This is a genomic window from Lujinxingia sediminis (genome assembly GCF_004005565.1).
Lineage (GTDB): Bacteria > Myxococcota_A > Bradymonadia > Bradymonadales > Bradymonadaceae > Lujinxingia > Lujinxingia sediminis.
Window position 1 is genome coordinate 1 of the sequence record NZ_SADD01000012.1, and the last position, 189,897, is coordinate 189,897.

A 189,897-nucleotide genomic window follows, 5' to 3' on the forward strand; every position below is an offset into this window, starting at 1 on the left:
AGCCGGATGGCGTCGCGTTTGAATTCGTCGGTGTAGCTTCGATACGGTCGTTTTCTGGACATCGTTCACCTCCTTGGTCCACCAGTTTAACCGGTGGGTGGGTGTCCAAGAAACCGGGGCAGGTTCAGTGGGGCGAGTTGTGGGGGGGAGTGAGTCGTGCCGCATTGGGTTCAACGTTTGGGAAGTTGTGGGTGACGTTGACCGTCCGAGAGAGGGACCATCGCAAGGTTTTATGCGGGTGTGGGGCGAGTTGTGGGGGGAGTGATTCGGGCCGCATTGGGTTCAACGTTTGGGAAGTTGTGGGTGACGTTGACCGTCCGAGAGAGGGACCATCGCAAGGTTTTATGGGGTCTTTCCGCTCTTGAGCAGGAGCCGGCGAGTCAGGCAGGCGCGTCATCGAAGGCAGATACGTTCGCATGAAGAAGGGGGGCGAGCTTCATCCAGACGTGCGCGCCTTCGGGGCCGATGCGGGCCTCGAGTGGTTCGCCGGCCGGGAGGCGGAGCCAGCCCTGTGCGGTGACCGGCCCCTCGCTCAGGTGGAGTTGTCCCGAGATGACCAGAAGTTCCAGGCCATCGGGGTGGTCGATCGCGACCTCGGTGTGCGGTGCCCAGGTCTCCAGGCGGACCTGCTCGTGCTCGTCCTCGAAGAGCACTCGCGCTGAGCCCCCCTCGTGGCGCGGCGCAACCTGCTGGCCCTCTCCTGGAAGGCGCACGACGTGGGTGGTGTCGTCGGCTCGAAACTGCCAGAGGCGCACGAAGATGATGGCACCATCCTTCGCGGCGGGGGCGTGCGAGCTTCCCGGCGGGTTGCGCACGTAGCTCCCGGCCGGGTAGTCGCCCGCGTCGTCCTGAAAGACGCCGACGAGTACCAGAAACTCCTCTCCGCCCGTGTGCACGTGGGAGGGAAACGCGCTTCCCGGCGCATAACGCACGATGGAGGTGGCCCGCGCCTTCTCCGCTCCGCGTCGGAAGATCATCCGCCGCTCGACGCCGGCGGCCGGGCTGGGCACCCAGGGTTGCTGTGAGGCGTGCACGAGAGTGCGGCGAGCGAAGTCGTCATTGAGGCGCATCGGGGAACTCCGGGGAGATGATGAGGCAGGCTGGGCGGTCGAATTTGACTGTCCGAATTTGACTGTCCGAGAGAAGGACAGACGCGAGCTTTTATGCGGGTGATCGCAGGATCGAGGGGCGCAACGCCAGGCGGTTGTGAGGTGTGTCCGGGCGGGGCGCTGCCGCCGCGTTTGTGCGAGCTGAGAGGGGGGCACGCTCCGCAGGTGTGCCATCCGCTCGTCCCCCACATCGTCGGTGCAAGATGTGGGCTGGCAAGCTGGAGGTGTGAGGGCGCGTTGAAAACGATGATGAGATTCGCCGGGCAGGACCGTCCGAGACACGGACAAGGTCGAGTGTTTATGCGGTTAACCACCGTTTTTCGCCTGACGTCTCCCGCTCATGCCGTTACGCTTGCATGTTCTGATGCTTTCCCACCGGGGCGCTTATGCGAACGCGAAGATGTCGGTCGAAGGTCTATTGTGTCTTGCGAGAGCGGGCCTTGCCTGCGGTCGTGGTGGCGTTGGTTGTGTTTGCGGCCATGTCTTGCGACCCGGGGGCGGAGCGGCGCGCCGCCGCGATACGGGAGGTGGTGACAGCGGCGACCGTGGAACGGATGGACGCCGTGGTGGAGGAGGCCCGGGCGGAGATGCGCGCCGCGGGGGCCCGGAAGGAGGCGATGGCGTTTGTCGGGGAGACTCTGACCCGTGCGGTGCAGAAGGGTGACGAGGCTTCGGCGCGTCGATTGCGGGTGAAAGAGGGGTTGATACGTCTAACTGAGCGTTGGCGGCGTGCGAGATCCAGCACCGGCGCGGGGTGTGAGGCTTCCGCGAACTGCCCGTCAGATGCCGAGCGGCGGGAGGCCGATCGACGTGCCGGCGCGCTGGGCGACGAAGTCTGGCAGCGCTACGAGCAGGGTGCGACGGATGATGAGATTATTGAGTGGCTTTTGCAGGTTGAGGATATCCACATGATCTGGACCGGAAGCTCTGGCGTGATGTTGCAACTTAAGGGATCACATGAGGTGGGGATTCACCGGTGTGATTACCACAACCATGGCCCATTGCCCGACGCGTTGGGGGGGCGAGATGAGTTTTTTAATGGCCGAAGTGACTTTGCCGGTAGCCAGGCGTCGGGGCGCGAGCAGACGCCGTGGGGAAGCTCGCCGCGAATGAGCGACATCTGGTGAAGAGGGGCTGATCGACGGGGTTCGATCGGAGGTGTGATGTGTGACCCGGGGGGCATCCGTTCCCGTGAGTCAGACGTGATGGCCATGCGGGCAGTAGGGCGAGGTGTCTTCGTCGCGATGTGAGATCGCCGAGGTGGGGAGGTTCCGGGTTCAATGCCCAGTCTTGCTGTTATGCGGCGGTTTATGTTGAGCCGAGTTCCAGGGCCAGCGCCCGCTGATCTCCATCTCGATGGCGATGCTCAAAAACGTTCGGACAATGACGACCACACCCAGCGTCAGCGCCGCGTTCAACGTCTTGCCAGCGAAGATGGAGCGGGCGATCTCGGCGGCGAGTAAGAACTCCAGCGCGATGAGGAGGGTGCGGCCGACGCGGCGTCGGAGGTGGTCGTAGGTGCCGCTCCAGTCGTTCTGACGAGCGCGCTGCCGGAGCGCGAGGACGAGCGCGCCTCCCAGGCCTGCGGCAATGGCGAGGAGCGCGGTATGTGTCCGTCCGAGACAGGGACGAGCGCAAGTGTTTATGAGCTTGAGGTGTGTCTGTGTGTCCGTCTGTGTGTCCGTCCGAGACAGGGACATCGTCTGGCTTTTATGCGGGTGAAGGTATGATCGCAGGCTCGGTTCCGGGCAGGAGATTCACTACTTGCGCGACACTGTAAGAAAGGGCTCGCAGGCGGGCAGATGCCGGGAGGCTTCTTCGGTGATTGCTGTGTGTCCGTCTGCTGTGTGTCCGTCCGAGACAGGGACATCGTCTGTGGCGTGTCCGTCCGAGACAGGGACATTGTCTGGCTTTTATGCGGGTGAAGGTATGATCGCAGGCTCGGTTCCGGGCAGGAGATTCACTGCTTGCGCGACACGGTAAGAAAGGGCTCGCAGGCGGGCATATGCAGGGAGGCTTCTTCGGTGATTGCCGCCTCGCAGGAGAGCTGGAGGGTGGTGTCGCCAACGGTCGGGTAGGCGGTGAGGACGAGCTGGGGCAGGTAGCCCTCTTTGTCGACCCGCCAGCCCGAGCATGCGACAGGTTCGCCGAGAAATTCGCAGTCGAAAGGGATGGGAAGTGCGTCGGGGAAGGATCTGACGAAGTCCTGCTCACGAGACTCCAGGTCGTGGCGCGAGATGGACGCGGGATGCTCGGTCCAGGAGAAGATGGTGTTCTCGCAGCGTATGTTCTTCTCCATCAGTTGGCAGCCATCGGGGAGTTCGATGGGCTCGCCGGCGAGGTACAGACCGGTGAGGCGATTGGCGTTGGCCAGCCCCCGGAGCAGACGCAGGCGGATGGAGCACTCCGTCGCCCAGTTCGCGATAAGTTGGTCGGGCAGAAAACAGGTGAAGAAGCGGTAACGCTGCGGCCCGCTCGGGGCGTATCCGGCAAAGGCGTTGATGGTCTCATTGTGACGCTCGGCCCGGAAGTGCCGCAGCTGCAAGGTGCCGGCGTCAGCGCTCACCTCAACCCGATTCCCGCGGTAGACCGACCAGCTCGCCTTCTGAAGGGTGTGCTCGACGCTGCTCTCCTGCGTCGCGATCATGAGGGGGGTGATGTCGGTGGTCTCCACGCGGGCCAAAAAACTCAGCGTTACGCCGCAGGTGAGGATGTATGAGATCGGATCGTCGTCGGTGAAGGTGCAGCCCGCTGGAAGTTGTGGCGGAGGGGTGATGCGGAACTCGGTCTGGATGACGGTGCCCGTGCGTTCAAGGGTCGGTGACGCGGGGGACGTTGCGGGTGATGCTGCGCTGGCACAGGCCGTGGCCAGGGAAGCCAGCAGGGATAGCGTCACGAAGAGGGGAATCAAGGCAGGCACGTCGCTCGATCGGAGTGGGAGTGGAGGCGTTATGAACGCGTTTTAGGCGGCGCGAGTGTATCGCGGCGGTGGGGGAGGGGCCAGCTGATGCTCGGGGCGTCGGGAGGCATCACGCAGAGGGACTTGCCTCGGGGATGGGGCGCGATGTGAATGAGGCATCGTTTCCCCCCGGGCACACGGCCGAGGAGGACCTCCGGGGCAAGGCGGAAGGTGTGGAGTGATTCGGGAGGTATTCGTCAGGCCGGGGACTCGTCAGAGCGATTGGGGCGGTTAGGTTGCCGGGGAGGTTCGTGATGCGGGCGGAGCGCGAGGTTTTGCCGGATAGGAGGGCGTGCAGGTCAGGGAAAGCCGGGATGGGGCGCCGAGATGCTCTTGCGATGTGTTGGCACTGAGTCAAGGAGACGACCATGTTTGATATCGAGATGTTTATGTTGAAGGGCAAGGTGGCCGTGGTCACCGGAGCCGGCGCGGGGATTGGGCGCGGGATTGCCCGGACGTTTGCGGCGGCTGGAGCGCGTGTGGTGGTCAGTGATCTCAGTGAGGAGGCGGCTGAGGCGGTGGCCCAAGCGATCGTGAATGAAGGGGGAGTGGCTCAGGCCCTGGCGTGTGATGTGACCCGGGAGTCTGATCTGGAGGCATTGGTAGAGGGGTGCGTGGGGCGATTCGGGCGTCTGGACATTCTGGTGAGCAATGCCGGCGGGGGAGGGCCAAAGCCCTTTGATATGCCGATGGAGGCGTTTCGGCAGGCCTTTGAACTCAATCTCTTCTCGTTGTTTCGCCTCTCTCAGCTGGTGGCGCCGAAGATGGCGCAGGTGGGAGGGGGGGCGATTCTGGGGATCACGTCGATGGCCGGGGAGAACACAAATAAACGCATGGCGGCCTATGGTGCTTCGAAGGCTGCGGCCAATCATTTGATTCGGAACATCGCCTTTGATCTGGGCGGGGAGAATATCCGGGTGAACGGTATTGCCCCGGGGGCCACGCGTACCGAGGCGTTGAGCTCGGTTCTTAACGAGGAGATCGAGGCGCGAATGCTCAAGCATACCCCTCTGGGGCGTCTGGGTGAGGTGGATGATATGGCCAACGCGGCGCTGTTTTTGTGTTCGCCTGCGGCGGGTTGGATCAGTGGGCAGATCGTGACGGTCTCGGGCGGCGGTGTGCAGGAATTGGACTGAAGGAGACGTGATGATGCTACGAGCGATGGTGTTGGTGGTTGTGGGCCTGAGTGTCTCGTGCGCGAGTGCACCGCCTGCAACGAGCGATTCGACACCGAACCTGGAAGAGGGAGCGAAGGCGGATGTGGAAAGCAGGTCCGAGGAGCGTTGGGATGCAGCGAGCTCCGATCCCGGGAAGCTGGGCTGGATGCAGGGGTATCCGCCTGCGGAGGATCGTGTGATTCGTTTTTATGAAGGTGACTATTTCAGCTTTCCGCGTCTGCGCTGGACGGTGTGCCACTTTCGAGAGTTGATGCCGACGGTAGGCGTGGCGCGGGGCCCGGAGGCTGCGGGGGCGCTGGAGGTCGAGTTGATGCCGGGGTTGGCCGAGGTGAGGGTGGAGCCGTCCGATGGCAGCGAGGCGATGAGCTGGGAGGAGGCGCTGGATGCGTTGTACACCGACGGGGTGTTGGTGATGCATCACGGGCGTGTGGTCTACGAGCGCTACAGCGGATGTATGAGCCCGGAGCGTTTGCACGGGGCGATGTCGGTGACGAAGTCGCTGACGGGTCTGCTTGGCGAGATTCTGGTGGCCGAGGGGGCGCTTGATGAGGAGGCGTTGGTGGGGGAGTTGGTGCCTGAGCTTGAGGGGAGCGCCTTTGGTGATGCGACGCTTCGCCAGGTGATGGATATGACCAGCGCGTTGGCCTTCTCGGAGGACTACAGCGATCCGAACGCCGAGGTGTGGGCGCACGCCCGGGCCGGGAGCCCGCTGCCGCCTCCCGAGGGGTACCGCGGCCCACGGAGCTACATGGAGTATCTGCAGGGGGTGGAGAAGCAGGGCACGCATGGGGAGGCGTTTGGTTATAAGACGGTCAACGCCGACGCGCTGGGTTGGGTTCTGGCCAGAGCCACCGGGAGCTCGGTGGCGGAGCTGCTCTCGGAGCGTATCTGGAGCCGTATCGGGGCGGAGCGCGAGGCGTATTATACGGTCGACTCGGTGGGGACTCCCTTTGCCGGGGGAGGGTTTAACGCGACGCTGCGGGACCTGGGGCGTCTGGGGCAGATGCTTCTTGATGGGGGGCGCGTAGGCTCGGAGCAGATCGTGCCGCCGCGGGCGATTGAGAGCATCCGTCAGGGGGGCGATCGCGAGGCCTTTAAAGCGGCGGGCTACACGATGTTGGAGGGCTGGAGCTATCGCGGGATGTGGTGGGTGAGTCACGATGAGCACGGAGCGTATGCCGCTCGAGGCGTTCATGGTCAGACCCTCTGGATCGATCCTCGCGCCGATATGGTGATTGTGCGCTTTGCGTCGCACCCGAGGGCGGCCAACGCCGCCAGCGATCCGGTGGCGTTGCCGGCGTATCGGGCCGTGGCGGAGTATGTGATGGCGCATGATGAGACGCCTCTGCTGGGGCCGGAATGGGTGATTGAAGATATCGCCGGAGAAGGCATCATCGACTCAAGTCATGCGACGCTTCAGTTCTGGCGAGATGGTCGTTTTGGCGGAAGCGCCAGCTGCAACCGGGTGATGGGCAGCTATGAGAGTGAAGGTGAGCAGCTGACGATGTCGCCGGCGGGCACCACACGTAGAGCGTGTGTGCCGGCGCTGGAGAATCAGGAGCGTAAGCTTCTCAAGCTCCTGTCTCAGGTGGAGAGCTTTCGGATCGACGAGAGCGGCGCGTTGATCCTGATGACCTCGGAAGGGAGCACGATTGTGGCGCGTCGCTAAACCTCGGCTCTTCCGTGAGTCGAACCCGGGTTGAGGTGTTTAATGAGAAACGCCCCCTGAGCGCGCTGGCGCGCTCAGGGGGCGTTTTTACGTCGGGCGTAAGGCCCTGTGGGCGCAGGGGAGCGGAGAGGCCAGCGCGACACCAGGGTCAATGGAGCCTGTCGGCCAGGTCGGTGTAAGGGGTGGTGTCTCCGAGGACGTCTTCGACGTAGATCATGTTGACGAGCGCCATGAGAAGGACGGCCAGGGGTGTTGCTACGGTGACGCCGACAAGCCCGAAGAGGATACCGCCGATGACCTGGGAGATCAGGGTGAGGGCGTGGGGGAGTGAGACAAAGCGCTTTTGAACGATGGGGGTGAGGAGGTTGCCTTCGATGGCCTGGGCACCGAGAAAGACGAGGCCGGCCCAGAGGACGAATTCAGGGCCGACGAGGAGGGCGACCAGGGCGGCCGGGAGAAAGGAAGCGATCGAGCCGAGGATGGGGACGAAGGAGAAGAGCCCGGCGATGAACCCGAGGGTAAAGGGCAAGGGTATACCGAGCGCCCAGAGGCCGATGGCGACGATAAGGGCGACGGCACCCATCGCCAGGAGGCGTCCCAGGAGCCACCAGATCATCTGGTGGGTGCAGACGTTGAGGATGGTCTCGGCCCGGGGGCGGTAGTGCATGGGGACGAGGTGGATCAGCCCGCGTTTGTAGGTTCCGGGATCGATGGCCAGGTAGACCCCCACGACGAGAACAAGGGCGGCGTTGGTGAGGAAGTTGAGGCCTCCAGCAAAGGCGTCGCCGAGTTGTCCGATGATCTCGTTGGTGAAGAAGCTGGCCGGGTCGAGCGCGCCGAGTTCAGCGAGGATGCGGGGTCCGGCCGAGGTCTGGGCGATCCAGGCCTGAAGCTCGTCAAGGGCTTGAGGGATCATCTCGCGAATGGCGTTGACCTGGGTAGCGATGGCGGGGGCCATCAGCCAGCCGGCCCCTCCAGTAAGAGCGAGCAGGGCGATGACGACGGTGAGCAGAGCCCAGAGCCCGTTGAGCGGTGTGCGACGCTGGAGATGGTCGCTGAGCCAGCGCAGAAAGATGGAGAGGAGGATGGCCAGGAAGATGACCAGGATCAGGGTCTTCATCTCCCAGAGGAAGAGCAGGCCGATGGTGATGAAGACGACCATGGCCAGGATGCTTGCGGCGTGGCGGATGAAGGGGGAGAAGCTCGTTTCGTGGTGGTTCTGGCATGAATCAGCGCGCGGATCGGGATTGGGCGTGTCTGCGCTCATCGTGTTTGCTCCTCTGCCATCGTGGCTTCAAGGGGTCCACCTCACGACCAGACAACTCGCTGCGTATGCGATAACGTACTCACCCCGGGGGGTATCAGAACTCGGTGAGTGCCACGGGGTGGCACGAAAAGATGTGCACATGTCCCCTCCCCACACGCGATGGAGATAAACGATGAATGAGTTGGTCTTGACCACCTTCGACTGGGTCCCCGATCTGCCTCGTGGTTATGTGCGAGATCTGCGCGTGCGCTGGGCGCTGGAAGAGGCCGCATTGCCCTACCGGGTCGAGAGCGTTCCCTTCCGCGATCGCGAGGAGGGGCATTTTGCGCACCAACCCTTTGGTCAGGTGCCCTGGCTGAGCGATGGGGAGCTTTCGATCTTTGAGAGTGGTGCGATCCTCATGCACCTCGGCCAGAAAAGTGAGGTGTTGTTGCCGGCAGAGTATCATCGGCGCGTGGAGGTGATGGCGTGGGTCTTCGCCGCGCTGAACTCGGTGGAGATGGCGAGCCTGCCGTGGACGATTTTCGAGTTCTCCGGCTTCTCAAAAGAGACTCCGGAGTGGGAACGCCTCGACACCTTTCTTATGGCGAGGCTCGATCATATCGAGGCGGTACTCGCTGAGCAGACCTGGCTGGCCGGGAGGTTTTCTATCGCGGATATTCTGATGGCGGATGTGTTGCGTCTGGTCGACCGCTTTGATCGCCTGGAGGGGCATCCGGCCTGCCGCGCCTATGTGGAGCGGGCTTGCGAGCGGCCGGCATTTAAGAAGGCCCTGGAGGATCAGCTGGCGCACTTTTCGGCGGCTGATTAGGTGGAGCAGGGGCTGAGACTCATGGGGCAGGGCACATGTAGAGGTCGATGTAGACCTCGTAGTCCCCTTCGGGGCAGGGGATGACATAGAGGTCGACGGGGTTGTTGCAACGGCCACCGCCTTTTCGGCTGCCCTGGCGCATGCTGGCGGCGGCCTGGCGGCTGGTGACGGGGGTGGAGCCGTCGGCGCATTGCAGGTTCATGAGGAAGGCTTGTTGTCCCTGGATCTCACAGGTTTCCACCGGGCGTTGATGGGAGGAGGTCAGGGCGGTGATGTCGCTTACGCCGCAGCCGTGACGTGCGGCGTACTGGCGAGGGGAGAGGCTTTGGAAGGGGCCTGAGGAGCAGGTGATCGGGGGAATCTCTTCACCCGGGGAGAGGCATTGCAGGTGGGAGTGAGGCATGGATACCGCGGTGCGTTGAGGGCGGCCAGCGACGAGGTCGAGGTAGGAGCAGCTTTCCTGGTGGTTGGCGTCGCAGTTTTTCTCGATGAGCTTGAAGCCCTGCTCTTGATGCTCGATGTCGGCCATGGCGTAGAGGGCGGCGCCGGTGAGGAGGCAGGAGGTATCGCCGGGGAGCTGCTCGCAGAGCGGGGCATGTTCATCGTGAAGCTCCTCGACGGCGCGGTTGAGGTTGGCGAGCGTTTCCCCTTGAAGGAGGGGGCGGATGAGATGGGGAATGGCGCAGGCCTGGCCGTGTCCGAGATGGCAGCCCGCCAGGCTCAGTTCGACGCTGGTCGCGATGTCGATCTCGAGGTGCTCTGTGATGGCGAGGTTGGTGGGGAGTGCGAAGAAGGCACCTTCGAAGCAGATATCGCGGTTGCCGGCGTCGCATCCGACGGTCGCGGCGGCGATGACGCGCGCGGCGAGTATGGCGGGGTCCAGGGGGATTTCAGATCCGGCGTTGTCGAAGAAGTAGCGGGCGACGTTGTAGGCCGTGGTGCAGTCTCCGGGGATATTGGCCTGGCAGCTGGTTTGAAGCATGTCGATGGCGTGGAGCATCTCGTCGGGGCTGCCGCCGTCCACGAGGGTCATATGGGCGAGGAGATGGCAGGAGAAGGGGTCGTCGTTGGCACAGGCCTCACGCATGCCATCGCGCCAGGTGGGCGGTCGTTTCTGACGCGGGCGTTCAAGTAAGGAGCTCATGTCGTTGCAGAGGTCGGAACCGGAGGCGCATTGGGTGCGGGCGATTGTCTCCACCTGCTGGCAGGCCTCCTTATCGTTCAGCGCGCAGCCTCGGCGAAGGGCTGCTGCGGCGCAGGCCTGATCGTTGTTCTGAATGCGGAGCAGGCTCAGGGCGGTGCAGGCTTGAGGATCACCATAGATGCAGCCCAGGCTGTTGCCCTGCACGACCAGGTCTTGAATCAAGTCGGGTGAGGCGCTCTCGGGAAACTCCACGTCCCGGGCCAGGATTCGGCATCCGTCAGCGTCGCCTCGGTAGCAGGCAGCGCCGACCAGTCCGAACATCGCCTTGCCGGATGCGGCCGCCTCCGGGTCGACGTCGGGGTGGTGAAGGAGCGTGTTGACGGCGGCGGTGCACGCCGGGCCAAAGTTAAGAGAGCAGCCCTGCAGAAAGGCATCGTAGGCTGCGGAGCGAGCGCGCGGATCGGCGTCGGGTTCATCGGCGTCGGCATTGAACATGAGGCCGACAAGCAGGCAGCCTTCCGCGCGGCCCTCGGAGCATTGCTTTTCATAAAGGTCGAATCGGAGGTCGCGAGAGGCGTAGCGCTCAAAGACCTGGTAGGGCGCATAGCCCCGACGCTCAAGGGGGATCTCTGCATCGTCATCCCAGCTTTCGTGAGCGCAGACCGCGTCGACGTCTGCTGTCCAGCCGCGCTCAAATGCGGGGTTCATCGCCGTAGAACGCGCTGCGGTGCCGCCGGAGGCGCAGCCCACCAGGGTGAGCCATACGCCTGTCAGAATGAGGTACAAGAGAACGCCGGAGGCATTCGAGCGCGTTGAACGTGTGAGCATGGGGAGCCCCTCCTGCCAGAGTGTAGGTTGAGAGGGGAGCGTAGCATGAACATGAAGGGGGTGTCCTGCGCAAAGAGCCAGGATTTGAATGGACCCGCCACTGCCTTGTGTGAGGTGGAGTGGCCCGATAGGGTGCGAGGCCATCGGTTAAAGAAGGCAGGTTCGGGCGGCAGGGCTGCGTGGTTGAGGCGCATTAGGATTGATCCAGGGCGAGGGGTGCATGGTGAGGCAAGGTCAGGGTGTGTGGTTGGTGTTGATGGTGATTGTGGTGCTGGGGGCAGGCTGCGGCGATAGCGTGGAGGAGCTTGAGCAGCTCGATGCGGGCGGGGACGCCTGGGACGGAGGGGAGGACGCGAATGCCGAGGATGTCGGGGGTAGGGACGTTGAGCCGTGCCTCGATGGTGAGGAGCAGGTCTGCGATCTCAGCGAGAGCTGTCGGGGGATCCAGATGTGTGTGGAGGGGGAGTGGGCGGCATGTGAGGCCCCGGATGAGATCTGTGACGGGGTCGACAATGACTGCGATGGAGAGATCGACGAAGACTTTGCCGGCCTCGGTGAGGTCTGCGTCAGCGGAGAGGGGCAGTGCGAGGTCAGCGGAGAGATGATCTGCGGGGACGATGGCCAGTCGGTGACGTGCAGCGTGGAGGCAGGCCCCGGGGTTGAGGAGGTCTGTGACGGGGTCGATAACGACTGCGACGGTGAGGTTGATAACGTGGTCGGCCTTGGGGAGAGCTGCTCTGTGGGCACGGGTCAGTGCGCGGCCAGCGGTGTGCAGGTCTGTGATGTGGAGGCGCGTACGCTTGTGTGTGACGCGCTGAGCGCTGAGCCTGGTGAGGAGGTCTGTGACGGGGTCGATAACGACTGCGACGGTGAGGTTGATAACGTGGTCGGCCTTGGGGAGAGCTGCTCTGTGGGTACGGGTCAGTGCGCAGCGAGCGGTACGCGGGTCTGCGATATCGACGCTGGGGCGCTCGTGTGTAACGCGAGCGCCGGAGGTCCGCAGTCTGAGACATGCAACGGTCTGGATGATGATTGCGACGGTGTGGTCGACAATGTTCCCGGTCTTGGGGAGAGCTGCTCTGTGGGTACGGGTCAGTGCGCAGCGAGCGGTACGCGGGTCTGCGATGTCGACGCCGGGGCGCTTGTGTGTAACGCGGTTGAGGGCTCCCCGAGCGCCGAGGTGTGCGACGGGCGGGATAACAACTGCAATGGGACGGTCGATGACGTGCCGGGGTTGGGGACGAGCTGTTCGGTAGGTACGGGTCAGTGCGCAGCGAGTGGTACGCGTATCTGCGATATCGACGCCGGGGCGCTGGTGTGCAACGCGGTTGAGGGCTCCCCGAGCGCCGAGGTGTGTGACGGGCGGGATAACAACTGCAATGGGACGGTCGATGACGTGCCGGGGTTGGGGACGAGCTGCTCGGTAGGTACGGGGCAGTGCGCAGCGAGCGGTACGCGGGTTTGCAATACGAACACCGGCACTCTGGCGTGCAGCGCGGTTGCGGGCTCCCCGAGCGCCGAGGTGTGCGACGGGCGGGATAACAACTGCAATGGGACGGTCGATGATGTGCCGGGGTTGGGGACGAGCTGTTCGGTAGGTACGGGGCAGTGCGCAGCGAGCGGTACGCGGGTGTGTGATGTGGGGGCTCGTGCGCTGGTGTGCAACGCGACGGCCGGAAGTCCCCAGACGGAGACGTGCAACGGCGTCGACGATAACTGCGACGGAACCCCGGATAATGTGTCGGGGCTCGGGAACAGCTGTTCGGTGGGCGTGGGTGCCTGCCGACGCACCGGCAGTCGTATCTGTGATCTGGGGAGTGAGAGTCTGACGTGCAGCGCATCGCCGGGACATCCCAGCGCGGAGACGTGCAACGGCGTCGACGACAACTGCGATGGAACCATCGACAATACGACGATGAGCTTTGGGGTAGCGACCACGTATGGCGCGGATCGCGGATGCATCGCTATGGCTGCCGGCGATATCAACGGGGATGGCCGCATTGATGTGGTATGTGCTCCGGTCATCCATGATGCGAACAACCTCGACACGCGTCTCTTCACGTATCTGAATCAGGGCGGAGGGAACTTCGCTTCGGCGACGTATCTTCAGGCGGTGGCGGTTTCGCCCTTCCGCACGCAGAGCGATGTGGCGTTGGGCGATGTCGATGGTGATGGCGACCTCGACATCGTCGCGGTTGGGGAGACGATGAAGGCCCAGGTCTATATCAACAATGGGAGTGGGCAGTTTGCGGCGCCCTATGAGGCGTTCCAGTTTAGCCCGGGCGGGGAGCCGGGGACCGGTGGGCTGGTGCTGGATGATATGGATGGCGATGGGGACCTGGATATCGTCACGACGATCGGGTCGATTCGGTCGTCGGATTGGAGTCTGGCGCTCTCCCCTAACAACGGTAGCGGGACGTTTGGGGCGCCGACGATCATCGACGCAACAGTGCCTCGCGCCCGTGCGCTTCGCTCGTTTAACCCGGATGGTGATGGGGATCGCGATCTTGTCGCCATCTATCCTACAAAAGTATCGCTCTATCGGGCGGCCTCTCCCGGCACATTCAACTCGCCGAACACGGTGGTAAACGGGACAGTGTCATTGGGGGCGGACCCGGTACTGGCGGACTTGAACAACGACGGACGCGCGGACCTGCTCTTGCCGGCAACTGGGATGCGCTATTTCGTGCCGGGTACGGCCAGTGGGTTTGGTAGCGCACAGTCGTCGACGAGGCCGGCGACCGAGGTGTCGGCGGCGGTCGGGCAGTTTGACTGCGATGGTTCGGCCGAGGCGATGATCGTGGCTGTCAATGGGGGAGCTCCGCTCTATTATCTGGCTCATCCGCAGAACTTGAGCAGTGAGGGCGTGGCAGCGGGGCTGCACGGAACCAGCGTGCGTGTGTTCGATGTCGATCGTGATGGAGATGATGACGTTGTGGTGGGGGCTCATGCCAACGGCATTCGTGTGTTGCGTCGGCACTAAGAGGGGCGGTCGCTCAAAGGGGGGGGCGACTGGTTGTCGTGGGGGCGTCGCATTGTGCGGGGGGGGCATGTGTGGCACAAAAGAAGGTATCAGTAACAACTCAGTCTCTCCGAGGGGGAGACACCGCTGCTGGTAATCCGGAGCGCGAACGCGAGGCTGCCGTCATGGGGACGGCGGGTTGCGGGCGTTTTGGGGGATGGGCGGGACGCGTCCTTTAGGGAAAAGGAGCGGTGCTATGTCGGAGACCAAGTTCGACATGAAGTTGCAGGCGTGGTTGGAGCGCAGTGCGAGGAGGCTTGCCCCGGTGGCGGCGCGTGTGGAGGAGTCGTATGCGCGCGAGGCGTTGGAGCTTGCGTCGGGGTTGATGTTGTCGAAGCTGGGGCCCTATCGTCTGGCGGTAGATCAGGCGCAGGAAGCGAACGAGACATCGGCGCGTGCGGCGGAAGAAGTAGCGAAGGCGCAGGTGGCTGTGGAGGGGGCATATGCGCGCCTTCATGCGGCGTCGCAGGCTCATTACTATGTGGCTTTGAGCCAGGGTGAGTCTGAGAAGGAGACGCTCAAGCGGCGGTTGAATCGTGGGATGCCGCAAGCACCCTCAGCGTTCAATGTGCTCGGGGTAGATCGCAAACGTTCGGTGATGAGTCGGGCACTGCGCTACGGGGAGCAGGTGTTGGGTGCGAATCACGAGGTGGTGGTGGAGTCGCGAGGCGTGTATGAGGGGTTGAGCCAGGCGCTTGATGCTGCGGACAGCCAGAAGGCCCGCTCGGTCAAACAGATGCAGCGCCTGTTCAGCGCCAGAGATAGCGCCCGACTCGCCTACGTCGCTGCGCGGCAGATTGTAGAGGCTGCGTTGTTGCTTGATGGTGATGGAAGCCTTGGTCAGTTGATGCCGCCCGTCAGTGATGTGTATGGGGCACGTCAGTTTGCAAGGGCGGAAGTCGATGCGGCCGAGGCGGAGGATGGGGCAGAGGTTGTGGTGGCCGAGCCGGTGATGGAGCCCTCATTGCCGGATGATGTGGTCGATACGTGACGCGGCCCGTGACATCGTAGTTATCCAAACCCCTTCGGAGAACCGAAGGGGTTTTTTGTTGGTCGGTCAGGCTGCCTGGGGGAGAGGCCTGGTGATGTGGATGCGATGCGAAGGTCGGGGTTCCGAGTAGCGGTTCTAGCTGGCGAGAAGCGGAGGTCGGGGTCCCGAGTCGTGGTTCTAGCTGGCGAGAAGTGGAGGTCGGGGTCCCGAGTAGCAGTTCTGGCTGGCGAGAAGTGGAGGTCGGGGTCCCGAGTCGTGGTTCTAGCTGGCGAGAAGTGGAGGTCGGGGTCCCGAGTCGTGGTTCTGGCTGGCGAGAAGTGGAGGTCGGGGTTCCGAGTAGCGGTTCTCGCTGGCGAGAAGTTAAGTTTGGGAGGCCAAACATCACTTCTTTCTGGCGAGAATTGATGTTTGGAAAGTTATGTTATCGGTGCTTTGGGGCGAGTCTCAGCTCTTCAGATGTCTGGAGGCTTCGCGGATGCTCAGGGGAGAGAGGGTATCGGCGTGGGTGTTTAGAAAGTTGCGGACGGCGTCAGGGTTGGTGCGGGCGTATTCGCGCAGTGCCCAGCCGACGGCTTTGCGGATAAAGAACTCGTCTTCGCTGGCCAGGTGGAGGCAGTAGGCGAAGAGCTTGTCGGAGTCGGTGTGGGATTTGAGGCGATTCTGGGCGAGTAGGGCGGCGCGGCGGATCCAGCGGTCGGGGTCGTGGAGCCAGCGGTCGAGGGTGGGCCAGGTCTGGTGGGGATGGTGGTTAAGGACGTCGCCGACGAGGTGGGTGGCGATCTCGTCGGTGAAGTCCCACCAGGCGCCGTCTCGGATGAGGCGTTCGTAGAGGGGGAGGGAGGCGGGGGTGATGAAGGGTTTGAAGCGTCTGGCGAGGCGGATGGCGATGTATTTTTCTTCGCGGTGGGGGAGATGCCAGAGGGCTTCGATGAGGGCGACGTAGTTGTGGTGGTCGGCGAGGTGGATGTCGGGGGCGAGTGTTTTGACGATCTGGTCGCGGGGGCCGGCCTGGACGCCGTAGAAGGGCATGGATGTTTTCATGTACGCCGCCATCTTCTCGGCGTTATCGGGGTCGGCGAGTGCCTGGAGGTGTTGGGAGACGCGGCAGGCGATGGGGGTGGGGTCGAAGGGCATAGGAGGTGTGGGGAGGGGGATTGTGGAGAGGGGAGGCGCTGGCGGAATGGTGTGCGGTGGCTGAGTGCCAGCGGAGGAGGTAGCGGGGGGATGCTATCCTTCCCCCCCTTCCACGAATACGATCCCTGCCGGTAGCCGCCATTCGCCGACCGTTCCAGGGGTCCGAAACGTTAAGCCCGGCCTTTGAGCATGCCGTGCCAGTACATCTCGGGGAGCATGTAGGCTTTGAGGGCGTACATGCTGTAGCGCTCCTGAGCCTGGTCGAAGGGGAAACTTTCCACGGGGTTTCCGTCGTAGTCGAATTCGGCCAGGATCAGGCGGCCGTAGCCGGTGACCAGGGGGCAGGAGGTGTAGCCGTGGTAGGCGGCCGTCAGGGGGCGGCCCTGGCGCCTGGCGAGCAGGTTTGCGACGAGGACGGGGACCTGTTTACGGATGGCGGCGCCGGTTTTGGCGGTGGGCAGGCTGCTGGCGTCGCCGGCGGAGAAGACGTCGGGGAAGCGGGTATGCTGGAGGGTGTGGCGGTCGACTTCGACCCAGCCGCCGGCGTCGGCCAGAGGGCTGGTTTTGATGAAGTCCGGCGCGCTCTGAGGCGGGGTGATGTGGAGCATCTCGTAGGGGAGTTCCAGGGGGGCCTCGCCATGGAGGCTCTCAAAGACGGCGACCTTCTCGTCGGGGCGCACCTCGATGAGGTTGCGGCCGAAGTGGGTGTGGATGTCGCGTTGGGCGACGAGCTTTTGCAGGGCCTTTTTGTACTTTTCGACGCCGAAGATTGCGCCGCCGGAGCTTACGAAGTGCACATCGGCCCGGTCGCGGAGCCCCTGTTTTTGGAGGTAGTGCTCGGAGAGCCACATGATTTTTTGGGGTGCGCCGCCGCATTTGACGGTGCCTCTGGGGAAGGTGAAGAGGGCGTTGCCACCGCGGAAGTTTTGGAGTGCCTCCCAGGTGGAGTTGACGGTGTCGTAGGCGTAGTTGGAGCAGATGCCACCCTGGCCCATGTGGCCGTCGAGGCCATTGATTTTGTGCCAGTCGAGCTGGAGGCCGGGGGCGACGATGAGTTGGTCGTAGGTGTAGGTGCGGCCTTCGGTGGTGGTGACGCTGTGGGCGTCGGGGGCGAAGGTGGCCGCGCTCTCCTGGAGCCAGGTGACGCCGGGGGGGATCACTTCACTCATCGGCTTGCGGGTGTGCTCGCGGGTAAATACGCCGCCGCCGACCAGGGTCCACAGGGGCTGGTAGTAGTGCCAGTCTGCGGGGTCAAGGATGGCCACATGCAGGGGGGCGTCTGCTGTGGCGAGGCGAGCGGCGGCGGAGATGCCGGCGGCCCCGCCGCCGACGATGAGGATGTTGTAGTGGGAGGTCATCCGGAACTCCTGAGGGGGCAAGCGTGGGAAGCGAAGGTGGCGAGGCGTTTAGCCGGGAAGCTGGCGTGGGGTGTCGGCGTCGGCCAGGGCGGCACCGAAGGCGCGGGCGACTTCCAGGGCGAAGCCGAGAGCGCGGCGCACGTTATCGTCGCGCAGTGCGTTGAGCAGGCCCAGCATTCCGACCCGGGGGGCGTCGGCCGGGGAGGTATCGGCCAGGGCGTTGAGCGCCTTGTGGGCCGTGGCCAGCGCGTGTGGGGCGAAGGCCGGGGATGCGAGCAGCGCGCGGAGTTCCGGGCTCTGCAGGAGGGTGGCCAGGGTGAGGCCGGAGGAGGCCAGGGCTTCGGTCAGCGCGACCGGTTCCAGGCCACGGGCGCGGGCGCGTTGCACCAGGTCATCGACCACATCGACCGCCATGGCCAGTTGGCCCGGGGCCTGTTCGCCGGCGTCCAGGAGTTGTTCGAGCGTGGCCAGCACGCGGGGCTCGGTCAGGCGCAGGGTCAGGCGCGTGAGGTGCCGGAGTCGCGCGTCGATGTCGGCGCCGTGGGCCGGCGGGAGGTGGTCGTCGGCGCTGTCGACGGCGGTGGCGATCAGGGCCGGGGCCTGGTCGAGCAGGGCGGTGAGTCGGCCGATGGAGGCTTCCAGGCGGTCGAGGCGAGCCTCGATGCGGGCCAGGGCGTCGTGGTGGGTGGGGGGGGCAGGATCGAGGGAGGGCGTTTCGGACATCAACGTGCTCCTTTACTTGCGAGCCATGCGGGAGGGTTGGCGGAGTGCTGCGCCACGCTAATCACCGAAGGCAGGCGGGCAATCCCGGGGGGCACAGCAGCGAGGGATGGCAGGCGGATGCAAAAAAGCCCCGTTGCGCCCGGGGGGGCGCGACGGGGCTCTGGGTGTTGCGGGTGCTTCCGGTGACGCTGTGGGCGTCGGGGGCGATCAGGCTTCGCGCAGGATCTCGCGGCTGATGATGACGCGCTGGATCTGGGAGGTTCCTTCGTAGATCTGGAAAATCTTCGAGTCGCGGTAGAGTTTCTCGACGGGGTACTCGGTGGAGTAGCCATAGCCGCCGTAGACCTGGACGGCGTCGCTGGCGACCTTGACGGCCATATCCGCGGCAAAGGCCTTGGCGAAGGCGGCCTGCTTGGTGTTGCGCTCACCCTGGTCGTGGAGCCAGGCCGATTCCCAGACGAGGTGACGGGCAGCCTGGATGTTCATGGCCATGTCGGAGAGCATGAAGCTGACGGCCTGGTGGCGAGCGATGGGCTTGCCGAAGGTGGTGCGCTCCAGGGAGTAGGCGCGGGCGTGCTCGAAGGCAGCGCGGGCCAGGCCGACGGCGGCCGAGGCGACGATGGGGCGAGATTTGTCGAAGGCGCCCATGGCCTGGGCCCAGCCGCCGCCCTCTTTGCCGCCGAGGACGTTTTCGGCCGGGACTTCGACGTTGTCGAAGCTGATGGAGCGAGTGTCGCTGGCCTTCTGGCCGAGGTTGATCTCTTTGCGGCCGACTTCGATGCCGGGGGTGTCGGCGTCGACGATGAAGCCGGTGAGGCCGCGGTAGCCGGCGTCCTGGTCGGTGTAGGCCAGCACGAAGTACCAGGAGGCCTTGGCGCCGTTGGTGATCCACATCTTCTGACCGCTGATGCGGTAGATGTCACCCTCTTTGACGGCGCGGGTCTTGACGGCCTGGACGTCGCTGCCGGCGCCGGGCTCGGTGACGCAGTAGGCGGCCATGTGCGGGGTACCGTCGTCTTTGAGGCCGTCGACGAGCATGCCCAGGTACTTCTTCTTCTGTTCTTCGGTTCCGAACATGATCAGCGGGGCGGTGGCCAGCTGGTTGGCCTCCATGGCGGTGCCGATGCCGGTGCAGCCCCAGGCCATTTCTTCGGAGAGGATGCAGGCTTCGAGGGCGCCCAGGCCCAGGCCGCCGTACTCGGCGGGGACCATCGTGTTGAGCAGGCCGAGTTCCCAGGCCTTGGTGAGGATTTCCCAGGGGTATTCGCCGGTCTGGTCGTGGTGTTCGGAGGCGGGGCGGATGACGTCGCGGGCGAAGTCGCGCGCGGTCTTCTGGTACATCTTCTGGTCGTCGCTTAAGCCGTAGCCGATCATATTCGCTCCGTGGTGGGGGTTGTGAATGGTCATTCAGTAGGCGGCGTAAGGTTCGGACAAAGGTGCGGAGAAGTAAAGGGAGGGGAGGGCGAAAAGTGGTGATATGAGTCGGGGTGGTGAGCGCGGCGAGTTCCGGGAAACAAAACGCCCGCCAGGGAGCTGGCGGGCGAGAGGTGGGGTGAGTGAGGGGGGCGCGCTTAGTTGGAGAAGAGGTCGCGGCATGGCGAGTTAACGAGTAGCGCGCCGGTGTCATCCATGAAGGTGATGACGGCGGCGGGGGCGGCGTCATTGACGAGCTCAAGCTCTTCGTCCGCGGTCCGGCCGCAGGCGCGGATGCTGTCGAGGGTGTCGCGGGAGCAGGAAGAGGTGTCGAGAGCGTCGACGCAGGCGTCGCGTCGGTCGAAGAGGGCGTCGACTTCCACCAGGAAGTCGTAGAGGGCCTGGTCGCCGTCGGGGTGATCGGTGAGCTGGTCGAGGAAGCACTCGCGGAGCTCGTCGGTTGCGGGGGCAGCGGTTTCCTGGTGGCAGGCGTCGCTTGAGTCGTGTTGTCGGTCTTCGGGGAAGCACTCGCACATGTAGTGCGTGGCGGCGACTCTCTTCAGCTGCACATTGGTAAAGGCGTCGGCCAGGAGCTCGTCGGTGGTCGGCTCGTCGGGGGTGGGGCCGGCGTCTTCGTCGTCGGCGATGGAGATGGGGTCGGCGGTGGGGCCTTCGGTGGGGCCGCAGCCGAGGTGCAGCGTGTTTAACGCGAGGGTGAGGGTCAGCAGCTGGATCGGTTTACGAGACACAGAAGGCTCCTTGAGCGGGTCGGCACATGTCGGTGATTTCGAATGCGGGCATCCTAAAAAGATGAGCGTGCAGAGCAAGTAAAAGCACGTGAACCTCGAAGGAAGCGTAGAAGGCTCAAGGGGTGAAGCAGCCAGCAGCGGCGGCGTTCTGCTCCAGGTGCTCGAACCAGCGTGCGGTGGCCGGGTCGGCGTCGTGTGCGTCCAGGGTTTCGATGAAAGCGGCGCGGCAGTCGGAGCGTCGGGAGAACTCCCTTTGGCTGCATTCCAGGGGAGAGACGGCCTCCTGGCAGGCCTGGTAGTCGGTGAGGGCGCGCTGGTAGAGGCGTACGAAGCTGCGTACCCCCTCGGGGGCTGGCGGGGCGCGAAGGGCGCTCTGGGTCAGGCAGTCGGTGAGGGCCTGGCGCTGGTGGGGGCTTATGGAGTTGGCTTCCAGGCAGCGCGCTGGCGAGGCGTAGCCGTCGTCTTCAAAGTAGCAGGCGCAGAGGTAGGCGTTGGTGTCGGTGTGGATCAGCGCCAGATGGGCGCGGGCCTGGCTCACCTCGTGAGCGAAGTCCGGGGCGTTTCCCTGACCGGCGTTTGGTAGCGTCGTGCAGGCCAGGGCGCTGCAGGCCAGGGCGGTGGTGGCGAGGAGCGCGGCCAGAAGCTGGCGAGGGTTCATTGGTTTAGCATCCATGGGTCGGGGGCGTATCGTTGTCGGAGCTTTCTACGAAGCGTGGCAGGCGTTCGCGCCAGGGCTGCGGGAGTCAGTAGCAGCCGGCGTTCATGACCGCGTCGTCGAAGAGCTGGAGCCAGCGCATGCTGGCCTCGTCGGTGGGCCGGGCTTCGAACTCGGCGACGAGGGGGGCGCGGCAGTCGGATTGGCGTTCGGACTCGGCGCCGGAGCAGTCATCAGCGCCGAGGTTCTTGCAGTACTGGTAGGAGGCGTCTGCGCGTTGGTAGCGGATGACATAGTCATGCACGCCGCCGGGGGCGGGGGGGAGGTCGAGGATGAGATTGTAGGTGCATCGCATGACGTTGTTGCGATCGGCGTGGCTGACGGAGGTGCGGGTCATGCACTGCTCGAAGGAGTCGAAGCCGTCTTCTTCGTAGTAGCAGCCACAGTCGAAGGCGTCGGCGTCGGCTCCGATGAGATGGAGATGGGTGTAGGCGGCGGCGAAGTCGTTGGCAAACTGGGGTGAGTTGCCGGAGTTGGAGTCGCGGGTGTGGGAGGATGCGGGGCTGCACCCTGCCAGAAGAAAGGCCAGGGAGGAGGTGGCCAGGAGGAGGGTCGAAAGCTGGCGAGGGTTCATCGGTATCGAGTCCGTGTGGCGAGGGCGCATGGTAGTCCAGCGCAAAGCGAGGGTCGCAGGCTTCGGTGCTGGCCTCGAAGGGGAGCGTATCTGGCTTCATCTTCTGGAGAAGAAGCGGGCCCTGCAAGGGGCGGGTGGAACATTCGCCAGGCTGGTGAAGAAGGCCCTGTGGCTTGAAGCGATGCAGGGACGGGCGACGAGGGGCGAATCTCTACCCCGCGCAGTGTGTGAGCATGTCGCAGCGGGGGAGAAAAAACGCTCGCCATCTGGCGAGCGTGTGGGGTGCGAGTCGAAGCCGCGCGGGTATGGGGTGTTGGGCAGACGTTGATGCCCGGTCTGCTGCGCCGAGCGTAGCGCGGCGGTCGCATTCACGGGCATCCGCGTCTGCTCCCGACCCGCTAGTTGGCGAAGAGGTTGCCGCACGACGAATTGAAGAGCATTTCGCCGGTGTCATCCATGTAGGTGATGACGGCTTCGGGGGCGGCTTCGTTCAGGGCATCAAGCTCTTCGCCGGCGGTGTCGCCGCAGCTCTGGATGCTGGCGAGGGTGTCGCGGGAGCAGGAGGAGGTGTCGATGGCGTTGACGCAGGCGACATGACGGTCAAAGAGCTCGTCGACTTGAACCAGGAAGTTGTGGACGGCCTGGTCGGCTTCGGGGTGGTCGGCGAGCTGGCCGAGGAAGCACTCGTTGAGTTCGTCGGCATCGGGCGGCGAGTTTTCCTGGAGGCAGGCAGCGGTCGACTCGGCCTCCAGGTCTTCGGGGAAGCATTCGCATTGGTAGGTGGTGTCGGCGAAGTAGGTCAGCTGCACGTTGGTGAAGGCTTCGGCCAGGAGCTCGGTGGTGGTCGGCTCGTCGGGGGTGGGATCGGGGTCGGCGGTGGGGCCCTCGGCGTCACCGCAGCCCAGGTGCAGGGCGCTCAAAACAAGAGTGAGGGTAAGCAGCAGGATCAGTTTACGAGACATAGTAAGCTCCTTTGTTGGGATATCCGGGTCATCGCGAATGGGGGCATCCTAGAAAGCTGAGTGTGTCGATCAAGTAAAAGGACGTGAACCCCTATTCGGGGGGAGCTCCGGGGGAAAGTCGACGGAGAGAGGTTGGTGCCGGTCGGAGTGTATCGCGTGGGCTGTCCGGGCGGCGCGGCCAGACGTGGGCGAGGATTCGTAGCTTGAGATGCCGTCGGTAGGGAGCGCCTTGTTGTCTGAGGCAGAAGAGAAGACGAGATGGGCGCAGGCCTTATCGATGGCCCGAATAGAGGTGGCGAGGTGGGAGAAAAAAACGCTCGCCGTCTGGCGAGCGTTTGGGGTGCGCAGCAGGGATGATATGAGGCCGGTAGGGCAGGTGGCGTCTTAGAAGCCGCCGTCGCCGCTGTCGCCGCCGACCTGTCCGCCGCCGTTGCCGCCGTTGCCGGGCTGAGGCTCGGGGGAGGTGCTGAAGCAGGAGACTTCGACGGCGTCTTGCATATCGCGCAACCAGTCCTGGTCTTCGGGGGTGAAGGTCTGTCCGTCGACGATCTCGTCGCGCTCGTCTTCACAGGCTTCGATGGCCTCCTCGATGGAGGTTTCGTCGCAGCTCTGGGTGTCGATGGTCTGGAGGCAGCGCTCGTAGGCCTGGAGAGCATCGAGGGTGTTTTCGATCACGATGTTGAGGGAGGCAGGGGGGGCGGGTTGTTCGCTGACGACCTGCCGGATGCAGGAGCTGATGGCGGTACCGAGTCCGCTGGAGTCGCTGATGTCGTCCGCGCACTGCTCGGCGCTGTTGTAGCCCCAGGCGTCAAAGGAGCAGGCGCACTCGACCTGCGCCTCGACCAGGTCGTTGCTTTCTTCAATGCTGAGCAGGTCGGCGACGGTGGTGGCGAAGGAGCCGCCGGAGTTTCCGTTGTCGGGGTTCACGTTGACCGAGCCATCGTAGCCGGTGGCGGAGCCTCGGCGCTCGGAGGACCCGCAGGCCGAGAGGAGCGCGGGGATGAGGACGAGGCTGGCGAGCAGAGCGAGTTTGCGAGACATGGGTTCTCCTACACATCGTGACGGGGGGAGGCGCGTTGGTGGTGGGAGTGTAGGGGAAGTGCGTTGACGAGCAAAGGAAAGGGTGCCGGCGAGCTTTCGTAAGTAGCGGCGTGGGGGGCGTGTGGGGAGGGAGTCCGACGTTGCTATGGCGAGGCTTGCGGGCGGGGACATGACAAAAACGCTCGCCAGTGAGCTGGCGAGCGTTTTTGAGCCGATGGGCCCGGGGGCCAGAGGGAGGCGTTCCGTTTAGATGCAGGAGTTGTAGCCTTCGACGTAGAAGTCGTCGACCCAGGAGGGATCGAAGTCCAGGCTGCAGTCCTCCAGACCTTCCTCGTAGGCACCGTAGCAGTCTTCGAGGTCGGCGTTGACGGCGTCAGAACAGGTCCCGAATGCGATGGGATCGTTGCAGGTAACAAAGCTCTGATAGTTGGCTGCTTCGCAGGCGACGTAGGCCTCCAGATCGCCCTCAAAGTCGTACATGCCGTTGATGAGAATATCGTTGAAGCAGGCTGTCAGGCTGGCGCGGTCGTTGGCGCTATCGGGGAGGACGCTTTCGTCGATGCACTCCTCGAAGGTGTCGAAGGGGGGCTCGTAGAGATGCGGGTTACAGACGCAGTCATGGCGGTGGTAGGCGTTGAAGGCCAGCGCTTTATCGGCCTCGATCTGCGCCAGGGTGGCGAAGAGGGCGCTGACGTCCACGCCCTCGTCGGTGTCGGGGTCATCGGGGGTGCCGGCGTCGGTCTGGTCTCCCGGGTTCTCATCGGTATCGGGATCGTCGGGGGAGCCAGCGTCGGTCTGGTCTGAGGGGGCGTCGTCGGTGTCGGAGTCGTCTCCGGCATCACCGAGGTCGATGGAGCCGTCATGACCGGTGGGAACGCCGCGACGCTGGGAGGAGGGGGAGCAGGCGCTCAGCGCGAGCATCAGGAGGAGGATGAGGGGCAGGTTTTTCGACATGGGGAGGACTCCGGGTTGGGGGAGGACTCAGCGAGCCGGTCGTGGGCGAGTGCGATCAGGCTCCGTGGCGTTCAGGCTTCGGAGCGACGCGGGCGTGGCGTGCACAGGCCAGGAGCCCGTGTAGGATTCGGAACGTGGGCGCATAAAACAGCCGGTATTGCGACGTCAAGGTTTTTGAAGCGCAGGAGAGGAGGTGGGCAAAGAAGGGCGCATAAAAAAAGCGCGCGCCAGAAGGTCTGGCACGCGCTTTCTTTTGCCCCGCTCAGGGGAGCCCTGGGCGGAGGCTCAGGCTATGGGGCGCGTGATGCGCCGGGAAGCCTTACTCGGCGGGAGCCGGGAAGAACTCTTCGTAGCAGTTGGCGACGGCCGGACCAAAGGTCTCCTGGTACCAGGTGGCACCGGGCTCGGCGGCGCAGGTTTCCCAGGCGGTGTAGAAGTCGTCTTCGCAGGTGAAGATAGCGTTTTCGGTATCTTCGGAGCAGACCGAGGTGTCGATGGCGTTCAGGCAATCGCTCAGGGTGCTCGTGGCGGGGCTATCGCATGCGACGTAGCTGGCAAGATCGGCGTCGGTGGTGTCCGCCCCGGCGATCGCAGTGGTGAGGCAGGCTTCGAAGGCGCTGAGCTCGGATTCCGAGAGAGGTTCCTCAGCCAGGCAGCTTTCGACGTCTGCGTAGCCACCTTCTTCAAAGGCGCAGTTGCAGTCGTAGGTGTCAAAGGCGGTATCGAGACCGGTGGTGAAAGCGACTTCGGAGGTGACGATGGCAGCGACGAGCTCTTCGTCCGTCAGTTCATCACCGGCATCGGTGTCATCACCGGCATCGGTGTCATCACCGGCGTCGGTGTCATCACCGGCGTCGGCTTCGGTGTTGGGCTCTTCGTCGGCGTCGGAGCCGCAGGCGCTGAAGGTGCCGGTGGCGAGGAAGAGGGCGAGGAGGAGGGTGAGAAGTTTGTTCATCGTACAACCTTGCGTGTTGAAGTGAGAGTGAATCCAAACCAGGAGGGGTATTTAGCAGTGATTTCAAGGACGTCAAGGGTGACGCAATGCGTCGACGATCGGGGTTTGCCGCGGGAAAGGGGATTGGGTACACCAGCGGTCGATGGATGACGGGTGCGAGAGGAGCTTGATGAAGCGCTTATTTGAGGCCTTTGAGAAGGCTGGCAAGGAACTGTATCTGGTGGGCGGTGCGGTGCGTGATGTGGCGCTGGGCATTCCCATCGATGAGCTGGATGACCTGGATTTTTGTACGAACGCGTTGCCGGAGGAGTCTCTGGCGATCATCAAAGGGGCGAACCTTCCCTTTTATGAGGTGGGCAAGGAGTTCGGGACGATCGGGGCAGTGCTCAGGGGGCCGGAGGAGAAGGGGTATCCGAAGGATTGTCAGGTCACGACCTACCGCTCGGCGGAGTATTACCGGCGGGGAAGTCGGCATCCGGTGGTGACGTACGGGGATACGATCGACCAGGACCTGGGGCGTCGGGATTTTTCGATCAACTCGATGGCGATGAATGCCGCCGGGGACTTCATTGATCCTTACGGTGGGCTCGATGACTTGCAGAAAGGGGTGATGCGGGTGGTGGGGGACCCGTGGGAGACGCTGGCCGAGGACCCGTTGCGGATTTTGAGGGCGGCGAGGTTTCAGAGTCGGCTGGGGTTCACGATTGATGGGGAGTTAAGGCAGGCCTCGGAGGATCGGGCGCATTGCATTCTGGAGATCAGCCGTGAGCGTTGGCTTCAGGAAACGACGAAGATGCTGCACGGGCCCTACATCCATCAGGCGATGGCGTTTCTGCAGGAGGTGGGGCTCTTGCAGATTATTTTGCCGGAGGTGGCGGAGCTGCGAAATTTTCATGCGTCGAGCCCGGTGCATCATAAGGATCTCTGGGAGCATACGTTGCAGGTGATCACGCAGTGCCCGCAGTCGGATGCATTGAAGTGGGCGGGGTTGATGCATGATGTAGGTAAGCAGTGGACGCGGGAGGTAAGTGAAGAGGAGGGGCGCGTCAGCTTTTATGGTCATGAGGAGGCGGGGGCGAGTGCTTTTGATGAGGTGGCCGAGCGCTTTAAGATGGATAAGGCTACCGCGAAAGAAGTGCGTCATATCATCGCGTTGCACGGGCGAATTCCGCAGTACAGCGGGGAGTGGACCGATCCGGCGGTGCGGCGGCTTGTGCGGGAGCTCGATCCTTATGTGGAGAGCATGCTGGACTTTGCACGTGCCGATTTGACGACAGCGTCTCTGGAGAAGCGAGAGGCGGCTCTGGAGCGTGTCGAAGAGCTCGCCGGCAGGATCGAGGTGCTGGAGCAGGCTCAGTCGCTGCGGCCGGAGCTGCCCAAAGGCATCGGGCGCATCTTGATGGACGCCTTCAAGCTCAAGCCTTCGCCGCTGGTGGGGCGGTTGAAGAGCGCGCTGGAAGAGCGTATCGTGGAGGGCCTTCTGGAAAGTGGCCGTGAGGCCGAATATTACGTGGAGAGTTTGCGCCGGGATCCGCCTGAAGACGGGCCGGAGCTGGCTTAAGACCACCTTAGATGGAGCGAGTGCGCCCGACGGGATGTGGGATGGACTGGCCCTGGATCAGGATAGCGCGATGGGAGAGATGACGATGAGCCTGAAGACACGCTGGGTGCGCCCCGCCATGCTATGGAGCATGGCTCTTGTGGTGATGGGCTGTGATGGTGGCTGCGATATGGAGGGGTTCGCGCAGGTGCCTTATCCCGAGGAGCATATCGATAAGACGGTGCCGGTGAGCGCGGAGGTGCGTCTGAGCAGTCACGGGCTCTCGTTTATGGCCAGTGAGGTGCCCAATCTGATCGGGGCGGTGCAGGAAGGGGGGTTGAGTTTTTGTATTCCACCGACAGAGTCGAGCAACTTCAAGTTCTGTCATGAAGATTCGACCTGTGATGATGGGAGCGTGGGGTGTCAGCTGGATCTGACGATTGAGCATGCCTCGTTGACCCCGCAGGCGCCCAATATGCTGGAGGTGAATGTTACGGTGGGGAACCTGGCGTATTCGTTGCCGGTGGAGGGGGATTTAGGGTTTCTGGGGGAGCCGACCTGCTGGCTGGATCTGTATCGAGTGGGTGGGTCGTTGGGAGATCCGGCGCAGGTGCCGGCGCAGATTCCTGTGACTTTCGGGGTTGATGAACTCAGTCCTTTTAATGATTTGCGCATTGAGGTGGGAGAGGTCGAGGCGAACGTTAACGGCGTGTACTACACGCTGCGCGGGAGAGGCGGGAGTGAGCTTGGTTGTCCTGCCCTCGCGACGCTGGCGGCGTCGTTCGCCGATAACACGCTGAAGCGTTTGATCGCCGATGAGCTCAACAACGCGGTGCAGGAGGCGGTGACCGGGCAGGTCTGCCAGGTGTGTGGCGATGGAGAGCCGGCCTGTAAGGCGGGCTCGACCTGTCAGGAGCATCAGGGGGCGCAGGTGTGTGTGTACGATGCGAACCAGAAGTGCGTGCCGCGGATGCTGGGCATGGAGGGGGCGATTGAGCTGGGTGCGTTGATCGGGGAGTTCTCCAGCGGTGATATCGCCGACATCTTCATGACGGGTCGGCTTGCAGACCGTGCGGTGGCCGATACGGGGCTCTCGCTGGCGGCGCGGGCGGGCTTCCAGCCGGAGACGTTTGAGACGTGTGTGCCGGTGGATCCGACGACGCGGCCTTCGTTTGAGCCGATCGTACCTTCGCCGACGATCAACAGTGATACGAAGCCGGACGGGACGCCCTTTATGTTTGGTCTGGCTCTGAGTCAGCGGGCGTTGCAGCACATGTTCTGGTCGGTGTGGTCGAGCGGCGGGTTGTGCGCGTCGGTGGGCTCGGCGCAGGTCGATATGCTTTCGACGGGCACGATTGCCGGGCTTGTGCCCTCGCTGAGTGTGTTCTCGACCAGAGATGCGCCGATGCGCATTCAGCTCGCGCCGCAGCAGGCTCCGAATGTGGTGCTGGGGGCCAATGTGGTGCGCACCGAGGGGAATAACCGCGTGGTAGAAGAGGGCCTGCTGACCCTGGATTGGAAGGATGTGGACCTGCATATGTATGGGTTTGTGCAGGAGCGCGATACGCGTCTGTTTACGCTGCGTACCGATATTGAGCTTCCGATCGCGGTGACGATTGACGATCAGGGCCAGCTCTTTGCGGTGCTCGGCGACATCGAAGGCGCCCTCAAGAATATCCGTGTGCTCAACGACGAGTTGCTCGCCGGTGATGCGCAGGCGTTGATCGACCTGCTTCCGACGTTGATGGGTTTTGCGCTTCCGGCGCTGACCGAGGCGCTGGCTGATCCGATCGATCTGCCGGAGTTTGTGGGCTACCGCCTGCTTCTGGATGATGATGATATCAGGGGGATCGACAACAATGAGTATCTGGGGCTTTTTGCGGACCTGGAGTTTGTGGGGAGCGAGCCGTCGGCCGGGTTGATGTCGGTGGTGGGCTCGGAGGTTCATGGGACCACTGTGGTGGTCACACATGCGTATGGGAAAGCCCCTGCGGTTCGCGTGGAGCTGGATGTGCAGGCGACTGAAAGCGGGATGCCGGTGTCGGATCGAGCCTATGAGTACGCGTATCGCCTCAATGGTGGGGGGTGGCAGCTTGCGGGTGTGGGGCCGAACCTGGTGTTCACCGATCCGATGTTGCGTCTGGAGGGCGAGCATAAGGTGGAGTTGAGGGCGCGGGCGATGGCTGAGGGGGCGCGTTGGCAGTCGGTGCCCACCGAGCATCGTGTGACGGTGCATTACAGCGCTCCGAAGTTGAAGTTGGCCTGGGGAGAGGATGCTGCGCTTGTGCAGATCGAGTCGGCGAGTGCGTTGCAGGCGTTGGAGATGCGTGTGCGCTGGCTGGATGCGCGCGGCGAGGGGGCGTGGAGCGCCTGGGGTCCTGTGCGTGAGATCGCTGAGGTGGAAGGCAAAGAGCAGCTTGAGGTTGAAGTGCGAGATGAGGCCGGGCGTAGCACGCGGTCGACACTTGGCGCCCGAGGTCAGGCGTTGGGTCAGGATGATGGCGGCGAAGAGGAAGGCGGCTGCGCGACGAGCTCGGGCAGCGGTGGTCCCGGAGCGCTGCTGCTGATGGTGGGGCTGCTTGTGGCAGCGCGTTTGCGCCGGCGTGTGGCCGGGGCTGTGGCGATGGTGGCGCTTTTGAGCCTCACCGTCGGATGCAGTGATGATGCAGCGCAGGCCTGTGCGAGCGAGTGCGCGGGCAATGAATCATGTGTGGAAGGGGCGTGTGTGCCGCTGAGTTGTGAGAGCAGCGCGGACTGCCCGCAGGGTTATTGTGAGGGTGGCCAATGCCTGGCCGGGTGCTCGGAGCCTTCGGATTGCTCCCAGGAGTGCGGCGTGGGTGAGTTTGCGACCTGTGGCGAGGGCAATCAGTGCGTATGCGAGAGCTTCTGTGCGGAGGGGTGTGGTGAGTCGCAGTACTGCTGCCAGCAGAGCAACAGCTGCACGGAGTTTCCGAACTGGTGCGCCGATGTGACCTGTGAGCCGGGCTTTGAGCCGCAGATCACCAACATGGGCAGCTCCGATCCGGCGGCCTGTGAGGTGACCGGCGGGAGCTGTGCATGCGTGAAGTTGCCTCCGATTCCGGTGGGGTATTTTGGTGGGTACAGCTCGATGGACAGCCAGGGTGATCTCGTGGCCGCGAGTGCGTTCAACCTTCGCTATCAGGATTTGATGGTGGGTGTGGCGCGTGGCGGTCTGGAGTTGGAGTGGATGTTTGTGGACGGTGTGCCCACCCGCGGCCGTATTCGCGGTGATGTGGATGGTCCGCGTGGCGGTCGCACCGATGGTGGGGACCGGGTGGGGACGCATACCGCGCTGGCGATTGATGAGGATGAGGTGGTGCACGTCTTCTACCGCGATGAAGATGCGCAGGTGTTGAAGTACGCGCGTGGTGTGGAGTCTTCGGGGAGCTGGGAGTTTGAGATCAGCGTGCTCGACGAGGATGGCGATGTGGGGCTCTCGACGGCGGTCTTGCGCGAGGGGAATGTGCTGCATCTCTTCTATGTGGCGCGGACTGAGGAGGGTGGCTCGGAGCTTCGCTATCGCGAGATTCCGGTGGACGGGGCGCTGGACGCGCTGGTCGATCTGACCCCGCAGGTGCTTCATCAGGGAGTGAGTGCGCCGGTGGAAGGGCTGGAGGCACATCCGCCGGTCGTGGCGTTGCATGTGCAGCTGCGTAAGGTCGGCGATCGTATCTTTGTCGGCTTCTTCGACAACGTGGCCGAGCGCGCCTCATGGTTGTGGCGCGATGCCCAGGGGCAGTGGGGCAGCGTGCAGCAGTATGGCGAGGCCACCGGGGTCTATACGAGCCTGGTGCCGGATGAGGCCGATCAGGTGCACGCGGCGTATATGAAGGTTGACCAGATGGCGTTGGCCTACCGTGCGCCGGGCGGGGCGGAGGAGCTTGTCGTCGACGGGATTCGCGATACGGCCAGCGGTTGGACCGATGCGCCGATCGGCGATGATGTGACGATCTTCCGCGAGGAGGATGGGAGCGTGCGCCTCTTCTTCCATGATGCGACGAACCATCGGTTGATGGCCGCAACCCGAGCTGCCGGTGGTGGCTGGAATGTGGAGACGTTGGCCGGAAGCCTGGAGTCGGGGACGGCGGCGCACGGCTTCTCTACCCGGGCAATGCTCTGGCCGGAGGGCGGCTGGGTGGTGGCGGATATGATGATCGACACCCAGGTCGATCCGCCTGTGGGTGAGGTTGTGCTGCGCCTTGTGCAGTAACGATTCAAGGTAAGAGGACGCGCCTCGCACTCAGAGATCCGCAAGGATCGAAAGGGTGCGTTTGAACGCCGGCATCTCAAAAGGGTGCCGGCGTTGGTGCATCCGGGGGAGGCTCGCGCTATGTTGGGGGGGAGAGGCCATGGAATCGGCGGACGACGTACAGGTAGGCGATGCAGAGCAGTCAGGTGTTTGGGAAGTTCGGGTGGGGTGCGATGGTGGCGCTCCTGATGGTGATCGGAGCGCAGCATCACGCCAGCGCGCAGGGCAGGGAGCTCTCAACGGCGGATCGGGTGGCGATGTTGTATGCGCCGCAGCTGAACTTTACGCGAAGCGGCGATCCACTGATTCGGCTGGGGATCCTGGAAGGGGAGGAAGAGGTTGAGTTTACGCCGAGTGAGCCGATTCGGGTGATGCCACAGGGCCCGGGAGGACCGGAGATCGATCTTCCGGGGGATACGACCTACACCGTCACGATGAGCAACGGGAGGGCGGGGCGCTATAAGCACTGGGTGGTGGTGGACCGGGTGGCGGTGGACCAGCGCGAGCGGGTCGACGGTGTTCTGGGGCAGTGGGAAGGGCGCGGAATGATGCCGCGCACCTTTGAGGTGGGGGGACTCTTTGCGGTGCGGGGCAAGGTGTTTGATTCGCGGGTGCTCCTTGTATGCGTGGGTGGGGCGGACACGTTTGAGGAGGCGCAGTCGTTGCGGCGTCGGCTGGAGGCGCAGTTCGGTATCAACGGAAGCGTGCACAGTGAGCGCCTGGAGTTTCCGGGGGGCACGTTGACGTTGAGCGGGCGGGGGCTCGATGTGAGTATTCGCCATGATGACGTGCTCTGGGTGAGCTCTCGCCGTGGACGTGAGGAGTCGATTCGCTACACGGTGCCGGGGATCAAGAAGTCGTATAACGCCGGGGAAGAAACCCGCCGCTATACCGGGGAGTTGATCTTTGCCTCGGATAAGAACGGCAAGGTTGCGGTGATCAACAACCTGGGAGCGGAGCGGGTGCTCAAGGGAACGGTGCCCTCGGAGATCTACGCGTCGGCGCCCCAGGGAGCGCTTCGGGCGCAGGCGATCGCGGCGCGTAATGAGATCTTTGCGGCGATCGGTGTGCGCAACCTGGCAGACCCCTACATGCTGCGGGCTGATGTCTACGATCAGGTCTACGGGGGCATTGATAACGAAGATCCGCGTACCAATGAGGCGGTCGATGCGACGCGTGGCGAGGTGATGCTGGCGGGAAACCGCATCGTTAACGCGGTGTACAGCTCGAACGCCGCCGGATTTACCGAGAATAATGAGAATGTGTGGGATGCCGAGCCCTGGCCGCATCTTCGAGGGCGGCCGGATGCACCGGCGGGAGATGTGCCGGAGGCGTTTAAGGACGGGATCACCGAGGCGAATATCGAGGCGTTTCTGGCCAGCGATTTTCCGGCCTACAGCAAGACGGCACCGGTGAGCAGTGCGCGGCTCTACCGTTGGACGCGGGAGGTCGAGGCCTCCCAGGCGCAGAGCTGGCTTGCCGAGCGAGGGGAGAATATCGGACGCATTCGGGACGCCGAGGTGATCAGCCGCGGGGTGAGCGGGCGAGTGATTCGACTACGCCTTCAAGGGGAGCGCGGGGAGGCCGTGGTGGAGCGGGAGCTCAACGTGCGGCGGCTCTTCGGAGGGCTGCGCAGCGGGCTCTTTGTGATGGAGATCGAGAAAGGGCGCGATGGGTTTGTGCGTACCTTTAACTTCCGCGGCGGTGGGTTCGGCCATGGGGTGGGCATGTGTCAGACCGGAGCAATCGGCATGGCCTCGCAGGGGAGGACGCATCGCGAGATTCTCACGCATTATTATCGCGGGATTGATGTGACCAAATTGTATTGAGGGCGGTGCCGGGAGGTTGCCGGCCCATTCGCGCAGCGGATGAAAGGGGACGATGTGGGGGTTGAAGCGGGCGCTCCGGGACGGTAGAGAGGAATGGGCGCTTGTGTTCAAGGGTTCGTGAACAAAACGGGGTCTGTGGGCCTCGCAAGACGCTCCTGGAGCAACTATGGCGACACGAGAAGAACTACTGGCGCAGGGCTTTGAAGAGGTCTGCGGCCTGGACGAGGTGGGCAAGGTTTTGCCCTCGCGCGTTAAAGTTGGCGAGCGTTCGGTGCTCTTATGCAGGGATGGCGAGCGGGTGCGGGCGGTCGATGAGATTTGCCCGCATAAGTCGCGCTCGATGGCCTACGGGGTGATCTTCGACGGGAAGATCATCTGCCCGCATCATCAGTACGCGTTTGATCTGGAGACGGGGCGCTGCGATCACCGCTCAGCGCCGGTGCACGTCTATGAGGTGGTTATTGAGGATGAGCGAGTGTGGGTGCGCCCTTAAGGGCCCGCGAAGTGAGCGACCATTTATGGAGTGACGCGACCGGTTATTGTCGGAGGCAACCATTCGTCGATTCTGGTTTGCCCTGGACGGTGGTGGCGTCGAAGGTTCATCGGTCAGCGATCCGCAGGGTGCTGTGGATGACCCTCAGATGACCTTTTGTATGGGAGCGAGCGATGTTGGAGACTCGCAAAGCGCAACGTGAAGATCGAGTGAGTTGTCAGGACGAAAACGATCGGCCCAGCAGCCGTATCGGGGGATTTTACCGGATGAGCACCCGAGAGCGGGTGGACTTGCTGGTGGAGCGCGGGGTGATTGACGCGCAGGACGCCGCGCTACTGCGCAGTCACGGCGGGGGGCTCGACGCGCAGATGGCCAACCAGATGGTGGAGAACGCCATCGGGGTGCTGGAGTTGCCGCTGGGATTGGGGCTGAACTTTAAGGTCAACGGTCGGGACTATCTGGTGCCGATGGCGGTGGAAGAGCCGAGTATTATCGCGGCGGTGAGCCACGTGGCCAAGATCGCCCGTGGCAGCAGCGGGTTCGAAGCGCGCTCCGAAGGGAACGTGATGATCGGCCAGGTGCAGGTCGTCGGTTGCCAGGATTGGGATCAGGCGCGCGAGGCCATTGAGGCGCAACGCGACGAGCTGATCGCCTCGGCCAATGCGCTGCAGCCCAATATGGTCGAACGCGGCGGTGGGGTCACCGGACTGGAGGTTCGTCTGATCGATGAGGGCAACTACCAGCGGATGCTGGTGGTGCACCTCTTTATCGACTGCTGTGATGCGATGGGGGCCAACGCCATTAACTCGGTCGCCGAGGGCATGGCACCGCGCATCGAGGAGCTTACCGGCGGGCGTGTTTTTCTACGGATCTTGAGCAATCTGGCGGATCGCCGCAAAGTGCGCGCGACCTGCCGCATTCCCTTCAACGATCTGGCGTGGAAGTCGTTCAGCGGAAAAGAGGTTGCTGAGGGCATCGTGCTGGCCAGTGAGTTTGCCGAGGTCGATCCTTATCGGGCGGCAACCCATAACAAAGGCATCATGAACGGGATCGGCGCGGTATGCATTGCGACCGGCAACGACTGGCGAGCGCTGGAGGCCGGGGCGCATGCGTACTGCGCACGCGATGGACGTTACCGACCGATGGCGATCTGGCGCATTGAGGGCGAGGCCCTTGTGGGGATTCTGGAGATCCCGATTCAGGTCGGCACCGTCGGTGGTCCGATTCGTTTGCACCCGACCGTTCAACTTGCGCATAAGATTCTGCGCATCGAGTCGGCAGCAGAGCTGGCCGAGGTGATGGGGGCTGTGGGACTGGCGCAGAATATGGGGGCGCTCAAGGCGCTGGCGACGGAAGGGATTCAGCGCGGGCATATGTCGCTCCACGCCCGCAGCGTGGCGGCGACCGCCGGCGCAAAACCTGAGGAACTGGACCGTGTGGTCGAGCGTCTGATCGAAGATGGCGAGATCAAAGTGCATCGCGCCCGGGAGATTCTTCTGGCGATGCGTGCCTCCGGGGAGCTGGAAGCGGCCGGCTGAGGCGGGGCTGCTGCATCGCCTGCGTCGGTCAGGGGTACCCCCGGGCAAGCAGGCAACTCGAAGCCTGAATGGAGAGCCGTCCGCGCGAAGCGCGGGCGGCTCTTTTTTTCTGCTGAGCGCGCGATAAAGTGGGGCGCGTTGATGCCATGAACATAACCTGAGCTCGGGAGTGATGGGATGCGTGCGATTTTCGATGAGCTGATTCTTCATGCCAACCGCGACTACTACCGCCAGCAGGCCGAAGCGGTGGGCCTGGAGGAGACGGTGCAGTTCTTTGCGTACACCGGCCCCGAGGTGCAGCTCCACGTGGCGGTTGCCGGACCTGAGAATGGGTCGGTGGTCTTTTTACTGCACGGCTTTCCGGATTCCTGGATGGGGTGGGCGCGGCAGGTGGAGGCCCTGGTTGAAGCGGGCTATCGCGTGATCATGCCGATTCAGCGCGGGTACGATCGCAGCGATAAACCCGAGGCGGTGGAGGATTATCGTCTGGAGGCGCTGGGCGATGATGTGATGGGGATCATGGACGCGCTGAATATCGAGCAGGCGCAACTGGTGGGGCATGACTGGGGCGGCGCGCTGACGTGGTGGCTTGCGGCGCATCGGCCCGATCGTTTCACGTCGGCTACGGTGCTCAACTGCCCGCCGATCAAGGTGCTTGCCAGGGCGCTTTGGTCCAACCCCAACCAGTTTTGGCGGAGCTGGTATGTGATGCTCTTTCAGGTGCCCGGACTGGCCGAGGTGATGCTTTCAGCCCGCGACTACGGGGCGTTGCGAGGCGCAATGGTGGGTGAGGCTCAAAAGGGAGCGTTTCGACGTGAGGAGATTGCGCGCTACATGGAGGCCTGGCGCCAACCGCAGGCATTGCGGGGCATGCTCTCGTGGTATCGGGCAGCGCGATTCAGTCTTCGTGCGCCTGAGCCCGCGCTGATTGAGCTGCCGATCTGCGTGATATGGGGAAGGGCGGATAGCGCGCTGCACACCAGTCTGATCGAGCCCTCGGTGGAGCGGTGCACAGCGGCGCGTGTGCATCGCATTGAGGGCGCGAGCCACTGGGTGCAGCGTGACGCGGCTGATGAGGTGAATGCGATTGTGCTCGCACACCTCGATGCGCATCGCTCGCAAGAGAAAGGTGTGGCCTAACGTGTTGATCTAAAGGGCTTTATTGCTTCTTTGCGATCGACTCGCCGAGCTCAATCAAAGGCCGCCAGTTGCGGCAGTGGTCCAGCTCACAGCTCAGGGCAAACGCGTAGGCTCGTTCCGTGGAGCGGAAGACCAGCGTGCGGATGCCAGCGCGCTCCGAGGTGAACGCGCCTTCTGGGAGCGCACTCTGCGGGGCGTCTGCGACGTTGAGGAATTGCTCACGTAACGCGGCCACGCGCTCTGTGGCTGCGTCGTTGGTCTCGGTGGACCAGACCTGAAGGGCAAGCCCAAAGCCGCCGTCTTCACGCGGGGTGTAGCGCACCGCGTTGTAGTTCGAGGTGACTCGCTGACCTGGTAGCGATGCCTCATCGAGCGGGGTGTTGGGGATAAAGTCCTGGGCGTCGGAGCGGGAGAGAAAGCTGCCCAGAGAGAGGGGAGGCATCGCCGCGATTGTTCCGCGTTTGGTAGAGGTTGCGATGTGCTCCTGAGCTGGCTCCGCGCTCTCGAAATCGAGGGAAACGTCGTTTTGACCGCCTTCACCGGACGCGGCGATCACGTTGGAGCCGGAGTCGGGCTCCGGAACATCTCCGGCTTCATCGGCGCATGCCATCAGAGCGGCAAAGGCGCAGAAAACAAGCAGAAAACGCGAGCGTGCAAGCAAGGTGGAAACGATCATGAGGAGGAGGCCGAGGGGGTCAGGTTGTAGCGATGATGCGCCTCCAGCCGGAGCGCTTCGAGGTCGCGCTGGAGCCTATCGCAAAAGCGCGTCGCAGCAAGAGAAAATTCCCGCAGCCACTCGGCCAGCGGGTCGGTGAAACGCTGGTCAACGCGAGGCAGCAGGGCTCGAAGGCGATCGCGTCGTCCGGCGACATCTTCGGCGGGCATGGCGAGGAGCTCTTCAAAGGCTGCGGCGCTTGCTGCGCGAAGTTGGCCCTGAGCGCGGGCTCGCCACTGGCCGAAGACGCGGTCACGGAGCACGCTTTTGAGCGCGCGCGAAGCGTCAAAGAAGCCGTCGAGGCGTCGGCGAAGCGCGCGGGCCTCATTGAGGTTGAGCGCGCCGAGCATCGGACTGATCTCGGTGGCCAGTGTGACTTCGAGCGCCTCAATGTCATGAAGGACGCGTTGCATGGCGCGGTCGAGGAGGTCGTCGACGCGGTGCGCGAAGAGCTCGACGATGAAGTCGCGGTCCTCCTCGTCGAGGCTCTGGCGGGTGAAGATGCGGCCGCGGGGGCGGAGTGCTTCGCTGATCTCGCGCTCGACACCGATGACGACAAAGTCGAGTTGGTCGATGAGGGCCTCGGCCTCCGAGGCGGCCCGGGGCGCCGGCGCTGGCGATTGCCGATCGAGGTGAGCTTTGAGGCGAGCGAGGGTGGCGAGATGTTCGGCGTAGCCCTGGTCGAGCTGGTCGCGAAGTTCATGAAGATCGCGTAGCCATTGGTCAAGCGCGCTCCGCGCCGCGGAGACCTTGATGCGGGTGGAACGCTGGATCAGACTCAGATCGATCGTTTCGAGCAGGGCGTCAAAGGCCGCTGGCGTAGGCTCATTCGCGCGACGGGCGTTAAGGGCTTCGAGCGCCGAGATAGCGAAGATGCCGATCCCTGTATGACCGACATGCTTTTCGATGTGGGCGAAGATCGCGTCGATGGCGTCCTGACGTTCGTCGGAGGCGCCGAGGCGATCGACCTTATTGAGGACGATGAGTAATCGCTCCTCGGCGCGGGGGATGGCGTCGAGGCGCTCAAATTCGGTGTCGGTGAGGGCCTGGTTGGCGTCGAGGAGCCAGATGATGGCCTCGGCTCGCTCCAGGGCTTGCTCGGCCAGGGCCTCGTGACGCGGGTCCAACGCGTTGAAGCCGGGCGTGTCCCAGAAGTTGATCGAGCGGAGCTGGGGGTGGGGGTAGCTGTAGTCGAGGCGCGCGATGGCTTCGGGCTCCTCGCGCATGTGGTGGCGCGCGCCGGCAAAGTCGACATCGCGCTGGCGGCCGTCTTCGTAGACGATGCGGGCGCCCGCGCGCGGGCCGTATCCCATGATGCAGGCGTGCGCGGTGGTGGGCAGCACTCCCATGGGCACCACTGCCTCCCCCAGCAGCGCGTTCACCAGGGTTGATTTCCCTGCATTGAATTCGCCGACGATCGCCACCGATAGCGGCGCGTTGAGTTCTTCGAGGAGCTCGCGCAACCGGCTGATGAGCGGGCCGGCGTGGGGGTCGGCGCTGTAGAGGTTCACCAGCGCGTCAAGAGCGGCGATGAGCTCGGCGCTGCTCCTGGGATCTTCGGGAGGCTGCCAGTACGACTGCAGGCGGTGCAAGGCGCGTTTGCTGGTCGCCTCCATTCGAGATTGCAGGCGTGAGGTGGGGTGGGCCTCTGCCGCGGCGTTAAGGGTGATGAGCGCTTCGGCGGCGTCGCCCAACTCCAGCGCGACTTCGGCGATCGCGTGCAGGTAGGGGGCTCGCTGATCGGGGGCTAGCATGATGGCTTCGTCGAGAAGATGCCGGGCCCCCAACGCGTCGCCTGCGTGAAGTCGGCATCGTCCCAATCCGTAGAGGAGCTCCGCGCGGCGAAGGGGGGCTGTGTGATGGGGCGCTCCGGAGCGGTGCGGTGCGCTCTGCGAGAGCGCTTTTTCGAAGTACGCACGCGCCTGGTCGAAGTCTTCGACCTCCAGCGCGCTTCGGCCAGCGCCGGCCAGCGCGTTGAGGTGATCGGGGCGCACTGCCAACGCGGCTTTATAGCTCTCGAGAGCGCGTTGATGTTCGCCCACCTGGGCGTAGGTCTGACCGATGAGGCTGTGGATATCGGCGGCGATGGCATCGTCGCAGTCGGGCTCGCATACCGAGAGCGCTCGTAGAAGCAGGGGGTTTGCCCGTGCGGGTTGGTGCATCGCCACGTGTGCGCGCGCGGCCCCCACCAGCGCGTCGAGGTGATCGGGCTGGCGGTCGAGCACATGCTCATAGGCATCGGCGGCGCGGGCGGGGTGGCCCTGCCGAGAGGCGATCTCACCCTGGGTCAGCAGGTGATCGAGGGTGGGATGTTCGGTGGGAAGTTCGTTGAGGATCGCCGCTGCGCGGGTGTCTTCGCCCCGGTTGAGCAGAGCGCTGGCGAGGAGCACGCTGGCCTCGGTGTGCTTCGGGCGCAGGCGTAGCGCGCGCTGAAGTTCGCGCGCGGCCTTATCGGCGCGCCCCTGCACCAGGTAGATCCGCCCGAGCGCAAGGTGAACATCGAATTCAAAAGGGGTCTCATCGCCCAGGGCCAGCGCGCGTTGAAGATGCGCCTGAGCCTCGGCGCTGCGGCCCATGCGCTCCAGAGTCAGCCCCAGGTGAAAGAGGGTGGAGGGCTCCTCGCGAATGCTCAGCGCGTGCTCAAAGGCGCTGAGCGCTTCGTCAAACTCCTCGCGAAAGGCCAGGCAGAGGCCCAGAAGGTGGTGAGTGCGCTCGATATCAGGGCGGCGTCGTAGCGCTTCGTCCAGAAGATGGCGGGCGCGCACATACTCGCCGCGATCCATGGCCTCACGGGCGCGCTCGTGCAGAAGACGCACGTCTTCGGGCAGGAGGACTTCATCGAGGAAGTCGCCGACTCGGGCACCTATCTTATCAAAAATACTCATGATTACTGGACCCCCGCACTTGCGGAATTACCCATTATTTGTTCAGGTGGTGAAGCTGGACACGTTGGCCGGTCTGGCGAGTCTTTACGATCAAAAAAAATGCTCGCGGCAGGCAAAGGTTGAAGCGGGTCGACGATAATAGAGAAACCAGTCGCGGCGCCATGAGGCATTTGCTCCATGGATGGGGAGAGGTGGCAGGGAGGCTGGTGTTTGCATCAGGGGTCAGCGCGCTTGGAGAGCCGGGCGTGCTGGTATATGACAGGCCAACGCGAGGCCCGAAAGGGCTGACGACAGATATCTAAGGAGGCACGTTATGAGCTTGAACAAGGCGATGATCATCGGGAACCTGGGCTCGGATCCTGAGGTTCGTTACACCCAGAGCGGCGCGGCCGTGGCGAACTTCAACATCGCCACCAACGAGACCTGGATGGATAAGTCCGGCGCCAAGCAGGAGCGCACCGAGTGGCACCGTGTGGTGGTCTTTGGCAAGCAGGCCGAGAACTGCGGCAAGTACCTGAGCAAGGGCCGTCAGGTCTATGTGGAGGGGCGGATGCAGACGCGTGACTGGGAGGATCGCGACGGCAACAAGCGCTCCACCACCGAGATCGTCGCTCAGACCGTGCAGTTTTTGAGCAGCGGCAACGCGGCGGGGCGCTCCGATGGACCGTCCTCCTACGGGGATAGCAACCGCGGCGGGTCTTCGGGGGCGGCAGAGTCGAGCTTTGATCAGTCCTTCAACGACGATGATATTCCCTTCTGAGGGGCGGCCCGCCCCTCGGGCCCTGAGGCCTCGGGGGCGGGGCAAGCTACGAGGAGCGGCGGTGACGTTGAAGAGACGCGCCGCCGCTTTTTTCATCGCGCGTCGCCCCGGGTTGAGGTGATGCGATGCAAGACACAGGGTTCGAGGAGCGGCTTTAAACGCCCGTATCTCCGATGGCGAACCGCAGTCTGTGCCACCGAACTTCCACCATCTTCGGAGGTCATGATGGCAAAGGCCATGCAGGAAGAAGCGCAGGTGCGCTCGACGCGTGTGTACCTGGAACTCATTGAACGAGGCATCGCGGAGGGGGAGTGCGGCGATCGTGGCGAATTTTTTGAAGCCATGGCCGCCCTGATGCATGGTGATGTGGATCTGGCCACGGAGCGCTTTCGCCATGCTCAGCGTCATCTTCCGCCTCCCTTTGGGGCCATGGCCAGCTATGGGCTGGCGCGCTGTGAGGTGATGCGCGGGCGAAGTGGCGTGGCCATGCGTGTGTTTAAGAAGCTCGCCACGTGCGATGCCCCGGCTGAAATCCGGCGGCTGGCCTGGTTGGAGGTTGAGGCGCTGGCGATTACGCGCGATGATCGCCTCACTCGCCGCAAGGCGCGCGAGGCGCTGGACCAGCTTGACGGCGAGCTTAAGCCGGTGCCCACGGGCACGACGTAGATTGGGATACGATCTGGATGGAATCCTCCACGCCACAGGACGCACATAACCCGCTGGGGCTGGCGCTCGATTTTATGTTCGGGCGCGGCTACCTGTGGGCGGAGCGTCAGCCGATCAGCGACTGGATCACGCTGGAGTCGCTGCGCATGGAGATCCCGGATCTGAAATTTCCCTTCGACGCGCGCTCCGGCCTGGATCGTTTTCGTCATACGCGGGCCTGGGTGCGGGAGGCGGAGTTTGCGATCTCGGAGGTGGGGCTGGGCGATCTCTTAAGCGAGGCGGCCGCCACGCTGGAGGGGTTTGAAGAGCTTCAGGTGCGTTTTCTTGAAGATGCGGCGCACGTCAGCCTTCGGCTCAAAGCCTTCGGGGCGGATAGCTACCTGAGTTTTCGGGCGGCGTTGATTCCGCCCGAGCCGGCGCGGGCCGATGAAGTGCACCTCTCGCTCTACGACTATCGCGCGTACGGTGCGCTCCCTTATCCGGCTCGCCTGGTTGCGTATGAGCTGATCTCAAGTTTGCTCAACGCGCCGGGGTTACGTGCGCCGGGACGAGGAAAGAGTTTCAGGGTGGGGCTGGCGGGCGATATTGTGATTTTTAGGCCGCTTAAGTTGTTGTTTTTGCATGTATTTCCGGGGGTTGGGTGGAAGTTGCCCAACCTCTCGGGGGTGGTGTTGGAGAGCGCGCGGATTCGACCCGGGGTGTTGACGGTACGGGCGGTCTCGGAGGATGCGCCGGCGGGGTCGCGCGGGAAGGGAGGGCTTGTCGCCAGCGGGGAGGGGGCGCGGGCGTTGGCGTCTTATGAAGCCAAGGAGCTCTTTTCGCACGCCGATCAGGCGCTTTTTGACGGGCAGGTGCGCCAGGCGATCGCGCTATTGGGAAGTTATCGCGATCTTTACGGGCTGCATCCCGAGCTTGTGACCCGTCAGCTCGATTGCCTGGTGGCCGATCCCACGCCGGCGCATCTGGCCGAGGCGGAGTCGCTGCGTCGTGAGCTCGTGCAGGAGGATGATCAGAGTCTGGCGGCGGCGCTGGTGGCACCCTCGCTGGCGATCGCCTCGCAGAAGGACGACGCGCGGGTGATGGAGGCCTATGAGGCCCTATCCGAAGTGCTGCGTCAGCGTCAGGATACGCGCGACTGGGTGCTCTGCGAGCTTGCGATTGCCCGACGTCTGGCACCGGATGAACCGGAGCGCTGCGCCCAGCGCTTGCGGGAGGTGCTGCGCCTGGATCCACGTAATCGGCCCGCGCTGGAACTCTTGAGTCAGGTGTATGAGCGCACCGGCGAGCGCGCCGGTCTGGAGGAGGCGCTCAAGAGGTTGACCGGCGTCTACAGCGATCGTCAGACCCTGAAGGAAACCTACCTGAAGTTGGCGCGGCATCTGATGGATCGGCAGGGGGATCTGGCTGAGTCTCGCATGTATCTGGAGCGGGTGCTGCGATTGGACCCGACCGAACTCGATGCGCTGCATACCCTGGGCGAGAGCTATGTGCTGGGAGGGGAGCCGCTGCGGGCGCTCAAGGCGTTTGGGTCGGCGGCGCGGGCGGCCCAGGCTGACGGTGAGCACGCGCGCGCCAGCCGGCTTTACCAGCGGGTGGGCCAGATCTGGTTCGAGGAGTTGGAAGATGCCAGCCAGGCGCTTTTGAGCATGCGGCGTGCGTTGAGCCTCTCGGCCAGCGCGGATGATACGCTTGAGCGGGAGCGCGCCGAGCAATTGGAGTGGGCCGGTGCGATGTGCGAGGTGCTGGAGCGCGACGATGAGGCCACCGACTACCTCACCGAGCTCCTGCCACTACGCGAGCGGGCGTATGAGTTGTCGCGGGGCACCGAGGATGAGGGCGATCGAGCAGGTGCGTTGCTGGGCACACATCGCCGCCTGGGCGTGATCTATGAGCGTCGGCGGCGTCTGGATGCGGCCGCCAGCCATATGCGGCGGGTGCTCGAACTCGATGCTCAGGATGAGGGGGCGCGGCGTTGGATGATCGAATACCTGCGCCAGGCCGGGCAGCCCGAGGAACTCATTGCGCTCTACCGCCAGCTCATTGCGGAGGCGGGGAGCGCGGAGCAGTCGGTGGCGCTTCGTGAAGAGCTCGCGCAGCTCTACAGCTCACTGGGGCTTGTCGAGGATGCCCAGGAGCAGCTCCGGGCGGCCCTGGCACTTATGCCGGAAGCCTCCGAGCTCCGGGCGACCCTGATCGAGCTGCTCACGCGCCATCGGCGCTACGAGACGCTGCGCGAGGCGCTCGACGAGCTGCTGTCTCAGGCTACCGAGCGCCAGACCCGCTGGGAGTTGGGTGTGGCTCTGGGCCAGGCCTGCGCGATGGCCGAAGCGTGGGACGCGGCGGCCCGGGCGTATTTGCAGGCGGTGCAGCTGATGCCGGCCGAGCGCGCGAGTCTTCAGGGGGCGGCCGAAGCGCTTGAGGCGCTGGTCGATGCCGAGGGCAGCGACGCGCCGGCGCCGATGGGATCGCAGAAGGTTGGGCGGTTGCTGGAGAATGTGCTTATTCGTCTGGCCGAGATTGAGACCGCCGACGGGGTGCGACGCGAGATCTTGTTGCGCATCGCGATGTTGGCCGAGGAGCGCGGCGATCGCGCCGCGGCGGCCGAGGCCCGGGAGCGGGCACGCGCGCTTGTCATCGATGACGAACATGGTGCGGCCTCCGAGGGCGTTGACCGTCGCCTCGATGCGATGCTCGACAGCCTCAACGGACTGACGCGTGATCAGGTCTCTGAGGCTGGCGAGTTCGAGACACCCGATACCACGGCCGAAGCGCCGGGGGCTGCTGCACCGACGCCTGAGTCGGCGGCCCGCGGCGAGGAAGAGGTGGGGCGTTTTCGCCGGCGTTTTGAGTCGATGCTCAAACGTCCGGCGAAGCTCCCGAGGGCCGATCAGGTCGACGATGGAAGTGCGCTGGGTAAGGTGCTCAGGGGCGTGCGTCATGACGCCACCGACGAAGGGGAACCCCCCGGGGGGATCGTGCCGCCTCCCGCACAGAAGACGCCCGACGAAGCGCCGGCGTCGGGCGCCGCCCGGGGGGGAGAGCCCTTCGTGCCTGAGCGTGCCTCCGAGAGCTCCCTATCCGATGATTTTCGGAAGACCTCACCCAATCTGGCCCCGACGACCTCGCCCCATGTGCATCCGGCCCAGCTCGCGCTCAATGAGCTGGAGGAGGCTCGCCTCAGCGATGATCCTTCCCGGATTGCCGGAGCGCTGGAGATTGTTCTGGAGCTGACTCAGGCCGATGGTGGTGAGCTGCTCGGGAGTGCGCGCCGACTGGGGTTGCAGCGGGAGCTCGGCGAGTTGCTCTATTATGAACTTGAGGACCCGGTGGGGGCGCGCCGCCATCTGGAGGCGGTGCGCGATGCCGACCCGGAAGGGCTGGGCAAATCGGTGGGGGTGGTCAACGCGCTGGAGGCCATCTACGAGGAAGAGGGCGATGTGGGCGCGCGTCTGCGCCTGCTTGAGGCGCGCCTGGAGCAGGCCGAATCGAGCGAGATGGCCACGACCTACCGGCTGCTTATCGCCCAGCTGATCTGGGATGAGCGCGCCGATGCTGAGGCTGCCAGCGTCTGGTTGCACCAGGTCCTGGAGAGCGATCCGCGCCATGAGGCCGCGCATCGCCTCCTGGCGGATATGGCGCTCGACGCACAATCCTGGGCCCAGGCCGCGCGCCACCTGGAGGTCGTCGTGCAGGTCGCCGGCGGGGGCATCGATGCGGTGGAGACCGAGCGGGAGCTCGCCGAACTTCTTCTGCATAAGCTCGACAACCCGAAAGATGCCCGCACCCATTATGAACGGGTGCTAAAAGCGGCACCGGGAGATGCGATGGCGCTGGAGGGCGTCAAATCCTGTCAGGCCGCTCTGGACGACTGGAAGGGCTATGTGGAGAGCCTGGCGCGCGAGCTGGGGCTCTTGCTTGGAAAGCCTCAAGGGTTGAGCATCAAGGAGATGATGCTTCTAAAAGCCGACGAGGTGGCTGTGGCGTTGCGCGTGCCTGCCAGCCAGATCGTGGCCGACGCAGCACATATCGTCGAGACGCATATCGAGCGTCCAGAGGCCGCGCGCCGCCTCTGGGGGCTGGCGTTCGGGTTATGGCCCGAACACGTGGAGGCGTTGGAGCGGCGCATCGCGCTCAACCGCGCCGCAGAAAAGTGGGCCGATCTGGCTGCGGACCTCGAGGCATACGCGGTGATGTTGCTCGACGCCGGGCAACGCTTCGACGCGCTGGTGCAAGCCGCCGAGTTGCATCTTCAACACCTTCAGGATGATGCGACCGCTCGGGCGCTCTATGCCGAGGCGGTCGCCCTGGTGGAAGGGCGCGAACCTGCCCCGGAGAACCTCGATGAGGTTCGGCGCGCGCTCAAAGCACTGCAGGCCGGCAGCGACGATGTGTAGATCTGGGCCGACTCGTGGTAGCGTGGCCTTTTCGATTCGATGTGTGTCAATGTGGGAGGTTCGCGCATGAACAAGCGCTGGGTTGGGTGGATGCTGTTGGTGGGGGCAATGGGCGCTGCGGTGCCGGTCGGGGCGCAGGAGGTCGGGGAGTTGCCCGAGCTTCAGGTGCAGCGCTTTCGTCCTGCGCCGGGTGTGGGCGATTACTTGAGCGTGTTCGGCAGTGCGGTCGCTCCCCATTTGCAGTGGCAGGTGGGCGGGTTCTTTAACTACGCCGACGACCCGGTGCAGATCGCCGCGATCGATGCACCTGAGAAGCGCACTCTGGCATACCAGACTCAGCTCGATGTGATGGGCAGCGTGGGGTTGTGGGACCGGGCTGAGGTCGGGTTGGTGCTTCCCTGGACGGTGTTGCAACGCAGTGAAGAGTTGCAGCCGCTGCTGCCGCCCGGGGCATCGAGCACCGATAGCCTCACGCGCAGCGCGCTCAATGACTGGCGACTGACGGCGAAGTACCAGGTGTTGGGGCTTGATTCGTCGAAGGTGGGGCTTGCGATCATCGGCGGACTCTCCATCCCGGTGGGTAATGAAGAGGCGTTGGCCGGCGATGGTGGCGTGGGCGCTGAAGCCCTGGTTGCGGCGGATTATGTGGTCTTCGACGGCATCCGCCTGGGTGCCAACCTGGGATTTCGCTATCGCCCCGGCCAGCGCATCATCCGCCAGAATGTGATCGGCAACGAGATATTATGGGGGCTCGCCGCGCACGCGCCTTTTTTGACGGAGCGGCTGGATATTCTCGCAGAGATCAGCGGTGCGGTCGGCGTGGCCAGCAAAGAGGAGCCTTTGCGTGGCATCGCTCCGGGGGAGGTGCCAGCTGAGATTATGGGGGCGCTTCGCTACCGCGTCGCCGAGGGTTGGACGGCCACCGGCGGTCTGGGCGCAGGGCTCAGTGACGGGATCGGATCGCCGGACTGGCGTGTCTTCTTCGGCATTGGCGGGCAGTGGGTCACCGGCGGTTGGTGGCAGGTCGACTACGCGAGCCCCAGCTTCCGCGCGGAGATTGACCCCTGTGATCCGCACTATCTCGATCAGCGCGGTCGCCGCTTGAGGCTGGAGCGTGAAGACTGCCCCGACCTGGAGCCGGAGCCGGACCTTGAGGAACAGACGGCGTTGCTCGATGCGCCTGTGGAGGAGCGACGTCGCCCGGTGCCGCCACCTGCGCCTGCGCCCGAACCGCCGCGTATCAATCCGGAGCGGGCGATGGTGCGTCAGGGGGCGATCATCATCACGGAGCAGGTCAACTTCGAGACGGGCAGTGCCAACATCGCGCAGGAGAGTTTTGGCATTCTCAATGATGTGGCCGATTTGATGGTGCGCATCCCGGCCATTGAGCTGGTGCGGGTGGAGGGCCACACCGACAGTGTGGGGCGCGCGGATCGCAACCTGGCGTTGAGTCAGGATCGCGCCGACTCGGTCAAGGCTTACCTGGTGGAGCGCGGTGTGGCTGCCGAGAGGCTGGAGTCGGTGGGCTACGGCCAGTCGCGACCGGTGGCTGATAACGGCACAGCCGAAGGGCGAGCGCTGAACCGACGCGTGGAGTTCAATATCCTGGAGATGGGAGACGAATGACCCTCGGTGGCTGGGAGCGTAAGGAGTGTCAGCGCCGCGGGTGGGGGCTCATGGGGCTGTTGAGTGCGGTGGCCCTGGCGCTGATGATGCCGGCGTGTACTACCGAGCAGACCCGCGTGGAGCTCAGTGAGGTGGGGGTGCCACCGGGGGGAGCGGTGGCTGCGGTGGTGCACGTCGGGGAGGGCGATGATGCGATGATCGCTGCGGTGGGGGATGATGCACTCTTTGTTCGTGGTCTGGACGATGCGGCATGGAGCAGCTTTGAGGGGCGTTGGCCCCGGCGCCTTAACAACGCGGGGCTCGACCTCTTCGACGGGGTCTGGGCCGGGATGCGGCGTGGCCAGTATCAGGCTGCTGACTACGTCGCGTCATCCGGGGGGCTGTTGTGGCTGGTGGCGGTGCCGGCGGCCAACCAACCCACCCGCTTGCTCTACAGCCGAGACCTGGGACGAAGCTGGCTTCATGCGCCGCTGCCGGGGCCTCTCAGTGAGACAGTTCGAGTCACACGCGCCGACACAGCGCCTCGTTTACGCCTGCTCTCTCCCGATGATGGTCAGGTCTACCTGACGGATGGACGCGGGCTGTGGCTCTGGTCACCGGAGTCTGAGAGCGAGGTCAGCGCTCGGGGCTGGCAACGCATCAGCCTGGGCGGTGTTGATTTTGAAGGCGAAGACGGTCGAGAGGAGTTGCTGCCCGCCACGCTTCGTCATTATCTGCCGGCCACCGCCGATCGTCCCTACGAGTTGCTGACGGTGTTGCGTGACCGTTTGTTGATTTACAGGCGCGAAGCAGATGCCGATGCCTGGATGCTCACCGGCAGCGTGGCGGCGATCGACCGGGCGCTGGTGAGCAGTCCCGATCAGCAGGAGGTTTATCTGCTGGACCGCGCCCGGCTCTACCGTAACAGCAGCGTCGGGGAGTTGTGGGAGCCGGTCGAGGTGGTGCGGCATTCGCTGGAGCCTCAGGGCAATAGCGCCATGCTTCTGCGTGCCGACGACGATGCCGCGGCGGGCTACGTGCTTTTGATCGCCGGTGATCGTGGCACCATCTGGCGCAGTGAAGACGCCGGCGCGACCTGGGAGGAGACCCGGGAGCGCGACCCGGATGGCCGTGGCATCACTCACCTGAGCGCGGGCACCGGGGATGATGTTGTGTGGGCGGCCACCCGGGGGCAGGGGGTGCTACGCAGCGACGATGGGGGCAAGAACTGGAAGTCGCTCAATGAGGGGCTCAATGGCGCGCGAACGTATGCGGTGGGCTTTGACGCGCGAGGCCAGATGCTGGTGGGGTCCGATGCGGGGCTTTTTCGCCGGCTGGCAGGTGCGGGGGAGGAGCGCTGGCAGCAGGTTCACGATCGGGCGACCAGCGCGGTGATGGTTAATCCGCGCAGCGATCAGCTCATCAGCGGTACACTTGGCGGAAGCGTTCTGGTTCACGATCTCAACGGGCAGGTACGCAGCTCCGAGGCCGCGCCCCTGGGGCGCGCCGACGATGTGATCTTTCGGCCGGTGCACCTCGATGGGGTGGAGCTTCCGGCGGCGGCGATTGTGGCGATAACCGCACGTCCGGGGGGGCAGCAACTTCACGCGTGGTCGCATCAGCAGGGCCCGCTGCTCTCCAACGACGGCGGTGAGTCCTGGCGTCGGGTGAGACTGGGCGAGGCGTTCCGAAGCGCGCTGGAGGGTTCGGTGGTCAGCGCCGTGGTGCTTGATCGCGATGGTCGAACCTACATGGTCTCGCGTCCGCTCAATCCCAATCGGCCCACCCAGCTCTGGCGCTCGGGGGATGGGGGTGAAACCTGGCAGTCTCTTTATTCGTTTATGGAGAATGACGCAGAGTCACCGCTGAGGCTTGCGCAGCTTCCCTGGAGGGAGACGACGACCCTGGTGATGGTTCACGGCGGTCGCGTGGCGTTGAGTCGCGATCAGGCTCAGAGTTGGGTGACGGTCAGCGGCCCCTGGTCCGGTGGCGAAATCACCGGCGTGGGTTTTGATGGGGAGGAAATGCTGCTTATCAGCGATCTTCCGCATGTCAGTGAGCTGATTCGGGTGCGGAGGCCCGAGGAGCCCGGCGCCGCCATTGTGAGACATCCATTGATCTGGCCGGGCAGTTCCGGCCTGCGGGCTGATCGCGCGCTGGATCTTCAGGTGCGGCAGCGAGCGATGGCCTTCAATGAGGCCGGGCGTGTGTTTGCTGGCGAGGTCCCACGACGCCGCACCAGCCTGCCGGAGAGCATGGGGGTGCTGGTGACGGTGACCCTGGTGATCATTCTGACGTCGTTGAGTTTTGCGTTTTTGAAGACGCGGCGTTACCGCTGAACGAGCTCAGCGGGCCCAGCCCACCATCACACCCAGATCCTGGGCGACGTCGATCGAGGTGGCGCGCTCCCCGGTGCTCAGAGGCAGGTAGGTCAAGAAGCGCTGGTAGGTGTAGCCAAGCTCTACAAAGAGACCATCGGGAGAGGGACGCCAGCCAGCGCTGAGGTGCGCACGGGCACCAAATGCGTTGTTGTCCGGGAAGGCGGAGGACTGGTTGTAGGCGACCACGGGCAGGGCGGTGAGCTCGACGCTGGCGAAGATCGACTCGCCAAAAGGGCGGCGCAGGGCAATGTGCACCGGCACATGCAGGTATTGCTGGCCGGTATAATCGGCGTTGGGAGTGACGATGGTGGCGTCGACGCCGAAGCCGGAGCCCAGGGTGAGCTCCATGCTTCCCATGGGGCGGGTGAGTCCGAGGATGCCCTGGGCGGTGTAGCGCTGGCTGACGAGGCCTTCGGGGGCGTCGAAGGAGTTGCCGGCGGAGGTGCCGCGGAAGAAGCTCCCCTGGAGCCGAAGCTCCAGGGTGGCGGGCAGGCTCTCCGGTTGGAAGAGAACCTGGCGAAGATCGAGCGAAGCGCCGGGCCAGGCGCCGACGCGGTGGTCGAGGCCGGGCACGCTCAGAGCCATGGCGCGCTGGCCTACGGCCAGCCCCACCCCCACCGAGGTTTCCTGCACCTCCGGCGGCCCGGCTAACGCCTGAGCGCTGAGCATCACCACGCCCCACCCACACGCAAGCCCCACCACCGCGCTACGCCCGCGCTTCGCCCCCGATCCGATCATTGGTAGTTGGCTCCGCCATTGATCCAGTCGGTGATCAGCGTGATCTGCTCACCGGTCAGCGGAGGAAGCGGCGGCGAGGGCATGATGACGTCGATGTCCTCGCTGGTGACCGCCGTGTGAAGGTAGCTGGCCTCGGCGTCACCCGGTACGATCAACAGATCGCCGTTGGCCGTCTCATACTCGGCAAACACCTCGGCGATGCGCGCGTAGCTCAGGTTGGATTCGCTGGCGCCGAAGAGCAGGTCGGTGTCGCCCGGGCTCGACCCGTGACAGGTGGCCACGGCGCAGGTCGTGCGCACGATCTCGGCGATCTCTACAAATTGCGGGTCGAAATCATCGGCCGGATCGACATCGGGCTCGGTGTCTTCCTCGACATCGGGCTCGTCGCCGGAGTCGTTGCCCGTGTCGTTTTCGATGCCGGTGTCATTCTCATCGTCGACCGGATCGGGCAGGCACCCGCTGAGGGCAAGCGAGGAGAGGGCGATCAGAAGCAGCGAGAGGGTGCGCGCGGGCACCGGGGTGCGGAGATGCGTTGCGATCATGCCTTTGGCTCCGATGTTTTGGCTGCAAGAGCGTCGCTAAACGGGTTCGCTTTTGCGCCGTAAGCTGGCTGGATGCCGTGTCTGCTGCATGGAGCGAACCTCGGAATCAACGTCTGCTCACGGCGCAGTAATGGTGCAACCCGCTTACGATACTTCAAGCCCGAGATCGGCGCGAGGCATCTTTCTCAGGCATCGTCCGCGGGAGAGGCAGAAGGTGCCTCGGGGCTCTCCGTCGCCCCCTTGCGACGGGCCTCCATGGCCTTTCGGCGTTTGAGGCGCTTGCGTCGCTCCTGCGCCTCAAGTTCGGCGGAGCGTCGCCCGAGAAAGAAGCCCGCCAGCATACCGACGGCGATCATCACCGGGATGTAGAAAATGTGCGCGGTGGTCATCGTTCCCAGTGCTCCAGCTCTTCGCCAAAATCTCCCTGGACGATAGCCTCACCCAGGCGATCTTTGAGCTCATCGAGGTTGATGGCAGCCGCCGCCGAGATGGCGATGAAAGGAAGCCCGAGCTCGTCCTCAAAGTGGGCCCGAAGCTCCTCTTCGCGATCGGCCACGTAGGGAAGATCGATCTTGTTGAGCACCACCATCTGCGGGCGCTCCAGGAGCTCCGGGTTGAACTTCTTGAGCTCGTCGACAATCACCTCGTAATCGCCGATCGGATCGCGCCCATCGGGCTGATCTTCAAGCTGGGGGGTGACCTCAAGGACGTGCACCAGGAGGTTGGTGCGCTCAACATGGCGCAGAAACTGGATGCCCAGCCCCTGTCCACTGTGCGCGCCCTCGATCAGACCGGGGATGTCGGCGACGACAAACTCTCGGAGGTTCTTCCACTTCACCACACCCAGGTTGGGGACGATGGTGGTGAAGGGGTAGTCGGCGATCTTGGGCCGGGCCGAGGAGATCACCGAGATGATCGTGGACTTGCCCACCGAGGGAAAGCCCACAAGCCCGATATCGGCAATGAGCTTGAGCTCCAGGCGCAGCAGACGCTCCTCGCCGGCAAAGCCCGGGGTGTGGCGACGCGGAGCGCGGTTGGTGCTGGTGGCAAAGCGGGCGTTGCCCTGGCCACCATCACCACCTTTGGCCACCACAAACTCCTCGCCGTCTTCCATCAGGTCGGCCAAAAGCTCGCCGGTCTTGACGTCGTGGATGAGCGTACCGACGGGGACTTCGATAAACGCGTCCTCGCCATTGCGGCCGGTCTTGTTATCCCCGCCGCCGGGGCGGCCGTCTTCAGCGCGCACGGTGCGGCGGTGGCGGTAGTCGGCCAGGGTGTTGGCGTTATGCGTGGCGCGCACGATCACCGAGCCCCCGCGGCCTCCGTCGCCGCCTGCCGGTCCGCCGCGCGGTACAAACTTTTCGCGGCGAAACGCCAGGGCGCCGTCGCCCCCGCGTCCGGCACGGACTTCAACCTTTGCTTCATCGACGAACATGCGTCTTCCGGTGCAAGAGTGCAAAAACCAAAACGCCCCCGGCATCCCGGCGATGCCAGGCGGTCGGGGGCGCTTCAAAGAGCTTCCGAGATGGAACCGGCCTTATTCGGCGGCGGCTTCATCGATCGGGTAGACCGAGACGAACTTGCGCTTGCCGGCGCGGGTCTCGAACTTCACCACGCCGTCGGCGGTGGCGAAGAGGGTGTAGTCGCGGCCCAGTGCGACGTTGCGCCCCGGGTGGAACTTCGTGCCGAGCTGGCGCACGATGATGTTGCCGGCGATCACCTGCTCACCACCGAACTTCTTAACGCCGCGCCGTTGCGCGTTGGAGTCGCGACCGTTACGCGAACTACCTTGACCTTTTTTATGAGCCATGACGAACTCCTTTTAAGCCTTGAAGGGCCGGGGGGTTAGGGGCGCCTTAAGAGGCTGCCTCAGCCGGCGTTGACTTCTTTGATCTTGATGCGAGTGAAAGGCTGACGATGCCCGCGCTTGACGCGGTAGCCCTTGCGACGCTTCTTCTTGAAAATGATGACTTTGCGGGCGCGGCCTTCGCCGACGACCACCGAAGCCACCACCGAGGCGCCTTCAACCAGGGGGGCACCGATGGTGATATCGTCGCCTTCGCCCACGGCCAGAACTTCGTCAAAGGTGATCGTGCCGCCCTTTTCGGCGTCGGCGATCTTTTCGATGTTGAACTCGTCGCCCGGCTTGACGCGGTACTGCTTACCGCCCGTACGGATCACAGCGTGCATGATTCGCTCCTGCATGGTGTATTTTTTTCAGTGGAGGCCCGCTGAAGTCCACTCATGAACATTCATGCGCGATAGACGGGCGGCTCCTGATGGCATTCTCTTCGTCGATACAGCGTGGAGCGCCTGGTGAAGCGATAAGGTGGTTCAGGCGCACCGGTGTGCGGGCCCATCAAAAAATGGGTACGCAGAGGGACTGCAAGGCATACACATGCGCACAGGGGGAGTCAAGTGCACACCACGATCCGTCTGGAAAAGTCGCAGCCGCGATCGCGTGTGCGCGGGTTTGGCAGCCGCCGCCGTGCTGGTTTATGTTGCCTCGGATGGGCGCGGCCGTCGGGGCTGCGCCTGAGCACACTCTTAAGCAGCACGCGATCGCTTAAGCGGTCGAACAAGGAAGTCTATGGCAGTAGCGCAAAAACGAGTCGACTTTGCATATTCCGATCCGCTGGATGTGGGGCGTCTGTTGGAGATGGAGGAGGAGCTCACGATGAGCTCCGCCGAGGTGGTGGCGTTGCTCAAGGAGCATATCTCCGAGCGTCGCCGCGATCGCATCGACGAGGTGGTGGCCTCACGCTGCAAGTCGATCGTGCCGGTGCTCGACGGGATCTTTGATACCGGCAACATCGCCGCGGTGCTGCGCACCGCCGAGGGTTTGGGGGCGATGAGCGCGCATATGATCGATACCCAGCCTGTTAAAAAGGTCTCCGCGCGGGTGACCCAGGGGGCCGATAAATGGGTGGATATGACAACCTGGACCGATCCGGCTGCGTGTGTGGGCGCGCTTCAGGAGCAGGGCTATCAGGTGGTGGCCACCCATCTGGAGGCGGCGGTGCCGCTGGAGACGATCGACTTTACGCGGCCCACGGCGATCGTGCTTGGAAACGAGCGTGACGGGGTCTGCGAGGAGGTCGCCCGGGCGGCCGATTACCGCTGCATCATTCCGATGCGTGGCTTTGTTCAGAGCTTTAACATCTCGGTGGCCGGGGCGCTGTCGATGTATGAGGCGGCGCGCCAGCGTCAGGAGAAGTTGGGGAAGGTGGGGGACTTAAGCGAGCAGGAGCAGCAGATTCTCAAGGCTGTGTATTACCTGCGGGCGGTCAATCAGGGGGATCGCCTGGTGACGCGTCTGCTGGCGGCCGGCGCGTGAGCTTTGCGGTGTCGATCGCGTAAGTGAAGGGATTTTAAGGTTTTCCGACCGGTCGGTCGGTCTTTTTCTCTCCTTGAAAGCATGGGGGCTCTTTGGCTAAAGGGGGGCGCTTGCCTTAAGGCGTCCCCATAATGGGGGCGTGTGCGGCGTGCATGGTTGCAGGTTGTTGAGGAGTAGATGGTGGCGAGTCGAGACGAGAAGAAGACGCTGGTCGAGATGCTGCGCTGGCGCGCGGCACATGAGGGCGACGCCGCGGCGTACATCTTTTTGGAAGATGGAGAGCGGGAGGGCGCGCGGCTGAGCTTTGCAGAGCTCGATCGCCGCGCCCGGGCGATCGCCGCGCGACTTCAGAAAACGACCCGGCCGGGAGAGCGCGCGCTGATCCTTTATCCGCCCTCGCTCGATTATGTCGCCTCGTTTTTTGGCTGCCTCTACGCCGGGGTGATCGCGGTGCCGGCCTACCCGCCCAATCCGACGCGTTTGCAGCGTACGCTGCCGCGGCTCCAGGCGATTGTCGATGATGCGCGTGCCACCGTGGCGCTGACCACCGAGATGATCGCACAGATGGCCGACTTCCTGGCGATGCAGTCGCCCGGGCTGGGCAAGCTGAGTTGGATCGCCACCGATGTGCTCGAGGCCGATGAGGCCGCGCTCGCCAGCTGGACGGCGCCCCTGATCGACGAGGAGTCGCTGGCCTTTTTGCAGTACACCTCCGGCTCCACGGGGAGCCCCAAAGGGGTGATGCTTGATCATCGGACGCTGCTCAAGAATGAGACGTTGATCGAGCTCGGATATCGCGCCAAACCCGACGATGTGATCGTCAGCTGGCTGCCTCTCTACCATGATATGGGATTGATTGGCGGGGTGTTGCTGCCGGTGTTCAACGGTTGCTCCAGCGTGCTGATGTCACCGCTCGACTTTTTGAAAAAGCCGCAGCGCTGGCTGGAGGCGTTTACAAAGTATAAGGGAACGCTCTCCGCAGCGCCGAACTTCGCCTTCGACCTGTGTGTGCGACGTGTGCCCGAAGATGTGCGCGACGGCCTCGATCTTTCGAGCTGGGAGGTGGCCTGCAACGGGGCGGAGCCGGTGCGCATGGAAACCCAGGCGCGTTTCTCCGACTATTTTGCGCCCTCGGGCTTTCAGCCCGGGGCATTCTCCCCCTCGTACGGTCTGGCCGAGGTGGGGCTTCTGGTCTCGACGCCGGAGCGGATGGTCGAGCCGGTGGAGCTTGAGGTTGAGGGGACGATGTGGCCGAGCTGCGGCCGGCCGGTGGGCGATTTCGAGGTGCGCATCGTCCACCCCGACACCCTCGAGGTTTGCGATGAGGGGGAGGTCGGGGAAATCTGGCTTGCCGGGGGAAGCGTGGCGCGGGGGTACTGGGAGCGCCCGGAGGTGAATCGGGAGGTCTTTGGCGCGCGGCTGCACGGGAGCGATCAGACCTACCTTCGTACAGGCGATCTGGGGGCCATGGTGGGCGGGGAGCTCGTGGTGACCGGGAGGCTCAAAGATCTGATCGTGATCCGCGGCGCGAACCATTACCCGCAAGATCTGGAGGCGACCGTCGAGGGTGTGGACGCGGCGCTTCGGCCGGGGTGTGGCGCGGCCTTTGCGTGGACGGTCGAGGGCGAAGAGCGCCTGGTGGTGGTGCATGAGCTCGAGAAAGACGCCGTCGAGCGCGCTCCACACCTTATCGAAGCGGTGCGGGCGGCGCTGGTCGCCACGCACGAGGTCAACCCCTTTGATGTGGTGCTGATCAAGGCGCGCAGCATTGAGAAGACCTCCAGCGGAAAGATCCAACGGCGCGCCACGCGTAACGCCTATGAGGCCGGGACGCTTGAGGTGGTGGCCTCGGCCCGGGAGCTTGCTGAGGCCGGTGAGCCGGTTGCGGCTGCGCCGGAAGAGGCAGTCGGAGCGCCGAAGGAAGAGCGCAGCGAGGCGGTCAGCGAAGCGCCTCACGTGCGTGCGGTGGGCGAAGTTGCGCGCTGGCTTCGCGTGCGGGTCGCCGAAGAAGCGGGTGTCTCGGAGATGACAGTGAGTCTGCGCTCGCCATTTGCCAACTACGGCCTGGGCTCGGCCGAGGCGGTGGGGCTTGTGGGAGAGCTTGAAGAGGCGTTCGGTGTGAGCCTTGCGGCCACCACACTCTATGATTTTCCGACGATTGCGCAGCTCGCGCGTCATGTGGAGATGATGCGCGCGGACGCGACCTCCTCGCCACGCGCGACGCCAGCCGATGCAGCAACTTCGCAGCCTGCTCGACGCACTTCCGCCACGGGGCAGGAGGGCGCGGTGGCCATCGTCGGGATGGCGTGTCGCTTCCCCGCGGCCGAGGGCGTGGAGGCGTTCTGGCACCTTCTGAGCGAGGGCAAAAGCGGCATCACCGAGGTGCCCGCCTGGCGCTGGAAAAAAGAAGATTATCTGGAAGCGACGGCGGTGGGCTTTGACGTGATGGTCACCCCGCGCGCGGGCTTCGTCGACGGCGTGGAGGCCTTTGATGCCTCCTTCTTCGGGATTTCGCCCCGGGAAGCGCGGGCGATGGACCCGCAGCAGCGCCTGATGATGGAGGTGGCCTGGCACGCGCTGGAAGACGCGGGCTTTAACGCCGAGTTGCTGTCGGGAAGTCGTACCGGGGTCTTTGTCGGGCAGAGCGGCAGCGATTTTGCGCGCCTCTATCAGGGCGCGGCGGTGCGGGCCGGCACCGGGCTTTCGGCCAGTATTACTGCCAACCGTTTGTCGTACGCCTGGGACTTGCGCGGGCCGAGTCAGACGGTGGACACGGCGTGCTCGTCGAGCCTTGTGGCGCTGGATCAGGCGGTGCTCAACCTGCGTGCCGGCCGCTGCGACCAGGCGGTGGTGGGCGGCGTCAACGCCATCTTCGACCCGCAGGTTTCGGTGGCCTTCTCCCAGGCCGGGATGCTCTCGCCGGATGGTCTTTGCAAAACCTTTGATGCCGGCGCCAACGGCTATGTGCGCGGCGAGGGGTGCGGGGCGGTGGTGCTCAAACGCCTGGAGGATGCGGTGGCTGCCGGGGACCGGATCTGGGCGGTAGTGCGCGGTGTTGCGGTCAACCAGGATGGTCAGACCAACGGGCTGACGGCACCCAACGGGCACGCTCAGCAGGCGGTGATTCGACAGGCCTGGGAGGACGCCGGAGTTGATCCGGCGCTCGCAGGCTACGTGGAGGCACACGGCACCGGCACCGAGCTCGGTGATGCGATCGAGGCCCGGAGTCTGCAGACGGTCTTCGGCGCCGGGCGATCGAGCGGGGCAGCCACGGTTGCGCTGGGGTCGGTGAAGACCAATGTCGGCCACCTGGAGGCTGCCGCCGGTATGGCCGGTCTTATCAAGACTGCGCTGATGCTCTCGCAGAAGACGATCGCGCCGCATCTGAACTTTGAGCGACCCAACCCGGCCTGTGAGCTCGACGGGAGCGCGCTGGACGTTGTGACTGAGGCTCGCCACTGGGAGTTGGCTGAGGGGCAGGCGCGTCGCGCGGGCTTGAGCGGCTTTGGCTTTGGCGGCACCAACGTGCACGTGGTCATCGAGGAGGCGCCGGCGTCGTCGGCGCGCGCCGACGTTGCGCAGCCGGGGCTGAGCGCGTATGAGCGCCGTCGTTTCTGGCCGAATGCCGACCAGATGTTGGATCGGCTGGCCGCACTGAAGGATGAGGATTGAGCGATGAGTGAGACTTCGCAACGGGCGTTGATCACCGGCGGGACTCGCGGGCTGGGGCTGGCGATTGCGCGCCGGCTGGCCGCCGAAGGCTGGTCGCTGGCTCTGACCTACCGCAGCAATGAGGAGGCCGCTCAAGCCGCGCGCGCCGAGCTTGAGGCGATCGAGGGTGTGGGCTCCGTCGTCGTTCGGAAGCTCGATGTGCGGATGAGCGGAGAGGTTGAAGATGCGCTCTACGACATCATCGATGCCCTCGACGGCCTCGACGTGGTGGTCAATAACGCCGGAGTGATGCGCAACCAGGCCGCCGCCATGATGAGCGATGAGGCCTGGCAGGAGGTCATCGACACCAACTTAAGCGGCAGCTTCTATGTGGCGCGCGCCGCCCTGATGCACTTTATGGGGCAGCGTTACGGTCGCATCGTCACCATCTCCTCGGTGGCACAGGAGGGCGCCAGCGGTCAGGCCAACTACGCGGCGAGCAAGGCGGGACTGGTGGCGCTGACAAAGAGTCTCGCAAAAGAGTATGGCCCGCGCGGCATCACCGCCAATGTGGTAGTGCCCGGCCTGCTGGAGACGGAGATGACCGAGGAGCTGGACGCGCGCGTCGGCGAACACTGGAAGCAACACTGTCCCGTCGGTCGTACCGGCTCAGCGGCTGAGGTCGCCGAGGCGGTGTGGTTCTTGAGTCGGCGCGAGGCCGGCTTTATCAACGGCGCGGTGCTGCACGTGAGTGGCGGGTTGGATGTGGCGCCTTAAGGCAACGTGCGGTCGAAACGATGGCGTGCCCGTTCACGGAACATATGTAGCGACGCCCTGCTTTGGCCCTGACCATCACCGAATATGTGTCGCGACACCGTATCAATGACGCCCCAGGGGCGTTGAGGGAGCAGTCTGGATGTACCCGATTGAGTTGAAAGGAAAGGTTGCGCTGATCACCGGCGGCACCCGTGGTATTGGCCTTGGAAGCGCGCTGGCACTGGGACAGGCCGGCGTGCGCTGCGTGCTGACCTACCGCTGGGGCTCGGCCGATGAGTCCGAGCTGCTCGCGAAGTTCGACGCCATCGGCGCTCCTCGTCCCATGCTGGTCGCGGCCGATGTGGCCAACGATGAGGATGTGTCGGCGCTGATGGATGCCATCGCTGCGGAGCACGCCGGAGTCGACATCTTCATCAGCAATGTGGCCTTTGCCGCGCGCACCCCGAGCTTAAGCGACTACAAAAAGCGCTCGTTCTACAAAAGCCTCGACTACAGCACCTGGCCCCTTGTGAGCCATGTGCAGGCGATCTTTGAGCGCTTTGAACGCTACCCGGGCCACGTGCTGGCGATCTCCAGCGATGGGGCCGACCGCTCCTATCCGGCCTATGACTTTGTGGCCGCGTCCAAGAGCGTGCTGGAGGTGTTCGCGCGCTATATGGGCTCGCATCTCGGGGAGTACGGGACAAAGGTCAACGTGCTTCGTTTTGGCATGGTCGCAACCGAGAGCTTTGAGGCGATGTTCGGCGAGTCCTTCTGGGAGTTTCTGCGCGGGGAGGGGATTGAGCGGGAGGATTTGCTCAGCCCTGAGGAGTGCGGCCAGGCGGTGCTGGCGATGTGCAGCGGCCTCTTTGATGCGATGCAGAGTCAGGTCCTCACGCTCGACCGTGGTATGGCCTTTGAAGATAACCTGATGCGCCGTTATGAGCGCTGGAAGAGCGCGCAGGGCTGAGGTTTTTTGGCCGGAGAGCCCGCGCACCCCACGAACAACCTTTGTTGACGAAACATCCAAAGAGAGACGGAGCAGTTATGACGAAAGAAGAGATCATCGAGATCATCAAAAAGCATCTTAAAGATAACCTGGACGACATCGATATCGATACGGTGTCGGCGGAGAGCTCGATGCGTGACTACGGCGCCAACAGCCTGGATATGATCGAGGTGGTCAGCGCCACCATGCGCGAGCTGAAGATTCGCGTGCCCCGCTCCGAGCTCGCTGACGTGCAGACGATCGACGCGCTGGCAGCGAAGTTCCTGGAGCACGTCGAGTAGTACGCCGTGAGCTACCGTTGCTGCCGTGTTCGTCTGCGACGTTGAGGGCATTCCGGGGTGCGCCTTGCTCCTCTCAACGTTTCAGCCATCGCCATCAACATCTGCTCACGACGTCGTAAGTTGAAAGTCGCGCTCGGAGGACCGAGGCGTTTTAGTGATGTGGCGCCCATGAAAGGGCGTAAAGTCGCGCGCCCTTTGAGGGTGCGGCGGGAGCTCGTATGAAGCCTGAAGACGTGTTGAAGTTTAGCCTGGCCGATTTTACCTACAACGACAGCGATGGGGTGCTGAATCCTCCCGAGGATTTCGATGCCTGGATTCAGGATCCGCGTGTCGCCATGGCCATGAGCTTCTTTGAGCAGCCGCTGCACAACTCCCCCAAACCTCGGACCGAGCTCAGCGGCGGGCATCTGGGTAAGCGCCGTCCGGTGATCAACCTGACCTCCTACAACTACCTGGGGCTCTCGACGCACCCGGAGGTGGTGCAGGCCGCTGCCCAGGCCTTGATGCACTACGGGGTGGGGGCGTCGGGGGCGGCGATGCTCTCGGGCACCTTCGATCAGCATGTGCTCCTGGCTCAGGAGCTCGCGGCGTTCAAAGGTCAGGACGCCTGCATGCTCTTCTCAAGCGGCTACGGCGGGAACCTGGGCGCGATCCAGGGACTGCTGCAGAAGGGCGACGTGCTGGTGGTGGATAGCAAATGCCACCGCAGCGTGGTCGATGGCGCGACGCTCTCCGGCGCGAAGATGGTGAGTTTTGCCCATAACGACGCCGCCTCGCTCGACGAGACCTTGACGCGCTATGCTGGCAAACGCCGCATGGTGGTGGTCGAGGGTGTCTACTCGATGGACGGCGACGTCGCCAACCTGCCGGCCTTGCTCGATGTATGCGATGCCCACGATGTGCCGCTCTATCTGGACGAGGCGCACTCCTCGCTGGTCTACGGTGAGACCGGACGCGGGTTGGGTGAGCATTTTGGCGTCGAAGATCGCATCGGCGTGCATTTTGGGACGCTGAGCAAAGCCTTTGGCGGGGTGGGCGGCTTTGTGTGCGGCGAAGCCTCGATCATGCGTTATCTCAAGTGTTACGCGGCGTCCTTCCAGTTCTCCTGCGCGCTGCCGCCGGCCATTGTCGCCGCGATGCGCAAGAGCCTGGAGGTGGCCACGCGCGACAACACGCTTCGCGAGCAGCTCTGGGCCAATGTGCGCCACTTCCGCTCCAACCTGATTGCGATGGGGCTTGATATTGGCGAGTCCACCTCGCAGGTGATTCCGATCATCGTGGGGTCGTCTGGCGAGCAGCTCATCGAGCTTGCGATGGCCGCTCAGGAGCGTGGGCTTTACTTGCAGCCGATCGATTTCCCGGCGGTCGAGGCCCATAGTCGCCGCTTCCGCATCTCGGTCTCGGCACAGCTAAGCGCAGAGGATATCGATGAGGCCTCCAACATCATCGAAGACGTGATCGCTCGCCCGCTGGGGCTTGTGGGCGCGGCGTAATCACGATCTACGGACAGGTGGCAGCAGTGCGTGAGACGGCGATCGACCTGAGTGACGCGGGGATTTCAAAGACCTTGAGGCGTCTGCGTCGCCGCCCGCTTGTGGAGCCTGAGCGTTGGCCTCTCGGAGTGGGGGGGGCGCTTGAGGGGAGGGCGCTGGTTGAGGATCTTTTGCCCCAACGAGGTCCGATGCTTCTGGTCGATGCGCTTGTGGGGGTTGATCGATCCGAACGCCTGGCACTCGGTCGGCGGACGATCACCGCGGATCATGTCGGGCTGGAGGGGCATTTCCCAAACGATCCGGTGCTTCCCGGGGTGCTGCTCATCGAGATGATGGGGCAGGTAGGGCTTTGTCTCTACACCCTGCTTTTGCGCGAGGAAGTCCCGGAGGAGGCCGCCGCCCTGCAGGTGCGTGCGACCAAGATATTGGGCGCGCATTTTGTTGGCGAGGTGAGGCCGGGGGATACCGTCGAGTTGCTCGTGCAGGCCACCAGCTTCGATACGATGCTCGGCGAGTGTGTGGCGCAGGCGTTGGTCGATGGCGAGGTGGTGGGGGTGATGGCCGGTGAAGTGACGGTTTTTTGATCCGTCAGGCCATGCGGCATGGTGTCTTTTGTAGAAAGACAGCCAACTCGGAGGTTGTTGGGGCGTATGGCGTGATGATGATGGAGGTGTTAGCGCTCGCGCAGTGATCTGGATTTGAGGAGGACGCCGATGCCCCTTGCGCCGCATAACCCGTCGAAGGTGTTGGGAAGCCATTGGAGGCGGGTGGAGCCCGAAGATCGCGGCAAGCACTGGGAAGTGGTGCGTTTTGACCGACGCACTGGCGAGGTGGTGCTGCGTGGCGTGCTTACCGGCGAGGAGGTGAAGATGCCGTGGCGCGAGCTTCGGGACCGGGAGCGCTGGACGCCGGGGTGGGTATGAGTCTCAGCGCTGCATAAAGGCGCGAAAGCGCCGCCCTTTGATCTGGCCGTCCTGAATCTGTTGAAGCGCGTCGCGAGCGATGTCGCGGCGCAGGGCGACAAAGGTGATGTGGTTCTGGATGTGGATGTCGCCGATGGCGTCGGCGTCAAAACCAAAGTCGCGGGTGAGCGCGCCGACGATGTCGCCCGGGCGCAGTTTGTCTTTGCGACCGCCTTTGATGGCGACGGTCATGTTTACAGCCGCAGGCGGAGGCGGGGCAGACGGGGAAGGAGCGCTCGCTGCGATCTGGCGAGCATCGGCCAGATGATCTTTAAAGTGGGGGAGCTTTCGGCTGTCTTCGGGGCCGACCAGCGTGATGGCCAGGCCCTCTTCGCCGGCGCGGCCGGTGCGGCCGACGCGATGCACAAAGGCCTCGGCTTCGCGGGGCAGCTCGAAGTTGATGACGGCATCGAGCGCGTCGATGTCCAGCCCTCGGGCGGCCACGTTTGTGGCGACAAGGTGGCGCAGGCTGCCGTTGCTCAAGCGCAGGAGCGTCGTCTCGCGATCGCGCTGCTCCATGCCCCCGTGCAGGGTCTCAGCGCTGTAGCCCGCGTTCTGAAGCCGTGCGACGACGGCCTTACAGGTGTCGCGCTGGTTGCAGAAGATCACCGATGAGGCCGGGGCGAAGTTCTGCAGGACGGCCTCCAGCGCGTCGAGGCGGTCGATGTCGCCGAGCTCGACGATGGTCTGATCAATGTCGGGGGCGTCGGCCTGCCCGACCACCGAGATCTGCCGGGCCTGATGCTGAAAACGTTCGCTGAGCGTGCGAATCGCCTGCGGAAAGGTTGCCGAGAAGAGCAGGGTCTGGCGCTTTGCCGGGCAGGCTTCGGCGACGGTGGCGACATCATCAAGAAAACCCATATCGAGGAGGCGGTCGGCCTCATCGAAGACCAGGGTTTTGATGCGTGACAGATCGATGGTCTGGCGGTCCAGGTGGTCGAGAAGTCGGCCCGGAGTGGCCACGACCACGTCGACGCCGTGCTCCAGCGCGACGCGCTGTCGGGAGAAGGGTGAGCCACCGGTCACCGTGAGGATCTGGGTGTTGGGGAGCGCGCGAGCCAGACGGCGTAGCTCGTCTGTGACCTGGCTTGCGAGCTCGCGCGTGGGGCAGAGGACCAGGGCCTGGGGCAGAGGTTGGGCGGGGGTGACGCGGTGAAGCAGCGCCAGCCCGAAGGCTGCCGTCTTGCCGGTGCCGGTGCTTCCCAGCCCCACCACATCTTGACCGCGCAGCGTGAGCGGAAGGGTGGCCGCCTGGATCGCGGTCATCTGCCGGTACCCGAGCTGGTCGAGGGTCTCCAGCCAGTGCGCTTTGATGGAGAGGGTGGCGAAGGACGCGGTGTCGGGCGCGTCGAGATCGGTCGAGCGGGAAGTGCTCAAAGGATGGGTCCGGGGGTGGGAAGGAAAGGAAGTCTAACCTGGGCGCACCATGAAGGTTTTAAGGGTGAGGGTCAAACATGGTGCAAAAAACAACGGGGTCGCAGTGAGCTTGGTTTGTGGGGGACGTCCCGGGGTCGCGCGGCGAATGACCGTGGGTCTGTCGACGTCGTGCTGGCGAGAGAGACTTCTCTAAAAGTACTACCATCACCACACCTCGTCGTGGCGGTCCCGGGAGATGACGATTCGCCCGGCAGAGTGGGAGGAGGGCGCCGGTGGGTCAGCTTCGCGAGCAACAGAAGCTCCTGCACATCCCGCACCGCGTGCAGGTCGGCGAGGGGGGGAGGTGACGATGGATTCGCGACAGCTCGCGGGTTTTTGAGAGGGGATCTCTCAGAATCTTGAGGTCTATGGTGCGACTTTTGGATGGTAAATGATCGTAATGGGGTGGAATAGGTGGTTTTATGTGTCACAAGGCGCCCTTTCGGGCGCTCTTTTTACGCTGGCACGGGGGTTGCTAGGTGAGAGAACGTACACCTGAATGCGCGCCTGATGCGCCCCAACGATGAGGACCTCGTATGATTCGATCTCTCTCTCGCAACCTGTTGACCGCCGCGCTGGCTATAAGTCTTGCGGCCTGCTCCCAACTCGACGAGAAACCCAACACCAGCCCCGAGCCGGAGGGGCCGGGTGATGTGGTGCGCAGCGAGCTCAGCCGCATCATGGCTCCGGAGGTCGACGTATCGGTTCAGGAGCAGCTCGCTGCCGACAACCGTGACTTCGCGTTCAACCTCTTCGCGCAGCTGCGCGAGGAGGCGGAGGCCGGTGAGAACATTTTTGTTTCGCCGCACTCCATTTCGCTGGCGCTGGCAATGACCTACGGGGGCGCCGAGGCGAACACGAAGGCGGAGATGGCCGAGGCGCTGCGCTTTACGCTGCCCGATGAAGATCTGCACCCGGCGTTCAACCTGCTCGACCAGGAGCTGGCCAGCCGCTCGGAGTACGAACCTTCGGAGGAGAGCGGCGGAGAGCCCCTGGTGCTCAACGTGATCAATCAAACCTGGGGCCAGCAAGGCTTTAGTTTTGAGTCGGACTTCCTCGATCTGCTTGCGCTTCATTACGGCGCGGAGATGCGGATTGTGGACTTCACGAGCGCCACGGAAGCCATTCGTCTGGAGATCAATCAGTGGGTTGAAGATCAAACCAACGAACGCATCAAAGACCTTTTGCCCGAGGGCGTTCTCAGCTCCGACACGCGCCTGGTACTGGTCAACGCGATCTACTTTTACGGCAGTTGGTTAAACGCGTTTGACGAAGATCTGACCGAAGACGCCGCCTTTACGCTGCTCGACGAAAGTCAGGTCAACGTGCCCATGATGAAGCAGGCGGCGGAGTTCGGGTTCTATGACGATGAAACCACGGTGGCGGTGTCGCTTCCCTATGTGGGCGATGAGGCGTCGATGATTGTGTGGATGCCCGCTGATGCCGGCGCCGACTTCGAGGCGTGGGAGCAGGCGATGGCCCGCGAAGACTTCGATGCGATGGCTGCAGCTGTGCGAGGCACACGGGATGGCGAAGTCTTCCTGCCGCGCTTTGAGAGTGAGGGCGACTACACCCTGGTCGATACCTTGAAGGAGCTGGGAATGGAGGATGCCTTCGACTTCTGCGCGGCGGATTTTGGTGGCATCACCGGCTCGGATCCCTGCGTCACCGGGCAGTCGCTCTACATCTCGGAGATCCTGCATAAGAGCTTTGTGAGCGTCGATGAGAAGGGCACCGAGGCGGCTGCGGCCACCGCGGTGATCATGGACACGGAGGCCGGAATTCCGGAGAACCCGCCCAGCGTGCGCTTTGATCGCCCCTTCTACTACGCGGTCTACGACCACGGTACCTCGACGATTCTCTTTATGGGGCGGATGCTCGATCCGAGCTGATGTGTTGAGAGCGCTGCCTTCACCCCGTCTTCAGCAAGGGTTAAAGGTATGAATCGCCCGCTGTGGCCCGACGATTGAGCGGGGCGCAGCGGGCTTTTTTTATGGAGGGGGAGAGGCACCGCCGCTGGAGTGTGGAATGAGCGCAGCCAGAGGGGGAGGGGGGCCGCGGTCGATGATGTGTGGTTGCGCCGCACCAGCAAGCGTAGCGACGACAGCGTGGCCTGGATGTTGACTGTGGAGGGAGAGGTCGGCTCAGCGGAGCGGGAAGAGCGCGCCGGCGAGGCGGTGGGGCAGGTTCGCGAGCAACAGAAGCTCCTGCACATCCCGCACCGCGTGCAGGTTGGCGAGGAGGGGGGGAGGTGACGTAGGACTCGCGACAGAGCGCGGGTTTTTGAGAGGGGAGCTCTCAGAATCTTGAGGTCTATGGTGCGACTTTTGGATGGTAAATAATCGTAATGGGGTGAAATAGAGGGTTTTATGTGTCGCAAGGCACCCTTTCGGGCGCTCTTTTTACGCTGGCACGGGGGTTGCTAAGTGAGAAAACGTACACCTGAATACGCGCCTGATGCGCCCCAACGATGAGGACCTCGTATGATTCGATCTCTCTCTCGCAACCTGTTGACCGCCGCGCTGGCCATAAGTCTTGCGGCCTGCTCCCAACTCGACGAGCAACCCAACACCAGCCCCGAGCCGGAGGGGCCGGGTGATGTGGTGCGCAGCGAGCTCAGCCGCATCATAGCTCCGGAGGTCGACGTATCGGTTCAGGAGCAGCTCGCTGCCGACAACCGTGACTTCGCGTTCAACCTCTTCGCGCAGCTGCGTGAGGAGGCGGAGGTCGGTGAGAACATTTTTGTCTCGCCGCACTCCATTTCGCTGGCGTTGGCAATGACCTACGGCGGGGCCGAGGCGAACACGAAGGCGGAGATGGCTGAGGCGCTGCACTTTACGCTGCCCGATGAAGATCTGCACCCGGCGTTCAACCTGCTCGATCAGGAGCTGGCCAGCCGCTCGGAGTACGAGCCTTCGGAGGAGAGCGGCGGAGAGCCCCTGGTGCTCAACGTGGTCAATCAGACCTGGGGGCAGCAGGGCTTTAGTTTTGAGTCGGACTTCCTCGATCTGCTTGCGCTTCATTACGGCGCGGAGATGCGGCTTGTGGACTTCGCGGGCGCCACGGAAGCCATTCGTCTGGAGATCAATCAGTGGGTTGAAGATCAGACCAACGAACGCATCAAAGACCTTCTGCCCGAGGGCGTTCTCAGCGCAGAGACTCGCCTGGTGCTGGTCAACGCGATTTATTTCTATGGCAGTTGGTTGAACGCGTTTAACGAAGCGCTGACCGAAGACGCCGCCTTTACGTTGCTCGACGAAAGTCAGGTCAACGTGCCCATGATGAAGCAGGCGGCGGAGTTCGGGTTTTACGAGGACGAGAGCACGGTGGCGGCCTCGCTTCCCTATGTGGGCGATGAGGCGTCGATGATTGTGTGGATGCCCGCCGACGCCGAGGCCGATTTCGAGGCGTGGGAGCAGGCGATGGTCCGCGAAGACTTCGATGCGATGGCAGCAGCTGTACGAGGCACACGGGATGGCGAGGTCTTCCTGCCGCGCTTTGAGAGTGAGGGCGACTACTCTCTGGTCGGTCCCTTGAAGGAGCTGGGAATGGAGGATGCCTTCGAATTCTGCGCGGCGGATTTTGGTGGCATCAACGGCTCGGAGCCCTGCATCCCGGGGAGCTCGCTCTCCATCTCGGAGATTCTGCACAAGAGCTTTGTGAGCGTCGACGAGGAAGGCACCGAGGCGGCTGCGGCCACGGCGGTGATCATGGCGGGCCCGGATTCCTCAATTCCGGAGAACCCGCCCAGCGTGCGCTTTGATCGTCCCTTCTACTACGCGGTCTACGACCACGGCACCTCGACGATCCTCTTTATGGGGCGGATGCTCGATCCGAGCTAAAACATGTCAAGCGCGTTCTTCAACCCGCCTTCACAGCGGGTTGTGAATAGCCCGCTGTGCCCCGACGTCTGAGCAGGGGCGCAGCGGGCTTTTGTACGAAGGGAGAGAGGGGCTGGCGCTGGTGCGTGGATGGATCGCGGTCGTGGCAACGTGATAGGCGTTTGCGGGAGGTGATGTGTGGGAGAGTCAACACCAGGGATGACCGGAGGGATGTGGGGAGCGCTGATACTGGTGATGCTTCTGCCACACGTTGTTCAGGCGCAACCCGCCACGCGCTGTGAGGTGGTCGGTGAGGCGTCGGGGTGGATTGACCTGAGCTGTGCCAATGCTCAAGTTATGGTGCAGAGCGGCCCGGCGCTGAGCGGATCGGTTGCGCGGCAGTTTGCCTATGCGTCGGATCGCATCCGCGCTGAGCTCGGCGGCGGAGTGAGCGGAGAGCATGTGCGCGCGCAGATCGGCGGGCGAGCTCAAGATGCGATCGCCTTTGTAGTACGCGCCGACACGACGAGCCTGCTGGGTTACCCGATGATCGATCCGGAGGGCGAGGTGCGTCACCGCGGCCTCTCCACGCTTCTTGAAACGCCTACCCACGGAAGCGTGAGGGCCAGCTGTGTGATGCCATCTTCGGTATTTGAGGCATCACAATGTGAGGCGATCCTGAATCGGCTGAGCGTCGAGGGGCTCGACGCGGCGGCAACCGGTGCGAACGACGGACTGAGAGTGGGGGGCCAGCCCGTGGCCTTGAGCCCGGACTGCGATGTGGCATCCCATTCACGGGTGGTCTGCGATGGGGGGGAACTCACCTGGAGTCAGGGAGACACGTCCACAACGGCCAGCGCACAGCGTGAGGCGATTGAGGCGATGACGCGCCATAACGGGAAGGGAGGCATCCATAACCCGCACACCGAGCATGCCTGCACGCTTTTGGGGCAGCCGACGACCTGCCACGCGGTGGGGTGGAACGGGGTGACGCAGAGCACGTCGTACTGGCTCTACTCGGCGCATGTGGAGCGCGGGGAGCGCTCGGTGCATCTCACGTGCTGGTTCGACGCTCGTGAAGTGATGCCCACACCGTGTCGTGACTTCTTCGGCGGTGTGCACCGCCAGGCCGGGCGCTGAGGGGGGGCCGAATCAGGCCGGGAGCGTTTCAACGATCTTCTCGGCCGGCGTGCTCTCCAGCGATGTCGCCATGCGCACACAGACCCGGGTGCCCTCACCGGGGGTGGAACTCACATGAATGTCACCGCCGAGAAGATCGCAGAAATGGCGGGTGATCGTCAGGCCAAGGCCCGTGCCACCGAACTGGCGGGTGGTGGAGGTGTCGGCCTGAGTGAAGGCGTCAAAGACCCGCTCCAGCTGCTCGGGGCTCATACCGATGCCGGTGTCGCGGACCTCGAAGAGCATCTGGCCGCTCGCGTCGCAGCTGCGCGCGTGCAGGATGATCTGGCCCTGTTGGGTAAATTTGCAGGCGTTGCTCAGGAGGTTGAAGAGCACCTGGCGAACTTTGGTGGCGTCGGATTGCATGGGGCCAAGCTCACCATCGACGTTGAGGCTCAATTGATTGCCGTTCTTTTCGGCCAGGGGGCGTACCGTGTCGCAGATCTCGTCGAGGAGGGGGCGAGTCTCAAAGGGCTCGATGTGGGTGGTCATCTTGCCGGCCTCGATCTTGGAGAGATCGAGAATGTCGCTGATGATCATGAGCAGGTGTTTGCCAGCGGTGCGGATTCGGCGCAGGTCAGGCAAAAAGCCTTCGACGCGTTGCTGTGGAGCATCGGGGGACTCCTGGCTCATTAACTGGATCTCTTCCATGAGCATCTCGGAGTAGCCGATGACCGCGTTGAGCGGGGTGCGCAGCTCGTGACTCATGTTGGCCAGGAAGGTGCTCTTGGCCAGGCTGGCCTCAATGGCCTCGTCGCGGGCCTGGCGAAGTTGGCGGTCGGCCTCCTTGCGCTCGGTGATGTCGCGCATGATCAAGACCACACTCTGACGACCGCTACCCTCAAGGGCGCCGAAGGCGATCTCGGCCGGGAACATGCTCTCGTCGGCTCTCACCGCGCTGTGTTCTTCGGTGAGGCCGAAGGCTCCGGCGGCGCTCTCAAGGGCGCGGCGTGCATCAAGCGAGACGACCAGCTCTCCGATGGGTCGTCCCAGCAGGGCATCACGATCCTGGTCCAGGATGCGGGCGGCGGCGTTGTTGGCGTTGAGTACGCGCCCCTCCAGATCGAGGGTGAGGATGCCGTCGGGGGCCGTCTCCAGCACCGTGCGGGTCTCTGCGGCGGTGGCGCGTATGGTGTCGACAAGCCAACTCTGAAGATGATCTTTGAGCAGAATGACGGCGAAGACCATGGAGCTGAGCCCGAGCACGCCCACGGCTCGATGGGCCAGGTCCAGGCGAGGGTCGAGCTGATCGGGGAAGGTGTGGCCGAGGAGCTCGGCGCCGATGAAGCCGCCCCAGGTCAGAAGGGCCACGCCCATCCAGACCATGGCGCTGCGCGCATTAAAAAAGAGCAGCGAGTAGACCGGCATCAGCAAGAGCCAGTTGACCGGGGGAGCGTGCAGGCCGCCGAAGAGGGTGCCCAGACCGGTGAAGAGGGCGTAAAGGGTCAGGATCAGGAAGTTGCCGGCGATGTTGAGGCTGCCGGTCCACTTGAGAAGAAAGGGGGTGATGACGGAGGTCACCGTGGCGGCGGCTACCGCCCACATCGCCGCCGGTGAACCGCCAAAGTAGTACAGTGCGCAGGCTACCGGGCCCCAGCCCAGAAGCGCGAAGACGGACTGCACGGCGATGCGCGCCTGGCGCCGCTGCAAGCCCTCGGCAGGGAAATGCGCGGGTACAAAATAGTCAACCAAACCGGTCATAAGAGCCCCGTCCAGAGATCACGACCGCGCTCACGTCAATGCGCGAGTGTCATCGGGTCGAACTCCACGAAAGATGATGAAGGCGGCTCTTATACCCTTTTGGGGCGAGTGACGCAATGGGTGGGCGGGGGGGGGAAGGCGCCTGAGGCGCCTCTTTCAACCGCTAACCTTGTAGTTGAAAACCCGCGACTCCGCGCTGTCGAGCAGACGCAGGGTAACCACGCCCACGTCGTCCGGTTTGCCCAGGAAAAGATCCAGGAAGCTGTCTTCGATGATGCGCTCCCAGGTGGCGGGCTCGATGCCCTGGACCAGTGGGGTGATGCCGACCCAGCGCTTCTGGCCGGGGTGCTCTTCGACGAAGAAGGACCCGACCAGGCGCGACTCTCCCTCGGCCGGTTTGTAGATCGCCTCGAAGATGGTGTCCTCGCCCTTATAACGGCCCTGGATCTGCACGCGCAGTGGGAGGATGCGAATGTCGCGGGCAGCCGAGGCGCTGAGCTCCTCGGGGGTGTCGAGATCGACCAGGGCCCGCAGCAGACGCTGCTCTTTCTTTTTGCCCTCAAGATCCCAGCGCCAGTGGTTTTTCTGGCGCACGCGGAAGGTGTCGGTGTTTCGCCCGCGGAGGATCAAAAAGTTGCCATCGTAGGTGTAATCGCCGGTCTCAATGGCGCGGCGCGAGTCGTTTTTGATCTGGTAGCGGGTAAAGCCGCCATCGAGGCGAAACGCGAGCTGCTGGCGGGTGCGCTCGTGGCCACGTTCCATGTCAAAATCTTCGGGCACGTAGAACCAGACACCGCGGATGGCTTCGGGCAAGAATCGAGACGACATCAGGGCTCCGTGAGTTCGGCGATGGTGAGAGGGATGGGGGTGGCCAGGCGCCCGGCGACCTGAGCGGCCCAGGCTTGACGGGATTGATGCGAGCGCAGGTGGTCGGGGCAGGGGATTTCCAGGGCCTGGCCGCCGGTGCGGTGAATCAGGCTGACGACTTCGCCATCGAGCATCACCGCCAGCGTGGTGGAGGTGTGGGAGGACGCAGCGCCGCGGAGCGTCTCGGCGCTGCCTGGCTCAAGCTCGATCTGTACAAAAGGAATGCCAGCCGGGCTGGAGCGAAGTTCGCTGGAGGCCAGATTCTCCTCGGTGGCCAGGACCTCTCCCAGGTCGAGGGTGCGCCAGCCCTCGCGGGTGGGGAAGACCTCGACGCGCGTCTCACCCAGGGCCAGGCGGCGCGTGAAGCGATGGAGGGTGGCAAAATCGGCGCTCCAGAGGTGCACGCGGTCGGGGCTGACCTGACCGGGGTTCTGGCGGATCTCGACGCCTTCGGGGAGTTGCCCGGCGAGTTCGGTCCAGTGCGGGCTACGCTCGGCGACCGGGCGAATTTCGAGTTTGCCGGGAGCAAGAAGCGCCCCGCGCACCACCTGCGCGGAGAGGGCGCCAGGGGCGACGACCTGGATGTGATTCTGAGGAGTGACGATCGCCCGCGGATCTTTGACGCCGATGGCTTTGAGCCGGGTGAGAATGCGTTTGGAGGCTTCTTCGGCAAGCAGACGACGGGCGCGGGTGCGTCTGGTGTCGTCGGGTTCGGCTTCAATGTCGGGGGACTCCACCACAAGAGTCAGGCGCACGGTGCGGTCGGAATGACGTTGAACGCGCTGGGCTTCGGCGCTCGTCGCGCTCGGGCCGGCCAGCAGGGCCGTGGTGCCCAGGAGCGCGATCAGTGCGACCGCGGCGCTTCGAAGACCAGAAAGTGTGCGAGCGTTCATGGTGGAGTCCCTGAGGTTAGAAACGTGTCAGCATCCTATCTTCAGATCTGACGGCTGACGTAGTCGATAAAGTCAATCTTGGTGATGATGCCCACGAGTTTTTTACCATCGAGCACCAGCACGACCTTGTTCTGTCGGAAGAACTGTCCGATGAGGCTGACGCGGTTGGTGGGCTCGACCACAGCAAAATTCGTCTCGATGAGCCCGTTGATGGGATCATCGCCCTTGCCGCCTTCGCTTAAGAGGTGGTTGAGCACGTCGGATTCGCTGACGATGCCCACGATGCGATCGCCCTCAATGACCGGAAGCTGGCTGATGCCGTGGGTCTTCATCAGGCCGACGACCTCGGCGACGCTGGCACCCTTCTCGGTGGTGAAGACGGTCTGCTTCTGGCCGTTGAGCATGTCGGCGACGGTGCCCACGCCGCGATCTTCGTCGAGGAAGCCGTTCTCGCGCATCCACTCGTCATCAAAGATCTTGGTGAGGTAGCGCCCGGCGGTGTCGCACATGATGGTGACGATGTTGGCGTGGCGGTCGATGCGCTCGGCGTACTTGACCGCGCCGGCCAGACATCCTCCCGAGGAGCCGCCGGCAAAGATGCCTTCCTCGCGCACCAGGCGTCGGGTGGTGACGAAGCATTCTTTGTCGGTGACGCGCACGACCTCATCAACGTAGTCGAAGTCCATCGTCGAGGGGATGATGTCCTCGCCGAAGCCCTCAACGAGATAGGAGTTGGCCTCGGTCATTTTGCCGGTCTTGAAGTAGTCGTAATAGATCGAGCCGATGGGATCGACGCCGACGACCTGGATGTTGGGGTTTTGCTCTTTGAGGTATTTGGCGGTTCCGCTGATGGTGCCGCCGGTGCCCATGGTCGCCACAAAGACGTCGATCTTGCCCTCGGTCTGCTCCCAGAGCTCGGGGCCGGTTTTCACGTAGTGGGCCCGGGGGTTCGACGGGTTGTGGTACTGGTTGGCGTGGAAGGCGTTGGGGGTTTCCTGAGCCAGGCGGATGGCCACCGAGTAGTAGGAGCGGGGATCGTCGGGCTCGACGGCGGTGGGACAGACGACCACGCGAGCGCCGAAGGCGCGAAGGGTCTTGATCTTCTCGTCGCTCATCTTGTCGGGCATCACGAAGATGCACTTGTAGCCCTTGATGGCGGCGGCCATCGCAAGACCCATACCGGTGTTGCCGCTGGTGGCCTCGACGATGGTGCCGCCGGGGCGCAGCAGGCCCTGGGCTTCGGCATCTTCGATGATCTGGAGGGCGGGACGATCTTTAACGCTGGAGCCCGGGTTGAGGTACTCCAGCTTCAGGAAGATGTCTGCCTTGACATGGCTGGCGATGGTGTGGCTCTTGACCAGCGGCGTGTTACCGATGACTTCCAGGATGTGATTGGCGGCTTTCATAGCGTTCTCCCGTGGAGGTGGCCGGTGCGAAAATTGGGCGTAAAAGACGCCTCAAGTGGTAGCACCACCGCCGCCGGGCGGACAAGGGAAGTTGGCAGACGCGTTGGCATGGTGGGTGGCACGAGGTCGGGTCGCAGGTTGAGAACAGGCCGCAGCAGGTGGTGATTCCGCCCGGCGAAAGCGCGACGGATCAGGACGGGAGCGAGACGATGGCCACGATCGTGGTAGGTGATGTCCACGGGTGTCTCCGTGAGCTGAAGCAGGTGCTGGAGCGGGCGGGGTTTGAGGCGGGGCGTGACCGGGCGATATTTGTGGGCGATCTGGTCAACGGGGGGCCGGATTCGCTCGGGGTGATGCGCTTTGTGAGGGGGCTGGGGGATGCGGCCGAGGTGGTGCTGGGCAACCACGATCTGCATATGCTGGCGGTGGGGCTGGGAGCGCGGAAGGCCCGGGATAAGGATACCTTTGGGGATGTGCTCGGTGCCCCGGACCGGGACGCGCTTCTGGAGTGGCTTCGTCAACGGCCGATGATCGTGCGTGCGGGGCAGAATCTGGTGGTGCACGCCGGGCTGTGGCCTCAGTGGACCGCGACGCAGGCCGAGGCGGTGGCGCGGGAGGTTGAGGCGGCGTTGCGCGCTGAGGACTTCGGCCGGGTGTTTGAGGTTATGTACGGCAATGAGCCGCGGCAGTGGCGAGATGACCTTGAGGGCGAGGCGCGTCTGCGGGTGGCGATCAACATCATGACGCGCATGAGGGTGCTGGAGGCCGATGGCTCGTTGGAGTTCGACTATAAGTCGACCTACGAGGCGATCGAGGCGCCCCGACATGCCTGGTTTGACGCCGAGCCTGCGCGCTGGGCATGCGATGGGCCGCAGGCCGACGGGGTGCGCGTGATCTGCGGACATTGGTCGGCGCTGGGCTATATGCAGACGCCGCGTCTGCTCGCGCTTGATACAGGCTGTGTGTGGCCGCGCGCTCAGCGCGGTGCGTCTGGAGGACGGACACCTCGTTCAGGTGATGCGTGACGGGATGGTGCGTTGATGGCGTGGATACCTCACCCGGAATGAGAGTTTGACTCCTCACCGGTGCCTCTCCCAGAATGCCGCTCTCGGTGACGTTGTTGGCCGATACGTTTTACTGCGTGAGGCGTCTCGGAGCCTGAGCGGCCTTCGGAACCTTCCTGAGTCTTGAGACATCGCCATGAGTTCTGCAAACCAGCGTGAGTGGAAGCGTCGTTCGCCGAGCTCGAAGAGTTTTGCGCTGACCCAGCCCAACTACTTTCTCAACGTGGCCGAGCTCTTTTTGCAGTTCAAGGTCGTGGAGAGTCGGGTAGGGGAGGGCGAGGAGCACTGGTTGCGCCACCGCACCTTTGAGAGTGTGGAGGAGTTGCTGGCGGTGATTGCTTCGGATCGGGTGCCCGACGTGGTGCTGGTGCGTACCGACGATGCGGAGCTGGCTGTGGATGCGGTCGAGCGCTTGCGCGATGCGTTGAGCGGGCGGCCTACACGGATCTGGCTGTACGGGGCGAGCCAGGAGGTGCTGGCGGAGCGTTTCTGGATGCCGGTGTACAGCGCCGGTGCCGATGATGTGTTCTCGTGGCGGCCCCATGGTGCCACGGAGCGCTTGAAGTTGAGGCTGCGTGCGCTCGCAAAACGACTCGGAGTGCGCACCGAGATCGATCATGCGCTGGAGCTTGTACGAAAGACCATCGATGTCTTGCCGCACGCGGTTTTTATTCGGGATGCGAGCGCACAGCTTGTCTTTTGCAACCGCTACATCTGCGAATTTATCGGGCGATCGGAGCATGACCTGATCGGCTCCGATGTGACCGAGGTGGTGATCGGGCCCGGGGATCATCATTTTCAGCAGCAGGGCTTTGAGCAGGTGCTTAAAGACGGGCGTCCGCTTGCCAGGGAAGAGGAGTGGGTGCGTGCTGATGGCGTATCGCGGTGGCTTCAGGTGACGCGTATGCGCATTCAGGGCACCGACGGGCGACGTTATGTGGTGGGGTTGGCCAGTGATGTGACCCATGTACGCAGTCTGGCCGAGCAGATTAGCGAGCGCGATCAGGTGCTGGCCCAGATCAATGAGCATATGCCCGCGATCCTCTTCCAGCTTGAGGAGGAGGCCCAGGGGAGCTTTCGTCTGCCCTACCTTAGCGTCGGTATGTTGCCCGGTTTCGAAGCCCTTCGACAGCCCGGTGTGCGAGGGGAGGATGCGCTGGCTCGGGTGGTTTCCGAGGACCTTCAAAAGGTCATGGACGGTCAGCAGGCGCGACCGGGTTATGTCTGGCGGGGGACGTTTCGGATGCTCGACGACGGGGGCAAGGTACGCTGGATGTCGGGGCATGCCACTGCCACCGAGCGCGCTGAAGGTGGCATTCGCTGGTTCGGGGTGGTCTCCGATATGACCGAGCGTCAGCTGATGGAGGAGCGCCTGGCGATGGCCGACCGGCTTGCCTCCCTGGGGACGCTCTCCAGCGGGTTGGCCCATGAGATCAACAACCCGCTCACGGTGATCACGAGTAATCTCGATGTGCTTTTGCGAAGGGCGGGCAAAGAGGCCGATGCGGAGGTCATCGAGGAGATGCTGGGTGCGGCGCGGGAAGGGGCGCAGCGCATCGGCTCGATCGTTGAGAGGTTGCGCGGGGTGGCATCGTCGGGAGAGCCGGGCTCGGTGGATCTTCGGGCGATGGTGGAGACGGCGGTGCGGGTGGTGCGCCAGGAGTTCGAGGTGGAGGTCCGCGTTCGAAGTCAGGCCGAGGAAACCATCTGGGTCAGTGGGGCCGCCGGCGGGCTGGTGCAGTCGCTGGTCAATGTGCTGAACAACAGCGCCGAGGCCGTTGTGGGGCTGCCGTCTGAGCGCCAGGTCATCGACGTGGAGCTTAGTTACGACCCGGTTGCAGCGCGGGCTCGCGTGGAGGTGAAAGACCGTGGCCATGGCATGAGTGAGGAGGTTTGCCGCCGGGCGGTGGAGCCCTTCTTTACCACGCACGAAGTCGGGGAGGGGAGCGGGCTGGGCCTGTACTCCAGTCACGCTATTGTGGAGGCGATGGGCGGCGAACTCACCCTTGAGAGCGAGGATGGTGTCGGAACCCGGGTGACGATTATTCTGCCCGCGAACTTTGTCAGTCAGTCCGCGCCAGAAGGGCCGGCGATGGCGCGACGGCCCTCGGTGCTGGTGATCGACGATGAGTTGGCGATCGTGGAGGTGGTCGCGCGTCTGCTCAAGCAGGACTTCGATGTGTTTCTGGCCACAAGTGCCGAGGAGGCGCTGGAGCGGCTGCTCGACGGGGAGCGATTTGAGGCGATCATCAGCGATTTGATGATGCCTCGGATGAGTGGGATGGAGCTTTTTACCGAGATCGCCAGTCGTTATCCGGATCAGGCCGGGCGGATGGGCTTTATCAGCGGGGGGATTTATACCGATGAGGCGCGGCGCTTTGTGGACGAGCGCCCTGAGCGTTTGCTGCTCAAGCCCTTCGGCCCGCGGGAGCTGCGCGCGCTGGTGCAGCGTGTGGCGAGGCTGGTTCATGCGCCGGCGCTCTGAACGTTTTGTAGGTCAGGTGCTGAGCGCGAAGCTGCGGGCGATGATGCCGGCGGTGAAGCCGGCACGCAGGTAGTAGGCGCGAGGTTGAATCAGCTCGAGCTCGCCGCTGGGGCCGATGCCCCAGACGCGGCTGGATGCGCGGGCACCCTTGGGGCGGATCTGCAGAACCTCGCCATCGCGGGCAGTGATGGCGTGGGCGTAACCCTGGCGGATGGTACGCATATGGCCCTCCCAGTCGGCGCGCAGCAGGGCCTCTTCGGCCGGCGAGGGTTGCCAGAGGAGCGGTTGACCCACGAGGCGATCGCCGAGGTCGATGCCGGTCTCACTGAGTACGGGGATAAAGAGCACACGGGCGAGTTTCTGACGCACGTGGCTGGTCTCCCAGCGGATGTCATCGGGGTGGGCGAGTTCCACACAGGTCACAAAGGTCGACTCGCGGGGTTTTCCAGACGTGTCGACAGGCAGCGTTTTGAGTTCGATGCCCAACTCGGCGAAGTCGGGAGCCTGAGCGGTGGAGGCGTCGGCACCCAGGGCGTCTTCGAGCAGGCGCCCCACCCAGCCTTTATGGCGGCGCAGGTTTGCGGGCACCGGGGTGTTAAGTGTGCCAGCGAGGTCGCCCAGGGTGAGGCCGGCCAGTTGGCGAGCGCGAGCGAGAAGTTCTGTAGGGGTTGTGGGCGTACGTCTCATGTGGCGAGCCTACTGCCGGGAGGCGGGCGTGGGCAAGCCTCGCGCCTGAATGTGCCCTAGCCCCGATGAACGCGCGGAGCCTCATCGAGCGTCGCCTCCTGAATGCGGATTTTGTGTTCAAGGCTCGCGAAAAAGGCGTTGAGAAAATAGAGTTTGACGAAGAGCAACGCGCCCGGGGCCAGCGGGTGAAGTCGCGCGGTGTAGTGCCCCACCCAGCGAAGCTGGCTTCCCTGCAAACTTTCGAGCACGCTGACGGTGGCGCCCCCTTTTAAGGGGTGTGAGCCCAGAGCGCTGTAGCTCAAGCTCTGCCCTTCGACGACCTCGCCGATGACGTAGCGCTGGTGGGTGTGCAGCGGGCCGAGCTTGTAGGTGGCCTCCAGCGTGGCGCCGGGGCGCAGGGTGATGGGCGAGACCTCGTCGAGAGCGATGGGCCAGATGCGGCTGTGGGCGGGATCTTCAAAGGCTTCGACCAGAAGCTCCCAGAGGACCTCCGGGCTGAGTCGAGTGTCAATGCTGCGGTCGAAGGAGAGCATGGGGTACTCCGTGTACGGACAAACAATCGATCTGCGCGAAAGATCGCCGGGGCGCTGTTCACATCCGGGTTGCGGACGTTAGACTTGCCGTCGGGTTGAAACTGCACAGCGCGACAGCCCGGTTAACCTGCGGTGTCTGCAAGGCTTTTTCCGGCGGTCAGGCCAGCGTTGGAGGCCTTTCAGAGACTTTCGGGCCGAAGATAGACACCGACCCGATGATGTCTTGCGGGCAATACGCGCGATGCGAAGATGTGAGGTTGACAGGACGTTTGACGTTAAGCTTTAAGGAGGGTCGCGGGGGGGCACCGCAGCGGTAAAAGGGGTAGACGTGAAACATGAGCAAGCAGACGCATACGCCAGGGGAGGGGCGCGACTTGAGGCGTTGCGACGCTATTGCGTTCTCGACACCGAGCCGGAAGAGGCCTTCGATCGTCTGGCGCGTCTTGCCGCCCAGATCTGTGAGGCCCCCGCATCGACGATCACTCTGGTCGACGAAGAACGGCAGTGGTTTAAGGCGCGCCTCGGCGTCGACCTGGTCCAAACCGGACTTGAAGCGTCTTTTTGTAAGTTTGTGATCTGCGGCACCGAGGTGATGGAGGTGCCCGACGCACGGGACGACGCGCGTTTTAAGGATATTCCCACCGTGGTCGGCGGCCCGAAGATTCGCTACTACGCCGGCGCTCCCCTGGTGTCCCCGGAGGGGCATCGGCTGGGCACGATCTGCGTGTTTGATAGCAAGCCTCGCTCCGGGCTCTCGGAGGAGCAGCACCTTGCGCTTCGCGACCTCGCCGGGGTGGTGGTCGATGAGTTGGAGTTACGTCGGGCGCGGCAAGAACTCGGGACGCACGTTGAGCGAGAGGAGGGGCTGAAGCAGAGGTTGATCGCACGCCAGGAGCGTCTCGACCTGGCGCTGAAGGCTTCCAATCTGGGATGGTGGGAGTGGGGGCCTGGCGAGGACTCGCTTCATGTCGATGCGCGCGTTGCCGAGCAGCTCGGGGTGGAGCCGGGTGCGTTGAGTGTGGAGGCGTTCTCCGCCTGTTTTGCGGAGAGCTCGCGCAGCGAGCTTGCGAACATCTTTGCGACGCATCTTCAGGAAGAGCGCTACGCTCGCCCGCGCTTATTACAGGTGGATCGAGAGGATGACGCCGGCGGCGAGCTTCGCCGGGTTGTGGTGTACGCGGTGCGAAGTTCAAGGGGCGGGCGGATGATCGGGACCCTTCAAGACATCACCGAGGAGCACAACAGCCAGCGTGAGATGGAGCGCCTGGAGCGCCTGGCGGCCCTGGGCACGATGGCCGCCGGGGTAGGGCATGAGATCAACAATCCGCTGGCGTACATTCTGGCGAGCATGGAGTTTGTCCAGGGTATGCTGGCACCGCAGGTGAAGGCCGAGAGTGGGCAGGTGAGCCTGGCGCGGCATGACGCTGCGGAGGTGCTCTCAGCGATCCATGACGCCCATGAAGGCGCTCTGCGTATGCGCGACATTGTGCGGGAGCTGCGCGTGCTGGCGCGCGATCCGCAGCAGACTCAGCCGGCTGAGCCTATCGCGATGGACGAGAGCCTCAACCTGGCGTTGCGCATGGCCCGAATTCACCTGCGCGGCAAGGGGCGCATCGAGCTCCAGCGTGGGAGCAATCGTCAGGTGCTTGCCACGCGCTCCGGGCTGACCCAGGTGCTGCTCAACATCTTGCTTAACGCGGTGCATGCCGTGGCACAGAGGCAGCCGGATACGGGGAGCGGACGGGTGCTCGTTCGCACCTTCGATCGCGATGCGCAGGTCGTCGTGGAGATCGAGGATAACGGCGTGGGCATCTCTCAAGAAAACCTCTCACGGGTCTTCGATCCCTTTTTCACGACCAAGGGGCCTGATGAGGGGACAGGCCTGGGGGTGCCGACCTCGTTGCGGCTGGTCGAGCACTTTGGGGGCAGTCTGGAGCTGAGTAGTGAAGAGGGGAGGGGCACGCTGGTGCGTGTGATGTTGCCTGCCGTTGAGGCACCTTCGGTTCGCGGCGGGGCGCACTCACCCTCGGAGGAGGTCAGGTTTCATCGTGTGCTGGTGATCGACGATGAGGCGCGCCTGGGTAAGATATTTGCGCGTCTTCTTCGCGACCGGGCCGAGGTGGTCAGTGTGGAGGGCGTGGAGCAAGCCCGGGCGGCGCTGAGCGTCGGCGACTTCGATGCGATCTTCTGCGACCTGCATCTGCCGGTGATCAGCGGCGCGGCCTTCTTTCGAGAACTTCAGAAGGAGCGCCCCGAACTCGCCCCGCGGGTGGTGTTTATGACCGGTGGTCTCTACAGCGAGGAGGCCCGCGCGCTTGTGAATTCAGGTGAACATGTCGTGCTTTATAAACCTTTTGACCTGGCGGCGCTGCGCGATGCTTTGGCCAGCGTGCTGGCGCGTTGAGCGCGGCGTGTCAGACCAAAAGCGTCGGCAGGGTGCGGGCCATGCGGACATGAGGACCGACGCCTTCGATATCAAAAAGAGGGGAGACGATCGCAAAGCCGTGGCGCTCATAAAAGGGCACCGCGCGCTGGCGTGCATTGCACCAGACCCATGTGATGGTTGGGTCGGCGAGCGCCTGTCGGGTCAGGGCGTGCTCCAGGAGTCTTCCGCCCACCCCCTGGCCCTGGACCTCGGGGGCTACGGCCATGCCTCGAAGTTGCCAGGCTGGCGGCGTGTTGCCGGGCATCGGATTTTGAAAAAGAGAGAGCACACCGACGACCTCCTCGCCACGCCAGGCAGCGAAGTGGCGGGTGTGGGGGTGGTCGTCGCCCTCGAAATGCGCGAGGCGGCCTGGCGCGAGGTGGGGCCGGAGCACCCGGGTGCGCAGCGGCAGGATGGCGTCGGTGAGGGCGGCGTCCAGACGCAACGTCTCGGGGGCAGAGACCATGGGAGGCTCGAGGCGGCGAGGACTCAGTAGCTACCGAAAAATTCGGTGAGAGAGCAGTCGAGCGCGCGGGCCAGCTTAAAGAGGCTGGAGACCGAGGCGCTGGATTCGGCGCGCTCGATCTGGGAGAGCAAGCTCACCGAAAGACCGGTGCGGCGCGACATCTGCTTGAGGGTCAGGCTGCGATCTTTTCGGGCCGCGCGGATGTTCTGGCCGATGGTCACCAGAAGCTGCTCCTCGGGGTCGATGAGCAGGCCCTTATCGCGCAGGATGTTCTCAAGGGTCTGATTGAACTCATCCACATCAAAGGGTTTTTTGATGTAGTCGCTCACGTTGTACTTCATCGACGTGACCGCTGTGTCCACCGAGGGGTATCCGGTGAAGATGATGATAGCGATGTCGCTGTCGAACTTGCGGATCTCCTCAAGCACCTCCATGCCGTTGAGCTCGGGCATCATGATGTCGAGCACGACTACGTGGAACTGCTCCTCACGCAGAAGATCCAGCGCCCGGGAGGGGCTTGTCTCGGTCTCCACGTGGTAGCCGCTCTGGCTGAGCAAGAGGTGCATGTATTCGCAGATGTCTTTATCATCGTCGATGATAAGAATCTTGATGGTGCGCAAGACGCCCTCCTTAGGTCCGGGGCGGATCCTCGGCGAAGCGAGGTCGATGAATACGGGAGCGACGAGGTGAAGCCATGGGGGTGAGGGCGGGAGCCGGCTTTGCGCCGGAGCCATTCCGATGGGGCCGAAGAGTGCGCATCAGGCGGCCTCCCGGACCAGCGCATGGAGTGTAGAGGGGGGGCAGGTAACATGTCAATTGAGCGCGATACGATGCGGTGGAAGCGTGCCTCTGGCCGTGTTATAGGCCGGGGGGCGAGCGGGTAGGCGTCGGGCGAAGAGCAATCCTGTGGAGAATGCATGCGTTACTGGTTGGTCAAGAGTGAACCGGAAGTCTTCTCACTCGACGACCTGAAAGATAAGAAAGTATCGCCCTGGGATGGGGTGCGAAACTACCAGGCGCGCAACTTTATGCGCGATGAGATGGGCGTGGGCGATCCGGTGTTATTTTACCACTCCCGGGAGCGACCACCGGCGGTGGTCGGGCTGGCGGAGGTGGTCAGCGAGCCTTATCCAGATCCGACGCAATATGATCCTGCCAGCCCCTATTTTGATCCCAAAGCCACCGAGAGCAAGCCGCGCTGGTGGCTTGTCGATCTGGGCTATGTGCGCCATTTTCCTCAAAAGGTGAGCCTGGAGCAGATCAAGGCCACCGAGGCGCTCCAGGAGATGATGTTGGTCAAGCGTTCGCGCCTCTCGGTGATGCCGGTGGCGCAGGCGCATGCAGAACGTATTTTGACGATGGCCGGGGAGGCCCCATGAATCCGATCGCGATCAGTGAGCGCCTGGTGGAGGAGCTTCGAGGTGTGGTGTTTGAACCGCCGATAAGCCACGCCTACCAGCCTCTGGAGTACGCCTGGGCGTCGCATAAACTTTACCTGGAGCGTTACGGCCAGAAGCGCCCTCGGCCGGTGATGCTGGTGGGCATGAACCCGGGGCCCTGGGGGATGGCGCAGAACGGGGTGCCCTTTGGCAGCATCGAGATGGTGCGGGACTGGATGGGCGTGGAGGCGCCGGTGGGCCAGCCCGAAGCGCTCCATCCGAAGCGGCCGGTCGACGGGTTTGAATGTTCGCGAAGCGAGGTCAGCGGCTCCCGTCTCTGGGGGTGGGCCCGGGAGCAGTTCGGGTCTGCGGAGCGCTTCTTTGAGACCTTTTTTGTGCACAATTATTGCCCGCTTTTGATCCTCGACGAAGACGGTAAAAACCGCACCCCGCCTCAACTTCGTAAGGAAGAGAAGGCGCAGGTTTTACCGCCCTGTGATCGGGCGTTGCGCGAGCTGGTGGCGTATTTTGAGCCGCGCTTTGTGATCGGTGTGGGCGCGTTTGCCGAGAAGAGCATTCAGCGCGCGCTTAAGAAGAGCGACTTTGAGGGGGAAATCGGGCGGGTGCTGCACCCGAGCCCGGCCAGTCCGGCGGCCAACAGGGGCTGGGCCGCCCAGGCTCAGGCGCAGCTGGAGGCGCTGGGCGTGCCGCTGGGCGATGGCTGAGGCGATGCGAACATCGCGGTGCCACCGGCGCGAGGGCGACGTGGCGAACTCAACAGAGGCGAAGATGATGAGGATGAAGATGCACAGGGCGATGTTCGCAACGAAGAGGGCGTGGGGGCCGGCGCTGATGATGCTGGCCCTCGGGTGCGGGCAGGCCGAGGAGCCCGCTGACATGGCGTCTCACCATCAGTCGCTGGGAGAGTCGACGCCGGCCTATTACTGGAGCGGGCAGGGCAGTGAGGCGATGCCGGACTACGCCGAGAGGGCCCTGGGGCATGTGTGGAACCTGGCGCGTCGCGATCCGGCGGCGGCCGGGATCCTGGGGCCTCTGCCGGAGCTTCCGGCGGTGCTCGATCCCTACTTCGTCGAGATGGCGCGCTGGCAGGGGGGGCATGTGTTGGAGAGCTCCTGCGAGTGCAGCCCGGAAGATGAGGCGCAGCGCGGGCGAAGCTGTTGCGAGCTCGGGATGATCGACGGGGAGCTTGGCTGCATCGGTGACGTGGTGGCCTGTGATTCGGGGGTTGGAACGACCTCCCAGGAGGATCGCTGGAGCACCTTTACCCTGGCCGGTGGCGTGCCCATCAATGAGCTCGGGGTGGTCTCGGAGAGTGCCGAGCCCTCGCCGGCGGCCGGGTTGGAGGCTGTGGCGTTGGGGATTGCCAACGCTAACCCGCAGATGCTCTCGGGAACCTACAACGTCATGGGAGCAGCGGTGGTGCGCCGCGGTCAGCAGAATTATCTGGGCTGGGTGGGCGGTCAGTCGGCTCGGGCTCTGCCGGTGATTCCCGATGGCGTGCATCTGATCTTCGGTCAGAACGCGGACTCGGCGTTTGGAAATACGCCCGAGGGGCAGGTGAGCTTCTCGATGCTCTATGTGGAGCCGAATGGCCCCCCGAGTCAGGCGACGCTCGTCTTCGACGATGGCTGTGAGGCGATGGTGCCGCCGAGTGCGGCGGACTGGGCCAATCGCAGTGAGGAGAACCCCTTTGCCGGAGGGCAGGCGCGCCTGGATGTGGCGCTTGAGCCCGGGTGCCACCGCTATGTGTTTACCGCGGTCGACGCGTTCGGGGTGGGGCATACCTATCCGAGTTACGGATCGTTGGGCGCTGAGATCGGTAACGATGGGCAGGTGCTGGCCAACTCCGATGCCTGCCCGGTGTGGAGCGCCGAGCGGCCTTCGATGGCATGTCTGGATCCGGTGCAAAACTGCAGCCAGGGCGATACGCGGGAGTGCTATTCGGGGCGCGAGGCCACCCGTCAGGACGATGCCTGCCATGCGGGTGTCGAGACGTGTGTGGGCGGCTGGTGGAGCGGGGAATGCGACGGGGAGTCGACTCCGGATGCCACCGAACGCTGCGCCGACCTGGGGAGCGGCTCACCTGATCCGGGCGATGGCCAGAACCCGGGCGGTGCAGGCGGGGGGAGCGGCGACGAGGGCTGCGGCTGTTCCAGCGCTGGCACCACAGGCAACCTCGGCGCGCTGATGGTCCTCGGGATCGCCGCCCTTCTTATGCGGATTCGTCGGCGTGTGCTGGCGAGCTCGGCTCGCTAGCAGGCGCGGCGGGGGATCGCCCCCTGCCGGCTCGGACTGACGGGACGATATGCCGCGCTCGGAGGCGGGATTCGTGCGTAAAACGAGGTTGACCTTCAGTTGAGAGTGGTCATCATAGGCACGATGTCGGCGCATGGCGGCGTCGCCCTACCATCATCATGGCTGTATAAGGAGTACACTTATGGCGTTTATTATCGCCGAACCTTGCGTCGGCTACTGCGACACCTCGTGTGTGGAAGTCTGCCCGGTGGATTGCATCCACGGGCCGATGCCGGTCGAAGAGATTCAGGAGCTTAAGGCGGCCGGTGAGGAGGCTCAGCTGGCTAAGATTCAGCTCTACATCGATCCGGACATCTGCATTGACTGCGGCGCCTGTGAGCCGGAGTGCCCGGTCGAGGCGATCTTTGAAGAAGACGAACTCCCCTCGAAGTGGTCGGAGTTCACCGAGAAGAACGCCGAGTTTTTTCAGGGCTGAGCCCTGCATCGGATAGGTGAGAGCCCGCCGCTTCGCCACAGGTCCACAACGCGTGACCGTGGCGAGGTGACGGGTTTTTTTGTCGGGATGCGCTCATGACGAGTCGGAGCGCATGAAGCCCAACGTTGATGACACGCTTGATAATGAAAGTGCCGCAAGCCGGGACGGCGCGACGCTTCGGGAGCTGAGCTGATGTCGAAGATTCATATTGTTGATGAGGTCGCCTACGATCGCGACAAAGTCTACGAGACCTTCCGCGATCATATGGTCGAGCTTGTGCCCTATCTGCCGGACATTCAGACGATCGAGGTGCGCGATCGCCAGGAGATCGACGCCAGCACACTTAAGGTGGTTAACTTCTGGAAGGCCAACGCCGATGAGGTGCCTAAGCTGGCGCAGAAGTTCATCAAGCCCGAGATGCTCGAGTGGACGGACTACGCCACCTGGCACCTGGACAGCTTTAAGGTGGACTGGGTCATGGAAGTTGGCTTTTTGAGTGAGGCGGTCACCTGCAAGGGGACCACCAGTTATGTGCAGAAGGGCGAGGGCCGCACCGAGGTTGTGATCGATGGTGAGCTGACCGTCGATGCGAAAAAGATCCCCGGGGTGCCGCGGCTGGGGGCCGGCGCGATCGGGAGCGCGGTAGAGAGCTTTGTGGTTCGGCTGATCACGCCGAACCTCACCCAGGCAAACCGCGGTTTGGAGCGATACCTGGCCGACCAGTAAGCCGGGCGATCCTGGCGAGAGATACGAAGACGCCAGCGAGAGCGGGGCGGCCGGATCGGGCCGCCCCGTTTTTTTGTGGGAGGCGCCCCGGGTGGGCTTTGGACCGTGCACGTTGCCGATGAGGGATTGTGCGGAGGTCGGAGCGATGTTGGCCAGGGAGTCGAAGGTGGGAGCAGGGGAGTCGGCGCTACAGGGCGAGCGCCTGGAGGCGGGGAGACTGGCCCGGGTGGTGACGCACCTTCTTGAGGCCGAGTCGCTCGATGACGCCGCGCTCCTCGGGGTCTTTGAGGAGTTGGCCGCACGGCAGCCGGCCTTCGCGTTGCTGACCGGGCTGTGGGGGCCGGCGTTGTACCGCCGTCATCGCGCGCTGTATCGGGGGTTTATTCTGCGGCGTTTTCGCAGCGCGGGCTATGACCCGGGGCGCGGTGCCTGGCGGGTGGCCCCCTGGTCGGGGCCCTACCAGGAGGAGCTGGAGCGCTGGCTGCAGCTGGCCGAGAGCCTGGAGGATGCCGAGGTGTTTCGGCGTCTTTATCGCTGGCGTTTGACCCAGGGGCAACCTGCCGGACCGAAAGACGTGGCGCGCTGGCGGGAGGATCTTTGCGAGCACTTCGGGCAGGTGCGCGGCGGCAGCGCGGGGCGCCGGCGGGTGTTGGAGCGTTACGATCAGCCCTTTGAGCTGCGTGAGCTACAGGCGTTAACGCTCTACCGCTGCGACCCGGAGGCGGCGCGGGACTACATCGCGATGAAGCTCTCCCGTGTGCCGGTTTACCGCCGGCGTATCTGGGAGGCGTTGCTCGCGGCGGCGCGCCGTCGTGGCGACTGGCCTTTTGCCCGAGAACTCTATCGACTTCAGGTGCCGCCGGGGCAGTGGCGGCGCGATGTCGAGGCGATTTCCGAGCATGTGCGTGATCCGGCTGAACTCATCAGCTGGCTGGAGGAGCATCACCCCCGGGGAAGTTTCGAGGAGAAGGGCGTGGCGATCCTGGCGCTGCTGCGCGCTCGCGGGGGAGAGGTCTTACCCTACGTGCGCCGGCATCTCGGCGAGGCGTTTGATGCCCCGGGCGGAGGCGCGCTGCTGCGCGAGTTTCTCAAGGAGGTGGCCGCTCGCCGCTGGTGGGGGCTGTGGGCTCGGGTGCTCAAGGAGTGGGCACCGCAGCGCCTCTATGAGTGGGAGGTCATGGCGTTGCTTCATGCCAGTGACCTGCCGGATCGTGAGCGCCGACGCCGACTCCGGCTTCTGGGGCGAGTGGGCGATGAGGCTGAGGTGACGCGTTTGAGTGATGTGAGCGCGGTGGCGCTCTACGCGCGCTACCCGCGGCTCGTGCGCGGGGTCTTTGCCCCGCGGGTGATGCCGAGCGCGGTGCAGGGGTACCCGCGTTTGATGGCCCGTGCCCTCCAGGAGGGCGATGAGGTGCTGATCGATCGGATGGCCAGCGCACTTATCATGGAGGTGCCGCGCTTCGGTGTGGTGGAGGTGGCCGAGGTGACGGCGCAGCTGACGCAGTACTACCGCTCGCTGCTTTCGGAGCCGCGTCGTTTTGGGGCGCGGGTCGTGCCGATGCTCATTGAGCTGAGTTCGGAGAGGCGCTGGCGGGCCGGTATGTTGCTGAAGAGCAACCCGCTGGCGCACCATCTTCTGGTGGAGGCGTTGCCGGCGTATCTTCTGGATGAAGCATGGTTGGGGGCGCTCCTGCGCGCGCCGGCCTGGTTTGTGCGCCGGGTGGGATGTCAGGCGCTGTGTCTGGGCGATGAGGCCCTGGCCTCCAGGCGCGCCCGGCAGTGCGCACGTCAGGCGATGCCCAGCCTGGGGGCGCGCCACCGGGCCGAGAGGCGTTGGGCGGCCCGCGCTGTGGCCCGCGGGGTGTGTGATGAAGAGAGCGCCCGCGATGCGCTGCAGATGGCCCAGGCGGTGCTCGACGGGGAACTCTCGGCGGGGCAGGGCGATGCCGAACTGGTGCGGCTGGTGGGACGACTCAGCGCGCGTTGGCCACAGGCGGCCCATCAGGCAGGCCTGCGGCCAGGGCGCGGGCCTGGGCCGGGTTGAGCATGTGAATAAAGGCCAGTTCGCCCTCCAGTTGACGGCGGCGAAGGGGGTCATCTTCGCCGCGGGAGCAGGCCTGCGCGTAGCGGTGGATGGCCGCGCGTAGTCTGCGCCGGCGCGCCCGCGGCGCGCCCGGTGTCTGATTGACGACCACGCCGGTGACCTGCTGGCGCTGGCCGCGGCGTTGAATGCGGGTCTTGGCGGTGGCGAGCTCAAAGCCCTCTTCCGCAATGATCTGGTGCGTCAATCGCATCACGGAGGCGATGCGGGTGGGATCGTCGCCGGAGAAGGTCAGGTCGTCGGCGTAGCGGGTGTAGTTCAGGCCCAGGCTTCGGGCCAGGCCGCTTAAGCGGCGGTCGAGGCGGCAGACAATGGCGTTGGCCAGCATGGGGCTCGTAGGGGCTCCCTGCGGCAGGCTTCGCGAGGCTGTGGGTGTGTAGAGTCGCTCGCCATGCACGAGTACCGCCTGGCGGGGGGCTTCGGTGCACAGAAGCGCGAGCGTCGAGGCGACCTCCCAGCCGTAGCCCATTGCCATGAGAAAACCCCGCACTCGCCCCACATGCAGCGCGCCGAAGAAGTTATGAAGGTCGAGCGTAAGGAGAAATTCGCGCTGGAGATGAGGTCGGGCGTGGGTGGCGATCGAGCGCCCCGGCAGAAAGGCGTGGGCGGCGCGGTGAACGGGAAGTTGGTGGAGCGCAAGCTCCAGAAGATCGCGCTGGATGGCCTTGAGACGAGGTTTGGGCGCGAGGATCGGGCGCTCCTCGCCGCCGCGTTTAGGGATGGTGAAGCGGACGTAATGAAGATGCGGGTCGGCCAGCCGATGGCAGGCAAAGTGATAGAGCTCAGAGAGGCTCAGGCCCAGTGCCTGTGCCACATCGTCGTCGCATCGCCATACTGGAAGCCCTCGCTGCCGGAGCCGTCCGCTGCGCGTGCGTCGGCGGGTCTGCGAGGGGTCGGCGCTGCGAAGGGAGGTGGTAAATCGGCGGTTGAACTCGGGGGAGGGGTGCGCGGGCTCCTCGCAGATCGAGACCTGCTCGGGGGGCTTTGCGGCGGGGGGGGCGGGCTGGATCCAGTCGCGCAAACGTTGCCACAGGCTCATCGACGCTCCTCGGGTCGAAGATGCACATGGGGTGAGCCACCTGCGAGGCGACCTGCGACGCTCTGGGCCCGCTTCTTCCACAGTGTGGGAGAACCGGCGAGGAGATCGGAAGATGGTGCCGCCGCGGCGAAACGCACGCGGCATGTTCGGCTCGCGCCGGGTGGCTCACCCTTAGCTCAAAGATGCGCACAGCCCGGGGCGCACCAACCGCGCAGTCTCAGTCTGAGGTGCGGGCGTTGAGGATGGGGCGATAGCCGGCGAAGACGTCCGGGTAGCGAAGCTCGATCTGCAGCTCGTCGAGCAGGCGCCGGTTGCTCACCCGGGCGCTGTTGGTCCAGCGCGCCACGACGTTGGGGTTTTGTACCCGGCGGGCGTAGTCCTCAATGCTGATAGGCTCGGGCATGGGCAGGCCGGTCTGCTCGCAGACAAAGCTCACCAGCTCGCGCACCGCGGTGGGCTGGCCGTCGCTGACGTTGTAGGGGCGTGATCCTTTCGGCGCGCGCAGCGCCACGGCCAACGCCGCCTGGGCGAGGTCTTCGACGTGGATGCGGTTGGTGATCTTTTTGCCTCCGTCGACCAGAGGGTAGCGCCCGCTCTCCAGGCGTCCCAGGATCGTGCGGCCCGGCCCGTAGATGCCCACAATGCGAAGGGTGTAGCCTTCGATGCCCTCGGCGCCGAGAACCGCGAGCTCGGAGTCGCGGCGCATCTTGCCCTGAGGACTTGTGGGGCGGAGCTCGGCGTCTTCATCGAGCCACTGCGCGTTGTGGTCGCCGTAGACCGAGGTCGAGGAGAGGTAGACAAAGCGCGGGCAGCCCTGCGCCTCTGCGAGCTTGAGCGCGGCGAGCAGAGGGATGAGGTGCTCGGCCGGGGAGTTTTCGTCTCCGGGGGCGTAGGTGTCGGGAAGAGGGGGCACCGAATAGAGCAGCGCGGTGTGTACGTCGAGGTGCTCGGCCAGCGGGCTGGCATCGGCGCTGGCCTTCCACTCCAGAACCAGGGCGCCCAGGGCTTCAAGCGCCTGGCGACGTTCCGGGTTGGAGGTTGTGGCGACGACGTCCAGGCCGGCTTCTCGGGCCTGGCGAGCGATCTCAAGGCCGGTGTATCCGGCACCGACCATCAGAATTTTAGAGAGGGTCATAGCTCCTCGAAACTTTTTTAAAGGGAAAGGCAAAAACATGTTGTCAGGTGAACAACCCCGTGTTACTCAGAATGTCCGACGCGGGCGTATAACTCAGCGGGAGAGTGCTTCCCTCACACGGAAGAAGTCCCTGGTTCGAATCCAGGTACGCCCATTTAAGAAAGTTCAGTAAAAATCGCAATAAGAGGCCTCACTCCGGTGAGGCCTTTTTGCGTTGGGGTAAAATTATTTACCCCTGCGTTTACCCTACATGCTCGATCATCCGGTTGAGCGCGCCCGATTTTTAGTCGAGCGAGGTGTGGGAGCGGCGTGATGTCCACGAGCGTGAATCCATGGGGCACGAACCGTGGATAAGGGCGTCTGTGACGGCTTTGTTAATTCTTACAATGCGTTGCGCAGGGTGGTTGGCGGGATGGAATGCGGGCGTTACTATTTGTAAAGCAATATCCCCCACACCCCCCGGAGCAACATCATGAGTCCGAGAAACGACCTGAGAGAGCGTGCCCATCAGGCCAGAGAAGAGTTATGTCAGGAGCTGCAGCGTCTAAGCGAGAGGGTGGGGGCCAGGGGCGCGAGCTTTGCGGAGGTTCGTCTGGCGGAGGAGCGCATGTACTGGGCTCGTCCGGTGCGCCGGGGGACGTCGATGGAAGGTCTTCCGGAGGATGGGGCGGCGGTGGACGAAGCGCTGGTCGAGGAGATCTGGCGGCCGGTCGATGAGAGTTTTCGCTGCTTTCGCAGGGCGCCTCTCGCCCGGGGAGGAAGCGGGGATGTGGCGCGCACGTTGATCTACAACGAAGATCGTCTGGTGGGCTGGGTGGGGTTTGAGAAGCGCTCGGGCGCGTTCTCGCCATCGGAGCTTGATGCGCTCTCGCAGGAGAGCGAGCGTCTGGGCGATGTGGCCCGAAGTTACGGGCGGGCGACCGACGCGATGATGAAGGCGTGCGTCGGGTTGAGCCTGGTGTTCGCCTCAAAAGAGAGCGTGGCCTACCGAACCGAGCTCCAGGGGGGATGCTTTGATGAGGCTGACCTGGTGCGTTTTGGCGAGCTGTGTTTCGAGTCTGGCGAGGCGGTCGGGATGCTGAAAGGCTGGCTCCTGCGGGTGCAAAGGGTGGAGGGGGACGCCGGTGTCGGCCGCCTGGTGCATGTGGAGATCGCGCCGCGGGCCGAGCGTGCCCCGGATTTTGCGCTCACCGAGATGCAGCGGCGCGTGGCCGAGTACGCCCGCTCTGGCGCGACGGTCAACGAGATCGCGCGCGCCATGGGGAGGAGCCCGCATACGGTTAAGACGCACCTCAAAAGCGTCTATGAGCGCCTCGGCGTGGCCAGCCGTCTGGAGTTGGCGGCGCGCCTGGGCGGCGGGGAGCTGGCCTGAACACGGGCGGGGGACCTTGAAGCGCCGGCAAAGAGGACTTGGCCAGCCGGCAAGTTCTCCTAATCTGGGGGGGGGCTCCCGGCGGCGTTGGGCCGCATGCGGGAGGTGTGTTGTGGAAGTGAGCTTCAGGCGCGCGCTGCGCCCCGGGGAGAAGATATGGATCGATGGAAGGTCACGATGTTGGCCGGGAGTGCGCTTGTGGCGGGGGTTGTGCTGGGGGCATCCTGCGCCTCCGGGGGTAAGGCCAACGCCCCGGCTCCGGCTGATGATTCGCCGGTGGAGCAGACCCAACCCGGGGAGGTGCGCGTGGTGGAGGTGCTGGAAGAAGCGATTCGCTTTGAGGCCGCCGGTACCACGGTGCACGGCACGCTGACGCGGCCGCGCTTTTCTGATGATGCCGTGGAGCCAGTCCCCGCGGTGGTGCTGGTGGCGGGCAGCGGGCCGACCGATCGCAACTGGGAGAGCCCGGTGTTGCCCGGAGAGAACGGCTCGGCGCGTCTTCTGGCCCGGGCGCTCGGAGAGCGGGGCATCGCCGTGCTGCGCTACGACAAGCGCGCGACCGGGCAGACGGACTTCCCCGGCGATCTGCGCTGGGAGGATTATCTGGCGGAGCTCGAAGGCGCGCTGGGGGTCTTGAGCGCGCATGAGGCCGTGGACGCCGGGCGCCTCTTTGTGGCCGGGCATAGCGAGGGGGGCGCGCATGCGTTGCGCGCGTTGCAGCAGGAGGTCGTCTCCCCGGCCGGAGTGATGCTTCTGGCGACCGCGGGTCGAACGCTCTCGGAGGTGATCGCCTGGCAGATCGAGGCCCAACTGGTGGCGGCGGGCATCGGGGAGTCGCGGGTGCAGGCGGAGGTGGCCAATCTCAAGCGCGCGCTGGCGTCGATCGCCTCCGGTCAGACGGTGCGCGCCTCGCGGGTGAGCATGTATCCCGGGGTGGTGCGCCTTGTGGAGGCGTTGCAGGCTGAGGATGGTCGGGCCTTCAGCCAGGCGATTCTGGACTGGTCGCCGACCCGGGCCGCCGGTGAGGTGAAGGTGCCGATGTTGATTCTCAACGGTCGAAAGGATCTTCAGGTCGACCCGGGGCTCGATGCTCAGGCGCTGGCCGAGGCCGCTCGGAGCGCGGGGGGGGACGTCGAACTCGTTCTGGTTGATGACGCCGACCACGTGCTCAAGCACCAGCCGACAGCGCGCGAAGAACTCAGCGCGCAGCACGGACTTCTTTACAATCAGGCCGGTCGTCAGCTCGACCCGCAGGTGGTCGAGGCGATCGTCGACTGGGTGCAACGCCACTGATGGCGCGCCGATGGACGGCGCACCGCTGATGTTTTGGGTGGCGATGCCCGACGTTTCTGACGTGCCGGGCGCGGCGCATGTTTGAGAAAGGGAAGGGCCCGCGTCGGGGCGACTCGCAGGGGGGGGGGGCGACGCGGAGGGGCGGAGCTTTCATCATCCTGGCCCCGGCATGCGGCGCACCGGGGCGCAGGGCTTTTAGAAGTCGACGATCTGATGGGGGGGAACGGTGCCCATGACCTCGACGAGCTCCACGCGTGTGGAGATATCGAGGCGACGGTAGATATGCTTGAGGTGGGTTTTGACGGTGTGCGGGCTGCGGTCGAGCATGCGGGCGATCTCATCGACGGTCGCCCCGCTTGTGGCCATACGCGCAACCTCGATCTGGGTGGGGGTGAGCACCAGCTCGGGGGCGATACGCGGGTAGTTGGCCGGCTGGAGCGTGATGAGGTAGGCGCGTTCGCTTCCCAGAGCGTGCATCGGGGTGACCTGTGCGCTCATACCGGCAAAGTAACGCGGCGTCTCCCCGGGCTGAAGCGTGAGCTTGTAGAGCTCTTCGCGGTACTCGTCGTGGTACCAGGACTGGGCCGAGGGGCTGGCGTGGAGGACGTCGCCTTCGGGGCTCATCAGCAGGTAGATCGTGGAGCGTGTCTCGGCTTCCAGCTCGGCGCGATGGGCGCGGATGAGCATATCTTCCAGCGTGGGCACCAGAGGGTTGGCGTGGTGGACCGCCGTGGGCGCGAAGGTGCCCCGGCCGGCCAGACGCCACAGGCCGATCCAGCCTACAAAACGGGCGCCGGAGTAGACGACGAGGCCGAGCCAGTCCGATGCGCCCAGGCGTTTGGGCCAGTTGCCCATGCTCAGAAGTTCGCCATCGGCACCGACAAAGTGCAGGTCGCGGCGCTGGCGGGCGGTGATGAACTGGGTGCGTTCCTCGGCTGCCGGCGCGCGAATCACGGACTCGAGCAGCGAGGGCATCGGCTCATCGCGCATCTCCATCATCGGTTCGCGCAGCTTGGGCGCACCGACGATCAGGCTTGTGCCCACATAGAGGTGGCCCTCGACTTCGCGGGCGTCGAAGTAGACGGCGGCGTCGGCATCGACGCGATCTTTCAGCAGATTGAGCGCATCCAGGCGCAGGCGATCGGCGGTGCGATCGGGGTTAATGGGGGTCGATGATGTAACGGAATCGCGAGACATGGTGCGGGCTCCTGGGCAGCGATGGGGGTCGTGACGTGCGCGTATCCGATCCACACGAGAGGACAGCGTCACGCTCGGCTCCCGGGCACCGAAACAAGACTAACACGTCAACATAACTGATGATGTACCCGCTGACTGTACCCCAAACGGGCGGTCGGCTCCAGTTTAGGCGTCGGGGGGAGCGTGGGGTGTTTAGCTTTGGAGCACATCGAGAGTCTGAGTGGGCCGGATGCCCGTGGCGAGTGAGCGTGGAGGAGGCGATGAGCGATCGTGTGGAGGTGCTCTTAATCGAAGACAACCCGGTGCATGTGCGCCTGATCGAGAACCTGCTCAAGCGGGGGCTGGAGCTGAACTTTGAGGTGCGCATCGCCGAGCGGGTCGATCAGGGGCTGGCGCTCTTTGAAGAGAAGCCGGCCGATGTGATCTTGCTCGATTTGATGCTGCCAGACAGCGAAGGTTTCGAGACCTTTCTGAAGGTGAAGGGGCGAGTTGAGCCCACGCCGATTGTGATCCTGACCGGGCTCGATGACATGCAGCTGGCGGTGCGGGCGGTGGAGTCAGGGGCGCAGGATTATCTGGTCAAGAGTCAGCTCAATGGCGAGCTCTTAAGCCGCTCGGTGCGCTATGCGCTGGAGCGCGCCCGGGCCAGGGCCGGGGAGTGGAAGTCGCCGATGCTGCGCCTTGCCCACCAGCAATTTTTGAAGGCGGCACAGCGGATGAATCTCGACGATAACCTGCGTCAGAGGTTGCTTTTTCCTCAGCGTTCTCAGGTGGTTACGCTTCCCTTTCGCCGCGACAATTACGGGCAGGTGGAGACGGTTTTTGGCTACCGGGTGCAGCATGTGCTCACGATGGGGCCGACCAAGGGCGGGGTGCGCTATCACCACGATGTGAACCTGGGTGAGGTGACCGCGCTGGCGATGTGGATGACCTGGAAGTGCGCTCTGATGCATCTTCCCTTTGGCGGTGCCAAGGGCGGGGTCAGGGTGAGGCCGGATACCCTCTCGCGCCAGGAGCTGCAGCGGCTGACGCGGCGCTACACCTCGGAGATCATCGAAATGATCGGGCCGGAGAAAGACATTCCGGCGCCGGATCTGGGGACCAACGAGCAGACGATGGCCTGGATGATGGACACCTACTCCGAGCAGGCCGGCCATGCCGTGCCGACTGTGGTCACCGGTAAACCGGTGGTGCTGGGGGGCTCACGCGGACGCAAGGAGGCGACCGGCCGCGGGGTGGTCTATGTGATCGAGGAGGCCGCACGTCAGCGGGGCTGGCGCCTCGATGAGAAGACCGCGGTGGTGCAGGGCTACGGCAACGTGGGTAGCCACGCGGCCCGCTACCTCGATGAGCTTGGCGTGCGGGTGGTCGGGGTCAGCGATCATACCGGCGGGGTGTTTGATTCGAAGGGCGTCGACCTGGAGAGGCTCGATGCCCATGTGGCCGAGGTAGGTACCCTGGAGGGCTATGCGCAGGGCGATCGCCTCAGCAACGCCGAGCTGCTTGAGTTGAAGTGCGATGTGCTGGTGCCGGCGGCGGTGGAAAACCAGATCACGGCGTCCAACGCCGGCAAGCTCCAATGCGAGCTTGTGGCCGAGGGGGCCAACGGACCCACCAGCACCGAGGCCGATGAGATTTTGACCGAGCGGGGGATCACCGTGCTCCCCGACCTGCTGGCCAACGCCGGCGGGGTGACCGTCTCCTACTTCGAGTGGGTGCAGGGCATTCAAAACACGATGTGGACGATGTCCGAGGTCAATGAGCGACTACGCCGACTGCTGCAGGATGCCTACCGCCGGGTGGTGGCGCAGTCCGAAGAGCTCAACGTCGATCTGCGCAGTGCTGCGCTCATCGCCGGTGTCGATCGGGTGGCGCGGGCCAAGTTGATGAGGGGGCTTTACCCGTGAACGCGATCCTCGAAGCGACGCCTGATAAGCCGAGCGAAGATCCGCCCCGTTCACGTTGGCGACGGCCGGGGCGCTGGCTGATGCTCCTTGTGGCGGTCGTCGGCGTACTGGCCAGCGCGGCCGGGTGGTGGTGGCTGACGGTCAAAGAGCGCGACTATGTGCGGAGCCAGTTTCAGCGCGACGCGCGCTTCTACGCCGACAGCGTGGAGACTCAGCTCTCGGAGAAGCAACTCAATATGCGGGCGTTGTTGGCCTTCTTTCGTAGCTCTGAGGAGGTCACCCATGATGAGTTTGTCTCGTTTGGCAAAACGTATCTTGAAGGACGGGAGCAGATCGTCCTGGTGGCCTGGGTGCCTTATATCGCGCAGGGCGAGCGTGCTGCGTTTGAGCAACGCCTCAGTAAAGAGCTTGGTCAGCACGTGGTCATCAAGGAGCTTTCGGAGGGAAACAGCCTTCGTCCGTCTGGCGAGCGACCCGAGTACGCGCCAACGCGCTATATGTGGCGGCAGCAGCTCCCCGCGGAGTTCGGATTCGACTGGTTTGAGATCGGTCGCGTGGCCCGCGTGATGCGTCACGTTCGGCAACGAGGGGGGACCGAGGTTGCCGGCCCCTTTCGGCTGCCGGGAAGCGACGATTCCGGGCTTCTCTACGGGTTTGTGGCGGCGGTCGTCCCCGAAGACACCAGCCAGACCGAAGATGGAGACGGCTGGTTGATCGGACTTCTACGCATGGACGAGGTGATCGAAGAGGCGATGTCGATACGGCCCCGGACCAACCTCGTGATGGAGCTGATCGATGAAGAGGAGCAGCGCGGCGATGCGCAGGTTCTGGCCTGGTCGGTCAGCGAAGAGGAGGTTCGTTTCGATGTGCCCATGAACGAAGATGAGGCGATCTGGAGAGGGCAGAGCGCAGCCGACCTCGGGTTGGTCTATGAACGTCATCTGGCCCTTCCCGGTCCGCAATGGACGATCCGGGCGCGGCCCACCCGCGAGTATATTGTCGGCAAGACCGATCCGGGCGCGACGGTCTTTCTGATGAGCGGGCTGCTGGTCACCCTGCTCAGCGTGCTCTACGTCAACACCTCCCTGGGGCGTACCGAGCGGGTGGAGCGCCTGGTCGATGAGCGCACCGCCTCACTCCGAGAGCACCGCGAGAAGTTGCGCACCATTGCCATTGAAATGGCCCGCGCTCGTCAGGAGGCCGTGGAAGCCACGCGCGCGAAAAGCAGCTTTTTGGCCAATATGAGCCACGAGATCCGCACGCCGATGAACGGTGTTATCGGCATGGCCGAGTTGCTCACGGAGACCGAGCTAAACTCCAAACAGCGCGAGTACCTCACCCTTCTCGACCGCTCGGCGCGCGGACTTCTGGCCCTGCTTAACGACATCCTCGACTTCTCCAAAATCGAGGCGGGCCAGCTGGAGTTGGACCGCCGCGAGTTCCGACTCACCGACACCGTCGCCGAGACCCTCCAGGTGCTTGCCACGCGTGCTGAGAAGAAAGGCCTGGAGCTTGTGTACACGGCCAGCCCGGAGGTTCCTTTTGCGGTCATTGGCGATCCTGATCGCCTGCGCCAGGTGCTCATCAACCTGGTGGGCAACGCCATCAAGTTCACCGAAAGAGGGCAGATCGAAGTTCGTGTCGACTGTGAGTCGTGCCGCGATCATCAGGTCACCGTGCACTTCGCGGTGCGCGACACCGGGGTGGGCATCCCCAAAAAGGAGCAGAAGCGCATCTTTGAGGCCTTTCGCCAGGCCGACTCCTCTTCGCGTCGTGAGCATGAGGGGACCGGCCTGGGCTTGAGTATCTCCACGCAGCTCGTCGATTTGATGGGCGGTCAGATTGAGCTGGAGAGCGAGGAGGGGGTCGGGACGGAGGTTCGCTTTTCGCTGCGCCTGGAACTCAGCCAGGAACATCGCGAGGAGGGTGAGGCGAAGCTGCTGGGGCGTCGGGTGCTGGTGGTCGATGATAACCAGGTCAACCGGCGACTCTTTCGGGCGCTGCTGGCAAGCTGGAAGGTTCAGGCCGAGGTGGTCGACGATGTGAAGGCGGCCCGAGAGCGTATCGCGGGATCTAAGGAAGATTTTGACGCGCTTATCCTCGATGTGGTGATGCCCCGGGAGTCCGGGCTGGTGCTGGCACGTGAGGGGCTGGTTCTGGTGCGTGAGGTGCTGGAGAGGGTCGGGCATACCCCGGCGGTGATTGTGGTGTCGTCGGCTGTCGCGTTCTCCGAGGCGGCCGCCGAGGAGGAGGTCGGCCAGATCTGCGCCAGGCTCTCCAAACCGGTCAAGCCCACCGATCTCTATGAGGCTCTGGTCGGCTGTTTGCTCGAAGGCCAGAAGGCCAGCGAGGTCACCGTGGCTCAGAGCGAGGCCCGCGACGGCGAGGGCCTCTGTGTGCTGCTGGTTGAGGATAGCGAGGTTAACCAGAAGGTCGCCCGCGGGCTGCTCGCCAGGGGAAACCATCGGGTGGAGCTGGCCCGCGACGGTCAGGAGGCCATCGATGCCTTTGAGCGGGACCCGCAGCGCTTCGACCTGATCCTGATGGACATTCAGATGCCGCGGGTCGATGGCTTTGAAGCCACACGCCAGATTCGCGCGCTGGAAGCCGAGTCTCCCGCTGAGCGCACCGTTCCGATCGTCGCCCTGACCGCCCACGCGATGAAGGGAGACCGCGAACGCATGCTGCGCGAGGGCATGGATGATTACCTGGCCAAACCTCTGCAACCCGACGAGCTGATGCGCGTCATCGAGAAGTGGCGGCCCGTTGAGGGAGAACGCCCGGACGAAGGGACCGCCGGTGAGACTCAAGAACACGAGGAGGTCGATATGCGTGAAGCAAAACACGATCAACGCAAGGAACAATCAGCGCAAACACCCGAGTCCCAGGAGGCGTCCCGGGAAGCGGAAGGCGTACGAAGCGGGCTCTGGGATCCGGAGATTGCCGCCGGCTCCACCGGTGGCGACGAAGACCTGCTCCAGGAACTCGCCGAGCTCTTTGTGGAGGAGTCCTCCGACTGGTTGCGAGAGCTGCAGGCAGCGCTGGGCCAGCGTAACGCCCGGGAGGTTCGCCGCCTGGCGCACACCATCAAAGGCAGCGCCCTGGTCTTCGGGGCCCGCAAGGTCGGGCAACTCGCCGAGCAGCTTGAGATGATGGGGAAAGATGACGCGCTGGAGCAGGCGCCGCCCCGTTACGAGCAGCTCGTGGCGGCGACCGCCGAGTTCAACGCCGCGCTCCGGTCGGAGCTTCTCGACGACGCCGACATCAACCACGAAGAGACCTCCTCCCAGAACGGCTCTGCCACCTCGCCGGGCGCCCGGGCCGATGACGCTTTGGGCGCCGGCGATGAGTCCGACGATGAGGACGACGATCGTTACCCGGACGTCACGCCGACGCCCCCACGATAAAGGGTGCGGCGGTGGCCCTCCGTGGTCGATGTTTGCTATGGTTTTGCCTGAAGTCGAGATGTAAAGGCGCACTCCACCGTCCCGGCGGTGGTGCGCCACGATGTTCTCCTTGAGGATGGCGATCATGGCGCGATGGTTTGGGTGGCGACTCCTGCTGGTAGGCGTGGCGTGGGTATGGAGTCTGGCTTGCTCCGATGATGTAGCCCCGAGCCAGTGCACCGGCGAGGGGTGCGTGAGCTGCGATGAGGACACCCCCTGTGACGAGGACTTTTACTGCGACAGCGAGGGGCGCTGTCAGGAGAAGCTCTGTGAGCCGGGGGAGTCGCAATGCATCGGCGGTGATTCGGTGCGGGTCTGCGACGCCAACGGTGCCGGCTTCTCGGAGACGACCGCCTGCGCGAGTGGACTCTGCACGATCGGCCGCTGCCTCTGCACCGAGGAGGCCGGTTGCGCCGATGGCGAGCGTTGCATGGCCGGGCGCTGCATCTGTCAGAGCGCGACGTACTGCGACGGAACCTGCTGCGGCGACGATGAAGTCTGCGGTGAGGTTGATGGCGCGCCGGCCTGTGTGCCGGCCTGCGCTGGTGAGTACTGCGGTGAGCGCAACGAGATCTGCTGCGAGGGTGACGCTCCGGTATGCGGTCCCCGCGGGGAGTGCGCGCCGAGCTGTGAGGGGCAGGGCGAGCTCTGCGGCGACACATTTGAGATCTGCTGCCCCCGGGGCGATGTCTGCGTCTTTGGGGAGTGCCGCACCCCCGGCGCCAGCTGCGACTTCTTCTCAGAGTGTGACTTTGGCGAGTACTGCGACCCGGCGCTCGGCCGCTGCATGCCCGACGACTTCCCCGACGATCTGGTCTGTGAGCTCGAGTACGACTTCGACGACTTTGAGCCCGACGTGCTCTGGCGCTGGGAGGGCGTTGAGATTGGCGAGCGTCTTTATGCCAACGTCATGATGACGCCGATGGTCGCCGATGTGACCGGCGACGGCCTGCCCAACACCGTGTTCACAGCCTACCGCCCGGGCGCCACGACCTCGGCGGTGCTGGTGGTGCTCGACGGGCAATCGGGTGAGACGATTTACACCAACAGCACCCATGGCCTGGCGTTTGGTGCGCAGATCGCTCTGGGCGATGTCGACGGCGACGGCCGCAATGAAATCGCAGTCACCGCATCCGGCCGCGTCTCGATGATCGATGACCTGCAGAGCTGCCCCGATCCTGCTCTCGATGAGAATGGCTGTTACCTCTGGCGTCAGTCCGATGCGGTCATCAATCAAGGTTCGCCGCTGCTTTATGACGTTGACGGGGATGGCGCGGTGGAGGTCATCGCTGCACTGCGAGTGCTCGACGGTGCCACCGGTGCCGTGCTGGTTGGCCGCAGCGGCGGCTACGTCTACCCCACCCTCATCGATGTTGATGGCGACGGGCAGCTGGAGATTCTGGGCTCGGGGTGTCTGTGGCGCCCCAACCTCGACGCCGGCACCATGGATGAGGTCTGGTGTAACACCGAGCAGATTCCCACCGGTCCGGATATGTACTCGGCGATGGGCGATGTCGTGGGTGGGGAGCGCGCCGGCCTGCCCGAGTTTGTGATCACCGGCAACGGCAACGTCTACGTGGTCGCCGCCGAGTCCGGTGAGCTTCTGCGTCAGTCGTCGCTTCCGGGTGGCGGCAACGGCGGAGGCCCGATTGTGGCCGACTTCGACGGGGACGGCTCCGGGGAGTTCGGCATCGCCGGCAGCGGTTGCTACACCGTCTTCGACAACGACTGCGTGGGCTCGGTCGATGAAGACCAGCCCGGCTGCACGCGGCCCGAGATCGCGCCCTGCACCCGCGGCGAAGATTGTTTTGAGGTGGAAGCCTGCCCGGCGCTTGCTGCCAGCGGCGGGACCGGCGACGGGGTGTTGTGGAGCGTCTACATCCAGGATCTCTCATCAAGCCGCACCGGAAGTTCGGTCTTTGACTTCCAGGGCGACGGTCGCAATGAGGTCGTCTACAACGATGAATGCCTGCTGATGGTCTTCGATGGCAGCACCGGAAGCCCGCAATTCCGTTTTCCCAACACCACCCGTACCTCCAGCGAGTACCCGATCATCGTGGATGTGAACGGCGACAGCCGCACCAACATTGTGGTCGCGGGCAACAACGATCAGTTCAGCCGCGATTGCCGCGACTCCATCAACGCCCGCGCCGATCGCTACCCGGAATGCCACCCCGAGGGCGGAGGCTCACGCCCGGCCTGGTGCGACGCGGGCACCGCCGGGGTGGTGGCGCTTCAGGATCCCGAAGATCGTTGGGTGCGCACCCGATCGGTGTGGAACCATTTTTCCTATCATATTGAAAATGTTGGGGATAATGGCGAGATTGTCTCCTCGCCCGAGATGCCCTGGACGACGCATAACACCTTCCGGGCCAACCGCCAGGGGGAGGTTCCGCTCAACGCGCCGGACGTGGCGGTGACCCGCGCGGTGGCCGACGTGCGGGGCTGCCCGCCGGAGATCACCTTCTCGGTGACGGTGGAGAACCTTGGCCGCAGCGCGGTTCCCTCGGGCCTGCCCGTGGCCATCTACAACGGCGCGGGCACTCGCCACCTTCAGGTTGAGACCATCGATCGGGTGATCTCTCCGGGGGGGACCGCGCAGCTCGTCTTTGGCTATGAGGCGCAGGAATCGGAGTTCAACCGCAGCCTGGACTTCCTCATTGTGGCCAACGATGACGGAAGCGGGGAGGCGCCGGTGCGCGATTGCAACCCCGAAAACGCCAGCGCGCTTATTGAAGACGTCGTCTGCACGATTGTGCAATAAGGTCTGCGCGTTTGAGAGTCGACGTTGTGAGCCAACGTTGACGCCATGTCTGGTGCATGGAGAGCGCCCTGAGAAGCGTTGCAAATCCTCGACGATGCGAAAGCATCACCTGCGTTTTGCGCCTCGCTCAGGTCACTCTCACGATCGCATCCAAAGGCGTCACCATGGCCTCACGGCGTTATCGTGTGGTGTCGGCGTGTCCACGCCGACGTTGAGATCATCTGAGTTTGAGAGTGTGCGATGAAGTTTACGATGACCCACCCTTTTGACTGCCCCGCTGACCTGCTCTGGGATATTTTTGACGATCCGGAGTTTGACCGCCGCCTCGAAGAGGCCACCGGCGTGCGTCGGGAAGTGCTGGAGAGCGCCACCGAGGGCGCTGTTGAGACGAAGCGCCTGCGCTGCGTCTCGCTCAAAGAGATGCCCGCGATGATGGCAAAAGCGCTGGGCACCGAGAGCTTTGAGTTTGAGCAGACCAACGCCCTCGATCGTCAGAAGGGCGAGCTGACGTGGAAGGTCAAGCCGGCGGTGCTTGCCGATCGCATTGATGCGCAGGGGGTGACCCGGGTCAGCCCGACCGGGGCCGGCTGCGTGCGAACCATTGAGGGGGAAATCGCCATTCGCATTCCCCTGGTCGGTAAGAAGATGGAGGGCAAGCTCACCGAGAACATCAAGTCCTCGTATGAGGAGGCCGCCCGCATCGCGCGCGAGATGGTCAAGGAGCGCGGGCTGGCCAACGCCTGAGTTTTTTAAAGCGGGGGGGCGATACTCAGCGGACGCGCGGCGTCGGCAAGCCGGCCAGCGTCGGGATGGCCTGTGGCGCCACGTTGAGCGCGACGGGGATGTGCGCGCTGGCGAGCTCGGCGAGCCGTTGCGTAGCATCTTCGGGCCAGGGGGCATCACACGAAAGCTCGGCGTCGCGCAGGAGTCGCAGCCAGGCCGAGGCCACCTCGGCGCTGCCGTAGCGATAATCGCGGCAGAGCATCACCATCATGGTTGTGGGGAGCTTGCCACGACTTGTGGCACCGAGGTAGGCGGCGACTTCGGCCTGTTCCGGGAGGGTGAGCCCGGCGCAGTACGCATGGGAGCAGGGGGCCATATCGCCAGCGTCGTAGGCGTCGAGCAGGGCGTGCGTGGCGGCCAGGCCGGCCTGCTGCGTGAGGAGGAGCCGCAGGAGTTCGGCCAGGCTGCGATCAAGCTCCGGAGAGCGCTGGAGCGCGTGGCTATGCGACGTCAGAGCATCGAGGTGGGAGGCAGTGAGGGCGTCGCAGCCCCTGGCTGACAACGTTGCGGCGCGCTGCTGAAGGCGTTGCAGCGTCTCGGGCGCGTAGCCCCGGGTGGGCAGCGGCGGCAGGCGAAAGGGGGAGGTGCAGCGGGCGCCGGCGGCGTTGATGGCACGCTCACTTTCAGCGAGCGCCTCGCGGTGGTGCAGGCTGGCGAGGAGCGGGTCGAGCTGGTCGTTGAGGTGCAGCCGGAGCTCGGCGCGCAGCGCCTCGCGCCGGGCGGCGTGACGCTTGCCTGTGGTGTCAGTGAGCATCGGCAGGATGTGTTCCTGCACGGTGTGCAGCGCGCGATCGGTGGTGACGGCCGGCACGCCGACCTCTGGCGCGTAGAAGGTGGGCGGGCTGGCCAGCGCGCCCTGGTCGAGGCGGCGTCGCCACTCCACCTCTACGGGGCGACGGTTGATGTCGATGAGCTGGCGGGCCTCGATGACAAAGGTCTGCGGAGCGTAGCTGTAGTGGCCGTGATGCTCGCGGGTCTGGTGAACCAGGCGGGTGGGGAGGTTCAGCTCGGCCTGGCGGACGTTCCAGCTATGGGCGAAGTCGCGCAGCCAGGCGTCGTCGTCGCCGTGAAGGTGGGGATCGTCGAAGCGAGCCACGGCGCTATGAAGGAGCTCTCGAAGCTCGGGGTCGAGGCCCTCGGAGGCGGTGTCTCGGAGTGCGGCGATGCGTGGGTCGAGGTTGGGACGACCGCTCTGGGCGATGGCGTCGAAGAGGTCGGGCAGGGCGTGGGTGTGCAGGTCGACTGCATGCGTAAGGGCAGTCTCACTCGTCAGTGTCGGCGCGTTCTTGTGGGACAGTTGCGCTTCACTCGGCACGCGCTCACAGGCGCTCAGGCCGATGAAGAGCAGGAGCGTCAGCGTGCTGGCGAGTCTCCGAGGTTGTGATCGGGCGCTGTGCATGCGATGTCGTGCAGCAGAAAGGTGTAAAAAGACCCAGCAGGTCAGACGTTATCAGGAGTGTGCCCATGAGCGCCGGTCAAAGAAAGCAAAACCCTAATCTCTTTCGCGCGCTGGAGCTCGGTGCGATCCTGCTGAGCTTCGGCGTGCTCTATGTGGGGATGACGGTGGCCAGCGGATTGGAGTCGGTCGCCGCTGAATGGGGGGCAAAAATCCTGGCGGTGGTGGTGCTCGCCGGGCTCTTTACCGCTGTGCGCCTCGCCCGCCAGCGCGACGCACTGCTCGGGATGGGGGCCGCCTCCTTGGACGGCGAGCTGTCTGGCGAGGCGCACGACACATCAGACTCCGAGCCGCGCGCGTAGTTCCTCGGCCAGCGGAGCGCTGGCCTTGTCGGTGAGAAACTCGATCTCGCGTGCCGAGGCGATCAGTGAGCCGCGCGAGGCGGCCGCTTGAAGTAGTGGATGCTCGAAGATCGCATGCTCGGCTGTGGCCTTTGCAGGCTGGTAGCGACGCAAGAGCGCCAGCCCCACCGCATCGACCGCCAGCGGGTCGAGGCCGGCCACGAAGACGCCACACCGCTCACCCGAAGATTCCGATGCGGCGACGTCGATGGCATCCAGGAGGATCAGGTCCGGGGTGCGCGCCTCGACCAGCTCCAGTTGACGCGGGATAGGATCGTCGCAACCGGTAAGCTCCTCATCCAGGTTATGCTCGGAGCCGGGAATGCGGACGCCCAGCAACCCCCGTGCGCCGTGAAGTGCCATGCGAAGATGCGGTGGTTCAGCTTCGGACAGTGCGGTGGTGAGCTGAAGGTAAACATCGGCATCCATGACCTGACGGGGCAGCGCAAAGCCCTGCTCCCAGGCAGAATGCTCGGGACGCACATGGCGCCATTGATGCGAGGGGAGCTCATCGAGCGCCAGGAGATCGAAGCCGAGTTCCCGGGCCATCGTCGGCAGCTGTTTGGCCCGAAAGAGTGCCGCGGTGGAGTGGTGCGGGTGACGGGTTGCCACCACAAGATCGGTGCACTCCCGGGAGCGTGCATGGCGCGCCAGCGTCGCCAGGATATGCGTGTGGGTGGAGTAAGGGGGAGGCTGCGCGCTATGCAGCGTGGGCTGCACGAAGACGCGTTTGCCCCGGAGCGTGATGTCGAGAAGTGCCAGCGCTTCTTCGGTGGCCTGGCGACGATCGGTCGCCGCAATCAGCGCCACAGGCGTGCGAGCGAGTGTCGGGCTCTCGGTGCTCGCGCCCACCTGCAGGGGAAGGCGACGGCTCGCCGCGGTTGTCGGGGTCGCGCAACCGAGCCAGGCACCGCTCGCCGCCAGTGCGCTCAGACCTGCGAGGTGCTTCAGGAAGTTACGGCGATCCATACGAAGCCCGGGGTCATGTTGTGCATGCGACGCGACGAGGGGCGCTCAAAAACTCATGGTGCGAGCGATGCTCTCAAAGAGGCGTAGAAAGAAGAGCACCGGTACGACCATCGCGATCGCGCGCATGCCTCGCTGAGTCGGCGCGATGTGCCAGGTGGCCCGTGCCGCACGGTAGGTCAGCCCGCCCACCGACCCCAGCGCCAGGAAGGTGAAGAGCCCGAAGGCCCCATTGGCCAGCATGTTGGGCACCGTCCAGAGTTCATCGGCGAAGGGGCCGGCCTGGGGGCCCATAAAGAAGGTGCGCAGGATCCAGAAGGCCACGTAGCCTGTGGTGACAAAGCTGGCAAAGACCGCAGCGGGATCGACGTTGTGTTGGTCGCGGCGAAGAAACCAGTCGCCCCACACAAGTGCAAAGGTCGTGCTCAGGCCAAAGCTCCATGAGCTGAACTCACCGGCGTTCCAGAGGGTGCTCAACGCCAGGCCGCCGAGCAGGCCGCCAAAGCAGAGCATGACGGCACGGGCGGGAGCGTGGCTCCAGGCATTTAAAAGGAAGTTGCGAAGCATGCATTATCTCCGGGCGAGCAGGCAGAGGGGCGTGTCAGCCCCCAGAATAGACCCCGGACGAGGGGCTTTCAAATCGCCCGGGGTGTTTTCTGCCAGTCCTCTTTATCGGCCACGATCCTGGCCTTTGCATCGTGGGTGTTGGCGCGCCGCGATCTCTGGCATAGGCTACAGCGCGAAATGCCCCTGAGCTTCGCCTGCGGGCCCCGAGTTGATGGTTCCCTTCTCATTTAAAGCTCCGAGATCATGACAAACCCCTCCGACACCCCGACGCCTTCGAACTTCATCCACGACATCATCGACGCTGACCTGGAGGCCGGGCGCGTCGTCAACGTGGTGACGCGTTTTCCGCCCGAGCCCAACGGCTACCTGCATATCGGCCACGCCAAGTCGATCGTGCTCAACTTCGGCATCGCGCAGAAGTACGGCGGCCAGTGTCATCTTCGCTTCGATGATACCAACCCGCTCACCGAGGATGAGGAGTACGTCGCCTCGATTCAGAACGACGTGCGTTGGCTGGGCTATGACTGGGGCGAGCATCTTTATTTTGCGTCGAATTACTTTGAGAAGATGTACGCCTGTGCTGTGCACCTGGTGAAAGAGGGTAAGGCCTACGTCGACAGCCAGAGTCAGGAGGAGATCCGCCAGATGCGCGGCACGCTCACCGAGGCCGGCCGTCCCAGCCCTCACCGCGATCGCAGCGTGGAGGAGAACCTCGAGCTGCTCGAGAAGATGCGCGCCGGGGCGTTTGGCGATGGCGAGCATGTGCTGCGCGCGAAGATCGACATGAGCAACCCCAACATGCTCATGCGTGATCCGCTGATCTACCGGATCCGCCACGCCACCCACCACAACACCGGCGACGACTGGTGCATCTACCCGATGTACGACTTCGCCCACGCGCTCGAAGACGCGGTTGAGGGGATCACCCACTCGATCTGCACCCTGGAGTTTGAGAACAACCGCGAGCTCTATGACTGGGTGATCGCCAACTGCCCGGTGGAGAGCGAGCCGCATCAGTATGAGTTTGCGCGGCTCAACCTGGGCTACACGGTGATGAGCAAGCGCAAACTTCTGCAGCTCGTGCGCGATGAGGTTGTGGAAGGCTGGGATGATCCGCGTATGCCCACCATCGCCGGGATGCGACGTCGCGGGGTGCCACCGGAGGCGCTGCGCAACTTCTGCCAGCTCATCGGCGTGGCCAAGGCCAACAGCACCGTCGACATTCAGCTGCTGGAATACGCGATCCGCGATGTGCTCAATATGAAGGCGCCGCGGGTCATGGCGGTCATCGATCCGGTTAAGGTCGTGATCACCAACTATCCCGAAGGTCAGGTGGAGTGGCTCGATGCCGACTACTTCCCCCACGATGTGCCGCTGGAAGGCACGCGCAAGGTGCCCTTTAGCCGCGAGCTCTACATTGAGCGCGACGACTACCTGGAGGACGCTCCGAAGAAGTGGTACCGGCTCAAGCCCGGGGCGGAGGTGCGCCTGCGCTACGGCTACTACATCACCTGCGAGGAGGCGATTTACGGGGAGGACGGCGAGCTCAAAGAGCTGCGCTGCACCTACGACCCGGAGTCGAGCGGGGGGTCGACGCCGGACGGGCGTAAGGTCCGCGGAACGATCCACTGGGTGAGTGCGGCTGAGGCGAAGCCGGCTACCTTCAACCTTTACGATCGCCTCTTCACGGTGGAGCGTCCCGACGGCGACGCGGACGTCGATTTTCAAGACTACCTCAACCCGGAGTCGCTGGTCGTGGCCCGGGGCTATATTGAGCCCAGCGTGGTCGATGACGCCGATGACGTGCGCTACCAGTTTGAGCGTCAGGGGTACTTCTGGCGCGACGCGAGCACGGACGAGGATGTGCTGGTCTTTAACCGCATCGTGGGGCTTCGGGACTCCTGGTCGAAGCAGCAGAAAAAGGACGAGCCGAAGCAGGCAACGCCAAAGCCGAAGGCCGAGAAGTCCGCAAAGGACGCGGGTGCGAAGGCCTCGTCGAGCGATGATCGTCCGAATAAGCGCCCGGCTTCCTATGAGCGCGACCAGGCTCGCGCGGCCAACCCGGAGTTGGCTGAGCGTCAGGTGCGCTACGGTCAGGAGCTGGGGTTGAGTGAGGACGACGCAGATCTTCTCAGCGGCGATATGGACCTGGCCGTCTTCTTTGAGGCGGCGCTTGTTGCCTACGAGCACCCGGCGTCTGTGGCACCCTGGATCGTCAACGAGGTGCTGCCGCTGGTGCCCGAGGAGCAGACTGTCGCCACGCTCGCGCTCTCGGCGGAGGATGTGGCGGCGCTGGTGAAGATGGTTGACGCCGACCGCATCACCACCGCGGTCAGTCGCGAGGTACTTGCCGCGGTGCTGGAGGGGGCCGGCGATCCGGAGACGATTGTGGCCGAGCGGGGCCTGGAGAAGGTCAGCGACGCGGCCTCTCTGGAGCCTGTGATCGACGAGGTGATGGCCAGCAACCCCGATAACGTGGCGCGTTACCGCGAGGGCAAGACCACGTTGCTGGGCTTTTTCATCGGGCAGGTGATGCGCGCCACCGGCGGCGCGGCCGACGCGGTGAAGGTGCGCGAGATGCTCGAGCGCAAGCTGGGCGAAGGCTGATTTATCGCGTTGTGGTTTGGGGCTGCGCGGCGTTCAGGCCGCGCGACGCTCAGATGAAGCGGCGTCGGAGTTTGATTCGGAGAGGCTCCGGCGCCGCGCGCGCAGCCTGCGGGCGATGGTCAGCGCGAAGGCGCGGCGCGGGCAGTCAAAACAAAGGGCGGGGTGATGAAGCAGCGCGTCGGCGCCCGCGTCGGGGTGGGTGGCCAGGGCGATGACTGTGCGCTCGAGAGATGAGGCGGTGGAGCTGGCCTCGAACAACGCGGCGCGAAGCTCGCTTAAGGGCTGGCGAGGCTGCTCGCTGCGGGCGTTGAAGAGGGTTTCAAGCCGGCTCAGCGCGCGGGCGTGATCGAAGGGTTTGAGCGAAGCACGGCAGTGGTAAGAGCGGGCCATATTCATCCCCCTTAAAAGGTCGAAGTCCAGGGCAGCGCACCCGGTGAGGGGCGCGCCTCTCCCTTTTGTTATCGCGTCGGATCTTCAGATGTTGCCGACCGACGCGATCTTTTCGGCGTTTCGGGGATCAGTCCTCGGGCTCCAGGTACACGCCCATGAGCAGGTGGGAGGGCCTCGGGGCGTGGATCGAGAGGGCGACGCGGGGTTGAATGACGCTTAAGCCCCGGTCGAGCAGGGTGTGGCGGCCCTCCGAGGTGAAGATGTCGAGGTGGCCGCGGATCAACTCCAGGGTGACCACCCCGTCGGTGAGGTGGCGCGGCCAGGAGGCGTCGGCTTCAAAGCTGAGCGCCATCAGCGTGAAGGGGCCTCGCTTAAAGAGGGTGATCTGGCGGTGGCCGTCGGTTGAGACGCTCTCCTCGCGATCGAGGGCTTCGAAGGTGCGCACCAGATCGAAGGTGGTGAAATCGTCGGCGAAACGCTCGCGGGGAGGAGGGCGAAGGCGTTGCGGGTGAGGATGTTCCATCGTTGGGCTCCTTAAGCACGACAGGGCGATGCCCCGGGCTGACGGGGCTCCTGGATCAAGGCTCCTGATCAAAGGTAGGGGCGGCGGCCGCGGCACAAAACAGGGTGATGCGGCGTTGCCCGGTGATGCGTTGCGGGTTGACAGTCGGGCGCAGGCGACGACACTGCGCGGGTCTGAGCGGCCCGCTGCCGGAGGTGGCGAGGCCAAGAAATCGTTTTGAGTTTTTTTGCGTGACTGTGACATAAGGGGGCAGGCCCGCATGCTGCGGGGTTTGCTACTTTTTCTTCAGGGATCGTCCATGGCCATTTCGGAAGCTGATCTGACGAAGTTGCGACGTATCGGAAGCATCGTCGCCGAGACCATCCAGGAGATGGCCGACCACCTTAAGGCGGGTATGACCACCGGGGAGCTCGACGCGATCGGGCGCGCCTACCTCGATAAGCACGGGGCGCGTTCAGCTCCGGAGCTCGTCTACAACTTCCCGGGAGCGACCTGCATCAGCGTCAACCACCGCGCGGCACACGGCATCCCCGGCGATCTGGAGATCGCCGATGGGGATCTTGTGAACATCGATGTGTCGGCCGAGCTTGATGGATTCTTCGGGGATTCGGGAGCCTCCTTCGGGGTGGGCACGATCACCGAGGAGCAGCAGGCCCTGCTCAGCGCGACCGAGGAAGCGTTGGAGAAGGCGATGAGCATGGCGCGCCACGGTCGCCCCATTCAGATGGTGGGGCGCGTGGTGGAGACGATGGCCCGAAAGCGCGGGTTTACCGTGATTCGCAACCTGGGCGGCCATGGCATCGGGCGTAGCCTGCATGAGAAGCCCAGCTTCATTCCGCATTTCTACGACCGCACCGAGAAGCGCCGCTTTAAAGAGGGGACGGTGCTTACGCTTGAGCCTTTTCTGGCGATGGGGGCCAAAGAGGTCGAAGACAGCGACGACGGCTGGACGCTGCTCACCGAGAACCGGGGGCTTGTGGCGCAGTTCGAGCATACGATGATCATTACCCGTGATGAGCCGATCGTGTTGACGCGTCGCCCGGGGGCGACGCCGGTGGGGTGAGGGGCACCTCAAAGCAGGCATGACGCCCGGGGGGGACGCGCTGTCGCAGGACGCCCGGCCTGTGGCGGTCTGGTCGGGCATCCCCGATGAGGTCCGGGTGGCAGTGCTCTAAGTGTCCGATATGTCTGGGTTATGTGGCGCGAAGGGGGCGAGTTGCCGCCTCACTGCTGGCCACGATCAGGGTGAGGGCACCGACGATAAAGGCGCTCCAGAACGCGGCGCGGATGTCGTAATAGTCTGCAACAAAGGGGCTGAGCATAAGCCAGAGGGCGACGATGAGCGTGGTCCAGCGCAGGCCGGTGAGACCTGTGGGATTGGCAAAGCGCAGGAGCGCGATGAGCGTGAGGCTTGCGCCGATCAGCGTTGCGTTCCACCAGGCGTTCTGCTCCCAGGCAAACCCCAGCAGGTAGGGGGAGAGTAACAGCCAGATGCCGGCCATGAGGATGAAGGCGTAGACCAGCGCGGCGCGGCGAGGGGACTTGGTGAGGGTGGCCATAATCACTCCTGGCGTGGTGGCGAGGGGCTCTCAGGCAAGAAGGTAGACACATTGTGGGGAGCGTTGTGCCCGGCAGGGGGCGACTTGAGATTTCACGGGTTGTGAGCAGGTTTGGGCTCGTCACTTCGGTGGTGAGACGTTACTACGCCGTGAGGCAACGTTGATGCCCTGTCTGCTGCATTGAGAGCACTCTGAGCAGCGTTGCAAATTCTCGACGATGCTGAAGCATCGCCTGCGCTTTGCGCCTTGCTCAGGTCGCTCTCAATCTCGCATCCAAAGGCGTCACCATGGACTCACGGCGTTACAACCCGGGAGAGCTATGAGTACGAAGACGCAGGACGTATCGGATGTGGCGCGCTGGGTTCGAGAGGTGGGGGCTTGGAAGAGCGAGCATCGTCGCTTGCGCGCGCTGCTGGCCCGGATTGACGCCACGCTGAGCCGGCGAGAGAAGGCGGTGGAAGACGCTCTGTGGCTGCGGGCGCACGCCGCCGACCAGCATGAGGCCCAAAACGCCGAAGAGGTGCTCCGGCGCGCGCTCAAGGCCGTGGAGCGTGAGCAGGCGCAGACCCATGATCGTCTCGAGGCGATCTGCGAGTCGCTTGAGGAGGTGCACCTTGAGAGAGCGGCGGTGTTAACCGCTCCGGCCGATGAGGATCGGGTGGAGGAGGCGGTCCGGGAGTCCTTTCCAGCCAGCGACCCGCCCTCCTTCAACCCGGGGCGCGCCTGAGAAGCGGCGCGCGCGGCGTGTTCAGCCGAAGGTGATGTCGGCTCCGCGCGCGACCACCTTGCCGTTGTAGAGGGAGGTGATCTGGCGCAGGGTCGAGGCCTGATCGAAGTCGGTCAGGGCGCTGATGCCGTCGGCCGGAACGACCACATCGAACCAGCGAAGCCCGGCGGAGGCTGCGGTCTGGGCGACGCAGATGTTGGCGACGGTGCCGACGATGATCACCGTCTCGATCTTCCAGACGCGTGAGAGAAGATGCTCAAGCTCGGTGCCGTAGAAGGCGTCGTAGCGTGCTTTGTGCAGGATATGGTCGCCGGGCTCAGGTTGAAGTCGATCGACGAGCTGCCAGCCCCAGGAGCCCTCCACGCAGTGAACCGGCCAGATCTCAAACTCACGATCGTCGTCGGGGTGGGTATCCCGGGTAAAGACGATGCGCGCGCCGCTTTTGCGCGCGCTCGCCACCAGGGCATCGATGGCCGGCAGGGTGGAGGGGGCGGCCTCGACAAAGAGCGAGCCGTCGGGATCGACAAAATCATTTTGCATATCGACGACGATCAGCGCGGTGCGCGATGGGTCGAAGGTGAGGCTCTGGGTGATGGGGAGCTCGGGCAGCTCCAGCGAAGATTTGTCAGGCAGGCCGGTGAGCGGCATCATAACTCCATGGCAACATCGTGAGCGTCGGCAGGTGGAGATCGCATCCGGGGTCAAAGATGGCGAAGTTAGAGGTCGGAGATCGCGCGCCGGAGTTTGAGCTGCCCGACGCATCGGGGCGTCCGGTGCGATTGAGTCAAACGCTTGAGCGGGGGCCGGTGCTGCTTGTGTTCTACCCCGGGGATTTTTCGCCGGTATGCACCCGGCAGTTGTGCAGCTACCGCGACAGCTACGAGCGTTTCGTGTCGCTGGGTGTGCAGATGCTGGGGATCAGCGACGACACCATCGATAAGCACCGTCGCTTCACAGAGGAGCATCACTTTCCCTTTTCTCTGCTGGCCGATCCGCAACGCGAGGTGATCGACGCCTACGCCGGCACCGGGATGATGTCGGGGGGGAGGGCGCATCGGGCCTACTTTCTGGTGGGGCAGGATGGGCGGCTGGCCTACATCTTTGTCGAAAAGGTCAGCGTGTTTTATCGCGGTGCCGATGAACTCTTCGATGCGCTGCGTGCGGCGTTGCAGGTCCGCGCTCAGGCACCGAAGTAGGCCCAGGCTCCAAGTCCGAGAAGGGTGATAAGTGCGCTGCAGATCATCAGTGTGGCCTGCAGATGGGGGCTTTTTCGAAAGGATTCGGGGGTCAAAGCCATAAGAGTGCTTCCTCCGTGAAGCGGCGCGACGAGACGGCGTGGAGGCGGGCGCGCGTGGGGTTGTAGCGAAAAATCGGCACAATGAATGAGCATAAGCACCGCCCGAGGCGCTCCAAGGCGCAGCGGTGATGACGCAGCGAGCCCGGGGCGGGGCGATTGTGACGCTCTCCCCGGGGAGATGAATGACGATGGCATTGATGCTATCACTGCTGATCGCAGGTGGCGAGCCGTATGGCGGTGCGCTCGAACGAGACGTGGATGAAGGGCAACAGGATGATGTCGGGAGATGCGATGAAAGGTGTGATGTGGAAGATGGTGTGTCTGGCGCTGGTGTGTGGCGCGGGGATGGTCGGTTGTGCTGGCGACGTTGACGATCCCTCCGATGTTGGCGCGATTGAGGATAGCGGCGGTGACGCCGGCGGCGATGTGGCACCGGACGCCGATGGGGCTGATGCCGACGATGCCGATATCTCTGATGCCGGCGATACCGACGATGCCGATGTGTCGGATGCGGACGAGTCCGACGCCGAGGAGCCTGACGCCGATGAGACGCCCTCGGGCGATGGCACGAGCTGTGAGCAGGCCATCGATATGACCGGTGGCGGCGTGCTGGAAGCGCAGAGCACGGCGGGCGCGCCGGAGAATCAGGATGCCGATGGCGAGGGTTGCCCCAGCGGTCGCATCAGTGGGCCGGAGCTCATCTACGTGGTGAATCCGACCGAGACGACCGCCTACCGGGTTCGCGTCGAGCCGAATGAGGTGAGCTTTGATCCGATGATCTACGTGCGCAGCGGGTGTGAGACCTCGGTGTGTCTGGATGGGACGGTGTTCAATGGGCCGGGCAGCGTGGAGACGCTCGACTTTGAAGCGCCGGGCGGCGTGCCCAGCTACATCATCGTCGATGGGGAGTTGCTCTCGGAGGGGAGCTTCCGCCTGGAGGTGACGATCGAGGAGTGAGTGGTGTGAAGGGGGGCGTGGTTCAGGCCAGAGAGCGTTTGCGATGTTTTGCGGCGCTCTTTTTGGCGTTCTTGGCGTGGTACATGCGGCTGTCGGCCAGGGCCAGGGCATCCATCGGGTCGCCCTCAACCTCTTCGAGGTGGGCGGCGCCGGTGCTGACGTCGGCGTGCGTGAAGCCCTGTCTGCGCAAACGATCGAGGATGCGGGCGAAGCGCTCGTTGAGCCAGTCGCGCTCGTCGGGGGGGCCGGGGTTGGGGAGGAGGAGCACGAACTCATCGCCACCGATGCGGTAGATGTGGTCGATGTCGCGAAAGCCCTGGCGCAGCTCGTCGGCAAACGCGAAGAGAAGCTCATCGCCGTATTTGTGGCCCTGCTCATCGTTGATGGCCTTGAGGCCATCGAGATCGCAGAAAACGACCATGACGTCGGGGTTTTGGGCGGCGTCGAGCATCGCGGCGATGTCTTCCTCAAAAGCGCTGCGGTTGCGCAGTCGCGTGAGTCTGTCGGTGCGCGCGACGCTCTCGGCGGTGGAGACGCGGCCCTGAAGTTGCTGCATGCGCTCGGCCACCGAGTAGGCCATCGCCAGCATTCCTAAGGCAGTGCTGGCCAGGGTGGCCAGGCGCACCGTGGCGGTGGGGAGGTCCAGAAAGAGGGCGTCGGCGATGGTCAGCCAGGCGCCGATAAAGAGCAGGCTGAAGGCCAGGAGGAAGATGCGCGCGGCGCTCACCCCGGCGCGCCAGGAGCGCCACACGCCCAGGCTCATCAGCACGAGGGCCAGCCCGGCTGACCCGGCCTGCAGGTGGTAGGCCAGGGTGTAGTTGACCACCGGGTTGATGCCCAGAAGGAGCGTCACTCCCAGGGTTGCCACGTCGAAACCACGGGCCAGCCGCGGTGATACCAGGCGCAGGCTCAAGAACTCCCGGGCAAAGAGGAGCGCGAAGAGCACCATGGCGTTGTTGGCCGTCAGGTTGAGCAGACCGGTGTCGAGATCGGGCAGCATAAAAATGCGCACGATCTCGTAATGCGTCAGCCAGAGGATCGCCGAGGCGAAGGCGTAGCAGGCAAAGTAGAGGTACACCTGCTCGCGCACCCGCGCCCAGATCGAGAGGGAGTGCACCGTCAGCGCCAGCAGAATGCCCAGGGAGAGTAGCAGCGTGATCTGCAGGCGCAGGCTATGTTGATTGAAGGTGCGTCTCGATTGCAGCTCGATCTCACCGAGGTGAATATGAGGCGGGACCCGGGCGGTGATGAAGAGAGCGAGTTCGTAGGGCTCGTCGGGGCGGAGCGAGAGGGGGAGGCTGTGGCCGATGACCGGCAGGGGACGGTCGAGGGCGTGAAGGTTGCGCCCTGCGCGAAGATGGTGAGGCAGGCCGCCGAGTTTGGGGGTGGCGATGAGCTCGATCTCCTGCACCGTGGGCAGCAGAAAGGAGAGGACAACGTTGGGGTCTGGCGAGGTGTTGACGACGTCGAAGAGCAAGACGTGGCGACCGACCTCGTAGGGGAGGGTGCCGCCGGTGTGCAGGGGAAGATCGATGGCCAGGCGTCGTAGGTCGCGAAGGTCGGCCGGGGTATAGCGCGCCTCCTGGTCAGCGATGATCGTGACGCCGCTGGCGAGCGAGACGTTGTTCTGAGCGGTCACGCGCATCACCGGCGCGGGTTGAGCGCTCAGGTGCGGCGGAATCCCCAGGAGCGCGCAAAAGAGGAGCAGCGCCAGCGAGGCGCGGTAGACGCCGGCCCATGGCGAGCGCGGTGATGTGGAGGTCGAAGAAACCATCGTCGCTCAGGACGTGGGTGGCGGTGGCTCTCACCGCAACGCGGTAGAGGGAGAGATGCTGCGAATGGGCGCGTTGTAGAGAGTCGAAGGGCGAGTGTCGATGCCTCTAACGGGCGAAGGGAAACACACGGGGCTTGAAAACAAGGCGGGGTGCTCTAGTTTTCGCAGCCGAAGTCGCCCGGTGGTCGCGGCGATGCGATGATGAAGCATGAGGTTGAATCGATGAGACGAGTGGCGATCAGCGGGGCGAGTGGGCTTGTGGGCAGGGCGTTGCGGAAGCGACTTGAGGCCGATGGCATGGAGGTGGTGGCGATGGTGCGCTCGCGCGATCGGGAGGGGATTTACTGGTCGGTGGAGCGTGGGGAGTTGGATGAGGAGGCGCTCTCCGAGGTTGACGCGGTGGTGCATCTGGCTGGCGAGAGCCTGGCGGCGAGCCGGTGGACCAAAGCGCAGAAGCGTCGGATTCTGGAGAGTCGGGTCAAGGGCACCGAGCTTATCGCCGGGGCGCTGGCGAAGATGGAGCTGGGGCCCGGGACGCTGATCTGTGCGTCGGCGGTGGGGTATTATGGCGATACCGGGAGTCAGTGGGTCGATGAGACGTCGGCATCGGGAGAGGGGTTTTTAGCGGAGGTGTGTCGGGCGTGGGAGGGGGCCTGCGAGCCGGCGCGTGGGGCGGGCGTGCGTGTGGTCAACACCCGGTTTGGAGTGATCACCTCCTCGCAGGGGGGAGCGCTCGATAAGATGAAGCTCCCCTTTAAAATGGGCGTGGGCGGCCCGATGGGAAGCGGCGGGCAGTACATGAGTTGGGTGGCGCTTGAAGATGTTGTCGGAGCGCTGCGCTGGCTCTTGCTGGAGTCGCAGCTTGAGGGACCGGTCAATGTGGTCAGCCCCAACCCGGTGACAAACGCCGGGTTTGCAAAAACGTTGGGCAAGGCGATGCATCGCCCGGCGGTGGTACCGACGCCGGGGTTTGCACTGAAGGTGGCGCTGGGCAGTGAGATGGCCGAAGAGATGCTGCTCAAGGGCCAGCGCGTGCGTCCGAAGCGTCTCCAGGATGAGGGCTATACCTTTGAGCATCCCGAGGTGGAGGAGGCGCTGCGCGAGGCGGTGAAGGGATGAGGCGTGAGCCTGCTCGGTCAAAGGGGCGGTGGGGTCGGGAAGGCTAATCGAGACGCTACGCTGGTTTCAACGCTACCGGGGGCGCGCCCTTGCAATGGCGGGGCTATGCGCCTGGCGGGCTGGTCTTGCCGACGTTGATCTTTGAGATGAGCCAGGCCTGGGGCTGGCGGGGCTCACCGGGGGCGATCGCCAGGGCGCACCTCGGCTTGAAAAAGTCGCGGGCGCGGGCTAGGGCTTGCGGTGTTTGCACACACCTTGAATCTCCCACAGAAGCGAGGCGCATGATGAGCGCAGAGCCTGAAGTGCAGTCCGAGCACGCCCCCGGTGATGGTTGTCAGCAGAAGCCTGTGGAGGCGGTGGCGATCACCCCTCCCACAGCACTGCGTCGACGTATGGCGAGTTTTGCAACCCCCGGCGAGCGCAAGACCCGCTATTCGCTTCCCGAGGAGTTGCACAGCGCCTCGCCGGTGGGCTACCGGCGTCGAGTCGCGTTGAGTCGGAGTGAGGCAGAAGCTGCGTTGCAGCTGCTTTCGCTCGAGCGTCCGAGCGGTTTCGGGCCTGTCGAGGCGGTTGGGGAAGGAGAGCTTTTTGAAGAGTGTGCGCTGGGCGTGATGAGCGCCCGGCAGTCGACGAACTTTCGCGGGCACCGGCAGGTGAGCTTCGGGCCGGAAGATTCCGTGCGACTGGCGCATGTGCTGCGTAGCCTGGGCCATCTGGATGCGCCGGTGTTGGACAGCGCCTCGTACACGCATGTGGTGTTGAGCCGACCGTACCGCACGCCCTTCACGCTGCTTTTGACGCTGATCGGTCATAAACCGGTAAAAAGCCTGCTGACGGTGCCTTATCGGGCGCTGCGCAAGAAGTTCTGGCATGAGGATGACATCCCCTCGGTGGGGTATTTGCAGCAGCTTCACGTGGGGATTCTCGCCGACGCGATAGAGCGTGCGGCGGTGGTCGCCTCGTGTGGACGCAGGCGCGCGCAGGTGTTTTCGGCGCCATTTTGCAGCGAGCCGCGTCGGAAGGAGAACCGGCCGATGTTGCGCGCGATCGAAGAAATGTGCGGGTTGACGGCGGCAGAGCGCGCCCAGGGATGGCGGGTGGCGTTGGTCGCGCAGGTAGGGCGGGCGCTTCCCGGTGAAGAGGTCGCGCTGGAGCGGGAGCTCTGCCGTAAGATTGGCGCGAATTTGATGGCGTTTCGAAGTGAGCGCATTCAGCCGGGGAGCAACGCCGATGAGAGCGCACCTGAGGAGTATCAGCATGATCAGGGGATGGTGGTACCCGAAGAACTGACGGTGATGGCCGGTCGTGCGGCCTACAACGCGTTTGCGCACTGGACGGGGTGTGATCGCGAGCGGGCCAAGCGCCTGATGATGCTTGAGCGCATTGATGTGCTCACGCCGGCTGGCCAGGCCCGTATCCATGAGGTTCAGCGGGGGCTTGATGAGGTTACCGATCGGGTGATTGCGACCCTGCCTACCTGGGCCGATCTTCCGGTTGGGCGAGCGTTCAGTCGCAACGCGGAGCGGGGGCGTAAGGCTTTCGGGCTGGCCGGGCAGCGTATCTATATCGGGGGGCTCTCTCGTCGCGAAGTGGCGAGGGCCGGACTGGACTGGGACCAGTGCGTGCGAGCGATCGGGGCCTGTGCCGCGCGCAGCGGGCTGGTCGCCGAGCTTATGGGGGTGATGGAGCTTCCCGAGGGGTGCGACCTGCTTGCGGGCCTCTGCTTGATGGCTGGCCCGGTCAATCAGAACGACATCGGTAAGGCCTTTTACGGTCAGCCTGATCTTCTGGCGAAGACCTTTGAGGGGCGTGATCCCACCTCGCTTTTGGTGTGGACGCTCAAAGCCAAGACGGTGGCAGATCCGATTGGCAATGAGGAGCAACTGATGAATCCGCGCCGCCAGGGCAAGCTCGTCGATCTTCGTCCCGGGCCTCATGAGGTCGTTCAGATGGCGCAGGGCGGCACGTTGGAGCCGATGCGGTTGCGAGGCGAAAAGGTCAATGCGGAGCGCGCTTTTGGCGATGTCGATAATTTTGTGGTCGACCTGAAGGGGCGAGGCATTCCCGGCAACAAGGGGGCTGCCTGGCCGGCGAGCTGGCGGAGTGAAGCGGTCTGGGAGGTGAAGTGATGGGGACGCATGAGGAGATGGTGTTTGAGGCGCTGCCGGCGCTGGGTCCGCTCTATGTCAAGGCCGCCGCGCGTCGCCGCGCCCTGCCCACGCCTCAGACTGAGTTGAAGGCGTTGAGGGCACGTGTGGATCGGGTGCGCGTGGATCGCGATGAGCTTGTGCGTTATCGGGAGCTTTGCGGAATTGCGGACCATGGTGTTGTGCCGTTGCCCTATTTGCAGGTGCTCGCGACGCCTTTGCACGCGGCGATCATTGCGCATGCTGACTTCGGGTTGCCCGCGCTGGGTTTGGTGCATCTTGAGAACAGCCTGCGTCAGCATCGCGCCGTGCAGCTCGATGAGGTGCTGCGTTTGAGCGCGCATGTCGATGAGGGGCAGTGGGATGAGCGGCTCGGCTATGTGGTGTCGCTGGTCAGCGAGGCCTATGTCGGTGAGGAACTCGTCTGGGAGAGCCGTCTTCGGGCGCTTTCGCCGGTGCGTTCGAAGCGCGCGAAGACCCGGTCGAGCAGCAAGAGGGCGCCGGAGGTCGGGGAGCAAGCGAACGCCAATGTGTCGGTGATGGTGCGTGCTCCAGAAGATCTGGGGCGGCGTTATGCGGCGGTTTCGGGGGATTTCAACCCGATTCACCTGCACCCGTGGACGGCGCGACCCTTCGGGTTTGATCGGGCGATCGCGCATGGAATGTGGACCCTCTCGCGCGCCTGGGGAGAGGTGCAGGAGCTGGTCGATGTGAAGGCTTCGCTGGAATTGTCGGTGCGTTTTCGCAAGCCGGTGAAGTTGCCAGCGCAGCTGTGGATTGCAGCATGGCCCGCCGATGATGAGGCGGGAGAGCTGGAGCTTCGTTGCCAGAGCCCCGATGGTCGCCGGACGCACCTGGAAGGCTCGGTGCGGGTGGGGCGAAGTGTATCGCCGGTCGAACACGCTTAATCGGCGAAGACGGCGTCGGGGCTAGACTTCAAGGCCTGACAGTCGATCGAGGGGGCGACGCGTTTGAGCTCAACGTAATTGAGTTCCGGGTTGCGCAAGGGCTCAGCTTCGGGACCACCGCGCAGAAAACGGCTGGTGGCGTCGACGACGCTTTGCTCGCTGTGCCAGCGTACGCTTCCTCGTAGATGGGCGGGATCGCGAATCGGGAAGGAGTATTCGTCCCAGCCGCGCTGCACCACGCGCACTTCGCCGTCGATGAGTCCTTCGACCTGCACCGAGAGGCCGGGGTGGCCATCGCCATCCTGGTCGAAGACGCGCGGGTCGTCGGCGTCTTCAGGCAAGGCCTCGTTGGCAGGGTCGCGAAGTCGAACCCCGCGGATGTCCCACTCTCGGGCCACGTTGAGAACCCATGCCTCGCCGTCGCGGCGCAATGTGCCGCGGCGCGTGCGCTCGGGGAGGCTTTCGATAAAAGCATCGGGGATGGTCGTGCGAACCACTCGCGAGCCGTCGAGGGTGGCGTTGCACGCGCGAGACTTCATGCGCAGGCGAGTACCCTCCTGCTCAACTTCTACGATGAGATAGGCAGTTGTGGTGGTATCGACACGTCCGACTCCCATCACTCTTGCACGCGCTGTGGTGACCAGCTTCTGGGCAAAACGTCCGCTAAGGTCGGGAGGGGGCACCTCCGAAGACGCGGGATCGCTTGCACGCTTCAGGGGCTGATACGAGGTGTTCGAGGACGTCGAGTGTGGCAGCGATGCCCGGGAAAGGAGGGCTGGCGACGGAGATAACAGGGGCAGCGCCAGCAAGACGGCGACGAGCGGGAAACCAGGCATAAAGAACTCGCGGTGCAGTGTGGACCTTCGGATGAATGGCCAGTGATCCTCTCCACGAGAGCGTCGGAAGCAATGCAAAAGCTGAAGATTTTTTCCCTGTTATTTTTTTCAGCAAATGAGCTCGCCGGTGGACTCGGCGAGTTTAAGGTTCTTCGGGCGCTTCGCTCTCGGGCTGCGGGGCGTGAAGCTCCATGGGTTCGGTTTCGGGTTGAGTATGGCCTGGGCCGGTTGCAGGGGGTGGCCGCGCGCAAAAGCCAGTTCGGGCGGGGCCTTCAGCGAGACGTTCGTTTGGTAACGCAGGGCGTTGAAGACCATCTCCATCAAGGTGGTGGTGACGTCTTGCAGGGCGACAATCATCCTGGGCGGTGAGGATGATGGACGGGCAACGTCACGAAGATCGCTGACGATGGATGTGATGCGGGACATGCCACTGAAGTTTTCGTCGATAGTGTCCTGGAGAACTTCGACGAGGTGGCGGGCGTTATGGCTGTTAAGCAGCGCGCTTTGAGCGCGTTGGCTTCCTTGCAGTGCGATTCGTAGACGGATGCCGACTTCCGAGCCGGTGTGGAGACGACCGTCGGCATCAACTCTGAGGTTGGTGTCAGCTTCCAACGACAACGGGCGACGACTCGTAGCACGATAGCCCGCAATCCGACCTGCCAGCGCGGCGTGCGCTGCTGCGATGTGCGCAGGTGCAACGCGCCCGTGGGAAGATGTGATCGGGGCGCTCATGCATCCACATCAGCACCGGTCGCAACACGCTCGGCAAGGTGGACCAGTCAGCCTCGGCGCTCGGCCGAGGCTGGCTGGCCGGGCATCAAGCTCAGGGGTTGCCTTTGTAAAAGAAGCGCTTCTCGGTGATCTCCAGTACCTCCCAGAGCATCGTACGGGAGGAGGTGTCTGCCCCCAGGCCGGTGATGCGCGTTTGCCCGTCTATGGGCTCGGTGTAGTAGGCCGTCACCAGCACATTCTCATCCTGGTCGGCCAGGTGTGTCGACGCGCCGGCCAACTCCATACGGTGGCCCTTTTCAATGCCCGTCAGATCGAGGGGCAACTCGGGGTGGCCGAGGGCGTTGGGGCCGTGTTTCTGAAGATGTGCGCGCAAGGTCTCCAGGATGACGCGACTTCCCGGCTCCTCGCGAAGCGCAGGGCTAAGGAGGTTATGGAGCGCCTCCAGATCGTTGCGTTTGATCGCGGTGATGAAACGGTTGACCGCGCGCGTGGCTTCATCGGCCTCAAGGTCGGAGCTCTCAGATGTGCTCGTGAGCACCGGGTCATCGCATCCCTGCACCAGGTTCATCTGCGCGTTAAGGGTGATGAAGAAGTGCTGCTCGGGCATGCCACCCGTGCTGGTGATCTGTTGCTCGCGGGTCGACTGCACGTGCGCAAAGAGCACTCGCCCGGCCTCACTGACGACGTAAGTTGCGGCATAGGTGTCGGTGTTGTTGATCGTGACGTGAACAGGTTCCGGCATGGCTCCCTGACTGGAGCTCATGTACTCCTTATAAGGCCCGGTGGACCACTCGGCGCTGAGCAGCGCGGCACGGCTCTCGCCAAGATCGAGCCAGCGCTCCAGGGTGACTTCGGTCTGGTGGGTGGTCCCCTGAGGTTTGGGATGAGTGTAGCCGGGCGGAGGGGTTGCTTTGCCGCGCCGCGCTTCAACTTCGCTGGAGCTTCCGCGTTGATGCAGTCGCGGGTTCCAGGTGACTTTGCTGCCCGGGGCGGCCTCGGTGGGAAGGGCCGGAAAAAAGATCGTCAGGCCGGGAAATTCCCCCATTGCCGACCAAAGCGCGGTGGGGCCGTCATGCTCCATGAGGCCCGACCCATCGGCATTGAGGAGGATGGGTGCCAGGGCATCGGCGGCCAGCCCGGGGTGGCGCACCCGCTCGTCTTCGACAACCTCAAATCGGTCGATCGTACCGGCACGCAGTGCCCAGTGCTCTCCTTCGACCTGGGCGCTAAACGAGCCCTGCTGAGAGCTTTTCAGGTCGAGGGCGCGTCCCGTCGGGCTGAACTCTTCGGGGGCCATAATGGAGGTCTCGGCCGCAAACTCATAACGCAGAGGGCAGCGCGTGAGCGTCTCCATGTCGTAGCGGGGCGGCTGCGTGGGGACTTCCTTGAGAGCGCGCAAGGTGATCGTCTCGGGCAGTGCCTCGACAAAGGTCGCAGGCGCCAGCTCGCTGGCGGGCACATCTTGCGGCGGCTCGCTTGTGCGATCGCAGCTGGCAGAGAAAGTCGTGATTGTGAGCGGAAGGAGCAATAAAAAGGGCTGACGCATAGTTGGTTCCGAGGTCGGGAGGGCCGCGAAAAATGCGGCGATAGGCCATGTAGGATAAACCTTATCGTAGAGTAGGCTGCCTTCTTTGGCCAGCGAGCCATCGCTGTGTTAGCGTGCCCCCGATTGACACGTCGCCCCCCCCCTCTTTTCCAGTCGAACATAACGAACCCATCGCCCTGGCGTTGGGACTGTGAGGTTACCCATGGTGTGGACGATCTCCGGCGCGGTACTTCTCTTCCTGTTGCTCGTGGTGGTCTATGATGTGACCCAGCGCAAGCACGCGATCCTTCGAAACTTCCCGATTATCGGGCACTTCCGCTACATGCTGGAGTCGGTGGGGCCGGAACTCCGGCAGTACATCGTGACCAACAACGCCGAGGAGCGCCCCTTCTCGCGCGACCAGCGCCGCTGGGTTTATGCGTCGGCCAAGAAGCAAAACAACTACTTCGGCTTTGGTACCGGCAACGACATGGAGACCTCGCCGAACTATCTGGTGATCAAGCCTTCGGTGTTTCCCTACCGCGAGCCGCAGCCGGGCGATGAGGATTACGATGAGCTTCACGCCATCGGCTGCGCCAAGGTGCTGGGTGGGGCACGGGGGCGAGCGAAGGCCTTTCGACCCACGTCGGTGTTTTATGTTTCGGCGATGAGCTACGGCTCGCTGAGCGGTCCGGCGGTCGAAGCGCTCAACCGCGGCTGTGACATCTCCGGTGCGCTGCATAACACCGGGGAAGGTGGGATCTCGCCCTACCACCTGCATGGAGGTGGACTGATCTGGCAGCTCGGCACCGGCTACTTCGGTGCGCGTGACCGTGATGGGAACTTCTCGCTGGAGGAGTTGCTCGCCCGTGTGGAGGGGCAGCCGGTAAAAGCCATTGAGATCAAACTCAGTCAGGGGGCCAAGCCCGGCCGCGGCGGGGTGCTGCCCTCTGAGAAGATCACCGCTGAGATCGCCCAGATTCGCGGCATTCCGATGGGCCGCGACTGCATCAGCCCGGCGGCGCACTCTGCTTTTGGCAACGTCGATGAGCTGCTCGATTTCGTCGAGTCCATCGCCGATGCTACCGGTCTTCCGGTGGGCATCAAATCGGCCGTGGGCGATCTGGGCTTCTGGGAGGAACTCGCCGATAAGATGGTGCCCGGCGATCGCGGCGTGGACTTTATCGCCATCGACGGCGGGGAGGGGGGGACCGGTGCGGCTCCGCTGGTCTTTGCGGATAACGTGGCGCTTCCCTTTAAGCTCGCGTTTTCAAGGGTTTATAAGATCTTTGCAAGCCGTGGTATTCAGGACAAGATCGTCTTTATGGGCACCGGCCGGCTGGGGTTTCCGGAGGCCTCGTTGTTGGCCTTTGCGATGGGGGTCGACATGGTGGGTGTGGCCCGCGAGGCGATGCTCTCGATCGGCTGCATTCAGGCGCAGGCCTGCCATACCGGGCGCTGCCCGGCGGGTGTGGCCACGCAGAACCGCTGGCTGATGCGCGGGCTCGACCCGACCAACAAGGCCGCGCGCATGGCCAACTACATGGTCACGTTGCGTAAAGAGGTGATGTGGTTGACCCGCGCTGTAGGCGTGGCGCATCCCTCGGAAGTGACGCTGGATCATTTCGAGATCCTTGACGAGTGCTTTGGCGCGCGCAGCCCCCGCGAGATCTTTGGCTACCCGGTGGAGCATATCGAGCGTCCCTCGGTGGAGCTGAAAGAGCCTGTTGGTATCTCTGACGAGTCGATTCCCCTCCCCCGGCTTGCTGCCGATTCAAGCGTCGAGGAGCGTGTTGAAGTCGAGATTTGACTTCGCCGTCGCCTTCTGATTGAACCGAAACAGCCCCCCACCCGGTGGGGGAGATGATCCGGCGAGCCCCCCCGGGCCCCGAGTACCTGCAGAGTTCGGAAGACCATGTCCAACCCCACCTTCCCACAGATTAGCGGGCCTGTTGCCGGCAGCAACGGCCACGTCTTCGGCGGCCCGATCGCCGATCCTCCTGCGGTAAAGAAACGTTAATTTTACAGAAATAACGTATTTTTCCAGTGCCGCAGGAATCCCTTCCTGCGGCCTTTTGATTTCTTGCCAGGTTCGCAGGGATTGCCCTGACGCAAACGAGGTAAGAAATGTTCCGAAAATCGGGTGTAAATCAGCGGCGTCGCGGGCTGGCCGAACGAATCCCGCGGGTGGCGAGCCTGTCGTGGCCGATCGTAATCAGCATGCTCTCGTTTACTGCGATGGAGCTTGCCGACACCCTCTTTGTGGGGTGGCTGGGCACTGCGGAGCTGGCCGCTGTGGGGCTGGCGACGACGGCGACCTTTCTGATTAACGGATTTTTTATGGGAACGCTCCAGGGGGTGAGCGTGGTGGCGTCCCAGGCCAGCGGTTCGGACAACCGGGAGCGCGCGCTTCAGAGCGCCAGCGCCGGGATCCTGCTGGCGATTCCTTTCGGCCTGGCGGTGGTGGGGTTGAGCCTGCTTGATGTGTGGATCTTCCAGGCGCTGGGCGGAGAGGCGCATGTGCAGGCGATGGCCCGCGAGTACTTCGGGATTCGCGCGCTGGGTGCAGGGCTCTGGTATGTCTCGCTGGCGCTCTGCAACTATTACCAGGGCGTGGGCGATACGCGCACGCCGATGAAGGTCAACATCCTGGCCAACGCGATCAACATCGTTCTCGATCCGATTTTGATCTTCGGTCTGGGCCCGATTCCGGCGATCGGCGTGCAGGGCGCGGCCATCGCCACGGTGATAGCCCAGGGCGTGGGGCTTGTGGCGGTGCTCTGGCATTTTGCGCGACACAGCGGGCTCTTGCGTCGGGTGCCGATGGAAGTGGTGCGCTCGATCGGCAGGCTGGGCCTGCCGATGGGCGTGCACTATGTGCTGGGGATCGGCGGATTTACCCTCTTCACCGCGCTGCTGGCTCGTCTGGGCACCGTGGAGCTCGCGGCTCACCAGATCGCTTTGAAGGTGGTCAGCGTGAGTTTTTTGCCCGGGAAGGGGATCGGGCAGGCTGCCACGATTCTGGCTGGCCAGCACGTGGGTGCCCGTCATTACTCAGAGGTGGCTCGATCCTACCAGGCCGCGCTCGTGTTGACCTGGCTTTTGATGGGGCTCTTCGGGCTGAGCTTTGTGCTCTTCCACGATGCCATTGTGGGCGTGTTTACCAGCGACGGGGCGACCATCGCGCTGGCCGGAAAGTTGTTGATCGTCGCGGCGATCTTCCAGCTTTTTGATGCCACTGTGATTGTGACTGCCGGTACGCTCAATGGCGCCGGGGACACCCGTTTTACGATGTTTGCGGGCATCGCGGGTGCCTGGTTCTTGCTCGTGCCCTTTGCCTACCTTTTCGCCTATGTGATGGGATGGGGAGCGGTGGGAGCGTGGATGGCGTTGGTGGTGGAGATGGCGGTGGTGGCCGGTGTGTTGGCGCTACGTTTTCAGGGTGAGGGCTGGCGGCGAGCGCTGCTCGACCCTCAAAAAAAACGGCCGCTGCGCGCGCGCCTTGGTCGGCGAGCCGCCTGATCGAGTTCATCAGGCAGCTCGCAGTGCTGAGAGCTCCATGGACGGACGCGTAGAAAAACCCCTGGCGAGCTGCGGCTCGCCAGGGGTTTTTCTACACCAGCACGAAGGCCCGGTCCTGACGCCCCGGTCGCATGAGGTCGTTGAAACATGCGTATGAAAGGCATCTTTGTGCCCGGCGCTCAGGACTCTTTGCGCCGGATGTAGAGGGTTTTTTCCACCCGGGCGACAAGTTCGCCCTTCTGATCGCGGATCTCGACTTCAAAGACGGGCTCGTAGACGCGTTGGTTCTCAAGCGCGAGCCAGACCTTGTCGATGTCCTCCTGCGTGAGACGAAATTCGGCGTGAACGGTCGAGCGCCCCGGGCGCTTGAACGCGATGGTGGCGGACTTGTCCCAGACGACGACTTCGGGGCCGAGGTTCTTGAGGAGCATCAACATAAAGAAGGGATCGACCATCGCGTAGAGGGAGCCGCCAAAGTGGGTGCCCACGTAATTCTGGTTGGTCAGTTTCAGCGGCATCTCCACGCGGATGTGGCGATAGTCGGGCGCGATGTGACGTACGCGGATGCCGGCGCCCAGGTAGGGCGGGTAGAGGCGCAGGACGAGATCGAGTCGTTCGGTCATCGCGCGGCGCGTGCGCTTGAGCAGGGGGCGTAGCATGGGAGAGCTCCGGGCGTTGAAAGGGGATGCAGCTACGGCAGGGAGGTGGGGCGTTGGGCAGGGCTGCCATGCAGTGTTATCGTCAGCATCTATGGGAATGGTCAACGGACGGTAGGAGCATGCGATGTGGCGAGGGGCCTGGCGAGGTGGTGCGTGGTTAGGAGTGATGCTGATCGCGGTGGTGATGGTGGCCTGCAGCTCTCCGGGGGATGACGCGCGCACCGATGGTGGTGAGCGGGACTCTGGCGAGCACGATGCAGGGGGGAGCGAGGACGTCGGCGAAGATGCTGATGTTGGAGGGCTTGAGCCCCCCCGTTGTCAGGCGTTTCCTCAATGCGCAGACGACGAGCGGGTCGTCGACTGCCAGTGCGTCTCCAACCTCGACCGGCGTTGCTCCTATGATGATGAGTGCCGCCCTGAGGAGACCTGCCAGGAGATCGAGGCGGGGCGTCCGAAGGTGTGCATCTATGAGCCGCCGGCACCCCGCGGGTGCCCTGGCGAGCCGGGCTGTGAGGCCGGGGCGCAGGAGGTTCTTCTGGCCGGAGCCGCCAGCATGATCATTACCCCGGAGTCCTTTAAAGCACCGCCCGCCGAGGGTGAAAGCGACCCGGGGTGGGAAGATGATGCGATGTGGATCGCGGGTTTCTCCAGCGGGCGCCCGGCGCTCTTCTGCCCTGAGGAGCGCATCGGGTGCGACGGGCCGGAGTGTTGCGTCTCGAAGTTTGCGCACGACGATCTCAAGAGCCAGATCGTGGTGTTGCGCCAGGATGAGACGACGGTGGCGATGGTTGCGCTCGATGTGGTGGGGTTCTTTCATACCGACGTTCAGGCGTTGCGCGCCCGCATCCCGGCGGAGCTGGGCATCGACCACCTGATCGTTGCTTCCACTCATAACCACGAGGCGCCCGATACCGCCGGGCAGTGGGGGCCGGGCTCCCCGCTTCCGAACCGAAGCGGGCGCAACCCGGCGTTTATCGAGCGTATCCTCTCTCAGACCTTGCTGGGGTTGGAGCAGGCCGTTGCGAACCTGGAGCCTGCTCAGGTTCATGCAGCCGTGCTCAAACCCGGGGTGGAAGGTCTGGCGATCAGCGACAGCCGTCCCCCCTATATCTTCGATGATAACCTGCCGGTGGTGCGCGTGAGTGCGGTCGATTCAGGGGAGACGATCGCCACGCTGCTCAGCTTCGCAAACCACCCCGAGGTGCTCTGGTCGGGCAACCAGCTCATCACGGCCGACTATCCGCATTATGTGCGGAAGTACATCGAGCAGGGGCTGGAGGCCGTGCAAAACTCCCAGGGTCAGGAACTCAAGCCCGCGCTCGACGGGCTGGGCGGGGTCACCGTCTTTTTTGTCGGCGCGCTCGGCGGGCTCATAAACCCGGGGCGAGGCGGCGCGCTCAACTATGCGGACGAGGCATTTGAGGGGGAGCAACGCCATACCTTTGATGCGGCCGATGCTGTGGGGCAGCGCCTGGCGATGCACGTACTGCGGGCCCATCGCGATGGCGAGCTCCTCGCGCAGGACTCGCCGGCGTTGAGCTTTCGCACGGTGACCTTTCTTACGCCGATTGAGAATACGATCTTTCAGTTGGCGGCGTTTGGCGTGAAGTTGATCGAGCGCGACGTCTACAATGCTGCCCAGATTAACACGTTGCAGTTCTATCCGGGGCCGCCGCAGGTGCTCACCGAGGCTTCGGTGGTGGGGCTGGGCTCTGTGGCCTTCTTTACGGCTCCGGGAGAGGTGTTTCCGGAGAGTCTGGTAGGGGGGTACCCGGGCCGCACGTCCGTCTGGGACCCTGTGATCGGCGACGTGGAGGAGCGGCGCGCCGAGGCGGTCTGTGGTCCCGACGGCATGCCGCTTGAGGGGGGCGACGAGGGGGAGTCTCCCTGTGTGGTGCGGCCCGACCAGGTGAACCCGCCGGACTTTGGATTGGCTCCCCGGGGGCCCTACATCTATGAACGGCTGGGCTCCGGGGCGTTGCCTTTTTTCATCGGTCTGGGCGGTGATTTTCTGGGCTATATGGTGCCATCTTACGATTACGAGGGGCCGCAGGGAACGCAGGCTGCGCCGGGCTCCCATTATGAGGAAACCAACGGGGTCAACGGCCAGATTCAGGCCGACTGGGAGGCGGCGCTCGACCGGCTTTTGACGCCGCGTTGAGGCTCCCGGCCGGGCGGTGGACGGCCGATTGCTTGACGCCTGAACAGGCGTGCATAGCTTGACTCTCGACAGCGGGATCGCGTGGAGCTCATGGAGTGACAGGCTTCGACGCGTTCTCGACCCAATCACCATGATTTTTATGGACACCTCGCTGCGGGAGGGGAGACGTCAGGGTGGCCTTTTCGTAAGGCCACACGATGAGGCTGCGCCTTGTTTGCCTGACACCGGCCCCGGTGGTGTGTGTCTGCCCATGGAGCAAAAGCGATGCGTATTGAGAAGTTTACGATCAAGTCGCGTGAAGCCCTCTCCGAAGCTCAGGATCGTGCCGCCGAGGCACAGCACCCGGAGGTTCGCACGATTCATCTGCTCGACGCGCTCTTAGAGCAGGACGAGGGCATTGTCTCTCCCATCATCAACAAGCTCGGCGCGAGCAGCGACCGGTTGCGCAAAGCGGTGCGTGAAGCTCTGGGGCGTATGCCTCGGGTGGAAGGCACGACGCCTTCGGTATCCAACGCGTTTGGCGAGGTGTTGCGTGTGGCCCAGAAGGAGGCCGACGGACTGCGCGATGAATACGTTTCGACCGAGCACCTTTTGTTGGCCTTAAGCGAGGCCAGAGATGAGGGCGGGCAGGTGTTGCGCTCGGTTGGCGTGACCCGCGATCGGGTGCTGGCGGCGATGACGGAGGTGCGCGGTAATCAGCGCGTCACGGACGTCAATCCGGAGAACAAATACCAGGCCCTGGAGAAGTACACCCGTGATCTGACGGCGATGGCCGAGAGCGGCAAGCTCGACCCTGTGATCGGCCGAGATGAAGAGATTCGCCGCGCGCTGCAGGTGCTCAGTCGACGCACCAAAAACAACCCGGTGCTCATCGGTGAGCCTGGCGTCGGTAAGACGGCGATTGCCGAGGGCATCGCCCAGCGCATCACCTCGGGCGATGTGCCCGAGAGTCTTAAGAACAAGCGGGTGGTCTCCCTGGACCTGGGGTCCTTGATTGCTGGCGCGAAGTTCCGCGGGGAGTTCGAAGATCGCCTCAAGGCGGTGCTCCAGGAGATCGATCAGGCCGCCGGCGAGATTGTGCTCTTCATTGATGAGCTGCATACGCTGGTGGGTGCGGGGGCCTCCGAGGGGTCGATGGATGCCTCCAACATGCTCAAGCCGGCGCTGGCGCGCGGGGAGCTTCGATGCATCGGCGCGACCACCATCTCGGAGTACCGCAAGTACATCGAGAAAGACGCCGCTCTGGAACGTCGCTTTCAGCCCATTCAGGTTGATGAGCCCACCGTTGAAGATAGCGTCACGATTTTGCGCGGGCTTAAGGAGCGCTACGAGGTGCACCACGGCATCCGCATCTCGGACGCGGCGCTGGTGGCCGCAGCGCAGCTGAGCCACCGCTATGTCACCGACCGCTTTCTGCCCGATAAGGCCATCGACCTGGTCGATGAGGCTGCGGCCGGCGTAAAGATGCAGCTGGAGAGTCTGCCCGAGGAGATCGACCGCATGGAGCGTCGCATCACCTCGATGGAGATCGAGCGCCAGGCGCTCAAACGTGAGGATGACGCCGCCAGCAAACAGCGCCTCGAAGAGGTCGAGGGAGAGATCGCCGAATTGCGTGAGAAGGCCAGTGGCATGAAGGCCACCTGGATGCGTGAGAAGGAGGTCATTCAGAAGGCGCGCGACTTTAAGCAGCGCCTCGAAGATCTGCGCGTTGAGTACGAGCAGGCTGAACGCGGTGGCGATCTGGGGCGAGCGGCAGAGATTCGCTTTGGCACCATTCCCGCCACCGAGAAGGAGCTGGAGGCGACTCACGAGGAGCTGGCGGAGCTTCAACAGAGTGGCAGCTTTCTTCGCGAGGAGGTCACCGATGAGGATGTGGCTCAGATCGTAAGCAGGTGGACCGGTATCCCGGTGCAGAAGATGCTCGAGAGTGAGCAGCGCAAACTTCTCACGATGGAAGACCGTCTGCATGAGCGGGTCGTCGGCCAGCATCAGGCCGTCGAAGCGGTCAGCGACGCGGTGCGCCGAGCGCGCAGCGGTCTTCAAGATCCGCAGCGTCCCATCGGTTCGTTTATCTTCCTGGGCCCGACGGGGGTGGGTAAGACCGAGCTTGCGCGCTCGCTGGCGTCTTTCCTCTTCGACGACGAGCAAAACATGGTGCGCCTGGACATGAGCGAGTTCATGGAACGCCACGCCGTCGCTCGCCTCATCGGCGCACCTCCGGGCTATGTGGGCTACGATGAGGGCGGCTACCTCACCGAGCATGTGCGCCGGCGCCCCTACACCGTGGTGCTCTTCGATGAGATCGAAAAAGCCCATCCGGATGTCTTCAACATCCTGTTGCAGATCCTTGATGAGGGACGGTTGACCGACGGCAAAGGTCGCACCGTCGACTTTACCAACACCGTCATCATCATGACCTCCAACGTGGGTAGCCACCACATCCAGGATTACGGCCAGAGCGATCCGGAGCGGGCCGAGGAGCTGGTGATGGAGGAGATGCGCGAGATGTTTAAGCCGGAGTTTCTCAACCGGGTCGACGACATCATCCTCTTCCAGTCGCTGACGCGGAAGGAGATGGACCATATCGTCAACATTCAGCTGGGCCGCCTGCGCAAGTTGCTGGAAGACCGCGGCTTCGGGCTGCGCGTAAGCCCGGAGGCGATGACGCTTCTGGCCGATCGTGGCTTTGATCCGGTCTACGGTGCGCGTCCGCTTAAGCGGGTTGTTCAGAAGGATGTGCAGAACGCGCTGGCGAAAGAGCTTCTGGCCGGACGTTTTGCCCCCGGTGAGACGATTGCGGTGGGCGTTGATGATGGCGAACTGACCTTTGAGGTCGCCGGCTCGGCGGGAGCGCAGGCCTCGGTGCATTGAGCCCGAGGCGGGGCGCCCCCCGGAGGGTTAGGGGGCGCCCGGTGAGTTTGGGTCGCGAAGGACAGGTGCAGGCCCCCCGGAGACGACGTCGACGAAGACGCGGTCGTAACGAGCGACCGCGTCTTTTGTGTTTGTTCATAGCGCCGACCCACGCATCTGCGATCTTGCGTCGGGGAGCGGGGAGCATGTTAAGCAGGGTGGGAGAGAACTTCTGGCCTGTGGGTACCTGGCGAGTGCGGCATCAATCGTGAGGATAGGATGGTGGTGGAGAGCAAACACGCAGGAGACGATGAGCTCCTCGAGTACCGTGCGCGGCGCGTGTGGGGCGCGAAGGGATGGACCGATCGAAGCTCGGTGTGGGTAAAGGGCGGTGAGGTTGTGGCGGTGGGGGCGCTTCCCGAGCGCGCGTCGCGCTACCGCACGATCGACCTCGGGGAGGTCGCGCTGGTACCGGGGCAGGTCAATGCGCATAGCCACGCCTTTCAGCGGGTGATGCGCGGGTTGTCGGAGCGGCGCGATCCGGCGCGCTCCGACGATGACTTCTGGACCTGGCGTGAGGCGATGTACGGGGTGGCGCTGAGTTTATCTGCCGAGGAGGTCGAGGCGGCCGCACGTCTGGCGTTCTGGGAGATGGCACGGGCGGGCATCACCCATGTCGGGGAGTTTCATTATGTGCATCATCGCCCCGATGGAGCGCCCTATGAGGACCCGAACGAGCTTGCGCATCGGGTGATCGCCGCGGCGCAGGCGGTGGGCATTCGCATCACGCTATTGCGGGTTGCCTACCACAGCGGGGATATCGGCAAGGTGGCGCAGCCGCGTCAGCGGCGTTTTATTGAGCCCGATGTTGCGACCTACCTCCGGCGGCTCGCTGCGCTCGAGGAGCGCTGGGGTAAGACGCCCGGGGTAAGCCTGGGTTCGGCGCCGCATAGTATTCGGGCGGTTGATCGGAGCTGGGTGGAGGCGATCGCCGAGTTCTGCTCCGAGCGCCAGATGGTGATTCATTCCCATGTCTGCGAGCAGCCTGCTGAGATCGCCGCCTCACAGCGCGCGTATGGCATGGGGCCGGTCGAGGTGCTGCATGAGTGGGCGGGGCTCAACCCACGTTGGACCCTGGTGCACGGTACCCATATGAGCGAGCGGGAGCTTGCGATTGTTGCCGAGACGCGTCCCACGATCTGTGCCTGCCCCACCACCGAGCGCAACCTGGGCGACGGTTTTTTGCCGGCGCGCGAACTGGTGAGCGCCGGAGTGCCGATCGCGCTGGGGAGCGACAGCCACACTGTGATCGATCCCTGGGAGGAGATGCGCCTTGTGGAGTACCACGAGCGCCTGCGCGCGCAGGCCCGAAATGTGCTGCCGGCCTGCGACCCGCAAGGCCGCATCGAGAGCGCGGCGGTGCTCTGGGAGATGGGCTCGGTGGGCGGTGCACGCGCGCTCGGTCGCAGCGTGAGCGGGCGAGTTGAGGTGGGGCAGCCGGCGGACTTCGTCGCGCTCGATCTTCAGTCTCCCTCGCTGTGGGGAGCCTCGGCCTCAACCTTGTTGGACCACATCGTTTTGAGTATGAGTGCCAGCGCGGTGCGCCACACCGTGGTGGCCGGGCGCTTGATCATTGAGGATCGCCGCCATGTCCATGAAGATGCGCTGCTGGCCGGCGCGCGTGAGTTGATGGCAAAGCGCGCCGCCGATGTTTCACCCCGATAGAATATGCCGCGCGCAGGATGGCTGCGCGCAACCCTGATGGTCGATTTTCCTCCCCCCGGAGACCTCCCGATGTCGAACTGGCCCGAGCTTTGGAAAGATCTCACCCTTTCGGTGATCGACGTGGAGACCACCGGTCTCGATCCTCAGAACGATCGCGTCACCGAGGTGGGCATCATTCGTTTTGAGGGCGGAGAGGTCGTGGAGACCTACGGCAAGCTCGTCAACCCGGGCTGTCCGATCCCTGAAGAATCCACGCGCATCACCGGCATCAAAGACGAAGACGTTAAAGACGCGCCCCGTTTTGAGGAGATCGCCTCCGAGGTCCATGAGCGTCTCCAGGGCGTGGGCATCGTGGCGTATAACCTGGCGTTCGACCGCAGCTTTATTCGCTACGAGCTGGAGCGCTGCGGGCTGAGCTGGCCGGAGGAGTCGCCCACGCTCGACCCGCTGATTTTCGCGCGGCAGTTTTTCAAAAATCACCCGCGCAAGAACCTCGGTGCGATCTGCAAACTTCTGGGCATCCCGCTCGAAGAGGCTCACCGTGCCACCCATGACGCCACGGTGACCGGGCATGTGCTCTACGCCTTTGCCGATCGTCTGCCCGAGCAGCTTGATGCGCTTTTGATGCTTCAGGCGCAGTGGGAGCAGCAGCAGGCCGCCGAGATGAGCGGCTGGCGTGGCCGGGGGCGCAGCGGCGGCGACTTTGAGTCGCTGGGCGATGCGCTGGGCGGGGCGGCGATCGGGTTGGGACCGGCCTACATCTACGGTGACGAGGCCGATCCGCTTCGCGCCCTTTACATGAGTGTGCCCGAGGCCAATGACTGAGACTGGCGCAATGACATTGAGGCTGGATGCAGAGCTGGAGCGCGAGGAGGTCTATGCGCCTCGCAGCCGCCGGTTCTGGCGGTCGCTCGATTATCTCTGGGGCTACATGCCCTCCTACCGCGATAGCCGTGCGGGGCGTCAGCGCGCGCGTCAGGTCAAGGTGGGGCTGGCGGTGCTGGGCGTGCTGGCAATGATCTTCGGCGGATCTGCCGGCCCGATTGTTCTGGGGGCACTGGCGGCCGCGCTGGCGATCGCTGCGCCGGTTCGTGAGTTGAAAAAGCGAAGCGTTCACAACAGGTTAAGGGCGCTTGCGGCCGATCGCGCGCGGCCGGTTTCTCATCCGGGAAGCGTGATCTTTGACGGGCGTCGGCTCGAGCTGCACGACGCCCAGACGATGCTACGGCGGGTGCTCGTGGATCGACCGGGGCGAGAGCTTGTGTTTCGGGTGCATGGGGAGAAGATCTGTGCGGGGTTGCGGCCGCGCTCGGGCAAAAAGCGCGACGCGATCTGGGTTTGCGCTCCGGGGCTGAGATCGGAGGATGTACCTGTGGCCTACGCCGGGGGGCTGGCCGACCTGAGCGAGCAGGAGGTCGATGTGCCTGCCAACGTCAGCGCGAAGGACTGGCGTCGACTGATCGAGACCCTGGGTGAGGTGATTCAATGAGCAGCGCGGTGGAGCGATTTCTGGAGCCCGGGGGGCTGCTCGATCAGAAACTTGAGCGCTATGAGTTTCGCCCCCAGCAGGTGCAGATGGCCCGGGTGGTGGCCGATGCGCTGGAAGGGCGTCACGCGGCGATCGTGGAGGCAGCCACCGGTACCGGCAAGACGCTGGCGTATCTGATACCGGCGCTCCTCTCAAAGCGCCGTGTGGTGGTGAGCACCGGCACCAAAGCGCTTCAAGAGCAGCTTTTTTTCAAAGACATTCCCTTTCTTCAAGAACATCTGCCGCGCTCCTTTAAGGCGGTGCTGCTCAAAGGGCGGCGCAACTACCTGTGCAAGCATCGCTTTGAGGAGATGGAGCGTAAGCCTGCGTTTCGATCGGCCGATGACGTGCGCATGTGGCCGGTGATCCGCAGCTGGGCGGGCAAGACCCGCACCGGTGACCGCGCGGAGATCGATGGGCTGCCTGATAATTACCCCACCTGGCAAGAACTCTCGGTGGGCTCGGAGGCCTGCCTGGGCACCAAATGCCCCTTCTACGATGAGTGTTTCGTCAACCGGGTGCGCGAAGATGCGCAGGAAGCCGACGTCATCGTGGTCAACCATCATCTCTTCTTCGCCGACCTGGCGCTGCGTCAGACGGGTTTTGCCGAGATCTTGCCCTCCTACGACGCGGTGGTCTTCGATGAGGCGCACCATCTGGAGAGTGTCGCCACCGAGTACTTCGGGTTGCAGGTCTCCAACTTCCGTTTCTGGGAGTTGGCCAGTGATGTCGAACGGGCGATGGAGAGCGACGAGGTCAGCGTGGAGGCCTCGGCCGATGTGCTGGAGGCGAGCAGCTACATGGTCAAAGTCGCAGGTCAGCTTTTTGACCGCCTTTTGGGCGTGTTGCGTGAGGGACGTCACGGGCTCGATGTGCTCGACGATATCCCGGAGCGGCCGGCCATCGATGAGGCGCTGGCCGAGGTGTACGACTCGCTCGACGATCTGGGAGGGGCCGTGCGTGCGGTGAGCGCCCTGGGAGAGTCGGGCCAGCGCCTGGCGCAGCGGACAAGCGAGCTGAGCTTTGAGCTCAAGCAGGTGATGAACTGCGATAACGCCCGCTACGCTTATATCGTAGAGCGGCGCGACCGCGGGGTCTTTTTGCAGGCCGCGCCCATCGATCTGGCCGGGCTGATGCGGCGCAAGCTGCTCGATACCCACGACGCGCTGGTCTTCACTTCGGCGACGTTGGCCACCGGCGGCAACTTCGAGTTCTTCAAGCGCCGCATGGGCATGCTGGGCTTTGAGCGCGAGGAGGGGCCTTCGGTGAAGCCGGTTAAGGTCGAAGAGCTGATCTTAGAGCCGGTCTTCGACTATGAGAACCAGTGCGTGCTCTATGTGCCCAGCAAACTTCCGGCTCCCAACGATCCGAAGTTCTGCGATAATGTGGCGCTGATCGTCGACTACCTGCTCAAGATCACCGAGGGGCGTGCGTTCGTGCTCTTTACGAGCTATATGAACATGAACGCGGTCTACGATCTTCTGGTCGACACGCTGGACTTCCCGGTGCTCCTGCAGGGGCAGGCCAGCAAGCGCGAGATTTTGGAGAAGTTCCGGTCGACTCCCAACGCGGTGCTCTTCGCCACGAGCTCGTTCTGGGAGGGAGTCGACGTGGAGGGCGAAGCGCTGAGTATGGTGATTATCGACAAGCTGCCCTTTGCCAATCCCTCCGATCCGCTGACCCGTGCTCGCCTCAACCTGGTGGATGAGCGCGGAGGCAATAGCTTCGCACAGATTTCATTGCCTTCGGCTGCGATCACCCTCAAGCAGGGGTTCGGGCGTCTGATCCGCTCGAAGAGTGATGTGGGGGTGGTGGCGATCCTGGATTCGCGCGTGGCCCATAAAAGTTACGGGCGCTACTTTCTCAACAGCCTGCCACCGGCCCCGGTGGTGTGGTCAGCGCCGGCGGTCAAGCGCTGGTGGTATCAGCGCCATCCCGACGCCTTGAGCACCGAGGGGTAAGGGGCGAGCGGCTTTTGCGCTGCCCGATACAATCTGGGAGGATTTGCAACGAAGCACAGGACGACTCGTCGCCGGTGATCAGGTTCAATAGGTGCTTGTTTATCGCGTCGCAGCTGGCCAGCCCCCGGGGTCCAGATATGCTTGAGTTGATCGAGAACGTCGTGTTGACCACGAGCTTTTTGCAGATCTTCATCCGCCTCTCGCAGATGTCAGCGACCGACGTTGTGTTGCTCTTTTTGCTTTCCAAGCCGGTGTTTGTGCTGATGGCCGCCGGCTCGGTGCTCCGTGGTAGGACAAAGCGCCACGATCACTATCTGGGGAGCGATCGCTCCGAGCGCTGTCTTCCGCGTTGAGCGCGGGCTGTGCTATGGCTGCGCGAAGAGGTTGGCCGGCGCGATGAGCGCGCCGGGGTCGCGCAGAGCTCGTGAGGCAGATGATGGGCACAGAGCCCGAAGCGTTAGAAGGGTTTGAGGTCGATGCCGGGATGTCTACTGGCAAGCGTGTCGCGCTTGGAGTGGGTGCGCTGCTGGTGTTCGTGGCGATTCTGGGGGCGGTCACGCAGATGGCCGGGGTGGGCTTTCTGGGGTACCGCTCGATCCTCTACGGCTCCGGCGAACTCTACGTGCTTAATCTGAGCGACGAAGAGCGCTTTGTGCAGGTGGAGGGTCGCGAGCCGGAGCCGGTCCTGGCGCAAAACGCTCAGATTGTGGAGCTGATCGGGGGCACCTCGAAGGTCGATATTCTCAACGCCGATAAGAGCCTCTGGAAGAGCTACGACGTGAGGATCGACGATTCGGCGGCGCTTTTGAACATCTCGCACGAGGCGTGCCTTGCGGTGGCCGATGTCACCAGTCTCTATCGCGGTCAGGACGAGGGGTTGAGCTTTCAAAAGTTGCTTGATGCCTCCACCGAGTTTTATGCGCTCGATTCGCATAACGTGATCTGGCCGCGGCGCAGTTTCCCCGCGCGCATCGATCCCTCGAAGGGACCCACGCTCTGGGTGGAGATCGTTGCGTGTCGACTCTTTGATGATCCGAATTACCTCTCGGAATACCTCATGATTCGCCTGCAGCAGCGCATGGAAAAGCGCGGCCAGGCGGAGTGATGATGACCGGGCCGGGATCCTATGCCGGCGGCTAGTGGCAATTCGAGCTTGGGTTTTGCGCGCCTCAACGCTAGGGTGAGCTATCGCCTTTTTGAGTAACGCTTGACCCGTTTCGGACACTGCGGCCTGCATGACCACATCCGAGGAGCCATCGTCGGGGAGCCCGAAATTCACCCCTTCGGGGGTGCGTCTGGGCAAGTTTCAGATCTTCGAGCAGATCGGCCAGGGGGCGATGGGCGAGGTGTATCGGGGGTATCAGCCTGAGCAGGGGATGGAGGTCGCCGTCAAGGTGATCTCGGGCGATCAGGCCGGTGAATCAAGTTACCAGAGAGCTTTCGGCCATGAAGTGCGCAGTGTGGCGGGGTTGGATCACCCCGGCATTGTGCGGCTTTTTGATTACGGGGTGATTGGTGAGAACCGCCTGGATCTGGCGCCGCGCGCGTTTCGTCCGGGAAGTCCCTACCTGGTCATGGAGTACGCGCGTGCCGGCACGCTGGCTGGCTTGATGGACGAGGCTCAACCCTGGGTGGTGATTGAGCTTGTGGTGTATGCCATTCTCGACGCGCTGGCCCACAGCCACGCGCGCGGTGTGGTGCACCGCGATATAAAACCTCAAAATGTGCTTCTGGATCGCGGAGAGGAGAGCTGGCCGGGCGTGCTGCTGACCGACTTCGGTCTGGCCTACGCTCTGCAACCCCAGGACGGGGTTGTGCAGAGTAAGAAGGTGGCGGGTACGCCGCAGTATATGGCGCCGGAGCAGCTCCTGGGGCGCTGGCGCGAGTACGGCCCGGCTACCGACCTTTATGCGCTGGGGTGCGTGATCTTCGAGATGATCTGCGGGGAGGTGCCGTTCGGGGGCGATAACGTGATGCAGATTGCCCGCGCGCACCTCGATCATCCGCTGCCGCCTCTTCGACCGCGTGGCGAGGTGCCGGAAGGCGTGGAGGGGTGGCTGGCGCGTCTTCTGGCCCGCGATCCGCGACAACGCTGGGCATCGGCGGCGCTTGCCGCCCGGGAGCTGCGGCGTGCGGTGGGGCGTGCGTCGGTCGGGGTGAGCGCGCGCCAGTGGCAGGCGTTGTTGCAGGCCAACACCACGTCGACCGACGAGCGGATGAGCGCAGAGGTGCGCGGGCCGGGATCGGGGCAGATGTCGCCCTTTCATGCGCTTACGCCGCTGTTGAACTTCGAGCCTGTGCGATCGGTGGGCGACGTGTCCGAGCGATTTACGCCTCTGCCCGCCAACTGGGAGCGACCGAGGCGAGCCTCAAGCATTCGGGTGGCCGGTGCCGGGCTGGGGCTCTTTGGACTGCGACGACTCTCGACGGTGGGGCGCGAGAACGAGCGCGAGCTGCTCTGGTCAACGCTTCGCCAGGTGATCGCCACTCGGAAGCCTGCTGCGGTGATGCTCACCGGGGCACCGGGGGTTGGAAAAGATCATCTTGCGACCTGGCTTGTGGAGCGGGCGCAGGAGGTGGGATCGGCCCGGGCTCTGCACGTGCGCTACCGCGCCGACGGTGACGCCAGCGATGGAGTGATGGACGCGTTGATGCATCACCTCGGATTGGACGGGGTGGGGCGCGCAGAGGTGATGGGCCATCTGGAGGCGATTGTTCGCGCGGGCGGAGGCGACGATCCCTACCTCTGGCAGGCGATGACTGAGCTGTTGCTTCCCTCGCAACCCGGTGATGAGGCGGGCGTACGTATGAGCGGCCAGGCTCAGCGTCAGCGTGCGTTGGCCGATTTCTTAATGCGCATGACCATGTCAGGCCCGCTGATCATTCGGCTGCAGGATGTGCATCGCAGTGTGGAGGCGCTGGGCTGGGTGAGCCTGTTGCTCCATCAACTTCAGGAGCGCGTTCCGATCTTTGTGGTGATGAGCGCGCGCGATGACGCGATGGCGCTGAGTGAAACGCACGCTCGGGCTTTAGGGGAGCTGCGCGAAGGCGGGGCGTTTTCCGAAGTACCTGTCGAGGCGCTCAGCCCGGCTGATACCCAGAGCTTTGTGGAGGAGCTGCTCTTTTTGGAGCCGGGCCTGGCCCGGGAGGTTGCCGAGCGCTGCGCGGGAAATCCGCTGGTGGCCACAACCCTGGCAGCACGCTGGATAGAACGCGGCCTTCTGCAGCCCACGCTCGATGGGTTTCGGCTGGAGCGAGACGTTGCCGCCAGCGAACTTCAGGATGACGAGCTTCTGTGGTTGGCCCCGGCGTTGGCCCTGGTGGATGTGTACGGTGCAGACCAGCTCTTCGCCTTGCAGCTGGCCGCGGTGCTGGGCGCGTGCCTGGAGCTGAAAGACTGGAAGCGAGCCTGTGAACTCGCCGAGATCGCGTGGACCAATGACGTGGTGGAGCATCTTCTGGTGCGACGTCACCTGGTGGAGGTGGGGGGCGATAAGTTGGCGTTTTCGCATAACCTCTTGAAGGAGGCGCTGCTCACTCACCTGCGCGGTTCGGGAGGTTGGCAGAAGGCGCATGCCCTCTGCGCGCAGGTGTTGGAACCGGCGGTTGCTCGTGGCGAGGAGGGAGCGCTGGAGCGGTCTGCGGCGATGCTCAAAGAAGGCGGCGAGCTCGAAAAGGCTGTACGACGCTACATGGAGGCCAGCGAGCTTCGTCGACTTCGGGGTGAGCAACACGTAAACGCGTATTTGCTTGATCAGGCCTGGCAGGCCCTGGAGCGACTTGCCGACAACCACGACGAGGACATCGCGCGACTTCAGGTGAAGTTGGCTCTCGGGCGTTCCTGGGCGTACAACTCGATGTACTATGTCGGGCTTTCGCTCGAATGGGCGGAGCGGGCGGAGACGCGCGCGCTGGAGTTAGGAGATGCCGCGTTGGTCGCCCAGGCACGAGCCCTGGCGGGTTCCTGTGCGATTGTTTGTGGTCAGCCTGCACAGGGGGAGACGCTCTTGCGTCAGGCATTGGAGCATTTTCGCGACCATGGTTCGGGGGGCTCTCCACGCGCTTATGCGATGGCTGCGACAGCCCTGGCGCGCTCTCTGGCACGCCGCTCGGAGTGGCTCAACGTTTCCTCCCTGCTTCAGGAGGCCGTGACGCAGGCCGACGCGTCGGGCGATATCGTCCTGGTGGCCAACGTTCGTTTTGACAATCTGTTGCTGCGTCATAAGCGGGGGGATGTGCCGAGCCTGGCGGAAGTCGACGAGCTGATCGCGATTTGCGAGTTGGCCGATCAGAGCATGGGGCTCTCGGAGGCCTTTAACCTTCGCGCCGAGGTCTTGAGGTTGCAGGGAGATCTGGAGGGCGCGCGTGCAGCACTGGAGCGCTCGCTTCATTATTGCAGCCGCGTCAATGTGCAGAACGGCATGGTGGCGATGATCAACCTGGGGCTGATGTTGATCGCCGAGAAGAACATCGAAGAGGCGCGTTCTTATTTTGAGCGCGCGGCGGTGAGCTTCAGACGACAGCGTCGTCCGCAGCTTTTGCTTTATGCCGTGTTGGGCTGTCTGGTGAACGCGCTCAACGAGCGGGAGCAGGGGCGTGTCCAGTCGCTCGCCGACGAGGCGCTGCGCTTGATTCGGGATACCCGATTTTATGGCGATGGCGACGCCCGCCTGCTGATCGAAACCGCCACCGAACTCGCTGAGGAGGGAGGCGAAGAATGGGTGCTGCGGGCGCGTCTCAGGGAGCTGCGAGAGGCGATGCCACACCTTCTCACAGCTCCCTGAGCACGCGGGGTAGCGCGTTTACGGCACTGACGTCACCGGCGCGAGGTTTTTGTAGTAGAGGTAGGCGTCGTTGAGCTTGCGCGAGGTGATGGTGACGACGCTTTCGACGTTGAAGGTCGCGAAGATGCCGGAGTTGTCGATGTAGTTTGCGATGTCATCGACATCGAACTCATCGCCTTCGATGTCGATCCAGCTGGCTCCCTCAGCGCTGACCATGTAGCCGCCCACGTTGTTTGTGGTCATCTCGGACAGCAGATCATTGCGAAAGGCATTCATATCTTTGTCGCTTACGCCGGAGTACGTGGCTTCAGCTTTGAGTCGTTTATCGGCCATGCGTATTACCTCGGTACTGAGGGCAGAGAGGTGCACTGAGTGAGAGTGGCTCTCTCAAACCCAATCCCAGTGTGATGTGGCGACAGGAGCGCTGGCAAAGCGCTTCCCTACAACAAGGCCGGCCAGTCACGCAGGACAGCGAGTCGATCGGTGGCGAGAGCGCCGGGATCCCTCCCTATCTTGTAGTGACGTTTTGTAAGTATGGCGGGTTCGTGACGAGACTTCAAGCTTTAAGCCCAGATGTTTCGCGGCCTTAGAAGTAGGGGGGCGCGGCAATTTTTTGGACGCCGCACCTCTCTATGCTCTATAAGCAGGGCATGAACGGGGAGTCGAAGAGCGAACATAGCGTGGCCAGGACCCTGGCAGATGGGCAGGGGACATCAGGGCGTGGAAGCCATCCGGTCGGGGCGGCGCTGCTTATGTGCGCGCTGGTCTGCGGAGGACTCTGGGCTGGCGTGGAGGCGCTGCGCAGCCCCACGGTGCTCAAGCGGGCCATTGCGCCTCGCCTGGCGACGGTGGCGGCGCAGCAGGGGGTGGACCTGAGTATTGGTGCGATGGGGCCCGCCGGTTGGACGGGGGTGCGCGCCTATGAGGTTCGGGTCGGCAAGACGCAGGGAGGGCAGCGGGCGGAGGCACGTTTTGATGAGGTGGAGCTTCATCTGGACTGGTCTGAAACCTTGCGGGCCCGCGCGCCGAAGTTGGGGGAGGTGCGGCTGGGCAGGTTTGAGCTCTGGGGAGGGGAGGCATCTGCCGAGGCGCCTGATGTTCGAGAGGGCGCGGATGAGGTTAGCGCAGGGAGGGCATCGAATGAGGGTAGCTCGGAGCGGACGTCTTTGCAGGCGGCGGGGCGGACGGAGCGCTTTCTGGCGCCGGTGGTGCGCGTAAGCTGGGAGGGGGGGCCGGTTGATCTCCAGGGCGCGCTGTGGCCCGTGGAGTTGGGCGCTGGTGAGGCGCGCGTCGATGTGACCGGGCGCACGTTGGTGTCGATGAGCGCTCGCGGAGAGCTGGACTCGCAGCCCTTTGAGGCCGGGCTTGAGGGCGAGGCGCTGGTGGTGCGTACCGAGGCGATGGATGTGGCCGCGCTGCTCAGAGCACCCGCAGGTCAGCTCGAGGTGGAGTCGGTGTCGCTTGAGCTGGGGGCGTCGCTCGCCAGGTTGAAGACGGGAAAGATGCCTGAGCGCGTGACGCTTACGAAGATGCGTGCACGGCCTTCTGAGAGGGCGGATGTGGCGCTGGAGGCGGATACCTCCACCCTGGAGCGCCGCGGTCCGACGGTGATCTGGCGTTCGGAAGGGGCGCGGGTTCGGGGCGCGCAGACGATCTACGCGTTGCGTGATGTCGAGTTGAGCTACCGTGCCGATGTGCCCGGGATCGGCCTTGTGGCCGAGGTGCTCGACGATGAGGGGGGGCACCTCAATGTGGAGGCGCAGTGGCATCTTCCCAGCGCGATGGTTGGCATCAACGCCTGGTTCCACGACTTTGCCTGGGATGGCACCACGCCCTGGCCGGTGCCCGGCTCTTCGCGCGTGGAGCGGGCGCTTTTGGAGGGGACGCTGCATGGCGAGGTGGACCTGGCACAGCGCATCGCTGACCTCAACGGGGATCTTGTACTGGAGGAGTTTCATGTCAGCGCACCCTTCCTGGCCGAAGAAACGCTGAAGTTTAAGGCGATGGAGGTCGGCCTGGGCGCGACCTTTGATGCCGGCGCGCGCGCGTTGAGTGTGGGGGCGGGGCGCCTGAAGTTGGGCGAGCTCGACGAGGTGCGCTGGTCGGGGCATGTGATCGATGCTGGCCGGGGGTTCTCCTTTGGATGGTCACTCGCCGGCGACGACCTGGACGCGAGTCAGGTGCTCTCGGAGCTTCCCGAAGCGATGAGTGGGATGCTGGCCAAGACCCGGATGAAGGGGCGCTTTGGGGTGGATCTTGCCACCTCCGGGCACAGCGCGTTTCCTGACAGCCTGATGCTCGACGTGAGTTTTACAGGGGATGTTCAGGTCGAAGACTCGCTGCGCTGGGATGCGATGCGGGCCGCCGGTGTTGAGGTTCCCGAAGAAGCTGGCGGTGGTGGTTTCTTTGATTCCAGGGCGCATCCGGCTCGTGACGTCGATCCGAAAGAATGGGTGCGTATCGCGCGTCTGCCCGCCCATGTGCCCTCGGCGCTGCTCTCGGCAGAAGATGCGACCTTCTTGCAGCACGCCGGCCTCGACTGGGTGGGGTTGCGCATGGCGATGGTGCATAACCTGCGGGAGGGAGCGCTGGAGCGCGGCGGCAGCACCATCACTCAGCAGCTGGCGAAGAACCTCTTTTTGACCCGTGATCGCACCATCTCACGCAAGCTCCAGGAGGCGTTTTTGACCTGGCGCATGGAGAGCGAGCTGAGCAAAGAACAGATTCTGGAGCTCTACACCAATGTGGTGGACTGGGGCCCCGGGGTTCACGGGCTCTACCAGGCATCGCGCTTCTACTTTGATCGTAACCCCGATGAGCTGAGCGTCTCGCAGAGCGCGATGCTCGGGGCGATTCTGCCCGCGCCCTCACGCTTCGGGGCGTTGATCAAGGCCGGCTATCTGCCGTCGAGCCGTCAGGACAAGATGAGGCGCGTGCTGGTGAATATGCGCTTTCTGGAGCAGTTGACCTGGCCGGAGTACCACGCGGCGCTCGACGAGGTGAATCGCGGCAACCTGGGCGGGGTGCAGCTTGCGGTATGCGCCGATGATGAGACGGCCGGTGAGGATGATCGCAGTTGTGTCGAGGTGTTGGAGTCGCAGGTCGAGGAGGAGGGCGATGGCGAGATGTCCTTTGAAGATGGCGAGGGCAGCCACATCCCCACGGAAACCGGATGGATGCCGCTAACCCACTGAGCCGCCTGTTGCCAGCTGTTGGGATGTCAGCCCCGGGACGCTCCGCGTCCCGGGGCGCTTGTTTTTTGCCCGCGAAAACCCACGCGGGCATCTCCCTGCGCCTTCGGCGCACAGCCTGAACCTTCACTCCTCTGGCGCGACGACGGTGAGGTTGCCATCGGCGCTGACGATGAGCAGGGCCAGGGTGCGCGCCGCATCGGTGGTATTCAGCAAACCGCTGGCAACGAGGGTGAGCGCTTCGCCATCAAGCAGGGAGAGGGGCAATGCAAAACCCGCCAACGGGGTGGTCGTGTCGGCTGCGGGCGTGATCTGAGCGACGATGTCTTCCGAGGCGACGCTGAGATAGCCGTCAAAATCACCGTAGGTCAGTGTCTCGCTCAAGATCTGCGCGGACTCCCCGGCGTCTGTGACAAGCGCAACGGTGGGGGCGTCAGGCACGCCGTGGAAGACGAGAAGATCGACGGTATCGGGGCTGCGGGCCTCCTCAAGCGCGTCGGAGTTGAGGAAGATTCGCAGGGCGATGTCTTCGCCGTCGGGGTTGGCGGTGAAGGCTCCCGGATCGAGGACGCCGCCGATCACCGCGACCGCCCGTTGCCCCTTGCCCAGGTTGAGGGTGCTTGTGAGCACCTCGGTGTTGGCGTCGCCTTCCGCAGTGGCGAGAAGTTCGATGTCTTCGCCGGCGACGATGGTTCGAAAGGAGGTTGCCTCGCGGAAGGCCACCGCCGGGTAGGTCAGCTCGTTGTCGAGGTAGAGATCAACGGAGGCTGCGTCGGGGTCTGGCGCGTTGTGGATCAGTTGCAGGCGTGCGGCTTCATCCAGTGCGATGCCCTCGCTACGATCGCCGCCGTAGCGCGAGGGGAAGAGCGTGAGCTCGAAGGCTGCATCGGGATTCTGAGCGCTGTCTGCAAAGCCGGTGGCGACGACCACAAAGGCCTCTCCGCCGGTCAGCTCCGGAGTTTGAAAGGAGCCCTGGCGAGCGCCATCGGAGGCCCGGAGAAGATCAAAGGCCAGCACCCCCGGGGCGACCGAGAGGTAGCTTTCTGCGAACTCACCATACGCGAGTTGCGAGAGGAGTTCGGTGCCGTCGGGGAGCGCCAGCGCCACGGCGGGCTGGTCGCTGGAGGCGTGGAAGATGGCGAGCTGGTCGAAGTTCGGTTCGTTGGAGCGCTCCCGGGCGTCGGCAAAGGTGGTGAGGCTCAAGGTGGTATTGGCCCCGTCGGGGTTCGGACTGAAGCCTGGCGGGTCGAGGACACCGGCCACCACGATGATCGTGCGTTCATCGGCCGGGAGCGCGACCGCACTGAACGTGCTCAGCGCATCGTCGACACTTTCCGAGTCCCCCGGGGCGATAGCGATCTCCAGATCGTCGCCGCCGTCCACATCCACAAAGGGTGTGGTGGTACGAAACTCGAAGTCATCCAGGAGCAGAGTCTCATTGAGGTACACATCGACGGATGCGGCGTTGGGGTCGGCCGCGGCGTGAATGAGCTGAATGCGCGCCTGACCCGCGGGGATGGGAACCTCCTCATCGTCGGCGTCACCGGTGTCAGCGTCGGCATCGTCGGTGTCATCGGCGTCGTCTTCGACATCCGGGGGGGGGGCGTCTTCGGCGTCGCCAGCATCGTCGGTATCCCCCGCATCGCCGGCATCCAGGTTGGGATTGTCGTCCGGGTCGTCATCGTCGCAGGTGCAGGCACCGCCGAAGACCAGGAGCCCGCAGAAGATCGGGGTCAGCAGGCGGTGCAGCGAAAGCGTGGCAGGTAGAGGGGGGAGGCGATGCGGCATGGAGGCTCCTGGAACGAGGTGGTCAGGCAGAAGATGAGGCTCGTCGGCGAAGCTCCAGCGGAGCCTCGGCGCGACTGCCACAGACCTCGTGCGCGCCCCCATCGATGGCGGAATCTGTCATGCGGAACGACGCCGGGGCCCTTCCGGGGCCTGCCGGGCAGGTCATGGCCCGCAGGGCGGCGTGTCCGTACGTTTGAGAGAGGGGATGGTAGACACTCCATCATCCCCGGCAAGCGCTCGGCGAGCTGTGTCCGTGCGTACCTTTAAGAGGAACGAGGATCCTTCAGGGCAACGCGGTAGAGCCGGGAGGTACGCGATGGTACGTCGACGACGAACGCCTCAGACCCAGCGCTGGATACGCTGGGGCGCGGCCACGGTGCTGGTGTTTTTGCTGGTCTGGGTGGCGATGACCTGGGGGAATCGGGAGGAGCCTCCCCACGGCTCCGGTCCGCAGCCGATGCCCGGGGAGGAGGCACCCGGTGTCGAGGAGCCCCCGGCGGCAACCGACCCGGAGTCCGCGCGCGAATCGCCGCGTGAGCGCGGTGAGTCCACGATGGAACCGGCCCGGGGCGATGATGACGCCCTCGGTGGCGAGCCGCAGAGTTCGGTGCTTTCGGCCGGGCCCGACCCGGAGCGCATCGCCGAGCTGACCCGGGCCGTGGAGCGATCGCAGATCGAGGCCCAGGTGGAGCCCGAGGAGCGCGCGCGCCTCAATGATGACGACGATGTTGAGGAGGGCGAAGAGGGCATTGCGCCAGATTCTACGGGAACTTCAGACGACCCGGGGTCAGCCGGAGACCGTGTTGAAACACGCGATGATGAAGCTCGCCGGCAGGCTCTTCAGGCGTTGATTGAGGAGGAAGAAGTCGACGACCTGGAAACGCTGGAGGCGCTCGCTGACGAGCGTGGCATCGCCCTCACCGAGGAGGAGGCGCTCAGCGAAGAAGAAGCGCTCAGCGAAGAGGAGGCGTTGGCCGAGGAAGAAGCCATGGCGGAGGAGGTCATGCTGGAGGAGGAGGCACTGGCCGCCGAACTCGAAGATGAACTTGAGGCCGAGGTCGATGCCCTCCTCTACGGCGATGAGACGGAGCTGAACCCGATGACGGGTGAGGAGGGTGACGCGAGCGCGAGCGAAACGACGCTCAGCGAGGAGCTGGCGACCGGGGGCGATGACGCTCTGGGAATGGAGGCCGCAGGCGACTGGGAGGGGGCTGTGGCGGGGATGGCGCCCGCCGGCGCGCTGGCGCAACTCGGTGGTGCGACGCCGGAGCAGGTCGCCGCGAATGCCGCGGGCTACGCCTGGGCCTCGACCTCCTCGCTGGTCCTGGCACTGGAGGCGCTTCGGTTGGCCCTGATCGATCAGGGAACCCCGGCCCGGGTGGTCACCCGCACCGACGGCGAGGAAGAAGACGAAGACGACGACGAGGATGAGCGCCGAGACACCGGTGAGGATGATTCCGATGATGATGACGATGACGATCGCGGTGAGGATGATGACGACAACAGCAGTGGCGACGACGATGACGATCGCGGCGAGGACGATGATGTCGCCGGCGATGATCGCCGTCCCGACGAGATCCTTCCGGTGGAGGAGGCGACCCTGATCTGGGCCGCCTGGAGCCGCGGCGTCACCGAGCTCCGGCGTACCCAGGAGCGCTTTTATCCAGGGCTCGCCTGGATGCTTGTAGAGGTCGAAGATGCGTTCGAGGCACTGAGCCCGGGGTTGCCTCTCAGCGAGCAGTCGGAGGCCCTGGTGGAGCTTGTGGGGCGTACAGCGGCCTTAGTGCAGGCGATGGAGGACGCCGAGGTGCTCGGAGGAGCACCTTCGCCGATTTAAGGCGGAGTCCACGCGCTACGCATCGGCGGGGCGGCCGCGCAGCAGACGTCGGCCCACCTGCACCAGGACGCTGCGGCGCGCGCCGAGCACCGACTCCAGTAAGAGCGCCATTGTCACGAAGAAGAGCAGCCCGCTCCACAGGTTGACACGTCGCTGCTGGCCGGGGGCGCTCTCGGCGATGGGGCGCCCTTCCTCGTCGAGCTGCCAGCCCTCGATCACGCCGGGGGCAAGAGGGGTGAGGCGAGAGGCGCGGCGGTCGAGGTTGGCGGCAAAGCTCAGCCCGGCGATCAGGCCACCTTCGGATTCTTCATCGGCGAAGAAGAGGTGAGGGCCGGGCGTCTCGGCGCTCAGCGTGACCATGCCATCGACAGGCTCGACGACCTGGCGGCTCGCGTCGGGGCCGGTGACGATCGCGCGCTCGTTGACCAGGTCTCCGACTTCCACTTCGAAGTCTTTACCGACCACACGTTGGGTGTCGCTGGAGGAGCCGGCGCGGCGTGCCAGGTGGGAGAGTGCACGTCGCACCACCGGGAGGTAGGCCGTGCGCACCGGGAAGTCGGTCCAGTCGCGGTCCAGGGAGGTGGTCCATAAAAGGACGCGACCCTGGCCAACCTGCCGCTCGAGAAGCGCCGGGGCGTTGTCCTGGAAGGAGAGTGCCAGAGTGGTCTGCTGGCCGCTGGGGGCCGGGTTCAGGAGCATGTAGCTGTAGACCTGCACCGACTGCATGGCACCGCCTCCGGGCAGGTTAAAGACCCGGAAGATCGGGTGCTGGCGGCGCGCGGGGCCCAGGCGAGTGATTTTGACGGGCGCATCGGGGTCGTCGCGCTCGGCCAGCCGTTTAAGCCCGCGAAGCGGGCGCGGGAGAAGTTCGCCGAGCTGGTTGTTGTAGGTTTCCGGGTCGACCTGATCGCCCATGGCGATGAGCAGCCCGCCGCCTTGCTCCACGAAGGCTTTGAGGCGAGTGGCCTGGTCGGCAGAGAGGCGGCTGACATTGGCGAGCACGACCACGTCGAAGGTGCTCAGGTCGTCGCGTTCCAGGCGATCCGGTGCGCCGGTGGTCGGTGAGATGGCACTCTCGGAGGCGACCCCCGGGCGCAGCGCGCGGGTTAAGAAGAAAAGTTCATCATCGTAGGGGATGTTGCTGGGGCTGCCGTTGATCAGCAGCGCTCGCACCTGCTCGCGGGGGCGGATAAAAAAGTGCCAGGTGTTGTCGCCTTCGAGCGGATCGGCGTCGACCAGATCGACCTGTGCCGCGGTCAGGGTGGGGTCGGAGAGGCGATGCACAAACTCGACGTTGCTCTCCTGACCGGCGGCCACCGAGACCCGTTGGCCGCCGACCACCGAGTCGCCGACCTTGAGCTGGGCCTGGACCGCGTCGACGTCTTCGTCGCCGAAGTTGGCGATGGTTGCGGTGATAGTCCAGGCGCTCTCGCGGGCGCTGCTCTGCTGCTGGTAGCTCACTGCGGTGATGGCCAGGTTGGGGGTGGGGCGCTCGGGATTCTCGCGCACCGAGAGGATCTCCAGGGGGTGGGCGATCTCCAGATCGGCCGGGGCGGTCTCGAAGCTGCCCTCGGTCAGGGCACCGACGACGATGAGTCGGCGGTTGGGAAGCTGGGAAGACGCCAGCAGCGTGGAAGCCCGGGTGATCGCCTCACCGAGGTCACCGGGAGAGGTTGAGGCACGCACATCGCGAAGTTGGCGGGCGACCTCGCTGTGATCTTCAGTCAGGCGCTCGCTCTCGCCGGGGCCGCTGGAGCGCAGAAGCGCAACCTGGTCCCAGGGGCGAAGATCTTCGATGAGGGTGTCGGCGCGGGCTGTGGCGTCCTCCATCCAGTCGCCGTGTCCCATGGCCAGACCGTCTTCGACGACGATGGCCACCGCTGTGGGCATGCGCTCTTCGGCGGTGAGTCCGGACTGGCTGAGCACAAAGGGTTTGGCCAGCGCGATGGCCAGCGCGGCGATGGCGAGCACGCGCAGGGCCAGCAGCACGCGCTGGCGGACTTTGACGCTGCGGGCGGTGCGCTCGTTGGATTCTTTGAGCAGACGCAGCGCCGGGAAGGGGCGCGTGACGGCTTTGCGGCGATTAAAGAGGTGAATCAAAATCGGCAGCGCCGCGGCCAGCAGGCCGGCCAGAAAGAGGGGCTGTACGAAGTTCATCAGCGCCTCCTCAGAAAGTCCTGGCACACAAGCTCAACAGGGCGTGTGGTGTCGTAGCTCAGGTAGGTGATGTTGGCACCGTTGCAGACCGCTTTGATGCGGGCGTTATGCGCGCGCATCGCCTCGATGTAGCGGTCGCGCAGGTCGTCGGGATCGGCCAGAAGTTCACCCTCATCCTCCATGCCCTCAAAGAGGCTCAAGCCCTCATAGGGGAGCGTGAGTTCGGCGGGGTCGAGGCCCTGAAAGATCACCACGTCGAACTTACGACTTTTAAGGACGCGCAGCAGTTCTTCGGTGTGTTCGGTGGCGTCGAGCAGGTCGCTGAAGATCAGGATGAGGCTTCGGCGGCGCGCGCGCTCGGCGATCTGACGCAGGCTGTCGTCCAGGGCGGTGGGGCCCCGGGCGGGGAGGTTGTCGAGCAAAAAGAAGATATCGTCGAGGTGTTTGGTGCGGGCGGCCGCGGGCAAGAAGGCGCCTGGCGTTTTGGCAAAGCCCAGCGCGCCGACCGCGTCGCCCTGGCGGATCAGCAGGTAGGCCAGGGTGGCGGCCACGTAGCGGGCATGATCGAGTTTTGTCAGCGGCCCCAGCTCGCTTTTGAAGGCCATGGAGCCGGAGCCGTCAAGAAGCAGAAAGGTCTGGAGGTTGGTCTCGTCTTCGTATTGCTTGACGTAGTACTTGTCGCTCTTTCCGAAGACCTTCCAGTCGACGCGGCGCAGCTCCTGGCCGGCGGAGTATTCGGTGTACTCCGAGAATTCCACCGAGCCGCCGCGCTGGGGAGAGCGGTGCAGCCCGGCGATGACGCCCTGGGCCAGCTGGCGGGCGCGTACGTGCATGTCACCGAGTTGATCGAGGACAGCCGGGTCGAGGTAGGTCTGGCGCAGCGCTTCGGCCATAGAGAAGTTGCCGTGGCGAAAGGGAGTGAGGCGTCATCCGCAACAAGTCGAGAGGCTTAGCCGGCGATGAGGCGCTCGATGATGGCCTGGGGGTCCAGTCCCTGGGCCTCGGCCTGGAAGTTGGTCAACAGGCGGTGGCGCAAAATCGAGGGGGCCAGATAGTCGATGTCTTCGGTGGCGACGGTGAGGCGACCATCGAGGAGCGCGCGGGCTTTGCCCGCCAGGATGATGGCCTGTCCGGCGCGGGGGCCGGCACCAAAACTGACAAAACGTTTGACGATATCGGGCGCGCTCGGGTCGGCCGGGCGCGTCTTGCGTACCAGGTTGACCGCGTGGGCGACGACCTCATCGGAGACGGGAACTTTGAGCACCAGCTCCTGCAGACGCAGGATGGTGGCCGCGTCCAGGATCTTCTCGATCTCGGGTCGGTGGCTGGTGGTGGTGTTTTTGACGATGGCCAGCTCGTCTTCCAGATCGGGGTAGTCGACCTGAAGGTGGAACATAAAGCGGTCGAGCTGGGCCTCGGGCAAGGGGTAGGTGCCCTCCTGCTCGATGGGGTTCTGGGTGGCGAAGACCAGGAAGGGAAGATCAAGCTCGTAGGTCTTGCCACCGGCTGAGACGCGATACTCGGCCATCGACTGCAGAAGCGCGGCCTGGGTCTTGGGCGGGGTGCGGTTGATCTCGTCCGCGAGCAGGAGGTTGGTAAAGACCGGGCCCTCAATGAACTTGAAGAAGCGTTTCCCGGTGGCGGGATCTTCTTCCAGGATATCGGTGCCGGTGATGTCCGCGGGCATCAGGTCGGGGGTGAACTGGATGCGATTGAAGTCCAGATCGAGCACCTGAGAGAGGGTCGCGATAAGGTAGGTCTTGGCCAGGCCGGGGACGCCCATCAGGAGGCAGTGGCCGCGGGCGAAGATGGCGATGAGCAGGTGCTCGATGAGCTCGTCCTGGCCGAAGATGCGCTTTCGCACCTGGGCGAGGATGGCGTCGCGGGCCCGGGCTAACTCTTCGACCGCAGCGAGTTCGTCGTCGAGGGGGTTGTTGAGGGCGTCGGTATTGAGATCGGTGGCCATGAGTGCTCGTCACAGAGGGCAAACGTTGGGTCACAGGGCGTGGGGCAGCCGGCCCCGGAGGCGCCAGGCGCCTGGAGTGGCTTACAACGCGCGTGCAGCGTGCATTCCTTCCCGAGTTCTCATAGCGCATCGCCGGGGCCGGACGCCAGCCTTGAGCGACGGTGTGGCGGTGTGAGGCTTCGTGCGCCGTGAGTTCTCCTGGAGGTCCCGTTCATCTGCGGCGTTGAGCGTATCTCGGGCGGCATGGCAAAGGCTCGACGGTGCTTAAGCATCATCTTACGTTGTGCGTCTTGCCGGTGTGGCGCTCACCCTCGCATCCACGGACATCCCCATCCGCTCATGGGGCGTGAAGGAGCGACTGCCGAGGCGATTCGAGATGGAGGATAAGTCCCACCCTTCGGCTGACGAGTGCTCTGGCAAACGGAGCACCCGGGGCACTACGCGCGCTCAGAGCAGGTCGCGGGTATTGCTGACATCGAGCTGGGCGGTGCGGGTGAAGATCTCCAGGGCCTGCTGCATCATGCCGGCCAGCCGACGCATGCGTTCGATGCGCTCAAGTGTCTCCGGGGCCATGTCGTCCTGCTCGGCGGCCAGGCGTCCGGCGTCTTTCAGGTCGGTGGCAACGCGAGAGATAAGCTGACCTTCGCGCTGCTCAAGGACCTGGCCGATCATCTGCATAAACTCAACCTCGGCCACAAAATGCCAGGCGGAGCTTGCGGCCTGGCGCACGCGGCTGACCACGTTCCAGGCCTCCAGATCGCGGGTGATCATGGAGACGGCACCTTTGGAGAGGTCCAGGGCTTCCTGAATCTCCGAGGAGCTCATCGGTTGGCGGCGCAGATAAAGGAGTGCCCAGACCCGGCCGTGGTTGCGTTTAAATCCCCAGAACTCAATGACGTCGCCGACGGCGTCGGTCACAAGGGCTTCCCAGAGCGGCAGGGTGGTGGTGGGGTCGTTGTCGGTGGTGCGGTAGTTGTAGCCTTTCATCGGCTCTCCAGACTCCAGCGCGCCTGGGCGCGGAGCTGGGCGGCCCAGTCGGCGATATGTTCGCCGCCGGGTCCGTGAGCGAAGGGGCCTAAGGCATTCATCGCCTGGTCGAGGTGGTCCTCGACGGTGGCAAGGGTCTTCTCCGCGCATCCCAGCTCAACGATCCAGGCACCGAAGCGTTGCACGTCGTCCTCGGATAAGTCATCGCGTTGCCAGAGTTGGTCAAGGGCGTGGTGGAAGTCCTCATTGGAGGAGCGGGCCAGGGCGATGGGAAAGGAGGGGTTTTTGTTGCGCAGATCGGCCAGGCGATCTTTGCCGATATCGACGGGGTGTCCGACCACGTCGATGAGATCGTCGGTGATCTGGAAGGCCAGGCCCAGGTGATGTCCGCACTGGCCGAGGCGTTCGATAAGCTCGGTGCGACCGGCAACCCGGGCTGAGGCGGTGCCGCAGAAGGCCAGGAGCGCGCCGGTTTTGCCGTGGGCGATGGCCTCCCATTCCGGGAGCGTCCAGGTGGAGTCCTGGCGGGCATCCACCTCGCGCATGGCCGCGCGGGTCATCTCGGCGACAAGCGTCACCGCTTCAAAGGTGACCTCGCGGGGGTAGTCTTCGAGCTGCTCCAGAGCAATGCAGAGCATAAGATCGCCGCCGAGCACGGCCACCGAGTTGTTCCAGCGGGCGTTGGCGGTGGGTTGACCGCGGCGGGTGGTGCCCTCGTCGACGACGTCGTCGTGCAGGAGGCTGGCGGTGTGAATGAGCTCGGCGGTGATGGCCAGGCGGATGCGCGCATCTTCGGGAAGATCGAGCGCCGCGCCGAAGTGATCGACGAGCAACGGGCGCATGCGTTTGCCCCCGGCAAAGGAGACATGGCGGCATGCCTCCAGCAGCACCTCGGGGTGTTTGCCGGCATGGCGGGGATCTTCAAAGGCCAGGTGGAGCTGGCGCTCAAAGCGGGAGAGGAAGTCGCTGGCGAGGGGCTTTGCGGCGGTCTGAGGCATGGCGTTCACTTCGCGTTGCGGTTTAAGTCCGCGTAAACAATCGTGCGAAGTTTAAGAACCTTTGAACTTTGTGCAACCGAAAAGGACGGGGGTATGTCGGTGCTTCCCTCAAGCAAAAGCGCCTCGGGAGTGATCCGGAGGCGCTTTTAGCCACTCTGACAGGGAGAGAATCCCATCGTACATCAGTGGATCGAGGAGGAGGGGCTGTCGGTGAAGGCGTGGTTGAGCGAGCGGGACTTCTCGGAGGATGAGGCGGGAGCGGCGAGGCAGGCCGCCGCGTCGGTGGTGCGATCGGCGTAATGTTCGAGGCGGCGCATATGCTGGAGAAGAGGCTCCAGCAGGAGAGCGCGCAGCTCACCCTGATCAAAGCCCGTGCTGTGCACGATGAAGTAGATCAAGCTGAGCAGCTCTTGCTGGCCGCGCGCCGCGCTCTCACGCAGCTCATCTGCGGTGGTGGCCGCAAAGATGATGCCCGGATGGGTGCGCTCCATACGACTCCACTGGCGCCAGCGGGTCGAGCGCTCCACGTTGAGCGTGTCGAGGCTTCGAGCTTTGTCGATGCGCAGGCCGAGCGCGCTGAGTTGATGCTCGTCGGCTACGGCCTTCATCTGATCGTAGATAAAGAGGCGGCGTGCCGGGCTGAGCATATGGCGTTCAAGCGTCTTGAGCGTATAGGCGTACATCATAAACCTCGCGGCCGCGCAGCCAGTCAGGCAACGGGCATCAGGCAAAGGCGCCAGAAGCGAATGCGTTACGTCATACGAAGACGGTAGCACAGGGCGACAAGGCGCGGCAACTGCGTGTGGAAGGTGCGGCCGTCGGAGGTCGGAGTGATGGTCTTGGTGTGTGTAAGTGTTTGATGTTTAAGTATTATTTCTTGATATGCTCCCGGGGGCGAAGGCAGCCCCGGGGGTGGGGCGTCGACCGGCGACGCCGGGCACCGCGAGGCCATGGTGGGGTGGGCAGCGGGAAGGGCGTGGCGACGAGCTCCGGGTGAAAGCGCCTTGCGTCGAGAGCGTCGGAAAGGCAAACATGCAACCTGCCAGCGCGGGCGTGCGCTCGCGACAAGCGCAGGCGTTCGCGCGCCTGCGAGCGGACGGCGCACGACGAGCTCAGAAGAAGGACAGGTTCTGAACGCGAAGATCACCAGCTGGATACGCGGGCTTCCGGGGGTTCCCGGGCACACGTTGCGCTTTGCGCTGCGGGTCGTGTTGCGATTTTTTGGGGAGAAGAACGGGCTGATTCTGGCCGGAGCGGTTTCGTACAACACCCTGCTCTCGGTGATTCCGCTTTTTGCGCTTATCGCCGTCTTTTTTTCGACCTTCGTGGATGAAGCCTTGCTGCTCTCGACGATTCAGGTGGAGTTAAGCCTGATCGCGCCGGGGCAGAGCGAGTCGATGGTGCGGGCGCTTCAGGGCTTTCTGCAGCAGAAGGAGCTCATCGGGGTGGTGGGCTTGCTGGTGCTGCTCTTTTTCAGCTCGATCGCGTTTAGGGTGCTGGAAAATGCGCTCAACGTGATCTTCGATCAACCCGAGCAGTCGGTGAAACGCTCGGTGTGGGTCTCGGTGCTGATGCCCTATTTGTTTATCTGCGTGATGGGGGTTGCGATCACGGCGTTGACGGCATTCACCGCGGCGCTCGACGCGATACCATGGGCGGTCTACGAGGTTCCCTTGTTGGGGTGGGAGCTGAGCATGGACACGGCCACCAGCGTGGCGCTCTATGTGTCGGGGGTGGTGGGGTTGACGCTGCTTTTTGCGGCGATTTACCGGGTGTTGCCGCTGCCGGAGATCTCGTTTCGTCGGGCCCTTGTCGGGGGGCTGACCGCAGCGGTGCTCTGGGAGATCGTGCGCCATATTATGGTGTGGTATTTCACGAGCATCTCGCTTGTGAACATGATTTACGGCTCGCTGGCCACCGTGGTGATCGTCCTGCTCTCGATGGAGGTGGCCTCGGTGATCTTGTTGTTGGGGGCGCAGGTGATCGCGGAGTTGGATCGGGCCGACCGGGCCGGGGTGGCCTGGTATGAGAAGCCGAGTTCGGCGCAGAAGCTCGAGCCGCCGCGGGCGAAATCGCCCCGAGAAAAATCCCGGCGAGATCCGGGGCGAAAGCGGGTGCGTACCCATCGCAAACTGCGCGACGAGCAGGACCCGCTCTGAGCCATCAAGGCCACCGGGGACAGGTCTTATAGCGTCGGACGTGAATGCCCGGTGGGGGGCTTGTTACGCGAACTTCGGGGGCCTCAGCGATCGCGGCAGATGCCGGTGTACTCGCCATTGAGAGGCTGATTGCAGGTACCGACGTAGGCGTCGATGCATTCCTGCTCGGCGGCGCAGTCGGAGTCGTCCCAGCAGTCGGCTTCCAGGGCCGGGGGGACGCGGCAGACACCCTCGCCATTGGTGGTGCAGAGGCTGGCGTAGCAGCGCATGAACTCGGCGTTCGGGGCCTCGGAGCTCTGGCAGTCCTGATCGGTGAAACAGCAGGGCGCGAGGGTGGGGTTAGCGCCGGGGCGCGGGGTCAGCTGGCAGAGAGGGGGCGGATCGGCGTCTGTGTCGCCGGCGTCGCCGGTGTCTGCCGCATCGTCGCCGGTGTCGTGCTTGCCGGGGGAGCTGTTGCCCACCAGCCCGCCGGGGCCGGTGGAGTCATTGATGTCGCGGAGATGCTCGGGGTCCTGGCAGCCGGAGAGCATCAGGGCGAGTGCGGCGGAGCTAAGGACAAGGAGGGTGCGAACAGGCATGGAGGACTCCCGCAAAGGTGTGATGGCCAAGGGAAGAGTAGAGAATGGCCGCGCCATGCACAACAAAAGCCCGCGGGCCGGTCCGAAACGACCGACCCGCGGGCCAGGGACGCGCCGCCTCCACCAGGAGGAAGCGGCGCGCGTGTTGACGAGACGTTCAGCGCGCGGGGAGTGCCGGGGCGCCCTGGGTCGTGATGGTGCCTCTCATTAATGCGGGCGTTTTGCGCGACCGATACGTGTTGAGTCCGGCATCGATCAGGTCCTGGCTGAGTGTAAACCAGAGGCGCTGGCCGTCGGCGACGCGGTTGATCTGCGAATCATTATCGTAGGAGCCGCCGCTTTCCTGGGAGAGAAGCACCGTATAGCTCAAAAAGTCCGGCAGACCGAATTGCAGGGGGTTGGCGCTGTAGACGATGTTGTTGATGCCGTAGCGCCATCCGTTGAAGAGAGTGATTGCGGGGTTGTCGGCGTTGGAACCGCCTTCGACGATGGAGGCAAAGCCGGCAGGACGCACCGCCGAGACGCGGTAGTTGAGGCCGTTGGCGCTGAAGGTAAAGAAGACCGCAGGCGTGCCTTCGGGGACGGTGACATCAAAGGTAACGCGAACGGGGTCACCGTCCTCATCTTCGGCCGGCACGCGCTCGCCCTCTTCGCGTGTAAAGAGCTGGGCGATGAGGGTCTCGCCATCTTCGAGAGGACGGCCCACGGTCAGGACAATGTCCTGATGAATGCCGTAATCAAGGGCGGCTTCAGCCAGCAGAGCGCTCTCGTCGGACTCAGCGAAGATCTCCAGGATGACGCTCTCGCCAGCGTGCACCACGTCGATGCGGAGCTCGGTGGAGACGACATCAAGAGATTGGTCGCGGGCTTCCAGGCTGTTTTCCAGAAGTTCGACGGTGAAGCTGGCTTCGATACCGCTCTCGGTGGCGTCGAGCACGGGGAGGTCGGCCGAAAGGTCGAAGGCATCGCCTGCGGCAGCGTCGTTGTGCAGCACGACGCGAAGCTCTTCGCCGTGGATGATGTCGCGATTGAGGGCAGCGACGATGTTGGCTTTTACGGCCGGTTCGGCGGCCACCGCGACCGCGCCCAGGATGGTGTTTTCGGCGTCGTAGATCACGAGCCAGCCTTGCTGGTCGTAGACGAGCTCGGCGATGGTGACCTCATGGAGCGGCAGGCTCTCAAGGAGCTGGTCTTCGGCCGTGAGCTGCGGTGCGGAGGGATCGATCAGGGTCACGTCGAAGGTGGCCATCACGGCTTCTTCGTCGACAATGACAACGGGATCTTCGCCGTTTTCGCCATCAAACGTGAAGTTGCCGTCGGCCGGGCTCTCCTGGTGAATGCGGGCGTGAAGGGTGGCGTCGTCGGCCAGAGGCGCGTCCAGAGGGATGGTGATGTTCTCAAGCTCACCGGCCGGGAAGAGTTCGCTGGCGAGCAGCTCGCCGGGCTCGCCGCTGTCGTCGGCGTAGATAGCGATCCAGCCGGCGAAGCCCTGCAGCTCGGCTCCGGCGATCACGACGCTGTCGGCCGCCTCAATGCTCAGAGATTGGTCGTCGACCGAGATGCTGGCCACGGGCTGAAGCTCGGGGTGGGTGACGATGAAGCTGCCGATGACGGGCGCGTCATCCACCATGACAACGATGTCCGACGCCGCGTCGAAAGCATCCTCCGGTGCGGCGTCGATGTGCAGTGAGGCGTGGAGGAGCTCTTCGTCGAGCACGTCGCGGTCGAGGGCGATGCGGACGTTGTCGTAGGTGCCAGCCGTCAGGGGGGCGCTGCCGATGACATCGGCGGGCTCGCCATCTTCGTCGGTGCGGATGACGAGCCAGGCATTCACGTTGCTGGCGGCCCGGGAGATGACGACTTCGTTGATGGGATCGGCGATCTGGTCTTCGGCAACGAGGGCCGGGATGATCTCGCCGACTTCAATACTGACCGTAAACGAAACGCGGACCGGCTCGCCGCGGTCGATCGCCAGCAGGGCGTCGTTGGGCTCAAAGGTCTCGGCGTCGTCGTCACTCAGGTAGAGGCTTCCGTAGAGGAGTTCTTGATCGAGGAGAGGGCGAGCCAGTTCAACGGTCAGCTCCGTGGCGCTGCCCGCGTCTACGGCGATGCTTCCCAGGGGCTCGCCAGGCTCGCCTTCGTTGTCGGCGTCGTGAATGACGACATATCCGGCGCTCTCAGCGAGGACGCTGGCGACGATGATCGCGTCCGGGACTTCGGGGCTTTGATCGTCGATGGTGAGCAGGTTCTCGCGCGCGTCAAAGGGAGGGGGATCCTCGCCGCCGCAGGCGCTCAGCGGCACGGCGAGGAGGAGAGGAGACAACCATCTCAGGGCGTTTTTCATGGGGAAACTCCATACAAACAGGGTCGATGACGTGAACGTGCTCCAGGCTCTGACATCGATGTCGTGGTCTGGGAGTATCGCTCGAATGACGCGTGGGTAGGATGTGGTTTGAAGGTGGTGTAACTGTCTGACATGTAATGGCTTTTGGGGGTTCTGGGTGTCCTTCGTGCCGAGTCCGAACTACGCGTCAGGCTCGATGTGGGTAGTATTAAGCAAGAGATGTACCAAAAGCGCGGAAGCTTGCGAAGTGATCGAAGATTTTATAGGTTGAGGCTCTGAAGAGAGCGCCGGTTGGACCCGATGAAAGGCGATGGCGCCGAGGAATCAGGGTATCGGGTGGGGCGCTCCGTGATGAATGACTGAAGCCGGGAGAGACGCGTATGGCGATGGAGCTGCGCCAACAGGTGAAGATGTCGCAGCAGCTGCGGATGACCCCGCAGTTGCAGCAGGCCATTAAGCTTTTGCAGCTCTCACGTATGGAGCTGATCGCCGAGGTTCGCCAGGAAATGGTGGAGAACCCGGTGCTTGAAGAGATCCCCGAGCCCTACGAGTCCGAAGGCCCGGTCGAGCGCGAGCCGGAGCGTCGCGAGGAGCTCGCCGAGGTTCGGGCCGATGAGCGAGATATGGGGGAGGTGGACTGGGAGGCTTACGCCGAGAAGTTTGGCGGCTCCGACGGTCCGAGCAACCATTATAAGGGGATGCGCGGGGAGGATTTGCCCGGGCTGGAGCAGACGCTCTCAACGAGTGAGTCGTTGGTGGATCATCTGATGGAGCAGCTGCGCCTGGCGGAGCTGGCTCCGGAGGACGAATACGTGGGGGCGCTTCTTATCGGCAACCTCGATGAAGCGGGGTTTCTGTCCTCGGTGAGCCTGGAGGAGATCGCCGAGGATGCGGGCACCTCGGTGGATCGGGTCGAGGGGATTCTGACGTTGATTCAGACCTTTGATCCGGTGGGGGTGGCCGCGCGGGATCTGCGGGAGTGTCTGTTGATTCAGGCGCGCCGAGAACATCCGGACTTCCGCTTGTTGCACGTGATGATCGAGGAGCATATCCCGGATCTGGAGCGCAAGAGCTACGGGAAGATCGCCCGCGCTCAGGGGGTGGAGCTTGATGAGGTGATTGCAGCGGCCAAAGCGCTCTCGCATTTTGAGCCGCGTCCCGGGCGTGCCTATTCCGATGATGAGCCGCGCTACATTACGCCGGATATCTACATCCGTAAGCTCGATGGAGAGTGGGTCCCGGTGCTCAATGAAGACGGGCTCCCCAGGCTGCGCATCTCGAATTTTTATAAGAAAGAACTCGCGCGCAAAAAGGAGGAGGGGGAGCGCGACGAGGTTAAGGACTATATTCAGGATAAGCTGCGTGGAGCGCTCTGGCTGATTCGAAGCATTGAGCAGCGCCAGAACACGATTGTGAAGGTCACCGAGAGCATCATTAAGTTTCAGCAGGACTTTTTCGAGAAGGGGGTCGAGCATCTCAAGCCGCTGGTGCTGCGGGATGTGGCCGAGGATATCGGGATGCACGAGTCGACGGTCAGTCGGGTGACGAGCTCGAAGTATGTGCACACACCCCGAGGAGTGTTTGAACTCAAATACTTCTTTAACTCCTCGATCACCAACCTGGGCGGGGACGATCTGGCCAGCGAGGCGGTCAAGGCCAAGATTCGCGATATCGTCGCCCATGAAGACCCGAAGAAGCCGTTGAGCGATGCGCGTATCGTGGAGCTTCTGAAAGAAGAAGAGATCGATATCGCCCGGCGTACGGTGGCCAAGTACCGGGAGATGATGGGGATTTTGTCGAGCTCCAAGCGCAAGCAGCTCTTCTGATCGCGCTGAAACGATCGCGGCTGCCCGCGAGGGGCTTGTTTGCTGTGCGAGTTGTAACGAATACGGTTGGTAGGTGCTGGCGTTTCGGACTATGCTGGACCTTCGAGCGCAGGTGAGGTTGTCGGACGCGTGTCCCAGACGTCATCGGCTCATTCTAGAATGCAGTATCATCTACCCGAAGAAGGAGTCCTTCATGAACGCAAACGTATCCTTCCGGAACATGGATTCGTCGGCATCGCTTCGCAATTACGCTACGGCCAAGCTGGAGCGCATCTGCGACAAGTATGTTCAGGGCAAGATCGACGCCTCGGTCGTGATGACCGTCGAGAAGTTCTGGCACATCGCCGACTTCACGCTGCAGATCAAGAACCTGACGGTGAAGGGGGCGGAGCGCAGCGAGGATATGTACAGCTCGATCGACCTGGCGCTCGATAAAATTGAGAAGCAGCTGCGTCGTCACAAGGATCGCCTTCGTGACCATAAGCCGACCAACGGTCAGGCCAAGATGTTCAAGATGGCGGTTGTCTCGCCGATCGCCGCAGAGCCGGCCGGCGAAGTCGACAGCGAGTTCGCCGAGGACTACGAGCTCTACCCGGAGCCGGAGGCTGGCGAAGATGTGCCGGTGGTCGAGACGGTCAATACGCCGTCGGGCCGTGTCTCCGTGCTGCGCAACAAGCTCTATGAGGCCAAGCCCATGAGCATTGATGAGGCGGTGTTGCAGCTGGACCTTCTCGAAGATCGTCAGTTCTTTGTGTTCACCAACGCCGAGACCCAGGCGATCAACGTGGTCTACAAGCGTGACGATAAGAATGTGGGCGTGATCGAGACCTGATCGACGCTTTTGCCTCCTGACGTCCACAGGGCGTAAGGGGGCGTTGTAGATTTGAGCCCCTCCCGACCTCACAGGATCGGGAGGGGTTCTTTTTTTGGGTTGAGTGTTTTAGCTTTGCGGCCAGCGACGCGGGGTGAGCCGCGGCGGCTCCCGAGCGAGATGGGGGGCGTGGATGATGGACGATGAAAAGATGTGAGGAGTGCAGATGAGCGAATCGACGCAGAAGCAGGTGCCTTATGGGTTGTGGTCGAGCAAGCTGGGGCCGGAGATGTTGGCCGGGGAGCTGCGCTTCTTGGATGTGTCGTGGGGCGGTAAGGGGCGGACGTTGGTATGGGCGGAGCGGGTCGATGGGCGCGGGGTGCTGATGGTGCAACGTCCCGACCAGGCCGCGCGTGCGCTCAACGATGAGCTCAGCGTCAGCGGTGGGGTGGGCTACGGGGGCGGTGAGTTTGATGTGCACGATGATCGTGTGGTGTTCGCGGCGTCGGACGGGCGTCTCTACGCTGCGGATCTCGATAAGGGGCGTCCTCGTGCGCTCTCGCCAGAGTGGGGGAGGGTGGCCAGCCCGGCGATTTCGCCCGATGGGCAGTGGGTGGCCTATGTGCACCGGGTCGATGATGAGGATGTGATTGCGGTGGTGCCCACCGACGGGTCGCAGTGGCCGGTGAAGGTCGCCCAGGGGGCGGACTTCTACATGCAGCCGGCCTGGTCGCCGCAGGGCGACAGGTTGGTATGGGTGAGCTGGGATCATCCGCAGATGCCCTGGACGCAGACGCGTGTGGAGTCGGCGGGCATCGATATGACCGGCGGGGTGGTGCGGGTGGGGGCGCGTGCGACCATGGTGGAAAAAGAGGGGGTTGCGGTGCAGCAGCCGCAGTACTCACCGGACGGTCGTTGGCTGGCGTATCTGAGTGATGAGAGCGGCTTCTGGCAGGTGGTGCTTCGCGATGTGGAGAGCGGGGCGTCGCGGATGATCGTGCGCGAGGGGATTGAGTTTGGCGGGCCGCCCTGGATCCAGGGGTTGCGCTTTTACGATTGGACTCAGGACAGTGAGGCGGTCATCGCGCTGGGGAGTGTGCGCGGTGAGCATCACCTGGAGCGGCTGGGGGTCGATGGGAGCGCCAGGCGTTTGCCGGGGTTGAAGGGCTATACCTCGTTGGCCCAGCCGCGGGTTACCTCCGGGGGGGCGGTGGCGCTGATTGCGTCTTCGTCCAAACGCCCGCCGCGGGTGATCACGGTGGCAGCCAGCACGGTGCAGGTGCGGCGCTTTGCCTCAAGTGAGCGTCTGAAGGAAGAGGAGTTGGCCGGAGCGCAGCCGGTGAGCTGGCCGGTGAAAGGCGAAGATGGCGAGGAGATGGAGGTGCACGGGATTTTCTACCCGCCGACCAACCCGGCGTACCGTGCAGGTGGCAAGCCGCCGGTGCTGGTGATGATTCACGGAGGCCCTACCGCCCAGAAGGTGATGGGGTGGGAGGCGCGTAATCAGTTCTTTGCCACCCGTGGTTTTGCGGTGCTCGATGTGAATTACCGCGGCTCCACCGGTTACGGGCGAGCGTATATGGAGGCGCTCTCCGGCAAGTGGGGCGTGGCCGATGTGGAGGATGCGGTCGCGGCGGTGCGTTTTCTGGAAGAGGAAGGGCTGGCCGACGGCAAGCGCGCGGTGATTATGGGCGGAAGCGCCGGGGGGTACACCGTGCTCAAGGCTCTGGTGGATCATCCGGGCACGTTTAAAGCCGGGGTGTGCCTCTATGGGATCTCGGATCTTTTTGCCCTGCAGCGGGGCACCCATAAATTTGAAGCGCATTATAATGACAGCCTGATTGGTCCCCTGCCCGAGGCGGCTGAGCTCTATCGGGAGCGCTCGCCAATCAACCGGGCGGAGCGTATCAGCGATGCGTTGGCGATCTTTCACGGGGCCAAAGACTCGGTGGTTCCCCTGGATCAGGCCGAGGCGATCGCGGGGTCTCTGCGGCGTCGAGGCGTACCGCACCTCTACCACGTGTACGAGGAGGAGGGGCACGGATGGCGTCGGGCTCAGACCATCGACCATTTCCATCGGAAGGTGTTGGAGTTTTTGGTGGAGAAGGTCGTGTATTGAGGGGCGCGGGGGTTTGCGGTGTTGGGGGGGCGTGTGTGGGGATGGTGGTGTGCGGGTTGAGGTTAGGTGGTTGTGTGGTTGTGTGGTTGAGGGGCGCGGGGGTTTGCGATGTGGGTCGATGTGTGAGGGCGTTGGGGGGTGTGCGGGTTGAGGTTAGGTGGTTGTGTGGTTGTGTGGTTGAGGGGCGCGGGGGTTTGCGGTGTGGGTCGATGTGTGAGGGCGTTGGGGGGTATGCGTTTTGTGGGTGGGGATGTGGGGTGAGTTGTGGGGCGTTGGGGGGACCGTGGGTCGAGGGGCGGGCTGACCCACGGTTGGGAGAGGTTGTGTGTTTATGCGGGTTTGAGGAGGCTCAGGGGGCCGGATTGTGGGGGGGCGGGGGAGAACTCGGCGGGTTGCTCCAGGCGCGCCTGGGGGTAGGTGCAGTAGAGGGGGGCGAGGATGGCGGCGGGGCGGTGGTTGCCACTTTTTTTAATGCCGCCGAAGGGCAGGCGGCTGGAGGCGCCGACGGTGGAGCGGTTGAGGTTGAGGATGCCGCAGTCGAGCGCGTAGCTGAGGTTTTGGAAGCGCTCGGGGTCGGCGGTGAAGATGCTCATGGCCAGGCCGTAGTCGGTGGCGTTAGCGATGCGGGCGGCACCGAATTCGTCTGAGGCCTCATAGAGGACGATGTCGGGGCCGAAGAGCTCCTCGCTCTGGTGGTCGCCTTCCGGGTTGAGTTGGGAGGCGCGCCAGAGGGACGGGCGTACAAAGTAGCCCTGGTCCAGGTCGGGATGGGCACCACCTTCAAGGACGGGAATCAGGGTGCCGTGGTCGTCTTCGTGCTGGGCGCCGACGAAATCCTGGAAGCCTTTGCGCCCGGCCAGCGGGCCCATGAAGGGGGCCTGGTTGCCCTCGAGGGTGGGGTCGCCGGTGGTGACGCGCTCCAGGAGAGCGACCAGGCGCTGCTGGAGGTCATCGATGACCGAGGGCAGTGCGACCACGCGGCTGGTGGCCGAGCAGCGTTGCCCGGTGGTCAGACAGCTGGCCAGCAGGATCTCGTGGGCGGCCTGGTCGAGGTTGGCGTCGTCGAGGACGATCGCGGTGTTTTTGCCGCCCATCTCCAGGGCCAGAAGTTTCCAGGGTTGGTCGAAGGTGGCGCGACGGATGCGCTGGGCGGTGGCAAAGGAGCCGGTGAACAAGACCCCGCTGACTCTGGGGTGGGCGCAGAGGGCAGCGCCGACCTCGCCGGGGCCCTGCACGAGGTTGAGGACGCCCGGGGGGAAGTCGGCCTCCTGTGCGCACTCGAAGTAGAGTTGCATGGAGAGGGGAGCGAGCTCGGAGGGCTTGACGATGAGGGTGTTGCCGGTGAGCAGCGCGGGGATGATGTGGCCGTTGGGGAGGTGGAGCGGGAAGTTGTAGGGGCAGAGCACGGCCAGCGGTCCGAGCGGGCGGTGGTGCCAGGAGCCGCCGGTGAGGCCCGGGGGATGCACCTGGCGGGTGAGTTCAAGGCCCTCGGAGCTCATGATATCGATTTTGGCGGTGAGAGCGCCGGCTTCGCCACGGGACTCCCACAGAGGTTTGCCCATCTCGGCGGTGATTGCCTGGGCGAGCTCTTCTTTGCGGGCATCGAGGGCTTTGCGGAAGCGCTCGATGTAGGGGAGTCGTCCTTCGACGCCGAGGCGGTCCCAGGCGGGCAGGGCGCGGTGGGCGGCGTCGACGGCGGCCTCGACCGAGGCGGTGTCCCAGGGGGTTTCGAAGACGACTTCGTCGGTGCGCGCGGGGTTTTCGCGACGCAGCACGTTCTGGGAGCGGGCAGGCGTGGCCCAGTGGCCGGCGATGAAGTTGGCACGGGAGGAGATCATGGGGGCTCTCGGGGCTCAAAGAAGGGGCTAAGGTGAGTCGTGAGCGGATTGTGTCATCGAGCCTGGTAAAGTCCAGTCGGAGCGTGTGGTGGGCAAGGGCCCGCGTCAAGGCTCAGGGGAAGATGACACGTTGAGGGATATGGGTGGTCTCGCTGCCGGTGGTCTGCCCCTGGTCGGCGTTGCCCCAGCAATAGACGTTCCCTTCGGCCAGCGCGCAGGTGTGAAGGCTCCCGGCGGCAAGGAGCGTGACATCGGTCAGCCCGGCGACTTCGGTGGGGCGGTAGACGCTAAGATCCGGGTGTCCGCTGCGGTAGGAGGCGTTGTTGCCCCAGCACTTGATCACGTCCTGATGGAGCGCGCAGGCGTGCAGGTAGCCGGTGGCGATCAGGGTGACCTCGGAGGAGAGGCCGGTGACGATGTACAGGGTCGAGGTCGGCGGGGTGAAGTTGATGTTGACGCCCCGGTCATGGCCGGCCTGGCCGTGGACGTTGTGTCCCCAGCAGCGGGCGGCACCGTAGCGAAGCGTGCAGTTAAAGTCCTGGCCGCTGTCGAAGGTGCTGAGCTCGGAAAGGCCCAGGACGCGTCCGGGGTCGGGGTTGGGGGTCTCTTCGTTCAGGTTGAGGTCGTGTCCAAGTTGGCCCTGATGGTTGTTCCCGAAGCAAAAGAGCTGATCCCCCTGGATGGCGCAGGTGTGGTTGGCGCCGGCGCGCACCCGGGTCACGTTTTGATTGAGCGCGTCGACGAGGCGGGGTTCGGCCACGCGGTTGAGGTCATTGGCCATGCCGGCGGTGTCCGAGTTGCCGATTGCTCCCAGTCCGTTGAAACCAAAGCACTTGAGGGCACCGTTTTGAATGGCGCAGGTGTGGAGAGCGCCGGCTGCCACGTCGCTCACGCCCCGGTCAAGTCCGGATACGGCGGTCGGAGTGGGGGCCGGGATGTCGAAGTTGGCGGTGATGCGGCCGAGCTGGCCGTGGCTGTTGCTTCCGAAGCACTTGAGAGCGCTGTGTTGAACGGCGCAGGTGTGGTCATTGCCCAGAGCCACCGCGGTGACGCCGCTCTCCAGCCCGGGGACCAGGAGCGGCCGATCGGATTGTACTAGATTCTCCAGAGCTTGCCCGAGCTGGCCTTTTTCGTTGTATCCCCAGCAGTAGAGGGCGCCGTCGACAATCGCGCAGGTGTGGTACTGCCCGGCTTCCAGGGCGGTGATAGCCGGCGGATCGGCGTCGGCGTCGGCATCGAGGTCGGTGTCGAGGTCTGAGTCGTTGGTGTCGGCATCGAGGTCGGCATCGGCATCGAGGTCGGTATCGCTCGTGTCGGCATCGTCCGTTCCGGCATCGAGGTCGGCATCGTCCTCATCCACATCTGTTGCCAGCGTCGGTTGGCAGGCGCCGATGTTGCAGAACTCGCCGGTGAAGCAGTCGCTGTCGCTTTCGCATTGGGAGGGCGTGCACGCGGGAAGGGCGAGTGTGGCGAGGAGGCTCAGGAGCAGGGTACGCAGCGCGCGCGAGGTCGTGTACATGGCGGCCTGGAGGAGAGGGCATCGTCAGAGTGTCAGTTCAGATCAGTGATAGCGAGCACGGGGCCCGGGTTCAACCGGCATGGCGAATTCGTGTGGTAGAGGGTGTGTCGGCGGGCGAAGGAGTGGTGTGGGATTAAAGGCCCCGGGACCGACCGTTAGTGCGGAGTCGGAGCCCCGGGAGGCCGGAGTCTGCGTGGTTGTCGCGCGGATCAGGCTGTCCTAGAATTCGAGGCTGTCGTTCTGACCTTCTGAGGCGCCTGAGCGCTGAGCCGCGTAGCGAGCAGAGGCGACGCTTTCATCTGTGACCTGAGCCATGGTCCTTTATGCACGACGATACCAAGCTGCCGCCGCCCGACGACCAGGGTGCAGAGTCCGGGGACGTGGGTGTTTCGCAGGAGACGCCTGAGGGCGCGAGCGCACCTGTGACGCGTTCGGAAGATGGGCGCGCGGAGAGCAACATTTCGGGTGGGGACGAGGGGGCTGGAAGCTCTGGAAACCCCCAGGTCAGCGCCTCGTTGAGGGCGCTGGAGGTGCTGCTGCGTCGCACCGAGCGCGATCTTCGTCGCCCGATTCTGTTGGAGGGGGGGCTGTGGGCGGCCTCGGGGGCGCTGGCCGTGGCGTTGAGTGCGCTGGCGGTGGCGGCGATGTTTGAGGTTCAGGGGGCGCTGGTCGCGCGCTGGATGTTGGGCGTGGGCTTGAGCTCGGTGGCCATCAGCGCGCTGGTGGCCCTGGTGCTCTTTCGGGCGCGGGGACGCGGAGCGACGACCACCGCGCAGCTGATCCAGCGTCATGAGACGAGCTTTCGAAACGATCTGGTATCTGCGCTGGAGTTTGGTCGACGTCTGAGCGCCGAGGGAGGGCGCCAGGCGCTGGCCGCCGAAGGGGTGAGCGCCGGACTGGCCGCCGCCCATGTGCATCGGGCGCTGAAGTCGGCGATGGCCCGGGCTCGGGAGCAGTCGCTGGCGCATCTGGTTCCGGCACGCGATCTGCGCGCGCCGGCGGCGGCCGCCGGTCTGCTTATGGCGGTGCTTCTGGGGGTGACGGCCTGGCAGCCGGGCTGGACGCTGGGGGTGCTCAGCGGCGACCGGGTCGGGGCGTCGGTGGTCGGCGACCGGGTGCGGGTACGGCCGATTGTGGGGCAGATCGATGCGATCTTCGTGTATCCCGAGTACACCGGAATGCCGCGGCAGATGGCGCGGCTGGGTTCGGGTTTTATGGAGACGCTGGAGGGCACGAGGGTGCACCTGCAGCTGGGGCTGTGGCCGGAGGACTGGCAGAAGGTTGAGCTGGTGCGCCACTGGCAGAGCGATGCCGGCGAGGAGCAGGAGGTGCTCCCGGTGCAGCTCGGCGAGGGCCATCAGGGAAGCGTGAGCCTGACGTTAAAGGAGAGCGGGAGTTATGCGTTTCGGGCGGTAACGGCCGAAGGGGTACCGGTGGAAGACGGCGTTGAGCGCACCATTCGCGTGGTGGCCGATGCGCCGCCTCAGGTGCGTTTGACCTCGCATCAGCCCGGAGCGGAGCCCTTGATCGTGCAGCCCGATGATGTGCTGGAGCTCTCGGTGGAGGCTCTCGATGACTTCGGGTTGAGCGGGCTGAGTCTGGTGCATCAGTTTGGCGATGATGAACAGGGGGCGGAGCGTCAGTCGCTGGAGTTGAGCGAGCTGGCGTCGAAGCCTCAGGGGGTAGAGCATAGCCTGAGCTTCGATCTGGCCGAGCTGGCATTGCAGCCCAAAGATCAGGTCTTGATCTATTTTTCGGCCACCGACATCAACACGGTGACCGGCCCGGGGGAGGGGCGAAGCGAGGCGCTGGTGATCTATGTGGAGAGCCCGGAGGACCAGCATCTGCGCAACATCGCCGATCAGCAGGCTTTGCTGGAGGCGCTGCTTTTGCATCTGGCCGATGTGCTGGAGGCGCCGGTCGGGGAGCGGGTGGCTGAGGATGATGGGAGCTATCGCATGGAGGTGGCCGCCGGGCTGGATGCGGCTGCGCGCAGCGCGATCTACGAGCAGGGGGTGTCGCATCATCAGGCGCGCGAGCTGATCTTGAGTGAGCTTGAGGGGTTGCGCCAGCGGGTGGCCGAAGATCCGATGATGAGCGGGCGAAACGCCGCGCTTTTTGACGGGCTGGCCGCCCAGCTCAAGGGGCTTCAGACCGAGGGCAGCCAGCTCTGGGAGCGCTTGCAGGCGCGCTCGGAGCGCGGCGACCTGACGATGGGGCATGTACAGACGCTGGCCGACTTTAGCCTGCAGGTCGAAGACGAGTTGGAGAAGGCGCTTTTGCGTTTCGATGAGCTTCTCGCCCGGCAGAAGATGGAGCTTGTGGAGGCGACCGCCGAAGATCTCAAGGCGATGCGCGAGCGCTTGCGCGAGCTTCTGGAGCAGTACCGCGATACCGAGGATGAAGCGCTCAAAGAGGCGATCAAGCGCGAGGTGCAACGACTTCGTCAGCGTATGGCCGAGTTGATGGCGCGGATGCAGATGCAGATGGAGCAGCTTCCGCAGGATCACGTCAACATGGAGGCGCTGGAGCAGATGCAGATGGAGAGCGAGGCGCAGCAGATGGGCGATCAGCTGCAGTCGATCGAGGAGCTCCTGGAGAAGGGGGATATCGACGGAGCGCTGGCAGAGCTCGACCGCATGGACGAGCTGATGGAGGGGCTGAACTCGGAGGTGGAGCAGGGCATGGAGCAGGCCGCCCCGCAGGGGATCTCGGAGCTGGATCGGCAGATGGGCGAGCTGATGGAGGATGTCAGCCAGCTCCAGGAGATGGAGCGGGCAATCGAGCATGAGACGCGGGCGATGGAGGATGCGCTGGCCGAGGAGCGTCGCGAGTCGATCCAGGAGATGGTGGCGCCGGCGGTCGAGGAACTTTTGCGAAAGGTGGCCGAGCAGGAGCGCGATCTGGGTCGACTGGAGGGGCTGGCGTTGCCGGCGCGAGATTACGGGCAGGTCGAGTACAACGCCGAGCAGGTTGTGCGTTTGCGAGAGCGGCTTGAGCAGCAGGACTTGCAGCTGGCGCTGGAGGCCGCCGAGGTCTCGGAGCGACGCCTGCGTGGGATGCGCAGCACGTTGAGCCTCTCGGAGCGCTATGTGCGTGATGAGGAGGAGCGCCATGCACTTCGGCGCGCCCGTGGGACAAGCGACGGGTTGGCCGAGCGCGCCGAGGCGATCGTGACGATGTTGCGCGAGTTTATGCAGCAGGCCTCCGAGCGACGGAGTCAGGAGCAGGGCGATCAGCAGGAGCGCTACGAGGAGCTGGCCGAGCGTCAGCAGCAGGCCCGCGAGCGTGCCGAGGAGCTGCGCCAGAAGGTCGAGCAGACCGGGGAGCGCTTCCCGATGGTGCGCGACCAGGTGATGCCCTCGCTGGAGCAGGCCACCGAGTCGATGCAAGAGGCAGAGGAGCAGCTGCGGCAGGGCGAGGGGCAACAGGCACTGGATCGGGAGCGTTCTGCGCTTGATCAGCTCGGTCAACTCGGTGAGCAGATGCGTCAGGCGATGCAACAGGAGCGTCGTCAGCAGCGTCGTTCCGGGCGTCAGCAGAAGACCGAGAAGGTGGAGATTCCCGGGGAGTCGAGTCGGGAGGCTCAGGAGCGGCTGCGCCGTGAGATGATGGAGGGGATGCGCGAGGGGCGGCTGGAAGATTACGACTCGGAGATCGAGCGTTACTACCGGAGTCTGGTCGAGTGAAAGGAGAGCACGTGAGAGAACGCGCGAAGATCGTTTGGGCGGTGATGGTGGCGATGGCCTGTCTGTGGGCTGTGCCGGTGTGGGGGCAGAGCTCGCTGGAGGATTACCGTCAGGCCGAGGCGATGCTATCGGCCTGGCAGCTCGATGAGGCCCGCGAGGCGATCGACCGGCTCAGCGAGAAGGAGCCGGGGCTTGCCGAGGTTGACTATCTGGAGGCGCGCTACGCCTTTTACGACGGCGACTACGAGCGTGCGCTGGAGCGCATCGACAAGGCACTCTCGGCCCGCGAGGTGGGGAGCTGGCAGGCGTTGCGCGAGATCATCGCGGAGACGATCGCCGTGACCGAGAGTTACGCGCGCCACGTCAGCCCCTCGGGGCGTTTTGAAGTATTTATCGAGCCGGGGCGAGATGAGGTGCTTTTGCCTTATGCGTTCGAGGCGCTGGATGCGGCCTACGAGGAGTTGGGGGAGGAGTTGGGCTACTTTCCCTCAACGCCGATTCGTGTGGAGGTGTATCCTCGGACGGCGACGCTGGCGCAGGTCTCGATGTTGACCGATGAGGAGATTCGTACCTCGGGCACGATTGCGCTCTGCCAGTACAATCGCCTGATGATCACGAGCCCGCGGGCGGTGCTGCGCGGCTACGGGTGGGTGGATACGTTGATTCACGAGTACGTGCATTATGTGATCAACCGAAAGACCTACAACCAGGTGCCGATCTGGATGCACGAGGGGCTGGCGAAGTTCCTGGAGCGGCGCTGGCGCGGGGAGGATGAGGCGCAGCTCTCAGCGAGCTCGGAGCATCTGTTGCATACGCGTCTGCAGGCCGATGATTTGATTTCTTTTGAGGCGATGCATCCCTCCATGGCGAAACTTCCCAGCCAGGAAGATGCGGCGGTGGCCTTTGCCGAGGTGTACACGACGATGGAGTATCTGCGCGAGAAGGTGGGGCCGGGGGCGTTCGGAGAGCTGCTCGATACGATCAACGAGGGCTACGGGGCGCAGGAGGCTTTTGCGCGCGTGCTGGGAACGAGTTGGGGGCGTTTTGAGAAGGACTGGCGCGCGTATTTGCATACGCGGCCGGTGGTGGAGTTTGAGGATGAGGCCGAGCCCTTTGAGGAGCGGCTGGTCTTCGAGGATGAGCGCCGAAGTGGCGGGGAGCTCGACCAGGTGGAGGCTCCCGGGGCGCAGGATCACATCAAGCTCGGGCAGATGTTTCAGGTGCGCGAGAGGTTCGGGGCGGCGGTGGTGCAGTATGAGAAGGCCACGCGTCTGATAGGCCAGCGCAACCCGGTGTTGCAGGGGCGGCTTGCGCAGAGTCTGCTCGCTACCGGAGAGCCGCAGCAGGCGGTGGATGTGCTGGCGGAGGTTCGGGAGCTCTATCCCGGCTATGTGACGACGTGGCTGGAGTTGGGCAACGCATATCTGGCGCTGGGTGAGTATGCGCTGGCGCGGGAAGCGCTGGAGGAAGCCGCGCGGATCAACCCCTTTGACCCCGGGGTGCATCAGGGCTTAGGCCGGGCGTACTCCGGGTTGGGAGAAGGTGCGCAGGCCGAGCGGGCGCGTGGGGCGGAGCGGCTGCTCCAGTGATTTCAACTATTCAGGGAGTAGAATGGGGTTGGGGGCCTGACCCCGGGGCGCGCTTTGTCGGACTCCTGGTCGTGGCGAAGGCTGACCTCCGGTCACGAGACGTTCCCTGTTTATGCGGTGAAGAGAGGGTTGAGGGCTGACCCTCGGTCGATGGAAAAGCTGCCCCCCGGTCGATGGAAAAGCTGACCCTCGGTCGATGAAAAAGCTGACCCTCGGTCGATGAAAAAGCTGACCCTCGGTCGATGAAAAAGCTGACCCCCGATCGATGAAAAAGCTGCCCCCCGGTCGATGGAAAAGCTGACCCACGGTCAAAAGAAGTTCAGTGTTTATGCGGTTGAGAGAGGGTTGATGGCTGACCCCCGGTCGTTGAGAGAGCGACCGGGGGTTGGGTGTGTTTCGATGCTTGAAACGCCTTGAAACAAAACTTACCAGGGGATCACATTGCGGTGTTCGGCAAGCCCCCCCCAGTGTCCGGCACCGATGACGGCGAACGAGGCCACCCACCAGAGTAGGCCGCCGAAGCGGCGCCAGTCGGCGATGTTGTGGCGCGTGCCGTAGTCGTAGCTCAGGGCGGCTAAAGCGATCACCGCGAAGGCGGTGATGCCCAGCAGGCGATGGTGGGAGAGGCTGTCAGATCCGCCGGAGAGGCCCCCGGCGATGAGGCCCGAGAGCAGCGCCAGGGAGGTCAGGGCCAGGTTGGCCAGGCCGCCCCAGCGTAGCAGAGGGATGAGCGTGGGGGGCTCGTCGTTGCGCAGCGCGTAGGTCGCTGCGACGGCCAGGGCCATGGAGACGACGATGGGAAAGTGCAGGGAGAGGTGATGAAGGAAGGAGGGCCACATGGTTAGCTCCCCCGGTGCACAAAGGCGATGGTGACGCCGTCGCCGCCTTCTTCGCGCTCGCCGCGACGGAACTCACGCACGTAGCGAGACTGGGGGAGGTGGCCGCGTACCGCGCGTTTGAGGGCGCCGGTGCCGTGGCCGTGGATGATGTAGACGCCTTCGATGTTCTGGAGGTAGGCGCTGTCCAGGAAGAGGTCGAGCTTGTCGAGGGCCTCATCGGCGCGCATGCCGCGCAGGTCGACGGAGTTGTCGGAGGTCTGGGGCAGAAGTACAGCGTCGCCGGAGGGGGAGGCGGTGGGACCGGGGGCTGTGCGTTGGGAGTTGCCCGAGGAGGTGGGGCGGCCGCGGCGGTGGTTGCGGCGCTCAGACTCGCTGACGTGGAAGAGGTCATCGGTGTTGACGTTGACCTTCAGGTCGCCAAGCTGCACGCGGGCCTGGGAGTCGCCCGGGGTGTATTGCAGCACCCGGCCCGCGCGTTTGAAGGGGCGGCAGTAGACGGTCATGCCCTCTTCGAGTTCCTCGGGGGTGACCGGGCTTAAACCCTCGGGGCCGGAGCGCGGGGGACGGGTCTTTTCCTGGGCTTTCTCGACGGTGTCTTCGGCCGCTTTGAGGCGTTTTTGCATGGCCTGAAGTTCTTGCTCGGTGCGGTCGCCGGCCTCGACGGTTTTCTGGCTCTTGAGCGTTTTGAGTTCCTGGCGGATGCGCTCGCGGGCCTGACGCAGATCGTCGCGAAGTTTGCGGGTTTCGCCAAAGAGCTGGTCGCGATCTTTTTGCAGAAGCTCGGCGTACTTCTTTTTGTAGCGGGCCGCGCGGGTCTCGGCCTCGTGGCGGGTCTGGCGCAGGCGATCTTTTTCGAGGTGCAGCTCGCGGACCTGATCTTCGAGGCTCTCTAAGACTTCTTCGACGCTGTGGTGGTCCTGGCCCTCCAGGATGGCTAAGGCACGGTCGATAAGCGGCTGCTCCATGCCTAAGCGCGCGGCGATGCGCACGGCGAAGGAGCTCCCGGGGATGCCCATGGTCATCTGGTAGGTGGGACTGAGCGAGTCGAGGTCAAAGCCCATCGACGCGTTGGCGAAGTGGTCGCTCTGATAGGCCAGCGTCTTGAGCCCTTCGAGGTGGGTGGTGACCACGGTGGTGGTGCCGCGGCTGGCGAGGTTTTCGAGCAGCGCGACGGCCAGAGCGGCGCCCTGCATGGGGTCGGTGCCTACGAAGAGCTCATCGAGGAGGACGAGCGAGCGAGGGCCGCAGCGGTCGAGGAAGCGGTTGATGTTGGTGACGTGGCCGGAGAAGGTGCTCAGGTCGCGCTCAATGGATTGCTCGTCGCCCACATCGGTGTAGATCTGCTCGAAGAGGGGGATGGCGCTGCCCTCATCGGCGGGGATGGGCAGGCCGTGGCGGACCATCATGGCGAGCAGGCCGGTGGTTTTGAGCGAGACGGTCTTTCCGCCGGTGTTGGGACCGGAGACGATCAGCACGCGGCGCGGCGGGGTGATGGCGATGTCGTTGGGGACAGTCTCATTATGAGGGCGGCCGTCGGGAAGTTCGCCGGCGAGCTTGAGGAAGAGCAGGGGGTGGCGTGCCTGTCGAAGCTCCAGAGGGCCGTCGGTGAGCGTGGGGACCGTGGCGCGAAGTTTGCGGCTTAAATTCGCGCAGGCCAGCACCACGTCGAGGTAGGCCAGCAGCTCCACGTTTCGGAAGAGCGTGGCGGCGTGCGAGGCGACAAGGCCGGAGAGGCGCTTGAGGATGCGCTCCTCTTCGTCGGCCAGCTCGATCTGGGCCCAGCGCAGCTGGTTGTTGAGCTCGACGAGCTCGGTGGGCTCAATAAAGAGGGTCTGGCCGCTGGCGGAGTAGTCATGGACGATGCCCGGGACGTGCCCGCGGGCACCGGCGCGGATGGGGATAACGTAGCGATCGTCGCGCACGGTGACGTAGTCGTCGCGCAGGGCGTGGTCGAGCTCGCGGGATTTGAGCAGGCGGTCGACGCTGGAGGTGATGCGATCTTGCTGGTTTTGCACCGCGCGGCGAAGTTTGCCGAGGTCGGGGCTGGCCTGGTCGGAGAGGCGTCCGCCGGGCTCAATGGCAAAGGCCAGCGTGGAGCGAAGATCGCTCAAAGGATCGACGAGCGCGCCGATGGCGCTCAAGCTCGGGAGCTCGCCGGCGCGGCTTGCGAAGTAGCGGGCCACGCGGGCGGCGACGTCGCAGTTTCGGGAGATGGCTTCGAGATCGTCGGCGCGCAGAGAGCCCTGGCGGGTAACGTGTTGGAGAGCACGGCGGATCTCGCGCAGGCCGCCCAGGGGCGGGGCGTCGTCGGTTTCGAGCAGGGCCATCAGCTCGGCGCACTCCTTGAGTCGACGCTCGACCAGGGGGGCGGCGGGCAGCGGACGAAGCTCCTCGATGAGGAATTGCCCCTCCGGGGTGCGGGCCAGGCGGTGGAGCTCGTCGAGGAGCTCGGGCCATTGCAGATCGCGCAGCGACTTTTTGGGAATGTCGCGCTCGGTGGCGGCAGGCTCCTCGACCAGCGGGAGCAGCGTGGCCTTGAGCAGGCGCGCTGCATCGGGGGGAAGTTGGTCGAGGACGGCGTCGCAGGCCAGCGACGAGGAGGAGGCAGTCTCAGAGGTCATAGCGAGGCTGGGAGCGCTTGGGATGGAGGTAGGGGAAGGTGAGGGGTTTGCTACTGGGCCGGTGCGGTGGGCAGGAAGACGCGTACGCGGGTGCCCTGGCCGGGGGTGGATTCTACCGAGATGTCGCCGCCCATACCGGCGACCAGACCCTGGCAGACGAAGAGACCCAGGCCGGCGCCGTCGCCGATCCCCTGGGTGGTAAAGAAGGGCTCAAAGGCCCGGGCCAGGACGTCTTCGCCCATTCCGCGGCCGTTGTCACGGATCTCGAGTAAAACGCAGTCTTCGCGATCGCTGAGTTTGAGGGTGACGTCAATGCGGGCGTTCTCCGGGCTGAGATCGCTGACAGCATCGGCGGCGTTGTCGATGAGGTTCCAGATGGTCTGGACGACGCCGATCTCGCTGGCCCAGACCTGAGGGACGTCGTCGATATGGGTAATGAGGCGGGCGACCGGGAGGACGCGAGGCTCCGCGCGGCGGAGTGCCCAGGAGGTCAGGCGGGCCATGTCCAGGTGCTCGGCGCGGCTCTGGGCGGCGTCGGAGAAGGAGCGTAGATCGTCGATGATGGAGCGAACCCGATCGATGCCGGTTTGCACCTTGATGATAGCCTGCTGGATGTCGTCGACGGCTTCGGTCACGACGTGGTCGGCGGCGTAGGCCTGGTGGATGGCGACGAGCTCCTCGGTCACAAACTCGAGGTTGGCGAGCACGATGGCCAGGGGGTTGTTGATCTCGTGGGCGACGCCTGCCGCCAGGCTGCCGACGGCGGCCATTTTGCTGCTGGTGAGCACGCGCTGGCGCAGTCGGTGCAAATCGGTGACGTCAAAGATGGCGCCATCAAGGTAGGTGATCTGGTCGACGCCGGCGTAGACCGCACGGCCGCGCTCCCAGATATGGCGAATCGAGCCGTCGGCGTGAATCATGCGGTAGTGCAGATCGAAGGGCTCGTGCCGAGCTACGGCGCTGGTGATCTCGCTTCTGATGTCGGAGCGATCCTCGGGGTGGGTGACCTGTTCGAGGCTCGTGCGCTGCTCGGTGAAGTCGATGGCGGGGAGGCCAACGAGTTCTTCGATGCGCTCGGAGATAAAGATCGCGCTCCAGTCTTCGTCCATCCGGCAGCGGTAGACCACCCCGGGGAGGTTCTCGACCAGGGCGCGAAAGCGTTGCTCGCTCTGTCGCAGGTTGTTGCGTTCGCGGAAGGCAGCGGTGACGTCGCGCAAGATGATCAGGGCCCGCTCGGTGCTGATGGGGGCGATGCGCGCTTCGATGCTGGCAAGGTTTTGCTCGTGGGGGATGAAACACTCCAGTGTGACATTCTGCTGGAGGGTAAGCGCGTCGGTCAGCGCCGATTGAAGTCGGTCAGCGGTAGCGCGGGGAAGAAGATCGCGCAGGGTGTGGTCCTGAAGCGTCTCGGGAGGGTCTGCGAGCACCGCAGTGGGGCTGCCAGTGTGATGCGCGCGGATGGTCGCCCTTGAGTCCAGTTCCAGGACCAGGTCGGGGAGCGCGGCGAGGATGGTGGAGGCGCAGGTAGGATCTGCGGCCTCGGAGGCGTCGGTGTCGGGGTGTTTGCGGGCAGACATGATGAGCTCGCTGAGGGGCGTGTTCTGAAGCTGGAAGCCCTTGCCAGGGTTGAGAGGCGCGCACCCGGGAAGGCTGATGTGCTCGCCCCGGTGTATCGTAGCCGGGAAGTCCGCATAAAGTCGAGTTGACCGAGAGGTGAGAGTCCTGACGATCAGGCATCGGGGTAGGTGCGTCCCGCCCAGGTGAGCTGGCCGCGCAGGGTCTGTCGAAAAGAGTTAAGCGCGATTGCGATCAATGCCACTACACCCAGGGGGTGAAGTAGTACGCTCAGGGGAGGGTGCGAGAAGCGGATGGCGAGCAGAATGCGGTAGGTGAGGTTGAGCGCGACGGCGGCCAGGAGCGGGGTGGTCAGCGGAGCCAGGGCAGCGACCAACCCGCTGAGGGGGAGGAGAATAAAGGGCAGCACAAAGGCGCTGAAGTAGAGGGTGATGACCAGGAGGAGCAGGGCGGGGTTTTTGCCCATGCCCGGGTAAATGTTTTTGGTAAATCCCTCCCAGACCGAGGGGGCGTCGCGGTACATGCGGCAGCGGGCCAGATGGGTACCGTCGGCGAAGGCGACGGTCAGACCGGCCTCCTTGGCGCGACGGCCGAAGGCCATGTCATCGACCAGAGCGTTGCGGATGGCTTCGAAGCCGCCGATACGCTCGTAGGCCTGACGCGAGGTCATCAGGATCTGGCCGTTCATGGCCAGGAAGTCAGCGCGGCGGGTGTGGGGGATGAGCAGAAGAGGCAGCCAGCTTACGTAGGTCAGGTGAAGCAGCGGCAGGATGAGGTGCTCGAAGAAGGAGCCGGTGACCTGGGCGGGCACGGCGCTGACGACGTCGGCGTTATAGCGCTTCTGCCAGGCGGCAAGTCCGGTGAGGGCGTCGGTGAGGAGGCGAACGTCGGCGTCGATGAAGAGAAGTTGGGGGTGGGTGGCGTGCGTGGCGAGCTGGTGGCAGGCGTGGCATTTGCCGGCCCAGCCGGAGGGCAGCGGTTGCGCTCTGGGAATGCGAAGCGCGGGGAGCTCGCCGGAGAGCTTCTCGAGGATCTCGGAGGTGCGGTCGGTGGAGTGGTCGTCGTAGGCGATGATCTCGAGGTTCATCTCGGGATAGGCCTGCGCGGCTGCGGCCACGCTGCGAATGCAGTCTTCGATGTTGGCTTCTTCGTTGCGCGCCGGGATCAGCACCGAGATCGCAGGGGGTGGCGAGGCCGCTTTGAGGCGGCGCGGCCAGGTCAGCAGGTTGAAGATGCCGATGGTGGTGGCCAGGGCGATGGGGGCCAAAATCAGGGAGGTCAGGAGCACGGCTGGCCTGCGTAAAGATGGTCGAGAGGGTACGAGGAACCTTAACAACCGCGCCAAGATGGTCTCTGCATGCGATATGTCCAGTGAGAAGTGGCCATGGGGCGTTGCGGGCCAGGGGTGTTGCCGGGGCGGCGCATCGGGTAGAGAGAAGATGAGGAGGGGGCTTTGAGGAGAGGTTGAAGGTGGTTGAGGTTCGAGAGATTCGGGGAAGGACGAAGCCGGGGCGGCTTCGGATGCTGGATCGTTTTGTCGTTGCGCGTCTTTTCGATGAGGTCGCGATCGACTCTACGCAGGTCGTGGTGGATGTGGGATATGGCGAGGGGGGTTGGACAACCCGGGAGCTCTTTGAGGCGCTTTGCGAGGCGGCGGTAGCCTGCGAGGTGGTGGGGGTGGAGGTTGAGCCCGGGCGCGTCCAGGCGGCACAGGAGGTGGCCTGTGAGGGGCTTCGTTTTGTGGAGGGTGGGTTTGATCTTCTGCAGGTGGTGGGGCGAGAGGCGCGGCTAGTCCGGGCGATGAATGTGCTACGTCAGTACGGGCCACATGAGGTCGCGGAGGCGCATCGGGCCTGGGGGCAAGCTGTGTGTGAGGGGGGCTATCTCGTGGAAGGAACATGCGACGGGGAGGGGGCGATCGGCTCGGCGCATGTCGTGCAGAAGCGTCAGGGGCGTGTCGAAAAGGTGGGGCTGGTGATGTGGACGGACTTCTCCCGAGGGTTTGGCCCCTGGATGTTTCGGGATTGGTTGCCGGCGGATTTGCGGCGAGGTTTGAGGCCGGGGCGGCAGGTGAAGGGGGTGGAGATGTACGGGGTTTTGGAGCGGTGGGCGGAGCTTGCGGGGGAGGTTCGTCGGGAAGGTGTGTGTGGCAATCGCGAGGTGTTTGAGAGATCGCTTGCGAGGCTGTCCGACGAGGTCGGTGTGCTGGACGAAGGTCGGGCGTTGTGGGGCGATGGGATTGTCTATGTGGAGGGGGCGTGTATGTGATGCGTCGGTGGAAAAGGTGTTGTTTTTCAGCGGTTTGTGGTGGCGTGTGTGGGCGGCTTTTGGGCGGGGTGAGGCTGGCCGAGGGTCAGGGGGGCCGGTGGTGTGAGACGGACCGGGGGGCAGTAGAGTGAGAGGTGACGTGTGGAGCGGTTGAGGATGTCAGAGCAGAGCGGTGGGTCAGGGCGGATTCTGGTGAGCGCGTGTTTGCTCGGCCGGGAGGTGCGCTACGATGGGCGAGCGTCCGGGGTGGGGGAGGAGGAGGGGCGGCGCTGGCTGCGGCGTATGCAGGAGGAGGGGCGTGTGGTGATGGTTTGCCCGGAGGTTTCGGGAGGGCTGGGGGTGCCAAGGCCGCCGGCAGAGCTTGTGGGTGGGGATGGGGAGGCGTTCTGGCGCGGGGAGGCGCGAGTTTTGACGCGCGATGGCCAGGATGTGAGCGCGGCGTTTGAGAAGGGGGCGCAGGTGGCGCTGGAGTTGGCGCAGCGTCACGGCGTGTGCGCCGCGGTGCTCAAAGCACGCAGCCCCTCGTGTGGAGGGGCTGCGGTGTACGACGGGAGTTTTCAGGGGCGCCTGGTAGCCGGCCAGGGGGTGAGCGCGGCGCTCTTACGACGTGCCGGCATCCAGGTCTTCAACGAAGAGGAGCTGGATGCGGCGCGTCGGTTTGTGGCGCATCTTTTGGGGGATGCGCCACGCTAAGGCTTAGACACTCTGACCGCTGGGGCCACTCTTGACCAGCTGCAGCTCGAACTGCCCCACCGATGCGGCGCCGAAGCTGGTGACGACGACTTTGTAGGTGCCCGGGGTGAGCTGACGGTTGATGCGGGAGTCGGTGGTCTGACCGTTGTCGTCGTTTTCTTCGATGAGCTGGTTGTTCTCGTCGAGGAGCACCAGGTAGGTGTCGAAGGCATCGGAGCTAAGATCGATCTGGAGCTGAGAGGTCTCTTCGACTTCAAGGGTGTAGACCTTGCCGACGCCGGGGCGATTGGGAAGGTTACTGTCGTTCGGGAGAATGAAGCTGGAGAAGGAATCGCCGGGGGCCACCGAGGTGCGATCGTCAAGCGTGATGAACTCGGTGATCAGCGAGTAGGGTCCGGAGGGACGTTCGGCGATGGAGCTTGCGACCAGGGTGTACTCACCCGCTTCAAGTTGCTGGACGATGCGGGGGTTGAGCGCGCCGGCGGAGTCGTCATCTTCGGCCACGACTCGCCCGGTGCTGTCGAGCAGGTAGAGGTAGGCGTCAAAGTTGGAGGCCTCCATCTGCAGGCTGACCGCGCTGTCCTCCTCGACGGTAAAGGGGAAGGCGAAACCAGGGCGGCTGGCCGCACCGTGCACCGCAGGCGCAAGGCCATAGATGCCGCTGTAGGGCTCACCGAAGAAGAACTTCTCGGAGAGCTGGGCGCTCTCGGTGGCAACATCCAGGATGAAGGCGCCCTGGCCCTGGCCCTGGTAGGAGTTGACCAGGATATTGTAGGTGCCAGCCGGGAAGAGCGAGAGAATGTGCGAGTTTGTGGAGGCCGAGACGGCCCGGCCGGCAGCGTCGTCGTTTTCCGCCAGAAGTTGAGAGTTTTCGGCGTCGAGGACGCTCAAGTAGGTGTCAAATTCGGTGGAGCGGGCGCTGATGTTGAGCAGAGTTTCTTCTTCGAGGGTGAGGGTGTAGGAGGCTGCCGGCACACCACTGATGGGGTGGGCGCTCATACCCTGGAAGAGGTAGCCGGCGGCGGATCCGGGAAACTCCACGTCATCCTGTACCGCGAGAAGCGAGGTCTCCAGCGAGAAGCTGCCGCTGCCCCCGGCGCTCTGGCTGGAGAGGACGATGAGGTAGGTGCCGGCGGTGGGAGCCTGGGTGATGAGGCGAGCCTGGGAGTCGGCGTTGGCCTGGTTGAGGGTGGTGGCCAGAGGGGTGTAGTCGGGGGCAAAGACGGTGAGCGCGGGGCTGAAGCCGTTGGCCGAGGACTTCACGCGCAGAACCTGGCCGGCGTCGAGCTTGACGGCGTAGGTGGTGTAGCGCGAGCCGTTGTTGGGGCTGATGACGCCGGAGGCGCTCAGGGTGCCCGAGGTGCTGTCGTCGGCACCAATGGAGCTCAGGTCATTGGTAAGGAAAGGACCCGAGGAGGAGGAGGCGCAGGCCGCGCTGAGCGAGGTGCAGAGGGTCAGGGAGAGACCGAGCAGAGAGTTTTTGGCGAGGCGTGATGAGAGCGAGAAAGACACAGCGAACTCCGGGAAAACAAAATTCAGGGATGACGAGACGTCAAAGACCATCGAGACGCGGGACTATAGTTGAGGTTGCGTGCGCATAAAAGGGCAAGGTTGGAGGGGGCAGATGCGATGTTGTCGGTGGCGGTCAGGGAGGGATGGATGTGCCGGGCTGAGGCGGGAGTCGGGGGGGAGGTGAGCCCTGTCCTGCTCGGAAAAACATCAACCGGGGGGATGAGGAGGCCCCCGATCGCGATGGTGGGGCGACCGGGGGATGGGGCGATCAGAGCCGCGGCGGCAGGGGTTCGGACTGATGTTCACCGCGGATGCGGTTCCAGCCGAAGCGAATGGCGTCGCGGAAGAGGGGCCAGGGGCCGGTCTCCCGGGTCTCCCAGCTCTGGTGAGCCATGGGTTCGACCTGGTCCCAGGTGTGGTCTTTGTAGCGGGGCTCTTCGGCCAGGGCGACGCCGTAGCGGTAGGCCAGGACGAAGTCCTCGTAGGCGTAGCGGCTGTCGGCGAAGTTGCGCTGGTAGTGCTCACGGAAGCTGCTGTCGAAGCGGGAAACATCATTTCGGGAGGGGGGGCGCCCTGAAGTGTCCTCGCCGATCGAGCTTCCCGCGTAGCGAGGCGCATGGGTGGTACTCTGGGTTCCGGAGGTCACCTCGCTGCTGTGTGGAATGCTTGAAGAGGTTTTTGGGGGAGCGTTTGAGGTTGATGCGATGGGAGGCTCGTCATGGAGCGAGGAGGTGGAGATGCCCTCGGATTTGGCGCTCTCGATGAGGCCACCGGCGTGTTTCTGGCCGAGTTTTTTTGGGGGGGAGGTGCGTCCTGTGAACGCGTGCCTGTCCATGATCTGGCGGGCGGTGTGGGCGAGGCTGTCGTCGTGGAGGTCGACGATGATCAGATCGTAGCCCTGACGCACGCCGCTGGCGTAGCGGCGGGCTTCGTCTTCGGTGATGCCGCGTGCTGTGAGTTCGTTGAGGGACTTTTTGGCGTCTCTCTGGCTGTCTTCTCGACCGGAGAAGAGGCCTTTGAAGAGCCCGTTATGCTCGGTGCCCGGGGAGGCGATGTGCTCGATGTGGCGTCCTTTGACGCCGGCATCTTTGAGCGCGTCGATGGTGTCTCGGGCGTGTTTGTCGTTCGCGTAGAGAGCAAGTATGAGGGTGTTCATAAGTGCCTCATAAGACGGGGGAAGTCTGGGTTTTGTGGCGCGCTTCGGAGCCGTTGGGCTAAATGTGTGCGCGAGGTGAAGAAGGCATAATGATTGGAGGCAGAGGCCGGCGGGGAATCTGTGCGCGGGGGGCCTGTTTGACCGGGGGCGACGCCCGTGCTAGTCGGGGCCGAGCGAGGTGCCCGAAATTGGCAGGGGTACCGTCGACGATGGTGGCCGCCGGGTGGTGGCGTGAACAGTTAGCGAGCAGGAACAAGGCGATGATCACAACCTCTGGCGTGATGGTGAACTTCAGCGGGCAGCCGCTCTTTGAAGATGTGAACGTGAAGTTTCTTCCGGGGAACTGCTACGGGCTCATCGGGGCGAACGGCGCGGGGAAGTCGACGTTTTTGAAGGTCCTTTACGGGGAGCTTGAGCCCTCGGCGGGGGTGGTCAGCATCCCCTCGAACCTGCGTATGGCCAGGCTGGAGCAGGATCAGTTCGGCTATGACGATGACGCGGTGATGGACGTGGTGCTGCGTGGCCATCCGCGTTTGTTTGAGGTGCATAAGGAGCGCGAGGCGCTCTACGCCAGCGCCGAGTTCAGCGAGGAGGACGGTGCGCGGGCGGCTGAGCTTGAGATGGTCTACGCCGATCTCAACGGGTATGAGGCCGAGGCCGAGGCGGCCATTTTGCTGGCCGGTCTGGGCGTGGGTGATGAGGAGCATCACCGCCGTATGGGAGATCTGGAGGCGGGTCAGAAGGTGCGCGTACTGCTGGCGCAGGCGCTCTTTGGCAAGCCCGATATTCTTCTGCTCGATGAGCCGACGAACAACCTGGATGTGCACACGATTGCCTGGCTGGAGGACTACCTGCAGCGGCTGGAGTCGTTGGTGATCGTGGTCAGCCACGACCGCCACTTCTTGAACAATGTGTGCACGCATATCGCGGACATCGATTTTCGGCGCATCCGCATCTACGCGGGGAACTACGACTTCTGGTTGCAGGCCGCCGAGCTTGCGTTGCAGCAGCGTCGCGATGCGCAGAAGAAGGCCAGCGATAAGGCCAAAGATCTCAAGGCCTTTATTGAGCGCTTCAGCTCCAACGCGTCGAAGGCGCGTCAGGCGACCTCGCGTAAGAAGTTGCTCGACCAGCTTACGCTCGATGATCTTCCGATCTCCACGCGTAAGTATCCGCATATTCACTTCGGGTATGAGCGCGAGTGCGGCAAGAAGGTGCTGTTGCTTGAGGACATCAAAAAGTCGATCGATGGCGAGGAGCTGCTCAACGGGTTTAGCCTCAATGTGCAGGCCGGCGATCGTATTGCGTTTGTGGGGCCGGACGGACGTCCGCGCACCACGCTTTTCCAGATTCTGGCCGGGGAGCTTGAGCCGGACAGTGGGAATATGGAGTGGGGGAGCACGATCACCAGCGCGTATTTCCCCAAGGAGAACGACGCGTATTTTAAGGATGTGGAGCTGAATCTGATCGACTGGTTGCGGCAGTTTACCGTCGATATGCACCTGGAAGATGTGCGGGGATTTCTGGGGCGGATGCTCTTCAGTGGTGAGGACACCAAGAAGAGCGTGAAGGTGCTCAGCGGTGGGGAGAAGGTGCGTTGCATGCTCTCGAAGATGATGCAGGTGGGGGCAAATCTGCTGATTCTGGATGAGCCGACCAACCACCTGGATCTGGAGAGCATCACGGCGCTGAACAAGGGGATGCAGGCCTTTAGCGAGAATAACGTGATCTTGTTTGCCAGCCATGACCGTGAGCTTGTGCGTACGGTGGCCAACCGGATCATTGAGATGGGGCCGAATGGGCATCTGGATTTCTACATGCCCTTTGATGAGTACGTGACCAGCGAGCGGGTGGCCGAGGCGCGGCGCGAGCTTCACGGTGCGGATCTGGGCCTCTAAGGCGGTCGGGCGTGGAGAGGGGAAGCCGGTTGATGCCGGAGGTCGCGCGGGGGGCGGCCTCCGGTTTTTTCGTTGTATTTCGGTAGATTGCGTTGTGGTCTGACTGTTGGTTGGGGGACATTGATGTGGGCTATGGCGGTGCGGGGGCCTGAGGCTGACCCGGGGTTGTGGTCTGGGCTGAGTCGAAGTGGCCGGAAGTCGAGGAGTGGTGAGGCGAAGGGTGATGTGAAGATGTCGATGAAGTCCGTTGGAAAGGTTGCGCGGCGAGGGTCTGAATGACGTATCAGCGACGGAGCCGGGTGCGTTGACCAATGTCATACACGCACCTACATTGCGGCGTGGAGGTCGGGTTTGAACGAAAGCGGAGGCTGGATGCGCGTTTTTTTCAACGTCGGGGTGATGTTCGTGGTGGTCGTGGTCGCGGCGGGCTGTCAGTCAGGAGAGCCGCGGGATGTCGCGGTGAGCTACCTGGAAGCGATGCGCGATGGCGAGATGCGGGAGGCCTGGGAGCGGGTGCGGGCAGAGGACCAGGCGGCGATGCCGCTGGCAGTGCTCAAGGCGCAGGGGGAGCAGGCGGAGTCTCAGGTTGAGGCGATGTCGGGGCGAGTGGGGTTTGAGGTGCTTGGGGAGGAGGCGATCTCGGAGGAGGAGGTCGTGGTGCGGGTGGATGTGGTGATGGATGGAGCGTCGAGCGGTCAGGTGGAGGAGGTGCGTCTGTGGAAAGAGGCGCAGGGGTGGCGTGTGGATACGGACTGGTCGGAGCGGCAGGCCGGGGTGTTGGATCGTCCGGAAGAGGACGTCAAAGAGCCCTGATATGGGCGAGGCATGTCGGGCAGCCAGTGCATCATTCCGACATCAGGGCGCAGTGAGGACCGGGAGAATCCATGGGCGATTCAAAGCAGTACCATGCGGTGTTGGTTCACGAGCTTGAGCAGGCGGGTCTGGATGACTCGTGTGCTCCGGGCGAGGAGGCATGGCGGGCGTTCCTGGGGCGTGTCTCGCGTCGTCTGGATGAGGCGTATCAGGGAACGGTAATCCTGGATGAGCGTTTCGATAAGATGATTCGCCATGCGGTCGATCCCTTTTTTTTGCACGACACCGACGGTCGGGTGATTGAGGTCAATCACGCGGCGTGTGAGATGCTCGGGTATACGCGCGAAGAGTTGTTGGGGATGGGGGTGGCGGACTTCGAGATGGATCTTGCACCGGGGGCGATCTGGGATCGGATGCGGGTCGATGAGGTGTTTACGGTGGAGGGGCGCCATCGGAGCAAGGATGGTCGGATGTATCCGGTGGAGACGCGGGTGGGAGCGTTTATGGCGGGGGGGGCGTAAGGTGATTCTGGCACTGTGTCGGGATGTGAGCGAGCGGGTGGAGCGCGCGCATCAGCTGGAGGAGCTGAATCAGGCTCTGGAGCGTGCGCGCGACCAGGCGGTGATGGCGAGCGCGTCGAAGAGCGCGTTTCTGGCAGATATGAGCCATGAACTGCGCACGCCGCTCAATGCGGTGATCGGTTATTCGGAGTTTGTGCTGGAGCAGATGCAGGATGAGGGGCCGGTGCGCTACCGTGACGATCTGGAGCGAATCCGTGTGGCCGGCCAGCATATGCTCTCGCTGATCAATGACGTGCTCGATCTCGCGAAGATCGAGGCCGGGAAGTTGGAGGCACGGGCTACAGAGTTTGATCTCTGTGAGCTTTTAGGTGACGTGGAGAGTACGGCGGAGCCGCTGGCGATGGCCAATGGCAATCGGTTGGAAGTTCGGTGTCCGCCTGACGCGTTCGCGATGCATACCGATGCGACGAAGTTGAGGCAGATTTTGCTGAATCTTCTGGGGAATGCCTGCAAGTTTACCGAAGGGGGAGAGGTCGGAGTGCGGGCGATGTCGACCGAACCCGGGTGGGTGGAGTTGCAGGTGTGGGATACGGGTGTGGGGATGAGCAAGGAAGCCCTGGGGCGGGTGTTTGGGGCGTTTGAGCAGGCCGACGAGGAGACCGAGGAGCGCTACGGAGGAACGGGACTTGGGCTTACTTTGACCGAGCGTTTCTGTCGTCTGCTGGGGGGGCGAATCTCGGTGCGGTCGCAGCCGGGAGAGGGCACGGAGTTTCTGGTGAGAATACCGCAGGAGTTGCCGACGCTCAGCGAGGCTTGATCCAGGGCGATTGAGGGGGGAGGTGGCGAGCCGGCGCTGCTTTCAGCGTTGTGGCGCTGGGGGGGAGTGCATCGTAGTGGGAGGCGCGCACGAGGCTAGCCTCGCGCGCGTTGTGTTCTGTGTGTGCTCGGCGGGTTCATTTCGTATGTGCATCGGTCCTGTGCACTCTGCGGCGATGATTCAAGCGCGAGAGAGCGCGGTTTTGGCGAGCGCGGGGGCGCTTAGTTTCCTGGCACAGGCAGAGAGGTCGCCGGGAGAAGAGCATGAAGAGCGAAGATCAGATTGAGGCGATGGACGACCCCCCGGAGAATGGTGCGGAGAAGCGCACCGATTATGCGTACGAGCGCACAGTGCAGGCTTCGAGTCGTACGCTGATGGCGGGATCTCGGACGTCGATTGCGATGATTGCGTTTGGATTTACGATCTTTAAGTTCTTTGGCTATCTGGAGCAGGGACAATCGGAGATTCTGGGGGAGGTGCCCTCGCGGGGGCCGGCGAATGCGGGGTTGTTGCTCTTCGGGGTGGGGATGACCGTGCTTCTGCTCTCGGTGGTGGACTATGTGCGGGATATGTATCGGCTCAGCGGTCGGGAAGGTGAGCGATTTCCTTATACGGCGTCGCTGGTGGGGGCGGTGTTGTTGCTGGTGTTGGCGGGGCTGGTGCTGGTGAACCTGCTGACGGAGGTGGGGCCGCTGTAGGATGCGGGGATTTGAGCGAGGGTGGGGAGTTGACCGTGGGTCAGTGTGTTCGACCGTGGGTCAGGGGTTCGACCGTGGGTCAGTGTTTTCG

General features: G+C 64.1%; 145 protein-coding genes and 1 tRNA gene. 80 read left to right on the forward strand and 66 right to left on the reverse strand.

From position 1 onward, the window contains the following. Positions 1-380: 380 nt before the first annotated feature. Positions 381-1,070: a cupin domain-containing protein gene (locus EA187_RS15920; protein WP_127780907.1), complete on the reverse strand. Its 690-nt coding sequence runs from the start codon at positions 1,068-1,070 to the stop codon at positions 381-383. Positions 1,071-1,588: 518 nt separating this feature from the next. Here EA187_RS15920 and EA187_RS15925 point away from each other — a divergent pair. After that, positions 1,589-2,236 carry a hypothetical protein gene (locus tag EA187_RS15925; RefSeq protein ID WP_127780908.1) on the forward strand — a complete coding sequence of 216 codons (648 nt, stop codon included), beginning with the start codon at positions 1,589-1,591 and terminating at the stop codon, positions 2,234-2,236. Positions 2,237-2,386: 150 nt separating this feature from the next. Here the strand turns inward: EA187_RS15925 and EA187_RS15930 are convergent, their stop codons facing one another. Then, a complete protein-coding gene (locus tag EA187_RS15930) occupies positions 2,387-2,809 on the reverse strand; it encodes a DUF1622 domain-containing protein (protein WP_127780909.1) in 423 nt (140 codons plus the stop codon). A gap of 260 nt (positions 2,810-3,069) precedes the next feature. Next, the gene (locus EA187_RS15935) at positions 3,070-4,029 is read right to left on the reverse strand and encodes a hypothetical protein (protein WP_127780910.1); all 960 of its coding nucleotides are present in this window, start codon (positions 4,027-4,029) and stop codon (positions 3,070-3,072) included. A gap of 407 nt (positions 4,030-4,436) precedes the next feature. Here EA187_RS15935 and hdhA point away from each other — a divergent pair, with 407 nt between their 5' ends. Then, positions 4,437-5,204 carry a 7-alpha-hydroxysteroid dehydrogenase gene (gene hdhA / locus EA187_RS15940; RefSeq protein WP_115607924.1) on the forward strand — a complete coding sequence of 256 codons (768 nt, stop codon included), beginning with the start codon at positions 4,437-4,439 and terminating at the stop codon, positions 5,202-5,204. Between the two features lie 10 nt (positions 5,205-5,214). After that, on the forward strand, positions 5,215-6,915 hold the full coding sequence (locus EA187_RS15945) for a serine hydrolase (RefSeq protein ID WP_206524404.1): 1,701 nt from the start codon (positions 5,215-5,217) through the stop codon (positions 6,913-6,915). Between the two features lie 148 nt (positions 6,916-7,063). On the opposite strand, the gene EA187_RS15950 is transcribed toward EA187_RS15945, so the two are convergent. Beyond that, entirely contained in the window at positions 7,064-8,182 is a 1,119-nt protein-coding gene (locus EA187_RS15950) for an AI-2E family transporter (RefSeq protein WP_115607926.1), read from the reverse strand. Positions 8,183-8,354: 172 nt separating this feature from the next. Here EA187_RS15950 and EA187_RS15955 point away from each other — a divergent pair, with 172 nt between their 5' ends. Beyond that, positions 8,355-8,993, forward strand: a complete 639-nt coding sequence (locus tag EA187_RS15955) for a glutathione S-transferase family protein (RefSeq protein WP_127780911.1) — start codon at positions 8,355-8,357, stop codon at positions 8,991-8,993. Between the two features lie 19 nt (positions 8,994-9,012). On the opposite strand, the gene EA187_RS15960 is transcribed toward EA187_RS15955, so the two are convergent. Beyond that, on the reverse strand, positions 9,013-10,965 hold the full coding sequence (locus EA187_RS15960; protein WP_127780912.1) for a hypothetical protein: 1,953 nt from the start codon (positions 10,963-10,965) through the stop codon (positions 9,013-9,015). 220 nt (positions 10,966-11,185) lie between these two features. Here EA187_RS15960 and EA187_RS15965 point away from each other — a divergent pair, with 220 nt between their 5' ends. Then, positions 11,186-13,948, forward strand: a complete 2,763-nt coding sequence (locus tag EA187_RS15965; protein ID WP_127780913.1) for an FG-GAP repeat domain-containing protein — start codon at positions 11,186-11,188, stop codon at positions 13,946-13,948. A gap of 235 nt (positions 13,949-14,183) precedes the next feature. Further along, the gene (locus EA187_RS15970) at positions 14,184-14,978 is read left to right on the forward strand and encodes a hypothetical protein (protein WP_127780914.1); all 795 of its coding nucleotides are present in this window, start codon (positions 14,184-14,186) and stop codon (positions 14,976-14,978) included. A 444-nt stretch (positions 14,979-15,422) separates the two neighbouring features. Here EA187_RS15970 and EA187_RS15975 read toward each other — a convergent pair whose 3' ends face one another. The 11 genes from EA187_RS15975 to EA187_RS16025 form a co-directional block, all read right to left on the reverse strand. Then, on the reverse strand, positions 15,423-16,112 hold the full coding sequence (locus EA187_RS15975; protein ID WP_127780915.1) for a DNA alkylation repair protein: 690 nt from the start codon (positions 16,110-16,112) through the stop codon (positions 15,423-15,425). Between the two features lie 170 nt (positions 16,113-16,282). Then, on the reverse strand, positions 16,283-17,470 hold the full coding sequence (locus tag EA187_RS15980) for an NAD(P)/FAD-dependent oxidoreductase (RefSeq protein WP_115607937.1): 1,188 nt from the start codon (positions 17,468-17,470) through the stop codon (positions 16,283-16,285). Positions 17,471-17,518: 48 nt separating this feature from the next. Further along, positions 17,519-18,193, reverse strand: coding sequence for a DUF1641 domain-containing protein (locus EA187_RS15985; protein WP_127780916.1), 675 nt, complete (start codon positions 18,191-18,193; stop codon positions 17,519-17,521). A 207-nt stretch (positions 18,194-18,400) separates the two neighbouring features. Beyond that, positions 18,401-19,564: an acyl-CoA dehydrogenase family protein gene (locus EA187_RS15990; RefSeq protein WP_164856346.1), complete on the reverse strand. Its 1,164-nt coding sequence runs from the start codon at positions 19,562-19,564 to the stop codon at positions 18,401-18,403. A 200-nt stretch (positions 19,565-19,764) separates the two neighbouring features. Then, a complete protein-coding gene (locus EA187_RS15995) occupies positions 19,765-20,355 on the reverse strand; it encodes a hypothetical protein (protein WP_127780917.1) in 591 nt (196 codons plus the stop codon). 115 nt (positions 20,356-20,470) lie between these two features. Beyond that, the gene (locus tag EA187_RS16000; protein ID WP_115607944.1) at positions 20,471-21,013 is read right to left on the reverse strand and encodes a hypothetical protein; all 543 of its coding nucleotides are present in this window, start codon (positions 21,011-21,013) and stop codon (positions 20,471-20,473) included. Positions 21,014-21,098: 85 nt separating this feature from the next. Continuing rightward, positions 21,099-21,644: a hypothetical protein gene (locus tag EA187_RS20885; protein WP_127780918.1), complete on the reverse strand. Its 546-nt coding sequence runs from the start codon at positions 21,642-21,644 to the stop codon at positions 21,099-21,101. Positions 21,645-22,042: 398 nt separating this feature from the next. Next, positions 22,043-22,606 (reverse strand): hypothetical protein, encoded by a 564-nt coding sequence (locus tag EA187_RS16010; protein ID WP_115607949.1) that lies wholly within the window; start codon positions 22,604-22,606, stop codon positions 22,043-22,045. 384 nt (positions 22,607-22,990) lie between these two features. Beyond that, positions 22,991-23,647 (reverse strand): hypothetical protein, encoded by a 657-nt coding sequence (locus tag EA187_RS16015; protein WP_127780919.1) that lies wholly within the window; start codon positions 23,645-23,647, stop codon positions 22,991-22,993. Between the two features lie 246 nt (positions 23,648-23,893). Next, positions 23,894-24,601 (reverse strand): hypothetical protein, encoded by a 708-nt coding sequence (locus tag EA187_RS16020; RefSeq protein ID WP_127780920.1) that lies wholly within the window; start codon positions 24,599-24,601, stop codon positions 23,894-23,896. 319 nt (positions 24,602-24,920) lie between these two features. Next, complete coding sequence (locus tag EA187_RS16025; protein WP_115607956.1) at positions 24,921-25,556, reverse strand: hypothetical protein; 636 nt, start codon at positions 25,554-25,556, stop codon at positions 24,921-24,923. A 169-nt stretch (positions 25,557-25,725) separates the two neighbouring features. On the opposite strand from EA187_RS16025, the gene EA187_RS16030 reads away from it, so the two are divergent. From EA187_RS16030 to EA187_RS16055, 6 genes are all read left to right on the forward strand, one after another. After that, a complete protein-coding gene (locus EA187_RS16030) occupies positions 25,726-27,117 on the forward strand; it encodes a CCA tRNA nucleotidyltransferase (RefSeq protein ID WP_164856330.1) in 1,392 nt (463 codons plus the stop codon). Positions 27,118-27,202: 85 nt separating this feature from the next. Then, on the forward strand, positions 27,203-31,327 hold the full coding sequence (locus EA187_RS16035; protein WP_127780922.1) for a hypothetical protein: 4,125 nt from the start codon (positions 27,203-27,205) through the stop codon (positions 31,325-31,327). 170 nt (positions 31,328-31,497) lie between these two features. Then, positions 31,498-33,195 carry a SpoIID/LytB domain-containing protein gene (locus EA187_RS16040; protein WP_115607961.1) on the forward strand — a complete coding sequence of 566 codons (1,698 nt, stop codon included), beginning with the start codon at positions 31,498-31,500 and terminating at the stop codon, positions 33,193-33,195. A 166-nt stretch (positions 33,196-33,361) separates the two neighbouring features. Beyond that, entirely contained in the window at positions 33,362-33,688 is a 327-nt protein-coding gene (locus tag EA187_RS16045) for a Rieske (2Fe-2S) protein (RefSeq protein WP_115607963.1), read from the forward strand. A gap of 173 nt (positions 33,689-33,861) precedes the next feature. Further along, a complete protein-coding gene (locus EA187_RS16050) occupies positions 33,862-35,226 on the forward strand; it encodes a hydroxymethylglutaryl-CoA reductase, degradative (protein WP_115607965.1) in 1,365 nt (454 codons plus the stop codon). A 177-nt stretch (positions 35,227-35,403) separates the two neighbouring features. Continuing rightward, a complete protein-coding gene (locus tag EA187_RS16055; RefSeq protein WP_115607967.1) occupies positions 35,404-36,366 on the forward strand; it encodes an alpha/beta fold hydrolase in 963 nt (320 codons plus the stop codon). 19 nt (positions 36,367-36,385) lie between these two features. On the opposite strand, the gene EA187_RS16060 is transcribed toward EA187_RS16055, so the two are convergent. Both EA187_RS16060 and EA187_RS16065 read right to left on the reverse strand, forming a co-directional pair. Then, positions 36,386-37,042, reverse strand: coding sequence for a hypothetical protein (locus EA187_RS16060; protein ID WP_115607968.1), 657 nt, complete (start codon positions 37,040-37,042; stop codon positions 36,386-36,388). Further along, positions 37,039-39,966: a tetratricopeptide repeat protein gene (locus tag EA187_RS16065; protein WP_127780923.1), complete on the reverse strand. Its 2,928-nt coding sequence runs from the start codon at positions 39,964-39,966 to the stop codon at positions 37,039-37,041. The genes EA187_RS16060 and EA187_RS16065 overlap by 4 nt, the downstream gene beginning before the upstream one ends. A 313-nt stretch (positions 39,967-40,279) precedes the next feature. On the opposite strand from EA187_RS16065, the gene EA187_RS16070 reads away from it, so the two are divergent. The 5 genes from EA187_RS16070 (at position 40,280) to EA187_RS16090 (ending at position 49,730) form a co-directional block, all read left to right on the forward strand. Then, positions 40,280-40,726: a single-stranded DNA-binding protein gene (locus EA187_RS16070; protein WP_115607972.1), complete on the forward strand. Its 447-nt coding sequence runs from the start codon at positions 40,280-40,282 to the stop codon at positions 40,724-40,726. Positions 40,727-40,951: 225 nt separating this feature from the next. Next, complete coding sequence (locus tag EA187_RS16075; protein WP_115607974.1) at positions 40,952-41,392, forward strand: hypothetical protein; 441 nt, start codon at positions 40,952-40,954, stop codon at positions 41,390-41,392. Positions 41,393-41,409: 17 nt separating this feature from the next. Continuing rightward, on the forward strand, positions 41,410-45,786 hold the full coding sequence (locus tag EA187_RS16080) for a hypothetical protein (protein WP_127780924.1): 4,377 nt from the start codon (positions 41,410-41,412) through the stop codon (positions 45,784-45,786). Between the two features lie 66 nt (positions 45,787-45,852). Beyond that, positions 45,853-47,412 (forward strand): OmpA family protein, encoded by a 1,560-nt coding sequence (locus EA187_RS16085; protein ID WP_127780925.1) that lies wholly within the window; start codon positions 45,853-45,855, stop codon positions 47,410-47,412. Continuing rightward, on the forward strand, positions 47,409-49,730 hold the full coding sequence (locus EA187_RS16090) for a sialidase family protein (RefSeq protein WP_127780926.1): 2,322 nt from the start codon (positions 47,409-47,411) through the stop codon (positions 49,728-49,730). Before EA187_RS16085 ends, EA187_RS16090 begins: the two co-directional genes overlap by 4 nt. 6 nt (positions 49,731-49,736) lie before the next feature. Here the strand turns inward: EA187_RS16090 and EA187_RS16095 are convergent, their stop codons facing one another. The 6 genes from EA187_RS16095 to rplU form a co-directional block, all read right to left on the reverse strand. After that, positions 49,737-50,510, reverse strand: a complete 774-nt coding sequence (locus EA187_RS16095) for a hypothetical protein (RefSeq protein ID WP_127780927.1) — start codon at positions 50,508-50,510, stop codon at positions 49,737-49,739. Next, positions 50,507-51,052, reverse strand: a complete 546-nt coding sequence (locus EA187_RS16100; protein ID WP_127780928.1) for a c-type cytochrome domain-containing protein — start codon at positions 51,050-51,052, stop codon at positions 50,507-50,509. The genes EA187_RS16095 and EA187_RS16100 overlap by 4 nt, the downstream gene beginning before the upstream one ends. A gap of 185 nt (positions 51,053-51,237) precedes the next feature. Continuing rightward, positions 51,238-51,441, reverse strand: a complete 204-nt coding sequence (locus EA187_RS16105) for a hypothetical protein (RefSeq protein ID WP_115607984.1) — start codon at positions 51,439-51,441, stop codon at positions 51,238-51,240. Continuing rightward, positions 51,438-52,487, reverse strand: a complete 1,050-nt coding sequence (gene obgE, locus EA187_RS16110; protein ID WP_115607986.1) for a GTPase ObgE — start codon at positions 52,485-52,487, stop codon at positions 51,438-51,440. Before obgE ends, EA187_RS16105 begins: the two co-directional genes overlap by 4 nt. Positions 52,488-52,589: 102 nt before the next feature. Continuing rightward, positions 52,590-52,862: a 50S ribosomal protein L27 gene (gene rpmA, locus EA187_RS16115; protein ID WP_115607987.1), complete on the reverse strand. Its 273-nt coding sequence runs from the start codon at positions 52,860-52,862 to the stop codon at positions 52,590-52,592. A gap of 59 nt (positions 52,863-52,921) precedes the next feature. Next, positions 52,922-53,242, reverse strand: a complete 321-nt coding sequence (gene rplU, locus EA187_RS16120) for a 50S ribosomal protein L21 (protein ID WP_115607989.1) — start codon at positions 53,240-53,242, stop codon at positions 52,922-52,924. A gap of 400 nt (positions 53,243-53,642) precedes the next feature. On the opposite strand from rplU, the gene EA187_RS16125 reads away from it, so the two are divergent. The 8 genes from EA187_RS16125 (at position 53,643) to EA187_RS16160 (ending at position 62,502) form a co-directional block, all read left to right on the forward strand. After that, a complete protein-coding gene (locus EA187_RS16125) occupies positions 53,643-54,389 on the forward strand; it encodes a TrmH family RNA methyltransferase (RefSeq protein ID WP_115607990.1) in 747 nt (248 codons plus the stop codon). A 180-nt stretch (positions 54,390-54,569) separates the two neighbouring features. After that, the gene (locus tag EA187_RS16130) at positions 54,570-58,061 is read left to right on the forward strand and encodes a beta-ketoacyl synthase N-terminal-like domain-containing protein (RefSeq protein ID WP_164856331.1); all 3,492 of its coding nucleotides are present in this window, start codon (positions 54,570-54,572) and stop codon (positions 58,059-58,061) included. Between the two features lie 3 nt (positions 58,062-58,064). Beyond that, positions 58,065-58,817 (forward strand): 3-oxoacyl-ACP reductase FabG, encoded by a 753-nt coding sequence (gene fabG / locus EA187_RS16135; protein ID WP_127780930.1) that lies wholly within the window; start codon positions 58,065-58,067, stop codon positions 58,815-58,817. 139 nt (positions 58,818-58,956) lie between these two features. After that, the gene (locus EA187_RS16140) at positions 58,957-59,766 is read left to right on the forward strand and encodes an SDR family oxidoreductase (protein WP_127780931.1); all 810 of its coding nucleotides are present in this window, start codon (positions 58,957-58,959) and stop codon (positions 59,764-59,766) included. A 77-nt stretch (positions 59,767-59,843) separates the two neighbouring features. Continuing rightward, positions 59,844-60,086 carry a phosphopantetheine-binding protein gene (locus tag EA187_RS16145; protein WP_115607996.1) on the forward strand — a complete coding sequence of 81 codons (243 nt, stop codon included), beginning with the start codon at positions 59,844-59,846 and terminating at the stop codon, positions 60,084-60,086. A 218-nt stretch (positions 60,087-60,304) separates the two neighbouring features. Further along, entirely contained in the window at positions 60,305-61,579 is a 1,275-nt protein-coding gene (locus EA187_RS16150; RefSeq protein ID WP_115607998.1) for an aminotransferase class I/II-fold pyridoxal phosphate-dependent enzyme, read from the forward strand. 17 nt (positions 61,580-61,596) lie between these two features. Next, positions 61,597-62,163, forward strand: coding sequence for a 3-hydroxyacyl-ACP dehydratase FabZ family protein (locus EA187_RS16155; protein ID WP_164856332.1), 567 nt, complete (start codon positions 61,597-61,599; stop codon positions 62,161-62,163). A gap of 129 nt (positions 62,164-62,292) precedes the next feature. Beyond that, positions 62,293-62,502 (forward strand): TIGR02450 family Trp-rich protein, encoded by a 210-nt coding sequence (locus tag EA187_RS16160; RefSeq protein WP_127780933.1) that lies wholly within the window; start codon positions 62,293-62,295, stop codon positions 62,500-62,502. 3 nt (positions 62,503-62,505) lie between these two features. Here the strand turns inward: EA187_RS16160 and dbpA are convergent, their stop codons facing one another. Beyond that, the gene (dbpA, locus tag EA187_RS16165) at positions 62,506-63,918 is read right to left on the reverse strand and encodes an ATP-dependent RNA helicase DbpA (protein WP_127780934.1); all 1,413 of its coding nucleotides are present in this window, start codon (positions 63,916-63,918) and stop codon (positions 62,506-62,508) included. 575 nt (positions 63,919-64,493) lie between these two features. Here dbpA and EA187_RS16170 point away from each other — a divergent pair. The 4 genes from EA187_RS16170 to EA187_RS16185 all read left to right on the forward strand — a co-directional run bounded on the left by EA187_RS16170 (position 64,494) and on the right by EA187_RS16185 (position 68,918). Continuing rightward, positions 64,494-65,849 (forward strand): serpin family protein, encoded by a 1,356-nt coding sequence (locus tag EA187_RS16170; protein ID WP_127780935.1) that lies wholly within the window; start codon positions 64,494-64,496, stop codon positions 65,847-65,849. Positions 65,850-66,032: 183 nt separating this feature from the next. Further along, positions 66,033-66,212: a hypothetical protein gene (locus EA187_RS16175; protein ID WP_127780936.1), complete on the forward strand. Its 180-nt coding sequence runs from the start codon at positions 66,033-66,035 to the stop codon at positions 66,210-66,212. Positions 66,213-66,440: 228 nt separating this feature from the next. After that, positions 66,441-67,799, forward strand: a complete 1,359-nt coding sequence (locus tag EA187_RS16180) for a serpin family protein (protein WP_127780937.1) — start codon at positions 66,441-66,443, stop codon at positions 67,797-67,799. Between the two features lie 177 nt (positions 67,800-67,976). Then, positions 67,977-68,918 (forward strand): hypothetical protein, encoded by a 942-nt coding sequence (locus EA187_RS16185; RefSeq protein ID WP_127780938.1) that lies wholly within the window; start codon positions 67,977-67,979, stop codon positions 68,916-68,918. A gap of 12 nt (positions 68,919-68,930) precedes the next feature. Here the strand turns inward: EA187_RS16185 and EA187_RS16190 are convergent, their stop codons facing one another. From EA187_RS16190 to EA187_RS16205, 4 genes are all read right to left on the reverse strand, one after another. Next, complete coding sequence (locus tag EA187_RS16190) at positions 68,931-70,658, reverse strand: sensor histidine kinase (RefSeq protein ID WP_127780939.1); 1,728 nt, start codon at positions 70,656-70,658, stop codon at positions 68,931-68,933. 156 nt (positions 70,659-70,814) lie between these two features. Beyond that, positions 70,815-71,486 (reverse strand): hypothetical protein, encoded by a 672-nt coding sequence (locus EA187_RS16195; RefSeq protein ID WP_115608015.1) that lies wholly within the window; start codon positions 71,484-71,486, stop codon positions 70,815-70,817. Beyond that, complete coding sequence (locus EA187_RS16200) at positions 71,486-72,418, reverse strand: preprotein translocase subunit SecD family protein (protein ID WP_115608017.1); 933 nt, start codon at positions 72,416-72,418, stop codon at positions 71,486-71,488. The genes EA187_RS16195 and EA187_RS16200 overlap by 1 nt, the downstream gene beginning before the upstream one ends. A gap of 41 nt (positions 72,419-72,459) precedes the next feature. After that, positions 72,460-73,824, reverse strand: a complete 1,365-nt coding sequence (locus EA187_RS16205; RefSeq protein ID WP_127780940.1) for a cystathionine beta-synthase — start codon at positions 73,822-73,824, stop codon at positions 72,460-72,462. Positions 73,825-74,033: 209 nt separating this feature from the next. Between EA187_RS16205 and EA187_RS16210 the strand changes: the two genes are divergently transcribed. Continuing rightward, positions 74,034-74,849 carry a symmetrical bis(5'-nucleosyl)-tetraphosphatase gene (locus EA187_RS16210; RefSeq protein WP_206524406.1) on the forward strand — a complete coding sequence of 272 codons (816 nt, stop codon included), beginning with the start codon at positions 74,034-74,036 and terminating at the stop codon, positions 74,847-74,849. Positions 74,850-75,024: 175 nt separating this feature from the next. Continuing rightward, positions 75,025-77,373: a PAS domain S-box protein gene (locus EA187_RS16215; protein WP_127780941.1), complete on the forward strand. Its 2,349-nt coding sequence runs from the start codon at positions 75,025-75,027 to the stop codon at positions 77,371-77,373. A 12-nt stretch (positions 77,374-77,385) separates the two neighbouring features. Here the strand turns inward: EA187_RS16215 and mutH are convergent, their stop codons facing one another. Next, the gene (mutH, locus tag EA187_RS16220) at positions 77,386-78,060 is read right to left on the reverse strand and encodes a DNA mismatch repair endonuclease MutH (RefSeq protein WP_127780942.1); all 675 of its coding nucleotides are present in this window, start codon (positions 78,058-78,060) and stop codon (positions 77,386-77,388) included. Positions 78,061-78,116: 56 nt separating this feature from the next. After that, positions 78,117-78,593 carry an SRPBCC family protein gene (locus EA187_RS16225; protein ID WP_127780943.1) on the reverse strand — a complete coding sequence of 159 codons (477 nt, stop codon included), beginning with the start codon at positions 78,591-78,593 and terminating at the stop codon, positions 78,117-78,119. A gap of 328 nt (positions 78,594-78,921) precedes the next feature. Here EA187_RS16225 and EA187_RS16230 point away from each other — a divergent pair, with 328 nt between their 5' ends. Beyond that, positions 78,922-80,997: a hybrid sensor histidine kinase/response regulator gene (locus tag EA187_RS16230; protein ID WP_127780944.1), complete on the forward strand. Its 2,076-nt coding sequence runs from the start codon at positions 78,922-78,924 to the stop codon at positions 80,995-80,997. Positions 80,998-81,007: 10 nt separating this feature from the next. Here EA187_RS16230 and EA187_RS16235 read toward each other — a convergent pair whose 3' ends face one another. Next, positions 81,008-81,484, reverse strand: coding sequence for a GNAT family N-acetyltransferase (locus EA187_RS16235; protein ID WP_115607184.1), 477 nt, complete (start codon positions 81,482-81,484; stop codon positions 81,008-81,010). Between the two features lie 23 nt (positions 81,485-81,507). Next, positions 81,508-82,104, reverse strand: a complete 597-nt coding sequence (locus EA187_RS16240; RefSeq protein WP_241250209.1) for a response regulator — start codon at positions 82,102-82,104, stop codon at positions 81,508-81,510. 297 nt (positions 82,105-82,401) lie between these two features. Here EA187_RS16240 and EA187_RS16245 point away from each other — a divergent pair, with 297 nt between their 5' ends. From EA187_RS16245 to EA187_RS16270, 6 genes are all read left to right on the forward strand, one after another. Further along, positions 82,402-82,863, forward strand: a complete 462-nt coding sequence (locus tag EA187_RS16245) for an EVE domain-containing protein (RefSeq protein ID WP_115607180.1) — start codon at positions 82,402-82,404, stop codon at positions 82,861-82,863. Continuing rightward, positions 82,860-83,588: a uracil-DNA glycosylase family protein gene (locus EA187_RS16250; protein WP_115607178.1), complete on the forward strand. Its 729-nt coding sequence runs from the start codon at positions 82,860-82,862 to the stop codon at positions 83,586-83,588. Before EA187_RS16245 ends, EA187_RS16250 begins: the two co-directional genes overlap by 4 nt. A gap of 64 nt (positions 83,589-83,652) precedes the next feature. Further along, on the forward strand, positions 83,653-85,140 hold the full coding sequence (locus tag EA187_RS16255; protein ID WP_127780945.1) for an MYXO-CTERM sorting domain-containing protein: 1,488 nt from the start codon (positions 83,653-83,655) through the stop codon (positions 85,138-85,140). Between the two features lie 181 nt (positions 85,141-85,321). Further along, positions 85,322-85,615, forward strand: coding sequence for a 4Fe-4S dicluster domain-containing protein (locus EA187_RS16260; protein ID WP_115607175.1), 294 nt, complete (start codon positions 85,322-85,324; stop codon positions 85,613-85,615). Between the two features lie 192 nt (positions 85,616-85,807). Further along, the gene (locus tag EA187_RS16265; protein WP_115607173.1) at positions 85,808-86,341 is read left to right on the forward strand and encodes a hypothetical protein; all 534 of its coding nucleotides are present in this window, start codon (positions 85,808-85,810) and stop codon (positions 86,339-86,341) included. Positions 86,342-86,486: 145 nt separating this feature from the next. Next, positions 86,487-88,385 (forward strand): hypothetical protein, encoded by a 1,899-nt coding sequence (locus EA187_RS16270; protein WP_127780946.1) that lies wholly within the window; start codon positions 86,487-86,489, stop codon positions 88,383-88,385. Here the strand turns inward: EA187_RS16270 and EA187_RS16275 are convergent. Then, a complete protein-coding gene (locus tag EA187_RS16275) occupies positions 88,315-89,481 on the reverse strand; it encodes a reverse transcriptase family protein (RefSeq protein WP_164856333.1) in 1,167 nt (388 codons plus the stop codon). The genes EA187_RS16270 and EA187_RS16275 overlap by 71 nt on opposite strands. 217 nt (positions 89,482-89,698) lie before the next feature. Next, positions 89,699-90,616, reverse strand: coding sequence for an NAD-dependent epimerase/dehydratase family protein (locus tag EA187_RS16280; protein ID WP_164856334.1), 918 nt, complete (start codon positions 90,614-90,616; stop codon positions 89,699-89,701). A gap of 82 nt (positions 90,617-90,698) precedes the next feature. Between EA187_RS16280 and EA187_RS16285 the strand changes: the two genes are divergently transcribed. From EA187_RS16285 to EA187_RS16295, 3 genes are all read left to right on the forward strand, one after another. Then, positions 90,699-90,770 (forward strand) — tRNA-Val (locus tag EA187_RS16285). 318 nt (positions 90,771-91,088) lie between these two features. Then, on the forward strand, positions 91,089-91,988 hold the full coding sequence (locus tag EA187_RS16290; RefSeq protein WP_127780947.1) for a helix-turn-helix transcriptional regulator: 900 nt from the start codon (positions 91,089-91,091) through the stop codon (positions 91,986-91,988). A 156-nt stretch (positions 91,989-92,144) separates the two neighbouring features. Beyond that, positions 92,145-93,281: an alpha/beta hydrolase family protein gene (locus EA187_RS16295; protein WP_164856335.1), complete on the forward strand. Its 1,137-nt coding sequence runs from the start codon at positions 92,145-92,147 to the stop codon at positions 93,279-93,281. A gap of 195 nt (positions 93,282-93,476) precedes the next feature. On the opposite strand, the gene EA187_RS16300 is transcribed toward EA187_RS16295, so the two are convergent. Then, entirely contained in the window at positions 93,477-94,478 is a 1,002-nt protein-coding gene (locus tag EA187_RS16300; protein ID WP_127780949.1) for a helix-turn-helix domain-containing protein, read from the reverse strand. Between the two features lie 260 nt (positions 94,479-94,738). Here EA187_RS16300 and EA187_RS16305 point away from each other — a divergent pair, with 260 nt between their 5' ends. The 4 genes from EA187_RS16305 (at position 94,739) to EA187_RS16320 (ending at position 103,339) form a co-directional block, all read left to right on the forward strand. Next, a complete protein-coding gene (locus tag EA187_RS16305) occupies positions 94,739-96,385 on the forward strand; it encodes a Glu/Leu/Phe/Val dehydrogenase dimerization domain-containing protein (protein WP_115607161.1) in 1,647 nt (548 codons plus the stop codon). Next, positions 96,382-99,792, forward strand: a complete 3,411-nt coding sequence (locus EA187_RS16310; RefSeq protein ID WP_127780950.1) for a response regulator — start codon at positions 96,382-96,384, stop codon at positions 99,790-99,792. Before EA187_RS16305 ends, EA187_RS16310 begins: the two co-directional genes overlap by 4 nt. 124 nt (positions 99,793-99,916) lie before the next feature. After that, the gene (locus EA187_RS16315; protein ID WP_164856336.1) at positions 99,917-102,595 is read left to right on the forward strand and encodes an FG-GAP repeat protein; all 2,679 of its coding nucleotides are present in this window, start codon (positions 99,917-99,919) and stop codon (positions 102,593-102,595) included. Between the two features lie 240 nt (positions 102,596-102,835). Beyond that, positions 102,836-103,339, forward strand: coding sequence for a DUF2505 domain-containing protein (locus EA187_RS16320; RefSeq protein WP_127780952.1), 504 nt, complete (start codon positions 102,836-102,838; stop codon positions 103,337-103,339). Positions 103,340-103,364: 25 nt separating this feature from the next. Here the strand turns inward: EA187_RS16320 and EA187_RS16325 are convergent, their stop codons facing one another. Beyond that, a complete protein-coding gene (locus tag EA187_RS16325; protein ID WP_127780953.1) occupies positions 103,365-104,777 on the reverse strand; it encodes a hypothetical protein in 1,413 nt (470 codons plus the stop codon). A gap of 65 nt (positions 104,778-104,842) precedes the next feature. On the opposite strand from EA187_RS16325, the gene EA187_RS16330 reads away from it, so the two are divergent. Continuing rightward, complete coding sequence (locus EA187_RS16330) at positions 104,843-105,136, forward strand: hypothetical protein (protein ID WP_127780954.1); 294 nt, start codon at positions 104,843-104,845, stop codon at positions 105,134-105,136. Here the strand turns inward: EA187_RS16330 and EA187_RS16335 are convergent. Together EA187_RS16335 and EA187_RS16340 are read right to left on the reverse strand one after the other, a co-directional pair. After that, a complete protein-coding gene (locus tag EA187_RS16335) occupies positions 105,113-106,144 on the reverse strand; it encodes a DUF362 domain-containing protein (RefSeq protein ID WP_127780955.1) in 1,032 nt (343 codons plus the stop codon). The two genes, EA187_RS16330 and EA187_RS16335, sit on opposite strands and share 24 nt — an antisense overlap. A gap of 45 nt (positions 106,145-106,189) precedes the next feature. After that, on the reverse strand, positions 106,190-106,708 hold the full coding sequence (locus EA187_RS16340) for a hypothetical protein (RefSeq protein WP_115607149.1): 519 nt from the start codon (positions 106,706-106,708) through the stop codon (positions 106,190-106,192). A gap of 243 nt (positions 106,709-106,951) precedes the next feature. Between EA187_RS16340 and EA187_RS16345 the strand changes: the two genes are divergently transcribed. Continuing rightward, complete coding sequence (locus EA187_RS16345; RefSeq protein WP_127780956.1) at positions 106,952-109,315, forward strand: glutamine--tRNA ligase/YqeY domain fusion protein; 2,364 nt, start codon at positions 106,952-106,954, stop codon at positions 109,313-109,315. A gap of 33 nt (positions 109,316-109,348) precedes the next feature. On the opposite strand, the gene EA187_RS16350 is transcribed toward EA187_RS16345, so the two are convergent. Next, positions 109,349-109,705 carry a hypothetical protein gene (locus EA187_RS16350; RefSeq protein ID WP_127780957.1) on the reverse strand — a complete coding sequence of 119 codons (357 nt, stop codon included), beginning with the start codon at positions 109,703-109,705 and terminating at the stop codon, positions 109,349-109,351. 127 nt (positions 109,706-109,832) lie between these two features. Continuing rightward, positions 109,833-110,228 carry a hypothetical protein gene (locus EA187_RS16355; RefSeq protein WP_127780958.1) on the reverse strand — a complete coding sequence of 132 codons (396 nt, stop codon included), beginning with the start codon at positions 110,226-110,228 and terminating at the stop codon, positions 109,833-109,835. Positions 110,229-110,526: 298 nt separating this feature from the next. On the opposite strand from EA187_RS16355, the gene map reads away from it, so the two are divergent. Then, positions 110,527-111,291 carry a type I methionyl aminopeptidase gene (gene map / locus EA187_RS16360; RefSeq protein WP_115607143.1) on the forward strand — a complete coding sequence of 255 codons (765 nt, stop codon included), beginning with the start codon at positions 110,527-110,529 and terminating at the stop codon, positions 111,289-111,291. 130 nt (positions 111,292-111,421) lie between these two features. On the opposite strand, the gene EA187_RS16365 is transcribed toward map, so the two are convergent. Further along, positions 111,422-111,787 carry an SPW repeat protein gene (locus EA187_RS16365; RefSeq protein ID WP_127780959.1) on the reverse strand — a complete coding sequence of 122 codons (366 nt, stop codon included), beginning with the start codon at positions 111,785-111,787 and terminating at the stop codon, positions 111,422-111,424. Between the two features lie 319 nt (positions 111,788-112,106). Here EA187_RS16365 and EA187_RS16370 point away from each other — a divergent pair, with 319 nt between their 5' ends. After that, complete coding sequence (locus EA187_RS16370) at positions 112,107-112,514, forward strand: hypothetical protein (protein WP_115607141.1); 408 nt, start codon at positions 112,107-112,109, stop codon at positions 112,512-112,514. Between the two features lie 21 nt (positions 112,515-112,535). Here the strand turns inward: EA187_RS16370 and EA187_RS16375 are convergent, their stop codons facing one another. Next, positions 112,536-113,165, reverse strand: a complete 630-nt coding sequence (locus tag EA187_RS16375) for a cysteine hydrolase family protein (protein ID WP_206524407.1) — start codon at positions 113,163-113,165, stop codon at positions 112,536-112,538. 56 nt (positions 113,166-113,221) lie between these two features. On the opposite strand from EA187_RS16375, the gene EA187_RS16380 reads away from it, so the two are divergent. Then, complete coding sequence (locus EA187_RS16380; RefSeq protein ID WP_127780961.1) at positions 113,222-113,710, forward strand: peroxiredoxin; 489 nt, start codon at positions 113,222-113,224, stop codon at positions 113,708-113,710. A gap of 392 nt (positions 113,711-114,102) precedes the next feature. Further along, the gene (locus EA187_RS16385) at positions 114,103-114,768 is read left to right on the forward strand and encodes a hypothetical protein (RefSeq protein ID WP_127780962.1); all 666 of its coding nucleotides are present in this window, start codon (positions 114,103-114,105) and stop codon (positions 114,766-114,768) included. A 22-nt stretch (positions 114,769-114,790) separates the two neighbouring features. On the opposite strand, the gene EA187_RS16390 is transcribed toward EA187_RS16385, so the two are convergent. Continuing rightward, a complete protein-coding gene (locus EA187_RS16390) occupies positions 114,791-116,542 on the reverse strand; it encodes a GGDEF domain-containing protein (RefSeq protein WP_127780963.1) in 1,752 nt (583 codons plus the stop codon). Between the two features lie 222 nt (positions 116,543-116,764). Between EA187_RS16390 and EA187_RS16395 the strand changes: the two genes are divergently transcribed. From EA187_RS16395 to EA187_RS16405, 3 genes are all read left to right on the forward strand, one after another. Next, a complete protein-coding gene (locus tag EA187_RS16395; protein ID WP_127780964.1) occupies positions 116,765-117,661 on the forward strand; it encodes a TIGR01777 family oxidoreductase in 897 nt (298 codons plus the stop codon). A gap of 284 nt (positions 117,662-117,945) precedes the next feature. Beyond that, the gene (locus EA187_RS16400; protein ID WP_127780965.1) at positions 117,946-119,790 is read left to right on the forward strand and encodes a hypothetical protein; all 1,845 of its coding nucleotides are present in this window, start codon (positions 117,946-117,948) and stop codon (positions 119,788-119,790) included. Next, positions 119,790-120,716 carry a MaoC family dehydratase gene (locus tag EA187_RS16405; RefSeq protein WP_127780966.1) on the forward strand — a complete coding sequence of 309 codons (927 nt, stop codon included), beginning with the start codon at positions 119,790-119,792 and terminating at the stop codon, positions 120,714-120,716. Before EA187_RS16400 ends, EA187_RS16405 begins: the two co-directional genes overlap by 1 nt. On the opposite strand, the gene EA187_RS16410 is transcribed toward EA187_RS16405, so the two are convergent. From EA187_RS16410 to EA187_RS16420, 3 genes are all read right to left on the reverse strand, one after another. Further along, positions 120,713-121,333 (reverse strand): hypothetical protein, encoded by a 621-nt coding sequence (locus EA187_RS16410; RefSeq protein ID WP_127780967.1) that lies wholly within the window; start codon positions 121,331-121,333, stop codon positions 120,713-120,715. The genes EA187_RS16405 and EA187_RS16410 overlap by 4 nt on opposite strands. A gap of 327 nt (positions 121,334-121,660) precedes the next feature. Next, positions 121,661-122,284 carry a sensor histidine kinase gene (locus EA187_RS16415; protein WP_127780968.1) on the reverse strand — a complete coding sequence of 208 codons (624 nt, stop codon included), beginning with the start codon at positions 122,282-122,284 and terminating at the stop codon, positions 121,661-121,663. Positions 122,285-122,375: 91 nt separating this feature from the next. Beyond that, positions 122,376-123,830: a hypothetical protein gene (locus EA187_RS16420; RefSeq protein WP_127780969.1), complete on the reverse strand. Its 1,455-nt coding sequence runs from the start codon at positions 123,828-123,830 to the stop codon at positions 122,376-122,378. 202 nt (positions 123,831-124,032) lie between these two features. On the opposite strand from EA187_RS16420, the gene EA187_RS16425 reads away from it, so the two are divergent. Together EA187_RS16425 and EA187_RS16430 are read left to right on the forward strand one after the other, a co-directional pair. Continuing rightward, the gene (locus tag EA187_RS16425) at positions 124,033-125,619 is read left to right on the forward strand and encodes an FMN-binding glutamate synthase family protein (protein WP_115607124.1); all 1,587 of its coding nucleotides are present in this window, start codon (positions 124,033-124,035) and stop codon (positions 125,617-125,619) included. Positions 125,620-125,936: 317 nt separating this feature from the next. Continuing rightward, on the forward strand, positions 125,937-127,331 hold the full coding sequence (locus EA187_RS16430) for an MATE family efflux transporter (protein ID WP_115607122.1): 1,395 nt from the start codon (positions 125,937-125,939) through the stop codon (positions 127,329-127,331). A gap of 179 nt (positions 127,332-127,510) precedes the next feature. On the opposite strand, the gene EA187_RS16435 is transcribed toward EA187_RS16430, so the two are convergent. Further along, a complete protein-coding gene (locus EA187_RS16435) occupies positions 127,511-127,990 on the reverse strand; it encodes a DUF4442 domain-containing protein (RefSeq protein WP_127780970.1) in 480 nt (159 codons plus the stop codon). Positions 127,991-128,114: 124 nt separating this feature from the next. Here EA187_RS16435 and EA187_RS16440 point away from each other — a divergent pair, with 124 nt between their 5' ends. The 9 genes from EA187_RS16440 (at position 128,115) to EA187_RS16480 (ending at position 142,999) form a co-directional block, all read left to right on the forward strand. Continuing rightward, on the forward strand, positions 128,115-130,151 hold the full coding sequence (locus tag EA187_RS16440; RefSeq protein WP_127780971.1) for a hypothetical protein: 2,037 nt from the start codon (positions 128,115-128,117) through the stop codon (positions 130,149-130,151). Between the two features lie 264 nt (positions 130,152-130,415). Next, on the forward strand, positions 130,416-133,022 hold the full coding sequence (gene clpB, locus EA187_RS16445; RefSeq protein ID WP_115607117.1) for an ATP-dependent chaperone ClpB: 2,607 nt from the start codon (positions 130,416-130,418) through the stop codon (positions 133,020-133,022). Between the two features lie 258 nt (positions 133,023-133,280). Next, positions 133,281-134,726, forward strand: coding sequence for a formimidoylglutamate deiminase (locus tag EA187_RS16450; protein WP_127780972.1), 1,446 nt, complete (start codon positions 133,281-133,283; stop codon positions 134,724-134,726). Between the two features lie 69 nt (positions 134,727-134,795). Continuing rightward, on the forward strand, positions 134,796-135,551 hold the full coding sequence (locus EA187_RS16455) for a 3'-5' exonuclease (protein ID WP_164856338.1): 756 nt from the start codon (positions 134,796-134,798) through the stop codon (positions 135,549-135,551). A gap of 10 nt (positions 135,552-135,561) precedes the next feature. Further along, positions 135,562-136,215 (forward strand): hypothetical protein, encoded by a 654-nt coding sequence (locus EA187_RS16460; RefSeq protein WP_115607112.1) that lies wholly within the window; start codon positions 135,562-135,564, stop codon positions 136,213-136,215. After that, positions 136,212-138,215 carry a DNA repair helicase YoaA gene (gene yoaA, locus EA187_RS16465; RefSeq protein WP_115607111.1) on the forward strand — a complete coding sequence of 668 codons (2,004 nt, stop codon included), beginning with the start codon at positions 136,212-136,214 and terminating at the stop codon, positions 138,213-138,215. The genes EA187_RS16460 and yoaA overlap by 4 nt, the downstream gene beginning before the upstream one ends. Positions 138,216-138,352: 137 nt before the next feature. Continuing rightward, on the forward strand, positions 138,353-138,568 hold the full coding sequence (locus EA187_RS16470; RefSeq protein ID WP_127780974.1) for a hypothetical protein: 216 nt from the start codon (positions 138,353-138,355) through the stop codon (positions 138,566-138,568). 83 nt (positions 138,569-138,651) lie between these two features. Continuing rightward, on the forward strand, positions 138,652-139,320 hold the full coding sequence (locus EA187_RS16475; protein WP_127780975.1) for a hypothetical protein: 669 nt from the start codon (positions 138,652-138,654) through the stop codon (positions 139,318-139,320). Between the two features lie 130 nt (positions 139,321-139,450). Continuing rightward, on the forward strand, positions 139,451-142,999 hold the full coding sequence (locus EA187_RS16480; RefSeq protein ID WP_127780976.1) for a serine/threonine-protein kinase: 3,549 nt from the start codon (positions 139,451-139,453) through the stop codon (positions 142,997-142,999). An 18-nt stretch (positions 143,000-143,017) separates the two neighbouring features. Here EA187_RS16480 and EA187_RS16485 read toward each other — a convergent pair whose 3' ends face one another. Then, on the reverse strand, positions 143,018-143,332 hold the full coding sequence (locus EA187_RS16485) for a hypothetical protein (protein WP_115607104.1): 315 nt from the start codon (positions 143,330-143,332) through the stop codon (positions 143,018-143,020). A gap of 299 nt (positions 143,333-143,631) precedes the next feature. Here EA187_RS16485 and EA187_RS16490 point away from each other — a divergent pair, with 299 nt between their 5' ends. After that, the gene (locus EA187_RS16490) at positions 143,632-146,193 is read left to right on the forward strand and encodes a transglycosylase domain-containing protein (RefSeq protein WP_127780977.1); all 2,562 of its coding nucleotides are present in this window, start codon (positions 143,632-143,634) and stop codon (positions 146,191-146,193) included. Positions 146,194-146,316: 123 nt separating this feature from the next. Here the strand turns inward: EA187_RS16490 and EA187_RS16495 are convergent, their stop codons facing one another. Continuing rightward, the gene (locus EA187_RS16495; RefSeq protein ID WP_164856339.1) at positions 146,317-147,978 is read right to left on the reverse strand and encodes a DUF4397 domain-containing protein; all 1,662 of its coding nucleotides are present in this window, start codon (positions 147,976-147,978) and stop codon (positions 146,317-146,319) included. A 316-nt stretch (positions 147,979-148,294) separates the two neighbouring features. Between EA187_RS16495 and EA187_RS16500 the strand changes: the two genes are divergently transcribed. Then, positions 148,295-149,815, forward strand: coding sequence for a hypothetical protein (locus EA187_RS16500; protein ID WP_127780979.1), 1,521 nt, complete (start codon positions 148,295-148,297; stop codon positions 149,813-149,815). Between the two features lie 15 nt (positions 149,816-149,830). On the opposite strand, the gene EA187_RS16505 is transcribed toward EA187_RS16500, so the two are convergent. From EA187_RS16505 to EA187_RS16530, 6 genes are all read right to left on the reverse strand, one after another. Further along, positions 149,831-151,999 carry a BatA domain-containing protein gene (locus EA187_RS16505; RefSeq protein WP_127780980.1) on the reverse strand — a complete coding sequence of 723 codons (2,169 nt, stop codon included), beginning with the start codon at positions 151,997-151,999 and terminating at the stop codon, positions 149,831-149,833. After that, positions 151,972-152,865 carry a DUF58 domain-containing protein gene (locus tag EA187_RS16510; protein ID WP_115607096.1) on the reverse strand — a complete coding sequence of 298 codons (894 nt, stop codon included), beginning with the start codon at positions 152,863-152,865 and terminating at the stop codon, positions 151,972-151,974. Before EA187_RS16510 ends, EA187_RS16505 begins: the two co-directional genes overlap by 28 nt. A 56-nt stretch (positions 152,866-152,921) precedes the next feature. Further along, positions 152,922-153,938: an AAA family ATPase gene (locus EA187_RS16515; protein ID WP_115607095.1), complete on the reverse strand. Its 1,017-nt coding sequence runs from the start codon at positions 153,936-153,938 to the stop codon at positions 152,922-152,924. A gap of 447 nt (positions 153,939-154,385) precedes the next feature. Further along, positions 154,386-154,925, reverse strand: a complete 540-nt coding sequence (locus EA187_RS16520) for a GbsR/MarR family transcriptional regulator (protein ID WP_164856340.1) — start codon at positions 154,923-154,925, stop codon at positions 154,386-154,388. Beyond that, positions 154,922-155,923 carry a polyprenyl synthetase family protein gene (locus EA187_RS16525; RefSeq protein WP_115607093.1) on the reverse strand — a complete coding sequence of 334 codons (1,002 nt, stop codon included), beginning with the start codon at positions 155,921-155,923 and terminating at the stop codon, positions 154,922-154,924. Before EA187_RS16525 ends, EA187_RS16520 begins: the two co-directional genes overlap by 4 nt. 182 nt (positions 155,924-156,105) lie before the next feature. Beyond that, positions 156,106-156,609 (reverse strand): hypothetical protein, encoded by a 504-nt coding sequence (locus EA187_RS16530; protein WP_127780981.1) that lies wholly within the window; start codon positions 156,607-156,609, stop codon positions 156,106-156,108. A gap of 501 nt (positions 156,610-157,110) precedes the next feature. On the opposite strand from EA187_RS16530, the gene EA187_RS16535 reads away from it, so the two are divergent. Continuing rightward, on the forward strand, positions 157,111-158,082 hold the full coding sequence (locus EA187_RS16535; RefSeq protein ID WP_206524408.1) for a YihY/virulence factor BrkB family protein: 972 nt from the start codon (positions 157,111-157,113) through the stop codon (positions 158,080-158,082). An 83-nt stretch (positions 158,083-158,165) separates the two neighbouring features. Here EA187_RS16535 and EA187_RS16540 read toward each other — a convergent pair whose 3' ends face one another. Then, complete coding sequence (locus EA187_RS16540) at positions 158,166-158,660, reverse strand: hypothetical protein (protein WP_115607088.1); 495 nt, start codon at positions 158,658-158,660, stop codon at positions 158,166-158,168. Between the two features lie 157 nt (positions 158,661-158,817). Then, a complete protein-coding gene (locus EA187_RS16545; protein ID WP_127780982.1) occupies positions 158,818-161,004 on the reverse strand; it encodes a DUF7282 domain-containing protein in 2,187 nt (728 codons plus the stop codon). Between the two features lie 380 nt (positions 161,005-161,384). Here EA187_RS16545 and rpoN point away from each other — a divergent pair, with 380 nt between their 5' ends. The 3 genes from rpoN to EA187_RS16560 all read left to right on the forward strand — a co-directional run bounded on the left by rpoN (position 161,385) and on the right by EA187_RS16560 (position 165,760). Further along, positions 161,385-162,830 (forward strand): RNA polymerase factor sigma-54, encoded by a 1,446-nt coding sequence (rpoN, locus tag EA187_RS16550; RefSeq protein WP_115607085.1) that lies wholly within the window; start codon positions 161,385-161,387, stop codon positions 162,828-162,830. A gap of 193 nt (positions 162,831-163,023) precedes the next feature. Further along, entirely contained in the window at positions 163,024-163,662 is a 639-nt protein-coding gene (gene hpf / locus EA187_RS16555; RefSeq protein WP_115607083.1) for a ribosome hibernation-promoting factor, HPF/YfiA family, read from the forward strand. Positions 163,663-163,867: 205 nt separating this feature from the next. Continuing rightward, positions 163,868-165,760, forward strand: a complete 1,893-nt coding sequence (locus EA187_RS16560; RefSeq protein WP_127780983.1) for a S9 family peptidase — start codon at positions 163,868-163,870, stop codon at positions 165,758-165,760. Positions 165,761-166,089: 329 nt separating this feature from the next. Here the strand turns inward: EA187_RS16560 and EA187_RS16565 are convergent, their stop codons facing one another. Continuing rightward, positions 166,090-167,598 (reverse strand): aldehyde dehydrogenase family protein, encoded by a 1,509-nt coding sequence (locus EA187_RS16565; RefSeq protein WP_127780984.1) that lies wholly within the window; start codon positions 167,596-167,598, stop codon positions 166,090-166,092. 112 nt (positions 167,599-167,710) lie between these two features. Beyond that, complete coding sequence (locus tag EA187_RS16570; protein WP_127780985.1) at positions 167,711-169,117, reverse strand: RCC1 domain-containing protein; 1,407 nt, start codon at positions 169,115-169,117, stop codon at positions 167,711-167,713. 323 nt (positions 169,118-169,440) lie between these two features. On the opposite strand from EA187_RS16570, the gene EA187_RS21000 reads away from it, so the two are divergent. Both EA187_RS21000 and EA187_RS16580 read left to right on the forward strand, forming a co-directional pair. Further along, positions 169,441-172,806 carry a DUF4175 family protein gene (locus tag EA187_RS21000; protein WP_127780986.1) on the forward strand — a complete coding sequence of 1,122 codons (3,366 nt, stop codon included), beginning with the start codon at positions 169,441-169,443 and terminating at the stop codon, positions 172,804-172,806. Between the two features lie 11 nt (positions 172,807-172,817). Beyond that, positions 172,818-174,395 (forward strand): peptidase MA family metallohydrolase, encoded by a 1,578-nt coding sequence (locus EA187_RS16580; RefSeq protein ID WP_127780987.1) that lies wholly within the window; start codon positions 172,818-172,820, stop codon positions 174,393-174,395. A gap of 425 nt (positions 174,396-174,820) precedes the next feature. Here EA187_RS16580 and EA187_RS16585 read toward each other — a convergent pair whose 3' ends face one another. From EA187_RS16585 to EA187_RS16600, 4 genes are all read right to left on the reverse strand, one after another. Beyond that, on the reverse strand, positions 174,821-175,234 hold the full coding sequence (locus tag EA187_RS16585; RefSeq protein ID WP_127780988.1) for a hypothetical protein: 414 nt from the start codon (positions 175,232-175,234) through the stop codon (positions 174,821-174,823). 2 nt (positions 175,235-175,236) lie between these two features. Next, on the reverse strand, positions 175,237-177,855 hold the full coding sequence (locus tag EA187_RS16590) for an endonuclease MutS2 (protein WP_127780989.1): 2,619 nt from the start codon (positions 177,853-177,855) through the stop codon (positions 175,237-175,239). A gap of 50 nt (positions 177,856-177,905) precedes the next feature. Further along, positions 177,906-179,432 (reverse strand): ATP-binding protein, encoded by a 1,527-nt coding sequence (locus tag EA187_RS16595; RefSeq protein ID WP_127780990.1) that lies wholly within the window; start codon positions 179,430-179,432, stop codon positions 177,906-177,908. A gap of 152 nt (positions 179,433-179,584) precedes the next feature. After that, positions 179,585-180,718, reverse strand: coding sequence for a glycosyltransferase family 2 protein (locus EA187_RS16600; protein ID WP_164856342.1), 1,134 nt, complete (start codon positions 180,716-180,718; stop codon positions 179,585-179,587). Between the two features lie 182 nt (positions 180,719-180,900). Between EA187_RS16600 and EA187_RS16605 the strand changes: the two genes are divergently transcribed. Further along, positions 180,901-181,698, forward strand: coding sequence for a methylase (locus EA187_RS16605; protein ID WP_127780992.1), 798 nt, complete (start codon positions 180,901-180,903; stop codon positions 181,696-181,698). A gap of 156 nt (positions 181,699-181,854) precedes the next feature. Further along, positions 181,855-182,391: a 2-thiouracil desulfurase family protein gene (locus tag EA187_RS16610; protein WP_127780993.1), complete on the forward strand. Its 537-nt coding sequence runs from the start codon at positions 181,855-181,857 to the stop codon at positions 182,389-182,391. A 3-nt stretch (positions 182,392-182,394) separates the two neighbouring features. Here the strand turns inward: EA187_RS16610 and EA187_RS16615 are convergent, their stop codons facing one another. Next, positions 182,395-183,903: a DVUA0089 family protein gene (locus EA187_RS16615; protein ID WP_164856343.1), complete on the reverse strand. Its 1,509-nt coding sequence runs from the start codon at positions 183,901-183,903 to the stop codon at positions 182,395-182,397. A gap of 268 nt (positions 183,904-184,171) precedes the next feature. Further along, complete coding sequence (locus tag EA187_RS16620) at positions 184,172-185,059, reverse strand: hypothetical protein (protein ID WP_127780995.1); 888 nt, start codon at positions 185,057-185,059, stop codon at positions 184,172-184,174. A gap of 260 nt (positions 185,060-185,319) precedes the next feature. Here EA187_RS16620 and EA187_RS16625 point away from each other — a divergent pair, with 260 nt between their 5' ends. The 5 genes from EA187_RS16625 to EA187_RS16645 all read left to right on the forward strand — a co-directional run bounded on the left by EA187_RS16625 (position 185,320) and on the right by EA187_RS16645 (position 189,806). Further along, positions 185,320-186,957, forward strand: coding sequence for an ABC-F family ATP-binding cassette domain-containing protein (locus EA187_RS16625; protein ID WP_127780996.1), 1,638 nt, complete (start codon positions 185,320-185,322; stop codon positions 186,955-186,957). Between the two features lie 351 nt (positions 186,958-187,308). Next, positions 187,309-187,770: a DUF4878 domain-containing protein gene (locus EA187_RS16630; protein ID WP_127780997.1), complete on the forward strand. Its 462-nt coding sequence runs from the start codon at positions 187,309-187,311 to the stop codon at positions 187,768-187,770. A gap of 71 nt (positions 187,771-187,841) precedes the next feature. Then, positions 187,842-188,291, forward strand: coding sequence for a PAS domain S-box protein (locus EA187_RS16635; RefSeq protein WP_127780998.1), 450 nt, complete (start codon positions 187,842-187,844; stop codon positions 188,289-188,291). 1 nt (position 188,292) lies between these two features. After that, a complete protein-coding gene (locus EA187_RS16640; RefSeq protein WP_164856344.1) occupies positions 188,293-189,108 on the forward strand; it encodes a sensor histidine kinase in 816 nt (271 codons plus the stop codon). Between the two features lie 263 nt (positions 189,109-189,371). Then, the gene (locus EA187_RS16645) at positions 189,372-189,806 is read left to right on the forward strand and encodes a YidH family protein (protein WP_127781000.1); all 435 of its coding nucleotides are present in this window, start codon (positions 189,372-189,374) and stop codon (positions 189,804-189,806) included. Positions 189,807-189,897 lie beyond the last annotated feature (91 nt).

Excerpts from the sequence above, each read along its gene's own strand:
- EA187_RS15920 (WP_127780907.1), bottom strand. The coding sequence starts at position 1,070 with ATGCGCCTCAATGACGACTTCGCTCGCCGCACTCTCGTGCACGCCTCA.
- EA187_RS15925 (WP_127780908.1), top strand. The coding sequence starts at position 1,589 with ATGTCTTGCGACCCGGGGGCGGAGCGGCGCGCCGCCGCGATACGGGAG.
- EA187_RS15930 (WP_127780909.1), bottom strand. The coding sequence starts at position 2,809 with ATGTCCCTGTCTCGGACGGACACACAGACGGACACACAGACACACCTC.
- hdhA (WP_115607924.1), top strand. The coding sequence starts at position 4,437 with ATGTTTGATATCGAGATGTTTATGTTGAAGGGCAAGGTGGCCGTGGTC.
- EA187_RS15945 (WP_206524404.1), top strand. The coding sequence starts at position 5,215 with ATGATGCTACGAGCGATGGTGTTGGTGGTTGTGGGCCTGAGTGTCTCG.
- EA187_RS15950 (WP_115607926.1), bottom strand. The coding sequence starts at position 8,182 with ATGAGCGCAGACACGCCCAATCCCGATCCGCGCGCTGATTCATGCCAG.
- EA187_RS15955 (WP_127780911.1), top strand. The coding sequence starts at position 8,355 with ATGAATGAGTTGGTCTTGACCACCTTCGACTGGGTCCCCGATCTGCCT.
- EA187_RS15960 (WP_127780912.1), bottom strand. The coding sequence starts at position 10,965 with ATGCTCACACGTTCAACGCGCTCGAATGCCTCCGGCGTTCTCTTGTAC.
- EA187_RS15965 (WP_127780913.1), top strand. The coding sequence starts at position 11,186 with ATGGTGAGGCAAGGTCAGGGTGTGTGGTTGGTGTTGATGGTGATTGTG.
- EA187_RS15970 (WP_127780914.1), top strand. The coding sequence starts at position 14,184 with ATGTCGGAGACCAAGTTCGACATGAAGTTGCAGGCGTGGTTGGAGCGC.
- EA187_RS15975 (WP_127780915.1), bottom strand. The coding sequence starts at position 16,112 with ATGCCCTTCGACCCCACCCCCATCGCCTGCCGCGTCTCCCAACACCTC.
- EA187_RS15980 (WP_115607937.1), bottom strand. The coding sequence starts at position 17,470 with ATGACCTCCCACTACAACATCCTCATCGTCGGCGGCGGGGCCGCCGGC.
- EA187_RS15985 (WP_127780916.1), bottom strand. The coding sequence starts at position 18,193 with ATGTCCGAAACGCCCTCCCTCGATCCTGCCCCCCCCACCCACCACGAC.
- EA187_RS16000 (WP_115607944.1), bottom strand. The coding sequence starts at position 21,013 with ATGAACCCTCGCCAGCTTCTGGCCGCGCTCCTCGCCACCACCGCCCTG.
- EA187_RS20885 (WP_127780918.1), bottom strand. The coding sequence starts at position 21,644 with ATGAACCCTCGCCAGCTTTCGACCCTCCTCCTGGCCACCTCCTCCCTG.
- EA187_RS16010 (WP_115607949.1), bottom strand. The coding sequence starts at position 22,606 with ATGTCTCGTAAACTGATCCTGCTGCTTACCCTCACTCTTGTTTTGAGC.
- EA187_RS16015 (WP_127780919.1), bottom strand. The coding sequence starts at position 23,647 with ATGTCTCGCAAACTCGCTCTGCTCGCCAGCCTCGTCCTCATCCCCGCG.
- EA187_RS16020 (WP_127780920.1), bottom strand. The coding sequence starts at position 24,601 with ATGTCGAAAAACCTGCCCCTCATCCTCCTCCTGATGCTCGCGCTGAGC.
- EA187_RS16025 (WP_115607956.1), bottom strand. The coding sequence starts at position 25,556 with ATGAACAAACTTCTCACCCTCCTCCTCGCCCTCTTCCTCGCCACCGGC.
- EA187_RS16030 (WP_164856330.1), top strand. The coding sequence starts at position 25,726 with ATGAAGCGCTTATTTGAGGCCTTTGAGAAGGCTGGCAAGGAACTGTAT.
- EA187_RS16035 (WP_127780922.1), top strand. The coding sequence starts at position 27,203 with ATGAGCCTGAAGACACGCTGGGTGCGCCCCGCCATGCTATGGAGCATG.
- EA187_RS16040 (WP_115607961.1), top strand. The coding sequence starts at position 31,498 with ATGCAGAGCAGTCAGGTGTTTGGGAAGTTCGGGTGGGGTGCGATGGTG.
- EA187_RS16045 (WP_115607963.1), top strand. The coding sequence starts at position 33,362 with ATGGCGACACGAGAAGAACTACTGGCGCAGGGCTTTGAAGAGGTCTGC.
- EA187_RS16050 (WP_115607965.1), top strand. The coding sequence starts at position 33,862 with ATGTTGGAGACTCGCAAAGCGCAACGTGAAGATCGAGTGAGTTGTCAG.
- EA187_RS16055 (WP_115607967.1), top strand. The coding sequence starts at position 35,404 with ATGCGTGCGATTTTCGATGAGCTGATTCTTCATGCCAACCGCGACTAC.
- EA187_RS16060 (WP_115607968.1), bottom strand. The coding sequence starts at position 37,042 with ATGATCGTTTCCACCTTGCTTGCACGCTCGCGTTTTCTGCTTGTTTTC.
- EA187_RS16065 (WP_127780923.1), bottom strand. The coding sequence starts at position 39,966 with ATGAGTATTTTTGATAAGATAGGTGCCCGAGTCGGCGACTTCCTCGAT.
- EA187_RS16070 (WP_115607972.1), top strand. The coding sequence starts at position 40,280 with ATGAGCTTGAACAAGGCGATGATCATCGGGAACCTGGGCTCGGATCCT.
- EA187_RS16075 (WP_115607974.1), top strand. The coding sequence starts at position 40,952 with ATGGCAAAGGCCATGCAGGAAGAAGCGCAGGTGCGCTCGACGCGTGTG.
- EA187_RS16080 (WP_127780924.1), top strand. The coding sequence starts at position 41,410 with ATGGAATCCTCCACGCCACAGGACGCACATAACCCGCTGGGGCTGGCG.
- EA187_RS16085 (WP_127780925.1), top strand. The coding sequence starts at position 45,853 with ATGAACAAGCGCTGGGTTGGGTGGATGCTGTTGGTGGGGGCAATGGGC.
- EA187_RS16090 (WP_127780926.1), top strand. The coding sequence starts at position 47,409 with ATGACCCTCGGTGGCTGGGAGCGTAAGGAGTGTCAGCGCCGCGGGTGG.
- EA187_RS16095 (WP_127780927.1), bottom strand. The coding sequence starts at position 50,510 with ATGATCGGATCGGGGGCGAAGCGCGGGCGTAGCGCGGTGGTGGGGCTT.
- EA187_RS16100 (WP_127780928.1), bottom strand. The coding sequence starts at position 51,052 with ATGATCGCAACGCATCTCCGCACCCCGGTGCCCGCGCGCACCCTCTCG.
- EA187_RS16105 (WP_115607984.1), bottom strand. The coding sequence starts at position 51,441 with ATGACCACCGCGCACATTTTCTACATCCCGGTGATGATCGCCGTCGGT.
- obgE (WP_115607986.1), bottom strand. The coding sequence starts at position 52,487 with ATGTTCGTCGATGAAGCAAAGGTTGAAGTCCGTGCCGGACGCGGGGGC.
- rpmA (WP_115607987.1), bottom strand. The coding sequence starts at position 52,862 with ATGGCTCATAAAAAAGGTCAAGGTAGTTCGCGTAACGGTCGCGACTCC.
- rplU (WP_115607989.1), bottom strand. The coding sequence starts at position 53,242 with ATGCACGCTGTGATCCGTACGGGCGGTAAGCAGTACCGCGTCAAGCCG.
- EA187_RS16125 (WP_115607990.1), top strand. The coding sequence starts at position 53,643 with ATGGCAGTAGCGCAAAAACGAGTCGACTTTGCATATTCCGATCCGCTG.
- fabG (WP_127780930.1), top strand. The coding sequence starts at position 58,065 with ATGAGTGAGACTTCGCAACGGGCGTTGATCACCGGCGGGACTCGCGGG.
- EA187_RS16140 (WP_127780931.1), top strand. The coding sequence starts at position 58,957 with ATGTACCCGATTGAGTTGAAAGGAAAGGTTGCGCTGATCACCGGCGGC.
- EA187_RS16145 (WP_115607996.1), top strand. The coding sequence starts at position 59,844 with ATGACGAAAGAAGAGATCATCGAGATCATCAAAAAGCATCTTAAAGAT.
- EA187_RS16150 (WP_115607998.1), top strand. The coding sequence starts at position 60,305 with ATGAAGCCTGAAGACGTGTTGAAGTTTAGCCTGGCCGATTTTACCTAC.
- EA187_RS16160 (WP_127780933.1), top strand. The coding sequence starts at position 62,293 with ATGCCCCTTGCGCCGCATAACCCGTCGAAGGTGTTGGGAAGCCATTGG.
- EA187_RS16170 (WP_127780935.1), top strand. The coding sequence starts at position 64,494 with ATGATTCGATCTCTCTCTCGCAACCTGTTGACCGCCGCGCTGGCTATA.
- EA187_RS16180 (WP_127780937.1), top strand. The coding sequence starts at position 66,441 with ATGATTCGATCTCTCTCTCGCAACCTGTTGACCGCCGCGCTGGCCATA.
- EA187_RS16190 (WP_127780939.1), bottom strand. The coding sequence starts at position 70,658 with ATGACCGGTTTGGTTGACTATTTTGTACCCGCGCATTTCCCTGCCGAG.
- EA187_RS16195 (WP_115608015.1), bottom strand. The coding sequence starts at position 71,486 with ATGTCGTCTCGATTCTTGCCCGAAGCCATCCGCGGTGTCTGGTTCTAC.
- EA187_RS16200 (WP_115608017.1), bottom strand. The coding sequence starts at position 72,418 with ATGAACGCTCGCACACTTTCTGGTCTTCGAAGCGCCGCGGTCGCACTG.
- EA187_RS16205 (WP_127780940.1), bottom strand. The coding sequence starts at position 73,824 with ATGAAAGCCGCCAATCACATCCTGGAAGTCATCGGTAACACGCCGCTG.
- EA187_RS16210 (WP_206524406.1), top strand. The coding sequence starts at position 74,034 with ATGGCCACGATCGTGGTAGGTGATGTCCACGGGTGTCTCCGTGAGCTG.
- EA187_RS16215 (WP_127780941.1), top strand. The coding sequence starts at position 75,025 with ATGAGTTCTGCAAACCAGCGTGAGTGGAAGCGTCGTTCGCCGAGCTCG.
- mutH (WP_127780942.1), bottom strand. The coding sequence starts at position 78,060 with ATGAGACGTACGCCCACAACCCCTACAGAACTTCTCGCTCGCGCTCGC.
- EA187_RS16225 (WP_127780943.1), bottom strand. The coding sequence starts at position 78,593 with ATGCTCTCCTTCGACCGCAGCATTGACACTCGACTCAGCCCGGAGGTC.
- EA187_RS16235 (WP_115607184.1), bottom strand. The coding sequence starts at position 81,484 with ATGGTCTCTGCCCCCGAGACGTTGCGTCTGGACGCCGCCCTCACCGAC.
- EA187_RS16245 (WP_115607180.1), top strand. The coding sequence starts at position 82,402 with ATGCGTTACTGGTTGGTCAAGAGTGAACCGGAAGTCTTCTCACTCGAC.
- EA187_RS16250 (WP_115607178.1), top strand. The coding sequence starts at position 82,860 with ATGAATCCGATCGCGATCAGTGAGCGCCTGGTGGAGGAGCTTCGAGGT.
- EA187_RS16255 (WP_127780945.1), top strand. The coding sequence starts at position 83,653 with ATGATGAGGATGAAGATGCACAGGGCGATGTTCGCAACGAAGAGGGCG.
- EA187_RS16260 (WP_115607175.1), top strand. The coding sequence starts at position 85,322 with ATGGCGTTTATTATCGCCGAACCTTGCGTCGGCTACTGCGACACCTCG.
- EA187_RS16265 (WP_115607173.1), top strand. The coding sequence starts at position 85,808 with ATGTCGAAGATTCATATTGTTGATGAGGTCGCCTACGATCGCGACAAA.
- EA187_RS16270 (WP_127780946.1), top strand. The coding sequence starts at position 86,487 with ATGTTGGCCAGGGAGTCGAAGGTGGGAGCAGGGGAGTCGGCGCTACAG.
- EA187_RS16275 (WP_164856333.1), bottom strand. The coding sequence starts at position 89,481 with ATGAGCCTGTGGCAACGTTTGCGCGACTGGATCCAGCCCGCCCCCCCC.
- EA187_RS16280 (WP_164856334.1), bottom strand. The coding sequence starts at position 90,616 with ATGACCCTCTCTAAAATTCTGATGGTCGGTGCCGGATACACCGGCCTT.
- EA187_RS16290 (WP_127780947.1), top strand. The coding sequence starts at position 91,089 with ATGAGTCCGAGAAACGACCTGAGAGAGCGTGCCCATCAGGCCAGAGAA.
- EA187_RS16295 (WP_164856335.1), top strand. The coding sequence starts at position 92,145 with ATGGATCGATGGAAGGTCACGATGTTGGCCGGGAGTGCGCTTGTGGCG.
- EA187_RS16300 (WP_127780949.1), bottom strand. The coding sequence starts at position 94,478 with ATGTCTCGCGATTCCGTTACATCATCGACCCCCATTAACCCCGATCGC.
- EA187_RS16305 (WP_115607161.1), top strand. The coding sequence starts at position 94,739 with ATGAGCGATCGTGTGGAGGTGCTCTTAATCGAAGACAACCCGGTGCAT.
- EA187_RS16315 (WP_164856336.1), top strand. The coding sequence starts at position 99,917 with ATGGCGCGATGGTTTGGGTGGCGACTCCTGCTGGTAGGCGTGGCGTGG.
- EA187_RS16320 (WP_127780952.1), top strand. The coding sequence starts at position 102,836 with ATGAAGTTTACGATGACCCACCCTTTTGACTGCCCCGCTGACCTGCTC.
- EA187_RS16325 (WP_127780953.1), bottom strand. The coding sequence starts at position 104,777 with ATGCACAGCGCCCGATCACAACCTCGGAGACTCGCCAGCACGCTGACG.
- EA187_RS16330 (WP_127780954.1), top strand. The coding sequence starts at position 104,843 with ATGAGCGCCGGTCAAAGAAAGCAAAACCCTAATCTCTTTCGCGCGCTG.
- EA187_RS16335 (WP_127780955.1), bottom strand. The coding sequence starts at position 106,144 with ATGGATCGCCGTAACTTCCTGAAGCACCTCGCAGGTCTGAGCGCACTG.
- EA187_RS16340 (WP_115607149.1), bottom strand. The coding sequence starts at position 106,708 with ATGCTTCGCAACTTCCTTTTAAATGCCTGGAGCCACGCTCCCGCCCGT.
- EA187_RS16345 (WP_127780956.1), top strand. The coding sequence starts at position 106,952 with ATGACAAACCCCTCCGACACCCCGACGCCTTCGAACTTCATCCACGAC.
- EA187_RS16350 (WP_127780957.1), bottom strand. The coding sequence starts at position 109,705 with ATGGCCCGCTCTTACCACTGCCGTGCTTCGCTCAAACCCTTCGATCAC.
- EA187_RS16355 (WP_127780958.1), bottom strand. The coding sequence starts at position 110,228 with ATGGAACATCCTCACCCGCAACGCCTTCGCCCTCCTCCCCGCGAGCGT.
- map (WP_115607143.1), top strand. The coding sequence starts at position 110,527 with ATGGCCATTTCGGAAGCTGATCTGACGAAGTTGCGACGTATCGGAAGC.
- EA187_RS16365 (WP_127780959.1), bottom strand. The coding sequence starts at position 111,787 with ATGGCCACCCTCACCAAGTCCCCTCGCCGCGCCGCGCTGGTCTACGCC.
- EA187_RS16370 (WP_115607141.1), top strand. The coding sequence starts at position 112,107 with ATGAGTACGAAGACGCAGGACGTATCGGATGTGGCGCGCTGGGTTCGA.
- EA187_RS16375 (WP_206524407.1), bottom strand. The coding sequence starts at position 113,165 with ATGATGCCGCTCACCGGCCTGCCTGACAAATCTTCGCTGGAGCTGCCC.
- EA187_RS16380 (WP_127780961.1), top strand. The coding sequence starts at position 113,222 with ATGGCGAAGTTAGAGGTCGGAGATCGCGCGCCGGAGTTTGAGCTGCCC.
- EA187_RS16385 (WP_127780962.1), top strand. The coding sequence starts at position 114,103 with ATGAAAGGTGTGATGTGGAAGATGGTGTGTCTGGCGCTGGTGTGTGGC.
- EA187_RS16390 (WP_127780963.1), bottom strand. The coding sequence starts at position 116,542 with ATGGTTTCTTCGACCTCCACATCACCGCGCTCGCCATGGGCCGGCGTC.
- EA187_RS16395 (WP_127780964.1), top strand. The coding sequence starts at position 116,765 with ATGAGACGAGTGGCGATCAGCGGGGCGAGTGGGCTTGTGGGCAGGGCG.
- EA187_RS16400 (WP_127780965.1), top strand. The coding sequence starts at position 117,946 with ATGAGCGCAGAGCCTGAAGTGCAGTCCGAGCACGCCCCCGGTGATGGT.
- EA187_RS16405 (WP_127780966.1), top strand. The coding sequence starts at position 119,790 with ATGGGGACGCATGAGGAGATGGTGTTTGAGGCGCTGCCGGCGCTGGGT.
- EA187_RS16410 (WP_127780967.1), bottom strand. The coding sequence starts at position 121,333 with ATGGGAGTCGGACGTGTCGATACCACCACAACTGCCTATCTCATCGTA.
- EA187_RS16415 (WP_127780968.1), bottom strand. The coding sequence starts at position 122,284 with ATGAGCGCCCCGATCACATCTTCCCACGGGCGCGTTGCACCTGCGCAC.
- EA187_RS16420 (WP_127780969.1), bottom strand. The coding sequence starts at position 123,830 with ATGCGTCAGCCCTTTTTATTGCTCCTTCCGCTCACAATCACGACTTTC.
- EA187_RS16425 (WP_115607124.1), top strand. The coding sequence starts at position 124,033 with ATGGTGTGGACGATCTCCGGCGCGGTACTTCTCTTCCTGTTGCTCGTG.
- EA187_RS16430 (WP_115607122.1), top strand. The coding sequence starts at position 125,937 with ATGTTCCGAAAATCGGGTGTAAATCAGCGGCGTCGCGGGCTGGCCGAA.
- EA187_RS16435 (WP_127780970.1), bottom strand. The coding sequence starts at position 127,990 with ATGCTACGCCCCCTGCTCAAGCGCACGCGCCGCGCGATGACCGAACGA.
- EA187_RS16440 (WP_127780971.1), top strand. The coding sequence starts at position 128,115 with ATGTGGCGAGGGGCCTGGCGAGGTGGTGCGTGGTTAGGAGTGATGCTG.
- clpB (WP_115607117.1), top strand. The coding sequence starts at position 130,416 with ATGCGTATTGAGAAGTTTACGATCAAGTCGCGTGAAGCCCTCTCCGAA.
- EA187_RS16450 (WP_127780972.1), top strand. The coding sequence starts at position 133,281 with ATGGTGGTGGAGAGCAAACACGCAGGAGACGATGAGCTCCTCGAGTAC.
- EA187_RS16455 (WP_164856338.1), top strand. The coding sequence starts at position 134,796 with ATGTCGAACTGGCCCGAGCTTTGGAAAGATCTCACCCTTTCGGTGATC.
- EA187_RS16460 (WP_115607112.1), top strand. The coding sequence starts at position 135,562 with ATGACATTGAGGCTGGATGCAGAGCTGGAGCGCGAGGAGGTCTATGCG.
- yoaA (WP_115607111.1), top strand. The coding sequence starts at position 136,212 with ATGAGCAGCGCGGTGGAGCGATTTCTGGAGCCCGGGGGGCTGCTCGAT.
- EA187_RS16470 (WP_127780974.1), top strand. The coding sequence starts at position 138,353 with ATGCTTGAGTTGATCGAGAACGTCGTGTTGACCACGAGCTTTTTGCAG.
- EA187_RS16475 (WP_127780975.1), top strand. The coding sequence starts at position 138,652 with ATGGGCACAGAGCCCGAAGCGTTAGAAGGGTTTGAGGTCGATGCCGGG.
- EA187_RS16480 (WP_127780976.1), top strand. The coding sequence starts at position 139,451 with ATGACCACATCCGAGGAGCCATCGTCGGGGAGCCCGAAATTCACCCCT.
- EA187_RS16485 (WP_115607104.1), bottom strand. The coding sequence starts at position 143,332 with ATGGCCGATAAACGACTCAAAGCTGAAGCCACGTACTCCGGCGTAAGC.
- EA187_RS16490 (WP_127780977.1), top strand. The coding sequence starts at position 143,632 with ATGCTCTATAAGCAGGGCATGAACGGGGAGTCGAAGAGCGAACATAGC.
- EA187_RS16495 (WP_164856339.1), bottom strand. The coding sequence starts at position 147,978 with ATGCCGCATCGCCTCCCCCCTCTACCTGCCACGCTTTCGCTGCACCGC.
- EA187_RS16500 (WP_127780979.1), top strand. The coding sequence starts at position 148,295 with ATGGTACGTCGACGACGAACGCCTCAGACCCAGCGCTGGATACGCTGG.
- EA187_RS16510 (WP_115607096.1), bottom strand. The coding sequence starts at position 152,865 with ATGGCCGAAGCGCTGCGCCAGACCTACCTCGACCCGGCTGTCCTCGAT.
- EA187_RS16515 (WP_115607095.1), bottom strand. The coding sequence starts at position 153,938 with ATGGCCACCGATCTCAATACCGACGCCCTCAACAACCCCCTCGACGAC.
- EA187_RS16520 (WP_164856340.1), bottom strand. The coding sequence starts at position 154,925 with ATGAAAGGCTACAACTACCGCACCACCGACAACGACCCCACCACCACC.
- EA187_RS16525 (WP_115607093.1), bottom strand. The coding sequence starts at position 155,923 with ATGCCTCAGACCGCCGCAAAGCCCCTCGCCAGCGACTTCCTCTCCCGC.
- EA187_RS16530 (WP_127780981.1), bottom strand. The coding sequence starts at position 156,609 with ATGATGTACGCCTATACGCTCAAGACGCTTGAACGCCATATGCTCAGC.
- EA187_RS16540 (WP_115607088.1), bottom strand. The coding sequence starts at position 158,660 with ATGCCTGTTCGCACCCTCCTTGTCCTTAGCTCCGCCGCACTCGCCCTG.
- EA187_RS16545 (WP_127780982.1), bottom strand. The coding sequence starts at position 161,004 with ATGAAAAACGCCCTGAGATGGTTGTCTCCTCTCCTCCTCGCCGTGCCG.
- rpoN (WP_115607085.1), top strand. The coding sequence starts at position 161,385 with ATGGCGATGGAGCTGCGCCAACAGGTGAAGATGTCGCAGCAGCTGCGG.
- hpf (WP_115607083.1), top strand. The coding sequence starts at position 163,024 with ATGAACGCAAACGTATCCTTCCGGAACATGGATTCGTCGGCATCGCTT.
- EA187_RS16560 (WP_127780983.1), top strand. The coding sequence starts at position 163,868 with ATGAGCGAATCGACGCAGAAGCAGGTGCCTTATGGGTTGTGGTCGAGC.
- EA187_RS16565 (WP_127780984.1), bottom strand. The coding sequence starts at position 167,598 with ATGATCTCCTCCCGTGCCAACTTCATCGCCGGCCACTGGGCCACGCCT.
- EA187_RS16570 (WP_127780985.1), bottom strand. The coding sequence starts at position 169,117 with ATGTACACGACCTCGCGCGCGCTGCGTACCCTGCTCCTGAGCCTCCTC.
- EA187_RS21000 (WP_127780986.1), top strand. The coding sequence starts at position 169,441 with ATGCACGACGATACCAAGCTGCCGCCGCCCGACGACCAGGGTGCAGAG.
- EA187_RS16585 (WP_127780988.1), bottom strand. The coding sequence starts at position 175,234 with ATGTGGCCCTCCTTCCTTCATCACCTCTCCCTGCACTTTCCCATCGTC.
- EA187_RS16590 (WP_127780989.1), bottom strand. The coding sequence starts at position 177,855 with ATGACCTCTGAGACTGCCTCCTCCTCGTCGCTGGCCTGCGACGCCGTC.
- EA187_RS16595 (WP_127780990.1), bottom strand. The coding sequence starts at position 179,432 with ATGTCTGCCCGCAAACACCCCGACACCGACGCCTCCGAGGCCGCAGAT.
- EA187_RS16610 (WP_127780993.1), top strand. The coding sequence starts at position 181,855 with ATGTCAGAGCAGAGCGGTGGGTCAGGGCGGATTCTGGTGAGCGCGTGT.
- EA187_RS16620 (WP_127780995.1), bottom strand. The coding sequence starts at position 185,059 with ATGAACACCCTCATACTTGCTCTCTACGCGAACGACAAACACGCCCGA.
- EA187_RS16625 (WP_127780996.1), top strand. The coding sequence starts at position 185,320 with ATGATCACAACCTCTGGCGTGATGGTGAACTTCAGCGGGCAGCCGCTC.
- EA187_RS16635 (WP_127780998.1), top strand. The coding sequence starts at position 187,842 with ATGGGCGATTCAAAGCAGTACCATGCGGTGTTGGTTCACGAGCTTGAG.
- EA187_RS16645 (WP_127781000.1), top strand. The coding sequence starts at position 189,372 with ATGAAGAGCGAAGATCAGATTGAGGCGATGGACGACCCCCCGGAGAAT.